General features: G+C 48.4%; 195 protein-coding genes and 1 pseudogene. 68 read left to right on the top strand and 128 right to left on the bottom strand.

The annotated features are described in order from the left end of the window. Positions 1-586 precede the first annotated feature (586 nt). The 39 genes from rplQ to fkpA form a co-directional block, all read right to left on the bottom strand. A complete protein-coding gene (rplQ, locus tag A1OO_RS08330; protein ID WP_016962034.1) occupies positions 587-973 on the bottom strand; it encodes a 50S ribosomal protein L17 in 387 nt (128 codons plus the stop codon). Positions 974-1008: 35 nt separating this feature from the next. After that, positions 1009-1998 carry a DNA-directed RNA polymerase subunit alpha gene (locus tag A1OO_RS08325; protein ID WP_002541536.1) on the bottom strand — a complete coding sequence of 330 codons (990 nt, stop codon included), beginning with the start codon at positions 1996-1998 and terminating at the stop codon, positions 1009-1011. A 23-nt stretch (positions 1999-2021) separates the two neighbouring features. Beyond that, positions 2022-2642, bottom strand: coding sequence for a 30S ribosomal protein S4 (rpsD, locus tag A1OO_RS08320; protein WP_016962033.1), 621 nt, complete (start codon positions 2640-2642; stop codon positions 2022-2024). 30 nt (positions 2643-2672) lie between these two features. Continuing rightward, a complete protein-coding gene (gene rpsK / locus A1OO_RS08315) occupies positions 2673-3062 on the bottom strand; it encodes a 30S ribosomal protein S11 (protein ID WP_002541534.1) in 390 nt (129 codons plus the stop codon). A 19-nt stretch (positions 3063-3081) separates the two neighbouring features. Further along, positions 3082-3438: a 30S ribosomal protein S13 gene (gene rpsM / locus A1OO_RS08310; protein WP_016962032.1), complete on the bottom strand. Its 357-nt coding sequence runs from the start codon at positions 3436-3438 to the stop codon at positions 3082-3084. Between the two features lie 147 nt (positions 3439-3585). Then, entirely contained in the window at positions 3586-3699 is a 114-nt protein-coding gene (gene rpmJ, locus A1OO_RS08305) for a 50S ribosomal protein L36 (protein ID WP_000868186.1), read from the bottom strand. 26 nt (positions 3700-3725) lie between these two features. Continuing rightward, positions 3726-5051: a preprotein translocase subunit SecY gene (gene secY / locus A1OO_RS08300; protein ID WP_017002713.1), complete on the bottom strand. Its 1326-nt coding sequence runs from the start codon at positions 5049-5051 to the stop codon at positions 3726-3728. Between the two features lie 22 nt (positions 5052-5073). Beyond that, on the bottom strand, positions 5074-5508 hold the full coding sequence (gene rplO / locus A1OO_RS08295) for a 50S ribosomal protein L15 (RefSeq protein WP_016962030.1): 435 nt from the start codon (positions 5506-5508) through the stop codon (positions 5074-5076). 4 nt (positions 5509-5512) lie between these two features. Beyond that, positions 5513-5692 carry a 50S ribosomal protein L30 gene (rpmD, locus tag A1OO_RS08290; protein WP_016962029.1) on the bottom strand — a complete coding sequence of 60 codons (180 nt, stop codon included), beginning with the start codon at positions 5690-5692 and terminating at the stop codon, positions 5513-5515. A 6-nt stretch (positions 5693-5698) separates the two neighbouring features. After that, positions 5699-6196, bottom strand: a complete 498-nt coding sequence (rpsE, locus tag A1OO_RS08285) for a 30S ribosomal protein S5 (RefSeq protein WP_016962028.1) — start codon at positions 6194-6196, stop codon at positions 5699-5701. Between the two features lie 13 nt (positions 6197-6209). Continuing rightward, the gene (rplR, locus tag A1OO_RS08280; RefSeq protein ID WP_016962027.1) at positions 6210-6563 is read right to left on the bottom strand and encodes a 50S ribosomal protein L18; all 354 of its coding nucleotides are present in this window, start codon (positions 6561-6563) and stop codon (positions 6210-6212) included. Positions 6564-6572: 9 nt separating this feature from the next. After that, entirely contained in the window at positions 6573-7106 is a 534-nt protein-coding gene (rplF, locus tag A1OO_RS08275; RefSeq protein WP_016962026.1) for a 50S ribosomal protein L6, read from the bottom strand. A gap of 10 nt (positions 7107-7116) precedes the next feature. Then, complete coding sequence (rpsH, locus tag A1OO_RS08270; protein ID WP_016962025.1) at positions 7117-7509, bottom strand: 30S ribosomal protein S8; 393 nt, start codon at positions 7507-7509, stop codon at positions 7117-7119. Between the two features lie 23 nt (positions 7510-7532). After that, positions 7533-7838 carry a 30S ribosomal protein S14 gene (gene rpsN / locus A1OO_RS08265; RefSeq protein ID WP_016962024.1) on the bottom strand — a complete coding sequence of 102 codons (306 nt, stop codon included), beginning with the start codon at positions 7836-7838 and terminating at the stop codon, positions 7533-7535. A gap of 17 nt (positions 7839-7855) precedes the next feature. Further along, positions 7856-8395 (bottom strand): 50S ribosomal protein L5, encoded by a 540-nt coding sequence (rplE, locus tag A1OO_RS08260; RefSeq protein WP_016962023.1) that lies wholly within the window; start codon positions 8393-8395, stop codon positions 7856-7858. A 14-nt stretch (positions 8396-8409) separates the two neighbouring features. After that, entirely contained in the window at positions 8410-8724 is a 315-nt protein-coding gene (gene rplX / locus A1OO_RS08255) for a 50S ribosomal protein L24 (protein ID WP_016962022.1), read from the bottom strand. Positions 8725-8738: 14 nt separating this feature from the next. Next, on the bottom strand, positions 8739-9110 hold the full coding sequence (gene rplN / locus A1OO_RS08250; protein WP_016962021.1) for a 50S ribosomal protein L14: 372 nt from the start codon (positions 9108-9110) through the stop codon (positions 8739-8741). A gap of 160 nt (positions 9111-9270) precedes the next feature. Next, entirely contained in the window at positions 9271-9525 is a 255-nt protein-coding gene (gene rpsQ / locus A1OO_RS08245) for a 30S ribosomal protein S17 (protein ID WP_016962020.1), read from the bottom strand. Beyond that, positions 9525-9716 (bottom strand): 50S ribosomal protein L29, encoded by a 192-nt coding sequence (gene rpmC / locus A1OO_RS08240; protein ID WP_016962019.1) that lies wholly within the window; start codon positions 9714-9716, stop codon positions 9525-9527. The genes rpsQ and rpmC overlap by 1 nt, the downstream gene beginning before the upstream one ends. Next, positions 9716-10126, bottom strand: coding sequence for a 50S ribosomal protein L16 (gene rplP, locus A1OO_RS08235; protein WP_016962018.1), 411 nt, complete (start codon positions 10124-10126; stop codon positions 9716-9718). The genes rpmC and rplP overlap by 1 nt, the downstream gene beginning before the upstream one ends. A gap of 11 nt (positions 10127-10137) precedes the next feature. After that, the gene (gene rpsC / locus A1OO_RS08230) at positions 10138-10827 is read right to left on the bottom strand and encodes a 30S ribosomal protein S3 (protein WP_016962017.1); all 690 of its coding nucleotides are present in this window, start codon (positions 10825-10827) and stop codon (positions 10138-10140) included. Between the two features lie 19 nt (positions 10828-10846). Continuing rightward, a complete protein-coding gene (gene rplV, locus A1OO_RS08225) occupies positions 10847-11179 on the bottom strand; it encodes a 50S ribosomal protein L22 (RefSeq protein ID WP_016962016.1) in 333 nt (110 codons plus the stop codon). Positions 11180-11189: 10 nt separating this feature from the next. Continuing rightward, positions 11190-11468, bottom strand: coding sequence for a 30S ribosomal protein S19 (gene rpsS / locus A1OO_RS08220; protein WP_016962015.1), 279 nt, complete (start codon positions 11466-11468; stop codon positions 11190-11192). 18 nt (positions 11469-11486) lie between these two features. Beyond that, positions 11487-12311: a 50S ribosomal protein L2 gene (gene rplB, locus A1OO_RS08215; protein ID WP_016962014.1), complete on the bottom strand. Its 825-nt coding sequence runs from the start codon at positions 12309-12311 to the stop codon at positions 11487-11489. A 19-nt stretch (positions 12312-12330) separates the two neighbouring features. Further along, positions 12331-12633 carry a 50S ribosomal protein L23 gene (gene rplW / locus A1OO_RS08210; RefSeq protein ID WP_016962013.1) on the bottom strand — a complete coding sequence of 101 codons (303 nt, stop codon included), beginning with the start codon at positions 12631-12633 and terminating at the stop codon, positions 12331-12333. Beyond that, positions 12630-13232 (bottom strand): 50S ribosomal protein L4, encoded by a 603-nt coding sequence (gene rplD / locus A1OO_RS08205; protein ID WP_016962012.1) that lies wholly within the window; start codon positions 13230-13232, stop codon positions 12630-12632. Before rplD ends, rplW begins: the two co-directional genes overlap by 4 nt. 16 nt (positions 13233-13248) lie before the next feature. Then, the gene (rplC, locus tag A1OO_RS08200) at positions 13249-13878 is read right to left on the bottom strand and encodes a 50S ribosomal protein L3 (protein WP_016962011.1); all 630 of its coding nucleotides are present in this window, start codon (positions 13876-13878) and stop codon (positions 13249-13251) included. 15 nt (positions 13879-13893) lie between these two features. Continuing rightward, on the bottom strand, positions 13894-14205 hold the full coding sequence (rpsJ, locus tag A1OO_RS08195; protein ID WP_016962010.1) for a 30S ribosomal protein S10: 312 nt from the start codon (positions 14203-14205) through the stop codon (positions 13894-13896). Positions 14206-14544: 339 nt separating this feature from the next. Further along, positions 14545-15021 carry a bacterioferritin gene (gene bfr, locus A1OO_RS08190; protein WP_016962009.1) on the bottom strand — a complete coding sequence of 159 codons (477 nt, stop codon included), beginning with the start codon at positions 15019-15021 and terminating at the stop codon, positions 14545-14547. A gap of 90 nt (positions 15022-15111) precedes the next feature. Beyond that, entirely contained in the window at positions 15112-15303 is a 192-nt protein-coding gene (locus A1OO_RS22960; RefSeq protein WP_083248041.1) for a (2Fe-2S)-binding protein, read from the bottom strand. A 201-nt stretch (positions 15304-15504) separates the two neighbouring features. Further along, on the bottom strand, positions 15505-16689 hold the full coding sequence (gene tuf, locus A1OO_RS08185) for an elongation factor Tu (RefSeq protein WP_016962008.1): 1185 nt from the start codon (positions 16687-16689) through the stop codon (positions 15505-15507). Between the two features lie 100 nt (positions 16690-16789). Beyond that, a complete protein-coding gene (gene fusA / locus A1OO_RS08180; RefSeq protein ID WP_016962007.1) occupies positions 16790-18886 on the bottom strand; it encodes an elongation factor G in 2097 nt (698 codons plus the stop codon). A 72-nt stretch (positions 18887-18958) separates the two neighbouring features. Further along, positions 18959-19429, bottom strand: a complete 471-nt coding sequence (gene rpsG, locus A1OO_RS08175; RefSeq protein WP_016962006.1) for a 30S ribosomal protein S7 — start codon at positions 19427-19429, stop codon at positions 18959-18961. 97 nt (positions 19430-19526) lie between these two features. Then, complete coding sequence (gene rpsL, locus A1OO_RS08170; protein ID WP_002535163.1) at positions 19527-19901, bottom strand: 30S ribosomal protein S12; 375 nt, start codon at positions 19899-19901, stop codon at positions 19527-19529. 179 nt (positions 19902-20080) lie between these two features. Continuing rightward, positions 20081-20371 carry a sulfurtransferase complex subunit TusB gene (gene tusB / locus A1OO_RS08165; protein ID WP_017002712.1) on the bottom strand — a complete coding sequence of 97 codons (291 nt, stop codon included), beginning with the start codon at positions 20369-20371 and terminating at the stop codon, positions 20081-20083. A 27-nt stretch (positions 20372-20398) separates the two neighbouring features. Further along, entirely contained in the window at positions 20399-20755 is a 357-nt protein-coding gene (tusC, locus tag A1OO_RS08160; protein WP_017002711.1) for a sulfurtransferase complex subunit TusC, read from the bottom strand. A 9-nt stretch (positions 20756-20764) separates the two neighbouring features. Continuing rightward, positions 20765-21157: a sulfurtransferase complex subunit TusD gene (gene tusD, locus A1OO_RS08155; protein WP_016962003.1), complete on the bottom strand. Its 393-nt coding sequence runs from the start codon at positions 21155-21157 to the stop codon at positions 20765-20767. Continuing rightward, the gene (locus A1OO_RS08150; protein ID WP_017002710.1) at positions 21154-21876 is read right to left on the bottom strand and encodes a helix-turn-helix transcriptional regulator; all 723 of its coding nucleotides are present in this window, start codon (positions 21874-21876) and stop codon (positions 21154-21156) included. Before A1OO_RS08150 ends, tusD begins: the two co-directional genes overlap by 4 nt. A gap of 169 nt (positions 21877-22045) precedes the next feature. Then, positions 22046-22816 carry an FKBP-type peptidyl-prolyl cis-trans isomerase gene (gene fkpA, locus A1OO_RS08145; RefSeq protein ID WP_016962001.1) on the bottom strand — a complete coding sequence of 257 codons (771 nt, stop codon included), beginning with the start codon at positions 22814-22816 and terminating at the stop codon, positions 22046-22048. Between the two features lie 122 nt (positions 22817-22938). Here fkpA and A1OO_RS08140 point away from each other — a divergent pair, with 122 nt between their 5' ends. Together A1OO_RS08140 and A1OO_RS08135 are read left to right on the top strand one after the other, a co-directional pair. Beyond that, positions 22939-23922 carry a WD40 repeat domain-containing protein gene (locus A1OO_RS08140; protein ID WP_016962000.1) on the top strand — a complete coding sequence of 328 codons (984 nt, stop codon included), beginning with the start codon at positions 22939-22941 and terminating at the stop codon, positions 23920-23922. Between the two features lie 7 nt (positions 23923-23929). Next, the gene (locus A1OO_RS08135; RefSeq protein ID WP_016961999.1) at positions 23930-24154 is read left to right on the top strand and encodes a SlyX family protein; all 225 of its coding nucleotides are present in this window, start codon (positions 23930-23932) and stop codon (positions 24152-24154) included. A gap of 69 nt (positions 24155-24223) precedes the next feature. Here the strand turns inward: A1OO_RS08135 and A1OO_RS08130 are convergent, their stop codons facing one another. The 5 genes from A1OO_RS08130 to kefG all read right to left on the bottom strand — a co-directional run bounded on the left by A1OO_RS08130 (position 24224) and on the right by kefG (position 28691). Continuing rightward, complete coding sequence (locus A1OO_RS08130) at positions 24224-25192, bottom strand: isoaspartyl peptidase/L-asparaginase family protein (RefSeq protein WP_016961998.1); 969 nt, start codon at positions 25190-25192, stop codon at positions 24224-24226. 167 nt (positions 25193-25359) lie between these two features. Further along, a complete protein-coding gene (slyD, locus tag A1OO_RS08125; protein ID WP_016961996.1) occupies positions 25360-25935 on the bottom strand; it encodes a peptidylprolyl isomerase in 576 nt (191 codons plus the stop codon). 110 nt (positions 25936-26045) lie between these two features. Next, the gene (locus A1OO_RS08120; RefSeq protein ID WP_017002709.1) at positions 26046-26255 is read right to left on the bottom strand and encodes a YheV family putative zinc ribbon protein; all 210 of its coding nucleotides are present in this window, start codon (positions 26253-26255) and stop codon (positions 26046-26048) included. 76 nt (positions 26256-26331) lie between these two features. Continuing rightward, positions 26332-28128: a glutathione-regulated potassium-efflux system protein KefB gene (gene kefB, locus A1OO_RS08115; protein ID WP_016961994.1), complete on the bottom strand. Its 1797-nt coding sequence runs from the start codon at positions 28126-28128 to the stop codon at positions 26332-26334. Continuing rightward, positions 28128-28691: a glutathione-regulated potassium-efflux system ancillary protein KefG gene (gene kefG / locus A1OO_RS08110; protein ID WP_016961993.1), complete on the bottom strand. Its 564-nt coding sequence runs from the start codon at positions 28689-28691 to the stop codon at positions 28128-28130. The genes kefB and kefG overlap by 1 nt, the downstream gene beginning before the upstream one ends. A gap of 258 nt (positions 28692-28949) precedes the next feature. Here kefG and A1OO_RS08105 point away from each other — a divergent pair, with 258 nt between their 5' ends. Both A1OO_RS08105 and A1OO_RS08100 read left to right on the top strand, forming a co-directional pair. After that, positions 28950-30872: an ABC transporter ATP-binding protein gene (locus A1OO_RS08105; RefSeq protein WP_017002708.1), complete on the top strand. Its 1923-nt coding sequence runs from the start codon at positions 28950-28952 to the stop codon at positions 30870-30872. Further along, positions 30815-31333 carry a TIGR02444 family protein gene (locus tag A1OO_RS08100; RefSeq protein ID WP_198928357.1) on the top strand — a complete coding sequence of 173 codons (519 nt, stop codon included), beginning with the start codon at positions 30815-30817 and terminating at the stop codon, positions 31331-31333. Before A1OO_RS08105 ends, A1OO_RS08100 begins: the two co-directional genes overlap by 58 nt. 12 nt (positions 31334-31345) lie before the next feature. On the opposite strand, the gene A1OO_RS08095 is transcribed toward A1OO_RS08100, so the two are convergent. Continuing rightward, a complete protein-coding gene (locus A1OO_RS08095) occupies positions 31346-31948 on the bottom strand; it encodes a LysE family translocator (protein ID WP_016961990.1) in 603 nt (200 codons plus the stop codon). A gap of 124 nt (positions 31949-32072) precedes the next feature. Here A1OO_RS08095 and A1OO_RS08090 point away from each other — a divergent pair, with 124 nt between their 5' ends. The 5 genes from A1OO_RS08090 (at position 32073) to A1OO_RS08070 (ending at position 36610) form a co-directional block, all read left to right on the top strand. Next, the gene (locus tag A1OO_RS08090; protein ID WP_017002707.1) at positions 32073-33455 is read left to right on the top strand and encodes a PLP-dependent aminotransferase family protein; all 1383 of its coding nucleotides are present in this window, start codon (positions 32073-32075) and stop codon (positions 33453-33455) included. An 11-nt stretch (positions 33456-33466) separates the two neighbouring features. Further along, positions 33467-34435: a hydrolase gene (locus A1OO_RS08085; RefSeq protein ID WP_017002706.1), complete on the top strand. Its 969-nt coding sequence runs from the start codon at positions 33467-33469 to the stop codon at positions 34433-34435. Between the two features lie 30 nt (positions 34436-34465). Beyond that, positions 34466-35443, top strand: coding sequence for a DUF3187 family protein (locus A1OO_RS08080; protein WP_016961987.1), 978 nt, complete (start codon positions 34466-34468; stop codon positions 35441-35443). A gap of 8 nt (positions 35444-35451) precedes the next feature. Next, a complete protein-coding gene (locus tag A1OO_RS08075; protein WP_017002705.1) occupies positions 35452-35670 on the top strand; it encodes a YheU family protein in 219 nt (72 codons plus the stop codon). A gap of 70 nt (positions 35671-35740) precedes the next feature. Then, a complete protein-coding gene (locus A1OO_RS08070) occupies positions 35741-36610 on the top strand; it encodes a phosphoribulokinase (RefSeq protein WP_016961985.1) in 870 nt (289 codons plus the stop codon). A gap of 127 nt (positions 36611-36737) precedes the next feature. Here the strand turns inward: A1OO_RS08070 and A1OO_RS08065 are convergent, their stop codons facing one another. After that, complete coding sequence (locus A1OO_RS08065) at positions 36738-37145, bottom strand: OsmC family protein (protein ID WP_016961984.1); 408 nt, start codon at positions 37143-37145, stop codon at positions 36738-36740. 236 nt (positions 37146-37381) lie between these two features. On the opposite strand from A1OO_RS08065, the gene crp reads away from it, so the two are divergent. Further along, a complete protein-coding gene (gene crp / locus A1OO_RS08060) occupies positions 37382-38014 on the top strand; it encodes a cAMP-activated global transcriptional regulator CRP (protein WP_016961983.1) in 633 nt (210 codons plus the stop codon). Positions 38015-38180: 166 nt separating this feature from the next. After that, positions 38181-38381, top strand: coding sequence for a hypothetical protein (locus A1OO_RS08055; protein ID WP_016961982.1), 201 nt, complete (start codon positions 38181-38183; stop codon positions 38379-38381). 68 nt (positions 38382-38449) lie between these two features. On the opposite strand, the gene A1OO_RS08050 is transcribed toward A1OO_RS08055, so the two are convergent. From A1OO_RS08050 to rpe, 11 genes are all read right to left on the bottom strand, one after another. Next, the gene (locus A1OO_RS08050; RefSeq protein WP_017002704.1) at positions 38450-39244 is read right to left on the bottom strand and encodes a DUF1338 domain-containing protein; all 795 of its coding nucleotides are present in this window, start codon (positions 39242-39244) and stop codon (positions 38450-38452) included. Between the two features lie 43 nt (positions 39245-39287). Continuing rightward, positions 39288-40745: a succinylglutamate-semialdehyde dehydrogenase gene (astD, locus tag A1OO_RS08045; protein ID WP_016961980.1), complete on the bottom strand. Its 1458-nt coding sequence runs from the start codon at positions 40743-40745 to the stop codon at positions 39288-39290. A 9-nt stretch (positions 40746-40754) separates the two neighbouring features. After that, on the bottom strand, positions 40755-41771 hold the full coding sequence (gene astA, locus A1OO_RS08040) for an arginine N-succinyltransferase (RefSeq protein ID WP_017002703.1): 1017 nt from the start codon (positions 41769-41771) through the stop codon (positions 40755-40757). A 44-nt stretch (positions 41772-41815) separates the two neighbouring features. Further along, entirely contained in the window at positions 41816-43033 is a 1218-nt protein-coding gene (locus A1OO_RS08035; protein ID WP_016961978.1) for an aspartate aminotransferase family protein, read from the bottom strand. A 352-nt stretch (positions 43034-43385) separates the two neighbouring features. Next, entirely contained in the window at positions 43386-43973 is a 588-nt protein-coding gene (locus tag A1OO_RS08030; RefSeq protein WP_026023778.1) for an aminodeoxychorismate synthase component II, read from the bottom strand. Between the two features lie 92 nt (positions 43974-44065). Beyond that, positions 44066-45034 (bottom strand): response regulator, encoded by a 969-nt coding sequence (locus A1OO_RS08025; RefSeq protein ID WP_016961976.1) that lies wholly within the window; start codon positions 45032-45034, stop codon positions 44066-44068. Then, positions 45024-48365 (bottom strand): PAS domain S-box protein, encoded by a 3342-nt coding sequence (locus tag A1OO_RS08020; RefSeq protein WP_017002702.1) that lies wholly within the window; start codon positions 48363-48365, stop codon positions 45024-45026. Before A1OO_RS08020 ends, A1OO_RS08025 begins: the two co-directional genes overlap by 11 nt. A gap of 172 nt (positions 48366-48537) precedes the next feature. After that, complete coding sequence (locus tag A1OO_RS08015) at positions 48538-51354, bottom strand: ExeM/NucH family extracellular endonuclease (protein ID WP_017002701.1); 2817 nt, start codon at positions 51352-51354, stop codon at positions 48538-48540. A gap of 247 nt (positions 51355-51601) precedes the next feature. Beyond that, entirely contained in the window at positions 51602-52618 is a 1017-nt protein-coding gene (trpS, locus tag A1OO_RS08010) for a tryptophan--tRNA ligase (RefSeq protein ID WP_016961973.1), read from the bottom strand. Positions 52619-52698: 80 nt separating this feature from the next. Continuing rightward, the gene (locus A1OO_RS08005) at positions 52699-53397 is read right to left on the bottom strand and encodes a phosphoglycolate phosphatase (RefSeq protein ID WP_016961972.1); all 699 of its coding nucleotides are present in this window, start codon (positions 53395-53397) and stop codon (positions 52699-52701) included. A 3-nt stretch (positions 53398-53400) separates the two neighbouring features. Beyond that, complete coding sequence (gene rpe, locus A1OO_RS08000; RefSeq protein WP_017002700.1) at positions 53401-54075, bottom strand: ribulose-phosphate 3-epimerase; 675 nt, start codon at positions 54073-54075, stop codon at positions 53401-53403. Positions 54076-54249: 174 nt separating this feature from the next. On the opposite strand from rpe, the gene A1OO_RS07995 reads away from it, so the two are divergent. Beyond that, the gene (locus A1OO_RS07995) at positions 54250-54465 is read left to right on the top strand and encodes a DUF2970 domain-containing protein (protein WP_016961970.1); all 216 of its coding nucleotides are present in this window, start codon (positions 54250-54252) and stop codon (positions 54463-54465) included. Positions 54466-54489: 24 nt separating this feature from the next. Here the strand turns inward: A1OO_RS07995 and A1OO_RS07990 are convergent, their stop codons facing one another. From A1OO_RS07990 to pilM, 9 genes are all read right to left on the bottom strand, one after another. Beyond that, complete coding sequence (locus tag A1OO_RS07990; RefSeq protein ID WP_016961969.1) at positions 54490-55323, bottom strand: Dam family site-specific DNA-(adenine-N6)-methyltransferase; 834 nt, start codon at positions 55321-55323, stop codon at positions 54490-54492. Positions 55324-55427: 104 nt separating this feature from the next. After that, on the bottom strand, positions 55428-56936 hold the full coding sequence (locus tag A1OO_RS07985; protein WP_017002699.1) for an AAA family ATPase: 1509 nt from the start codon (positions 56934-56936) through the stop codon (positions 55428-55430). 30 nt (positions 56937-56966) lie between these two features. After that, on the bottom strand, positions 56967-58043 hold the full coding sequence (aroB, locus tag A1OO_RS07980; protein ID WP_016961967.1) for a 3-dehydroquinate synthase: 1077 nt from the start codon (positions 58041-58043) through the stop codon (positions 56967-56969). Between the two features lie 18 nt (positions 58044-58061). Then, complete coding sequence (gene aroK / locus A1OO_RS07975) at positions 58062-58580, bottom strand: shikimate kinase AroK (RefSeq protein WP_026023777.1); 519 nt, start codon at positions 58578-58580, stop codon at positions 58062-58064. A gap of 284 nt (positions 58581-58864) precedes the next feature. Continuing rightward, entirely contained in the window at positions 58865-60601 is a 1737-nt protein-coding gene (locus A1OO_RS07970) for a type IV pilus secretin PilQ (RefSeq protein ID WP_241819069.1), read from the bottom strand. Positions 60602-60610: 9 nt separating this feature from the next. Continuing rightward, complete coding sequence (locus A1OO_RS07965; RefSeq protein ID WP_017002697.1) at positions 60611-61132, bottom strand: pilus assembly protein PilP; 522 nt, start codon at positions 61130-61132, stop codon at positions 60611-60613. Next, the gene (locus tag A1OO_RS07960) at positions 61129-61722 is read right to left on the bottom strand and encodes a type 4a pilus biogenesis protein PilO (protein WP_017002696.1); all 594 of its coding nucleotides are present in this window, start codon (positions 61720-61722) and stop codon (positions 61129-61131) included. Before A1OO_RS07960 ends, A1OO_RS07965 begins: the two co-directional genes overlap by 4 nt. Continuing rightward, complete coding sequence (locus A1OO_RS07955; protein ID WP_017002695.1) at positions 61712-62299, bottom strand: PilN domain-containing protein; 588 nt, start codon at positions 62297-62299, stop codon at positions 61712-61714. The genes A1OO_RS07960 and A1OO_RS07955 overlap by 11 nt, the downstream gene beginning before the upstream one ends. Next, positions 62283-63257, bottom strand: coding sequence for a type IV pilus biogenesis protein PilM (gene pilM / locus A1OO_RS07950; RefSeq protein WP_017002694.1), 975 nt, complete (start codon positions 63255-63257; stop codon positions 62283-62285). Before pilM ends, A1OO_RS07955 begins: the two co-directional genes overlap by 17 nt. Positions 63258-63374: 117 nt before the next feature. Between pilM and A1OO_RS07945 the strand changes: the two genes are divergently transcribed. Continuing rightward, complete coding sequence (locus A1OO_RS07945) at positions 63375-65888, top strand: penicillin-binding protein 1A (RefSeq protein ID WP_017002693.1); 2514 nt, start codon at positions 63375-63377, stop codon at positions 65886-65888. An 81-nt stretch (positions 65889-65969) separates the two neighbouring features. On the opposite strand, the gene oxyR is transcribed toward A1OO_RS07945, so the two are convergent. Continuing rightward, positions 65970-66878 (bottom strand): DNA-binding transcriptional regulator OxyR, encoded by a 909-nt coding sequence (gene oxyR / locus A1OO_RS07940; protein WP_026023775.1) that lies wholly within the window; start codon positions 66876-66878, stop codon positions 65970-65972. 149 nt (positions 66879-67027) lie between these two features. Here oxyR and A1OO_RS07935 point away from each other — a divergent pair, with 149 nt between their 5' ends. The 3 genes from A1OO_RS07935 (at position 67028) to A1OO_RS07925 (ending at position 69688) form a co-directional block, all read left to right on the top strand. Then, on the top strand, positions 67028-67759 hold the full coding sequence (locus A1OO_RS07935; protein ID WP_016961958.1) for a glutathione peroxidase: 732 nt from the start codon (positions 67028-67030) through the stop codon (positions 67757-67759). A gap of 104 nt (positions 67760-67863) precedes the next feature. Then, complete coding sequence (locus A1OO_RS07930; protein WP_016961957.1) at positions 67864-69315, top strand: dihydrolipoyl dehydrogenase; 1452 nt, start codon at positions 67864-67866, stop codon at positions 69313-69315. A 121-nt stretch (positions 69316-69436) separates the two neighbouring features. After that, the gene (locus tag A1OO_RS07925) at positions 69437-69688 is read left to right on the top strand and encodes a DUF3624 domain-containing protein (RefSeq protein ID WP_026023774.1); all 252 of its coding nucleotides are present in this window, start codon (positions 69437-69439) and stop codon (positions 69686-69688) included. Positions 69689-69747: 59 nt separating this feature from the next. Here the strand turns inward: A1OO_RS07925 and argH are convergent, their stop codons facing one another. The 4 genes from argH to argC all read right to left on the bottom strand — a co-directional run bounded on the left by argH (position 69748) and on the right by argC (position 74745). Continuing rightward, entirely contained in the window at positions 69748-71625 is a 1878-nt protein-coding gene (argH, locus tag A1OO_RS07920; RefSeq protein ID WP_016961955.1) for an argininosuccinate lyase, read from the bottom strand. Positions 71626-71661: 36 nt separating this feature from the next. Beyond that, positions 71662-72873: an argininosuccinate synthase gene (locus A1OO_RS07915; RefSeq protein ID WP_016961954.1), complete on the bottom strand. Its 1212-nt coding sequence runs from the start codon at positions 72871-72873 to the stop codon at positions 71662-71664. 74 nt (positions 72874-72947) lie between these two features. Continuing rightward, positions 72948-73727 carry an acetylglutamate kinase gene (argB, locus tag A1OO_RS07910; protein WP_016961953.1) on the bottom strand — a complete coding sequence of 260 codons (780 nt, stop codon included), beginning with the start codon at positions 73725-73727 and terminating at the stop codon, positions 72948-72950. Between the two features lie 10 nt (positions 73728-73737). Beyond that, positions 73738-74745 carry an N-acetyl-gamma-glutamyl-phosphate reductase gene (argC, locus tag A1OO_RS07905; protein ID WP_016961952.1) on the bottom strand — a complete coding sequence of 336 codons (1008 nt, stop codon included), beginning with the start codon at positions 74743-74745 and terminating at the stop codon, positions 73738-73740. A 468-nt stretch (positions 74746-75213) separates the two neighbouring features. On the opposite strand from argC, the gene ppc reads away from it, so the two are divergent. Continuing rightward, on the top strand, positions 75214-77844 hold the full coding sequence (gene ppc / locus A1OO_RS07900; RefSeq protein ID WP_017002692.1) for a phosphoenolpyruvate carboxylase: 2631 nt from the start codon (positions 75214-75216) through the stop codon (positions 77842-77844). A 356-nt stretch (positions 77845-78200) separates the two neighbouring features. After that, entirely contained in the window at positions 78201-78776 is a 576-nt protein-coding gene (locus A1OO_RS07895) for a PadR family transcriptional regulator (protein ID WP_016961950.1), read from the top strand. A 102-nt stretch (positions 78777-78878) separates the two neighbouring features. Here the strand turns inward: A1OO_RS07895 and metF are convergent, their stop codons facing one another. The 3 genes from metF to A1OO_RS07880 form a co-directional block, all read right to left on the bottom strand. Further along, positions 78879-79769 (bottom strand): methylenetetrahydrofolate reductase, encoded by an 891-nt coding sequence (metF, locus tag A1OO_RS07890; protein ID WP_016961949.1) that lies wholly within the window; start codon positions 79767-79769, stop codon positions 78879-78881. Positions 79770-79972: 203 nt separating this feature from the next. Then, complete coding sequence (locus tag A1OO_RS07885; protein ID WP_017002691.1) at positions 79973-82417, bottom strand: bifunctional aspartate kinase/homoserine dehydrogenase II; 2445 nt, start codon at positions 82415-82417, stop codon at positions 79973-79975. Then, positions 82417-83580, bottom strand: coding sequence for an O-succinylhomoserine (thiol)-lyase (locus tag A1OO_RS07880; RefSeq protein ID WP_017002690.1), 1164 nt, complete (start codon positions 83578-83580; stop codon positions 82417-82419). Before A1OO_RS07880 ends, A1OO_RS07885 begins: the two co-directional genes overlap by 1 nt. 208 nt (positions 83581-83788) lie before the next feature. Between A1OO_RS07880 and metJ the strand changes: the two genes are divergently transcribed. Beyond that, a complete protein-coding gene (gene metJ / locus A1OO_RS07875) occupies positions 83789-84106 on the top strand; it encodes a met regulon transcriptional regulator MetJ (protein ID WP_016961946.1) in 318 nt (105 codons plus the stop codon). A 164-nt stretch (positions 84107-84270) separates the two neighbouring features. On the opposite strand, the gene A1OO_RS07870 is transcribed toward metJ, so the two are convergent. Together A1OO_RS07870 and rpmE are read right to left on the bottom strand one after the other, a co-directional pair. Next, entirely contained in the window at positions 84271-85521 is a 1251-nt protein-coding gene (locus A1OO_RS07870) for a malic enzyme-like NAD(P)-binding protein (RefSeq protein ID WP_017002688.1), read from the bottom strand. A 454-nt stretch (positions 85522-85975) separates the two neighbouring features. Next, positions 85976-86188, bottom strand: coding sequence for a 50S ribosomal protein L31 (gene rpmE, locus A1OO_RS07865; RefSeq protein WP_016961944.1), 213 nt, complete (start codon positions 86186-86188; stop codon positions 85976-85978). 260 nt (positions 86189-86448) lie between these two features. Between rpmE and priA the strand changes: the two genes are divergently transcribed. The 7 genes from priA to rraA all read left to right on the top strand — a co-directional run bounded on the left by priA (position 86449) and on the right by rraA (position 94249). Beyond that, positions 86449-88644, top strand: coding sequence for a primosomal protein N' (gene priA / locus A1OO_RS07860; RefSeq protein WP_016961943.1), 2196 nt, complete (start codon positions 86449-86451; stop codon positions 88642-88644). A gap of 155 nt (positions 88645-88799) precedes the next feature. Beyond that, on the top strand, positions 88800-89828 hold the full coding sequence (cytR, locus tag A1OO_RS07855; protein ID WP_277814484.1) for a DNA-binding transcriptional regulator CytR: 1029 nt from the start codon (positions 88800-88802) through the stop codon (positions 89826-89828). A gap of 81 nt (positions 89829-89909) precedes the next feature. Beyond that, the gene (locus A1OO_RS07850; RefSeq protein WP_016961941.1) at positions 89910-90485 is read left to right on the top strand and encodes an SPOR domain-containing protein; all 576 of its coding nucleotides are present in this window, start codon (positions 89910-89912) and stop codon (positions 90483-90485) included. Positions 90486-90638: 153 nt separating this feature from the next. Continuing rightward, positions 90639-91163, top strand: a complete 525-nt coding sequence (gene hslV / locus A1OO_RS07845; protein ID WP_016961940.1) for an ATP-dependent protease subunit HslV — start codon at positions 90639-90641, stop codon at positions 91161-91163. Positions 91164-91178: 15 nt separating this feature from the next. Further along, positions 91179-92513, top strand: a complete 1335-nt coding sequence (gene hslU, locus A1OO_RS07840) for an HslU--HslV peptidase ATPase subunit (protein WP_016961939.1) — start codon at positions 91179-91181, stop codon at positions 92511-92513. Positions 92514-92690: 177 nt separating this feature from the next. Then, positions 92691-93596 (top strand): 1,4-dihydroxy-2-naphthoate polyprenyltransferase, encoded by a 906-nt coding sequence (locus tag A1OO_RS07835; RefSeq protein ID WP_017002686.1) that lies wholly within the window; start codon positions 92691-92693, stop codon positions 93594-93596. A gap of 155 nt (positions 93597-93751) precedes the next feature. Beyond that, a complete protein-coding gene (rraA, locus tag A1OO_RS07830; protein ID WP_016961937.1) occupies positions 93752-94249 on the top strand; it encodes a ribonuclease E activity regulator RraA in 498 nt (165 codons plus the stop codon). A gap of 140 nt (positions 94250-94389) precedes the next feature. Here rraA and zapB read toward each other — a convergent pair whose 3' ends face one another. After that, positions 94390-94632, bottom strand: a complete 243-nt coding sequence (gene zapB, locus A1OO_RS07825) for a cell division protein ZapB (protein WP_016961936.1) — start codon at positions 94630-94632, stop codon at positions 94390-94392. A 658-nt stretch (positions 94633-95290) separates the two neighbouring features. On the opposite strand from zapB, the gene glpK reads away from it, so the two are divergent. Together glpK and glpX are read left to right on the top strand one after the other, a co-directional pair. After that, positions 95291-96796, top strand: a complete 1506-nt coding sequence (gene glpK / locus A1OO_RS07820) for a glycerol kinase GlpK (protein ID WP_016961935.1) — start codon at positions 95291-95293, stop codon at positions 96794-96796. Positions 96797-96975: 179 nt separating this feature from the next. After that, complete coding sequence (gene glpX, locus A1OO_RS07815; RefSeq protein ID WP_016961934.1) at positions 96976-97983, top strand: class II fructose-bisphosphatase; 1008 nt, start codon at positions 96976-96978, stop codon at positions 97981-97983. A 120-nt stretch (positions 97984-98103) separates the two neighbouring features. On the opposite strand, the gene A1OO_RS07810 is transcribed toward glpX, so the two are convergent. Both A1OO_RS07810 and A1OO_RS07805 read right to left on the bottom strand, forming a co-directional pair. Beyond that, on the bottom strand, positions 98104-99657 hold the full coding sequence (locus tag A1OO_RS07810) for a DHA2 family efflux MFS transporter permease subunit (protein WP_017002685.1): 1554 nt from the start codon (positions 99655-99657) through the stop codon (positions 98104-98106). Continuing rightward, a complete protein-coding gene (locus tag A1OO_RS07805) occupies positions 99654-100709 on the bottom strand; it encodes an HlyD family secretion protein (protein WP_017002684.1) in 1056 nt (351 codons plus the stop codon). Before A1OO_RS07805 ends, A1OO_RS07810 begins: the two co-directional genes overlap by 4 nt. 296 nt (positions 100710-101005) lie before the next feature. Between A1OO_RS07805 and A1OO_RS07800 the strand changes: the two genes are divergently transcribed. The 3 genes from A1OO_RS07800 (at position 101006) to A1OO_RS07790 (ending at position 103011) form a co-directional block, all read left to right on the top strand. Beyond that, a complete protein-coding gene (locus tag A1OO_RS07800; RefSeq protein ID WP_017002683.1) occupies positions 101006-101644 on the top strand; it encodes a helix-turn-helix transcriptional regulator in 639 nt (212 codons plus the stop codon). 20 nt (positions 101645-101664) lie between these two features. After that, entirely contained in the window at positions 101665-102408 is a 744-nt protein-coding gene (locus A1OO_RS07795; RefSeq protein ID WP_016961930.1) for a ferredoxin--NADP reductase, read from the top strand. Between the two features lie 264 nt (positions 102409-102672). Continuing rightward, positions 102673-103011, top strand: coding sequence for a DUF3135 domain-containing protein (locus tag A1OO_RS07790; RefSeq protein WP_016961929.1), 339 nt, complete (start codon positions 102673-102675; stop codon positions 103009-103011). Positions 103012-103071: 60 nt separating this feature from the next. Here the strand turns inward: A1OO_RS07790 and A1OO_RS07785 are convergent, their stop codons facing one another. Further along, positions 103072-103419: a 5-carboxymethyl-2-hydroxymuconate Delta-isomerase gene (locus tag A1OO_RS07785; protein ID WP_016961928.1), complete on the bottom strand. Its 348-nt coding sequence runs from the start codon at positions 103417-103419 to the stop codon at positions 103072-103074. 279 nt (positions 103420-103698) lie between these two features. On the opposite strand from A1OO_RS07785, the gene tpiA reads away from it, so the two are divergent. Both tpiA and A1OO_RS07775 read left to right on the top strand, forming a co-directional pair. Then, a complete protein-coding gene (gene tpiA / locus A1OO_RS07780; RefSeq protein ID WP_016961927.1) occupies positions 103699-104469 on the top strand; it encodes a triose-phosphate isomerase in 771 nt (256 codons plus the stop codon). Between the two features lie 142 nt (positions 104470-104611). Next, on the top strand, positions 104612-105091 hold the full coding sequence (locus tag A1OO_RS07775; RefSeq protein WP_016961926.1) for a tRNA (cytidine(34)-2'-O)-methyltransferase: 480 nt from the start codon (positions 104612-104614) through the stop codon (positions 105089-105091). Between the two features lie 72 nt (positions 105092-105163). On the opposite strand, the gene A1OO_RS07770 is transcribed toward A1OO_RS07775, so the two are convergent. The 3 genes from A1OO_RS07770 to A1OO_RS07760 all read right to left on the bottom strand — a co-directional run bounded on the left by A1OO_RS07770 (position 105164) and on the right by A1OO_RS07760 (position 109060). Further along, the gene (locus A1OO_RS07770; protein ID WP_017002682.1) at positions 105164-106834 is read right to left on the bottom strand and encodes a methyl-accepting chemotaxis protein; all 1671 of its coding nucleotides are present in this window, start codon (positions 106832-106834) and stop codon (positions 105164-105166) included. Between the two features lie 151 nt (positions 106835-106985). Then, on the bottom strand, positions 106986-108365 hold the full coding sequence (gene cpxA / locus A1OO_RS07765; protein WP_017002681.1) for an envelope stress sensor histidine kinase CpxA: 1380 nt from the start codon (positions 108363-108365) through the stop codon (positions 106986-106988). Continuing rightward, positions 108365-109060 (bottom strand): response regulator, encoded by a 696-nt coding sequence (locus tag A1OO_RS07760; RefSeq protein ID WP_017002680.1) that lies wholly within the window; start codon positions 109058-109060, stop codon positions 108365-108367. Before A1OO_RS07760 ends, cpxA begins: the two co-directional genes overlap by 1 nt. A 241-nt stretch (positions 109061-109301) precedes the next feature. On the opposite strand from A1OO_RS07760, the gene A1OO_RS07755 reads away from it, so the two are divergent. From A1OO_RS07755 to pfkA, 3 genes are all read left to right on the top strand, one after another. Then, entirely contained in the window at positions 109302-109787 is a 486-nt protein-coding gene (locus A1OO_RS07755; protein ID WP_016961922.1) for a CpxP family protein, read from the top strand. Positions 109788-109942: 155 nt separating this feature from the next. Further along, entirely contained in the window at positions 109943-110839 is an 897-nt protein-coding gene (gene fieF, locus A1OO_RS07750; protein ID WP_017006096.1) for a CDF family cation-efflux transporter FieF, read from the top strand. 262 nt (positions 110840-111101) lie between these two features. Further along, complete coding sequence (gene pfkA / locus A1OO_RS07745) at positions 111102-112064, top strand: 6-phosphofructokinase (RefSeq protein WP_016961920.1); 963 nt, start codon at positions 111102-111104, stop codon at positions 112062-112064. Between the two features lie 87 nt (positions 112065-112151). On the opposite strand, the gene cysE is transcribed toward pfkA, so the two are convergent. The 4 genes from cysE to A1OO_RS07725 form a co-directional block, all read right to left on the bottom strand. Continuing rightward, entirely contained in the window at positions 112152-112994 is an 843-nt protein-coding gene (gene cysE, locus A1OO_RS07740; RefSeq protein WP_016961919.1) for a serine O-acetyltransferase, read from the bottom strand. A gap of 279 nt (positions 112995-113273) precedes the next feature. Next, on the bottom strand, positions 113274-114305 hold the full coding sequence (gene gpsA / locus A1OO_RS07735) for an NAD(P)H-dependent glycerol-3-phosphate dehydrogenase (RefSeq protein WP_016961918.1): 1032 nt from the start codon (positions 114303-114305) through the stop codon (positions 113274-113276). A gap of 24 nt (positions 114306-114329) precedes the next feature. Next, positions 114330-114800: a protein-export chaperone SecB gene (gene secB, locus A1OO_RS07730; protein ID WP_016961917.1), complete on the bottom strand. Its 471-nt coding sequence runs from the start codon at positions 114798-114800 to the stop codon at positions 114330-114332. 99 nt (positions 114801-114899) lie between these two features. Continuing rightward, positions 114900-115340, bottom strand: coding sequence for a rhodanese-like domain-containing protein (locus A1OO_RS07725; protein WP_016961916.1), 441 nt, complete (start codon positions 115338-115340; stop codon positions 114900-114902). A gap of 432 nt (positions 115341-115772) precedes the next feature. Here A1OO_RS07725 and gpmM point away from each other — a divergent pair, with 432 nt between their 5' ends. From gpmM to A1OO_RS07710, 3 genes are all read left to right on the top strand, one after another. After that, positions 115773-117311 carry a 2,3-bisphosphoglycerate-independent phosphoglycerate mutase gene (gpmM, locus tag A1OO_RS07720; RefSeq protein WP_017002678.1) on the top strand — a complete coding sequence of 513 codons (1539 nt, stop codon included), beginning with the start codon at positions 115773-115775 and terminating at the stop codon, positions 117309-117311. A 238-nt stretch (positions 117312-117549) separates the two neighbouring features. Continuing rightward, positions 117550-118713 carry a peptidoglycan DD-metalloendopeptidase family protein gene (locus tag A1OO_RS07715; RefSeq protein WP_026023773.1) on the top strand — a complete coding sequence of 388 codons (1164 nt, stop codon included), beginning with the start codon at positions 117550-117552 and terminating at the stop codon, positions 118711-118713. 16 nt (positions 118714-118729) lie between these two features. Beyond that, positions 118730-119470 carry a divergent polysaccharide deacetylase family protein gene (locus A1OO_RS07710; RefSeq protein ID WP_017002676.1) on the top strand — a complete coding sequence of 247 codons (741 nt, stop codon included), beginning with the start codon at positions 118730-118732 and terminating at the stop codon, positions 119468-119470. 82 nt (positions 119471-119552) lie between these two features. Here A1OO_RS07710 and tdh read toward each other — a convergent pair whose 3' ends face one another. From tdh to A1OO_RS07695, 3 genes are all read right to left on the bottom strand, one after another. After that, on the bottom strand, positions 119553-120593 hold the full coding sequence (tdh, locus tag A1OO_RS07705; protein WP_016961912.1) for an L-threonine 3-dehydrogenase: 1041 nt from the start codon (positions 120591-120593) through the stop codon (positions 119553-119555). Between the two features lie 6 nt (positions 120594-120599). After that, entirely contained in the window at positions 120600-121796 is a 1197-nt protein-coding gene (locus tag A1OO_RS07700; RefSeq protein ID WP_017002675.1) for a glycine C-acetyltransferase, read from the bottom strand. Between the two features lie 215 nt (positions 121797-122011). After that, positions 122012-122659 (bottom strand): TetR/AcrR family transcriptional regulator, encoded by a 648-nt coding sequence (locus A1OO_RS07695; protein WP_016961910.1) that lies wholly within the window; start codon positions 122657-122659, stop codon positions 122012-122014. A 104-nt stretch (positions 122660-122763) separates the two neighbouring features. Between A1OO_RS07695 and rfaD the strand changes: the two genes are divergently transcribed. From rfaD to A1OO_RS07675, 4 genes are all read left to right on the top strand, one after another. After that, positions 122764-123708: an ADP-glyceromanno-heptose 6-epimerase gene (gene rfaD / locus A1OO_RS07690; protein ID WP_017002674.1), complete on the top strand. Its 945-nt coding sequence runs from the start codon at positions 122764-122766 to the stop codon at positions 123706-123708. A gap of 66 nt (positions 123709-123774) precedes the next feature. Beyond that, positions 123775-124716 (top strand): lauroyl-Kdo(2)-lipid IV(A) myristoyltransferase, encoded by a 942-nt coding sequence (gene lpxM, locus A1OO_RS07685; RefSeq protein ID WP_026023772.1) that lies wholly within the window; start codon positions 123775-123777, stop codon positions 124714-124716. Positions 124717-124863: 147 nt separating this feature from the next. Beyond that, entirely contained in the window at positions 124864-126078 is a 1215-nt protein-coding gene (locus tag A1OO_RS07680; RefSeq protein WP_017002672.1) for an O-antigen ligase family protein, read from the top strand. After that, positions 126075-126896: a glycosyltransferase gene (locus A1OO_RS07675; RefSeq protein WP_017002671.1), complete on the top strand. Its 822-nt coding sequence runs from the start codon at positions 126075-126077 to the stop codon at positions 126894-126896. The genes A1OO_RS07680 and A1OO_RS07675 overlap by 4 nt, the downstream gene beginning before the upstream one ends. An 82-nt stretch (positions 126897-126978) precedes the next feature. Here A1OO_RS07675 and A1OO_RS07670 read toward each other — a convergent pair whose 3' ends face one another. Next, the gene (locus A1OO_RS07670; protein ID WP_017002670.1) at positions 126979-127944 is read right to left on the bottom strand and encodes a hypothetical protein; all 966 of its coding nucleotides are present in this window, start codon (positions 127942-127944) and stop codon (positions 126979-126981) included. A 187-nt stretch (positions 127945-128131) separates the two neighbouring features. On the opposite strand from A1OO_RS07670, the gene waaF reads away from it, so the two are divergent. The 6 genes from waaF (at position 128132) to waaA (ending at position 133433) form a co-directional block, all read left to right on the top strand. After that, positions 128132-129175, top strand: coding sequence for a lipopolysaccharide heptosyltransferase II (gene waaF, locus A1OO_RS07665; RefSeq protein ID WP_017002669.1), 1044 nt, complete (start codon positions 128132-128134; stop codon positions 129173-129175). Positions 129176-129415: 240 nt separating this feature from the next. Further along, positions 129416-130366 carry a glycosyltransferase family 2 protein gene (locus A1OO_RS07660; RefSeq protein WP_017002668.1) on the top strand — a complete coding sequence of 317 codons (951 nt, stop codon included), beginning with the start codon at positions 129416-129418 and terminating at the stop codon, positions 130364-130366. Continuing rightward, on the top strand, positions 130366-130767 hold the full coding sequence (locus A1OO_RS07655; protein WP_017002667.1) for a GtrA family protein: 402 nt from the start codon (positions 130366-130368) through the stop codon (positions 130765-130767). The genes A1OO_RS07660 and A1OO_RS07655 overlap by 1 nt, the downstream gene beginning before the upstream one ends. A 16-nt stretch (positions 130768-130783) precedes the next feature. Next, positions 130784-131554, top strand: a complete 771-nt coding sequence (locus tag A1OO_RS23765; RefSeq protein WP_017002666.1) for a hypothetical protein — start codon at positions 130784-130786, stop codon at positions 131552-131554. 9 nt (positions 131555-131563) lie between these two features. Then, positions 131564-132079 (top strand): hypothetical protein, encoded by a 516-nt coding sequence (locus A1OO_RS23760; RefSeq protein ID WP_017002665.1) that lies wholly within the window; start codon positions 131564-131566, stop codon positions 132077-132079. Positions 132080-132158: 79 nt separating this feature from the next. Beyond that, a complete protein-coding gene (waaA, locus tag A1OO_RS07645) occupies positions 132159-133433 on the top strand; it encodes a lipid IV(A) 3-deoxy-D-manno-octulosonic acid transferase (RefSeq protein WP_017002664.1) in 1275 nt (424 codons plus the stop codon). Positions 133434-133455: 22 nt separating this feature from the next. Here waaA and A1OO_RS07640 read toward each other — a convergent pair whose 3' ends face one another. Continuing rightward, the gene (locus A1OO_RS07640) at positions 133456-134169 is read right to left on the bottom strand and encodes a 3-deoxy-D-manno-octulosonic acid kinase (RefSeq protein WP_017002663.1); all 714 of its coding nucleotides are present in this window, start codon (positions 134167-134169) and stop codon (positions 133456-133458) included. A gap of 121 nt (positions 134170-134290) precedes the next feature. Here A1OO_RS07640 and A1OO_RS07635 point away from each other — a divergent pair, with 121 nt between their 5' ends. Next, entirely contained in the window at positions 134291-135349 is a 1059-nt protein-coding gene (locus A1OO_RS07635; RefSeq protein ID WP_017002662.1) for a glycosyltransferase family 9 protein, read from the top strand. Then, complete coding sequence (locus A1OO_RS07630; protein ID WP_017002661.1) at positions 135346-136128, top strand: glycosyltransferase family 2 protein; 783 nt, start codon at positions 135346-135348, stop codon at positions 136126-136128. The genes A1OO_RS07635 and A1OO_RS07630 overlap by 4 nt, the downstream gene beginning before the upstream one ends. Before the next feature lies 1 nt (position 136129). On the opposite strand, the gene A1OO_RS07625 is transcribed toward A1OO_RS07630, so the two are convergent. Next, positions 136130-137173 (bottom strand): glycosyltransferase family 9 protein, encoded by a 1044-nt coding sequence (locus tag A1OO_RS07625; RefSeq protein ID WP_026023771.1) that lies wholly within the window; start codon positions 137171-137173, stop codon positions 136130-136132. A 198-nt stretch (positions 137174-137371) separates the two neighbouring features. Here A1OO_RS07625 and coaD point away from each other — a divergent pair, with 198 nt between their 5' ends. Next, positions 137372-137872 (top strand): pantetheine-phosphate adenylyltransferase, encoded by a 501-nt coding sequence (gene coaD / locus A1OO_RS07620; protein ID WP_017002659.1) that lies wholly within the window; start codon positions 137372-137374, stop codon positions 137870-137872. A gap of 57 nt (positions 137873-137929) precedes the next feature. Here the strand turns inward: coaD and mutM are convergent, their stop codons facing one another. From mutM to radC, 5 genes are all read right to left on the bottom strand, one after another. Then, on the bottom strand, positions 137930-138739 hold the full coding sequence (gene mutM, locus A1OO_RS07615; RefSeq protein ID WP_016961894.1) for a bifunctional DNA-formamidopyrimidine glycosylase/DNA-(apurinic or apyrimidinic site) lyase: 810 nt from the start codon (positions 138737-138739) through the stop codon (positions 137930-137932). 4 nt (positions 138740-138743) lie between these two features. Further along, positions 138744-139250: a hypothetical protein gene (locus A1OO_RS07610; RefSeq protein ID WP_016961893.1), complete on the bottom strand. Its 507-nt coding sequence runs from the start codon at positions 139248-139250 to the stop codon at positions 138744-138746. Positions 139251-139391: 141 nt separating this feature from the next. Beyond that, a complete protein-coding gene (gene rpmG, locus A1OO_RS07605; protein ID WP_002535344.1) occupies positions 139392-139559 on the bottom strand; it encodes a 50S ribosomal protein L33 in 168 nt (55 codons plus the stop codon). 13 nt (positions 139560-139572) lie between these two features. After that, the gene (rpmB, locus tag A1OO_RS07600; RefSeq protein ID WP_016961892.1) at positions 139573-139809 is read right to left on the bottom strand and encodes a 50S ribosomal protein L28; all 237 of its coding nucleotides are present in this window, start codon (positions 139807-139809) and stop codon (positions 139573-139575) included. 189 nt (positions 139810-139998) lie between these two features. Next, positions 139999-140673, bottom strand: coding sequence for a RadC family protein (gene radC / locus A1OO_RS07595; RefSeq protein ID WP_016961891.1), 675 nt, complete (start codon positions 140671-140673; stop codon positions 139999-140001). A gap of 225 nt (positions 140674-140898) precedes the next feature. Between radC and coaBC the strand changes: the two genes are divergently transcribed. The 3 genes from coaBC (at position 140899) to slmA (ending at position 143396) form a co-directional block, all read left to right on the top strand. Then, positions 140899-142125, top strand: coding sequence for a bifunctional phosphopantothenoylcysteine decarboxylase/phosphopantothenate--cysteine ligase CoaBC (gene coaBC, locus A1OO_RS07590; protein ID WP_017002658.1), 1227 nt, complete (start codon positions 140899-140901; stop codon positions 142123-142125). 17 nt (positions 142126-142142) lie between these two features. Next, entirely contained in the window at positions 142143-142598 is a 456-nt protein-coding gene (dut, locus tag A1OO_RS07585) for a dUTP diphosphatase (protein ID WP_016961889.1), read from the top strand. Between the two features lie 207 nt (positions 142599-142805). Then, positions 142806-143396 carry a nucleoid occlusion factor SlmA gene (gene slmA / locus A1OO_RS07580; protein ID WP_016961888.1) on the top strand — a complete coding sequence of 197 codons (591 nt, stop codon included), beginning with the start codon at positions 142806-142808 and terminating at the stop codon, positions 143394-143396. Between the two features lie 118 nt (positions 143397-143514). Here slmA and pyrE read toward each other — a convergent pair whose 3' ends face one another. Both pyrE and rph read right to left on the bottom strand, forming a co-directional pair. Next, complete coding sequence (gene pyrE / locus A1OO_RS07575; protein ID WP_016961887.1) at positions 143515-144156, bottom strand: orotate phosphoribosyltransferase; 642 nt, start codon at positions 144154-144156, stop codon at positions 143515-143517. Positions 144157-144286: 130 nt separating this feature from the next. After that, positions 144287-145003, bottom strand: coding sequence for a ribonuclease PH (gene rph / locus A1OO_RS07570; protein WP_016961886.1), 717 nt, complete (start codon positions 145001-145003; stop codon positions 144287-144289). A 188-nt stretch (positions 145004-145191) separates the two neighbouring features. Between rph and A1OO_RS07565 the strand changes: the two genes are divergently transcribed. Further along, a complete protein-coding gene (locus tag A1OO_RS07565) occupies positions 145192-146055 on the top strand; it encodes a YicC/YloC family endoribonuclease (protein ID WP_026023769.1) in 864 nt (287 codons plus the stop codon). A 43-nt stretch (positions 146056-146098) separates the two neighbouring features. Here A1OO_RS07565 and A1OO_RS07560 read toward each other — a convergent pair whose 3' ends face one another. After that, positions 146099-147178 (bottom strand): glycosyltransferase family 9 protein, encoded by a 1080-nt coding sequence (locus tag A1OO_RS07560; RefSeq protein ID WP_017002656.1) that lies wholly within the window; start codon positions 147176-147178, stop codon positions 146099-146101. 380 nt (positions 147179-147558) lie between these two features. On the opposite strand from A1OO_RS07560, the gene gmk reads away from it, so the two are divergent. The 5 genes and pseudogenes from gmk to recG all read left to right on the top strand — a co-directional run. Beyond that, a complete protein-coding gene (gene gmk, locus A1OO_RS07555) occupies positions 147559-148182 on the top strand; it encodes a guanylate kinase (RefSeq protein WP_016961884.1) in 624 nt (207 codons plus the stop codon). Between the two features lie 57 nt (positions 148183-148239). Further along, the gene (rpoZ, locus tag A1OO_RS07550; protein WP_016961883.1) at positions 148240-148515 is read left to right on the top strand and encodes a DNA-directed RNA polymerase subunit omega; all 276 of its coding nucleotides are present in this window, start codon (positions 148240-148242) and stop codon (positions 148513-148515) included. A 24-nt stretch (positions 148516-148539) separates the two neighbouring features. After that, a complete protein-coding gene (gene spoT, locus A1OO_RS07545) occupies positions 148540-150645 on the top strand; it encodes a bifunctional GTP diphosphokinase/guanosine-3',5'-bis pyrophosphate 3'-pyrophosphohydrolase (RefSeq protein ID WP_017002655.1) in 2106 nt (701 codons plus the stop codon). Between the two features lie 122 nt (positions 150646-150767). Further along, positions 150768-151460, top strand: a complete 693-nt coding sequence (trmH, locus tag A1OO_RS07540) for a tRNA (guanosine(18)-2'-O)-methyltransferase TrmH (protein WP_017002654.1) — start codon at positions 150768-150770, stop codon at positions 151458-151460. 37 nt (positions 151461-151497) lie between these two features. Beyond that, positions 151498-153591 (top strand): annotated as a pseudogene (recG, locus tag A1OO_RS07535) (ATP-dependent DNA helicase RecG); the annotation flags it as partial. 78 nt (positions 153592-153669) lie between these two features. Here the strand turns inward: recG and A1OO_RS07530 are convergent. The 3 genes from A1OO_RS07530 to ompR form a co-directional block, all read right to left on the bottom strand. Continuing rightward, the gene (locus A1OO_RS07530; RefSeq protein WP_016961879.1) at positions 153670-154044 is read right to left on the bottom strand and encodes a GntR family transcriptional regulator; all 375 of its coding nucleotides are present in this window, start codon (positions 154042-154044) and stop codon (positions 153670-153672) included. A gap of 169 nt (positions 154045-154213) precedes the next feature. After that, positions 154214-155566 (bottom strand): two-component system sensor histidine kinase EnvZ, encoded by a 1353-nt coding sequence (envZ, locus tag A1OO_RS07525; RefSeq protein ID WP_016961878.1) that lies wholly within the window; start codon positions 155564-155566, stop codon positions 154214-154216. Positions 155567-155569: 3 nt separating this feature from the next. Continuing rightward, positions 155570-156286, bottom strand: coding sequence for an osmolarity response regulator transcription factor OmpR (gene ompR, locus A1OO_RS07520; RefSeq protein WP_016961877.1), 717 nt, complete (start codon positions 156284-156286; stop codon positions 155570-155572). Between the two features lie 245 nt (positions 156287-156531). Between ompR and greB the strand changes: the two genes are divergently transcribed. Both greB and A1OO_RS07510 read left to right on the top strand, forming a co-directional pair. Then, a complete protein-coding gene (gene greB / locus A1OO_RS07515; protein WP_017002652.1) occupies positions 156532-157017 on the top strand; it encodes a transcription elongation factor GreB in 486 nt (161 codons plus the stop codon). A gap of 37 nt (positions 157018-157054) precedes the next feature. After that, the gene (locus tag A1OO_RS07510; protein WP_017002651.1) at positions 157055-159418 is read left to right on the top strand and encodes a Tex family protein; all 2364 of its coding nucleotides are present in this window, start codon (positions 157055-157057) and stop codon (positions 159416-159418) included. 121 nt (positions 159419-159539) lie between these two features. Here the strand turns inward: A1OO_RS07510 and A1OO_RS07505 are convergent, their stop codons facing one another. The 3 genes from A1OO_RS07505 to bioH form a co-directional block, all read right to left on the bottom strand. Beyond that, complete coding sequence (locus tag A1OO_RS07505) at positions 159540-160034, bottom strand: hypothetical protein (RefSeq protein WP_016961874.1); 495 nt, start codon at positions 160032-160034, stop codon at positions 159540-159542. 77 nt (positions 160035-160111) lie between these two features. Further along, entirely contained in the window at positions 160112-160447 is a 336-nt protein-coding gene (locus tag A1OO_RS07500; protein ID WP_017002650.1) for a hypothetical protein, read from the bottom strand. Positions 160448-160527: 80 nt separating this feature from the next. Then, a complete protein-coding gene (gene bioH, locus A1OO_RS07495) occupies positions 160528-161328 on the bottom strand; it encodes a pimeloyl-ACP methyl ester esterase BioH (RefSeq protein ID WP_050998960.1) in 801 nt (266 codons plus the stop codon). 39 nt (positions 161329-161367) lie between these two features. On the opposite strand from bioH, the gene A1OO_RS23755 reads away from it, so the two are divergent. Together A1OO_RS23755 and nfuA are read left to right on the top strand one after the other, a co-directional pair. Beyond that, positions 161368-162042, top strand: a complete 675-nt coding sequence (locus tag A1OO_RS23755) for a ComF family protein (protein ID WP_241819067.1) — start codon at positions 161368-161370, stop codon at positions 162040-162042. Positions 162043-162133: 91 nt separating this feature from the next. Beyond that, positions 162134-162718 carry a Fe-S biogenesis protein NfuA gene (nfuA, locus tag A1OO_RS07485; RefSeq protein WP_016961869.1) on the top strand — a complete coding sequence of 195 codons (585 nt, stop codon included), beginning with the start codon at positions 162134-162136 and terminating at the stop codon, positions 162716-162718. A gap of 109 nt (positions 162719-162827) precedes the next feature. Here the strand turns inward: nfuA and dinF are convergent, their stop codons facing one another. From dinF to A1OO_RS07455, 6 genes are read right to left on the bottom strand one after another with little or no spacing between them, the layout of a single operon-like run. Further along, complete coding sequence (gene dinF, locus A1OO_RS07480; RefSeq protein WP_017002647.1) at positions 162828-164171, bottom strand: MATE family efflux transporter DinF; 1344 nt, start codon at positions 164169-164171, stop codon at positions 162828-162830. A 36-nt stretch (positions 164172-164207) separates the two neighbouring features. Then, positions 164208-164744, bottom strand: a complete 537-nt coding sequence (locus tag A1OO_RS07475) for a GNAT family N-acetyltransferase (protein WP_017002646.1) — start codon at positions 164742-164744, stop codon at positions 164208-164210. 30 nt (positions 164745-164774) lie between these two features. Further along, complete coding sequence (gene cyoE / locus A1OO_RS07470) at positions 164775-165689, bottom strand: heme o synthase (RefSeq protein ID WP_016961866.1); 915 nt, start codon at positions 165687-165689, stop codon at positions 164775-164777. Continuing rightward, positions 165682-166806 carry a COX15/CtaA family protein gene (locus A1OO_RS07465; RefSeq protein WP_016961865.1) on the bottom strand — a complete coding sequence of 375 codons (1125 nt, stop codon included), beginning with the start codon at positions 166804-166806 and terminating at the stop codon, positions 165682-165684. Before A1OO_RS07465 ends, cyoE begins: the two co-directional genes overlap by 8 nt. Positions 166807-166808: 2 nt before the next feature. Beyond that, a complete protein-coding gene (locus tag A1OO_RS07460; protein ID WP_016961864.1) occupies positions 166809-167336 on the bottom strand; it encodes a hypothetical protein in 528 nt (175 codons plus the stop codon). After that, a complete protein-coding gene (locus A1OO_RS07455) occupies positions 167333-168055 on the bottom strand; it encodes an SURF1 family protein (RefSeq protein ID WP_241819065.1) in 723 nt (240 codons plus the stop codon). The genes A1OO_RS07460 and A1OO_RS07455 overlap by 4 nt, the downstream gene beginning before the upstream one ends. 43 nt (positions 168056-168098) lie before the next feature. Between A1OO_RS07455 and A1OO_RS07450 the strand changes: the two genes are divergently transcribed. Continuing rightward, positions 168099-168305, top strand: a complete 207-nt coding sequence (locus tag A1OO_RS07450; protein WP_017002645.1) for a DUF2909 domain-containing protein — start codon at positions 168099-168101, stop codon at positions 168303-168305. A 59-nt stretch (positions 168306-168364) separates the two neighbouring features. Here A1OO_RS07450 and A1OO_RS07445 read toward each other — a convergent pair whose 3' ends face one another. The 5 genes from A1OO_RS07445 to lexA form a co-directional block, all read right to left on the bottom strand. Next, positions 168365-169261 (bottom strand): cytochrome c oxidase subunit 3, encoded by an 897-nt coding sequence (locus A1OO_RS07445; RefSeq protein WP_016961861.1) that lies wholly within the window; start codon positions 169259-169261, stop codon positions 168365-168367. 16 nt (positions 169262-169277) lie between these two features. Next, positions 169278-169832, bottom strand: a complete 555-nt coding sequence (locus A1OO_RS07440) for a cytochrome c oxidase assembly protein (protein WP_017002644.1) — start codon at positions 169830-169832, stop codon at positions 169278-169280. Between the two features lie 11 nt (positions 169833-169843). Continuing rightward, positions 169844-171433, bottom strand: a complete 1590-nt coding sequence (gene ctaD, locus A1OO_RS07435; RefSeq protein WP_016961859.1) for a cytochrome c oxidase subunit I — start codon at positions 171431-171433, stop codon at positions 169844-169846. A gap of 12 nt (positions 171434-171445) precedes the next feature. Next, positions 171446-172594 (bottom strand): cytochrome c oxidase subunit II, encoded by a 1149-nt coding sequence (coxB, locus tag A1OO_RS07430; RefSeq protein ID WP_017002643.1) that lies wholly within the window; start codon positions 172592-172594, stop codon positions 171446-171448. A 432-nt stretch (positions 172595-173026) separates the two neighbouring features. After that, positions 173027-173647 (bottom strand): transcriptional repressor LexA, encoded by a 621-nt coding sequence (gene lexA / locus A1OO_RS07425; RefSeq protein ID WP_026023767.1) that lies wholly within the window; start codon positions 173645-173647, stop codon positions 173027-173029. A gap of 244 nt (positions 173648-173891) precedes the next feature. Between lexA and plsB the strand changes: the two genes are divergently transcribed. Continuing rightward, entirely contained in the window at positions 173892-176324 is a 2433-nt protein-coding gene (gene plsB / locus A1OO_RS07420) for a glycerol-3-phosphate 1-O-acyltransferase PlsB (RefSeq protein WP_016961857.1), read from the top strand. A 113-nt stretch (positions 176325-176437) separates the two neighbouring features. Here plsB and ubiA read toward each other — a convergent pair whose 3' ends face one another. Together ubiA and A1OO_RS07410 are read right to left on the bottom strand one after the other, a co-directional pair. Continuing rightward, a complete protein-coding gene (gene ubiA / locus A1OO_RS07415; RefSeq protein WP_016961856.1) occupies positions 176438-177298 on the bottom strand; it encodes a 4-hydroxybenzoate octaprenyltransferase in 861 nt (286 codons plus the stop codon). After that, positions 177299-177835 (bottom strand): chorismate--pyruvate lyase family protein, encoded by a 537-nt coding sequence (locus tag A1OO_RS07410; protein WP_016961855.1) that lies wholly within the window; start codon positions 177833-177835, stop codon positions 177299-177301. A gap of 157 nt (positions 177836-177992) precedes the next feature. On the opposite strand from A1OO_RS07410, the gene A1OO_RS07405 reads away from it, so the two are divergent. After that, positions 177993-178403 (top strand): flagellar basal body-associated protein FliL, encoded by a 411-nt coding sequence (locus A1OO_RS07405; protein ID WP_016961854.1) that lies wholly within the window; start codon positions 177993-177995, stop codon positions 178401-178403. A 114-nt stretch (positions 178404-178517) separates the two neighbouring features. Here the strand turns inward: A1OO_RS07405 and glpD are convergent, their stop codons facing one another. From glpD to ftsY, 8 genes are all read right to left on the bottom strand, one after another. Beyond that, positions 178518-180020: a glycerol-3-phosphate dehydrogenase gene (gene glpD, locus A1OO_RS07400; protein ID WP_017002642.1), complete on the bottom strand. Its 1503-nt coding sequence runs from the start codon at positions 180018-180020 to the stop codon at positions 178518-178520. 211 nt (positions 180021-180231) lie between these two features. Beyond that, positions 180232-180993, bottom strand: a complete 762-nt coding sequence (locus A1OO_RS07395; protein WP_016961852.1) for a DeoR/GlpR family transcriptional regulator — start codon at positions 180991-180993, stop codon at positions 180232-180234. A 108-nt stretch (positions 180994-181101) separates the two neighbouring features. After that, a complete protein-coding gene (glpG, locus tag A1OO_RS07390; protein WP_017002641.1) occupies positions 181102-181950 on the bottom strand; it encodes a rhomboid family intramembrane serine protease GlpG in 849 nt (282 codons plus the stop codon). Between the two features lie 21 nt (positions 181951-181971). Beyond that, positions 181972-182304 carry a thiosulfate sulfurtransferase GlpE gene (gene glpE, locus A1OO_RS07385; RefSeq protein WP_016961850.1) on the bottom strand — a complete coding sequence of 111 codons (333 nt, stop codon included), beginning with the start codon at positions 182302-182304 and terminating at the stop codon, positions 181972-181974. Positions 182305-182628: 324 nt separating this feature from the next. Further along, positions 182629-183492 carry an RNA polymerase sigma factor RpoH gene (rpoH, locus tag A1OO_RS07380; RefSeq protein ID WP_016961849.1) on the bottom strand — a complete coding sequence of 288 codons (864 nt, stop codon included), beginning with the start codon at positions 183490-183492 and terminating at the stop codon, positions 182629-182631. Positions 183493-183614: 122 nt separating this feature from the next. Continuing rightward, positions 183615-184520 carry a permease-like cell division protein FtsX gene (ftsX, locus tag A1OO_RS07375; RefSeq protein WP_016961848.1) on the bottom strand — a complete coding sequence of 302 codons (906 nt, stop codon included), beginning with the start codon at positions 184518-184520 and terminating at the stop codon, positions 183615-183617. Next, positions 184513-185178, bottom strand: coding sequence for a cell division ATP-binding protein FtsE (gene ftsE / locus A1OO_RS07370; RefSeq protein ID WP_016961847.1), 666 nt, complete (start codon positions 185176-185178; stop codon positions 184513-184515). The genes ftsX and ftsE overlap by 8 nt, the downstream gene beginning before the upstream one ends. 5 nt (positions 185179-185183) lie before the next feature. Further along, positions 185184-186252, bottom strand: a 1069-nt coding sequence (gene ftsY / locus A1OO_RS07365; protein ID WP_017002640.1) for a signal recognition particle-docking protein FtsY, incomplete at its 5' end; no start/stop codon positions are given.

Genomic DNA, 186252 nt, shown 5'->3' with positions numbered 1-186252 from the left:
GCGGGCATTCTACTGATTGGGTCGTTAACGTCAAGCGTTTATTTCCGTTCAGTTTTGAAGCCGTTTCGCCGTACTGATTGGGCTGTTTGTTCCGTGTGGAGCAGGTCGCCGTGTCAGTGAGTACGCATTATAGGGAGGCTTCGGGACTTGGCAAGGCCTTATTTGTCATTTCTTATTAAAAAGTAAGTCTTTGTATGAATTCCATGCGAAAGCCTTATTTCCACACATCTTATCAACAGCTATCACACATGTATCGGTGTATATCTATCAATTCTCACTTACCCCAATCTCCCCCTACCTAACAATTTATAAGCCTGAAAACGAAAATATCAGCGATGGAGTGAAATATCTCGTTCGTAGAAAGATCGGAAATATCTATAGAGTAGATGTAGATGTAGATGTAGATGTAGATGTAGATGTAGATGTAGAAAAGCGTTGCTCTTCTTTATATAGCTGTCAAACAATAATAGATATATGTAGCGCAGGATATGAAGCGAAGAGGGAAAAGACGCGTTATGAATTTGCAAAATTTAGATAAATAAAAAGCCAGGCAATGCCTGGCTTTTTATCGATAGGTTCAGCGTGCTTATTCAGCAGCTTCCTCAGCAGATTGCTCAGGACGATCTACCAACTCGATGTAAGCCATAGGGGCTTTATCGCCGACACGTACACCGCATTTAAGAATGCGAGTGTAACCGCCTGCACGAGAGGCAAAACGTGGACCTAGTTCGTTGAACAACTTCGCTACAACTTCGTCATTACGAGTGCGAGCGAATGCAAGACGACGGTTAGCAACACTGTCGATCTTTGCTAGGGTAATCAATGGCTCAATTACGCGACGCAGCTCTTTTGCTTTAGGCAAAGTTGTTTTGATAACTTCATGAGTTACCAGAGAGCTAGCCATGTTGCTGAACATCGCTTTACGATGACTGCTGTTGCGATTGAGTTGACGACCACTCTTACGATGGCGCATGACCTAATCCTTCTAACTAAGTAATCAGTATCTGATTAATCTTCAGCGATTGATGCTGGCGGCCAGTTTTCCAGGCGCATACCCAGAGACAAACCACGTGAAGCCAGCACGTCTTTGATTTCAGTCAAAGACTTTTTACCAAGGTTAGGCGTCTTAAGAAGCTCAACCTCCGTACGCTGTACCAGATCACCGATGTAGTGGATCGCTTCTGCTTTCAAACAGTTAGCAGAGCGAACAGTTAGTTCCAGATCGTCTACAGGACGCAGTAGGATCGGATCGAACTCTGGCTTCTCTTCTTTCTCTTCAGGAACTCGTACATCACGAAGATCTACAAATGCATCCAGTTGTTCAGCAAGAATAGTTGCTGCACGACGGATAGCTTCCTCAGGATCAAGCGTACCATTGGTTTCCATATCGATAACCAACTTGTCAAGGTCAGTACGCTGTTCAACACGTGCTGCTTCAACATTGTAAGCAATACGGTCTACTGGGCTGAACGTCGCATCGACAAGTAGACGGCCGATAGGGCGCTCGTCTTCTTCAGTATGAATACGGGCTGACGCTGGTACATAGCCACGACCACGTTCTACCTTGATTCGCATGCTTATTTCAGCATTTGAATCTGTCAGGTGGCAGATTACGTGTTCTGGGTTCGCAATCTCAACACCACCGTCGTGGGTGATGTCGCCTGCAACAACAGGGCCTGCACCAGACTTATTAAGAGTAAGGATAACTTCATCTTTACCCTCTACCTTAACGGCCAGGCCTTTAAGGTTAAGCAGGATTTCCAGGATATCTTCCTGTACACCCTCTTTGGTGCTGTACTCGTGCAACACGCCATCAATCTCTACTTCTGTCACTGCGCAACCAGGCATAGATGACAGTAGGATACGACGTAGAGCATTGCCTAGGGTGTGACCAAAGCCACGCTCTAGCGGCTCAAGAGTTACTTTTGCGTGCGTCGAGCTTACTTGTTCTATGTCAACTAGACGCGGCTTAAGAAATTCTGTTACAGAACCCTGCATTGTGTCCTCTCTTTAGTTTAGCTTTACTTAGAGTAAAGCTCGACGATCAGGTGTTCGTTGATGTCAGCAGACAAATCTGAACGCTCTGGTAGGCGCTTGAAAGTGCCTTCCATTTTGTTGCTGTCTACTTCGATCCAAGTTGGCAGCTCGCGCTGAGCAGCAATTTCAAGTGCTGCTTTAATGCGTGCTTGGTTCTTAGCTTTCTCGCGAATGCTAACAACGTCATTAGCCGTTACCTTGAAAGAAGGAACGTTAACCACTTTGCCGTTTACTAGAATCGCCTTGTGGCTTACCAGCTGACGTGATTCAGCGCGAGTTGCGCCAAAACCCATGCGGTAAACAACGTTATCCAGACGACCTTCTAGAAGTTGCAGCAGGTTTTCACCTGTGTTGCCTTTTAGGCGTGCAGCTTCTTGATAGTAGTTACGGAATTGCTTTTCAAGAACGCCATAAGTACGACGAACTTTCTGCTTCTCACGAAGCTGAACGCCGTATTCAGACAGACGACCGCGACGAGCGCCGTGCACGCCTGGGGCGTTGTCAATTTTACACTTGGTATCAATCGCGCGTACGCCTGACTTTAGGAACAAGTCAGTACCTTCGCGACGGCTAAGCTTCAGCTTAGGACCCAAATATCTTGCCATGATCTTTCTCCAGAATTCTAAGAAACAGCGTTATACGCGGCGTTTCTTAGGTGGACGACAACCGTTATGTGGGATTGGAGTCGCATCAACAATATTTGTGATACGGAAACCAGCCGCGTTCAGTGCGCGAATCGTAGATTCACGACCTGGACCAGGACCCTTTACCATAACTTCCAGGTTCTTAAGGCCATATTCTTTAGCCATCTCACCACAACGCTCAGCAGCAACCTGTGCAGCGAACGGAGTTGATTTACGAGAACCGCGGAAACCAGAACCACCTGCAGTTGCCCATGCAAGAGCATTACCTTGACGGTCTGTAATGGTAACGATTGTGTTGTTGAAAGACGCATGGATATGCGCTACGCCATCAGCAACTTGCTTGCGTACGCGTTTACGTGCGCGATTTGGTTGTTTAGCCATTAGTAATCACCTACCCCGATTATTTCTTGATCGGTTTGCGCGGACCCTTACGGGTACGAGCATTGGTCTTCGTGCGCTGGCCACGTAGTGGCAAGCTGCGACGATGACGCAAACCGCGGTAACAACCAAGGTCCATAAGACGCTTGATGTTCATTGAAACTTCACGACGTAGATCACCTTCTACGGTGTACTTGGCAACGCCATCACGCAGTAGATCGATCTGCTCTTCAGTTAGTTCACTGATCTTCATGCTTTCAGCAATACCAGTCTCAGCCAAAATAGCTTTTGAACGGGTTTTACCGATACCGAAAATCGCAGTCAATGCGATTACGGCATGCTTCTGATCAGGAATGTTAATGCCTGCAATACGGGCCACTATTCACTCCTAGTACTTTTTCAAGAAGAACCGCTGCAGAGCCCGTTGAGGATACGCAGCGGCTATACCACTTCTTTTGCACACACAAAAGGTGGGCTGGCTAATGTAGCCACCCTGCCTATATTTTGCAAGAAAAATATTCTGCTATTAGCCTTGGCGCTGCTTGTGCTTTGGCTCACTGCAAATCACGCGAACGACACCGTTACGCTTGATTACTTTACAGTTACGGCAGATTTTCTTAACGGAAGCACGAACTTTCATTGCTAAACTCCGTAGATGTCAATCTGTTATCGGCCATAGCCTTTCAGATTGGCTTTCTTCAACACGGACTCATATTGTTGAGACATCAGATGTGTCTGAACTTGAGCCATAAAGTCCATGATTACTACGACTACAATAAGTAGGGAAGTACCGCCAAAATAGAAGCGTACATTCCAAGCAATCATCATGAACTCGGGGATCAGACAGATAAAGGTGATATACAACGCACCCGCAAGGGTTAGTCGAGTCATTACTTTATCAATGTACTTTGCAGTCTGCTCGCCCGGGCGAATACCAGGTACGAATGCACCAGACTTCTTCAGATTGTCTGCTGTCTCACGCGGGTTGAAAACCAACGCCGTGTAGAAGAAACAGAAAAAGATAATCGCTGCAGCATAAAGAATTACATACAGTGGTTGACCAGGACTCAGTGCCAATGACACATCAGCTAGCCAGCCCAACTGTTCACTTTGGCCAAACCATTGGGCCAAGGTGCCTGGAAACAGGATAATGCTTGATGCAAAAATTGCCGGAATTACGCCTGCCATGTTTATTTTCAATGGCAAATGAGTGCTCTGTGCAGCAAAAACACGACGGCCTTGCTGACGTTTGGCGTAGTTAACGACGATACGACGTTGACCACGTTCCATGAACACTACGAACGCAATTACTGCAAATGCAATTACCGCAATCAACAGAAGAAGAAGCACGTGCAATTCACCTTGACGCGCTTGCTCCGCTGTCTGTCCAATAGCGGATGGTAATCCTGCAACGATACCCGTGAAAATAATCAAGGAAATACCGTTACCGATACCTCGCTCAGTGATCTGCTCACCTAACCACATCAAGAACATGGTACCGGTAACCAAACTCACAACAGCAGTGAAGTAGAAACCAAACCCTGGGTTAACCACAAGGCCTGGAATCATACTTGGCAACCCGGTAGCGATACCAATCGCTTGGAAGGTTGCCAGCACTAACGTGCCGTAGCGGGTGTACTGGCTAATCTTGCGACGACCAGACTCCCCCTCCTTTTTCAACTCAGCCAAGGCTGGATGAACTACCGTAAGCAGCTGGACAATAATCGATGCCGATATATACGGCATGATACCCAATGCTAAGATAGAAGCACGCTCAAGAGCACCACCAGAGAACATGTTAAACAGTTCAATGATGGTACCTTGTTGCTGTTCGAACAGATCGGCAAGTACAGCAGCGTCAATACCAGGAATTGGTACAAAAGAGCCGGCACGGAAAACCAATAACGCACCTACCACAAACAGTAGACGGCTTTTGAGTTCCGCAAGTCCACCTTTTGCACTACTAAAATTTTGTCCTGGTTGTTTTGCCATCTGTACCTCGTCCTCGAGCTAATTATTCCTCGATTTTACCGCCAGCAGCTTCAATTGCAGCTTGAGCACCTTTGGTAACGCGAAGACCTTTAATAGTCACTGAACGCGCGATTTCACCAGACAGTACGATTTTCGCCGTACGGATGTCTTTAGTGATAACGTTAGCTGCTTTCAGTGTCTCAAGGCTTACTACGTCACCTTCAACTTTAGCCAGTTCGCTTAGACGAACTTCAGCTGCAGTTAGGCTCTTACGAGAAGTAAAACCAAATTTTGGCAGACGTTGTTTCAAAGGCATTTGACCGCCTTCGAAACCTGGGCGCACAGAACCACCTGAACGTGATTTCTGACCTTTGTGACCGCGGCCACCAGTTTTGCCCAGGCCTGAACCGATACCACGACCTACGCGCTTCTTAGAAGGCTTAGAACCCGCGGCCGGAGATAGAGTATTCAAACGCATGCGATTACTCCTCCACTTTAACCATGTAGTAAACTTGATTGATCATGCCGCGTACGCAAGCAGTATCTTCAAGTTCAACGGTGTGGTTGATGCGACGAAGGCCCAAGCCACGCAGCGAAGCTTTATGTTTCGGCAGTCGGCCGATAGAGCTACGAGTCTGAGTTACTTTAATAGTTTTAGCCATGTCGAATTACCCCAGAATTTCGTTTACTGGCAGACCGCGCTTGGCAGCTACCATTTCTGGAGACTTCATACCACCCAAACCAAGAATCGTTGCACGAACGATGTTGATTGGGTTAGTAGAACCGTATGCTTTCGCCAGAACGTTGCGAACACCCGCAACTTCTAGTACTGCACGCATCGCACCACCTGCGATGATACCTGTACCTTCTGAAGCAGGTTGCATGTACACTTTTGAACCAGTGTGGCGACCTTTAACAGCGTGGTGCAGAGTACCGTCATTCAACGCGATAGTAACCATGTTACGACGCGCTTTTTCCATTGATTTTTGGATAGCGGCAGGTACTTCACGGGCTTTGCCGTAACCGAAACCTACGCGACCATTGCCATCACCAACTACAGTAAGAGCGGTGAAGCTAAAGATGCGACCACCTTTAACCGTTTTAGAAACACGGTTAACAGCAATCAGCTTCTCTTGCAAATCACTTTGTTGTTTTTCGTTAGCCATCTTTCCGCCTACCTTAGAATTTCAGACCAGCTTCACGGGCAGCATCTGCCAGTGCAGCCACGCGGCCGTGGTATTGGAAACCGGAGCGGTCAAAAGCAACAGATTCGATGCCTTTTTCCAGCGCACGTTCAGCGACTGCTTTACCCACAGCTGCTGCAGCGTCTTTGTTACCGGTACTCGTCAATTGATCACGGATCGCTTTTTCTACGGTAGAAGCAGCTGCGATAACTTCAGAGCCATTAGCTGCGATAACCTGTGCGTACACGTGACGTGGAGTACGGTGCACAACTAGGCGAGTCGCACCCAGTTCAGCAATCTTGCGACGCGCTCGGGTCGCACGACGGATACGAGCAATTTTCTTATCCATAGTGTTACCTTACTTCTTCTTAGCTTCTTTAGTACGCACGACTTCGTCAGAGTAACGAACACCTTTGCCTTTGTAAGGCTCAGGTTGACGGTATGCGCGGATGTCAGCAGCTACTTGACCAACTAATTGCTTGTCTGTACCAGTCAAAACAATTTCAGTTTGGCTTGGGCATTCTGCTTTGATGCCTGCAGGCAGGTCGTGTTCAACAGGGTGAGAGAAGCCCAAAGTTAGAGCTACTGCGTTACCCTTGATTGATGCACGATAACCAACACCTTTCAGGATCAGTTTCTTGGTAAAGCCTTGAGTAACACCAACAACCATGTTGTTTACTAGTGCACGTGCAGTACCAGCTTGGGCGTTAGCCTTTGCGATACCTTCGCGCGGTGCAAACTTCACAGCGTCGTCTTCTTGGCTTAATACCACTGCATTATTGATAACGCGGGACAATTCGCCCAAGCTACCTTTAACAGTGATTTCCTGACCGTTAAGGTTCACCTCTACGCCGGCAGGAATTACTACGGGTGCTTTTGCAACACGAGACATTTCCTACTCCTTAAGCTACGTAGCAGATGATCTCACCGCCCAGACCCGCTTTGCGAGCGGCGCGGTCGGTCATCAAACCTTTAGAAGTTGATATTACAGCAATACCCAGACCACCCATTACAGAAGGCAGCGCATCTTTTTTCTTATAGATACGCAGACCTGGACGGCTTACACGTTGGATTTGCTCGATAACTGGGTTTGCTTCGAAGTATTTCAAAGTCACTTCCAGTTCTGGCTTAACATCGCTTGTAACAGCGTAGTCAGCCACATAGCCTTCAACTTTAAGTAGCTCAGCAATTGCCACTTTAAGTTTCGACGAAGGCATTTTAACAGCAACTTTCGCTGCTGTCTGACCGTTGCGAATGCGGGTCAGCATATCCGAAATCGGATCTTGCATGCTCATAAGTCTTTACTCCCGAGATTCAATTACCAGCTCGCCTTACGCAGACCCGGAATCTCGCCTTTCATGCAAGCTTCACGGACCTTGATTCGGCTAAGGCCGAATTTACGTAGGTAGCCATGTGGACGACCAGTCTGGTTACAGCGGTTACGCTTACGAGACGTGGATGAATCACGCGGTAAAGATTGAAGCTTCAGGACTGCATCCCAACGATCTTCTTCAGACGTGTTTACACTTTTAATTGCAGCTTTAAGTGCAGCGCGCTTTTCAGCAAACTTTACTACCAGCTTCGCGCGTTTTACTTCGCGCGCTTTCATTGATTGCTTAGCCATTACAGTAACCCTTCACCTTACTTACGGAATGGGAAGTTAAAGGCAGCCAGCAGAGCTTGACCTTCCTCATCAGTCGCCGCTGTAGTCGTGATAGTAATATCAAGACCACGGATACGATCTACTTTGTCGTAGTCGATCTCTGGGAAGATGATTTGCTCACGAACGCCCATGCTATAGTTACCGCGACCGTCGAAAGATTTCGAACTCACGCCGCGGAAGTCGCGTACACGTGGTAGAGCGATTGAAATCAAACGCTCAAAGAAATCCCACATACGTTCGCCACGCAGGGTTACTTTACAACCAATAGGGTAGCCCTCTCGGATCTTGAAGCCAGCAACAGATTTACGTGCTTTAGTGATAAGCGGCTTCTGACCAGTAATAGTGGTCATATCTGAAGCTGCGTTCTCAAGCAGTTTTTTATCGTTGATCGCTTCGCCCACACCCATGTTCAGGGTGATCTTTTCGATCCTTGGGACTTGCATGATACTCTTGTATTCGAACTTTTCAGCAAGCTCTTTTACAACAGTCTCTTTGTAGTAATCATGCAGTTTCGCCATAGTACTACTCCAACTTACTTAATAGTTTCGCCATTCGACTTAAAGAAACGGACTTTTTTGCCGTCTTCAAATCGGAAGCCTACACGGTCTGCTTTACCAGTTGCCGCGTTGTAGATAGCCACGTTAGAAACGTCAAGAGCTGCTTCTTTTTCAATGATGCCGCCTTGAACACCCATTGCCGGAACTGGCTTCTGGTGTTTCTTAACTAGGTTGATACCTTCAACGATAACCTTACCGGTAGTCAGTACCTTAGATACTTTACCTTTCTTGCCTTTATCTTTACCAACAAGAACGATAATTTCGTCTTCACGACGGATTTTAGCTGCCATTTTTAAACCGCTCCTTACAGAACTTCAGGCGCCAGAGACACAATCTTCATGAACTTATCGCCACGAAGTTCACGTGTCACAGGGCCAAAGATACGAGTACCGATTGGTTGCTCGGTGTTGTCGTTCAACAATACGCAAGCATTACGGTCGAAGCGAATGACAGAGCCGTCTGGACGACGAACGCCTTTACGGGTGCGTACTACAACCGCCTTCAGGACGTCACCTTTCTTAACTTTACCGCGTGGGATTGCATCCTTCACGGTAACTTTGATGACATCGCCGATATGGGCGTAGCGACGGTGTGAACCACCCAGCACCTTAATACACATTACACTGCGAGCGCCGGAGTTGTCGGCTGCATCCAGCATACTTTGCATTTGGATCATGGTAAGTGCTCCGCTGTTATTACATCTAGACCCATCTCGGGTCGGGCTGCCTTATTACAAGGGCGGCGAATAATAACACTATTTTTTAAAGATGAATAGATAAAAAATAAACGGCCCCAAAGTTGGAGCCGTTTAAATTTTAACCGTTGGAAAGTTACCCTTACAGGCGTGCTTTCTCAACTACGCGTACCAGAGTCCAAGACTTAGTCTTAGACAGTGGACGGCACTCACGAACTTCAACTTTATCGCCTTGGGCGCATTCGTTGTTTTCATCGTGAACATGTAGTTTAGTTGTACGCTTGATGAACTTACCGTAGATCGGGTGTTTCACCTGGCGCTCAATTGCAACAACAATAGACTTGTCGCCTTTGTCGCTAACTACAAGGCCTTGTTGAGTACGGATTTGGTCGCTCATTATGCGTTGCCCTTCTGGTTCAGAACGGTTTTAACACGTGCGATATCACGACGAACAGTCTTCAGAGTGTGAGTCTGCTGAAGTTGACCTGTAGCTGATTGCATGCGCAGGTTGAATTGCTCACGCAGCAGACCCAGCAGTTCTTCATTCAGCTGTTCTACGCTCTTTTCGCGAAGTTCTTGTGCTTTCATCACATCACCGCCTTAGTTACGAAAGTGGTTTTGATTGGTAGTTTACGTGAAGCTAGCTCGAATGCTTCGCGAGCTAGGGTTTCAGAAACACCATCCATCTCGTACAGGACTTTACCTGGTTGAATTTGTGCAACCCAGTAACTAACAGAACCCTTACCTTTACCCTGACGAACTTCCAGAGGTTTAGTAGTGATCGGCTTGTCTGGGAAAACACGGATCCAGATTTGACCCTGACGTTTAATGTGACGAGTCATAGCACGACGTGCAGCTTCGATCTGACGAGCAGTGATACGACCACGACCAACAGCTTTAAGGCCGAAGGTACCGAAGCTTACGTCAGTACCCGCAGCAAGACCGCGGTTACGACCTTTAAAAGCCTTGCGGAACTTAGTACGTTTTGGTTGAAGCATCGATAGACTCCTTACTTACGGCCTTTACGCTGCTTCTTAGGCTTGTCAGCCTGTGGCTCAGCAACTGGCATACCGCCTAGAACTTCACCTTTGAAGATCCAAACTTTAATACCAATTACACCGTAAGTGGTGTGAGCCGAAGAAGTTGCGTAGTCAATATCAGCACGAAGGGTGTGCAATGGCACACGACCTTCACGGTACCACTCGGTACGAGCGATTTCAGCGCCGCCAAGACGGCCGCTTACTTCCACTTTGATACCTTTGGCGCCTAGACGCATTGCGTTTTGTACCGCGCGCTTCATAGCACGACGGAACATAACACGACGCTCTAGCTGAGAAGCGATGCTGTCACCAACAAGCTGAGCATCAAGCTCTGGCTTACGTACTTCTGCAATGTTGATTTGTGCAGGTACACCGGCTAGTTGAGCAACGCGAGCGCGTAGTTTTTCTACGTCTTCGCCTTTCTTACCGATAACAACACCTGGGCGAGCAGTGTGAATAGTCACACGAATACTCTTAGCAGGGCGCTCGATAACGATGCGAGATACAGACGCTTTTTTCAGTTCATTAGTCAGGAACTGACGTACCTTGAAGTCGCCATCTAGGTTATCAGCGAAATCTTGGCTGTTAGCAAACCAAGTGGAATTCCAAGGCTTACAAATGCCAAGACGAATACCATTAGGATGTACTTTTTGACCCATTGCTTTCTCTCCTCGTCTCTTAGCGGTCTGCTACAACAATAGTGATGTGGCTAGAACGCTTCAAGATGCGATCGGCACGGCCTTTTGCACGAGGCATAATGCGCTTCATGACTGGACCTTCGTCAACAAAGATTTTTGCGACATTCAAATCATCAATGTCAGCACCTTCGTTATGCTCGGCGTTTGCGATAGCAGACTCCAGAACTTTCTTGATCAGCTCAGCAGCTTTTTTGTCGCTGAACGTCAGAACTTCTAGAGCTTGTGCGACGTTTTTACCGCGCACTTGGTCTGCAACCAAACGTGCTTTTTGAGGCGAAATACGAGCAAAGCGATGTTTAGCAATAGCTTCCATATCTTAACTCCTAACGCTTCTTAGCTTTCTTATCTGCAGCATGGCCGCGATAAGTACGTGTTGGTGCAAATTCGCCCAGCTTGTGACCGATCATCTCTTCAGTGACGAAAACAGGTACGTGCTGACGACCATTATGGACAGCGATGGTCAAACCGATCATCTGAGGGATGATCATTGAACGACGGGACCAAGTCTTAACAGGCTTTTTGTCACCGCTTTCCAACGCTTTCTCTACCTTCTTCAGCAAGTGCAGGTCAATAAATGGACCTTTCTTGAGAGAACGTGGCATGGCGTATCCTCTTTAAAATTACTTGTTACGACGACGTACAATGTACTTGTCGGTACGTTTGTTCTTACGGGTTTTGAAGCCCTTAGTTGGCATACCCCAAGGTGATACTGGGTGACGACCGCCTGATGTACGACCTTCACCACCACCGTGTGGGTGATCCACTGGGTTCATTGCTACACCACGTACGGTAGGGCGAACGCCTCTCCAACGTGTTGCACCAGCTTTACCCAATTCACGCAGCATGTGCTCTGCGTTACCAACTTCACCGATGGTCGCACGACCTTCAGAAAGAACCTTACGCATTTCGCCAGAACGCAAACGAATAGTTACGTATGCGCCATCGCGAGCAACGATTTGTGCGTATGCACCTGCTGAACGAGCCAGCTGTGCACCTTTACCAGGTTTCAGTTCAACACAGTGAACAGTTGAACCTACTGGGATGTTGCGCATTGGCAGGGTGTTACCTGCTTTAATCGCAGCATCTGGACCAGATTGGATCTGATCGCCAGCTTTCATACCTTTAGGTGCAATGATGTAACGACGCTCACCGTCTGCGTACAGAACCAGTGCAATGTTTGCACTGCGGTTTGGATCGTATTCCAGGCGCTCAACTTTCGCTGGGATGCCGTCTTTAGTACGCTTGAAGTCAATCAAACGGTAGTGTTGCTTATGACCACCACCGATGTGACGTACTGTGATTCGACCGTTGTTGTTACGACCGCCTGACTTCTGGTTTTTCTCCAGAAGCGGTGCGTAAGGCTTACCTTTGTACAGGTCAGCGTTAACAATTTTAACAACGTGACGACGACCCGGTGAAGTAGGCTTACATTTAACAATTGCCATTTTTTAATACTCCTCCGTCTTACTCAGCGCCGCCAGCGAAGTCGATGTCTTGACCTTCTTTCAAGATGACATACGCTTTTTTGACGTCTGAACGACGACCTTGGCGAGCACCTTGACGTTTGGTCTTACCCTTAGTGATAAGAGTATTTACAGACTTAACTTCAACTTCGAACAGTTTCTCAACTGCCGCTTTGATCTCTTTCTTAGTTGCAGTCATCGCTACTTTGAAAACGATAGTGTTACCGTTTTCTGCAGCCATGGTTGCTTTTTCAGAGATGTGCGGAGCACGTAGAACTTTAAGGATACGCTCTTCAGTGATCATCCCAGCATCTCCTCAACTTGCTTAACTGCAGCAGCAGTCATAACGACTTTGTCGAAAGCGATCAGGCTAACTGGGTCAATGCCTGCTGCATCACGGATATCAACCTTGTACAGGTTGCGTGCTGCAAGGAACAGGTTCTCATCGACTTCTGCAGTTACGATCAGAGCTTCTGTTAGCTCAAGCTCTTTCAGCTTAGCAATCAGCTCTTTAGTTTTTGGTGCTTCAACTGAGAAGTTGTCAACAACGATCAAACGATCTTGACGAACTAGCTCAGAAAGAATGCTCTTTAGAGCACCACGGTACATCTTTTTGTTAACTTTCTGGCTATGGTCCTGAGGACGAGCTGCGAAAGTTACACCACCCGAGCGCCAAATTGGGCTACGGATTGTACCTGCACGGGCGCGACCAGTACCCTTCTGACGCCATGGCTTAGCACCACCACCGCGTACATCTGAACGGGTTTTCTGAGCACGAGTACCCTGACGGGCACCAGCTGCGTATGCAACGACTACCTGGTGTACCAGGGCTTCGTTGTATTCACGCCCGAAGGTAGTTTCGGAGACAGTTAGCGCATCAGCGCCTTTGACTACCAATTCCATTACTAACTCCTCGACGTTACGCTTTAACGGCTGGTTTAACGATCACGTTGCTGCCAGTAGCACCAGGGACTGCACCTTTAATAAGTAGCAGTTTGCGCTCAGCGTCAACACGTACGATCTCTAGGTTCTGAGTTGTTACTTGTTCAGCACCCATGTGCCCAGCCATTTTTTTGCCTTTGAATACACGGCCTGGAGTTTGGCATTGGCCAATTGAACCCGGAGCACGGTGAGACAAAGAGTTACCATGGGTCATATCTTGAGTACGGAAGTTCCAACGCTTAACAGCGCCTTGGAAGCCCTTACCTTTAGATGTACCAGTAACGTCTACTTTCTTAATATCTGCAAACAGATCTACGTTCAGCTCAGCGCCGACTTCGAACTCTTCACCACCATTCAGACGGAATTCCCACAGACCGCGACCAGCTTCAACACCTGCTTTCGCAAAGTGACCAGCTGCTGGCTTAGAAACGCGGCTTGCTTTCTTCACACCTGAAGTTACTTGGATAGCAGAGTAACCATCTACTTCAGGAGTACGTACCTGAGTAACACGGTTAGTTTCTACTTCTACAACGGTTACAGGGATAGAAACGCCATCTTCAGTGAAGATGCGAGTCATACCTACTTTACGACCGACTAGACCAATCATTACTTATATCCCCTCTTAACCCAGGCTGATTTGAACATCAACGCCCGCAGCAAGGTCAAGACGCATCAGAGCATCAACAGTTTTATCTGTTGGCTCAACGATGTCGATCAGACGCTTGTGAGTACGAATTTCGTACTGGTCACGTGCATCTTTATTGACGTGCGGAGAGACAAGAACGGTGAAGCGCTCTTTACGAGTTGGCAGTGGGATAGGACCACGAACCTGCGCACCAGTGCGCTTTGCGGTTTCAACGATTTCCGCAGTAGACTGATCGATCAAACGATGATCGAAAGCCTTCAGGCGGATACGGATACGTTGGTTCTGCATTAGACAGAGCTCCAAATAAAAAAATTACACAAACAATATCGCCACTCTACCACGTGAAAACGAGGGAATGCCGATTGATTTATGTGAAACCGTAGTATCAATATTTGATACATTGTCAGCCACTTAACGTGACTGCGAACATAAGCGGAGTATACATTACAGACTAATCAAGCTTAACGCTTACTGCGACTAGTCTTCCTCCTGTGCTCATTGGTTCACAACTGTACTTACGAGAGCATTTTGTCTCAGGCAGTGCGGGCATTATACAGATCGCAAATGGCTTTGCAAGCCACGTTTAAAAATTAATCACAGGCCACGTTTTAAGGCCGTTTAAACCTATTACTCGGCCTCAATCATCTGAGCTTGGTTGTAGTTTTGAATCCCAACTTTTTCGATAAGACCGAGTTGGGTTTCTAACCAATCAACATGCTCTTCTTCATCTTCTAGAATATGATTGAACAGATCGCGAGAAACATAATCTCGAACACTTTCGGCATACTCAATCGCATCCCTTAAATCAGGAATCGCATCCATTTCTAACGCCAAATCGCATTCGAGCATTTCTTTCGTATCTTCACCGATTCGAAGTTTTCCAAGATCTTGCAAATTAGGGATGCCTTCAAGGAATAGTATTCGTTCGATGAGATCGTCAGCATGCTTCATTTCATCTATAGATTCTTCATACTCTTTATCGGCGAGCACTTTCAATCCCCAGTCTTTATACATTCGGGAGTGAAGGAAGTATTGGTTGATAGCAATCAGTTCATTGGCGAGGGATTTGTTGAGGTGTTGAATGATTTTGGGGTCAGATTTCATGACTCACGCTCCTTTTCGGCTTCTAGTAAAAATAGAAGCGAGAAAAGGCCTGTCAATGTTAAAAGTGGTACATAGTCGTGCTAAGCAGACTCAGCATGCTTGTTGATAAAGCGGATTGGATTCTACGTCTTGCAATATCTCTTTCGCTGACCGAATACACTTACCACACTGAGAGCCTAAAGGTAGCGCTTTGCGAATAGCGCGAATGTCTGTCATTCCCTGCTCGTAAGCTAACTTTTTTAATGTCTTATCGGAAATACCATGACATAGGCAAACGTACATTTGAATCTACCTCAACAACAATCTTACAAGAAATATAAATGAGAACGGTTTGTATTACCAATCGTTTTTATCAATTATTCCTCTCTTTTCTTGCCTAATTTTTACGCACTATTTTTTGTGTTTTATGCCTTTAATAAACACTAGATACAAAAAAGGACGCCGAAGCGTCCTTTTTAAGCATTGTGCTATCGGAGCTTAAAATTAAGCAACGATCTTAGCAACAACACCTGCACCAACTGTACGACCACCTTCGCGGATTGCGAAGCGTAGACCTTCGTCCATCGCGATTGGCGAGATCAGAGTTACAGTCATTGCAATGTTATCACCTGGCATTACCATCTCTACGCCTTCTGGCAATTCGATAGTACCGGTCACGTCAGTTGTACGGAAGTAGAACTGTGGACGGTAGCCTTTGAAGAACGGAGTATGACGGCCGCCTTCATCTTTCGACAGAACATAAATTTCTGATGTGAAAGTGGTGTGTGGAGTGATTGAACCAGGCTTAGCCAGTACTTGACCACGTTGAACTTCGTCACGCTTAGTACCACGTAGAAGAACACCAACGTTCTCACCAGCACGGCCTTCGTCAAGAAGTTTACGGAACATCTCAACACCAGTACAAGTTGTGGTGATGGTGTCTACGATACCAACGATAGCAACTTCGTCACCTACGCGAACGATACCTTGCTCAACACGACCCGTTACAACAGTACCACGGCCTTGAATTGAGAAAACATCTTCGATTGGTAGGATGAATGGCTTGTCGATAGCACGCTCTGGCTCTGGGATGTAAGAATCCAGTGCTTCAGCTAGTTCAACAATTTTCGCTTCCCACTGCTCTTCGCCGTTCAATGCACCTAGTGCTGAACCTTGAATTACTGGGCAATCGTCGCCTGGGAAGTCGTACTCAGAAAGAAGTTCACGAACTTCCATCTCAACCAACTCAAGCAGCTCTTCGTCATCAACCATGTCACACTTGTTCATGAAAACAAGGATGTATGGAATACCAACTTGGCGACCTAGTAGGATGTGCTCACGAGTCTGTGGCATAGGGCCATCAGTCGCAGCAACAACCAGGATACCACCGTCCATTTGCGCAGCACCGGTGATCATGTTTTTAACATAATCGGCGTGTCCTGGGCAGTCTACGTGTGCGTAGTGACGTGAAGGAGTATCGTATTCTACGTGTGAGGTAGAGATAGTGATACCGCGCTCACGCTCTTCAGGAGCGTTATCGATAGATGCGAAGTCACGTGCTGAACCGCCGTATACTTTTGACAGTACAGTACAGATAGCAGCAGTTAGAGTGGTTTTACCGTGGTCAACGTGGCCGATTGTACCAACGTTAACGTGCGGTTTCGTACGTTCAAATTTTTCTTTAGACACGATCGTGTTCCTTCCTAGTTATGAGCCGCACCTACCGTCGTAAGTGCGATCAGAAGTTTTTATCAATGCTGGCGAACAATGCCAGCATCAAAGTTACTAATCAACAACGCTGTGCGATGATTGAATCAGCAACATTCTTTGGAACATCAGCGTATTCGCTAAATTCCATAGAGTAAGATGCGCGGCCCTGAGTCGCTGAACGCAAGTCAGTTGCGTAACCAAACATCTCAGCCAGCGGTACCTGTGCGCGAATAATTCTCAAACCAGCAGGACCTTCATCCATACCAGAAATCAAACCACGGCGACGGTTCAAGTCACCCACTACATCACCCATCCAGTCTTCTGGAGTGGTGATTTCCACTTTCATCATTGGCTCAAGAATAACAGGTTGCGCTTCAAGCGCACCTTTCTTGAAGGCCATAGATGCAGCGATTTTAAACGCCATTTCGTTAGAGTCAACATCATGGTAAGAGCCATCGAACAACGTCGCTTTCACGTCAAGCACTGGGTAACCGGCGAGTACACCGCTACTCATTTGCTCTTCAATGCCTTTACCAACAGAACTGATGTATTCTTTTGGTACTGAACCACCAACGATTTCATCAACGAAGACAAAGCCTTCGCCTAGTTCAGATGGCTCCAGTTTGATCCATACATGACCATACTGACCGCGACCACCGGACTGCTTGACGAATTTGCCTTCGACTTCAGCACTTCCACGGATAGTTTCGCGATATGCCACCTGCGGCTTACCTACATTACATTCCACACTGAACTCACGACGCATGCGATCGACAATGATGTCGAGGTGTAATTCACCCATGCCAGAGATCAGGGTTTGTCCTGACTCTTTATCCGTTTCGACGCGGAATGATGGATCTTCTGCTGCCAGCTTACCCAGCGCGATACCCATTTTCTCTTGATCAGCTTGTGAGCGTGGCTCAACGGCAATCTGAATAACAGGCTCAGGAAACTCCATACGCTCAAGAATCACTTTAGATTCTAGTGCACATAACGTGTCACCTGTCGTCACGTCTTTCAGACCAATTGCCGCAGCGATGTCACCCGCGCAGATCTCTTTGATCTCTTCGCGTTTATTTGAGTGCATCTGAACGATACGTCCAAATCGCTCACGTTTTTGCTTCACAGAGTTATAAACTGTGTCGCCAGTGTTAACCACACCTGAGTAAACACGCAGGAAGGTCAATGTACCCACGAATGGGTCAGTGGCGATTTTGAATGCTAGTGCTGCAAAGGGTTCGTTATCGTCTGCATGACGGTCGATCTCATTGCCATCTTCGTCTTCACCCTTGATTGCTGTCACGTCAACCGGAGAAGGAAGGTATTCAACAACGGCATCTAGCACCGCTTGAACACCTTTGTTCTTAAATGCAGAACCACAAGTTGCCAGTACGATTTCATTGTTAATCGTGCGTTCACGCAAAGCTTGCTTGATTTCGGCCTCTGTCAATTCCCCGTCTTCGAGGTATTTATCCATCAGCTCTTCATTTGCTTCAGCAGCGGCTTCTATCAGATTCTGATGCCACTCTTCAGCCAGCTCTTGCATGTCTGCAGGGATCTCTTCATAACTGAAGGTCATACCCTGATCAGCTTCATTCCAGTTAATCGCCTTCATTTTGATCAGGTCGATTACACCGCGAAACTCATCTTCTGCGCCAATATTCAAATGAATTGGAACAGGGTTAGCGCCTAGTCGATCTTTAATTTGATTAACTACGCGCAAATAATCTGCGCCTGTACGATCCATCTTATTGACGAAAACCATACGAGGGACTTGATATTTGTCGGCTTGACGCCAAACAGTCTCAGACTGAGGCTCAACGCCGGACGCTGCACAAAATACAACGACTGCACCATCTAATACACGTAATGAACGCTCAACTTCAATCGTGAAGTCAACGTGTCCAGGGGTATCGATGATATTGATGCGATGCTCAGCGAATTGTGCATCCATACCACGCCAGAAGGTTGTAGTCGCAGCGGAGGTAATGGTAATACCACGCTCTTGCTCCTGCTCCATCCAGTCCATGGTTGCCGCACCATCGTGCACTTCACCAATCTTATGAGATAGACCGGTATAAAACAGGATACGCTCTGTTGTTGTAGTTTTGCCTGCGTCTACGTGCGCGCAAATACCGATGTTACGGTAGCGCTCAATAGGTGTCTTACGAGCCACAGTAGTATCCTCTTACTCAGGTCGATCTTGGAATTGGGTTTAGGCGCGGCAGAAGCCGCGCCTAAAAAGGTATTACCAGCGGTAATGAGCAAACGCTTTGTTCGCTTCTGCCATACGGTGAACGTCTTCACGTTTCTTAACAGCAGTACCTTTGTTCTCAGATGCATCTAACATTTCGTTAGCTAGACGCTGAGCCATAGATTTTTCACCACGCTTACGCGCTGCTTCAACCAACCAACGCATAGCAAGTGCGTTACGGCGAACCGGACGTACTTCTACTGGTACTTGGTAAGTTGAACCACCAACACGGCGAGATTTAACCTCTACCGCAGGGCGTACGTTTTCAAGAGCTAGTTCAAACACAGACAGATGTTCTTTACCAGAACGCTCAGCCATGATTTCTAGTGCACCATAAACGATTTTTTCTGCAGTCGACTTTTTACCGTCAACCATTACGATGTTTACAAATTTTGCCAGCAGCTCTGATCCGAACTTAGGATCCGGAAGGATTTTACGCTGACCAATTACGCGACGACGTGGCATGGAATTCTCCGTTGTCTTCTTCAGGTTTTATCCAAAACTTTTCAGTTTTTTCAAAATTACAAATTAATTAGTGTTTGGCCTTACTTAACGGATTCCATTAAGACTTCGGACGTTTCACACCGTACTTAGAACGACCTTGTTTACGGTCATTAACGCCTGCACAGTCAAGTGCACCACGAACGGTGTGGTAACGCACACCTGGAAGGTCTTTTACACGACCGCCGCGGATAAGAACAACGCTGTGCTCTTGCAGGTTGTGACCTTCACCGCCGATGTATGAAGTAACTTCAAAACCGTTGGTCAGGCGAACACGGCAAACTTTACGTAGAGCCGAGTTAGGTTTTTTAGGCGTGGTAGTGTAAACACGAGTACAAACACCACGTTTTTGCGGACACGCTTCCAACGCAGGCACGTTGCTTTTCGCAACTTGCTTGATGCGTGGCTTACGTACCAGCTGGTTAATAGTTGCCATTAAATAGCTCCTGATATTACTTACGTATATGTGTGAAAAATCTATGCCCCACAGAAGTAGGGACGCGAAATTTTAGGCGTCGTCTATTTGGGTGTCAAGATTTATACAACGATCTTTGCATCGAGCAATTTGTAAACGCTGCTATCCTGAGCTTTTACGCTAGTCGAAAGAGACAATATTCACCATTTCATTTGCGTGACATGCTGCTCCGTTAGCGAAACAAAACCTTTAATATCAACAAGTTCGAAATCCTCACTAATTTCCCGACTTAAGCCTCTCGCCACCACATCGTCATGAAGAACATAAATACGACGTCCTGACAACGTCAACGCTTCTTGCCACTCCCCGCTGTCAATTGCGGCGATCACAGCGTCTTCGATCAATAAGATCTCGCTGTTTGGGTCAGAATAGCGCAAACAATTGCTCAACGATGACGACGAAAAAGGAGAAGTACTGACTGTATGAAGCATCGTCTGTCCTTTAAAACTGGAGCACTTTTAGAACTGAAGTACTTTGGCACACTGAGCTAATTGTTCAGCGATCACTTCTGGCGTTGTGATATCGACATCGACAACTAACGATGGTTTGCTCAAGCCGCGTTCACTCAACGATGCTTCACAAACATAGATGTCTTCAACATCGCAAAGTGCCAACATTTTAAATGTTGAAATGTAGTCACGACATAAAATGTCAGCTGGCTGCTGATGCGAGAGAAGTTGCAAGACACCATCACCCACAAAGAACAACACAAGATTTTCACTGTAGTTTGAGGTAGCCAAAACGGCATCAAGCCCTTCACGCCCACTTGCAGATCCATGCGGTGCTGATGAAAAGACAAATCCAAGTTTCTTCATGTTCGAACCTTAAAACTGCACAACGCGATCGGCAGTAAGCATCGCTTCTGACAGCGCACCCAACCCAGCCTGCGAAAAGCCATCTGCCATATTGGATGACGATAACTGATGTTGCTTGGCTTCATCTTGGCTCACTTGTCCACGACGCAGCGCAGCGGCAACGCACGTTTCCAGTTCGGTATTGTTTTCTTTTGCCAACGTTTGCCATGCCACGACCAAATCAAACTCATCGTTGGCAGGCACGGTTAGCGATGAAGCATTAGACACACCATCTTGATAAAAAAAGACACGCGATAATGTGTGCCCTTTCTCCACTAGCGCCTTAGCAAATCGATAGGCTGTCAGTGACGATTGTCGGCCATATACGGGCGCACTCACCACGATGACGTAATCTAGTGTCATCTTTCCTCATCCTCACCTTTACGCTGACGGATATACAGATACACAGTGTGCTTAGAAATATTGAGACGGTCTGCCACACGGTTGATCGCATCTTTGATATCGAAAATACCTTTATCGAACAATTCCATAACGATCTGACGATTCTTGGTGTTATTGGATACGGATTTATCTGCGTTGATTTCTTCGATGGTGCGTTCAACCGTTTGGTCCACTAACTCGTCAACGTCGCTGGCAAAGTTAACCGCAGAAACCGCCTGACGTGCTTCTTCGGTTGGCATAAATGCTTGCAATACCTGAGAAAAAGGAGCGTCCAGATTGATATTGATACAAAGCAGTCCAATGACACGATTTTCGCCATTGCGAATAGCCACCGTGATGGATTTCATCAGAGTGTTGCCCTTGGCACGCGTAAAATAAGCACGGGAGAAGTTGCGTTCAGATCCTTCGATATCACGCAGCATACGTAGCGCCAAATCCGTGATAGGTGAGCCAACCTGACGACCAGTATTCTCGCCGTTGGCAATTTTAATCGCTGACGTATTCAAGTCTTCCAGTGAGTGCAGCACGATTTCACAGTGTTGGCCAATCAATGCAGCTAACCCGTCAACCACGGCTTCATAGGATTTTAGGATAATGTTGTCTTGTTCGGTAAAAGGATTACTTTCGATAAAGTCACTGTCGACGATCACATCTGAACCGAAACTGTCTGTTGATACCACAGGCCTATTTTCCTTTTGTTAGTTTTCGCTCATCAACGGACAAAAGATAAACGAAATCTGCAATCTTTAAAATCTAGCGATAAGTCTAACAGACTTGGTTCAAAAGATGTAAAAACCCCGACAGACGTCGGGGTTTTGAGTGTTCCAATGCTATCGCTTTAAGGCGGTATTAATTAGCGGCTGGTTTACCTTTGATTTCTAGCAGCTCAACATCAAACACTAACGTTGAATTTGCTGGAATAGCAGGCGTGTCTTGCGAGCCATATGCCAACTCAGAAGGGATCACGAATTTGAACTTAGAACCGACAGGCATTAGCTGAACACCTTCTGTCCAACCTGGGATCACGCGGTTGAGTGGGAAAGTCGCTGGCTGGTTACGATCGTAAGAGCTATCAAATTGCGTACCGTCAGTCAGGGTGCCTTTGTAGTGCACAACAACGGTATCTTCCGCTGCTGGTTTCTCACCGTCACCCATTTTCTCAACCATGTACATCAAGCCAGAGTCTGTGGTGGTTACACCATCGGTTTTCGCAAACTGTGTGCGGTACTCATCGCCAGCTTTCACTGCAACCGCTGCTTTCTCTTGCGATTGCTTTTGCGCCATTTCTGCAACACGCTGATCTAGCGCTTGCAATGCCACTTGTGCTTCTTCTTCACTCAATTTTGATTGATCAGCAAAGGCGTCTTGTACACCTTGAAGAACCAGATCAGAGCTTAGTGCCAAACCAATTTCTTGTTGTTGCTCAAGATTTGCTTTTAAATATTGCGCTAACGAAGCACCAATTGCATAGGCGGCTTTGTCATCTTCAGTGGCGAATGTAACGGTTTCAACAGCGACAGGCGCTTCAACTTTCACGGTTTCTTCTTTCGCGTCTTCTTGACAACCTACGGCCAGTGCAACGGTGGCCGCCAGCAATGACATTTTAAAAACTGATTTCATTAGTTACTCCGTTGGTATAAAAACCACATTTCTCTCATTCGCTTACGCGATAAAAATGCGAAAGCCCGAAACGATCAATATACTCGACGTTATAGGGGTCCAAGATAAGGAACACAAGCGTGATGCGACAATTCGTCAGCACAATTTGCTTATTTCTGACACTGTTAGCACTTTCAGGATGCTTTCACTCTACGCGTGAAGCCCAGCGTTGGGCGCTTCATCCTGATGGCGTAACCAGTTTCAGTCTCAGCCGAGATGGGCGTTTTGCCCTCATAGCATCGACTGAACAAGGTATCGTTCTCTGGGACCTAATGCAAAATAAGCAACTTGCTGATTTTGGCTATCAAGACCCAGATAAGAGCACAGTGATCGCCAGTCAGATCTCTGACAACAATCGCTATGCGGTCTCTGCCACATCGCAAAACTTTGCAGTATGGGATTTGGCATGGGGACAAGCAGAAGGCCTTTGGTCGATATCAGACGGGATCATCCGTGGCCTAGACATCAGCAACAACGGCCAGAAAATCCTACTTGCACTGTCAAACGGCAAAGCCTTGTTCGTGGACTTAGGCACAGGAAGACGCTTAGAGTTCCTTGCTCATAAAGAAAAAGTAAACAGTGTCTCTCTCTCGCCCAATGGAAAATATGCCCTGTCAGGCGGCAATGACCACAATGCTTATTTGTGGAGCACTGAAACCGGGCAGATCATCAATACATTTGCACATAGCCACCGTATAACACGCGTTGAACTGCACCGAACTGGAAAATATGCCTTCTCCGCGGACGGCGATGACACGGCCATCATCTGGGATCTTTCAACGGGCGAGGCAATAAGCGAGCTGCAGATGTTCCACCGCTACCCTAACTTTACCACCGCCCGCTTTTCAGACGATGGCAGTAAATTGGTGACGGGAACACCCGCGCGAAGAATAGAATATTGGGACACGGGGACGGGTGATAATCTCGGTCGTTGGTTGGCGGTAGAGCAACAAAATACTCGGCCGCCAAGTGCAGTGGTGTATGATGTGGCGATTGATCCAACCGGACGCGTCATCTCTGGCACATCAGCCGGTATCGCACAAGCTTGGATAGCGCAGGAAGATTGAAAACACCATGACCGAATTTGAACAACAGCTACAAAAGCACATTGAAGATCTTGAAATCAAGCAGGCGTTTCAAGAGCACACCATTGAAGAACTCAATGACGCAGTGACTGCCCATCAAAAGGCGATTGACCGAATGAATACGCAAATTGCGTTTTTGGTCTCCAAACTACGTTCTATGGAACCGGCTAACATTGCGGGCATGGATGAAGAAACGCCGCCACCGCATTATTAGAGTGGGGTGTGGCAATAACAGGTCCTAGGTATGAGGAAGAACCAAGCGATTCTCCCCAGGTTCTAGGGCCTAGCTATTACTCTCAACCCTCAACGCCTCATCTGCAAATATCGCCACCAGCGCATTTCCACTTTCGTCAACTGTCGCTCGGTACATCCCTGCACAGTTCAGTTCAAAGTTAACCTTACCGTTTGCGTCAACCGCAATCACACCGCCTTCACCACCTAGATCAAGAAAATCGCCGTGTATGACATCGCGACAGGCCTGCTCTATCGAGGCATCTCCATATTGCATGCGTCCTGCAATATCACCAGCCACGGTGCAGCGCATTAACAACTCGCCCATACCCGTTGCAGAAACCGCCACATTGCCGTTGCGCGCATAGTTACCACCGCCAACAATAGGTGTGTCACCCACGCGCCCCCAGCGCTTGTTGGTTAAACCGCCAGTGCTTGTGGCTGCTGCCAGGTTACCGTTTTTATCGAGCGCTACTGCACCCACAGTGCCATGTTTTTTTTCATCGGGATAACGCGCTTCTGACAGTGCCACGCCGCCGGTTTTTTTCATCACTTTTAATTCGTTGTAACGGCGCGGCGTAAAGAAGTAATCCTGCTCGGTGTAGTCGTACCCACATTCTTTAAATGCAAACGCTTCTGCACCATCCCCCGCCAGCATGGCATGAGGGCTTTTGAGCATGACATCGCGGGCAAGCTGAATCGGATTTTTGATATGACGAATAAGCGTCACTGCACCCGCATCCAGATTCTGTCCATTCATCACGCAAGCGTCCATCTCCACCGTTTCCTCGTGAGTGAGCACCGAACCTTTACCCGCATTAAATAATGGGCTGTCTTCCATCACCGTGACGGCAGCAACCGTGGCATCTAACGCATTTCCGCCTGACACTAATACGGCATGACCAGCCAGCACAGATAGACGTAGTGCTTCACGATAAGCTTGCTCAAGTTCTGGCGTCATCAAGCTACGTTCGATGGTGCCAGCACCGCCGTGAATAGCAATAGAGAACGGTTGAGGCATCAGAAGTTCCTTGGCGTTTAAGATTCGAGGTTAAGTGGGCAATTAAAGAACTTGATGATGTTGAAGTAAAGCGCTTTTCTCTTTTCACAAAACGAATAAAAAAAACGCCGCTCGGTTTCCCAAGCGGCGTTTCAATCAGAAGTCAGTCGACCTCAGGCATTCAGCAATTAGTGAGAACCACAACCGCCGCCGCCACAACATTCGTGGTCGTCGCCTTTGTCTTCGCCGCCACAACAACCACCTTCGTGGTCATGATCATGGTGACCGCCACAACCACCTTCTTGGTGGATATGACCATGAGCGATCTCTTCTTCTGTTGCTTCGCGTAGTTCAATTACCTCAACGTCAAACGTCAACGTTTGACCAGCCAGCATATGGTTACCGTCAACAACAACTTCGTCGCCATCAACTTCAGTCACTTCTACTGGGATTGGACCTTGGTCCGTATCCGCGAGGAAGCGCATGCCAACAGTAATTTCGTCAACGCCTTGGAACACATCAGCAGGAACACGCTGAACCATTTCGTCCATGTGCTCACCGTACGCGTCTTCCGGCGTAACAGTCACTTCAAATTTCTCGCCCACTTCGCGGCCTTCCAGCGCGTTTTCTAGGCCAATGATCAGGTTGTCGTGACCTTGAAGGTACTGCAATGGGTTCGATTGTGTTGACTCGTCAACCACGATACCGTCTTCGTTTTTCACTTGGTAAGCAATGCTTACTACCACGTCTTTAGTGACTTTCATCTTTACTCCGGAAGCGGTTATTTAAGTCTGGGTGCTGCCATAGCGAGTTTGCATCATGGCCACCTGCTTATTTCGGCGCCGATAATACAGAAAACTGTTCGCTACGACTATCACTGCGGTTTAAATATCCCTATCACTTGTCCATCTTCTTGCTTTGGATCTGACTCAGAAGCTTCCGTTGCTATTGGTGAGCGGCGGTCAGTATGGCCACACTTAACACACTCAACCATTTCCACGTGATGCTCTTGCCACCAGCGCATCGTGTCACTCTCTTTGCATGAGGGGCAGGTTGCGCCAGCAATAAAACGTTTCTTTCTCATGTCAGTCCTTGTACTTATTCCATCAATCACAGCGCCAAATCAGCCGTGTTTATCCCATGATAATCGGCGATTAATATTATTCCCTGTTCCAGCTTTGGTGTCGCTCTGTATCCCCTTTCATTTCGAGGTCGAACAACTCTTCCAGCTCTAAACGGGCTTCTTTCGTTCTTGACGCCGCCGACACATCATCACTGTGATGAGGCTGCATTTCATGCAAACGCATTTCATCTAACTTTCGGAAAAAGGCTTCGGCTCGTTTTGCTTTATACGGATGCATACCCAAGGCGATCAGTGTCTGTTTACCTAAATCCAGCGCGCTTAAAAAGGTTTCTCGCGCAAAGCCGTCCACATTGTGGCCGAGCAATTGATTCGCCTCAACACGACTTCGAGCACGCGCCAACACTTTGAGGTTAGGGAAATGATGCTGACAAATCGTCACAATTTCTATCACCTCCTCCGGCGAATCCGTACAAATGATAATTGCTTCGGCGGATGCAGCGCCAGCAGCACGCAGCAAATCCAGCTGTGTTGCATCGCCGTAATACACCTTATAGCCAAACCTACGCAGCAAAGCGATTTGCGACGGGTCTCGCTCAAGGATTGTCAGTTTAATTTTGTTGGCAAATAGCAAACGCCCGACCACCTGCCCAAATCGGCCAAATCCGGTGATAATGACGCGCCCACCTTCATCATCAAACTGTTCGTTTTCTGGCAACGACACGTCTGCATTAATGGTGCGAGCAAACCATTTATTTTGCAGCATCAGCAAGATGGGTGTTGTCATCATCGACAAGCTTACGACCACCAACAAAAAAGCATTGAGATCAGGGTCTAGCAAACCTTCACCACGTGCGGCGGTGAAAAGTACGAATGCAAACTCGCCGCCCTGACTGAGCAGAAGCGCCACCTGACTTCTCGATTTCGCGCTGCCGCCAAACATGCGAACCAATCCATATATGATGGCGGCTTTCACGCTGATCAAGGCCACAACGGCACTTAATATTTCAATCGGGTATTCGAGTAATAAACCCAAATCGACGGCCATCCCGACTGCGATAAAAAACAGACCGAGTAACAAGCCTTTAAATGGCTCAATGGCAATTTCAAGCTCGTGGCGATATTCACTTTCGGCCAGCAGCACACCCGCGAGGAAGGTACCCAGTGCCATCGATAAGCCCAACGCCTGCATACCAAGCGCAAACCCGATTACCAGCAAGAGGGCGGCAATGGTAAACATTTCCTTTACGCGACTCATCACGACCCAACGCAACAGGGGCCGTAACAAGTAATGCCCGCCCACCAGCAAAAGGACAACGGCACCGAGCATAATGACCACATCGAGCCAGCTGCCGCTGGCGCCACCGGCTAATGCCGGTAACACAGCTAGCATAGGGATCACCGCAATATCTTGAAAAAGCAGCACCGCAAATGCCGATTGCCCGGCTTCAATGCGCATCATGCGTTGCTCTTCAATGATGCGCATGGCAATAGCGGTCGACGAAAGGGCAAGCCCCATCCCAACAATTAAGGCGTCCACGTTAGAGGCGCCAAACATTGCAACCACCAAGCCGATAACCACGGCGCTAATCATCACCTGACTACCGCCCAACCCCAAGATCGGCTTGCGCATTTGCAGCAACTTCTTCGGGTTCAATTCAAGACCAATGAGGAACAAGAGCAATACCACGCCCAATTCGGCGAAGTGCAATATGGCTTCCACATCGCTGATAAGGCCAAGTCCCCAAGGGCCAATGACCACACCCGCGATAAGATAACCAAGCACAGATCCTATCCCAAGGCGTTGAGCAAGCGGCACAGCAACGACGGCAGCCACAAGGAAGATAAGTGCATCGAGAAGGAAATTATGCTCCATCACACCACCTCCGATACGGGATGACACAGCCAATCTGCGTATAACTCTGCGTGTGCATTTCTATCGTCATCGGCAATTCGACGCGCCCAGTGCAGCACTAAGGGCTCAACCCAGCGCATTTGACACAATAGCGCGGTGAGTTCAAACGGCTGAAGTAGTTCTCCCATGCTGTACTTGTTGTAACCGGTTTGGCTGAATGCTTCAGCGGCACCGCCTGTCGTGACGACAAATCGACAGGTCTTGCCAGCCAGCGCATTTCCGCCACCGTGTGCAAAGCCTTTGCCAAGCACCACATCAATCCATTCTTTTAACAGTGACGGGCAAGAGTACATTTGTAGTGGGTGTTGAAATACGATCACATCATGGGCAAGCAAAAGCTCACGCTCATGGTGAACGTCAATAATAAAGTCGGGATACGTGGCATAGAGATCATGAATCGTCACATGTTCGAACTGACGAGCAGTATCAACCATGCGCTTATTTGCCACCGATTCATGCGGATCGGGATGAGCAAATAAGACCAACACTTTTGATCGAAAAAGCGACGTCGTTGTGGTTTCCATTTCGCAGCAAATTCCTATATCACTGTGATGCATCGGCATCTAACAGGCAAAAGCACTAACGCAATATTTTTTATCGTCTTTTTATGATGACACAAAACGCCTTATCATGAGGCACTCTCTGTATATTCTCCACCATACGGTAAATATGGCATCTTTTCATCGCCTCACGCGATCACGTCTTAAGTAAACTTCTGGCCTATGGTATAACTGCGCCAGAATTCTCTACTTCAAAGCATACGGCTGGGGCCGTCAGTTGTCATGATCACACTCTCAGATATTCAGCTTCTTCGCGGCGGCAAACCGCTACTTAATCAAGCGTCGGCCACCATTCACCCTGGCGATAAAGTCGGTCTGGTGGGTAAAAATGGCTGCGGTAAATCTACCCTTTTTGCATTGCTAAAAGGCGAACTATCTCTCGACGCAGGAAGCTGCAACTTCCCAAGTGGTTGGCAACTGGCATGGGTCGCGCAAGAAACACCGGCCCTAGCGCGCGAAGCCGTTGAATACGTCATTGACGGTGATCGTGAATACCGTGCGCTAGAAGCAGCACTGCGTCACGCTGAAGCGATTGATGATGGCCACCAAGCTGCGGTCATTCACGACAAGATTGATGCCGTGGGTGGTTACAGCATTCGAGCCCGCGCTTCAGAGCTCTTAGACGGTCTAGGTTTCAGCCAAGAGCAAATGCAGTGGAATTTGACCCAGTTCTCGGGCGGTTGGCGTATGCGTCTTAACCTCGCTCAAGCTCTGCTTTGTCGCTCAGACCTTTTACTACTCGATGAACCGACTAACCACCTCGATTTAGACGCCGTAATGTGGCTAGAGAAATGGCTGCAAAACTACCGCGGTACCTTAGTATTGATTTCCCATGACCGCGATTTTCTTGATCCTGTGGTCAATCGCATCATTCATATCGAAAACGATTTGTTGAACGAGTACACCGGTAACTATTCATCGTTTGAAACCATGCGCGCTGAAAAACTGATGTTGCAACAGTCGATGTATCAGAAGCAGAAAAAGCAAATGACGCACATGCAGTCATACATTGATCGCTTCCGTTACAAAGCCAGTAAAGCACGCCAGGCACAAAGCCGTATCAAAGCACTGGAGCGCATGGAAAAGGTACTGCCAGCACAATTCGATAACCCCTTCAGTTTCGAGTTTCGCGAGCCGAGCGCCCTGCCAAATCCCATTCTGATGATGAAAGACGTGGCGGCAGGCTATCCTAACAAGCTGATTTTGGAAAAAATTCACCTAAACTTAGTGCCAGGTAGCCGTATCGGTCTATTGGGTCGTAACGGTGCAGGTAAATCAACGCTAATCAAACTTCTGTCTGGTGATCTGCCAGCACAAGCAGGTGAGCTTCAATACTCACAAGGCGTGAAAATTGGCTATTTTGCGCAGCATCAACTTGAAACACTTCGTACCGACGAAACGCCGCTGCAACACATGATGCGCCTTGCCCCAAAATCAACCGAACAACAGTTGCGTGACTATCTCGGTAGTTTTGGCTTTGTCGGCGAAAAGGTATTGGACATCATTGCCCCATTCTCTGGCGGCGAGAAAGCACGCCTAGTGCTGGCATTGATCGTGTGGCAAAAGCCAAACCTGCTGTTGCTCGATGAACCAACGAACCATTTAGACCTTGATATGCGTTCCGCGCTGACATTGGCGCTACAATCATTTGAAGGTGCGATGGTTATTGTCAGTCACGATCGCTACTTGCTGCGCGCCACGACCGATGATTTGTATCTGGTTCACGATCAGCAAGTGTCGCAATTTAACGGTGATTTAAATGACTACCATCAATGGCTCACCGAACAGCAACGCGCCGAGCGTCGTCAGGAACAAGCGGAAAATGCGAAGCCTGTCAGCACCAACTCCCAAGCCGCGCGCAAAGAACAAAAGCGCCTTGAAGCCGAGTTCCGACGTTTGACTGCACCAATACGCAAGAAAATTGACAGTCTGGACACAAAACTTGAAACCTACTCTGCCACAATCGCCGAAGTAGAATCAGCCCTTGCGGAACCTTCCATTTATGAAGTGACCAATAAAGACAAGCTGACAGAGTTACTGCGCAAACAAGCAGATGCAAAATCGTCGCTGGAAGAGGTCGAACTGGAATGGATGGATCTTCAGGAACAACTGGAAGAGATGGACGCGGCACACCAAAACCGCTAAAAAACAATGCCACCGCCGATGGGCTGTGGCAGTTTTGCCTGCAACACTACAGTCAGCAGGAAGTGAAACATGCCTGCCTGAAACTTCAAGACCAGTTCAAAGGTAACGTCAATCTTGCGTTGCTATTGGCATGGCTAGAAGATGCAGGCTTTTCACTGACCAATACCTCGCTGGCTGCGCTTCGTCAATCCATCACCCAATCTGAAACACTACTCGGTCGCTACCGCTTGATGCGACGTGATCTTAAACCTCAGCTATCACGCGGCGCTTACCAAAAAATGTTGAACTACGAATTGACGCTGGAAAAGTTTCAACAACAAGTGCTACTCGCCTGCATCAACCAACAACCATGGCGAGAAAATGGTCCTTCAGCACTTGAGATGTATTGCGGACAGCTCGACCCCGCTGCCCGCTATCTGTATCCAACCTTGACCAAAGGCCTGCACGGCCTGACGGAATAACGCCGCTTTCCGTTACGCCCAAATGAAGAACAAGCATGATGCGGTTAACAAACCCATCACGCGATTGAACACAATCCAGCTTCTTTCAGTGGGCAGCACTTTACCTACCCAGACACCAAAGCCAGCCCAAAGTGACGTTAGCGGAAAACCAACCGCCATAAAAATCAGTACAATCACCATGGCAGACCACCAGTAATCGCCACCTGCAAGTGTAAATGTGCCCACGGCGCTCACTGCCATCGCCCACGCTTTTGGGTTCACGTACTGAAACGCGGCACCTTCAAGCAACGTCATTGGGCGTCTATCACTCAAATCAGCTTGATTCGGTGCACCTGCATTGGCGATACGCCATGACAAAAGCAACAAATACGCGCTCGCCACCAGTTTCATCACCTGCTGAACCCATGGGAACATTTCAAACACGACCCCTAACCCGCCAGCGACAACGGCGATGAGAGAGGCAACACCTAGCGTAATACCCACAAGATGCGGAACAGTGCGACGATAACCGAAGTTTGCCCCCGAGGCGGTCAGCATCATATTGTTTGGCCCCGGTGTGCCTGTCATGGTGGCAGCGAATATCGCCAGTGTTGCCAGAAATGAAAGTTCCATCATGAATTGTCTCCCCGCTCACATTGTATCGATACAATCCATACAGTTTTGTTGAACTAGTCACCATTATTGGTCAGAATTCACGCTAACAGGGATCAAGTTTTCAATCAAAAGGTTTATTGTCACCATGACAATCATGAATATTGTGTTAGAGAAAGACGGCACGCCGATTTACCGTCAAATCGCGGATGCCATTGCAGGCAAAGTTCTCAGTAATGAGCTTGCTGCAGGTGCGAAACTGCCAACCCACAGAGCACTGGCTGATGCATTGTCTGTCACTGTTGGCACGGTAACCCGAGCTTATGCCGAAGCAGAACGACGCGGTATTGTCGAAGCCAAAGTCGGCGCGGGCACTTATGTCAGTGACAGCGACAAACCGCATTGGACCTTTGCTAGCCCTGAACGTCCGGGGATCACCAGCTTTGGCTACAACGTACCACCAGCCATTAATCGCGCCGATTTGTTTTCCGATGCTTTGCAGCAATTGGCTTCACACCCCAATGAATTGAATAACCTGATGCTGTACCAGCCGCCATCTGGCATTGTCCGTCATCGTGAAATCTTGTCGCAGTGGCTAGCACAACACAGCATCATCACTGATCCCAGCCGATTGCTGTTCTGCTCGGGCGCACAAAACGCCATGCAGCTTTGCTTACTGACCCTTTGTCGTGCTGGTGATACCATTCTCGCTGACAAATTCACGTATCCCGGCTTAATGAGCCTCGCGCGTCAACTTCAACTTACGGTCAAGCCAGTGGACATGGATGACGAAGGCATGTTGCCTGATTCGCTGCAAGCAGCCTGTCAGCAGTATCAACCGCGCATGGTGTACTTAACTCCAACTCTGCAAAACCCTACCACCGCCATCATGAGCGAATCTCGTCGCAAGGCACTGATTAACGTGTGTCAAACTCAGCAATTGGTGATTGTCGAAGACGATGTGAACGGATTGCTGCCGCGAGAGCGACCGCAGCCTTTTGTCAATCTGGCGCCAGATGATGTGATTTATATAGGCGGGATGGCGAAAACGTTGGCACCAGGGTTACGTTTGGGTTTTCTGCATCTGCCAGAGCGTTTCTACCCGCAATTTGTCAATGCACTGCAAAATCACAGTTGGATGATCAGTCCCTTGCTCACCGCCATGGCAGCGATCTTGTTGGAAAATGGCGGCGCTAACCAAATTTTAGAAACTATCCGTACTGAAATGGAACAACGCTGGGCATTACTACAACAATATCTTGGCAATGCGGATCTGCGTTTTCATCCCAATGGTTTTCATGGTTGGTTACGACTCCCCGATGAATGGTCATTGAGCGAATTCCTCACTGCGTGTAAAGCACAGGGGTTGGAGATCAAATCCTCTGAGCTGTTTGTGCCAGCGGGATATTCTGCACCACCTTGCGTGCGGATTGCAGTGAGTGCGCCGCCCAATAGAGAAACGCTGGAAAACGGCTGCCAGCAGCTGGCACAATTGCTAGCCAATCCCCCGCTGTCCGAATTTGCGATGTGAGTGTGACCTTGATGACTGAAAATTTCGAGCCCATGAAATGGGGACGTAACCCCCACGTGCAAACACTGTTGCCTCGCTTTGTCAGACGCAAAGCCTTGTTTGAACCGATCTGGCAGCGCATAGATACCCCTGACGGTGACTTTCTCGATCTGTGCTGGACAGAGCCACCAGAACAAGCCCAAGGCAAACCTGTGGTTATCTTGTTTCATGGTTTAGCGGGGTGTTTTTACAGCCCATACGCCAACGGCCTGCTCAACGCCTTCAAACAACAAGGTTGGCTCGGTGTCATGATGCATTTTCGAGGCTGTAGCGGTCTGATTAACCGCCAGCCACGCAGCTACCATTCAGGTGAAACCAGCGATGCGCGCTTTGTTCTGGAATACATCAGTACCCGTTTCCCCGACGTACCTAGGGTTGCAACGGGCGTGTCACTGGGCGGCAATATGTTGGTGCGCTATCTGGCCGAATTTAACCATGACCCGTTGATTAACGCCGGCTGTGTGATCAGCCCGCCTCTCGATTTAGCGGCTTGTTCATCGCGTATCCAGCTCGGGTTTTCCAAGGTTTATCAGGCTTACTTGCTGCGTTCAATGAATCGTACCCTGTCGAAAAAGCTCGAACGTCACCCCGAAATCGGTCATTGGAAAAGTGGTCAGAAAGTGAAGATATCGACACTCTATGAGTTTGATGAAACCGTCACTGCACCACTCCATGCATTTAAAAGCGCGGAGGATTATTACAAACTATGCAGTGGGTTATCTGTCTTACAAGACATTGCGACACCGCTGAAAGTGATCCATGCTAAAGATGACCCATTTATGACACAGGCAGTGATACCAACCGGTCACCTGCCCGATAACATTGATTACCATTTAACAGAGTATGGCGGTCATGTTGGCTTCGTGTCAGGTACGCTCAAGCACCCCGAGTTTTGGCTTGAGAAGGAAGTACCACGCTGGTTAGCCCTGCACTTAGAATAGCCACAACACGCAGGGCGAGAGAGGTGAAATATGACATTATCTCGCACTGCTTTTTCGCTATTGGCGATATCTTTCTTTGTGCCCAGTGCCCATGCCGATACCATGCGCTTTGGGCCACTCATTTCACAAAGCCAAGCGCCACTGCAAATCACAGGGTTAACGCCCATCATGCAAGACCCCACGCTTTTGCAAGCGGATGAAACGGAGGTATTTGCCTCTGCAACGATGGCAAGCGTGTGGGCGAATACCCCAGAATATCAATTCGATTATTACCACAATCAATTCATGCTCGGTTTCATGCATGCACTCAGTGAAGAGACAAAGTTCGGTGTTTGGTATCAATACCGTTATGCTGCCAATAATCGTCTAGATGGGCTGACGGAAAAGTTTCACAGCGTTTTTGGCATTGATCAAAATGGGCGCACCGAGGTCAATGAAAACCGCTTTTATATCGACTATCCCAGCGACAACAACGATCCAATGGAAGATTTTGTCGGCGACCCATTGCTAAGCGCCATTAACCTCTATGGTGAACAGACCCTCTATCGCACAACGCACCATGCCATTAGCCTAGGCGTCACCTTGTTTTTCAATCGCGTCAGCCACGGCATTTTTACCAACACGTCTTTTGAACAGTCTTTGCAGGTCAATTACGCCTACCAACAAGAAAATCATCACGTAACAGCGACGATTGCGATGGTGCATCGACCCAACAAACAGCAACATTTCGCTCCGGTAAAGTCCGTCGGAATGAATGGAGGAATTAGCTACCAGTATCGATGGCGAGAAAACCATGACTTCATTGGTGAATACCTTATCTCACAAGCTAAAACTGACAGTAAGGAGTTGGGAGAGCTCACATCACCCGTTCATGAGTTCGCGCTAGGTTATCGCTACCTTTTTGATACCAGTGCGATAGAATTGTTGGCACTAGAAAACATGTTTAACCACGATAACAGCACCGATATCGTGTTTAGTGCCACTTTCCGCCACCGTTTTATGTTGTAGGTATCGCGATGATCATCCCTTGGCAAGAAATCCCAGAAGAGACCCTGAAAAACTTGGTTGAGCACTTTGTGCTGCGCGAGGGCACAGACTATGGCGAGCAAGAAGCAAGCTTCGATGAAAAAGTCGAACAAGTCTATGTCCTGCTCAAGAACAAAGAAGCCATGGTGGTCTATTCTGAGTTACACGAAACGGTCGATATCAAGCACGCGCGATCACTCAGCGCTTAACGTCTGCTTGACCAATACGCTACACCCTGTTAATTGTTTGACATCATTTTAAAAATTGACAGGGTTTGTCATGTCTGCAAAACACCCGATTATTGCAGTCACCGGTTCATCTGGGGCAGGAACCACCACCACTTCCGACGCATTTCGGAAGATATTCAATATGATGGACATCCGCGCGGCCTGGGTTGAAGGCGACAGTTTTCACCGTTTTACGCGTCCTGAAATGGACGTTGAAATTCGCAAGGCCAGAGAGCAGGGTCGTCACATCAGCTATTTTGGCCCTCAAGCCAATGATTTCCCAAGACTAGAATCCTTTTTCGATGAATATGGCAAACACGGTACGGGACAATTCCGCCGTTACTTGCATACGTTTGATGAAGCAGTGCCGTATAACCAAATGCCAGGTACGTTTACGGCATGGCAAGATTTGCCAGAGAATAACGACTTAATGTTCTATGAAGGGCTTCACGGCGGTATTGCCGACGGCGAAATTAACGTGGCTCAGCATGTTGATTTGCTCATTGGCATGGTGCCAATTGTGAACCTGGAGTGGATTCAGAAATTTGTTCGCGACACGCGCGACCGCGGCCACTCACGAGAAGCCGTGACGGACTCCATCGTGCGCTCAATGGACGATTATCTTAACTACATCACGCCGCAGTTTAGTCGCACACACATTAACTTCCAGCGCGTACCGACCGTTGATACCTCTAACCCGCTTAACGCTAAAGGCATTCCAAGTCTTGATGAAAGCTTTGTCGTGATACGTTTTCGCGGCATCAAGAAAGTGGATTTCCCTTATTTTCTGGCCGTGATCCAAGGCTCTTTCATGTCACGGCATGACACCTTGGTTGTGCCTGGGGGCAAAATGAGCTTCGCCATGGAGTTGATCATCCAACCGCTTATTCAGCAGTTAATCGAAACGGGCAAGATAAGCTAAGCCCACGAGAGCCTCCCTTTTCTGTATGAAGATCTTGGCAATCCATTGATAAACAGTCAATAGCAAAAAAGGAGGGCATGCCCTCCTTTGTTTTATGGTCACTTCCAACAAAACCGCAAACACGCCATTAAGCCGCCTCACGAACCTCGTAAGAGTGGGTCATTTCAATACTGGCACCCAACATCAAACACACCGAGCAGTATTTCTCTAGGCTGTCTTTGACCGCAGAAGCCACCAATGCTTCATCCAATGCGGTACCTGTGACCACAAAGTGAATATTGATCTGGGTAAACAAGCGCGGTGCTTGCTCTCGGCGCTCTGCCGTCAGTTCGGCTTCACAATATGACACTGCTTGATTAGCCGCTTTAAGCGCTGCAACAACGTCGACAGAGCTGCATCCACCGGCCCCCATCAGCACCATTTCCATTGGACTCGGGGCTTTTTCTCCGCCATTCCCATCCATCACGATGCTATGACCTGAATTCGACTGCCCTAAAAACGTCTCTTTTCCGCACCACTTGACGCTTGCTCGCATCTATTTCTCCTGTTTACTTTCAGTGTCGTGATCTTGTCCACGTTTTTAGCCTTTAATAGGGGGGGAAGTCCATATCAAAATCAAGAAATCGTGCTGGAAAAAGGATAAACTCAATGACTCAAACAGAGAGCTTGTAGCCTGACGGTTGACACTTTATGCTATCCCACGGACTTGTGCCGCAGGACGGTGGGCTAAGGAAGACTCATCAGGCAACAACTGCAGAGGAAATGAGAGATATGGTTCCAGGAAAACCTCAAACAGACCCAACACTAGAGTGGTTCCTTTCACACTGCCACATTCATAAGTACCCATCAAAAAGTACGCTGATTCATGCTGGTGAGAAAGCTGAAACGCTTTATTACATCGTGAAAGGCTCTGTGGCTGTACTGATCAAGGATGAAGAAGGCAAAGAGATGATCCTTTCTTACCTCAACCAGGGCGACTTCATTGGCGAACTGGGCTTATTTGAGGAAGATCAGGAGCGTACAGCTTGGGTTCGCGCTAAATCTCCATGCGAAGTCGCTGAAATCTCATTCAAAAAATTCCGTCAGCTGATTCAAGTGAATCCAGACATTCTGATGCGCCTTTCTTCTCAGATGGCTCGTCGTTTGCAAATCACTAGCCAAAAAGTTGGTGACTTAGCATTCCTAGATGTGACTGGTCGTATCGCGCAAACACTGCTTAATCTGGCGAAACAACCAGATGCTATGACTCACCCAGACGGTATGCAAATCAAGATCACCCGTCAGGAAATCGGTCAAATCGTAGGTTGCTCACGTGAAACCGTTGGTCGTATTCTGAAGATGCTGGAAGAGCAGAATCTAATTTCTGCACACGGTAAAACTATCGTGGTATACGGTACTCGCTAAGCATTATTGCTTTGAAATGAAAGCCACCATTATGGTGGCTTTTTTGTTTGAGCATGATCACTATCACGTCAAAAAATCCACAAAACCCCTTTCCCAGTGCTACCTTTCAATGCAAAGCATGTATACATTTACGTGCAACGTTTTTTTGCGATGATGGAGCATCGATATGGACTTGGAACATCAAGCGTTTAGCCGCATAAATACGACACCTGCCGTCGTCCCTTGGGGTCAGGTCAGCACCGAATTAACTGGCTTTGCCGGTATGTCTCACTATCAGCTACAGCGCATGCTCGGTGATGACGGACGCAAATCAACACCGACCTCTCACGAAGAGTGGCCATCAAACTTGGTATCAGAGCGCAATTAGATCGGCGAACGGTACACGCGATGGGCAATCGCTACAGGAGTAGCGACTGCATGAGCCACTAACGGTCCCTACTTATCGGTACTTTCAAAGATTTTATCTGCCGAGGCCTCAACAAACCCTTGATACAGGCTTCCGTTCGGTAACGGGTAACGTTTGGCAAACTCATAAAACCCACCCGGGATCATCAGTTCTTCATCACTAAAGCGCACCGTCACTTTGTCCGCCATGGTTGCCGATTGCTCCAAGCGCACTTGCGGATCCCCTTTCACCTCACCGCCAGATTCATTAATCGCAAAACCTGACTCTCGCAGCAATTGGTTCACATCCAACACGTCATGGAGCGTACTCAATTGATTCACACTCACCGTGAAATGATTGGCACCAAAGCCATGAGCAGACAGCCAACCTGCATATTCACTTTCCGCCGCTAACTGATGATAAGTTTCCGTGTCAATGCCCCACAAACGACCACCATACAAGAACGCGGGATCATTAAGTGCTGTGTCATCTACCTGATCAACCAAGGCACGAACAGCCTGCTGCAGTTCCGTGGAACACTGTCCCACCAGCAACTCACTGATAAACACTTTGGGTGCATCAGGGTTAGGATGCTCATAATGCCGCGCGTACAGTTTTTTCGCTTTGAAATGGTACTCCCCTTTAGGGGTATAACCGATGGCGATAAACGGCGCAGCCAAACGATCTAGCCCCACCTTGGGTAACGCAAAAGTGCGCAACGCGATGTGGTCATTGAGAAGCGGACTGCCCTCTTCTAATAACGCATGCACTTTTGCTGCCGACGGGCATAACCTATCGATATAGTCTTTCCAAAGCTCATCAAATAAAGCCTGAACGCGCTCCATCACATCCTCCTACATTGAGTGTTCGGTAGTTACTTATCTTTTGTTACAACGACAGCCCAGGGCTGAGTTGATCAGGCAAGGACACATCCTCACCTTCCATTGACGCCATAGGATAAGCGCAATAGTCAGCGGCATAGTAAGCACTTGGTCGTAAATTGCCTGATGCTCCCGGCCCGCCGAAAGGTGCATCACCACTCGCGCCCGTTAGCTGGCGATTGCGATTAACGATACCTGCGCGAATATGGTCAAGAAAATACGCCCATTCTGCGTCATCGGTTGAAATTAACCCTGCCGACAAACCGTAGCGGGTATCATTGGCCAGCGTGACGGCGTCTTCAAGAGAGTCATAACGCACCACTTGAAGTAGTGGCCCGAAATATTCTTCATCAGGCAATTGAGCCACTTGGCTCACTTCAATAATGCCCGGAGTGACGACGGCATCATGCAGCAACTGGGCTTTTAGAAGCGGCTGCCCACCCAGTGATTCGAGATTGCCCTGAGCAGCAAGAATGCCTTCTGCTGCGCGCACAGAGATTTGTGACCCCATGAACGAGGCAGGTTGATCAAATTGACCACCCACTTTGATGTTTTTGGCCATCTCAACCAAACGCGAAAGCAATGCATCACCGCGATCGCCTTTCGGTACATAAAGACGACGAGCACAGGTGCAACGCTGCCCTGCACTGATAAATGCGGATTGAATGATGGTATACACGGTGGCATCAAGATCGCCGTATTGATCGGAAATCACCATCGGGTTATTTCCGCCCATTTCCAACGCCAACATTTTGCCCGGCTCTCCCGCAAATTGACGATGCAGAATATGACCTGTGTTAGCGCTACCTGTGAACAACAGACCATCGATGCCTTTAGATTGTGCCAGCGCCTCGCCCGTTTCACGCCCTCCTTGGACCATATTGATCACGCCTTTCGGCAGTCCCGCCTCAATCCAAAGCTTAATGGTTTCTTCTGCTGTTTTTGGCGTTAAATCCGAAGGTTTAAATACCACGGTATTCCCCGCCAACAACGCGGGAACAATATGACCGTTCGGCAAATGTCCGGGGAAATTGTAAGGCCCAAATATCGCCATTACCCCTAGAGGGCGATGGCGTAGCACCGCCTGTGTGCCAGCAACATCTTTGCTGCGCTCACCCGTTCGTTCTTGATAAGCACGCAGTGAAAGGGCAATTTTCCCGACCATGGCAGCAGCTTCAGTGCGGGTTTCCCACAGTGGCTTACCGGTTTCTTCGGCAATCACTTGTGCCATGTGTTCGCTGTTTTCTTTTAGCTTCTCGGCAAAACGTTCGACCAGTGCCTGACGTTCTGCGAAAGCGGTGTGCTTCCATGTGGCAAACGCGTCTCTCGCCGAACTCACAGCGGCTTCCACTTGTGGAGATGTGGCTGCTCGTCCCTGCCATATTGACTCACTGTTAAACGGATTCAGTGAATCAAACATATCGCCATCACCCGCGATGGGCTGGTTATCAATCCATTGTGTCATCATCTACTCCTACACCGACACGAGTCGCACGTTATCACCATTTTTGACACTCAACGCATCGGCGACTTCTTGGCTGATCAACGCTTCATTGCGCTCTTCGTCCACACCAATCTTGGCGGACGTGGCGCGAAAATTTTGAAAGTCACTGTTACAAATCAGGTAATCCTGCGCACTGCTGTGCTCCGCAATCTTCACCCTTGCAGTGAACGAGCGGCGAATAGAATCAATGTTCTGACGTAGACACTCCACTGTAGGCCCCGCATCAAAAATATCGACGTAGCCACGACGCGTGAAGCCTTCCTTTTCAAGCAAACGCAGCGCTGGACGGGTTTTTTCATGCACCTCACCAATCACTGCACGGGCTTCATCACTCAACAGGTTGACGTAAATCGGCAACTTGGGCATCAAATCCGCGATAAAGCCTTTCTGTCCAATGCCAGTTAAATAATCCGCCAGCGTAAAATCAATCGAAAAGAAATGCTCTTTCAGCCACTTCCAAAACGGTGAGTTACCTTCTTCATCAGACACGCCGCGCATTTCAGCGAAAATCACGTCTGAGAACTTTTCGGGGAACTGCGCCAGCATCAAGAAGCGGCATTTCGACAGCAACTTACCATTGAGACCACCACGAAACTCTGGGCGTAAAAACAGGGTGCATATTTCTGTCGCGCCCGTGTAGTTATTGCCAAAGGTCAGCACTTCTACCACGTTGTGGACATTTAACCGGCGTGAGTGATGCACCACCTTGCTGATGTGGTAGCTGTAAAACGGATTGTCCATCCCAATCGCTGCTTCAATACCCGTCGTACCTGCGATCTCTCCCGTTTCAGTGTCCTCAGCAACCATGAGGTAACCTTCGGTGCCTGGCGCTTGGGCATCGCGGCCAAAACTGTCTACCGAGTGGTCGATACGGCCTTGGATCAATTCATCATTGACCGGCAGCGACGTGAATCCGTGACCCGACTCTACGGCGCACAGCATCAGCGCATCAAAATCAGTTTTCTTTATGGGACGAATTACCAACATCTTACTTCCTCCTGCTGCAATGGATGGTCAAAACAGGACGGCAATTAAGCCGCCGCCAGTTTCGCCAGCGCACGATCCAGACGCGCTAAACCTTCTTCTACTTCTTCTTTGGTAATAACCAGTGATGGCGTCATGCGAACCACGTTGGCACCGGCTACCAGCAGCAGCAAGCCTTCATCACCTGCAGCCAGCAATACGTCTCGCGCTCGGCCGTTCCATTTGTCGTTAAGAGCTGCGCCAATCAGCAAGCCCTTACCACGGATCTCACTGAACATATTGTATTTGGCATTCAGCGCTTCAAGACCGTCACGAAACCAACCTTCGCGCTCTTTCACACCAGCAAGTACTTCAGGCTTACTCACTTCTTCCACGACCGCTTCTGCTACTGCACACGCCAGTGGATTACCGCCGTACGTTGAACCGTGCGTACCGACTTTCATGTGCGCTGCCAGAGCTTTTGTGGTCAGCATGGCCCCAATAGGGAAGCCACCGCCCAGTGATTTTGCTGTGCTGAGGATGTCCGGTGTCACCCCCGTTTGCTCATAGGCATAGAAGGTACCCGTACGGCCATTGCCAGTTTGCACTTCATCGAAAATCAGCAATGCATGGTGCTTATCACAAAGCTCACGTACACCTTGCAAGAAGGCTGAATCTGCCGTGACAATACCGCCCTCACCTTGCAAAGGCTCCATCATAATGGCGCACGTTTTGTCAGACATGGCCGCAGCCAATGCTTCAAGATCGTTATATGGCAGATGGGTGACATTGCCCGGTTTCGGGCCAAAGCCATCAGAGTAAGCGGCTTGCCCACCAACGGTCACCGTAAAGAAAGTACGCCCATGGAAACCTTGAGCAAACGCGATGATCTCGCTTTTCTCTGGACCATGTTCTTCCACTGCCCAGCGACGGGCCAGCTTCAGTGCGGCTTCATTGGCTTCTGCGCCGGAATTGGCAAAAAACACACGTTCGGCAAAGCTCACTTCCGTCAGTTTTTTCGCCAAACGCAGCGCGGGAGCGTTGGTCATCACATTGCTCAGGTGCCACAGCTTGTCGGCCTGTTCTTTTAGCGCATTCACCATCACTGGGTGGCAGTGACCAAGACAGCTCACCGCAATCCCGCCAGCAAAGTCGATATATTCACGATCGTCTTGATCCCAGATGCGCGAGCCTTGGCCTCTATCTGGAATCATTGTCATTGGTGCATAACAGGGCACCATTACTTCATCGAACAATTTACGTTCTACTTTATGTCCGGCTGTCATCGCTCATATCCTTCTGTCGATTCTGCTTTAAGCATAGTATTTACATTTCGTTAACCACATCAATAGCAGAAAATATCAAACCCTTAGGCTGTAAAGATGGGTAAATTCATCACAGTGCCATAGTTATGCGCAATTTCGGCAAAATGATTAATAGAGCAAGAGGTAAGAGTGTCTTTCCTAGTGGGAAACAAAGCGAAGATGAAAGATTGAAGATGAATAAGGTTTCACTGTGAACGGTGAGAAAACCGCGTGATTTAAATGTAAATTTAGTGATACAGATCGTTTTGCTCGTCAGCGTCAGAACTCAAAGCATCACAGAGGGAAGGTTATCGCCCAAACTCAGAAGCAACGGCTAAGACATGACAGAAGAAGAAAGGAAGTTAGCGAGAAGTTGATGACCTTGCTCGGTCAAAATGCTTTCCGGATGAAATTGAACCCCTTCAAGTGCAAGGGTGCGATGGCGAATCCCCATAATCTCATCAAACACACCATCGCGTTCTGTCCATGCCGTGACATCAAAACAATCGGGCAGAGAATCCGCATCTACCACTAATGAATGGTAGCGCGTGACGGTCAGGGGGTGATTCAACCCTTCAAACACTCCGATGCCTCGATGTGTCACTGGACTGGTTTTTCCATGCATGACTTGCCTCGCGCGCACCACCTGAGCGCCAAATGCCTGCGCCATGGCTTGATGCCCAAGGCAAACACCAAGAATAGGCAGCTTTCCTGCATAGTGTGCGATGGCTTCAAGGGATATACCGGCATCATCCGGCGTGCAAGGTCCTGGGGAAATCACGAGGTGAGTCGGCGCCATGGCATCGATATCGGCAAGGGTGATGGCATCGTTGCGGTGCACTTCAACCTTTGCACCTAACTGGCAAAAGTACTGATAGAGGTTGTAAGTAAAAGAGTCGTAATTATCAATAATTAACAGCACAGTCGATTCCGCCACATCCTTCTCGCACTACGTCAGCGAGACTGGGCGCAAATGCTACCACAGCAATCTGCGCGCTGCATTAGATGGCTGCATCAGAACTCACTGATAGGCAGAATTGGCGTTGGCCAAGGCATGGCGAGCCAACCTTGGTATAACTTTGATAATTCGCCGCTATTGGTGTCTAGAATATGGACAAGGCGAGGATCAATCAAAGTGCCTGCTTCTTGAGAGATAGCCTGAATCGCGCCAACGACCCGATCTTCAACGCTGCCCTGTCGACGCTCCACCTCACTGTCTAACCGCTCTGCCACACACACAACACGACACTCCTCTGGAATTTTCTCTCCTTCAATTTCCGGAAAACCCGACCCATCCCAACGGGTGTTTTTGTACGTCAGCAAAGTCACTGAGACACAGGCAAAGCCTTTGGTTGCTTCAGATAGGAGCAACATGCTTCGACTGTCTGCCGATGTATTATTGCCGCCATCATCCCAAAGCTCGCCAATCGAACAAAGTGGGTAGGCCAAAGAAATATCTTCCGCTTTCGATTTGGTCAAACCATATTGCATCGCTAACCACTCGCTGAGTTCGGCGATACGAGGCGCTGCAATTTCGACGTCGTTGTTGTGAAGCGCAGCCACCGCCGCGATTTGATTCATGACCAGTTGGTAATTTTCACGCATGGTATTAGCGCGAGATTCCCCCAGCAAGTTGGCAACACGACTCTTCACTAACTCTGGTGAAACAGGCTTAATGAGAAAATCCGCTGCACCGCTTTTTAGCCCTTCGACTTCGCTTTGATATTCGTCGAGCGCCGAGACAATCACGATAGGAATATGACTGACACCTCGTTCACTTTTTAGCTGCCGACACACCTCGTAGCCATTCATTCCCGGCATCATAATATCAAGTAAGATCAAATCAGGTCGTTGCTGCATCGTCAGTTCAATCGCGCGCTCGCCGCTCTTGGCGAAAATCAAGGTGTACTGCTCTTGCAAGATGGTACGCATCACATGCAGATTGCTGGGTTCGTCATCAACAACCAGGATTTTATACGCCATAACTTTGTACTCCACTGTGCTGCGATGTCGGCATTTCATTCATCATGGTTAAGATCAAATCGTACGCCTCATCCAGTTCAAAATTTTCAATCGCCCCAACAAACTGCGCGAGCAGTGACGGAGCAACAAACGCCGCCAATGCGGGCACCAATTCTTTGTACAAGCCATCATCAAACTGACCTTCTGATAATCGGCTAATGAACAATTCCGCTTTACGGGCGAATGCATCAGGCGTCAGCTTCACCAATTCCAGATCTTTATCTAGCTCTTCAGCACGCACGCCAAGGTAAGCCAACGCTCTTTCAAACGTCGCCACGAAGCATGCTTCTAATGCTTGCACGTTTGATTCCGCTTTCCCCATGTCTCCGCCTTCAATGTAAGCGAGCAAACGCGTCAACTCTTGCTCAACACGCTGGAAGCCTATGTGGTGAGCGCCGTCTATCGCTTCTGCTAGCAATCGCTCTAACACCTCAGGTTGCTCATGGAGAAGTTGCTCTATACGCTGCGGAAGATTGGCATAATTGGCGCGATATTCGCCCACTACACTGAGTAATATTTCCGATGTTGGCCAATGACGGAATGCCCATGAATCATTGAAGTAGTCTTTCTCTTTTTCCTGCTCAACCCTATTCAAGATTGCTACATTGTTGTCGTTTTCATCACTGCCGCAGCAGTTTTTCAATACCTCAAATATGGCATCGCTACGAAAGGGCTTTTCAATCACAGCATCAAACCCTTTTTCTTCCCAATCAGCGTCGGTAGTTGGATCAACCACAAGCTTCATTGCTATCACGTTTAACGACTCTATACCGCTTTGTTTTGACCACTCCCGCAAGATCTTCGGTGTTGGGTAATGCTGCTCATCAAGATAAGCATCAAACAAAACCACATCCACTGGCTGAGTCTTGATCACATCTTGAGCGGAATCGATATCCGTATAGGTCAGCACTTTCACCCCTTGGCGCAATAACATATCGCGCAACTCCTGCTGGTTGCGCTGAACATCATCTATCACCAAGACTTCCAGCGGCGGTAAGGCATAGCGGATAGGTTCACTGTTGAGCCCCGCATTGCTTTGAGTAGGAATAATGGGTAAATCAGCATAAATCACCGAACCATGAATAGATTCTCCGTCAAACCAAAGCTTGCCATTCATAAGCTCGATAAGCTGAGTGACAAGGGTTGCGGACAAGGTTTGACTGGACTTTTCGTTGTTCTTAGACAGTGAATGGGCATTTTCTAACGAGTAACTTGCCACCGCAAAACGAACCATGTTGTCCGTCGGCAATACATGCAAGGCAACATTACCTTTGTCAGTTTTCGTCAATGCACTTCGCATCATGTTTTGAAGCAGTTGTTTGATTCGGCGTGAATCGCCCACGTAGTGCTCCCATAAATGATCGCTGTAATCCAAGGTAACGTGCAGATCTCGTGCCTGCACGGTCTCGCGAGCAATAAACTCGATTTGGCGGCAAAGTTGCACTAAGGAGAAGTCGCCAATATCGAGCGGCAGCGACTGACTTTCGAGTTTGGACGTGTCCAGAATGTCATTGATTAGTTTTAACAAGCTGTTACCCGACTCTCTGATGACCTCCAAATGATGACGATGAACGGGGTTGTTTTCTTCATCAATCAAGACTTCTGTCAGCCCCAATATGGAATTCATCGGCGAGCGAAACTCGTAACTCATGTTGGCTAAGAAAGAGGCCTTCGACTGTGACGCTTTTTCAGCTAAGCGTATTTTCTCTTCAAACTCTTCTTCGGCTTCGCGCTTGTCGGTGATGTCGATAATGACGCCATCAATCCAGGTGCTGCCGTCTTCGGCACGATAGCTGTGCCCAATCTCCCAGAACCATTTTTCTTCTTCATCGCGGCTTATAAAGCGATATTCACAGTCATATTTACCGTTTCGTCTCGCCGCTAATTCACGTGCTTTGCGATAATTAGCGGTGTCTTCTTGATGAATACGATCAATAAAATGAGAGACCCCGTTTTCACCCGTCAGAATAGATGCGCTGTAACCCGTAATCGATTTTGCTGCATCACTGATATACACCATATGACGCGTTGCACCCGTCATTTCACGAAAAGCCATGCACGGTAAATTAGCCACTAACGAGCGATACTGTTTCGCGTTTTCTCTTAAAGCCCATGCGAGGTGTCGCTGTTCGGAAATATCAGAAAGAACGCCTACAAATTCATGATGCCCTGCTGCATCTTGGTGATAGCCAATCGCTAACCTAACAGGGAATACGGAACCGTCTTTGTGCTTGGCCATCACTTCGCGAACACTGCCTACTACGCCTGACTCTCTATTTTCCAAAAAATTATGAATGTACATATCATGACGATGCTGATGTTCGTCAGTGACCAAAATACGAATGTTTTTCCCCGTTGCATCAGAGGCATGCCAACCAAATACATTTTCTGCAGCCTGGTTGAAAAACGTGATGGTGCCTTTGCCATCAAGCGAAATAATCGCCTCAGTCGCGGTATGTAAAATCGCATCAAGCTTTTTCTCGCTTTCACCTAAGCGATTAGCTTTGGCTTTAACATCAAACAACGTATTGGCGAGTTGGCTGAACATCACAACGAAGGTGAAGCTAAAGATCAAAATCATCAGCACATCGCGCACCGCAAAAGGAAGTGCATCAATACGGTTAGGTTGCGCAGATAACAAAATGGCTTCACACGATAAAATCGCACTCACGAGTAGCGCTATCGTGACGCAAAGCCCACTCGCTAGGGCTCCGGAAATATCACGCTCCCAAAGCATATTTTTTTGTTTAGAAAAACGAAACCAAAGAGCAAATGCGATTAATAGTGCCCCTACTCCTAGTGCCATGGTGAACACCGCCAGGTCAAAATGTGCGATCGCGACGCCATTAATACCGGCATAAACCAGTATGTTTTGCACAATCAAGGACAGTGTCATTAATCCTGCTGCGATGAATATTTTGAGCGGCGGATTGAACGTAAAAGCGATCATTCGAAGCGCCGTTACGTTCAAAAAAAACGTCAAGGCCAATGGCAAAACAAACAAGAGGGGGAGGAAACCTTGATCTTGAAATGATGACACAGACAACACAGTGGCGATGGGCAATAAAGCCATACCGACCGTTAATGTCAGAGCATTGACTAAGATAGGAGAAAACCGGATAAGCGCCACACGTTTTGTCTGCAACGGGCGATGCAAAAAGGCGAGTGTCGCCGTGATAAACGTAGCGACTGACGCAAGCAGCAACACCCATGGGCCAGTAAAACTATGGGGCAATGGCTGATAAGTGACCGAAGGCAGGAAAAATAATGACAGTGATTCAATGATTGACATGCACGCTACCGATTCAGCTCAAGGAGATACGCACTTAAGCGACGCTCAATAAAGAGATGTTCGCCGCTCAAGTGAGACACTTATAAGCGTAGTAAAGAATCAGCGGGCAACCCATTAAAAGAAGGGTAAAAAATAGGCTCCCGCAGGAGCCTATTTTTAGATTAAAACCTCATTATTTGATGTTGCAGGTAAAGCGACGGAAAACAGCGGTTGTTTTCTCATCGAGTGTGACCTGTCCACATGGGATATCAATAAACCCCCAAAGACGAATGCCGAGTGATACCGAATCTCCATAGCCAATACCTTCATTGGTAAGAAATTCGCTGTTTTGATTGTACTTACGATTGCTCTTCCAACGCAGCCAAGGACGATTTGGGTTAACGTCACCGTTAATGGTGGGTTGTACCCAGAAGAAGCTTTTGTTTTTGAATCTCAACGTGAATTTCTGTGGCGCCTCGACGTAATTCAAACTGACAATCACAGGATCGTGATCAGAGGATGAATACGGGTTATCCGATTTAACCAAATCACCGGTAAAGCGGCCTGAATATTCAAACAAGGTGCTTTCTACCGAGTTGATATGCCAATCTTCCACGCCAGTCAGCTTTTCAACCACGCTCGTATTACCGACAGCGTGATCCAAACTACCTAGCTCACCGTCAAAGGTATAAGAGAAGGCATCATCACCTAAAGCGTAAGTCGCCAGATTGACATAGCCGAAGCCATCACCCACTTCCCGCGCCATTTCATCCAGCGTCACACCCGCAATCGAGGTGCCAGCCGCCGTGACAATTTTGCGCGATGCATTGGCAGCGTCATAATCGGTCATTACACGCATGGGATCTTCTTGTCCGTAGGCATTGAAGTCGCCAAGCGCAATGATATCGCCTTGCACATCGATTAACGCGTTCCCGAGTGTTTCTGCTGCTGACACACGGAATTCGTTACAGCGCCCTTGCAGATCGGCGGGGTCATCATTGAATTCGCCCGCAACCCAATCTTCATAGCAGCCAGAGCCTTTCGATTTAAAGTGGCTCACGGCAACGGATAGATTTTCACCCTCAACCACACTGAAGGTTTGCAGTAAGCTATCACGTTGGAACTTATCTAATTGACGCTCCTCACCATCAGGGTTAGCACCACTGATGTGCTGCTCAGGCATACGCACGACCACGGCGTCGGAAGCTGGTGTGACTTTCTCAGGACGATAAATCAACGCCACTTGTATCGCGTCACCACCTAGGAACGCCCCTTCGGTCAGATCATTGGTTGCTGGTGTCACATAGGTGTAATGATCCGTTTCATCAGCAAAACGACTGTTTAGCTCGGTCACCAAGTTCGCCAATGCGCCAGAATCAGCAAAGCCATTGTTCTCGATTTCCATCAAGCCAACGATATCTGCATTCATTGCCTGCAATGCATTAACGATTTTCGCCTGTTGCAACGCAAACCCTGCCGCGTCTTTGGTACCTCGGTTACAGCCGCGAGATGCATCCGCATCCGCCTGATCGTCACAGGTGACATTCAAGTCACCACCAATAGCGCTGGCACTGGTGAAGTAGTTCAACACGTTAAAGCTAGCAACCTTCAAATTGGTGTCGTCGAAGGATTGCGGCGCGGCGGTGCGATCTTGCTCGCGCACAAAATCACCCGCAGTAATCGTGTTGGTTGTCACGAGACGATAGTCACTAAAGCTATAACCAATCACGCCCTCAAGGTTGGTCACGGTATCACCGATACGGATGTAACCTTGCTCAGCATCCAGGTCAGGGAAATACGGCACTACACCATCTGGCGCTTTCAGATCAGACTCAATAAACAGTTGGTTGGCATCATTTTGTGCAACTAAATCCGCCGCCTCCTGCGAGCCTGCAATGTGAAGCTGAGTCGGCTTGAACAGTGGCTCATCATGTGACAGCACCATATTGTTACGGAACGCGTCAAAATCGAAACCAAAGTTACGCGTGACAACCATATCGCTGGTCTGTGTCAGACGGACTTTCATGCCTTCGTGGCGTTCCAGTGCGTCATCTAAAGTTTCACCCTCATCTACCACCAGATCCGTGGCAGCCAATTCACCGACAGTATCGATCACTTCCCAGTTGTTGCCTGATGCGTCCAACTCGGTAAAGCTGAAGAATTCTTTGACCTTACCACCAGCACAGACTTGCATGCCGGGTTCCACATCAGTCGGTGCTTGGCTCGTGAAAACAAAGAGACCATCAGAGGTAGCAGCGTCATTGTCGCCGTTGGCATCTTGCAGCCAAAAGCCTTTGTACAACCCTGTCGTCACTGCTGTGACCACACCGGAAACAAAGTAGTCGTCCGTACTCTCAAAACTGCCATCTGGGACAAGTGGACTGCGCGCCCCGCTACCCTGCACGGCATAGGTTGGTGTTAAGGTTTCATCGACACATGTAAAGGTATTGCCCCCCCCCCCGCCGCCATCACATGCCTCAAGGCCACTACAACCAAGGCCATCAAACGTATCTTGAGCGAAGCTTTGCCACTCCACTGCGGGGTCAAACGCGCCGGTGACATCAGTACGGCCAGTACTGCCTTCTTTGCGACGCAACGTTGTGTTGGCGGCATACGTCGACCCCAAGGCAAGCTCACCTAAGCTGTCGACTACATTGTCGTTATCATCAACCAATGCCACCACGTCATTGCCATTAAAGCTTAACGAACCAGAAGTGATTTGACTGACGTCGGTGACATCAGCAGACGCGTTGCTGTTCCCCACCACAACACTCTCCCCTGCGGCCAATGAGCCAGAAAGGGCGATGGTGGATGAGAACGTCTCGTTACTGTTGAACGCCAATTTCAACACCCAATTATCCAGCGCAACACTGGACGTACCGAGGTTGGAAATTTCGATCGCCTTGTTGTTTGACGAGCCTTCGACATATTCCGTGATCAATACATCGGCGCTGGCGGGCAGAGCGACACTTAAAGCTAGAGCCAGAGAGCTCCATGTTGAAGTCTTCATTTGCTGTCCTTTTTTGCGTGTGAAGTCATAAACACAACAAATGATTTAACAGCCTGAGATTTCATTTAAGTGATGAAAGCCGCAGTTCTTCTAATAGAGAGAGGGCGTTTCTTTTTGAAATAGGATACTGATTCAAGCTTCAACACAAACCGAAATCGTTAAGTGCGTCGCAAACAGATTGAGATTGGGAGGATTTGGAGACAAAAAAAGCAGCGGTTAGGCTGCTTTTTATCGATGTTGGCGAAGACTATGGACGGGTCACAAAACCCACAGCTTCGTACACTTTCTTCAGTGTCACGGCTGCACGTACGGAGGCTTTTTCAGCACCCGCTTTCATAACCTGATCAAGATAGTCACGATCTTCACGGAACTGCTTATAACGCGCCTGTACAGGCTCAAGCATCGCCACCACGGCGTCTGCCGTGTCGGTTTTTAGGTGACCGTACATTTTGTCGGCGTAGTCTGCTTCAATTTCAGCAAACGTCTTGCCCGTCGCAACAGACATCAAGCCCATCAAGTTCGCGACACCCGGCTTGTTTTCGATGTCGAACAGCACACGTGGCGGCTCTTCTGAATCCGTCATGGCGCGCTTAATTTTCTTCGCAATGGCTTTTGGATCTTCTAGCAAACCAATCACATTGTTGCGGTTATCATCCGACTTCGACATCTTCTTAGTCGGATCTTGCAAGCTCATCACACGTGCACCCACTTGTGGGATGTAAGGCTCTGGTACAGAGAACACCTCGCCATACACATTGTTGAAACGGTGTGCGACATCACGTGCTAGCTCAAGGTGCTGCTTTTGGTCATGACCAACAGGCACTTGGTTCGCTTGATACAGCAAAATGTCAGCAGCCATCAATACGGGGTAACCAAACAGACCCGCATTAATATTTTCAGCGTGGCGAGATGATTTATCTTTAAACTGGGTCATGCGATTTAACTCACCCATTTGGGTGTAGCAATTCAGCACCCAACCCAATTGTGCATGCTCTGGCACGTGAGATTGAATAAACAGGTTGCTCTTTTCTGGGCTAACACCCACAGCAAGGCACAATGCAAGCGAGTCCAGCGTGGCTTCACGAAGCTTTGACGCTTCTTGACGTACCGTAATGGCATGCAAGTCAACGATGCAGTATTGGCAATCGTAGTCATCTTGCATCTGTTCCCACTGACGCAAAGCTCCAATGTAGTTGCCGATACTGAGTTCACCAGAAGGTTGAACACCGCTAAGTACAATGGGTTTGGTCGTAGGATTACTCATGTTCTTTCTGTTCCTGTCAGTCAATTCAGCCAGCGTGACTAAACGCTGGCTGTATGTTCGAGAAAATTCGAATCTTTAATTTACGCTGTTTTTTCGGTGCTGAGAACCGTTAAAAGCTGGTTAAATTGGTCTGCGACAAATTCCGGCGCGCTGTCGCTAATGGGCTCGCCATAGTTATACCCGTATGTCAGGCCAACAGAGATAATGCCAGCATTTTTGGCGGCTAGGATATCGTTTTTCGAGTCACCTACCATCATCATTTGCACATCACTCAAACCATGCTTGTCACGTAGGCTAACCAACCCTTCTGGATCCGGCTTGTTCGTTGGCAAAGAATCCCCGCCAATCACATCACTAAAGTAATGCGCCAAACCTAGGTCTTCCAAAATTTCAGGCACAAACTGATACGGCTTGTTGGTCACAATACCCATCGTATAACCCGCCTCTTTCAAGGCTGAAAGCGTGTCTTTCACACCTGGGTACACGACAGTTTTGTCGTGACCGTTGTTCGCGTAGTGAAAATCAAAACGTGCACGGATTTTTTGGTACAGCGCTTCATCCAATTCTGGATTGATATTAACGCTTTGGCTTAAAGCACGCTTGAGCATGATTTCCGCGCCATTGCCAATCCAACCACGTACGTCGTTATCCGTCACCGTGTGCAGGTTAAGGTCAGCTAGCGCCATGCGAATGCCTTCGGCAAGATCGGGGGCACTGTCGACTAACGTACCGTCTAAATCAAAAGCGATGTATTTGATGGTTTCAAAGGTTGCCGTCACGAATTATTTTCCTACTTTACTCAGTTCCGCGCGCATTTCATCAATCACTGCTTTGTAATCAGGCTGACTGAAAATAGCTGAGCCTGCGACAAACATGTCAGCACCGGCTTCTGCCACTTCGCGGATATTATCTACTTTAATGCCGCCATCAATTTCGAGGCGAATATCGCGACCGCTTTCGTCAATACGACGACGCACTTCGCGCAGTTTATTCAATGTTTCAGGAATGAAGGACTGGCCGCCAAAACCAGGGTTAACCGACATCAACAAAATCATGTCGAGCTTGTCCATCACATGATCAAGATAGTGCAGCGGCGTAGCTGGGTTGAAAACCAATCCGGCCTGACAGCCATGATCTTTGATTAACTGTAGGCTGCGATCTACGTGATCACTTGCTTCTGCATGGAAGGTGATCATCGTTGCGCCGGCTTTGGCAAAATCAGGAATGATGCGGTCAACGGGCTTCACCATCAGGTGAACGTCAATTGGCGCGGTGATGCCATAGTCACGAAGTGCTTGACAGATAGGCGCACCAAACGTCAGGTTTGGTACAAAATGGTTGTCCATCACATCAAAATGCACCACGTCAGCGCCCGCTGCCAGTACATTTGCGACATCTTCACCTAAACGTGCGAAATCCGCCGAGAGTATTGACGGTGCAATCAGAAAATCCTTCATCCTATAGCCTCACTAGCCCAAAAGTCGGCGCAATTCTACCCCATCAAAGACCGTGTGTCTTATCAGATCCGCTGATTGATACCATAACGCGGCAGTTTTACAGATGGCGCAAGTGACACCCAGACGAATAGACTAAGCTGGAGTCAGATCAGGCAAATATCAAAGAGAATGTGTATGCACGACACCGAGCAAAAAGAAGAAAAGGTCACTATTTGGGAGGTAGTGAAAAGTGTGTTCGCTGCGATGCTTGGCGTACAGTCCGACAAAAATAGGCAGCGGGACTTCAAGCAATCGAGCATGCTGCCTTATATTCTTGTCGGTGTTGTTTTTGTGGTTTTATTTGTCGTGGGGTTGATTGGGGTTGTGTCACTGATCATGCCCAATGAGTGATCACTGATTGGTGCAGCCCGAGCATTAAGGTGACTCGGGACTTTCACTTGCGAACAATGCCAGCAACTCATCCACTTTGTTTCTGCCACTGCCATTTCGACTAATGGTTCGTTTCACTCGCACTACATTGAGATGCGCACCATGATAAAGACTTCGCGTTAGCGGCGTATCATGGTTTGAAACCAGCACAGGCACACTCTTATCCATTGCCGCTTTACGGGCATACTCACCCAGTAAGGCTTGATCATCAAGACTGAACCCACCACTGGAATAGGTGGTGAAATTGGAAGTAGAAGAAAGCGGTGCGTATGGCGGATCGCAGTACATCACGCTACCACGGCGCGCACTCTTAAAGCTCTGCTCGTATCCTTCGCACACAAAGATCGCTTTTTTTGATTTCTCTGAAAAGAACTCAAGCTCCGCTTGCGGGAAATAAGGTTTCTTGTAAGAACCAAACGGCACATTGAAGCCGCCTTTCTTGTTGTAGCGGCAAAGGCCATTAAATCCATGTCGGTTCATATACAGGAAATACAATGAACGCAGGTACGGATCTGTGGTGGCGTTAAATTCTTCGCGGATCGACAAATAGGCTTCTTTTTGATTGTACTCTTGAGTAAACAAGGTTCGCACGTCATCGATATAGCGCTGAGGCTCTTGTTTGACCAAATTATACAGATTAATCAGATCCGGATTGATGTCAGCAAGGCGATAATGTTCAAAGTCTGTATTCAGAAATACAGAGCCTGCTCCAACGAAAGGTTCGATCAGCTTTTTGCCTTCCGGCAGGTGTTTGCGGATATCCTCAACCAGAGAGTATTTACCCCCGGCCCACTTAAGAAAGGCACGATGCTTTTTCATTAATGTGTATCCACTACCACAGCTGTTCGAAAGGTGGCGGATTGTATCTCATTTTTTGTCATCAATCAGCGTAATTTCGCGCCTGACGTGAAGCCAAGTTGCGCTTAATTAACCAGTCCAATCTCTTTATGAATTTGAGTGAAGGATTTCGCCCATGGATTCAGGTTGCGAATATTGGCAGGCAATGCCAATTCTGCACGGCGAGCCTCTGCCACACTTGGGTAGTCACCGAGTAATACCATATACCAAGCCTCACCGTTTCGGCGCGTTTCATACACCAAAGCACGACCTAGCAAAGTATATTGCAATAAGAACTCGTCTACCGCTTGGGTAGACTGTAACGCGGCAAGCTGCAGCGCATAACGCGACACGGGGACAGTCAGCAGTAGATTGTTTGCCATCGGCACGTCAGAGCTCACGTTGACCGATTCAGTCACTAATGCCGTCGTCTCATCCACAACCACTTGCTCAACGAGCGCTTCTCCGCTTGTTTGTGTATTGGCTTGGGCGGCGGTGCTTGATTGTGGTGTTGCTAATTCAGGGATTAATGGCTCGGTCACTGCATTGGTGCCGTCTCCACCAATTTCTTGATCATCCATGATGGCATCAACCACTTTGTCTGGAACAACAATTCTTCGGTCTTGGTCGCGACGCCCAACAGTCATGCCTTCTACAACGGGTGCGACGGGCAGAAAAATCATGTCATCAGTAACCTCGGAGGTATCCGATAGCGCCTGTTCCCCCTGCTGTTCCGCGGTTTGTTGCGCTAGCTCTTTTTCTTTTTCGGCCAACATCGCAGCCAACTCTTTCACACCATCCGGTGTTTCAACAACGATTTCTTCTTGTGAAGTTTGAGGTGCCATTGACCACCACACCAAACCACCACCTAATGCAAAAAGAAGGAACAATAGAATAATCAAAGGCAAAGGTGAGCGACGTTTTTTCTCTTCCATCAGAGAAGTCTCCTGCTGTTCCAGCCCTCTCAAAGCGCCGGGTAAAGAAGGCAAAGAGGCAGCTTTTTGCTTTAGCGCTCTGCGCTGCGCTGCATCCAATTGGCGGTTGACCATCATGACTTCGATGAACATCTCGCGTTCATTATCAGCCAGTGGGCTGATTTCTAACTCTAACGGTTTAACACCTTGACCGTAAGAGACTTTGTGCAACCACTTGTTCAATTTACCACGCAAACTAAACAGCAACACATTGATTTGCCAATCATTTCTCTGTTGAGCTTGCGTCACCAATGCCCATAGCTCAGCGATTAACGAGGCACTCAAACGTTGCGCATCATCTATGACAATAAGGGCATGAACGCCATTGCCTTCCAGCATATATTCGAGACTTTGGAGCATGGAATCATGCTCATTGAACACGCCATCACGCACGATTTGACGCAAGATAATTGCGCGATGTTGCGCATCTTGCTGACTATGGTTGCAGATAAGAAGGGATTGGGTGGGCTCGTTCGCCCAATTCTCGAGATAGCGTTCGCTCAACCACGTCTTACCTGCACCAGGCTCGCCAGTGATTTGAACAAGGTTAGAACTGAATCGAGTAAGAAACTGAATTCTCGACAAAAGCTGGATCTGACTGTCCAAATCCAGCGCGATCATGTCATGGGAGCCTGTCATATACAAACCCGCTTAGTGTGTCTTAATGACCTCAGCAAGCGTCTCGGATGTTACGTTTGCAACCACTTCGGACGTACCAATCGATGTTGGCAGCACGAATCGCAGTTGCCCTGAAAGCACTTTTTTATCGCGTTTCATATGCTTAATAAACGCATCATAGTCCATGCTTGCTGGTGCTTTCACGGGGAGATTCGCTTTTTCAAGCAAAGAAGTGATACGGCTAACATCTTCTTGCGAAAGCAGTTGTTGAATCTGAGCCGTTTTGGCAGCCATCACGGTACCGGCGGCAACCGCTTCGCCATGCAACCAATTGCCGTATCCCATTTCAGCTTCGATTGCATGACCGAAAGTATGACCAAGATTGAGCAACGCGCGAACGCCAGACTCTTTCTCATCTTCAGCAACAACATCCGCTTTAATCTGGCAGCAACGCTTGATGGCATACACCAAAGCCGATGAATCAAGCTGGTTGAGTACATCGAGGTTTTCGTCAAGCCATGCAAAAAAGGCACTGTCGACAATAATGCCGTATTTAATAACTTCAGCCATACCCGCTGCAAATTCACGTGCAGGTAAGGTTTTCATCACTTCAATATCAATCACGACCGCTTTAGGTTGATAAAACGCGCCGATCATATTTTTACCAAGAGGATGGTTCACCGCGGTTTTCCCCCCCACAGAGGAATCCACTTGCGATAACAGGGTAGTAGGTACTTGAATAAAGTCCACACCACGCTGATAACAAGCCGCAGCAAAGCCCACCAGATCACCAATCACACCACCACCTAACGCGACAATCAAAACGTCACGGGCGTAATTACCTTCAAGCAAGAAGGTATTGATGGTGTTGAATGTCTCTAGTGTTTTGTACTGCTCACCATCGGGAAGGGTAAGCAAAGCTGGCAAACCACCAGCTTTTCTCAAGGTTTCCAGGAGACGATCCGCATACAGCGGAGCAACGGTGTCATTAGTGACAACCACCACTTGACGACCTTTAGCATCAGAAAAGAAGGTGGGATCTGAGAGCAATCCAGCACCAATTGATATGGGGTAGCTTCTGTCGCCTAGGTTAACGTCGATCCTTTCCATGGAATGCCTTTTTCGTGCTTAGTGATTTTCCAATAGTTCGATGATTTGGTTTGCCACAACCTTGGCGCTTTGATCATCAGTACGAACTACGTAGTCAGCGATTTCTTCATAAAGAGGATTACGCTCTTCCGCCAATGCTTCCAGCACTTCACGAGGTTGATCGGTTTGCAGCAATGGACGCTTCTTGTCACGTTGAGTACGTGCCAATTGCTTTTCGATAGTGGTCTCTAGATACACAACGATGCCACGAGCAGACAGACGATTACGGCTCTCCTTACTAAGGATAGAACCACCGCCAGTCGCCAACACGATACCTTGCTTTTCAGTCAGGTCGTTGATGACGTTCTCTTCGCGAACACGGAATCCTTCTTCACCTTCAACATCAAACACCCATGCGATATCAGCACCAGTGCGCTCTTCAATCACGGTGTCCGAGTCAAAAAATTCCATGTGTAGTTGTTGTGCTAGGTGTCGACCAATTGTGCTTTTGCCAGCCCCCATTGGACCTACAAGAAAGATATTTCGTTTTTCAGCCATGTTAAGCAATATACGCGCGGTTAATGAAAACAACACCGCCCGCAGGCTCGCTACTTGAAAGCCCGAGGCGCCAATTTCCTCACAGATAATTCGTGATCAGACCAAAAATTATCTCAGGTCAACTAGCCCTTTGGCAACTTAAAATACGCCTTTAGGGCTGTTTAAATTTACGGGCACAGTGTGGTTAAGAAGGAAACAGGCTGAAATGTGCACTTGGTGCTCACTTCTGCCTGTTCATGCGATTTGTTACGGTAAACAATTATAACACAATGACTTAAATGACTTTATTGCGTCATGATTCTTGGTGTAACAAAGATAAGAAGCTCCCGTTTGCCCATGGTTTCATAGTTACGGCGAAAGAGTTGCCCTAGTCCAGGAATGTCACCAAGTAGGGGGATTTTATCGACACCTTCCATCATTTCGTGTTGATAAATACCACCGAGCACGACAGTTTCACCATCATTAACGAGAACTTGTGTACCAATTCGCTGAGTATTGATAGCCATTGCTTCACCCGTACCCGCTTTTACTGTGCCAGCTGGCTTATCTTGGGTGACCTCCAAATCCAACACTAATTTGTTGTCAGGGGTAATTTGAGGTGTCACTGACAAACTCAATACCGCCTTTTTAAATGACACCGCCGCCGCGCCACTTGAAGACGCTTCCAGATAAGGCAATTCTGTCCCTTGTTCAATGTAAGCTGCTCGCTTGTTGGTTGTCAGCAAACGAGGGGACGAAATGATCTCAGCGCGAGACTCAGCCTGAAGCGCTGACAGCTCAAGATCTAACAGCAAGTCTTTGCCTAGATTAGCCACCTGAAAAGCAATGCTTGCCGCATTAGGGCTCACCGCGCCAAGGTTTACATTGAGGAAGTCATCGATTTCAATAGCATCAGGTTCATTATCTGCACCGAAATCTATGCGATCTGAATGTTGCCAATTTCCTTCAATCGACCCTCCCACATTGAAATTACCGTTTTGATTAGCGACACCCCAACGCACACCAATCTCTTCCAACGTTCCCTCATCAACGGTCACGATTCTCGCTTCTATCTCCACTTGCTGAACAGGAATATCCAATGATGCGATGAGTGACTTCACCACATCAATATTGTCGGCCAAGTCTCTGATCACTAGGGCATTCGTCCGTGAGTCGACAGCGATGCTGCCTCGCTCAGTCAGTAGACTGATCCCTTCATCTTCGTCGCCATCAAGCATGTTTTTAAGATCGACGGCATTGGCGTACTTAATATGCAGCACTTCTGAACGCAGTGATGCCAGCTCTCTTTCGGTGCGACGTTTTTCAAGCACCAAGCGCTCTTGCTCATCAAGCTCAGCTTTGGGTGCCACCAGCAAAATATTGCCCATCTGGCGCTTATCTAAGCCTTTTACATTCAAGATGGTGTCTAGTGCTTTTTGCCACGGAACATCATCGAGCCTAAGCGTTAAATTGCCATTTACCGTATCAGACACCACCAAGTTAAACCCATTGTGCTCTGCCACCATCTGCAGGACTGAACGCACAGAAATATCTTGAAAGTTAATCGATATATTGGCGTTTTTCTTCGCTGCTTTATCTTTTTTAGACTGACCGCTAGGCAGCGATGAGAACGGGATAATTTCTACCGTTAGCACATTATTGGTTTGATAATAGTCGTAACCAAAAAAGCCCTTGGTCTTTAGCGTTAATTGCGTGTCGTCGTCAACCGTCTGCACATCCAACGAGGTCGCGATGGTTTCGATCTGGTCAAGGCTTCTTGCTCCAATCAAGTTATCTTCGATTTGTGTCGCTTTGGCACTTATCGTCAATGTCTTGTCTTTCTTATCAAAGTTTGTAACAACGGATTTATCCGCAAATGTCAGGGTCAGCAGTGTTCGACCATTATCCCCCTTTGCAAATTCCAAGTTTTGTAACTGGTTGGCCGCAGACACAACGGGCGTCAGCAACAGACATGCTAAAGCAATAATCCAATGCACACCTCCGCTTACGTTGCCTTGGCATCCTTTCCTCAGGCTTCTCATTCTTTACCCTTATTTATTGTTATTTAGTGCCAATCTGACGTTACGTACTTGCCAGCAACCTAGGCCATCCGGCAAATGTTCTGTGAGAGATAATGTGTGCTGGCTAATACTGTCGACACGACCTCTATGATTTCCAATCATGCGTCCCAGCCCTACACGATGTAGCGTGTTATCTGGCGCTTCAACTAAGGCCCAATAACTGCCAGGTAAGCCAATTACACCTTTAAAATCTAACGACGCCAGCTCATACCCCTCCAAGGCGTCTCTATTATTCGGTAAATCATTAGGTTGCCAGCAATCGCCTTTTGCCAAGGTGTCCTCTTGCTCTGCGATGGGTAATACAAAGGGATCAGAATCAACAGTGGGCTCAAACGACATTGCCAAATAGCTAGGCTCTGGTGGCAATTGCGTCGCAGTCACCTTCGCAGAAGCGTAAGTCTGCACAATGAAGCGATCCAAATCTTGAGATGTCTCATGTTGCATGCAACCCGTTAACGCCAGTGTCACTACCAGCCCAGAAAGGTATCTCATTGCTCCCCCCCGAATTCCCTGTTTTCATATCGATAGGTATGCGCTGTCACCACAAAACGCAGATCGCTGCGCTTATCAACGCGTGAGACAGTGAAATCTTGCAGCGCGACAATACGTGGTAAACGAGCCAATGCAGCAGAAAACTGACCAATATCGCGATAGCTACCATTAAGTTCAATCTCAAGGGGGACTTGGTGAAGCCAACCGACACGTTTACCGCTCCGCCAATTGAGACGGGCAAAATTCAAGTTATATTGGAGCCCAGTATCATTGATACCTGCGAGTAAAAGGGCGAGTTCATCTTGTGCAGGAAGCTGCTGAGTTAAGCGCGCATAGTAACGCTGCAGCTCCTGCACTTGCTCTTCAACGTCGGGTAACGCGGCAACTTGCTCCGCTTTAATACGAAACTGCGTACGAAGCAGGCTCTCCTCTTGTTTTGCTGCATTTACTTCTTCCTGTGCTGGCAGCACAACAAAGAAAATAGAAGCGGCGAAAAGGGTTACAGCCAAAACGCCAAGCAAGATGTTTTGCGCGACGGGGGACCATTCAGGGATCTCATCGAGTTCCCAATCACGCCAATCAGCTGTCATTTTTTTTCTCCTGCGGCAAATTGGGAATGACATATCCCACAAGCTCAAACGTTGCCTTAAATCGCTTTTCCACCAACGTAGGGCGCGATGAATCACTAATGATGGAATGAATTTGCACGTTATCTGCGCCAACATCATCTTCAAGCAATGCCAGCAAGCTAGCCAGTTGGGCATTTGAGCGACTGCGCCCTTCAATGCTTACCTTGACTGAAGTCATAGATACTTTATCGAGTACAACGCCATCAGGCGTTATCTGAGGCAGGAGATTGAACAGCATGGTGGCGTTATTGCGTTGTTTTTGCAGCGAGTTGACCAAGGTTAAACGACGATGAAGCGCATCTCGCTCGATTTCTCTTTTTGCAAAGGTGCGCAAGGTGCTATTCAAACTGTCGATTTCAGTTTGCAAGCGTGCGTTACGCGTTTCTTGGGTGTTTAATTGCTGATAAATCACCCAACGCGACATCCCTACACATCCAGCCACGACTAAAATCGCAATCATTATTTTGTGGAAAAATCGTCGACGCATAGCCAAGCGTTTACTATCACGCCATGGCAGTAAATTAATACTGACGATCATGCGAGACTCCTCGAAGTGCTAAACCAATCGCGGTAGACCAAGCACTGACTGGCTCGTTGAGTTGCTCAATGATATTCGGGGAGTAGACCAGCCCCTGTAAGGGGTTGAGCGCCTGAGTAGGCCAAGACAAACACGTTTCAAGTAATGAAATATCAACGCTTTTCGCGCTCTCTCCTGATAGCCAAACATGTGAAACTTCTGCACCTGAAAGCTGTGTCGCAGCAAGTTGGTAATGACGCTTAATGACATCAGCAAGCTGTTCAGTAAAGTGCTGTCGAGCCAGTTTGGCATCAGAGGCTCCAGACAGTACCGGGGCGGGTAACTCTCGGTAAAACTGTCCCGATTGACCGTCTCCCATACAAATCTGTAACCGCTCACTACCCACATCGACCAACAAGCCTATGCCTTGCATCAACTGATGGCCTGACTGCTCGCGATATAAACGCATTAAAGCTTGAGTATGTAATTCGATCACAGAAAGCTCAAAACCCGCACTTTCAAGCCCATTGAGCGTCTCGTTAAGCATGGACTTTCGACATGCATACACCTCGGTCGCACTTTTATCGTCAAGCACGTGATAATCATAAAGCAGTTCGTCAATAGGCAGTCCAAGGCTTTCAGAGAGCTGCAAGCCCACTTGCACAAATTGCTCATGATCTGGCACGTCAGCGAGTGGCGGAAAACGTTTTACCGCAACACTGCTTTGCGGTACGCCCATGATTTGGTGTTTTGGCCAATGCCAAGGCATTGAGCAAGCTTTACTAATCTGCTTTTTTAACCCTCGTAGTACCGCTTCCAATGTTTCTACTTCGTAAGGCACAACCAAGAGCGTTTTTAACGCGACTGATTTGCTACCTTGCTGAAGTAAGGCCGCTCGCACAGCACTTGTGCCAATATCGATGCCCACTGTTGTTGTTACACCAAACATTTGCAGCGCTACCTTCTTAAAAGTCAGCATCAAGTAACTTTTTTGAAAGTTCTCTTTGCGGATCCGTTATTTTTTGTTCAGTTGTCTTTATACTAACGACACTAATCGATCTGACGGTTCGACAAAAAACGTGACGGGAAATATCAAGTGAAGTTCATTAAGCGGCTGCTTATCATTGCATTGATTTGCATATTGTTTGGAGTGGGTACAATCTTTGGGTTTTATATTTATGTAAAACCAGAGTTACCAGATGTAGCCACCCTCAAAGATGTCGAGTTGCAAACACCAATGCAGGTATTTAGCGCAGACGGCAAACTTATCTCTCAATTTGGTGAAAAACGTCGTATACCAGTCACTTACGATCAAATTCCTCAAAATTTAATGAATGCATTGATCGCCACCGAAGACAGCCGCTTTTACGAGCATCCTGGCATTGATCCGATTGGCATTACTCGCGCGGCAATTGTGGTCGCGATGTCTGGCTCAGCCAAACAAGGTGCGAGTACCATTACTCAGCAATTGGCACGTAATTTCTTCCTCTCTAATGAGAAGAAAATCATGCGGAAAATCAAAGAGATTTTCATCGCCATCCACATTGAGCAATTGCTGACAAAACAAGAAATCATGACGCTATACGTCAACAAGATTTTCTTGGGTTATCGCTCCTACGGATTTGGCGCTGCTGCACGCGTGTATTTTGGCAAAGAGTTGAACGAACTCACCCTGAGTGAAATCGCCACCCTTGCTGGCATGCCAAAAGCACCATCAACAATGAACCCGATTTATTCGGTAGAGCGCGCAACCCATCGACGTAACGTCGTACTAAAACGTATGTTGGACGAGGGCTACATTACGCGCTCTGAATATGAGCAGGCTCGAAATGAGCCGCTGGTTGCTCGCTACCATGGCGCTGAAATCGAGCTAAACGCACCCTATGTGGCAGAGTTGGCACGTGCATGGGCTGTAGATAAATACGGTGCAGACGTTTATGAATCAGGCTTGAAGGTTTACACCACGGTCGATTCTCGTCTGCAAAATTCAGCTCAAGAAGCTACTGTTAACAACTTGCTCTCTTATGACCAACGCCATGGTTACCGCGGCGCTGTTGCGACATTGTGGAAGGATAAAACCACGCCTTGGGATGCTGATAAAATCAAAGCACACCTCAATAAACAACCGTCTTATGGCGAACTCAAGCCCGCAGTCGTGACCAACGTTGACGCAAAAACCGCCGAGGTTGAACTTCAAAATGGCGATATAGCTACCCTGCCTTGGAATGGCATGAAATGGGCTCGTCGCTACGTCACCGATACCCGTCAAGGTTCTGCGCCGAAACAAGCCGCAGACATATTGAGTGCTGGTGAACAAATTTGGGTCCGGAATATCGATGACACTTGGCACCTCAGCCAAGTGCCGGATGCCAACACGGCCATGGTTGCTATCTCTCCTGACAATGGTGCCGTCAAGGCATTGGTGGGCGGCTTTAACTTCGTCCACAGCAAGTTCAACCGCGCAACACAGTCTATCCGTCAGGTAGGTTCAAGCATTAAACCATTCATCTACTCAGCAGCCATTGATCAAGGCATGACACTGGCAACACTGGTTAATGATGCCCCTATCAATCGATGGGACGCGAGTCAGGGTGTCGCATGGCGTCCGAAGAATTCGCCACCGACTTATGATGGCCCAACCCGTGCTCGCATCGGTTTGGCACAATCAAAGAATGTTATGGCTGTGCGTGTCCTTCGTCGTGTTGGGCTGGATGAAACAATCGACTTCCTCACCCGTTTTGGCTTTAAGCAAGATGACTTACCGCGCGCAGAAGCACTTGCATTGGGCGCAGGTAGTTTGACGCCAATGGAAATGGCGCAAGGATTTGGTGTATTTGCAAACGGCGGTTATTACCTCAAGCCGTATTACATTGAAAAAGTCGAAGATGCATTTGGCAAATTAGAATACAGCGCAACCCCGCAAACCATCTGCCATGAAAATTGTGATAACCCAACCAACAAGCGTGACTCAGCGAACTTGTCGGAAGAGGAAAATTTACTAGAGCAAACCGCAGGCATGGAAAATGAACCCGAGTTTGCACCTAAGGTCGTGAGTGAGCAGAACGCATTCTTGGTCAGAGAAATGCTGGAAGCAAACATTTGGGGCGGCGGTGATTGGCGTCAAGGTACGGGCTGGAACGGTACGGGCTGGCGCGCACAAAAACCGCTAAATCGACGTGATATTGGCGGTAAAACAGGGACGACTAACGACTCAAAAGATGCATGGTACACGGGTTTCTCCCCAGGTCTAGTGGCAACCGTCTGGGTGGGTTTTGATGATCACTCACGTAAATTGGGCAAAACGTCACGCAACGCCAACTTGGCAAATGATCAAGTCTCAGGTGGCGAAGCGGGCGCTAAAACAGCACAGCCTGCGTGGATAGACTTTATGTCAGACGCACTGGTTGATGTGCCAGAACAACGCAAGGTTGTACCATCAGATATCGTGAAAGTGCGTATCGATAGAGACACCGGCCTACTCACTCGTAAGAATGATGCCAGCTCGATGTTTGAGTACTTTCAAAAAGGAACCGAGCCGACAGAGTATGTCTCAGCGGCGGCATCAAATGGCGGCAATATTTATGAGTCTGAAGGCGAGGAGCTGTTCTAACACTTAACCGCTCACATCAATACTTACCATAAACAAAGGCGCCGATTGGCGCCTTTGTTACATTTAACCCACCCGTTTTTTCTAGCGGCTTACCGGATGACACACTTCTTTCATCGAATCCGCAATCACAACAGCCAGCTTTTCATAGCGTGTTCGCAACGGCGAGCCAGGACGATAGTCCAAGGTAACCAACCGTGTTGGCTCCGGATCAACCGCTTTGATATAAACCACGCCATCACGGTGCATACTTTTCGGGACGGATAACTTAGGCAACAAGGTGATCCCCGTTTCGGCTGCGACCATGTTACGCAGCGTTTCCAAGCTGGTTGCTCGGAATCGTGTGTCTTCTTTTGCACCTGCCGCAAAACAAAAGCCCAGCGCCTGATCGCGCAAGCAGTGCCCATCCGCAAGCATTAATAAGTTTTCTCCATGCAATGACGGCATAGTGATTTCTTTTTCTTTTGCCCAACGATGGCTTTCTGGCACAGCCACCAACATCGGCTCGAGATAAAGCGGGATTTCTTTAAAGTGCTCGGTCTCTTTGACTGTCGCGACGATAATGCAATCAAGCTTGCCTTCATCGAGCTGTTGCACCAATTGATGGGTTTGCGCCTCGTGCAAAAATAGCTCTAACTCAGGGAAAGCCTGCTTAATGGCAGCCACTATATACGGCAATAGATACGGACCAATCGTGGGAATAAACCCAACATGCAAAGGGCCCGACATCTCCTCCCCTTGTTGACTCGCCATTTCTTCCAGCACTTTTACTTCCATCAGGATCTTTTGCGCTTGCCTAACAAGCTGCATTCCCGCATCAGTAAACAACACTTTTCGGCTAGTACGCTCAAGCAACATCACGCCAAGCTCATCTTCAAGCTTGCGTATCTGTCCACTCAGAGTAGGTTGACTGACAAAACATGCCTCTGCAGCCTTGCGAAAATGCTGATGCTCAGACAAAGCCACCAAGTATTCGAGATCTCGGATATTCACGCCAAATGCCCCTTTGATAGATTTCACTTATTAAAATGATAAACCTAATCAATTAGATCTATCTACCCCTCTCGGCATAATATAACCACATCAACCGGGAACACCGGATTAAAGAACTAAAAAACAATAATTATTTAAGGGGTAACACCATGGAACTGATTAACAAAGAAGGTCAAAAAATCCCAAACGTAACGTTCCCAACTCGCCAAGGCGACGCATGGGTTAACGTCACAACTGACGAACTATTTGCTGGCAAGACAGTCGCTGTATTCAGCCTGCCAGGTGCGTTTACGCCAACGTGTTCATCCACTCACCTGCCACGCTACAACGAGCTGCACGCTGTCTTTAAAGAGCACGGCGTTGATGACATCCTTTGTGTCTCCGTGAATGACACCTTCGTGATGAACGCATGGAAAGCTGACCAAGACGCAGAGAACATTACCTTCATCCCAGACGGCAATGCAGAGTTTACTCGCGGCATGGGCATGGCAGTCGCCAAAGATGACATTGGTTTTGGTGAGCGCTCATGGCGTTACAGCATGCTAGTCAAAGATGGCGTAGTAGAGAAAATGTTCATCGAGCCAAACGAGCCAGGCGACCCGTTCAAAGTGTCTGACGCTGACACCATGCTGGCATACATTGCACCAGACCATAAACTGCAAGAATCCATTACCGTATTCAGCAAACCAGGTTGTCCTTTCTGCTCGAAAGCAAAACAACTGCTGATCGATAACAAGCTACAGTTCGAAGAAATTGTACTTGGTCAAGATGCCACTACCGTTAGCCTCCGCGCGATAAGCGGCCGTGCAACCGTACCGCAAGTCTTCATCGGTGGTAAGCACATTGGTGGTAGCGACGAGTTGGAAGCGTACTTCGCTTAATCTCAATCAATCGTCATCCAAGGGCTGCACATGCAGCCCTTATTATTTAGAAGCCTTATCGATTTATCGCGCCTTCTGGAATTTGTTTCATCTGGAGAAGAACAATGAAAACCTTGAATGTTGATGTAGCTGTAATTGGTGGTGGTACCGCAGGACTTGGTGCTTATCGCGCCGCAAAGGCACACACTGACAATGTTGTAATAATTGAAGGTGGCCCTTACGGAACAACATGTGCCCGTGTCGGTTGCATGCCATCCAAACTGCTGATTGCCGCCGCTGAAGCTGTTCATCACATCGAGAAAGCGCCAGGCTTCGGCGTTTATCCTCAAGGTGAAATCAACATCAACGGCCGTGAAGTGATGGATCGCGTTAAACGTGAACGCGACCGCTTTGTCGGCTTTGTGTTGGAAGGCGTTGATGAAATCCCTGCTGAAGACAAAGTGGCAGGCTACGCAACATTCATCGACAGCCATACACTGATGGTCGATGACCACACTCGCATCGAAGCAAAGCGCGTTGTTATTGCAACCGGCTCCCGCCCGACATGGCCAGCCCCTTGGAATGACTTGGGCGACCGCTTAATCATTAACGACGATGTGTTCGAATGGGACGACCTGCCTGAATCCGTCGCAGTATTTGGCCCTGGCGTGATCGGTCTAGAGTTAGGTCAAGCACTCCATCGTCTTGGCGTAAACGTGAAACTGTTTGGTGTTGGCGGGCAAGTTGGCCCACTGACAGATCCAACGGTAATGGCTTATGCAGACAAAGCCTTCAATGAAGAGTTTTATTTGGATGCCGATGCCAAGGTTGAAGAGATGGTGCGTGAGGGCGAGAAAGTTCATATTCGTTACCTCGACAAGCAAGGCGAGGAGCAACACATGGTCGTTGATTACGTGTTGGCAGCAACAGGTCGTCGTCCAAATGTCGACAAGTTAGACATTGAAAAAACGGGTATGGAATTGGATGCGCGCGGCGTACCGACAGCCGATCATTACACAATGCAAACCAGTGTTGATTCCATCTTCATTGCGGGTGATTCAAGCAATCAGATGCCTTTGCTTCACGAAGCTGCCGATCAAGGCCGTATTGCGGGTGACAACGCGGGTCGCTTCCCTGACATCCGTGCAGGTCTACGTCGCAGTAAAATATCTGCGGTATTCTCGGATCCACAAATCGCAATGGTAGGTGAAACCTACAAAGACATCACCTCTCGTCTTGGCACCTGTGGTTGCTTTGAAATTGGTACCGTGTCGTTTGAAAACCAAGGCCGCTCACGTGTGATGCTGCGTAACAAAGGCATGTTAAACGTTTACGGCGAGCAAGGCACTGGACGTTTCTTGGGCGCAGAAATGATGGGGCCAAATGCTGAGCACCTTGCACACCTGCTTGCATGGGCACACCAAAGCCAAATGACCATTTCGCAGATGCTTGACATGCCGTTCTACCATCCTGTGATTGAAGAAGGCGTGCGCACCGCCCTTCGTGACCTGAATGCAAAACTGCACCTAGGTCCTGAAATGATTAAACATTGTCTGGACTGCGGTCCGGGCTGCTAATCCACCCCTTATTGGAATACTGACGTATTCGTCTATTTGTAAACTTGCACTTTGCCCTCCTTTACGGAGGGCTTTTTTATTTGTAGTCTGCAAGCAGTTGATTGTTTAGGGCTAAACGCAAATGAGTTGCCGATTCTGCCAAGATGCATCCCTTTCCATACGCGCTAAACTTGGGCGCTGTAAACGCTGCATGATTCAGCTTGCAGTGATGAACTTGCTGCTTTGGCCAATTTGGTTTGTGTGGTTCAGCAACACACCCAAATCCATTGAATCGATTACGTTATTATTTGCAGGTGGCGCGAGTGCCATCTTGCTCGCACTTCATTTGATTTTGATGCCTTTTCGCCGAGGCGATTCAGACGCTCAGTCATAGCGGACTAAAAACAAAAAACCGGCCGAAGCCGGTTTTTTCATGTTTGTTATTCTCGCCATTTACGCAACGTTTGCTTTGGCAATCAGTCTGTCTTGGTCAAAAGTAAACTCAAGTGCCACTTCATCACACGCATGTAAGCGCGGACAACGTTCACAATCTTTCATCACTTTCTCTGGCAGCAAAGATTTTGAGGTTGGAATAAAGCCTTGTCCCATAAAGAACTCAGGAACACGTGTCAGTACAAACACTTTCTTGATAGCCATGTTTTTGGCTTTCTTCAACAAGTTCTGCACGATAGCACTGCCTTGCCCTTGGTTCTGCCAGCCTGCTTCCACGCCCAATGAGCGCACTTCTGCCAAACCTGAGTCATAAACGTACAATGATGCACAGCCTGTGACTTCGCCCTGATGCTCTGCCACCGCAAACGAGCCGATATCACGTACCAATTCATTGCGTTCACGCGGCAAGTTTTCACCCAGCCCCGCCCAGTAAACCACCATGCCTTCAATGGCATCGAGATCGGTCAGCCTTGCACCACGCACTTTCACCCGTGGAGAGTAACGCTTATCTAGGCGCTTCTCTGCCTGACTGATGGCATATTCCACTTGGGTTGGCGCTACGCCGCCCAAAGCACTGCGTTTTTCAAGGCAGGATTCAATAGTCAGGATCGGATAGACATCTTCATCAATCACGGACGAGAACTCTTTCATCTCATCCAGCGATAACTCTTCCAGTGCACAACCTTTTTCAATGGCGGCAACAACTGCAACACCCACAATATGGTGCGCTTCACGGAAAGGAATGCCTTTTGCAACCAAGTAGTCAGCTAGCTCTGTGGCGTTAGAATAGCCTTGCATCGCTGCTTCCAAGGTACGTTCTTTGTTGATTTTGATGCCATCGAAACAAAGTGCTGCCATCTCGATACAATCAAACCAAGTATCCAACGCGTCAAACAAGCCTTCTTTGTCTTCTTGCATGTCTTTGTTGTACGCCAATGGCAGTGCTTTCACTGTCATCATCATGGCGGACATTGCGCCGTAAACACGACCTGTCTTACCACGAATCAACTCAAGAGCATCGGGGTTTTTCTTTTGTGGCATCAGGGATGAACCTGAAGTGACTGTATCGGCCAACTCAACAAAGTTCGATTCGCCCGAGTTATAAAAAATCAGGTCTTCTGCCATACGTGACAAGTGAAGCATAGAGACCGTTGCCACCGACATCAGCTCCATCACATGGTCACGATCAGACACGGAATCTAAGCTATTGCGGGTTGCACGACGAAAACCCAGGCTATGCGCTAGCGCTTCACGGTCGATAGGATACGCAGTTCCTGCCAATGCTCCTGAACCCAATGGGCAGGTATCGAGGCGATTTAGCGCATCGCTCAAACGAGAATAATCACGTTCAAACATTTCTACATACGCGAGGCACCAGTGTGCAAACGTCACCGGTTGGGCGCGTTGCAAGTGCGTGTAGCCAGGCAATACAGTGCTTTGATTCACTGCCGCTACCTGAACCATTTGGTTTTGTAGCTTATCAAGAGCAAGGAGAAGCTGCTGACCCTGCTGACGACACCAAAGCTTGAGATCGGTCGCCACCTGATCGTTACGCGAACGACCTGTGTGCAGTTTTTTACCCAAGTCACCGACTTTGGCAATCAACTGTTGCTCAACCCAGCTGTGAATATCTTCGGCATCGGAGCGCAGGATCTGTTCTGGATCTTCCATCACAGCTAACTTAATTTCGTTCAGCGCCAACTCTAAACGTTGTTGTTCCTGCTCTGTCAGAACACCCACTGAGCGCAACGCTTTAGACCAAGCGATGGAGCCCACAATGTCCTGCTCCGCGAGGCGATAGTCAAAACGCAACGAATCATTAAACTGCTTAAAACGTGTGTCGGCTGCCTGACTAAACCTTCCGCCCCATAACGCCATATTTACTTCTCCTTAATCTCTATTGCTTCCAGCTATCTATTTTTGTTTTTTTTCATTTAGCGCACGAATGCGGCTTGATAGCGAGTAAAGACGGATAAAGCCACCAGCATGGCTGTGATCGTAAACATCATCTTCACCAAAGGTCGCAAACTCTTCTGAGTACAAGCTATTGATCGAGCGCTTCTGCACTACTGTAGCCTGTCCTTTGTACAGTTTCACTACCACTTCACCAGTCACCGCTTCAGCCAGCTCATCGGCTGCTGCCAAAATTGACTTGCACAGTGGGGTGAACCAACGACCATCATAAATCAGGTGAGAGGCTTTTAGACCAAGCTCTTCACGGAACTCGAAGCAATCTTTGTCCAATACCAGTTGTTCTACGCCACGCAGTGCTTCCATCATGATGGTGCCGCCGGGTGTTTCGTAACAACCGCGAGACTTCATACCGACCAAACGGTTTTCAACGATATCGATACGACCCACACCGTGGCGTGAACCTTTTTCGTTTAGCGTTGTGAGGACTTGATACGGTGACATTGCCTGACCATCTACTGCGGTCACTTCACCTTTTTCTACCATCAAGGTGACTGTTTCAGCTTGATCTGGCGCTTGCTCAGGATCAACCGTCCAAACCCAGCAAAGCTCGTTAGGTTGATTCCACGTATCTTCCAGAACGCCGCCTTCTGTAGAAATATGCCAAGCGTTAGCATCACGGCTGTAGATTTTCTCAAGGCTTGCAGTACAAGGGATTTTGCGCTCTGCCAGATAATCCAACAGGGCCTCACGGCTGCGAAGATCCCACTCACGCCATGGCGCAATCACTTTCAAATGCGGTGCCAGTGCAGCAAATGCACTTTCAAAACGTACTTGGTCATTACCTTTACCCGTACAACCATGACACAACGCATCAGCACCCACTTCTAGCGCACATTCAACCTGCGCTTTCGCGATGATAGGACGCGCCATTGATGTACCTAGCAAGTATTTGCCTTCGTACATGGCACCGGTTTTCAGGCTCGGGTAGATATACTCAGAGACCATTTCTTCTTTCAGGTCAGCGATGTAACACGCTGATGCACCAGAAGCGATGGCTTTTTCTTCAATACCAACCAGCTCTTCTTCGCCCTGACCCACATCGGCCACGAACGCGATGACTTCGCAGTCATAGTTTTCTTTTAGCCATGGAATGATCGCCGACGTGTCGAGACCGCCAGAATACGCAAGTACAACCTTCTTAATAGTGCTCATAGTAACTCTCCTTGTTACCGCTCTGACGGTCAGTACAGGCGGTGAACGACATAAATATAGGGATATAAATTCAGTTAAACAGTGAAACGGGTACCGATGTTGCCGCCGCTGAATAAATCAGCCAGCCGCTCAGGATAACGCCAACTCGCCACTTCAATCGGACGACCTAGCGCATTTGCCGCTTCAAACGCCGCTTTCACTTTGACGACCATGCCGTCCGTGATCACGCCGCTTTCAATTAATTCATCAGCCAATTTTGCATCAAGTGCTGGCATCAGCTTGCCTTTTCCATTAAGCACGCCACTAACATCTGACAACAAGACCAGCTCTGCATCCAGCGCAGCGGCAACCGCAACCGCCGCCTGATCCGCATTCACATTCATCAGTTCGCCATCAACATCAAGGCCAATCGAGCTGATAATGGGTACGCAACCTGTCGCCAAAATCGCTTGCAGTAACTTAGCGTCACCCGGCGCCGCTTTGCCCACATTGCCCAACTCAGGATCAAGTTGGGTAATATTACAAAGACCGCCATCTGCCAAACTCAGACCGACAGAGTGAATGCCGCTTCTGACTGCTTGCCCTTGTAGCAATTTGTTTGCCGTTCCTGCGAGTGCACCGGCGACCACATTAATCTGATCTTTTGGTGTGACACGCAGACCCTGCTTTTTCTCGACCTTCAGGTTCAGTGCTTTCATCAGGTCATCGACCAAGTAGCCACCACCGTGAACAATCACAATCTCACGATGCGCAGACGCTTTGTATGCAGCAATGGCGTTGAATAGTTTTTCTAGTGTCTCAGTGCAAGAAAGCGCTGCACCACCCAGTTTCACCACTAAAGGACGTAAACTCATCATGACTCTCCTACACAATGGCCGTTAACGGCGCAAACCCAAAACGAATGTTTATGCATTGCATGGCTTGGCTCGCCGCGCCTTTAAGCAGATTATCGATAGCAGAGGTCAAAATCACGTGCTGCCCTTTCACCGACCAGCCTATATCACAAAAACCTGTGTGTTGAACCGATTGCAATTTCGCGCTTTGGCCAGCACCCAGTGGACGCACCAATGGCATATCTTGATAAGCGCTTTCAAGTGCATCAGACACCGCAGATTCTGTCACATCATCCGCTAGCTTTGCTGTAATGGTTGCGAGAATACCGCGTTTGAAATTACCAAGATGAGGCGTAAATATCACATCACAGCCAAGGTGCGTTGCAATCTCTGGCTGGTGGCGGTGGCTGAATATGCCATAGGCATGTAGGCTAACTTCGCAAAAGCTGTTCGTCATCGATGCTTTACGTCCTGCACCGGAAGCGCCGCTCACTGCATTGATCACTGGCCATTGGTTTAGATCCAACAAGCCATTATCAATCAGCGGCTTAAGAGCCAATTGTGATGCCGTTGGATAACAGCCCGGCACAGCGATGAGATCGGCAGTTGCAATCGCTTCATGGTTCCATTCTGCCAAACCGTAAACGGCTTTATCTAGCCAATCTGAATACTGGTGTTCAAAACCGTAAAAGGTGGTGTAGAAACTATCAGACTGAACGCGAAACGCGCCCGACAAATCAAACACCTTGCAGCCCTGCGCCAAAAACACAGGCGCGATATCGTGGCTGACTTCATGGGCTGTCGCCAGCAACACGACATCTGCTGTTTGCGCCACGCTCTCAACACTGCTAAGCGGCAACAATGGCAAATCAATCAAACCTTTTAATGTGCCATGAAGATCGCTGATCGGCTTACCCGCATCTGTACTGTTTTCAGATACATAAAGACCGGTCAATTCAAGTTGGGGATGGAGGTGAACCATTCTGGTCAGCTCGGCACCGGTATAACCGCTGGCACCGACGATCACTGTCTTTAACATAAAAATCCGTTTTGCTGTCTGGTAATGACTAGATGAAACATTCAGCTCACTCAGCTGCAGGAGGGGCACACGCACCCAACGTTATGATTAACGTCGGCGTCGTCGCTGGAGAAGGGGGGTTGAGAACTTATCCATTTCGTATCGTACCTTTCGCTGCATCCAATGAGCTTTATAATTGTTTATTCATTTAAAATGAATTTATATGTGCTTTTTAGCGTGATAAGTGACTAATGTCAACAGTATACTCAAAATAAAACCGCCAAGATTCTCACTCGCTCACAGATAATGTATCGCGTTCACTTTATTGTAATTTTGTTACAACTCCCAGCGCGCCCAAGTAGTATGGGGATGGACGTGAAAAAGTATCACTTTCAGTACGTATAAGATTGACCTTAGGGCCTCTCATTGGCTAGATTGAGCCATTACGATTGCAATTTGGATGTAACAAAGTTACGAAATGGATGACTTATGAATGACAAGTATGACGCTCTAAAAAGCAACGTCAGTATGCTGGGTCACTTGCTGGGTAATACCATCAAGGGCGCCCACGGCGATGAATTGCTTGCAAAAGTAGAAGAGATTCGACAGCTTTCTAAATCGGCATCAGCTGGAAACAAAGACGATCACGCCAAGCTCATTGACGTATTGCAGAGTCTTCCCAATGACCAATTACTCCCTGTAGCACGCGCGTTCAGCCAGTTTCTTAACCTCACCAATATTGCAGAGCAATATCACTCTGTTTCCCGCAACTGCGAAGAGCTGATCTGCAGCCCTGATGCTCTGGATGACTTGTTCCAACGCCTGAAAGGCAACGATGTCTCTAGTATCGATGCAGAAAAAGCCGTTGAGGATTTGAAGATTGAGCTGGTGTTAACCGCACACCCTACAGAGATTGCGCGTCGAACCACCATTCATAAACTCGTTCAGATTAACAAATGCTTGTCGAAGCTAGAGCTTGATGATCTTTCCAGCACCGAGCGCGGTAAAGCAGAATTGCGCCTAGAGCAATTGATCGCGCAAGCTTGGCATTCCGATGTTATTCGTCAGCAACGTCCGACGCCCTTAGATGAAGCGAAATGGGGCTATGCCGTTATTGAAAACAGCCTATGGCAAGCCGTTCCTGAATTCCTGCGTCAGTTTGATCAAAAACTAACACGCCACCTTGGCCATAGCCTTCCGGTTGATGCTGCGCCAATTCAGATTTCAAGCTGGATGGGTGGCGACCGCGACGGTAACCCATTTGTGACGGCGGAAGTGACCCAAGAGGTGCTGCTACTGTCTCGCTGGAAAGCTGCCGACTTGTACCTCGGTGACATTCAGGAGCTCGTCAGCGAACTGTCGATGACTCGCTGTAATGACATTGTCCGTGCAATGGCAGGCGATGAGCACGAACCGTACCGTGCGATTTTGAAATCCCTGCGCAAAACACTCACCAATACGCTGGAGTGTCTTGATGCACAAATCAAAGGCCAGCATATTGATGAAAAAGATATTCTGACCAACGTTGATCAGCTGTGGACACCGCTGCATGCCTGTTACCAATCACTGCATGAGTGCGGTATGGGCATTATCGCTGATGGCTTGTTGCTCGATACGTTGCGTCGTATTCGCTGCTTCGGCGTTAACCTCATCAAACTCGATATCCGTCAAGAAAGTACCCGTCATGCTGACGTGTTGTCTGAAGTGACCCGCTGCCTTGGCATGGGCGACTACAGCCAATGGAGCGAGCAAGACAAACAAGCATTCTTGATCCGTGAACTCAGTTCAAAGCGCCCTCTGCTGCCTCGTGACTGGGAGCCATCTGATGACGTACAAGAGGTATTAGATACTTGCCGTATCGTTGCCCAGCAGCCGCGTGAAGCCCTAGGTTCATACGTTATTTCGATGGCACGTACTGCATCGGACGTCTTAGCGGTTCATCTTCTGCTTAAAGAAGCAGGTTGTCCGTTCCGCTTGGATGTTTGCCCGCTGTTTGAAACCCTCGAAGATTTGAACAATGCCGAATCGGTGATCAGTCAACTGCTGAACATTGATTGGTATCGCGGCTTTATCCAGAATTTCCAGATGGTCATGATTGGCTACTCGGACTCCGCCAAAGATGCCGGTGTCATGGCCGCAGGTTGGGCGCAGTACAAAGCCATGGAGTCACTGGTTTCGCTGTGTGAAAACGCTGGGGTTGACCTGGTATTGTTCCACGGTCGTGGAGGGTCAATTGGTCGCGGTGGTGCACCTGCACACGCGGCATTATTGTCTCAACCACCACGCAGCCTAAAAGGCGGCCTGCGCGTGACAGAACAAGGTGAGATGATCCGCTTTAAGTTAGGTCTCCCTGATGTCGCTACCAACAGCTTAAATCTGTATGCCAGTGCCATCCTTGAAGCCAACTTGCTGCCACCTCCGGCACCAAAGCAAGAATGGCGCGATCTGATGGAGACACTGAGTGACGTTTCTTGTGATGCGTACCGCGATGTTGTGCGTGGCAGTAAAGATTTCGTTCCTTACTTCCGCTCAACCACACCAGAGTTAGAGCTTGGCAAACTGCCATTGGGATCGCGTCCTGCAAAACGTAACCCGAATGGCGGCGTAGAAAGCTTGCGTGCAATTCCATGGATTTTCGCATGGAGCCAAAACCGCTTGCTGCTGCCTGCTTGGTTAGGTGCGGGTCAAGCCATCCAATACTCCATCGATAATGGTCACTTGAAGCAACTCGAAGAGATGTGTCGTGAATGGCCATTCTTCTCAACCCGATTGGGTATGCTCGAAATGGTGTTCACTAAAACCAGTCCATCTATTTCGCAATACTATGACGAGAAGCTAGTTGATGAAGCGTTATGGCCTCTTGGTGAGCAGCTTCGTGAACGCTTAGCGCAAGATATCAAAGCCATACTGATGGTCGAGAACAGCGATCACTTAATGGAACAAAACCCATGGGGCGCAGAAGCGATTCGTCTGCGTAACATTTATGTCGAGCCACTCAATATGCTTCAGGCTGAACTACTTAGCCGCACGCGCGCTTCAGAGCAAGAAAGCCCTGAGCTCGATGAAGCATTGATGGTAACCATCGCCGGTATTGCAGCAGGTATGCGTAACACCGGATAAGTGAGAAATCGAATCAAAAGTAAGAAAGGCTGCTAAGTTGCAGCCTTTTTTATTTTCAAAAAGGCTTTTTCGATTGTTGTTGGATTGATAATGTTATTAATATGTTTTCATGTCTAGTCTGAGAATTTTCACTGCTCAGACCAAGGCAAAACACCGACGTATAATTAACCGTTTTGATGTCGTGGTGTATCGCCATTTTTCGCCCCGCTACTTTGGGTGTAAATAATGTTGGCCTTTGGCGATACTAAGGACCATTAATGACGAATCGATCCACCCAGTGTTGCGGAAATAAATAATTCGCCATAGAGCGACGTCCCAGGGCTAAGGATCGCCTTTTTAGATTTTGGATAGAAGAGATGTCACTACCGCATGTAATTCTCACGGTGTTGAACCATCGTGATGCAACTGGTTACGATATAACCAAAGAGTTTTCTCACGCCATCGGCCACTTCTGGAAAGCCAGCCATCAGCAGGTTTACCGTGAACTCAACAAACTCGCCGATATGGGCGCAGTAAGTTGTCGGCTCGAACCACAAGACGGCAAACCTGATCGCAAGGTCTACACCATTACCGATATCGGCAGGCAAGGTCTGTACGAGTGGTTTTTGCTTCCTGCAAAACACCCGACTGATCGTGACGAAGTGTCAGCCAAACTGCTGACATGCAGCATATTTGAACCCACTCCGATGATCGAGCATATGCATGCATTGATTGATGAGTCACGTATGCAGCTCAGCCAATATCGTGATTTAGAGCGAAACCAATATTCAGATTCTTCTTTACTGACCCGAGAAGGTCGCTTGGAGCGCCTGACATTGCGTCGCAATATTCTGCGCAAAGAAGCATGGCTGACATGGGCAGATGAAGTGCTGCTAGAACTGGCAGCGATGGAAGCGACAATGGCCAATCAAAAGGCCTTTGCCTCCCGCTAAGCGAATCCGCTAAAACAAAAACCGTCGCAATCGCGACGGTTTTTTTATGTCTATGGCATACACGAGCTCAAATGCTCTGTTATCCCTAAGGTCGCAGTCATATTAAGCGCCCGGACGTACACCCAATGTATGACACATCGCGTAAGTCAGTTCTGCTCGGTTCAAGGTATAGAAGTGAAAATCTTTTACACCCTCACGGCTCAATACACGGACCATGTCGATGGCTTGACTTGCACCCACCATTTGACGAGTGACAGGGTCGTCATCCAATCCCGCAAACTGATTGTGCATCCAGTTTGGTATGCGCACATTGGTCATGTTGGCAAATCTTGCTGCCTGCTTGAAATTCGACACAGGTAAAATGCCTGGGATAATTTCTACATCAATACCCGCCGCCACACAGCGATCGCGGAAGCGTAAATAGCTTTCTACATCGAAAAAGAACTGGGTGATCGCGCGATTCGCCCCGGCATCGACTTTGCGCTTTAAGTTGATCAAATCCGCTTGTGCACTCTTCGCTTCTGGGTGAACTTCTGGGTAGGCCGCCACCGAAATATCAAAATCTGCTTCACCTTTTAGCAATTCAACCAAATCTGATGCGTACATTTCAGGCTTCTGCCCTTTCTCAGGCAAATCGCCACGCAGTGCGACGATATGGCGAATACCACTGTTCCAGTAGTCGCGAGCAATGATTTTAAGTTCATCACGCGTGGCATCGATACAGGTCAAATGCGGGGCGGCTTCGATGCCCGTTTCCTGCTTGATGCTTTTTACGATGGAGTGGGTACGATCACGCTCACCAGAGTTTGCACCATAGGTCACAGACATAAACTTAGGCTGAAGGTTTTTCAAACGCTGAACCGATGCCCAAAGCGTCTGCTCCATGGCTTCTGAACTTGGTGGGAAGAATTCAAACGAGACGTTGATATCGCCGTTCAAATCGGAAAGATTCTGATTCAGTGAATCCAGATGGCTAGCGTGTGAGTAACCCATTGTGTCTCCCTACTTCAGTGACAGTTCACTGAAAAAATCCTTGATGACGACATCCGTTTAGCCGTCTATATGTCTAGATATTGAATTGCAAGCAACTCAAAGTCAACTTGCTTATCGTGAAATTTATTCATGATCACTATGCGCTTTGTTCACATAGCAAAAAGCGGAAGTTAACCCTCCGCTTTTTTCACTTTCATTTCTTATTATTTCAGCAAGGATGCGATGCGATTCAAGTCAGACAACAACGCGCCTGCGGTGACATCTCGCCCTGCGCCTGGGCCACGAATCACTAATGGGTTTTCACGATACCACTGGCTCTCAATAGCAAAAATGTTGTCACATGGCAGCAAGTTGGCCAATGGATGATCCTCTGGAAGCACCTCAATACCAACACGTGCTTTGCCATTTCGGGTCAAACGCGCAACATAGCGAAGTACGCCGTTGTCCTTTTTCGCTTCTTCCAGCCATTCTTCTAAGGTGTCATCTAGCAAGGCACTGCCATCAAGGAAGCCATCAAGCGACTGTTGTGCCAATGCATCTGGCACCAGAGATTGCACTTGAACCTGCTCAGGTTCTAATTCAAGACCAGACTCTCGTGCCAGTATCACGAGTTTTCGCATAACATCAGCGCCACTGAGATCTTCACGCGGATCAGGCTCTGTCAAACCCTGCTGCCACGCTTGCTCTAGCAGTTCACTGAATTTAACTTCACCGCTAAATTGCTGGAACAGCCAAGACAAAGTGCCAGAGAAAATCCCCGACAATGCCATGATTTGGTCACCGCTTTCTCGCAAGTCCCGTACGGTATGGTTAACAGGTAAACCCGCCCCTACCGTCGCATTGTAAAGCCAAAATCGCCCGGTTTTTGCAAAGGCATCTTGTACCTGATAATAAAGCTCGCTACTTGCAGAGCCCGCCACTTTGTTGGCAGAAATAAGGTGATAACCATGCTCGGCCAAATCGGAATATTGTGCCGCTAATGGTGCGCTGGCGGTCACATCCAGCACGACGATGTCGTCATACGGATGATTGAGCAGATTGACCAGCCATTCGCCCATCTCATACGTTTTCGCATTTTCATTAAAATGCTCCATCACCGTATCAGCATCGATGCCATCGAAGTCGACCCATTGCAGATGACTGTCCTGCACCGAGATCAATTCGAAGTTCATGCCATGACGCTTTTCAAGCGCACTTTTTTGTTCTTTAAACAACGACAGCCAACGGCTACCAATATTGCCTTTTCCTAGTAATACAAGGCCAATCCGGCGCTGTGCTTGAAACAATGCACAGTGAATATCGGCCACTAACGCTGCGGTGTTCGTCTTACGCAGCAAAGCCGCGATGCTTAAGCCACTGTTAGATTCACTGATAAATTCAATCGGCTGACCACGCAATTGCTGATAGAAGCCATGACAATGTACCGGGTTACCCGTCACACCAGCACCTACCGCCGCCACTAAACTAAAGCCTTCGCGCAAACGAATGTCAGCCGGAATACCGGCGTCTTGAAGTTGCTCCAACACACTGTTGACGACTTCTGCGGTATAGGCCAATTGAATACGATGTTGATCAGCACTGGCGGAAGAAGCCAGCGGCTGAATTTGATTGCGCGTTAACAGTCGTTCAATGTCTCGTCGTGCGACGCTAAAATCATGGGATCGCGGAATGTCGAGCTGAAGCAAACACACGTCATCAAGTGACGTGATGATTTTCGCGCCTCGCCCTGAGGCAAGCACACGCTCGACTCGGGTAGAGCCGGACTCAGGGTCGTAGCTGCAACGCAGGTTCAAATCGATACAGCTTTGTGCCACAGGCTGAAGGGTGCGGGTATGCAGCACAGGCGCGGCAAGACGCGCCAGTTCTGCCGCTTCATCAAGGCGAAGTAAAGGGAGCAAACATGCGTCACCGACAAGGCGAGGGTCTGCACTGAAGACACCAGCGACATCACTCCAAATGGTCACGCGGCTTACGTCAGCCAACGCGCCGATAATCGTGGCGGAGTAATCAGACCCATTGCGGCCAAGCAGCACGGTTTCACCGTCTGCGTTTTGTGCCATAAAACCGGTGATCACAATGCGACGATGAGTGTGCTGCACCAACTGCTCTTTAAGCCGCGGCCAAGAGCTGGCGCGATCCACTTCTGGCTGCGCCGCACGCTCTGCACGTAAGAAACTGCGAGAATCGAGTTTCACGGCAGGCATATCAAGCTGAGTCAGCAATGCAGACAACAAACGGGCTGACCATGCTTCACCAAAACCTTGCGCCCAAGCGCGCTGAGCGACACCTAATGGATTTTCTGCCACCTGTGCCATCGCACTAAAATCTGTGTATAACGCATCGACCAACGCTTGTTTCTGTTCACCTTCGATCAGGTTCTCAATCAAGTCTTGCTGGTATTTACGCAAGCTTTGCAGGGTTTCATGAGCAAGACGCCCATCTTTATCCAGCAAAGACAGCCATTCAATCAGACGGTTGGTGGTTTTACCTGCGGCTGAAACGACAATAATGTCTGTCGCATCACTGTATTGCGCCAGAATTCTCGCCACGCGACGAAAACAGTCTGGATCGGCAAGGCTGCTACCGCCAAATTTATGTAGCTGGCGGGACGGCGACTGCTGAGGGGATACGACTTCAACCGCGCTCATTACTGACTCTCTCTCACTTTATTGAATGCTTGTTTTAGGTCGGCGACCAAATCCGTATGATCCTCCAGACCGATAGATAAACGCAATAGTGTTGCTGCGATACCTGCCTCTGCCTGCGCTTCATCAGACATGGCACGATGCGTCATCGAACCTGGGTGGGTGACTAAGCTTTCTACGCCGCCAAGTGACTCAGCCAAAGAGAATAACTTCAATGAACCCAGGAACAGTTTCAGTTCACTTTCGCCACCTTTTAGCTCAAAGCTCAACATACCGCCGAACCCTTTTTGTTGTTTCTTAGCAATCTCATGTCCCGGATGATCGGGCAATGATGGATGATAAATCACATCCACCAGCGACTCTTGTAGCAAAAATGCCAACACCGCGGCACTGTTTTCTTCATGCTGACGCATTCTCGCGCTCAAGGTGCGAAGACCGCGTAATGTCATGTAGCTGTCAAAGGCATTGCCTGTTGCGCCAATGCAGTTGCCCCACCACTTGAGTTCGTCAGCGAGTGCAGACTCTTTCGCGACCACCACACCACCAACGGTATCTGAGTGACCGTTGATAAACTTGGTCGTGGAATGCACCACGAAATCAGCGCCAAGGTTCAATGGCTGCTGCAATACCGGAGACAAGAAAGTGTTATCCACTCCGACCCAAGCACCTACCGCGTGGGCTTTTCGAGAAATGTCCATGATATCAACTACACGCAGTAATGGGTTTGATGGCGTTTCTATCCAGACGAGCTTTGGCTGTTTAGCCAATGCTGCTTCCAACGCTTCAACATTAGATTGGTCAACAAACTCAATCTTAAACGCTCCTTTTTTGGCGCGCGAATCGAACAAACGGTACGTGCCGCCGTAGCAATCATGAGGTGCGACAATCAAATCATCAGGGCCAAGCAGAGACAGCAGCAAATTAATGGCGGACATCCCGCAGTTGGTCACCACCGCGCCTGCGCCGTTTTCAAGCTCGGCCAGTGCCGTTTCCAACAGGTTGCGGGTTGGGTTACCACCACGGGCATAATCGTAGGTTGGTACTGTGCCAAACTCAGGGAATTCATAGTTGGTGGATAGGTAAATAGGAGGAACCACAGCATTATGCTGAGAATCTGTGGTGATGCCAGTGCGTACGGCAATCGTGGCTGACTTCTTGTCGCTCATGGTGTCTTTCCCTGTCAAAATGCGATCATAATACAAGCAGATAGGGTTAACCTTAACCACTCAATAGTAAGACGTCAATACCTCTAGACGTCTATATGTCTTTACATATAGCGGTTAATATCGCTAAAATTCGAAATTCATTCAACCTGGACATAATGCTTCCGGTGTTGACAGCGATTTATCAATGAAACTGCTTAGAAGGTGCACGATGGCAGAGTGGAATGGCGAATATATTAACCCTTACGCCGAGCACGGTAAAAAGAAAGAGCAAGTAAAGAAGATCACCGTCTCTATCCCGCTGAAAGTGCTTAAAATCCTGACGGATGAACGTACACGTCGCCAGGTCAATAATTTACGCCACGCCACCAACAGCGAACTGTTGTGTGAAGCCTTTTTGCATGCTTACACCGGCCAACCACTGCCAACAGATGACGATATTCGCAAGGATAAAGCGGATAGCGTTCCGGCAGAAGTGAAGCGCATAATGAAAGAGCTTGGCATCGAGTTTAACGAAGAAGAATATTAATTTCGTCATCGTAATGACAAAAAAACCAGCCGCTTGGCTGGTTTTTTAATGGCTTTTTTTGAGGAAAAAGCACAGAGCGTTTTCTCACCTCGCGGCAGGATCGCTTACCATGTCGTTATCCTCACCTCGCCTTATTTTCCTGTCCGATATTTAGCCGACTTCAGTTACTTATCTAACATGTAGTTTTCAGGCATCTCGATGCGCGCGACGCCTGACTCTACTGCCGCGACCGCAACGGCTTTGGCTACGCGAGGCAGCAAACGCGGGTCCATCGGTTTAGGGATGATGTAGTCCTTGCTAAAGCTCAGCTTGTCTACACCCGCCGCTTTCAATACTGCCGCAGGCACAGGTTCTTTCGCCAGCGTGCGGATTGCATCCACGGCAGCCAGTTTCATCTCGTCATTAATTCGACTTGCACGCACATCGAGCGCACCGCGGAAAATGAACGGGAAACACAGCACGTTATTCACTTGGTTCGGGTAATCCGAACGACCCGTTCCCATGATCAAGTCGTCACGCACTGCATGCGCAAGCTCAGGTTTGATTTCTGGATCAGGGTTTGAACACGCAAACACGATTGGCTTGTCTGCCATCAGTTTCAGCGCGTCTGGCGGTAACAGATCAGGGCCTGATACACCAAGGAAAATATCCGCACCTTCAATCACATCTTCAAGCGTGCGCTTATCTGTGTTGTTGGCGAACAATTGTTTGTATTCGTTAATGTCATCACGGCGAGTGTGGATCACGCCTTTGCGGTCCAGCATGTAGATTTTCTCACGCTGTGCCCCACATTTAATCAGAAGTTCCATGCATGCAACGGCAGCAGCACCTGCCCCCAAGCACACAATCACCGCTTCACCGATCTCTTTACCCTGAAGCTCCAACGCATTCAGCATACCCGCCGATGTCACGATGGCCGTACCGTGTTGATCATCATGGAATACTGGGACGTTACAACGCTCAATCAGCTGCTTTTCTATCTCGAAGCAATCTGGCGCTTTAATGTCTTCTAGGTTGATACCACCAAAGGTATCCGCGATATTCGCAACGGTATCAACGAATTCTTCAATCGTGCGGTGCTTCACTTCGATATCAATTGAATCAAGACCTGCAAAACGCTTGAACAGAAGCGCTTTACCTTCCATTACAGGTTTAGACGCTAGAGGGCCTAAGTTGCCCAAACCAAGAATAGCGGTACCGTTTGAAATAACCGCAACCATGTTGCCTTTCGCTGTATATTTATAAACATTATCAGCGTCTTGTGCGATTTCACGAACAGGCTCTGCCACACCTGGGCTGTATGCCAACGCAAGATCTTCAACCGTATCTGCTGGTTTGGTAAGTTCTACCGAGATTTTGCCAGGGACTGGATAGGCATGATAATCCAGCGCCTGTTGGCGTTTGTCTTCAGACATTTCTGTTTTCCTGACTTTATTAGTTATTGGCTGATTAATCTTGTTGCCAACCGAGCCCACAAGCATAGGTAAAGGTGAACAACAAGGTGCGGAATACGTTTTATATGTCGAGATGACCTTGTCACCTTAGTGCCAAGTATTTCTCACGCCAAAACGCGATCCGTCTATCCCAAGTAATTGATATAGCAATAAAGCACATTGCACGTTCCCTTATCTTGAGTGTAGTGAATTTTACAATAGATAAGTGTGCGCAGTGTCTATGACGCTACGAGGTCAATGACATCAGATATAATAGGAATTGTTTAAATGTTAACGCAGCGAGGGTAGCGAGGCTATCGGTTCGCTTAGATAAACTGTCATAGTCTACCTGTATTGAACCGTGGAAAAGGTCTTACAAGCTGTAACAGCAATAAAAAAAGGGTGCTTTCGCACCCTTTTTTTCGAGTCTGCAATATTACTTGCTACCCAATGCACCGAAACGCTTGTTAAAGCGGTCAACGCGGCCACCGGTGTCAACTACACGTTGCTTACCAGTGTAGAATGGGTGGCATTTGTCACATACGTCCAGGTTAATATCTTTACCTAGAGTAGTGTTGAATTCAAAAGTGTTGCCGCATGAACATTTTGCAGTTACTGCAGCGTATTCTGGATGGATACCAGCTTTCATAGGGATAACCTCTAATATAGGCCGTGTCGCTCTCCCGAGCCTATCGGGCACCACACGTCGTTAACAAACATTTTGTAAGGCGCGAAATTCTAATCAAGGAGACCTTTGATAGCAACTTTTTTGTTCAATTCATTTGAAAGTTATGCTGAGACGCTTTCGTCACGCGGCTCAAAAGAAAGTGATACGCCCCTTTGCGCCCCTCTTTACCCTAGGTACACTGTCGCGATGATTTGTCTATTTACCTAAGACGCTAGCACCTCATGATCCCAACAATCGCTCAAGTGGCATTACCTGTCCCTTTGCACAAGACGTTTGATTACCTCATTGGCAATGATATGCCAGTTGTAGGTGGACGCGTTCGCGTGCCATTTGGCAAGCAATACAAAATCGGAATTGTGACGGCCCTTGCTGATCAATCTGCTTTTCCTTTAACGCAACTTAAACCTATTAATGCCGTATTAGATGACGCCCCCCTTTGGGCTCCGGCTTTATATAAGCTATTAAATTGGGCGAGTCGCTACTATCAATATCCATTAGGTGACGCGCTAGCTACCGTCATGCCCGGCAGCCTAAGAAAAGGTAAACCTGCGCATCGCGAGCGTGAGCGTGTGTGGCAGCTAACAGAAGCGGGAAAAGATCAACCCATCACGGCATTGACCCGTGCACCCAAGCAAGCACGGATCCTGACGATGTTGCGCAGCGGCGCTATGGCACACAGCGATTTACTTGATAGTGATCTGACTGCCGCTGTGATCAAAACCGCTGAGGAAAAAGGCTGGATCAACATCGTACAGAATGTGCGTGCCAAACCTTGGATGCCAAACTATCGAGTCGTCGAAGACAAACCCACACCCAATCACGAGCAGGCCTTAGCGGTTGCGACCATCAATGCCAGTCCTGAATTTGGCTGTTACTTAATTGAAGGGGTGACTGGCTCAGGTAAAACGGAGGTCTACCTCAATGCACTCGAACCCGTTCTGGCTCGTGGTCAGCAAGCGCTGATTTTAGTGCCCGAAATTGGTTTGACGCCGCAGACAATTAATCGCTTCAAACGTCGCTTTAATGTGCCTGTCGAGGTGATGCATTCCGGTTTAAATGACACCGAACGACTCAATGCTTGGCTCGCCGCCCGAGACAACGAAGCGGCTATCATCATTGGCACTCGCTCTGCCTTGTTTGCGCCGTTCAAATCACTCGGCATCATCATTGTGGATGAAGAACACGACGCCTCTTATAAACAGCAGGATTCTTTTCGCTATCACGCACGTGATCTCGCCGTTATGCGCGGTCATGAAGAAAACGTGCCTGTAATACTTGGCTCTGCCACGCCCTGCTTAGAAAGCCTACACAATGCCAAAACGGGCAAATACCATCACCTTACCTTGTCTATTCGAGCAGGTAACGCCATCAAAGCCAAACATGGTGTGCTCGATATTCGCGGTTTGTACTTAGAAGCTGGTTTATCTGCGCCCTTAATTGCTGAGATGCGAAAACACCTTTCTGATGGCAATCAGGTCATGTTGTTTTTAAACCGACGCGGCTACGCTCCGGCTCTCATGTGTCACGAATGTGGTTGGTTGGCAGAGTGTAAGCGCTGCGATGCCTATTACACTTTGCACCAACAAAGCAATGAACTGCGCTGTCACCATTGTGGCACTCAGCGCCCAATTCCCCATCAATGTGGTCAATGTGGCTCGACGCAGCTTATCGGGGTCGGGGTCGGTACAGAGCAACTAGAAGCGCAACTGGCGACGCTATTCCCAGAGTTCAAAACGATTCGTATTGATCGCGACAATACCCGTCGAAAAGGCTCACTAGAGGCCTACTTGGATGCCATACACAACAAAGAGTATCAAATTCTGATTGGCACCCAAATGCTGGCAAAAGGCCACCATTTTCCTGATGTGACCTTGGTGGCACTGGTGGATGTCGACAGCGCCCTGTTCAGCAATGACTTTCGCGCCCCTGAGCGATTAGCTCAATTGTTTGTGCAAGTCGCCGGACGCGCAGGTCGCGCCAGTAAGCCAGGGTTTGTCTTGCTGCAAACTCACCACCCTGAACATGCTTTGTTGCAATCACTCATTCACAAAGGCTACGACTGCTTTGCCTCGGAAGCGCTGATTGAACGTCAGCAAGCCAACCTGCCGCCGTACAGTTTCTTCGCCCTGTTTCGCTCTGAAGCCAACCACAGCGAACAAGTTGAACAATTTCTTCAGCAAGTGCGAACCATCCTGGATGCGTCTCCCGTTCCTGATGACGACTGCGCCGTCATGGGGCCGGCTCCAGCGCCATTGCCACGACGAGCAGGTCGTTACCGTTGGCAATTAATTTTTCAAGCACCTAACCGCCGGATGTTACAACAAAGATTGTCAGCCGCTTTGCCAGCAATACGCCAACTGCCTTTGTCGAAGAAAGTGCGTTGGTCGCTGGATATCGAACCCCAAGACATGAGCTGAACAAATTTCATTCGCTTAAGCCGACCAAGATCACAATATTCTTGTAATAACTGTTAACATGACCATGTTTAATACACCGCCATCAGATTAAGATATGGTCTGTTAACAAATAAAGTCTTATTGCTGAAGTTCCCTAACGGGATGCATTGCCATATATAACGAGCAAGAGGAATAGCACTATGGCGACAATGAAGGATGTTGCCCATCTGGCTGGCGTCTCTACGGCGACAGTTTCGCGTGCGTTGATGAACCCGGAGAAGGTATCAGCGTCGACCCGCAAGAAAGTCGAGCAGGCGGTGATGGAAGCGGGCTATAGCCCTAACTCGCTCGCAAGAAATTTACGTCGCAATGAATCGAAAACCATTGTGGCTATTGTTCCAGATATTTGTGATCCCTATTTCACGGAGATCATTCGCGGCATCGAAGAAGCGGCTATGGAGCACGGTTATTTAGTGCTACTTGGCGACAGCGGACAGCAAGCAAGTCGTGAAAGCTCATTTGTGAATTTGGTGTTTACTAAACAAGCTGACGGCATGCTTCTTTTAGGTACCGATCTTCCTTTTGACGTCAGCAAACCGGAGCAAAAGAACCTACCCCCTCTCGTGATGGCCTGTGAATACGCGCCAGAGCTAGAGTTGCCGACGGTGCACATTGATAACCTAACCGCAGCGTTTGAAGCAGTCAATTACCTGACTCAAGTCGGTCATAAGCAGATCGCACAGATCACAGGTGATCCTAGCGCTGCACTGACACAATTTCGCGTTCAGGGCTATCAACAAGCCCTGCGTCGCGGCGGCGTGACGGTGAATCCGGCTTATACGGTTGCGGGGGATTTCACTTTCGCAGCGGGTGCGCGCGCAATGACCACTTTGTTGTCACTGCCCACACCACCTACAGCGGTATTCTGCCACTCTGATGTCATGGCCATTGGTGCACTTCAACAAGCGAAGCGACTGGGCTTTCGTGTCCCACACGACATCTCTATCGTTGGTTTTGATGACATTCAGTTTGCTGAGTATTGTGACCCAGCTCTGACCACTGTCTCACAACCTCGCTATGACATTGGTCGTCAGGCTATGCTCATGTTGTTGAAGATACTGAAAGGCAATGATGTGCAGGCAGGTTCACGTTTGCTCGATGCACAATTGGTGATCAGGGAGAGTGTGGCACCGCCATCACGTTAAACTGACAAGCTAGGTACTGGCGCGCTTTCGAGCAAGCCAGTACCATATAGCCCCAACTCGCAGAAAAAGATACCCGAATCAGTGGCAACCCGAGATTATGTCAAACGCGGAAAAGCACCGCGTAAACCCACCCGAAATGCCAAGAAGCCACCGCCTAAACAGGGTTTCCCGTTTAAATGGGCGTTGATCGCATTGGCGTTGGTGGCCGGCTTTGGCTATGGTCTCTACTTCCTCACCACCAGCGAACCGCCAGCCCAATCTGAGCCGCCCAAAACGGTGACTAAGCCAGCAACCAAACCATCAAAGCCTCAGAAAAAAGAGGAAAAAGTCATTCCTCCTAAGCCCGAGGAACAATGGAGCTACATTGAAGAGCTGGAAAATAAACAAGTTCAGGTCGAGGCCAATGAGCAGGAAGTGTCGAGTCGTCCTTATCTAATGCAGTGTGGTGCATACCGAAGCGCCAGTCAGGCGGACGAACGCAAAGCCATGATTGCCTTCCAAGGCTTAGAAAGTCATATCAAAGCCAGCCAAGGCGAAAAAGGCATTTGGTATCGCGTCGTCATGGGGCCTTATCCGCTTAAGCGTGAAGCAGAACGTGACCGAAACTTGCTACGCCGTGCAGGTATTGAACCTTGCGCCATCTGGTACTGGAACTGATTTACCTTTCCTCACAAAGAAAATAAGGGCAAAGCCGGACATCTCACGGCTTTACCCTTGAATTTACGTTTTCCCATCCCCACCTTTGCTTTTAACAACCCATACTGGTTTCAGCCATAACGCTCAACCAGAGAGCAAAGAAGAGGTTCTTCCGTGACGACTATCGTTTCTGTTCGCCGCAACGGCAAAGTAGTAATCGCCGGTGATGGCCAAGTGTCACTGGGTAATACCGTAATGAAAGGCAATGCCCGCAAAGTACGCCGCCTATACAACAACCAAGTATTAGCAGGTTTCGCTGGCGGCACCGCAGATGCCTTCACCCTATTCGAACGTTTTGAGCGTAAGCTTGAAATGCACCAAGGTCATTTGACCAAAGCCGCGGTTGAACTCGCTAAAGATTGGCGAACCGATCGTGCACTGCGCAAGCTAGAAGCCCTACTTTGTGTGGCTGATGAAACCGCTTCTCTCATCATTACCGGTAACGGTGATGTGGTTCAGCCAGAGCACGATATGATTGCGATTGGCTCAGGCGGTAACTTTGCGCAAGCTGCTGCTATTGCACTGCTTGAAAACACCGAGTTAGACGCACGCGAAATCGCGGAAAAGTCACTTACTATCGCTGGCGACATCTGTGTCTTCACCAACCAGCACCACACCATCGAAGAACTAGATTACTAAGGCAGGATCCCCAGCATGTCTGAAATGACCCCACGCGAAATCGTCTCTGAACTCGACAATCACATTGTCGGTCAGCACAAAGCCAAACGTGCCGTTGCCATTGCACTCCGTAACCGCTGGCGTCGCATGCAGCTTGATGAAGATCTGCGCGCAGAAGTCACGCCAAAAAATATCTTAATGATTGGCCCAACGGGTGTCGGTAAAACCGAAATTGCACGTCGTCTGGCCAAGCTCGCGAACGCGCCTTTCATTAAGGTTGAAGCCACCAAGTTCACTGAAGTGGGTTACGTCGGCAAAGAAGTGGAAACGATCATACGCGATCTGACTGATGTCGCGATCAAGATGACCCACCAGCAAGCGATGGAAAAAGTAAAATACCGTGCGGAAGAGTTAGCAGAAGAGCGCATTCTCGATGTGCTTTTACCTCCTGCACGTGATGCTTGGGGCCAATCTGAAGAGCCAAAAGCAGATTCAAACACACGCCAAAGCTTCCGCAAGAAAATCCGCGAAGGCAAGTTAGACGACAAAGAAATCGAAATCGATCTGGCTACCCCGCAAATGAGCATGGAAATCATGGCACCTCCTGGCATGGAAGAAATGACCGGCCAGTTGCAAAGCATGTTCCAAAACCTCGGTGGTGGTAACACAGCGAAAAAGCGCAAAATGAAACTGAAAGATGCGCTAAAAGCGGCAGCTGAAGAAGAAGCGGCGAAGCTTGTTAATCAAGAAGAACTGAAAGAGCAAGCGATCAGCGCAGCAGAAAATAACGGGATCGTCTTCATTGATGAAATCGACAAAATCTGTAAACGCGGCGAAAGCTCAGGCCCGGATGTCTCCCGTGAAGGTGTTCAGCGCGACCTCCTTCCTTTGGTAGAAGGCAGCACGGTATCAACCAAACACGGTATGGTGAAAACTGACCATATTCTGTTTATTGCTTCTGGCGCATTCCAAGTGGCTAGCCCGTCAGATTTGATCCCAGAACTGCAAGGTCGCCTGCCAATTCGCGTTGAACTGGAAGCGCTGACAGCGTCTGATTTCAAGCGCATTCTGACTGAGCCAAACGCATCACTGACCGAGCAATATTCGGCACTGATGGGCACAGAGCAAGTGAACTTGTCTTTCACCGAAGACGGCATTGAAGAAATTGCGAACGCAGCATGGCGCGTCAACGAAAGAACCGAAAATATCGGTGCACGTCGCCTTCATACTGTGATGGAGCGTCTGGTGGATGAGATCTCTTATGATGCCAGCGAGCGTGGTGGCGAATCCTATGTGATTAACGCTGAATACGTTCGCAATTGCCTCGAAGAGCTGATTGATGACGAAGATCTAAGCCGCTTCATTCTGTAACTCAGCAGAAGCGTATTACAAAACGGGCAGCCTCAGGCTGCCCGTTTTTTATTGTGTCTTTGCTCGTCGTTCTACATACGCATTTAATACCAAACCAAGTTAATCCCGTACTTGCATTGCCCAATGAGATAAAAAAACCAATAATGAAGCCAGTTTTCCCACACGCTTTCTTTGGTTATGTCTTCATCCACACTTAAAACTTGGCTAGATGCCGCGCGCCCCAAAACGCTACCACTCGCTGTTGCGTGCATATTGTGTGGCAGCGCCGTTGCAGCGCAAACCGCAACTTTTTCGATCTCTTTGACCTTGCTCGCCTTGATCACGGCCCTGCTATTGCAGATTCTGTCTAACCTCGCCAACGACTACGGCGATGCCGTAAAAGGCACCGATAACGAGGCGCGCCTCGGTCCCAAGCGTGCCATACAGCAAGGGCTAGTAACGCCACACACAATGAAAAAAGCCATGGCACTCAATGTGTGTCTGATCATTGGCGTAGGCGCTGCTTTGGTCTTAAGTGCGTTCGATAACGCCACCGACATCGTCAGCTTCATGGGATTGGGCATACTCGCCATCCTTGCTGCCATTTGCTACACCGTGGGCAACAAACCTTATGGCTATCAAGGTCTCGGCGATCTGTCAGTATTAATTTTCTTCGGCTGGCTTGGCGTCGCAGGCACCTACTATCTGCAAGCCGGTACACTCGATTCGGTCATACTCTTGCCGGCCACTGCGTGTGGTTTGCTCGCTGTTGGTGTGCTCAACATTAATAACTTGCGTGATATTGATAACGACAGCGTCTGCGGCAAATACACACTGGTGGTTCGCATGGGACCGAGATGGGGACGCGCCTATCACCAAGTGCTGTTAATCGCAGCTTTCACTTGCTTTGCCCTATTTGCATTACTCGAGAAAAGTGGCATAACAGGATGGTTATTTTTGCTTTCTCTGCCGCTAGCCATCAAACATGGGCGAGCAGTCTGGCTGTCGAAAGATGGTGAGTCATTGCGTCCCATGATGGGTGACATGGTGAAAGTCGCTCTCTTGACCAACGTGCTGTTTGCGGCTGGCATCCTACTTCACTAATACACGGGGATGAAGGCAAGATGATTTGTGTTGTCAGTCATTGCAATGCCCAATCTTGTCGTTATACTTTTTCGCATAGGGTGGCTTCTGACATCCCTCGGAACGCCACAAATTTGCCAATTCGGCACCGTTAAGCCCAAAGAAGAAGTCTGATTATGGAATACAATACCTCAGAGTTATGCGACACATACTTGGAGCAGGTTGATGTACTGGAACCTATGATGAGCTCTTACGGTGGTCGTAGTTCATTCGGTGGTCAAATCACAATCATCAAGTGCTTTGAAAACAACAGCCTGATCCGTGAAATGGCGGAACAAAATGGTACCGGTCAAGTGATGCTAATCGACGGGGGTGGTTCACTACGCCGTGCACTCATTGACGCTGAGATTGCGACAACAGCAGCAGAAAATGGCTGGGAAGGTTTGGTGGTCTATGGTTGTGTTCGCGATGTCGATTCGCTAGATGAAATTGATATCGGCATTCAAGCCTTAGCGTCATTCCCCGTTGGAGCAGAAAGCTCAGAAACTGGAATGGGCGTGGGTGAAGCAGATGTCCCCGTTAACTTTGGTGGTGTAACATTTATTCCTGAAGATCATCTGTACGCCGACAACACGGGCGTTATCCTGTCTCAAGAAGCAATCGATATCGAATAGTGAGATCCATTGGCGTCACCATTGCGGCGCCAACAAATCTTCACAACAGCTCTCTGCAACAATCTCTCCAATAGCGTTTACCACAGAGCGTTACAGCAAAGCTGCCTCATAGAAAAACAGAGCCCATCGGCTCTGTTTTATTATTCTACTTCTTCAATCTTACCAAGCAGGTTGCGAATGCGGGTCTGCCATGCGTCCTGATCGGCACGAAGGCGGGCATTTTCCTGCTCCAGTGCGTCACGGTTTTCACGCACAGAATCTGACTCACGACCAAGGGTTTCGTTTTGTTCTTTTAGCTCTTCAAGTTCCATCTGAAGTAGAGAAATGGTATCTACTGCCATTTGAACTTTGGCTTCAAGCTGCTCTAAAATTTCCAATGACATCAAGGCCACCTATGTTTTCCAACGTCTAAGCGCAAATGCGCAATCTTCGTCAAGGCTTGCCCTATAAGGCTTTTCTACCTTGCACGTCCCAGAAAACCTATTCTAACGGGGCATGACGTCAGTCGCACCTGTCTAATCCACTTTTGGATCACAAGCGAACAAAAAAGCATCAATTGTGCCCTTTTCACTGCCTTCTTTGGCCTTCTTCAGCCTTCGCTTTTGACTTCCCCATCAGTAAATGACTAAAAATGCGACATCTTTCAATTTTTATTCACTGACCACATGGTACGTTAATAAAGATCGTATCTCTCTTGGAGCAATCCAAGACTTGCCGATATCGGCTAGGCTGGCACATTCGTTGTCAGCCTTTTCTTTTTCTCCTCATTTATCTCCCCATATATTCGAATACTCACATCCTCTGCAAAATGAGACGCTCAATGTTCGATTTCGAGCAGATAATGAACAAATAATGAGCGAACGCACATTTTTCCACGTCAACACTTCACGAAAGTCGTTTCGTCACTAAAGTAGGCAACGTGTCAGTGATGTGAAGGTTTGCCCTTATGCACCGCCATTCAACAATAAAAACGACACAGCATGAAACCTAGTGTCGGCCAAGTCGCACTATGCTTTTACAAGGAACGAAAGAGGACACACCATGAGCACCGAGCAAAAATACGTTGTCGCGTTAGATCAGGGAACCACCAGCTCCCGAGCCGTTATCCTTGACCACGATGCCAATATTGTCACGGTCGCCCAGCGCGAATTCCCCCAGATTTACCCTCAATCAGGCTGGGTTGAGCACGACCCACTCGAGATATATGCCAGCCAAAGTTCGACCTTGATAGAAGCATTGGGAAAAGCAGGCATTCGCTCAGATCAAGTGGCAGCAATTGGCATCACCAATCAACGTGAAACGACCGTGGTTTGGAACCGTCATACGGGAAAACCCATTTACAACGCCATTGTTTGGCAATGCCGTCGCACCGCGCCTATTTGCGAGCAATTGAAATCTGATGGCTACGAAAAATACGTCAAAGAAAATACTGGCTTGGTGATTGACCCGTATTTCTCTGGCACCAAAGTAAAATGGATTCTCGATCATGTTGAAGGTGCACATGAACTTGCTGAAAAAGGCGACCTGCTGTTCGGCACTATCGATACTTGGCTCATCTGGAAGATGACGCAGGGACGTGTTCACGTTACCGATTACACCAATGCTAGCCGTACCATGCTATTTAACATCAATACCCTTGAATGGGATGACTCCATGCTCAAAGCGCTTGGTATCCCTTCGTGCATGATGCCAGAGGTGAAATCCTCGTCTACGGTATACGGCGAAACCAATATTGGGGGTAAAGGCGGTACGCGGATCCCAATTGCAGGCATTGCAGGCGATCAGCAAGCCGCGCTGTTTGGCCAAATGTGCGTCGAAGCCGGCCAAGCCAAAAACACCTATGGCACAGGCTGCTTTTTGTTGATGAACACAGGCAAAGAAAAAGTGTCATCCCAAAACGGCTTGCTGACCACGTTGGCGTGCGGCCCTAAAGGCGAAGTAGCATACGCACTCGAAGGCGCGGTGTTTATGGGCGGTGCATCGATTCAATGGCTGCGCGATGAGATGCATCTGATCAAAGATGCCAAGGACTCTGAGTACTTCGCTACCAAGGTGGATACCAGCAACGGCGTGTATGTCGTGCCCGCTTTCACTGGCCTTGGCGCGCCCCATTGGGACCCTTATGCGCGCGGCACCATCGTCGGCATCACGCGCGGCGTCAATGCCAACCATATTATCCGCGCGACGCTCGAAGGTATCGCCTATCAATCGCTGGATGTGATTACTGCAATGCAAGCAGACTCGGGCATCAAACTCGACTTTCTCAAAGTCGATGGTGGTGCCGTTGCCAATAACTTTTTGATGCAATTCCAGTCTGATGTACTCAACACCGAAGTGCATCGCCCCAAGGTGACCGAGGTGACCGCATTGGGCTCGGCCTATTTGGCGGGACTCGCCGTCGGTTTCTGGAGCAGTATTGATGAGCTCAAGAACAAAGCGGAAATCGACCGATGCTTTAGCCCAAGTGCTGATGATGGCAAACGTAACCGTCGTCACGTGGGTTGGCAACGCGCTATTGAGTGTTCAAAGGGATGGCATGTCGACTGACCTTCAAACCTGCTTAATGTACTGACCATTATTGAAAAAGGGGTAAGCCCCTTTTTTTTCGTCTCAAAAACGCAAACGTTTCCTATTTGCTTATGGTAAAATCCGCGCCGAGTTTTTTCGCTATCAGACACTGATTTTGGTAGCTTTTGATGCCACAAAATAATGACACTGGAGATCGGATGAAACGCGATTTAGCAATGGCTTTTTCACGCGTCACAGAGGGCGCGGCACTGGCGGGTTACAAGTGGCTTGGCCGCGGTGACAAGAACGCAGCAGACGGTGCAGCAGTCGAAGTAATGCGTATTCTTCTGAATAAAACCGACATCGAAGGTGAAATTGTTATTGGTGAAGGTGAAATCGACGATGCACCCATGCTATTCATTGGTGAAAAAGTCGGTTTGGGCGGCGATGCAGTAGACATCGCGGTTGACCCGATCGAAGGCACGCGCATGACCGCAATGGGTCAGTCAAACGCACTGGCAGTGCTAGCCGCGGCTGAGAAAGGCAGCTTCTTGAAAGCGCCTGACATGTACATGGAAAAACTGTGTGTTGGCCCAGAAGCCAAAGGGGTTATCAACCTTGAATTGCCGCTGCGCGACAATCTGATTAACGTCGCTAATGCACTGGGTAAATCACTGGATGAGTTGGTTGTCACCACACTCGCGAAACCACGTCATGACGACACCATCCGCGAAATGCAGGAAATGGGTGTGCGCGTTTTCGCCATCCCTGACGGCGACGTTGCCGCTTCGATCCTAACCTGTATGCCTGACAGCGAAGTTGACCTCATGTATGGCATTGGTGGCGCACCTGAAGGGGTAATTTCTGCTGCCGCGATCCGCGCATTGGGCGGTGACATGAATGGTCGCCTGCTGCCGCGTCATGAAGTAAAAGAAGACAATGAAGATAACCGCCGCATGGGCGAAATTGAAATTGCTCGCTGCAAAGAAATGGGCATTGAAACCAACATTTGCCTGAGCATGTCTGACATGGCCAGCAGCGACAATGTTATCTTCTCTGCAACCGGCATCACCAAAGGCGACCTGTTGGAAGGCATTACCCGCAAAGGGAACATTGCCACCACGGAAACCCTGCTTATCCGCGGTAAGTGCCGCACTATCCGTCGCATCAAGTCTATCCACTATATGGATCGCAAAGACGACGCAGTGAAAGACATCATTCTATAACGTCAATGACTGCCGCTATTGCTCACTGTAGCGATAGCTTAATACAGAAAAAGCACGCCTCGGCGTGCTTTTTTAATGGTCATCAATTTATCTTGGTACAGCAAACCTAGACACCGTGAATCAGGGAGACGCTTCCACCTTAGCGGCTTTCTTATCCGGTGGTTTTTTAAACAAGGCTAACAGTGGTATCAACACAATATAAGAGACCATGATAAAGCCAAACGAGTAAACAAACGCCAGCAAGGTCGATTGCTGATGCAGCAATTGTGTCACTGACGCAATAAAACTCGGGTCCGTCACTGTCGTGCCTTGCGACGCGGCAAGTTGCTGCACAACAGGGTTATCCGGCGTCACGCCACCGCCTAATGCATGCCACTCTTTTTGCTGAATTTGGCTGAAATAGGTATTCACGATGGAAATCCCAAACGAGCTTCCTAAGGTTCGGCAAAGGTTGAAAATCACCGCTCCGCCCACGGTATTCTTCGGCGACAACGTGGCATAGGCAAGCTGACTAAGCGGTGCAAACACCAGCCCCATCCCCGCCCCTTGAATAATGCTCGGCAGCAAGACCCAGTACACATCGATGTCGAGCGAATAACTCATCATCATAAAACTGCCGATACCATTGAGCACCAAGCCGACCACAATCAACATTCGCGGATCGAGTCGGTCAATAATGCGGGAAATTGACAGCAATACGATGGCGGAGGCTAAGCCTCTGGGCGCCATCACGAACCCCGTTGTATCCACCGGATAATTCAGCAGTTGCTCTAGCATCATCGGCTGCAATTGGGTAATGCCAAACATCCCCATCGAAAAACCTGTCATGACGATGCAGGACAACAGCAAGTTTCTGTCTTTCAATAGCCACATCGGAGCAATGTCGCCTTTGGTGCGAAAGGATCGCTGAAGGAAAAATGCCCAAGCAATCATACTGATGATGAAAGCGAACAAAATCGTATTAGAACTAAACCAACCATCCTGATTACCGCGTTCAAGCACTAACTGGAGCAGACCAATCCCGATCGCCATACCAAAGACCAGTGGCCAATCCACCGAGGTTTTGTCCCGCCCATCCAAGCGAACGAACACCGCCAACAACGTCAAACACAGCATGCCCACAGGAACATTGACATAGAATATCCACCGCCAATCCATGTGCTCCGTAATAAGACCGCCGACGGTTGGACCCAAGATAGGTCCAAGCAGTATGCCGACCGAAAACAATGCCATTGCTTTACCGCGTTCTTCCTGCGGATAAATCTGCACCATAATAGATTGCGACAGCGGGATCACTGATGCCCCGAACGCCCCTTGCAAGATACGGAAGACAATCATTTCCGTCAGCGAATCTGCCTGTCCACACGCTGCAGACATCACCATGAAACCCGCGACAGACACCAAGAGCAAACGTCGAGAACCAAAACGTAGGCTGAAATAGCTCGCCAGAGGAATGAAAATGGCTTCCGCCATCGAATAAGAGGTTAACACCCACGTGACTTGCTCCGAGGTCACACCCAGTGAACCCATCATGTGCGGCAACGACACATTGGCAATCGTCATGTCGAGCAGCACCATGATGGCAGAGAGCATCACCGCCAAAGTGATCATGGTACGACTGGCTCCGGGAGGCATAGGCCCGTTGCTTGCCATACTCGGGTTACTGGCTGTCATTGCTGCTGATCCGTGGCATCAGTTTTTGAGGTGCCTGTTTTTGAGGCATCCGTTTTCAACGTATCAATGGTCACCGTTGCACTGGCACCAACGCGCAATGGCTTCGAATCTCCCGCCGTCGTGATGGTCAAGCGAACGGGAAAACGCTGGGGTACTTTCACCCAATTACCTGTGGCATTTTCTGGCGGCAACAGAGAAAACGAGGAACCGCTAGCCGGCGAGATAGCCTGAACAACGCCACTGAAGGTGGTATCTGAATACATATCGAGAACCACACTGGCTGTCATCCCAGCAGCTATATTGCCAATGTCATCTTCTTTGTAATTCGCCTCGACCCAAAACGAATTGTCTTCAATCAAGGGCATCAGCGCTTGACCTGGCGCAACCACACTTCCCGGTCTCACGTTCACATCCCCTAAAGTGCCAGATGTCGGCGCAATAATGGACGTATAAGAGAGATTTAACGACGCCTCAGACAAGGCCGCCGCCGCTTGTCGAACCGCAGGCGCTTCTGTGCCTGACGCGCCCTGCTCACTGATGAGCTGCGACATTCTTGCCCGCGCCACATCAAGGTTATTTTTTGCCGCAGCAAGCTCTGCCTTCAAGTCACTGCCTTCTTGTGCGGGTAGCAGCCCCTTGTCCACCAGCGCCATGTTGCGGCGATACTTGGCTTGCACATCAAGCAACTGGGCTGACGCAGCGCGGATTTGCGCACTTGCCCCCACAATCGCATCACTCGTCGCCTTGTTTGCTGCCGTCGCATTTTCATAAGCAGCTTGCGCTTGTTCCACGCGCGCTTGATACGCCGAAGGGTCGATTCTCGCGATTACTGCGCCTTGATCGACATGCTGGAAATCGTAAACATTCACTTCAGTTAGCTGACCGCTTATCTGTGGGGCGATATAAAGAATGTTGCCATGAACATACGCATCATCGGTACTCGGATATTGATCTTGATGGCGAACATAAAAATACGCTGCAACCACCAACACCACCACAACACCGATAAGGATCATGACATTACGAAAAGGAAAACCGCGTTTTTCAGTCATGAGACCTCCCGGGTAGACGCGCTAAATTGGCCCGCGTTGTTTGAGCCAGACTGGGAGAGTCTAGTGACTGGATTCCCGATTTGCGGTCTCATATGAAACATATCATTAGGTTTTTTCGTTCAGTTTTAGTGTTGTGACAAGCCATCTCATTTAAATGACATCTTTTATTCATTCGGCCCGACATCTGGGATTCTCTCGGTGCAAAAAGCCATTCAGCGCAATAACTAAGTAAAGACATTGCTTTATTTAGCAAGCTCACTTCATAATGGAACGTAAAGCATAGGAACGAGAGTACGATGAAAACAGTCGATAAAATCCTGCACAAGATAAAACGCGAAGGCGCCATCAGCGCGCGTGTATTGGCTGATGAAATGAGCATGACCACCATGGGGATCCGCCAACATCTGCAAACCATGGAAGACGATGGCCTGTTGGATTTTAGTGATGTTCGAGTAAAAGTCGGCCGACCGACTCGCCATTGGTCACTCACCGCCGAAGGGCATCGTCGATTTGCCGACAGTCACGGCGATCTGGCCATTTCAGTGATTGAGTCCGTAGAGAGTCTGTTTGGCGAAGCTGGACTCACCCAAGTCATCCAGCAACGTGAAGAAAAAACGTTGCAGCAATACCGCGATGCGCTCAAAGATTGCCATAATTTAAAGGCTAAACTTGAAACCTTGGCGTATCTTAGAGAGAACGAAGGTTACATGGCAGAGCTTCAGGAAACCGAAACGGGCTTCCTGCTGATTGAGAACCATTGCCCTATTTGTCAGGCCGCCAAACGATGTCCGGCCCTGTGTAAGTCAGAAAAGCACATATTTAAGACGGTGCTCGGTGATGACTATGTCGTCACACGAGACGAACACATCATTGAAGGGCAACGCCGCTGCACCTATAACATTCAACCAAAAAGCACGCAGGCGTCATCCAGATAATTATTTGCTGAGGAGTGTGTATGGCGACTTGGATCAAAGCGGAAGTGATTGAAAATCGACGCTGGAACAAAGACCTGTTCAGCCTGACGCTGGACGCCGACGTTGCGCCTTTTGTTGCGGGACAGTTTGCCAAGCTTGGGCTAGAAATTGACGGTAAACTGATTCAACGCGCCTATTCCTACGTCAACCCACCCAGCAGCAAGTATCTCGAAATCTACGCCACACGCGTAGCAGATGGATTGCTCTCACCACGCCTGCACGAACTCGAAGCGGGCGACAACGTGATGATCACTAAAGACGCCACCGGCTTCTTCACGCTAGAAGAAATCCCTCAAGGCGAGCACTTGTGGATGATTTCCACGGGTACGGCACTTGGGCCCTTCCTGTCTATTTTACAAGAAGAAGAAGTCTGGCAACGGTTCCGAAAAGTCGTCTTGATACATGCCGTACGCTTTTCCGCTGATCTAAGCTATCAGGCGGAAATCAATGAACTGAAGAAAAAACACAGCGACCAAATTTTAGTTCAACCCTTCGTAAGCAGAGAACCCAAGGCGGGCGCACTGTCCGGCCGGATCACCCACGCCTTAGAAGACGGCATGCTAGAACGCGTAGTGGGTATACCGCTCACACCAGAGAAAAGCCAAATCATGCTGTGTGGTAATCCTCAAATGGTCAAAGACGTGCGTGCACTGCTTGAACAAAAGGGATTAGAGAAAAACTTACGCCGCAAACCTGGCCACATCACCACCGAGCAGTATTGGTAAGATGCCAGATGTGGGGCGCAATGCCCCATTTCATCGGTTTCAATCATTTCGCGTAACTTTTACATCACCATCTCAAAAATAAGACTAATGAATACCGTATACCGTGTTTTCTGTCGCTATCAAACAATTACCTGTATCAAACTAAAAACACACCTAACCATCCAAGCATCATCGTCTCATTTTTGAGGCGGCGGTGTGATTGATCGCTCATTTTTTAACCGTATAGTCAAAGGCAAGTCATGCGCAGCCACAAGGAGTAATGCCATGAAAACCATGCCTTCATTTGACGAATTAAAAGCTTTAGCGGAATCCGACCCGCAGGCGCTAGACGCGCTAAGAATAGAAATGAGCGAAGAGATCATCGTCAGCGCAAGTGACAACATGCAGCCTAAATTGCGCGCTCAGATGAGCCACATTAATCGTGTCATTGCATCAGGGAAAAACCCTAACCATGTTAACGCGTTATTGATGAAAGAGTTGATGCGTCAATTTGACCGTTTCTCAACTGCCATCAATGACCCAGCAGCTTTAACTGAGCGAAACGCAACCGTCACTACATTGCACCCGAAGCGCAACAGCGAGACTGTTGCTGTGGAAGGCTAACTCAGTTTTTCAGCGGCGGGGTATTTACCGCCGCCGTTTTTTTTCTTTTGTTGATTACATCTATCGCATTTCTTTGGCATACCAGCGTCTGTCCATATCCCGAACATCCACTGTTAAACTCTTCACGTCGGCACCATGTTGCTTCAATACATCCAAGAAAGCGTGGCTCAAATTTTTCTTTTGATTTTCATCGCGCCCATCAAGTAACCACAACGTCACGTGAATGAAGTTTTCCTGATTGTCAGAATCGCCAATCAACCACTCGTGACTAGCGTACGCCCGTGATTTCACGTCCGCCACACCAAACTCGCCACTACCGATAGCCGTTTGGTGCAAGTCCTCCAATAACTGACCGACATTTACCCGCTCTGAAACCGGATCACTGTACTCCATGACAATATGAGGCATAACTCGCTCCTTGTTACGATTTTGAGCCACTTTACCCCAGCATTTCGAGCGATTGTTACTAGGAAGAGGAATATTGACCTCAGATCACACCTTGCTATCTGTCGTCTGTCCGCGCTAATCCGAAAATTTATAACGAAAATTTATTACTCAAAGGTTCACATTTCGACGTAAAACGCGTACAAACGATGGCATTTATGATTTTGAGCAGGAAATGCTAGCGGGTCTGCTGCTATCGTTCCCAGCAATTGATTTTGATAATTGGATTACGGAGAAATTCCTATGCGCCGTCCACTAGTAATGGGTAACTGGAAACTTAACGGTAACAAAGCAATGGTCGCTGACCTGATCAAAGGCCTTGAAGCTGAACTTAACGGTGTTGAAGGTGTTGATGTTGCTATCGCACCACCTGTTATGTATTTGGATCTGGCAGAGCAACTGCTAGGTAAAGCACAAAGCAAAATCATTCTGGGTGCACAAAATGTTGACGTTAACCAAACCGGTGCGTTCACAGGTGACATTTCTCCAGACATGCTGAAAGACTTCGGTGCGACTCACATCATCATCGGTCACTCAGAGCGTCGTGAATACCACGAAGAATCTGACGAGTTCGTTGCTAAGAAATTTGCATTCTTGAAAGAAAATGGCCTTGTGCCGGTTCTTTGCATCGGTGAATCAGACGCACAGAACGAAGCGGGCGAAACGCTGGCAGTATGTGCACGTCAACTTGACGCTGTGATCAACACCCAAGGTGTTGAAGCGTTGAACGGTGCAGTTATCGCATACGAACCAATTTGGGCTATCGGTACCGGTAAAGCAGCAACAGCTGAAGATGCACAACGCATCCACGCAGCAATTCGTGCTCACATCGCTGCGAAGAGCGAAGAAGTGGCGAAGAACGTTGTTATCCAATACGGCGGTTCTGTTAAGCCAGAAAACGCAGCAGCATACTTCGCTCAACCAGACATCGACGGTGCACTCGTTGGTGGCGCTGCGCTGATCGCAGAAAGCTTCGCGGGTATCGCGAAAGCAGCAGCTGAAGCAAAAAACTAATTTCGTGAGTGACTGCCTTATTTAGGCCAGCCACTCACGCGAGAAAAGGAGAAGCCATGGCTTCTCCTTTTTTTTGTCGCTTTATCCCCGTTAGTCAGCCCGCTATACTGCGTTTTTCCTCTACGCGCGGTCACAGAACATCATGTTCCATATTGTCCTTCACGAACCTCAAATCGCTCCCAATACTGGCAACATTATCCGTTTGGCGGCGAATACCGGCTGCAAACTTCATTTGATTGAGCCGCTTGGTTTTGATTTTGAAGAGAAGAAACTGCGCCGCGCTGGGCTTGATTACCATGATCTAGCCAACATCACCCGCTACCCGAACTATCAAGCGTTTCTCGATGCCATGCATCTCGCAAACGAAGGTGAGCTCCGTATTTTTGCCTGCACCACCAAAGGCAGTCGTCCCCATTCAGACGTGAGTTACCAAGCCGGTGATATTTTCTTGTTTGGCTCTGAGACCTGCGGTCTTCCGGATAGCATTCGTGATGCATTCAAACCAGAACTCCGCATTCGCGTGCCGATGATGCCAGACAGTCGCAGCCTTAACCTAGCGAACTCAGTCTCCATTATTAGCTATGAAGCATGGCGTCAGTTGGGCTTTGTCGGCGGGATTTAGAGGCACAAAAAAAAGCAGGGTCACCTGCTTTTTCTTATTTCTCTCCAAACTGCCAATGTCGTTAGCAACGCATCAGGCTGTTTTCCCGGTGGATGCTTGCAGATCGCTCGAGATTTGATTGAGCCGCGAAGTGGCCTCCACCAGCATCTCAACTTCTGACGCACTCTGCGTTGCCATCTCGCTGATCTTATTCACGTTCACGTTAATCTCTTCCACGACACCACTTTGCTGCTCCGCCGCACTGGCCACCAACAAGTTCATGTCGGTGACTTCTGCTGTCGCATTGCCAGCCTGAGCCAGTAATGAGGAAGACTCTTGCGAGAGCTTGAGCGTCTGATCACCCATCTCACAGCTCTTTTGCATGGTATCCACCGCTTCTTTGGTGACACTGCTGAGCTGCGCAATCATGGTTTCAATTTCTGAAGTCGAATCATGGGTGCGTTGTGCCAAGCTACGAACTTCATCAGCAACTACGGCAAAACCGCGCCCCTGTTCACCAGCACGTGCTGCTTCAATCGCGGCGTTAAGAGCAAGCAAGTTGGTCTGCTCTGCGATGCCCTTAATCACATCTAACACAGAGGTAATGTTGCCACTGTTTTTCTCAAGTTCAGTGAGCGCAACACTGCTCAGATTCAAGCTTTCAATTAGCGAATTAGTTTGCTTCATCGACTCTTGATTGATTCGCATGCTCTCGGACGACTGCTGCGACGCGCTCTCGGTCGCCGTCTGTGTTTGGATCGCGTTGTTTGAAATCTCTTGTGCAGTCGCAGACATTTCATTCACTGCCGTCGCGACTTGAATGATTTCGCCGCTTTGGGCATCGGAGTTTCTTTTTACTGCTTGCGCGGCGGTATTAAGCATCTTCACCGCTTCGCCGACCTCGTCGGCTACTTTAGCAATCATGGCGTTGGTACTTTTTCGTGTCCCCTCCATGTTTTTCTGGAGCTCGCCAATGATGCCAGGTTCATCGATGACCGCAGACCGACTGAAATCCCCAGCAGCTTGAATGGCCAACGCATTAGACACTTTCGTGAGTCCTACATAAATGCGATTGAGGATAATCCTCGACATAATTATGGCGACAAGCAAAGCCACAATCACTGAAGAAACAACGGCAATTTCTAACAACACCGCTTTTTCTTCAATATCAAGGACAGCGACTTCAGTGAACTTCCCCACATCCGCTAGCAGGTTATCAACCTGTTTCGTAGTCGCTTCGGCCTCTTCACCAACGACGGCATCAAGCATTTCTGCTTCATGCACGTGCCCACCTTCTAACTCCTTGAATACGTCCTCAACGTGCGCCATCCACTTTGCGTGCAGCGCCACCACATCATTCAATTTGGCATTGGCCGAATTAAACGCGACCTGTTCTTCCGCCGTACCATTCACCGTTCCTTCAGTAAAAAATTGCCCTATGGTATTGAAATTGTTAATGACTTTGTCGCCGAACGTGTAGAAATAGGCTTTTTCTTTATCGTAGTTGGCTTGAGCCTTGGGTTCTAACCCAATTTCCAAGGCGTATCGGAATGCTTTGTTGTAGTGCACTCTCTGTTCGACTTGATGCTCTGTGGCTTTACTGATTGAAGCAAGAACAGGGATGTCTCGATGCGCTACACCCTGTACATGGCTCTCGATGTAAGCCAATTTATAGAAAACAAAAGCACCAACTATGATTTGTATGCCGCATACCAAAGCGACAAACATAGTCAGTCGCTGTTTGATAGTCACATTAGAGGACATATGCTAACTGCTCCTTTAAAACGCACAGAGTGCGCGTCAATGTCGAGAGTGCTGTGCCGACAAGACACAGCCGCTTCTCTAAGGTTAGCAGTAACTCTCGAAAGTGAGACATCCCCCGAAAGGTTTGGGTAATTTAGCGATAATGGGAAGGCTAGATTGCTGTATTAATCAAATCAAACACCAAGGTCACCGTTAAGCCACCGTGGCGATTAATGTACGCCTCAGCGCGACCATTGTGCTGTCGCATCGCGCTGTCAGTGATAGCCAATCCAAGGCCCGTTCCTCCGCTCTCACGATCCCGCGCGGTCGATACGCGATAGAAAGGCCGGAATATATCAACGAGCATTTCTTCAGGAACGCCATCACCATCATCACTCACAATCACTTTTAACGACGTGCCTGTCACCGACATCGTCACATCAATTTGCTGGTTAGCATATTTGATGGCATTACGGACAACATTTTCCAAAGCGCTACAAAGCAATGGGCCATTTCCTTCAATACTGGCGTTTGGTATCGCACCGTATGTCAGGTGCTTGCCACACTGCTCAGCTTCAAATTCAGCGTCTTCTAGTAGCGTTTGCCAAAGCTCAGACAAAGAATACAGATCTCGTTCGGAGTGACTGTTGATTTGCATACGTGACAAGGACAGCAAATCTGCAATCATTTTTTCCATGCGCTCTGCTTCGGTATCAATGCGTGTGAGGTTGTCACTTTGCCCTTGCTTGCGAATCGCGAGCGCATTCGCCATACGAAGTCGGGTCAGTGGCGAACGTAGCTCGTGAGATATATCGGATAAGAGCCGCTGTTGTCCGCTGATCATTTGATTAAGCGCCGTCACCATTTGGTTAAAACTGGCGCCCGCTTGATGAAACTCTCGAGGGCCTTTCTCTAAGTCAGGGTCAGTTTCAAATCGCCCTTGTGCGACTCGCTCTGCTGCCGCCTGAAGACGACGCGCCGGCCTTGTTACTGCCCAAGCGAGCCAAAGTAATAAAGGCGTACTCACTACCATGGTCACGAGCAGCAGTTGAAATGGTCTGTCGAGGATTTGAACATAGAATGGCGGCGCTTGACGCCACATTTTTCCGACGTACATTAAAGCGCTCTGGTTTTTGTCCTCAACGATAAAAGGACCGGCCAACATCCAGCGACCATACAAGCGCTGCATGGGCTCGTCAGGATCATCCGCTAAAGTGATAAAGTTTTTTAGCGCTCGACTGCTACCGTGATGACCTTTCCCCAAAAAATCGCCATCCACTGTCGTAAAGTAGAGCTTTACAGACGATCTCTCTGGTTGCTTACGCTGAACGTGCATCAACCTATTTTTCAGTGAGCCACTGCGTTTGGCTATCTGTGCGGATACCGTTTCAGCCATTTGAAGATATTCCACTTTCGCGCTAGACGGCAAGGCATGCTGTTGTCTTGGGTCACTGTGTTGTGCCATTAATACAGCAATCAACACCAACAAGAGCGTGAGCCAGAAAATGGCAAATATTCGGCCATACAGGCTTTTGATGGTCGGCAGTTTCATTATGCCTCCACCAGCAAATAGCCACGTCCGCGCAGCGTTTTAATTCGTGGTTTGCTGTCTTCACGTTCAGGCAGTTTTTTACGAATATTGGAAATGTGCATATCAATGGCACGGTCAAACGGGGCCAATCGCTTTCCTAGCACATTGAGACTAATATCGGCTTTGGCAACAATGCTGCCGGGCTGTCTCACCAAATAGGTCAACAGCGCGGTTTCTGTGCCTGTCAAGTCGATCAATTGGTGCTGACAATACACTTCCATTTTTCCGGGGAAGATGACGATATCTTGATACTCAATCGACTCTTGCGCTTCTTCGCTTCGTTTATCATCACCCGTTTTAGCCGTTCGACGTAAAATCGCACGCATACGGGCTAACAGCTCACGATCACTAAAAGGCTTGGGCAGATAATCGTCCGCGCCTAGCTCTAACCCCATCACACGGTCAATTTCCTCCCCTTTCGCCGTCAGCATTAATACAGGGGTGTCCCAACTATCTCGAAGACGGCGTAAGGTTTCCATGCCATTGAGCACCGGCATCATCACGTCCAGCAATACCAAATCAATCTCGTCATTAATTTGGTCTAGCCCTTGCTGACCATTATTGGCGATCTCTACCTCATAGCCTTCTAGTTCTAATAAATCACGAAGTAAGCCAGTCAGTTCAATGTCATCGTCAATCAGAAGGATTTTGCTCATGGTACACGCTCGTATAAATGCTGATGAAGATAGTATCTGCGATTCATAACAGCGATGCCATGAGTAAACAGCAGGTTTACGCCCCTTTACATTGCTTTACGTACGATGAACACCGGTTTACGTCCAGAGCGGTAAAGTGGCCACATCGAAACGGAAACACGCAAACAAACGGCGAATTCGAATAACGAAGCCGAACGACATAAACCAAGAACACGACCTTATTTATACCGGAGAGAACATCATGAAATTATCAAAACGCATTGTTGCTACTATTATCGCGCTTCCCCTGATGATGGGTTCTATGTCTGTCATGGCAGCTGGCGGTAAACACAACGACGGCGAAGGCATGCACGGCGGGAAGAGCATGATGGGTGGTAAACACCTGCTGCGCGGCATTGATTTAACCGACGCACAAAAAGAAGAGCTAAAAACACTGCGTGAGCAAAATCGCGATGCCATGAAAGCGAACAAAGGTGCAATGAAAGCTGGCATGATGGCAGAACGCCAAGAAATGCAATCGCTTCTGCTTGCTGACAATTTTGATGAAGCACAAGTCCGCGAACTGGCACAAAAAATGGCCGTCCAGCAAGTGGAACGTCGCGTGAGCATGATGAAACGCCAACATGAAATGTTGAACATTTTGACGCCAGAACAAAAAACAGAAGTGAAAGCGAACATGGAAAAAATGGCCGAACGTCATCAAAACCGCATGAAACACCACGGCTAATCCCCGCCACTAAAGGTTGTCCTTTATGCGCAAGTAACAATCTCCCTTCATGCCGACACGTGTCGGCATGTTGCGTAAAACACGCCCAAGCAAGTCCTTAATTCTGCGTTAAAAAACGGTATACTCTGTTCACTGATTCTTAGTTGTATGCACTCATGACAGAAAAATACGCCCGATTAGTTCAGATGGCCGCGTGGGCGGCAACCATTACCGCCTCATTCCTTTTACTGATGAAGCTGGGCACTTGGTGGTATACCGGCTCGGTTAGTCTATTGGCATCATTGGTCGACTCTCTGATTGATTTGCTTGCGTCCGTGACCAACCTTGTCGTGGTGCGTTATGCACTGCAACCCGCCGATGAAGAACATCGCTTCGGTCACGGCAAAGCGGAATCTCTTGCTGCATTGGCACAGGCGGCCTTTATCGTCGGCTCAGCGTGTTTCCTCGTCCTTAGCGGCATTGAGCGATTGTTTAAACCCACAGAGCTGTTCCACCCTGAAGCGGGTGTTGTGATGAGTGGCATCGCGACCGTCATCACCGCTGGCCTTGTACTATTTCAAAAATGGGTGGTACGACAAACAGGCAGCCAAGCTATCGCGGCAGACTCTTTGCACTATCAATCCGACTTGTACATGAACATCGCGATCATCGTGGCACTGGGATTGGCGTGGTACGGTTTCCCAATGGCGGACTCTATCTTTGCGATTGGTATCGGTATCTTTATTCTTGTCAGTGCATTCCAAATGGCAAGTCAAGCGGTACAGTCGTTACTTGATCATCAACTTCCCGTTGAAGATCAGGAAAAAATCATGTTATTGGCATCGACGGTGTCAGGGGTTGAAGGGGTTCATGATCTGCGAACGCGTCAGGCTGGTGCCACACGCTTTATCCAACTCCATCTTGAATTGGATGACGACCTCCGATTGGTTGATGCTCACGTTATCGCCGATGAAGTTGAGGACAGGCTAGAAATCGCTTTCCCAGGTGCAGATATCCTTATTCACCAAGATCCGGTGTCGGTTGTTGGAAAAACACCACGTGAGCAAAATTAATACATAATCTCCGTCGAAAATTTGCGACGCTTACTGATATTAATCAACGAAAAAACTTCGTGAAATTGTAATAGTCTTTCATAAGTAGGAAAGTTACAGTTTCAAACACGTGACCAGCGAGCTAAACTGGCACGTCAACGCATGCTGAGACATACCCGCGTTACCTGATAAGACTTTTCTTCGGGAAGCTGGGTGTAAGACTCGCGGTCTTAACATGCGAAAATGGATTTGAAATTTCAATTCCCAAAGTCAGAGGGTAACCATGGTTAGTAAAATTGGTGTTTTGACCAGTGGCGGCGACGCCCCGGGTATGAATGCAGCCATCCGCGGCGTTGTGCGCGCAGCATTGAGTGAAGGCATTGAAGTCTGCGGTATTTATGACGGCTACCAAGGCCTTCACCAAAACCGTATTGAAAAACTAAACCGTACTAGCGTATCGGATATCATCAACAGAGGTGGCACCTTCCTAGGTTCAGCTCGCTTCCCTGAATTTAAAGATGAAAAAATTCGTGAGCAAGCCATCCAGAACATGAAGATGCACGGCATCGAAGCGCTGGTTGTGATCGGCGGTGATGGTTCATACATGGGTGCGAAGAAGCTAACCGAAATGGGCTTCCCATGTATTGGTCTGCCAGGCACTATCGACAACGACATCCCAGGTACTGACTACACTATCGGTTACCTGACGGCACTGAACACGGTTGTTGAAGCTATCGACCGTCTACGTGATACCTCATCTTCTCACCAGCGTATTTCTATCGTTGAAGTAATGGGTCGCCACTGTGGTGATCTGACTCTGATGGCGTCAATTGCTGGCGGTTGTGAATACTTCGTCACGCCAGAAATCGGCCTAGACAAAGAGAACCTGATCGCGAAGATCAAAGAAGGTATCTACAAGGGCAAGAAACACGCAATTATCGCGATCACTGAGTTGATGACGGACACCAATGAATTGGCGAAGTACATTGAAGCTGAAACTGGCCGTGAAACGCGCGCAACCATTTTGGGTCACATTCAACGTGGCGGTCAGCCACGTGCGTTCGACCGTATTCTTGCATCACGTATGGGTGCATTTGCGGTTGACCTTTTGATCCAAGGCGAAGGTGGTCGTTGTGTGGGTATCCAGCATGAAAAAATGGTTCACCACGACATCATTGATGCGATTGAAAACATGCGTCGCCCATTCCGCCAAGATCTGTATGACGTAGCAAACAAGCTATTCTGATCATCAGATTGCGCAGACAAGAACGGAGCCTATGGGCTCCGTTTTTTTATTCTGCTTTCCATTGGTATTGCGTCAAAAACGGTGTGACTAAATGCCGTCACCTTCAATGAACTCATTACCACTGATTTTCTGATCCATATCGAATGATGGTGTTTCACTGCTCGGCGTGCCAACAATCTTCGCAGGTACACCTGCCGCAGTGGTGTGCGGAGGAACAGGGATCAACACCACTGAACACGCAGCGATTTTCGCCCCCTCGCCCACTTCAATATTGCCCAGCACTTTTGCGCCTGCGCCAATCATGACACCGGTACGAATTTTCGGGTGACGATCGCCACCTTCTTTGCCCGTCCCGCCTAACGTCACGTCCTGAAGAATGGAAACATCATCTTCAACCACCGCAGTTTCGCCAATGACAATGCCCGTAGCATGATCAAACATGATGCCTCGACCAATACACGCCGCAGGGTGAACATCCACCTGACAGGCCACAGAGATTTGGTTTTGCAAATACACGGCTAACTCACGACGACCTTGATACCAGAGCCAATTCGCTACGCGAAAGCCTTGCAGTGCATGAAAGCCTTTTAGGTAAAGCAAAGGCGTCGAATACAGCTCAATCGCTGGATCGCGTTCCACGGTCGCACAGATATCACACGCGGCAGACGCAACGATGCTGCTGTCTCCTGCATAGGCTTCTTCTACCACTTCGCGCACCGCCATCGCAGGCATACTCGGTGTAGCAAGCTTGTTGGCAAGGATATAGCTTAATGCGGCCGCCAACGTATCGTGCTTAATGATGGTGGCATGGAAAAAGCTCGCCAACATAGGTTCGCGCTCAGTCTGCTCTTTCGCTTCGCGCTTAATGGCCTTCCAGACTTTATCTTGCTGGCATTTTTTATCGCGGCCTTCACCACACATCCTTTGCATCTTCGTACCTTTTCTAACTTGCTCTAACCTTGCTACTCGTGCTGTTGCCGTCTTCTGTCTGTCAGACGCCATTAGGACACGCTTATCATCGTTGGTTAACGGCGATCACATCTTCTCAGTGTGACATAGATACCTAAACAACCCAATATTGAAACTGTTGACCGAAGGTAAGTTTGGCACTGACATTCTCACGTTGCTTGCCATCCGTCGCAAAAATAAAAAACGCGAGAATCACTCTCGCGTTTTTTCAGACTCAATATGGTGCTGCCGACAGTTTAACTATTCGGACGTTCTTTGACGCGCCAGCAAATCTTGCGCTGCTAAACGGGCATCTTTGCCCTCGTAAAGCACTTGATAAATCTGCTCGACGATAGGCATTTCAACGTCCATGCGCTTTGCAAGTACGCGGACTTCTTTGGTATTGCGGTAGCCTTCAACCACCTGACCAATTTCTGTCTGCGCTTCTTCCACGCCTTTACCTTGACCCAGCGCCAAACCAAAACGGCGGTTACGAGATTGGTTATCAGTACAAGTCAGTACTAGATCACCCAAGCCCGCCATGCCCATAAAGGTTTCACGCTCCGCACCAAGCGCCACGCCTAAGCGGGTTAACTCAGCAAGACCGCGAGTGATGAGCGCAGTGCGGGCGTTCGCCCCAAAGCCGATGCCATCAGACATCCCTGCGCCAATCGCAATCACATTTTTCACCGCACCACCGAGTTGAATGCCGGTAAAGTCACTGTTGGCGTAAACACGAAACGTGCGGCTACAGTGAAACTTCTCTTGCAGGTCAGCAAGAAAATCTGCATCCGGTGAAGCAACAGAAATAGCGGTCGGCAGACCTGCAGCCAATTCTTTGGCAAACGTTGGACCTGACAATACCGCCAGCGATACCTCATCACCCAGCTGTTCTCTGGCAACATCTTGCAGTAAACGACCGGTTTCCGGCTCCAGTCCTTTCGTTGCCCAGCAAATACGCTGATCAACACGAAGGAAAGGCTTCGCTTGCGACAAGACCAAACCAAATACATGGCTAGGCACGACCACCAAGATATCTCGGCTCACTTGCACCGCTTCTTCAAGATCGGCACTTAAAATCAGTGAGTCTGGGAAGGCGACACCCGGCAGAAACGCTTCGTTTGAACGATCAATTTCAAGCTGCGCCATATGCGCCGCTTCATGCCCCCACAACACGACGTTGGCACCATTACGAGCCAAAGAGATTGCGAGAGATGTACCGTATGAACCTGCGCCCAATACGGTCATGGCAACATTCGCCATAGCAACATTGGCTTGGGTATTTTCTGTCATTGGTGTCGACCCTTTTCGCTGCGCTTACGCGTCAGCGTTTTCAGTGTTTTGCGTTTGGTTTTGCAGGTAGTTCATGAACAATGCGTCAAAGTTAACTGGCGCAAGGTTCAGTTGTGGGAACGTACCTTTCACAACCAAGCTTGAAATGGTTTCACGTGCGTATGGGAACAGAATGTTCGGGCAGAATGCGCCTAGGCAATGTGCCAATTGTGGTGCTTCCATACCGCCAACGCTGAAGATACCGCCTTGCTGCACTTCACAAAGGAAACCCGTCTCTTCGCCGTTTTTCACGGTAACAGTCAGACGCAGAACCACTTCGTAAACACCTTCGCCTAGCTCACGGCTTTGGGTGTCCAGATCCAAGTTCACATCTGGGTTCCACTCTTGTTGAAAAACGTCTGGAGAGTTAGGCGCTTCAAAAGACACGTCTTTCAGGAAGATACGTTGGATTGCAAAGTTTTGTTGATCTTGTTGGTTGTTCGCTGCTTCAGCCATAATGATAAATCCTTGTTAATTAACCAAATGCTTTCTCGCATTCTAAAATGAGTCAGGCAGCCCCAATAGAGCTGCCTGTCGAATAGCTCACTGTTAGCGTTACTTTTTCTTTTTGTGACGGATAAGTGGCAAATTCGCTTCTCTCCACGAAATCAAGCCATCTTTCAGCACGCTAACATTCTCAAACCCTGCTTTTGTCAGCAAATTCGCGCTTTCAATTGCGGTCTGGCCTGTCTTGCACACCAGAATGATTGGGTCTGATTTATGTTTTTCAATATCACCAAAGGTATTGGCTTTAATGTCTTTCGCCAAAACGTGAAGTGCACCTGCAATATGCCCTCCGCGGTATTCGTCGCGGCTACGGATATCAACAAACACACCATTCTCACGGTTAACCATCACGGTGGCATCATTTGGCGAGACAATTTTGTATGAAGCGGTTTTCTGCTTGATGACTGACAAAATCAGCGCAACAACCAGACCTACCCACACCAGTGACAAAATCACTTCACTTTGAACAAATTCAATAAACTGCTGCATAGTTCGCTTCTACATTCATGTCGGCAAAAAAATCGACCCCGAGTATAACCTCCCGCGCTCGCAAGTACAGCATGGGCTTGGATTTCCATGCTCTCGCTCACTGCCACTAAACAGCAAAAGCTTGAAACAGGTCACACTCATCCCCATTTCAGATGTAAGGCCAAAAACTTTACTTTATCAAACCGCTTAGCAGGCATGCTTTCACTTAATGACTGTTGACTTACTACAACTATTTACTTGGTATTCGTCAGATATGAGAGCCCATCATATTGATAAGACGCGGTACAAGCCGCGAGACATCTAAGCTAAGCGCTTGGCATTACAAATTTTGTTGATTATTTAGCGGAAAAGTTTGCCTACTGCTTAACCAATAAAATGTAGTAAAGTTACGCTAATTGTTTTTATCGAAATTGACATTAAAGAGGACACTGTATGTCTGCTAAGAAGCCTTTGGCTCTCGTTATTCTGGACGGATGGGGTTATCGCGAAGATAACAGCGACAACGCCATTGCTAACGCTAAAACACCGGTTCTTGATGGCTTGATGGCGGGCACCAGCACCCTGATCTCAGCATCAGGCATGGACGTTGGTTTGCCAGATGGTCAAATGGGCAACTCTGAAGTTGGCCACACTAACATTGGCGCAGGTCGTATTGTTTACCAAGACCTGACCCGCATCACTAAAGCCATTGCTGATGGCGAGTTTTTCGACAACGCGGTTCTGACTGGCGCAGTTGATAAAGCAGTGAAAGCTGGCAAAGCGGTTCACATCATGGGCCTGATGTCACCAGGTGGCGTTCACAGCCACGAAGACCACATTGCAGCAGCAATAGAAATGGCGGTTCAGCGCGGCGCTGAAAACGTGTATCTACACTGCTTCCTTGACGGTCGTGACACACCACCTCGCAGTGCGAAAAACTCACTGGCACGTATCGATGAGCTGTTCGCGAAACTGGGTAAAGGCCGCACGGCCTCTATCATTGGTCGTTACTACGCCATGGACCGCGATAACAACTGGGATCGTGTCGAACAAGCGTATGACCTGCTGACTGAAGCAAAAGGCGATTTCACTTACGCATCAGCCGTTGAAGCACTAGAAGCGGCATACGCGCGTGAAGAAAACGACGAATTTGTTAAAGCCTCTGAAATCCGTGCTGAAGGCCAACCTGTTGCGTCTATCAATGACGGCGACAGCCTGATTTTCATGAACTTCCGTGCTGACCGTGCGCGCCAAATCGCTCGCACTTTCCTGCCATCGTTTGACGGTTTCACCCGTTCAAAAGTGGCGGCATTGTCAGATTTCGTGATGTTGACTGAATACGCATCAGACATCGACGCATCTTGCGCATACCCATCAGACAACCTAGTGAATACACTGGGTGAGTGGTTATCGAAAGAAGGGAAAACTCAGCTGCGTATCTCTGAAACAGAAAAATACGCACATGTGACCTTCTTCTTTAACGGCGGCGCTGAAAACGAGTTTGAAGGCGAAGAGCGTGCATTGGTTGCGTCACCAAAAGTGGCCACCTACGATCTACAGCCTGAAATGAGTTCAGAAGAACTAACTGACAAACTGGTTGCTGCAATTAAGAGCGGCAAGTTTGACCAAATCATCTGTAACTACCCGAACGGCGACATGGTTGGCCACACGGGTGTTTACGATGCAGCGGTTAAAGCGTGTGAAGCAGTAGATAGCTGCATCGCTCGTGTGGTTGAAGCCATCAAAGAAGTTGACGGCCAACTGCTGATCACCGCTGACCACGGTAACGCAGAAATGATGGTCGACCCAACAACGGGTGGCATTCACACGGCACACACCAACCTGCCGGTTCCATTGATCTACGTTGGTAGCAAGAATATCGAGCTGCTTGACGGCGGTAAATTGTCCGATCTAGCGCCGACTATGCTTTCATTGACGGATGTGTCTATCCCATCAGACATGACTGGCAAGCCGCTTTACGTGCAAAAATAATGTTTCAATGCTAAATACCACTTCGGTTATTTAGCGATTAAAACGCGTCGATGAGAAAGGAAAAACTCCCTTTTCGTCGGCGCGTTTTTTATTGTCTACCGTTCTCTTTACGCCGCCATTTTTGATCTGAAAATCTTGTTGAATTAGAAGCACTAATATCTTTCTGTTCTTGCGACGCTGAGACACTGAGACACTATCAGTAGTGCAGACCGATGATCAGATTGATATACTGCCAAACATGTTGGGAATAAATTTGCGCTTATCGAAAAAATTGCGCGCCAGTGCTTTATGCACTGGCGTTTTGCTATGCCTGCTTGTCAGCTCATTATCAAACGCCAGCGATGAACAATTATCCGGCGTGAAAAATGAAATTTCCCGACAAGAACAACAACTCAATACGAGCAGCAAACAACTCAACAGCCTGCAATCGGCACTGAAAAAGCAAGAGCAATCTATCAGTGGTTTCGCCAAAAAAATCCGTGACGCCAATGCGATCCTTTCGTCGTTGGCAGACGACATTGCTGCCCTCAACCGTGAAAGTCAACGCTTGGAGCAACGCAAACTCGGACAGATGGAACTACTGAAAGAGTTACTGAACAGCCAATATCGCCAAGGCGAACACAATCAGCTGAACGCGCTGCTTAGCGGGCAAGACACCAACGAACTGGATCGCATGACGGTCTATGCCGAACGTCTTTCCAAAGCTCGTACCGACGCCATCAATGAGTTGGCAGCAACCGATACCGAGTTGCAGCTCAAACGTCGCATGCTGGTTCAGCAAACAGAAAAACAGAAAACTGTGCTGGCATCACTTCAAGCCGATAAAACCAAGCTAGAAAAAGAACAACAGGCACAGAAAAAAACCGCCAGCGCCATTCAACGCCAAATCAGAAGCGACAAATCTTATCTTTCTGAGCTGCGTGATAACGAGAAAAGCCTCAAAGTCGAACTAGAGAAATCCGCAGAATTAGCGCGAGTTGCCGCCGAACAAGCCAAAGTCAAAATGGATGGGCTCGGCAAGTACAAAGGCAAACTGCAGTGGCCAGTAAAAGGCAAAGTACTGCATAGTTATGGCAGTCCGCAAAGTGGTCAATTGCGCTGGAACGGCATGGTCATTTCCGCCAAAGAAGGAGCCGAAGTCAAAGCGGCTCATGATGGCACGGTGGTGTTGTCTAACTGGCTACGCGGATACGGATTGATGGTGGTGGTTGATCACGGCAAAGGCGACATGAGTTTTTATGGCTATAACCAAGCACTGTTGCGCAATGTGGGAGACACAGTAAAAGCGGGAGACCCCGTGGCACTTGTTGGTAACAGCGGCGGGCAAGCCTCCTCCGGCCTTTACTTCGAAATACGGCGTAAAGGCAATGCCACTAACCCTAGCCCTTGGCTCGGGCGGTAAGCGGAGTCGGTAGCAGATGCAAAGGATTGTCACTGTCACCACCTACATCATACTCTCATTAGCACTGCTGCTCGCCATGCCAGCCATGGCGAACCCCTTAACGAAACCCAAGCTCGCGGTGATCATTGACGACCTCGGCTATGACCTGATGCCAAGAGATATCGCCAAACTCCCCGCTGCAATCAGTATCTCTGTGATCCCATTTACGGAGTTTGATACCGCTGTCGCACTGACTGCGCTTAGCCAACACCGTGAAATCTTGCTTCACTTGCCCATGCAAAGCCCACCCGGCGCGCCACAAGAGTCATATGTGCTAACGCTCGATATGTCCAAACTCGAGATGCAAGAGGCCGTGCAAGAGGCGCTGTATCGCGTTCCTCATGCGATTGCGGTGAACAACCATATGGGCAGTTTACTGACTCAGCACAGCGAACCGATGCATTGGATTATGGAGTTGCTCCACGACAGGCAATTGGGATTTATCGACAGCCGTACCACCGTCAATACGGTGGCACAAAAAATCGCGAAGCAACATGGGCTCCCCAACAATCGCCGCCATGTCTTTCTCGACCATTATCTCAATGAAGCATTTATCTCTGATCAACTCGAACTGGCCGTCACACTGGCAGAAAAACGAGGTATCGCGGTCGTGATAGCCCACCCTTTCCCAATCACACTCGATACGCTGCAAAAAGCACTTCCTGAGCTTCAGCAACGGGTTGATTTAGTGCCTATCTCTCAGGCCTTCTTACCCTAAACCGCGATTTTACCTTTGCTCTAGCATTAAAAAACCCGCCGAAGCGGGTTTGATTGTTTTAGTCATCCACGATTGGGGAAGATTACTTCTGCCAATCCAAAATCACTTTGCCTGACATGCCTGAACGCATCATGTCAAAGCCTTGTTGGAAATCATCCACACTATAGTGATGCGTGATGATTGGGCTGAGATCCAAACCTGATTGAATCAAGCTCGCCATCTTGTACCACGTTTCGAACATCTCGCGACCATAGATACCTTTAATCACCAGGCCTTTAAAGATCACTTGGTTCCAGTCGATACCCATGTCTGAAGGCGGAATACCCAGAAGGGCAATACGACCACCATGGTTCATGGTTTTAAGCATGGCATTGAACGCTGACGGGTTACCTGACATTTCCATGCCCACATCGAAGCCTTCACGCATGCCAAGTTCGGCCATCACGTCTTCCAGCTTTTCTTCAGCGACATTTACTGCACGGGTTACACCCATTTTGCGTGCCAAATCCAAACGGTATTCGTTCACATCCGTGATCACCACATGACGCGCGCCCACATGTTTAGCCACCGCGGCAGCCATGATACCGATTGGGCCTGCGCCCGTGATCAATACATCTTCACCCACCAAATCAAACGACAATGCCGTATGAACCGCGTTGCCAAATGGGTCGAAGATTGATGCGAGATCATCAGAGATATCCGCAGGGATTTTGAAAGCATTGAACGCAGGGATCACCAAGTACTCTGCAAATGCACCTTCACGGTTAACACCAACACCGGTGGTATTGCGGCAAAGATGTGTGCGGCCGGCACGGCAGTTACGGCAGTGACCACACGTGATATGACCTTCACCTGAAACACGATCGCCCACAGTGAAACCGCGAACTTCCTGACCCATGGCAACCACTTCACCCACGTATTCGTGACCGACAACCATCGGCACAGGAATGGTCTTTTGTGACCACTCGTCCCAGTTGTAGATATGTACATCGGTGCCACAAATTGCCGTTTTACGGATTTTGATCAGAAGATCGTTGTGACCCACTTCTGGTAGGTCGACTTCTGTCATCCAAATCCCTGGCTCTGGTTTCAGTTTTGCCAGTGCTTTCATTTTGTTTGTCATTGTCACTTACTCAATCAGCCCCATGTCTTTACCCACTTTGATAAAGGCATCGATAGCTTTGTCTAATTGCTCGCGGCTATGTGCAGCCGACATTTGTGTACGAATACGTGCTTGGCCTTTTGGTACCACAGGGAACGAGAAACCTACCACGTAGATACCTTCTTCCATCATACGTTCTGCAAACTCAGCACCCACTTTCGCGTCGCCCAGCATCACAGGAATGATCGCATGATCAGCACCAGAAAGCGTAAAGCCTGCTTCGCTCATGCGTGCACGGAAGTGGCTTGCATTGTCCCAAAGTTGGGTACGCAGATGGCCGCTTTCTTCTAGCAGGTCAATCACGCGGATAGACGCAGACACAATGGCTGGTGCAAGTGAATTCGAGAACAAGTACGGGCGTGAGCGCTGGCGCAGCCAATCAATCACTTCTTTCTTACCCGACGTGTAACCACCTGATGCACCCCCCATGGCTTTGCCCAGCGTGCCGGTAATGATATCGATGCGTTCAATCACGTCATGGTGCTCGTGCGTACCACGACCATTCGCGCCCATAAAGCCCACTGCGTGAGAGTCATCAACCATCACCAATGCGCCGTATTTGTCTGCCAAATCACAAATCGCTGGCAGGTTCGCCACGACGCCGTCCATTGAGAACACACCGTCTGTCACGATAAGCGTGTTACGAGCGCCAGCTTCTTTGGCAGCGATCAGTTGCTGCTCAAGCTCTTCCATGTTGTTGTTGGCATAGCGAAAACGCATCGCTTTACAAAGACGCACACCATCAATGATTGAGGCATGGTTGAGTGCGTCAGAAATGATCGCATCTTCCGCACCCAAAATGGTTTCAAACAAACCCGTGTTGGCATCAAAGCAAGAGGTATAAAGAATGGTGTCTTCCATACCGAGGAAGGTAGAAAGCTTTTCCTCAAGCTCTTTGTGCGCGTCTTGCGTTCCGCAGATGAAACGAACTGATGCCATACCAAAGCCATGCTGATCCATGCCCTTTTGCGCCGCGTCAATCAGCGTTGGGTGGTTCGCTAAGCCAAGATAATTGTTCGCACAGAAATTCAACACTTCAGCGCCGGACGTCACCGAGATACTCGCCTGTTGGGCAGACGTGATCACGCGTTCATCTTTGTACAGACCTTCAGCTTTGGTTTCTTCAAGCTGCTGGCGGATTTGCTGGTAAAAAGCGGCAGTCATCGCTCACTCCATCAAGGAAAACAGGAACAGATTTAAAACGTGCAACCAGTAGATCACTGATAACACAGTATTTATTGCACCATATGCAGCTGATATGCCCAAGGGATGCTTTTAATGCAGTATGACATATCAGAATGGAGGTCGATAATAGAATTATGAGGAAGGCTTCGTCTATCGAATTAGCACATCTTATTGCCATGGATCACGCAGATAAATCACGCAGACGCAGACGCCATTTGCTGACGATAATGCTCAATAATTTCACCCACGACCGCACGGCCTTTGTCGGTTGTCATTGGCGACACCATATTGAGGATCTGAAGGACGCCTTGATAGATAACGGCAGGGGTGATTTTAGCTTGGGGCGCTTGCGCACTTTGATAGAAGATCCAGCTCGATGCGACCAATTTAAGCGTGCTGCACAAAGACGCCAATGCTTCATCTTCCATATCCAGCCAGCCCGTTTCACGAAACTGCCCCAGCATCGCAAACAAGTTGGTTTTAAGGCTTTGTTGCGCCGTCAGATACTTGTTTTGTAACACCGCATCGCGGCGCAAGATATCGGGCAAATTCGCGTAGAAGAAGCGGTAACGCCACATCAACTGAAACGTCGCATCGAGATAAGCAAGCAGACGCTGTTGATCCGATTCAGCAGGGGCTTCTGGCTGAAAACCTACCGTGAGATCGAGCGCGTATTGATCGAAAATACTGTGTATAATCTCTTCCTTATTACGGAAGTGATAATACAAATTTCCTGGGCTAATCCCGAGATCAGCAGCAATGTGATTGGTAGTGACATTCGGTTCACCCTGCTCGTTAAACAGTGCCAATGCAGAATGAATAATGCGATCACGGGTTTTCATGGTTAAACTGCTATCCTCATGCCCAATAGGGAAATGTAAATATTACCATAGCCTCCGCGAGAGTGATGGCGGGGTCTTCTCATTGTCAGATATTAGGTAAAAGTATGATTATAGTGACTGGCGGCGCTGGCATGATTGGCAGCAACATTGTTAAAGCCCTGAACGAACAAGGTATCAACGACATTCTGGTGGTTGATAACCTGAAAGACGGTACCAAGTTCGTGAACCTGGTCGATCTAGACATCGCCGACTACATGGACAAAGAAGACTTCATCACTCAAATCATGGCTGGCGATGATTTCGGCCCGATTGAAGCCATCTTCCACGAAGGTGCATGCTCTGCCACCACCGAGTGGGACGGCAAATACATGATGCTCAACAACTATGAGTATTCAAAAGAGTTACTGCACTTATGCCTTGAGCGTGAAATTCCGTTCCTGTACGCCTCCTCTGCTGCCACCTATGGCGGCCGTGACCATGACTTCATCGAAGAGAAGCCATACGAAGGCGCACTGAACGTTTACGGTTACTCGAAGCAACAATTCGACAACTATGTTCGTCGCATTTGGGCGGATGCAGAAGCGCACGGCGAGAAGCTTTCTCAAATTACTGGTTTCCGCTACTTCAACGTTTATGGTCCACGTGAAGGCCATAAAGGCAGCATGGCGTCAGTGGCATTCCACCTGAACAACCAAATCAAAGACGGTCAGAACCCGAAACTGTTCGAAGGCAGCAATACCTTCAAACGTGATTTCGTCTACGTCGGTGATGTTTGCAAAATGAACCTTTGGTTTCTGGAAAACGGCGTTTCTGGCATCTTCAACTGCGGCACTGGCCGAGCTGAACCTTTCCGCGCTGTGGCTAACGCGGTTATTGCTCACCACAACCAAGGCGAAGTGGAAGAAATACCGTTCCCAGATCACTTGAAAGGCCGCTACCAAGCCTATACCCAAGCCGACCTGACCAAGGTTCGCGCGGCGGGTTACAACGATGAGTTTAAAACTGTCGCTGAAGGCGTTGCCGAATACATGGCAATACTGAATAAGTAACTGGCTGAAAAACGGGCCTCGGTCCGTTTTTTTTCTTCCCTCTGATTTATCTGTAGTTTCGACTCTATGAGCCAAGAATCTAGCACCAACTCCTATTTACCCAAATTCGAATGGGCGTTCCTTCATCCTCGCTATTGGGGAACATGGCTAGGCATGTTCTTTGTCGCGATCCTCGCTTTTGTGCCTTTTCGTTTACGTGACAAGTTCGCAGAATTTCTCGCCAAAAAACTGGTGAAAATGAACAACCGCGCTAAAAAACGTGCCGTGGTCAATCTTCTAGAATGTTTTCCAGAGAAAACCGAAGAAGAGCGTTTTGCGATCTTAGAACAAAGCTATATTAACGCAGGATGCGTGATGCTTGGCTTTGCCACCATCATGATGCGCAGCAAGCACTACTTGGAAAAACGCACGTTATTTCGTAATGAGGAAATCCTCACTGACTTAGTTGAAAACGGCGAGAAAGTGATTTTGCTGGTACCACACAGTTGGGCAATTGATTACCCCGCAGTGCAACTCGCCTCACGTGGCTTACCTGTTGCTGCTATGGTGAAAAAGCAAAAAAACCGGGTGGTCGATTGGCTAATGAATGTGCAACGTCTCAAGTACGGCGGTCGCACCCACGAACGTTCAGACGGCGTGAAGCCCTTCATTAAATCCGTGCGTGAAGGCTATTTGGGATATTACTTGCCTGACGAAGATCATGGCCCAGAACACAGCGTGTTCGTGCCCCTCTTCGCCACCCAGAAAGCGACGCTTTCAGGATTAGGTAAATTGGCAAAACTTAGCCGCGCGAAAATTGTGCCGCTTATGCCTGTTTATAACCGAGAAACTGGTAACTTTGAGGTCATCATCCAGCCCCCGCTGGCACCGTTTCCATCAGGCAGCGAAGAAACAGACGCACGCATGATGAACGAGCGCATCGAGCAGTTTTTGGAAGACGATCCAGGGCAATATATGTGGATTATGAATCTGCTGAGATCTAGGCCGGATGGTAGCCAGCTTTACTAAGCGTAAACAGCAGTATCAGGCTTTCGCACATGTACGATTTTCGAAACTTTGACCAATGACAAGTATTCCTTCAATTAGTATCCATGCAAACTAAAAATTTTGAATTTCAAGGGGTTCTATGTGCAAAAATAAAGGAACATTAAAGTAATGAAAACACCAAAACTTGTAGACCATACGTTAGTCGTTTTCTTTTGTTTATCTTTAATGACATCCAAAGCTGGTCTATATATCAGTTCATCTATGCTATTATTGCGTTTTTTCGTTTTATTTTTCGAGAGTAGAGTTACTTTTACATCTTTTCGTAAAGAACCATTTTATTATCTTCCTTTCATAATTTACTTATTCGGAATTTTCATTACCATCTGTGCTGGCGGCTCTCAAAACGATCTATTAGAATATTCGCGAAAAGGGGGCATGATATTAGTAATTCCACCTTTAGTATATTTTTTTTCAAATACGGAGATGAGAAGCACCTGCATCTACTCTCTTGCTTTTGGCTTCTTTATATCATCAACCCAAGTATTATTACATATAATATCGCATGGCTGGAATGGTGAAAGAATTTCAGGATTTTGGGACATTGGAAGGTGGGGAGAAATTGTAAGCTATATGACACTTCTTTTCCTCCCATTTTTTTATTCAAATAAAAAAAATCACATCATACTAAGTGTCATTATTGTTATTCTAGGATTTGTTTTACTTGCACTTAGTGGTTCAAGAGCTCCTCTGCTCGCATTGATTATAATCCTTCCCAGTTATATGATTTATAAAAAAAGGCAGCATGGCATCTTTTTTTTGGTTGGGCTGATTTTAATTTTCTCTTCACTTCATTATTTATCTTCAGACACTTTTAATAAGTTTTCGTCGAGAGTTGCAAGCATTACGGATACTAGCTCAGATCATTCCAATAGTGCAAGAATTGCAATGTGGAAAACCTCTTTAGGGTTTCTTGGTAGCAACATAAGCACATCACCGTCAGATTTTTTATTTGGAACGGGATCCCATAGCTTTCAAGAAAAGTATGTGTCATATTTGACGACCAATCATGAGAAAGAACACTATAGCGAGAAATTCAACTCCCAGTTTTCATTCAATGATAGTCATAACATGTACTTGGACCTTATTAATAAGCATGGGGTATTATACACATTACTGCTTATTGGTAGCTTGTCCTCTGTTCTATATAGGCTAATTTACTCAAAAAACAAAATATCATCAGATTTTGATGAATGCTTAGTTCTAGTGCTAGTTGGCTTTGCCATAATTGGTGTCTTCTATACATCATACATGGATTATCAGACGTCATTTATATATTTAACCATCTCACTCGCAGCATCAAAATCCATAAGGAGTAGAGCATGAGAATGTCACCTAAAGCATCTGTGATAATTGCATTCTATAACAAGTTAGATTTATTGAAGATTATACTTTCGTCATTGAACAATCAATACGATGGTACTTTCAATGTAATTATTGCTGATGATGGTTCCAGACCTGATGTTGTGGATGGAATAAATGAGATCATTTCACAGTATGATTTTGAGATAATACATGTGTGGCAGGAGGATATTGGTTTTCGCAAGAACAGAATACTAAACAGATCAGTTGTTAAATCCAATGACTATATAATATTTATTGATGGTGACTGTATCCCACAAGATAAGTTTGTATTTGATCACCTAGAAAATGCAATGGAAGGATATTGTCTCAATGGACGAAGAGTAGACTTATCTTCATCTGTTAGCAGTAAGATAACCACACTAAACCCTGATAAATTCTTCATTGAAAACCTACCTGAAATACTAATTAAATACATACTCTCTAAAGGGAAAAACATTGAAAAAGGCTTTCGAATTACAAATAAAAAGATATCTAATCACTTAAACAGAAAGCTAAAAGGTATTGTCGGCTGCAACTTCTCACTATACAAAAAAGACATTTTAGAAATCAACGGATTTGATGAAAGATATCAAGCCGCAGGAACTGGTGAAGACAGTGATGTTGAATACAGATTGAGACTTTCGGGTGTTGAAATAAAGAATATCTTTTACAAAGCTAACCAGGTTCATATTTTCCACAAAGAGCTACCTAGAAGTAAAGTAAATGACTCGATATTTGAAGAGGTCCAAAACCGAAAAATTGCTTTCACCGAACATGGAATTATAAAAAGCGAACGTTAAACTATCCCTCAATCAGTTCCATTCCGTTTAATCGTACGCTTTTTTAAACTTGGTCCATAGGGCGGAGACTATGGACTAAAAGTCAATTCAATACCTTCTCGATCCAACTTGAAAGCATGTACTTTTCTCTTACGGCAGAACTTACTGGCTTAAAGTCTAAATTTATGAAATTTTCTGGTATTTTCTTATCCCTACCAAGTACAAAGAAGTTTTCTTTTGAGTAGAAATCATATTGCATGATTTTATCATTATTCGTAACTAATTTTTTTTCCCAGGCTAATGCTTCATATGGCCTAAATGAGAGGCCTTTTTGATAGTCATAACTCACATCCAGTATAACTCTCGATCTTTCAATAAAAGAAACAAGTTCACTATTTAATACAGGGGTAGTGATAAATTCCATCATAGGGTGTTTTATCTTTCTCTCGTTTTTGCAGCTCCCTGAATGCACTAAAATTTTTGCCTTTAAGTTCTTGTTTGCTTCCAGTATATCTTCTATATATTTACACCTCACTTTGTCATAAGTCATAACCATAAAAATATCATACTCATATGCAATGGGCTTTTCCAATCTAACCAACTCTGGCTTTATAAAGTTTGTAATTGGTTCTAGTCCATATTTACTACAATCATCTGACTCGAAACTAAATACTTTATCAAAGTACTGTAACCGCTCGATATTCCTTGGCGCCTTCGATAAACTATCCCACAAAACGGCCACCATTTTTTTTGACTTAGATTTTATTAACTCAAAGTGCTCCTGATTAAAAACATCAGGACTGGTCATAATGACCACGTCAAAATCCTTTCCTGAAAGATAACCATTTAGGTATGACATTGTATTTTGACTTGTCTTTAATTTTTTATATGGTTCTTTATTAAACAAATTATGGAGTTTTGATAACACCCTCTCGATCTTCCCTGAATAACTAAATCTAATAAAATCAGCATGGTCTAATAAGTGGCTATCATATCCGATCCGCTTCATTTCTTGCACTATTGGTGATGACAGGTTCAGCCAGTCAGGACTGATTAGTAATACTTTCAATTTCCAACTCCTAGATAACAAGCGCTTCCAGAAAGGAAGTCATTTGCATTCTTCTGTTGTGCTAACTTAAGTTTCCCTTAAAATATCATCTTATCCTTTATTGTCTAGGAAATGATGGCTATCTCTTTTTTGATACATCATCACAATGATATCGAGTGACATCGACCACATCCAGGAGTAAGCATTTTTGAAAATATTGATTGTGGGCCCATCATGGGTTGGGGACATGGTCATGTCTCAAAGCCTTTACAAGCGCTTGCTAGAATTGCACCCCAATGTGTTGATTGATGTACTTGCCCCCGCTTGGTGTAAACCTATTCTCGAACGGATGCCTGAGGTTAACCAAGCGATTGAAATGCCTTTAGGGCATGGACAATTCAGCCTGTCACAGCGCTGGATGTTGGGTAAATCTCTTAGAGATAACCACTATGACCATGCCTATATCTTGCCTAATTCAGCAAAATCTGCACTCATCCCCCTGTTTGCTAAAGTCCCTAAACGTACTGGCTGGAAGGGCGAAATGCGCTACGGTTTGTTGAATGACCTGCGTCCAAATCGCAAAATATTCCAATTTATGGTTGAGCGTTACGTGGCTCTTGCTCACAGCAAAAGCACAATGCTGTCTGAAGTGACAATAGACGACATTCCCAACCCAGCACTTAACGTAGACAACGAAAACCAACTCGCTTGCTTACAGCGATTTAATATCTCGCCAGATTTACCCATTGTTGGTTTGTGTCCAGGCGCAGAATTCGGCCCCGCAAAACGCTGGCCTGAACAACACTATGCCTATATAGCCAAACAATTGATCACTGAAGGACATCAGGTATGTCTTTTTGGTGGGCCAAAAGACAAATCGGTGACAGAAAAGATTGTGAAGGCACTCTCTGAACATCAGAAATCTATGTGCTTTGATTTGGCAGGTGAAACTTCATTGGTCGACGCAGTAGATCTATTAGCCGCTTGTCACACAGTTTTTTCAAACGACTCGGGGCTTATGCATGTCGCTGCAGCCGTCAACGCAAATATTGTGGCGATATATGGCTCAAGCTCACCCATGTACACCCCACCGCTTTCACAAAAAGTGAGAGTAGTCGACACTGATATCAATTGCCGCCCTTGTTTTAAACGGGAGTGCCCTTTGGGTCACTTAAAATGCCTCAATGAGTTAATGCCAGCAAAAGTGCTGGATGCATACCGCGACCTGAATCGAAACCAGAACTTGGAATGATCGTAGGTAGCAACGTGCTAACTATCAAGGATATCCATAAAGCAAGGCCCTAACAAAATGCAACACCTCGATTTCTAATCGATCGCGGGTTGTGAAAAAACTGTAAGTTCAATACCTTATTAAGATATTTTCCTGCTAATGGTGTACGGTGTTTTAGGAAGGCAACATCGAACTCGAACAACACGCCTAAGATACCGTGCATTAATGGATTGATTCACCAAAACATAGGAATGGAACTCCATGACTCAAACAGTAATATCCATCGTATGCCCATGCTTTAACGAGCAAGAAGTCATTCATACGTTTACAGATAAAATCACTGGGATTATGTCTGCAACTGACTTTAGCTACGAGTTGCTGTTTGTCAACGATGGTAGCAAAGACAACACTCTCTCTGTTCTTCATGAGCTTGCTGCAAAAAACACACACATACGTGTACTCAATCTGTCACGTAATTTTGGCAAAGAAGCCGCGCTGACGGCTGGCCTTGACCATGCTAAGGGCGAGGTCATCATTCCGATCGATGCCGATCTACAGGACCCGCCAGAACTTATTCATGATTTTTTGCGAGAATGGCAAAAAGGCTATGATGTCGTTGTCGCCAAACGCATCGACAGAAGCAGCGATACGCTTGCAAAAAAAATCACCGCGAGTCTGTTTTATAAGTTCCACAACAGTATTGCAGACGTCGAAATCCCCGATAATGTCGGCGACTTTCGGTTAATCACTCGTCGAGTAGTCCAGGCCATACAGCTATTACCCGAGAACCAACGCTTTATGAAGGGTATTTTCTCTTGGGTTGGATTTAAAACGTCTGTCGTTGAATATGTTCGCCAACCCCGCGCAGCCGGAGAGACTAGTTTTAACGGCTGGCGCCTGTGGAACTTCGCGCTTGAAGGTATCACCAGCTTTAGCACAGCACCACTTCGTATTTGGCTCTATCTGGGCGTATTTTTTTCTACCGTCGCCTTTCTTTACGGCAGTTCAATAATACTTAAGACATTGATTTTTGGTATTGATTTGCCCGGCTATGCCTCTATGCTCACTGCGATACTGTTTTTTGGCGGTGTTCAACTTATCGGCCTTGGAGTCTTAGGCGAATACTTAGGTCGTTTGTATATGGAATCCAAAAGGCGACCAATATATATCGTCGAAAGCGACTCCGATGCGTCTTCCTGCGATAAACACTGATGTCTTCACTGTCTGAAAAATTCCTTGCGCACCGAGTTGCGCGCTTTGGTCTGACAGGTGGATTAGCCAGCTTGACCCACATCAGCGTCGCCTTCGCTATGTTGCACTTTTCAGCATCCAGCGTATTTGCGGCAAACCTGATTGGGTTTGCCTGCGCATTTAGCTTGTCGTATTTGATGCAGTCATTATTTGTATTCAAAAAATCACTATCACTTAAGAATGCAACGCGGTTTTTCATCGTACAGTTTTCTGCACTTTTGATCTCACAACTGATTAGCGAATCGCTCAGTGACACAAACAACTATCTGCGCGTCATGCTAGTTGTGTTTATGATCCCGATGGTGACCTATGTTATTCATCGATTTTGGACTTATAAAGAAACACCACCCTCAACGGACTAGTTTTACGGATAAACCAATGACCCCTGATTTATTCACCCGCTTTGCCCCCTCGCTTCAACGGGCTGGGTTCTATCTTGGCCTAATGCTCGCTATTTTGTATGCCAGCAACCAGATCTTAACTGGCGATCAAACTCAAATGGTCCACAAAGGCTACCTGGGTGCCTATCAAGGCGTTTGGCTTGCATTTGGCAACGCGGCCAGTGCAGTAGGCAATGTACCCGGTTCGCTGTCTGCGTGGATAGTCGGTGGCCCACTGCTCTTGTGGGATAACCCTTGGTCACCCATGCTGATGATTATCGCCCTGCGGGTGGTGTCGTTCTTTCTTTTTGATGCTGTCATAAAAGCGGTGTTTAGCCCGCCTGTTCGCCTTGTGTTTATGGTGGCCTATTGGCTGAACCCATGGTTGCTCTACGACAGCCTAATCTACAACCCTGCCTATCTTTGCTTTTTCACTGCGCTGCACTTTTGGTCGGCATTTAAGCTTAGAGAGAAATCGTCTTTCATTTATAGCTTTTTGCATGTGCTGGCGATTGGCGGCGCGATGCAATTCCATTACTCGTGGCCAGTATTGGCGGTCATCTCTTGCTATCTTCTTTACCGTAAAATGGCACATCCTAATTGGGCGGGTGTCATGGTTGGTGGCATGGTTGTTCTCGCATCTCTTATTCCCTATTTTCAGGAATACATGGTTAACGAGAGTATCAATCGAGAAAGCGATCGCTATATCGGTTATGGCGCGGTTCACGTTTACCCGGTACTCAAAGCGGTACTTTATTGGATTCGCTAGGGCTCTACGATGTTTTCAAATCGGCTGATCACGGATGTCAGTTTTGACTGGATCACCACCATCAGCTGGCTACAGATGACTATTCAGTATTGCTGGCAGGCGTTACTTTATTTGGTAGGCGCGACAACCGTGGTGATCTCCGCCAAAGTGAACTGGCGTGCATGGAAGACCATCAAACCCATAATTAAACGCGACAAGCCCATTGCAGATGACACACATTGGTTGCTCTTGTTTGCAGGCGCGACTGTGTTGGCCATCATCATCAACGCCATGCTCTCGCCCATTACTTTTTCCTACTGGCATTTAATCCTGACCTTCCCGCTGGCTCTGATCCCAGTGCTGATCGCCGCAGAAACATGGCGCATTGCAATGCCAGAACGCTTCAGTCGCGGACTGATTGCCTTGTCGGCATTCTTTCTGGTGGTTAATCTTGTTGCGGCGCACGACAGCGATAAATACTCCTACAACGTCGATTATGCCGAACAAGTACAGCAATATCTGATTGATGAAGGACTGTCTAAGTAGCCACTTATTCCTTCTAAAGGGCTCGATATCGAGCCCTTTGTTGTAAACTAGCCCCAGGTTTTCCAAACAAGGTTTTCGTGTGCGTCTTCTTTATACACTTTTACTTTTCATCGCTGCCCCTTTTCTTCTTCTGGGTCTCTATCGCGCCAAAGATGGGAAACCTCGTGTGGGTAAGCGCTGGGTTGAGCATTTTGGAAGAACGCCAGCACTTGTAGGCCAACGTCCAATTTGGATTCATGCTGTTTCCGTCGGTGAAGTGATTGCCGCAAAACCGATTATTCTGGCGCTTCGCAAGACATATCCAGACGCTTCGATACTCGTTACCACCACAACGACAACAGGTGCCGCGATTGCGAGCAAGCTTGGCGATGGTGTCGAGCACAGATACATGCCAATCGACTTTTCCTTTGCTGTCAGCGGCTTTTTGAAACGCATGAATCCAAAAATCATGTTGATCATGGAAACCGAGCTTTGGCCGAATACCTTAACGGCAGTGAAACAAGCTGGCATCCCAATCATCGTGATGAATGCACGACTGTCGGAAAAGTCGATGCGCGGCTATCAGCGTGTACAGCCGCTATTCACTCTGCTTTCAAACAATATCGACCACATTCTTTGCCAATTTAAAGACGATGCTCATCGTTTCGTTCAACTTGGCGTCAATTCACAGCATGTTTCCGTATCAGGCTCAGTGAAATTTGATTTACCTGAATTTGATGAATCTAACCATGCTGTCGTCGCGCTGAAACAAGTACTTAAACAACGTCCAGCATGGGTAGCAGCGAGTACCCACCCTGGCGAAGACGAGATTTTACTCGACGCTCATCAAGCGCTATTGGCGAAACAACCCGACGCTTTATTGGTGCTGGTTCCACGCCACCCCGAACGCTTCGGCGACGTTGCAGCACTGATTGAACAGAAAGGATTTTCACTGTCACGTCGCAGCCAATCACAGCCTATTAATGACAATACGCAAGTGTATTTGGGCGATACCATGGGTGAAATGATGACCTTACTTGCCACGTCGACCGTGACGTTTATGGCGGGAAGTCTGATGGGAGAGAAGATTGGTGGCCACAACTTGCTGGAACCCGCTTCTCTTGGGAAACCTCAAATTACAGGTCCTAGCTACTTTAACTTTCAGGTGATTGGCGATCAGTTAATAGAAGCCGGTGCTTGTGAGGTGCAAGAAACGCCATCAGACATTGCCAATGCGCTATTGGGTTTAATGAACAACCCAGAGAAATGCCAACAAGCAGGAGAAGCCGCGCTGAATGTGGTGGAGAGAAACCGTGGCGCGGTCGCTAAAACACTTGAAGCGATAGCACCGTGGATTGATGCCCAGAAACAATAACTAATAATTTGCAGATTCCAGATTATCTAGCTGCTTGCTCTTGATAACCAATCAATAACGCATCCCAATCTGTTTCCTGCCACTGGATGTGTCGCTTGTTCAGCTCTTTTCGAAATGAGCGAAGCAAGCGGCTGAGATTAGATGCCTTCCAGCCTTCCCCTGTTTTTTTGCCGCATTTATCAAAATCAATTAACCAGCACGTGCCTGTGGTATCGAGCAAAATATTGTGGATATTGAGATCAGTGTGACACACTCCAGCATCATGAAGCTTTCTCACCATGACGCCAATCCGGTGGTAATGAGAAGCTTCGAGCGGGGCTTCCATCAAGATATCGACCAAATCTTTTGCGCCATCGATTTTTTCCACCAGCAAGTCCGCTTGGTAGGTCAATCCATCCCGAATCGCTCGAGCAGCTATCGGACGTGGTACTGATATGCCCTTTTCACGCAGATAAGTCAGTAGCTGAAACTCTTGCGCCGAGCGGGTGTTTCCCCATCCGGTAAACGCATAGCTATCACGAACCAATTTGCCGAACAAACCACCACGCCGATAGTGACGCAGTGCCGCAGGCACAGACGCAGTTTGCACAAACCAAGTAGTGCCTCGCCCAGAAGCGGAGCCAATCACGGCATTTTTATTCTGCCAGAACTCAACGTCAAAACAGCGTGCCGGATCTTCACTTAACAGGGATTTGTCATACCAAATGCGCGTGTTGTTATCGACCAATAGATCCACAGAGATTCCTTTGCATATTCGCGAAAAACGCATCGGCTAGCGCCCATGACGTGCAGTTGCATTTTACATTGCGGATCGGCAACTGCATAATTTCAACCATCAAAATCCTATAAGCATCATCATGGCCCTATTTTCGACCCCACCAACGTCACTGTGTATTCTGCGTTTGTCTGCCATTGGCGACGTATGCAACGCCATCGCCGCGGTTCAAGCGATCCAAGCTCAATGGCCAGAAACCCACATCACTTGGATAGCAGGCAAGGCCGAAGCGGCACTGCTCACGCCATTGCTGCCAGATGTCGAGGTGATTGCGTTTGATAAGAAGCTTGGCTTCAAAGGCATGAAAACGGTGTGGAAAGCACTAAAGGGAAAACGCTTCGATGCACTGCTTCATATGCAAAGTGCGATTCGTGCCAGCTTACTTTCGGTGGGTATTAAGGCGCGCTATACGCTCGGCTTTGACAAAGTCCGTGCCAGCGATTTGCAGTCATGGTTTACCAACATCAAAGTCCCTTCTCCGCAATCACTTCATGTACTTGACGGATTTATGGCTTTTACCGAAACGTTAGGGCTCGCACCTCAAACACCTACGTGGTCATTACCCATATCGGATAACGATGCCGCGTGGGCGCAATCGCAGATGAGTGACAAGCCAACTCTCATCGTCGCACCCGCAGCAAGCAAGGCATTTAAAAATTGGACCGCCGAAGGCTACGCTGGCGTCATTGAGCATGCTATCGAGAAAGGTTTTGACGTTATCTTGGCAGGTGGCCCAGGTAAGATAGAAATTGAACTTGGACAAGCTATTGAGCAGCAACTGACTCACCCAGTAAAAAATCTGATTGGTAAAACCACCTTGCTTCAATTGCTCTCCTTAGAAAAAGAAGCGGCGCTGGTACTGGCACCAGACAGCGGCCCTGCGCATCTTGCCAACGCGGTCAACACGCCTGTGATTGGTCTGTATGCCCACCACAATCCAGCACGCACGGGCCCTTACAACTGGCGTCAATATGTCGTGAGCGCTTATGATGAAGCCATCAAGGCCGAAACCGGGCAGTTAGCCAGTGAAGTCTCATGGCGAACCCGCGTCAAAGATCCTGACGCCATGCAACGCATTACTATTGATCACGTGATCGCTCGCTTTGACGAAGTGGTCGAGAAAGAAGGACTCTGCTCATGAGCCAAGCTCAACAACGCGCATCCATTAGCGCTATTATCATCACCAAAAATGAAGAGCAGATTTTGCCAGAGTGTTTGGCGTCCCTAGATTGGGTCGATGAAATCATCGTCGTCGATTCTGGCAGCACAGATAACACAGTGAACATCGCGCAAACGGCAGGCGCCAAAGTGCATATCAACGCTGAATGGCCGGGATTTGGAAAGCAAAAACAACTGGCGCAACGCTACGCCACTAAAGATTGGATTTTGGCCATTGATGCCGATGAAGTCATCACTGAGCCACTTAAACAGAGCATTCTTGATGTTCTTGCAAACCCATCCGAGAAGACTCTCTTCATTTTGCGCCGCACAACCTGGGTATTTGGCCGATTTCTCAAACATTCAGGCTGGTACGATAAAATTATCCGTGTCTATCCGCGTGAGTACACAGGCTACAACGATGCCTTGGTACACGAAAAAATTATTGAGCCACAAGGCTGTAAAAAACAAACCTTAGACGGCGATATGCTGCATTACTCTTACCGTGACCTTCACCAATATCTCGTGAAATCTGCGTTCTACGCAAAGTCATGGGCGGATGGACGTCAGGCTAGAGGCAAGAAAAGCAGTATTGGTCAGGGCATTACTCATGCTATCGGCTGCTTTTTGAAAATGTATCTGTTAAAGCGTGGATTCTTAGACGGGAAGCAGGGCTTTTTAATTGCCGTACTGTCTGCGCATTCCACTTTCGTTAAATACGCAGACCTTTGGATTCGCGACAATGACAGCCGTGCGAACTAAATCAGCCTTCCATCACTCGCGCTAAAAATGCATTCACGTCTGGCAGGATGGCGCGGATATTAATCTTCGACATATCTGCCGCGACGTTTTTGTCTTTGTCGGTCGGTGGCGAAAACGCAAGGTGATGACCATCGCTATTGATCGGTCGCCAGCGAAGTGGTGTCGCACTTCGTTTAGCTGGGAAGAATCCTACCGTCGGCACATCTAATGTTGCCGCAATATGAAGCGGCCCTGTAGACCCCGCAATAAATGCATCGGCACAAGCAATCGAACACGTGAAATCCTGCAAGCCATCGTTCTTATCATAAACCACAGAATCAATGCCTTTGGTCGACAGCAAGGCTTGCAGTTCAGCGGCTTTCTTCGCCTCCCCTGGTCCTGCGGTGAGCACCACTTCAACCTTCGTCTTTTTACAGATACCTGCCACAAGATCCGCATATTGCATTAAAGAAAGGTTATTGGCTGAGCCGCCACTACCAGCGTGAACATAAAGCCAAGGCGTCTTTTCATCAATCGCCAATGCGTGTGCCAATTTGGTTTTCTGTGCCGCCTGTTCACTGGTAGGAAATGCCAAATAAGACGCTGATGGCTCCTTCGCCTCCACACCGATTTTCGCCAAAAATGCACGCACCAAATCGAGGTTATACTCATACTCAGGTTTTGCCGATTGAGAACGACGCTGAGTGATGCGATGGTTATACAAAAGCTGAGAGATTTTCGTCGCTGGCGCTAAGCGAAATGGGATGCCAGCTTTCCATACTAGGGTCGCATTATAACTGTTTGAAAAAAGACAGATAGACGCATCAAAATCGTTCGCTTTGATCGTTGTCACCAGCTCTTTTTTTCTCAACTTATCTGCATCTTTTCCACAATCAGCCAATACCTTGTCAATCGATGGGCACAGTTCAGCCAGCGCCTTAGTATAGGAGGGCACCAATGCCGTCACTTCTACACTGGGCATGGATTGTTTCAACATCGCAAAGGCCGGCCATGCCAACATAAAATCGCCAATTTTGTCGTTACGGATGACGAGGATTTTTTTCATTGTGTGTCCCAGTTTACGGTTCTCGCTACCGATCATACCGGATGATGGCCATTTCGCTAAGTCACCTTCTAACTTCAATAGAAGATAGTGTGAAAGAAATGCTGGTCACGTAGGTTTTTTCAACATCCACTCTCACCAAGCACGATAAAATACGCCGAGATTTTGGTAGCATGTCGCCAGTTTAAGGAATTGCAGGAAATGACTGTGAGTAAAAAAGCCCTAACCCGAGTGATATATCCCGGCACCTTTGATCCCGTGACTAACGGTCATGTCGATCTGGTTGAACGTGCCGCATCGATGTTTGATGAAGTGATTGTCGGTATTGCAGCAAGCCCAAGTAAAAAGCCATTGTTTGACCTGAAACATCGCGTTTCACTGGCTAAAGACGTCACAGCACACCTTGATAATGTCTCTGTGGTGGGTTTTTCTGGCCTTCTGGTAGACTTTGCCAAGCAATATAACGCCAATATTTTGGTGCGCGGCTTACGTGCGGTATCCGATTTCGAGTATGAGTTTCAGTTGGCCAACATGAATCGCCGTCTGATGCCGGAGCTGGAAAGTGTTTTCCTCACGCCCTCAGAAGAAAACTCCTTTATTTCATCCACATTGGTCAAAGAAGTCGCGCTTCATGGCGGCGATACCAGTGGGTTTGTGCACCCTAAGGTCCTAGAAGCACTGAAATCTCACCTCAAAAAATAACGCCTTAAAAAAACCGCCATTGGCGGTTTTTTTGTCTTTGCTCAGGAAGTTCTGCGGCTAAACCTGGCACGACGGACAGAAAAATGTATTCCGTTGTCCAATTTTGACGCTCTCTAGCAAAGTCTCGCATACCGGGCACGGTTTGCCAGTTTTGCCATAAACCAGCAATTCTTGTGCAAAATACCCCGGCTTGCCATCCGCCTGCGTGAAATCTTTTAACGTCGTGCCACCTTGCTGAATCGCGGTTTCGAGTATGGTTTTGATGTTTCCGACCAGCAGATTCGCGTCATCAAGGGTCAGTAACCCCGCCTGGCGCTGAGGATGAATGCGAGACGTAAACAACGATTCATTGGCATAGATGTTCCCCACCCCGACGACCACAGGATTATCCATAATAAATTGCTTGATGGCCGTTCGCTTGTTACGACTTCTCTCGAACAAATACTCACCAGTAAACGCATCGGTGAGTGGTTCTGGCCCTAACTTTTCAAGTGCAGGATGGTCACTATGGTTCGGCTGCCATAGCCATGCGCCAAAACGGCGTGGATCGTTATAACGAATAACAGCGCCAGAACTCAGATGCAGATCGACATGGTCGTGCTTAGCGGGCGGTACCATTTCAGGTAAGACACGTAAACTGCCCGACATACCGAGATGAATCAGCGCATAGCCAATGTCAGTTTCAAGGATCAGATATTTGGCGCGGCGCGAGACTGCGTGAATCGTCTGTCCCTCAATATCATAGAGGCTATCGGGGATTAACCAGCGCAACTGCGGCTGCCTGACGTCCAATTTCGTCACCACTTGCCCTTCCGCATGTGGTTTTATCCCCATGCGGCTGACTTCAACTTCCGGTAATTCTGGCATCGTATTAATTCTGGTTGTCGAATGGGAATAGGTAGTTTGGAGCAACAGAGACCGCAAGCCAACGGTTTTCCCAGTTTTGAATGAGCCAAAACTGAGGCAATTGATAATAGGTCAGACGCAAAGGCTCAACGTGTTGGCCTCTATCCACCACCAAGGTCGCTGGCGATCGCAAATTGGGCTTGAGCTTATTGTAGGTGTCACTATCTATTTCAGTGCCAGAAAGATTCAACCAACGGTTTGCCAACTCAGTTGCTGACACATCAAGGGCCTTGTCTGTTTGCCAAGGCGACCCATTGGTTAGGGTGAAATCAGGAAATTTTAGCGCTAATGGCGAAACATCATCAGGCATTAAGGCAATGACACCATCAGGGAGTACCTGTTCGACATGTTGAGGTTTTTCATTTTCCGCCAATTTAGCGCGGATGTAATCGGGCAAGTTCATGGCAGCAACAAACAAAAGGATGCCGATGATCAGAAAGTTATTGAAGGTACGACGAGAAGGTCTTGCCATTTTTCGGTCTCAGCCATTGGACATGACTAAAGTGTATATCCGGAAGTGACTGATTTACAGTTATATGCGAGTGTGCACCTCAAATTGCAGACATAAAAAAACCCAGCCAAGGCTGAGTTTTTTTGTAAAGCAGAAAACCAATTACTTGATTTTAGCTTCTTTGTACATAACGTGTTGACGAACAACTGGATCAAATTTCTTGATCTCAAATTTGCCCGGCATATTACGCTTGTTTTTGTCAGTAGTGTAGAAGTGGCCTGTACCAGCAGATGATACTAGACGGATCTTCTCACGAATGCCTTTAGCCATTCTTTAAATCCTCTTAAACGTTCTCACCACGGGCGCGGATGTCTGTAAGAACAGCATCAATGCCTTTCTTGTCGATGATGCGCATACCTTTAGGGGTAAGACGCAGTTTAACGAAGCGGTTTTCGCTTTCTACCCAGAAACGATGAGTTTGCAGGTTCGGCAGAAAACGACGCTTGGTGGCGTTACGTGCGTGCGAACGGTTGTTACCCGTTACAGGACGCTTGCCAGTTACTTGGCATACTCGTGACATGAATGTCTCTCCAAATCGTTTCAGCTCGATATCAACCTTGTCCGCCATTCCTGCAAAAAACAAGGTCAGGCACTAGGTCAAGGCTATCAAAGGTGGCGCATTATACTAACTGTCTTCCCATTGCTCAAGTCCCGAGCAGATCCTTTTATCATTTTTTGATCGTTTTTTAACGGCTTTGGCTTGAAAAGCCTATATCCAGCCACGTTCAGCAAAAGAGACAACGTCTCCATCACCAATAACCATGTGATCAAGCAACCGGATATCGACCAACGACAGCGCATCAGCGATGCGTGACGTGATATGACGATCTGCAGAACTGGGCTCAGCAATGCCAGATGGGTGATTATGAGCCAAAATCACCGCATTTGCATGCACTTCCAACGCACGACGTACAACTTCGCGTGGATAGACCCCTGCAGCATTGATGGTTCCCTCAAAAAGAACTTCATCCATGATGGGTCGGTTTTGATTATCCAAATACAGGACCAGAAAGGCTTCTCGCGGCCTGTCACGCAATTGTGCCGAGAGATATCTCGCCGTATGCGAAGGACTCGTTAAGGCATCTTCATGGGACATAATTTCTTTTAAATGGCGCTTACTCAGCTCCAATACCGCCTGTAATTGCGCATATTTTGCAGACCCCAGCCCTTTTCGCTGGCTAAATTGCGCTAAGTTGGACTGCATCAAGCCTCGCAATGAACCAAAATCCTCCAGCAAATAACCCGCCAGTTCAATCGCATTCATGCCTGATACACCCGTGCGAAGAAAAATCGCCAGCAACTCCGCATTCGTCAATGACTCTGGCCCTTTCGCCAGCAGCTTCTCTCTCGGGCGACAATCTAGCGGCAGATCTTTCAGTGACATAAACACGCCTCGCAATATAAAAAGGCAGCGTCATTGCAGATGTCTTTTCGCGCAACGACTCTTAGCTCAGTGTGCGATTAATGTGTGGAACACGTTTTTTGAGTAGCTTCTTTATTACATTTCAATTTGTGGTACCGCAGCTTTCACAATCCTCTGAGCGCAACAGGTGATCACCCGGTCTTTTATGTTATCTTTCCCTTAATTACCCCATTGGCTTATTTGGTTATGGTTCAGAAAATTACCCAATCCCTCACAGGCAAACGCATTGTGTTGGGCATTGGCGGTGGTATCGCCGCCTATAAATGCGCAGATCTAACACGTCGATTGATCGAACGTGGCGCAGATGTTCGTGTCGTGATGACCCACGCAGCAAAAGAATTCATTACCCCGCTGACCATGCAGGCCGTATCGGGTCACCCCGTTGCCGATAGCCTACTCGACCCAGCGGCAGAGGCCTCGATGGGCCACATTGAAATTGCCAAGTGGGCAGATTTGGTTGTGCTTGCGCCAGCCACTGCCGATTTGATGGCACGTGTTACCACAGGCATGGGCAACGATCTACTCACTACCCTTTGCTTGGCAACTGACGCCACCGTCGCCATTGCACCCGCAATGAACCAGCAGATGTACCGTGCAGTCGCTACCCAAGAAAACCTTGTAACGCTCAAACGCCGCGGCTACCCAATCTGGGGCCCAGCGAGTGGTGAACAAGCGTGTGGCGACGTTGGCCCAGGCCGAATGCTAGAGCCGATGCAATTAGTCGCCTTAGTGGAAGAACATTTTTCAGAAGGTGATTTAGCCGGTACGTCCATGTTGATTACCGCAGGGCCAACCCGCGAAGCGATCGACCCTGTTCGTTATCTGACTAATCAAAGCTCGGGGAAAATGGGTTACGCAATTGCCCAAGCCGCCGCCAAGCGCGGCGCAAAAGTAACGCTGATTAGTGGTCCGGTAAACCTGAGTACACCCGCCAATGTGGCACGCATTGACGTAGAAAGCGCAGAAGATATGCATCAGGCAGTTCAAGCTCATGCCGCTCTGCACCAGATTTTTATTGCCTGTGCTGCCGTTGCTGATTTCAGACCGGCCCACATTGCCGATCAGAAAATGAAGAAAAAAGACGGTCACGATGAAATGACCATCAGTCTGGTCAAAAACCCAGATATCGTCGCATCCGTCGCAGCCATGACAGCGAATCGTCCTTTCACTGTAGGCTTTGCGGCAGAAACCCAAGATGTGGAACAATACGCACGCGGTAAATTGGCGAAGAAGAATCTTGATCTCATTTGCGCCAACGATGTGTCCTGCGACGGTCAAGGTTTTAACAGCGACCAAAATGCGCTGCATCTATATTGGCCTGCGGGCGACAAACCTTTACCGCTCGCAAGTAAGGCCGATATCGGCAACCAACTTGTCAGCGAGATCGCTACCCTGTTTAATGCCAGCAAATAAAACCAGTGGAAAACAAGATGAAAAAAATTGACCTAAAAATTCTCGACCCACGTGTAGGGACTGAATTCCCGCTTCCCGCTTACGCCACTGAAGGCTCTGCAGGACTAGATTTGCGCGCGATTCTCGATGCGCCAGTGACATTGGAACCGGGCCAAACGGAACTGCTACCGACAGGCCTAGCGATTCATATCGCTGACCCCTCTCTGGCAGCAACGATTTTGCCGCGTTCAGGGTTAGGTCATAAACATGGCATCGTACTGGGTAATTTGGTGGGTCTGATTGACTCTGATTATCAAGGTCAGCTGATGGTCTCTTGTTGGAACCGTGGTAACACCACGTTCACCATCGAACCAGGCGAGCGTATTGCGCAACTGGTTTTTGTGCCTGTTGTTCAAGCAGAATTCAACATTGTTGAAGACTTTGACGCCACAGAACGCGGTGCCGGTGGATTTGGGCACTCTGGTACAAAATAACAGTAATACCAGAGCATGAATGACAAAAACGTCGCCCATTAGCGGCGTTTTTTATGCCGTATTCACGCTTTCAATAATTCCTATGTGCTTCACCTGTTCCGAAGGTGCATTATTCTTTTAATACAGATAGCGCACAGTTAAAATATCGGCCCTTCAGCCGAGATTTTGGGTCTGAGACCCTGAAAACAACAAAGGAACCATCTATTCATGGCTGGCCAAAAAAAGCAAAACCGCCGCGAAGAAATTCTTCAGGCTCTGGCTCATATGCTGGAGTCCACTCAGGGCAGTCAACGTATTACCACCGCCAAACTTGCGGCTCAAGTTGGCGTGTCTGAAGCGGCGCTTTATCGCCACTTCCCCAGCAAAGCACGTATGTTTGAGGGATTGATTGAATTCATTGAAGAATCGCTCATCACTCGAATCAACCGCATTCAAAGCGAAGAAAAAGACACTTTGACGCGCCTTCGCCTTATCTTGCAACTTCTGCTGGTCTTTGGTGAACGTAATCCGGGTCTGACACGCATCATGACAGGCCATGCTCTGATGTTCGAGCAAGACAGGCTGCAAGGCCGTATCAATCAGCTGTTCGAGAAAATCGAAAGTCAATTGCGTCAGGTATTACGTGAACGCCGCTTGCGCGAAGGACGAGGGTTTCCGGTGGATGAGTCCATTCTTGCTGCGCAGTTACTCGGCCAAGTAGAAGGCAGCCTAAACCGATTTGTTCGCTCCAACTTCAAATACCCGCCGACGGCTGAATTTGATCAATACTGGCAACTGTTGAGTGCACAACTCAACTGAACGCGTCGCCTTCATCGGCTAACAGAATTAAAAAAGGCTGCAGCTGCAGCCTTTTTTTCGTTTTTTGCGTCTTTCAATCACATCAAGCTATGCCATTGAATTATCGCTACGAACACGATCAGATACCGTATTCAGCGCGATACGCTTTTACTGAATCAAGTTGCTCAGGATTAGTGCCCTGCTCTTCCAGATACGTCACCAGATCACCAAGACTGACGATGGATACCACTTTACAGCCAAAGTCACGCTCAACTTCCTGAATCGCTGAAAGCTCGCCGTTGCCGCGCTCTTGGCGGTCAATTGCCACCAACACACCCGCAAGATCCGCACCGTTGGCTTGGATAATTTCCATCGACTCACGAATAGCAGTACCAGCAGTGATCACATCATCCACCAGCATCACACGGCCTTCCAACGCACTGCCGACCAAATTGCCACCTTCACCGTGGTTTTTCGCTTCTTTACGGTTAAAGCAATATGGCGTATCCACATCGTGGTGCTCAGCCAATGCTACAGCCGTGGTCGTCGCAATAGGGATACCTTTGTACGCAGGGCCAAACAGCAGATCGTAATCAATGTTCGCATCAACAAGCGCTTCTGCATAAAAGCGACCCAGACGCGCCAAATCACGACCGGTGTTAAACAAACCAGCATTAAAGAAGTACGGGCTCTTACGGCCAGACTTCAGGGTGAATTCACCGAACTTCAAAACTTGTTTTTCCAATGCAAACTCGATGAACTGACGCTGATAGGCTTTCATTTTCTCTCCTGACTCACTCTTCGGCTTCTGGCCGTGACGTGTGTATTTCGATTAACTAGATCGGGGTTAACATTAACCAAATAGGTATTTTGGTTAAAAAAAAGTGGCTCCAATAGAAGCCGCCCTTTCATCAATCAACTAACGACGCTTTCTGAATAACAATGATGTCTTCTATACCCTTAGAGGCCAGAGACAACATAGCGTTCAATTCGTCTGCCGTGAACGGCTCAGCTTCTGCGGTACCTTGCACTTCAATCATGCGGCCATCTTCGAGCATGACCACGTTCATGTCGGTGTCTGCTGCTGAGTCTTCTAGATACTCAAGATCACAGATTGGCGTACCTTCAAAAATACCCACAGAAATTGCAGCGACATGACCCTTCATTGGGTTCGCTTTCAGTTTGCCTTCGGCAACCAATTTATTCAGTGCATCTGCCATTGCCACACTCGCACCTGAAATAGACGCAGTACGTGTGCCGCCATCGGCTTGAATAACATCACAGTCAACGGTAATAGTGAAATCGCCTAGCTGATCAAGATTTACCGCAGCACGAAGGCTACGAGCGATCAGACGTTGGATTTCCATGGTACGACCGCCTTGCTTACCGTTCGCCGCTTCACGACGGTTACGCGTATGCGTTGCACGAGGCAGCATACCGTATTCAGCAGTGATCCAACCTTGGCCCTTTCCTTTTAGGAAGCGAGGCACACCATCTTCAACGGTGGCGGTACAGATGACTTTAGTATCACCAAACTCCACCAATACTGAACCTTCTGCATGCGCAGTAAAATGACGGGTAATGGTAACCGGACGAATCTGACCAACTTCTCTTCCGCTTGGGCGCATAGAATTCCACCTGTAGTTGTATGTGTGCGACTGAATTTCGTTAACCGGCGATTATAGCTATTTACCCTCAGCCGCGCTAACACTAACCCGTCTTTGCCGCTTTTTTCTTCACGCTCACACCCTATTACTGACACGAATGGGTACAACTGCGTATAATCAGAACAACTTTGATAGAAGAGTGAACATCAATGATCCACAGTATGACTGCCTACGCCCGCCGGGAAGTAAAAGGCATATGGGGCACTGCCGTTTGGGAAATCCGTTCGGTTAATCAGCGTTACCTTGAAACCTATATCCGCATGCCAGAGCAGTTTCGTGGCCTTGAACCGATCATTCGCGAACGCTTCCGCCAGCGCCTTGCTCGCGGCAAAGTAGAATGTAATCTGCGTTTTGAAGCCAATGCGTCAGCCAATACTGAGTTGAAAATCAACGAAGCGTTAGCGAAGCAGGTTATTCATGCCGCCAAGTGGGTACAAGAAGTCTCGGGCGAGGGCAATATTGGTCCTTTCCAAGTGCTGCAATGGCCCGGCGTGATGGAAACACCAGAGCAAGATATGGACGTGATCAACAAAGCCCTCATGAGCGGCTTTGACGAAGCAGTCGATGATTTCATCGCCGCACGTGCAAGCGAAGGTGCAAACATGAAAGCACTGATCGAGCAGCGTCTCGATGGCATTGCCGCAGAAGTGATCACCGTTCGTACAAAAATGCCAGAAATTATCAATTGGCAACGCGAGCGTCTTATCACCAAGCTAGAAGAAGCGAAAATCGAGCTGGACGCTAACCGCGTTGAGCAAGAAATCATTCTGCTTGCACAAAAATCTGACGTCGCAGAAGAGCTAGATCGTCTTAATTCACACGTATCAGAAACCAAGAAAATCCTCAAAAAAGGTGGCGCATGTGGTCGTCGCTTGGATTTCATGATGCAAGAATTCAACCGTGAGTCGAATACACTGGCATCAAAATCCATCAGCACCGAGACCACCGCGTCTGGCGTTGAGCTAAAAGTTCTGATCGAACAAATGCGCGAGCAAATTCAGAACATCGAGTAATCGTTGTAACCACTCGATAAAAAGCCCCTGTTTGGGGCTTTTTTTACATCTCTAACAATTGCTGAATTGCTGCGTTGAGTTTTGGCAAATCTAAAGCAGAGATATCTGGCGGGTTCCGCTTTTTTGCGAATAGAACTATTGCGTTTGAAGAATTTGGATGCCAAGCTGCAAAGTTGTCTTCATCAGGGTTGTAAATTCCTAACAAGGGCTTATCCAGTCCTGATGCAATATGAATAATAGCTGTATCTACAGAAATGACTTTGTCAGCCATACTCACAAGAGCGATAGCATCATAAATAGTTTTACTACTAGGATTGAAAAAGACACGCTCATCATCCCTACTTAAGCAAATCTCTTGTATTTCCTGTTCTGTATCTGGCGTATGTAAAAGAGCAATATTAGTTGATGAATCGAATGCCAAGACGTCATCAATAATCTGAATGATTTTGGTTTTATTAAGTTTACGCGAGTTACCACTTCCGTAAGGATTAAATACCACTAACTGAAGCTTTTCTTTGTTAGCCAATAATTTTTCTACTGTGCTTTGAGCATCACTGTTTAGTGGCACGCTATATTTTGCGGCATTAGACTCCACACCAATTGCAGAAAGAAGTTGGATAAATTTTTCAGAAAAATGCAGACCTTTTGTTTTCTCACCTAGTTTGAGGTTAATTAAATTAACCTCGTCATCTAGACCAGCAACTGCCTTGGCACCAACTTTGCGCAGAAAGTAGAGATCTTTCATCTTCAGTATCGGACTTAAATGCACAAGAACATCCACGTCGCTCAACTCAGCAGCCAACGCTTTGAGCGCCGAATATGTCGGTCTTTTCTTTATTTCGTGGACTTTATCCACTTCGTAATAATCACGAAATAAATTAGCCATTTGGGGTGTTGTGACGAGTTCAATCTCTGCATCCGGATATGTCTGTCGAATCGCATCAAAAACAAACGAAGATACGATGGCATCACCCCATTTTGCATCCCAGCGCAGTAAGACAATTTTATGTGGAGCCCCCACCTTCACTTGCTTACTGTAACCAGCATCAAACAATTTTAATCCCAACCAACGACGAAACCGATCTCGGGAGAGTTGGAGATAAGAAATCAGCCTTTTAAACATGAAAATTTTCCAAACCAGTACATACAGCCCAACACTATAACATTGGTACCGATATGAAGCATGAATGAGAGAGATACGACCAGCCCTGCCAAATTGCTCTCCCAACAAGCCATTGCAGTTCTCTGAATCGCGCTAATTCCTCCCATGCACTCAAACCTAACAACCGGCTTACAGATGATTTATTCGCCACAGCGCAAAAGCGAAATTGAATGTATCGCCTTCGCCATATGGGAGACCAGTTCGGTGTATTAATTAAAAAACAAAAAAACACATCTTGGCCGACTGTCTTTCCTAAAAATCCATTATCCTAAACAGAGAATTCAATTTTTGTGCAGTCCGTGGTAATCTGCGCGCCCTTTAACCTCACAGTGATCACAACCATGAGCCAAGGTACGCTTTACATCGTTTCAGCGCCCAGCGGTGCCGGTAAATCAAGTCTGATTTCGGCGCTGTTGAAAGACAATCCTCGTTACGACATCAAAGTGTCCGTTTCTCACACGACCCGTGCAACACGTCCGGGCGAAGAAGACGGCGTTCACTACCATTTCGTAGCCGTTGATGAATTTAAAGCACTGATCGAACAAGATGCGTTTTTGGAGCATGCCGAAGTTTTCGGTAACTATTACGGCACTTCACGCATTTGGATTGAAGAAATGCTGGCAAAAGGCATCGACATTTTTCTCGATATTGACTGGCAAGGTGCGCAGCAAATTCGAAAAAAAATGCCGCTCGCCCAAAGCATTTTCATTCTTCCACCAAGTCGAGAAGAGTTGGAACGTCGTCTGAATGCACGTGGTCAGGATTCTGATGAGGTCATCGCGAAACGCATGGAAGAAGCCTGCTCCGAAATATCTCACTATAACGAGTACGATTACGTTATTGTGAATGATGATTTTGATCTGGCTCTAATGGATCTTAAAGCCATACTTCGCGCAGAGCGAATGAAGCAAGACAAGCAAACCAGCAAATATCACGACATGCTTGACAGATTGCTGGCACTATAGTCACGGCTTTTGTATAATTTTCGGTCATTTTGATTTTATTACTTACTGGAGTTCCTCATGGCACGCGTAACCGTTCAAGACGCTGTTGAAAAAATTGGCAACCGTTTCGATCTAGTATTGGTAGCAGCTCGTCGCGCACGCCAAATGCAAACTGGTGGTAAAGATGCTCTGGTTCCAGAAGAGAACGATAAATACACTGTTATCTCTCTTCGCGAAATCGAAGAAGGCCTAATCACGAAAGAAGTGCTAGACACTCGTGAGCGCCAAGAGCAGCAAGAGCAAGAAGCAGCCGAAATGGCCGCTGTAAGCACCATCACAGGCTCACTCCGCTAATCTAACTTCAGGGAAACAGGCAGATTGTATCTCTTCGATAGCCTGAAAGAAGTCGCCGCACAATACTTGCCGGAGCCGCACTTAGAGGCACTCCGGCAAGCGTACTTGGTCGCGCGTGACGCCCACGAAGGGCAAAGCCGTTCGAGCGGCGAACCTTACATCATCCACCCGATTGCCGTTGCCCGTATTCTGGCGGAAATGCGCCTCGATCACGAAACACTCATGGCAGCGCTGCTGCACGATGTGATTGAAGACACCGACGTCACCAAAGAAGACTTACAGCAACGCTTTGGCGATACCGTCGCCGATCTGGTTGATGGCGTTTCAAAGCTCGACAAGCTTAAATTTCGCGATCGCAAAGAAGCGCAGGCGGAAAACTTCCGCAAAATGATCATGGCGATGGCCCATGATATTCGCGTCATTCTGATCAAACTGGCTGACCGTACGCACAACATGCGCACACTGGGCGCACTTCGTCCTGATAAACGTCGCCGTATTGCCCGCGAAACCCTCGAAATATTCTCACCGCTTGCCCACCGTCTCGGTATCCACAACATCAAAGTGGAACTCGAAGAACTCGGTTTTGAAGCCCTTTACCCCAACCGCTATCGCGTGTTGAAGGAAGTGGTGGTTCAGGCCCGTGGCAACCGCAAAGAAATGATTCAAAAAATCCATGCAGAGATTGAAGGCCGCCTTGGCGATGCCGGCATCAGTGCAAAAGTGTTGGGACGCGAAAAGAACCTCTATTCCATCTATAACAAGATGAAGAATAAAGAGCAGCGTTTTCACACCATCATGGACTTATACGCCTTCCGCGTGATTGTCGATGATTTGGACACCTGTTATCGCGCACTCGGCCAGATGCATAATTTGTATAAGCCTCGCCCGGGTCGCATGAAAGATTACATCGCGGTGCCAAAAGCCAATGGCTATCAGTCACTGCATACATCCATGATTGGCCCACACGGTGTACCCATTGAAGTACAAATTCGTACTGAAGACATGGATCAGATGGCTGATAAAGGTGTGGCAGCGCACTGGGCATACAAAGAAGGTGCCGATCGTATTCAGGGTGGGACAACCGCACAAGTGCGCGCACAACGCTGGATGCAAAGCTTGCTTGAGCTTCAACAAAGCGCAGGTAGCTCTTTTGAATTCATCGAAAGCGTAAAATCTGACCTATTCCCAGACGAGTTGTTTGTCTTTACGCCAAAAGGTCGCATTGTCGAACTGCCTGTTGGCGCCACCGCGGTCGATTTTGCCTACGCCGTGCATACGGACGTGGGTAACTCCTGTGTGGGTACGCGGGTTAACCGCCAGTCTTACCCGCTCAGCCAACCGCTGAAAAACGGTCAGACGATTGAGATCATCACGGCGCCAGGTGCTCGCCCTAACGCAGCATGGCTCAATTATGTGGTGACCTCACGTGCACGAACCAAAATTCGTCAGGTTCTCAAAACCAAACGCCGTGAAGAATCCGTGATCCTTGGTCGCCGTTTGCTCAACCATGCGTTGGGTGACGTTAACGTTCAGGACATCGACCCCGCAAATCTTGAGAAAGTGCTGAAAGATCTAAAACTTGAAGTACTGGATGATTTGTTAGCCGACATTGGTTCAGGCGAAGTGATGAGTGTCGTGATTGCAAAGCGTCTGCTCGGCGATGCTGATAGCTTAGAGGAGCAAGGCGGTTGCCTACCAATCCGCGGTGCTGATGGCATCTTACTGACTTACGCTAACTGCTGTCGTCCTATTCCCGGCGATCATATTGTGGGGCATGTCAGTCCGGGTAAAGGTCTGGTTATCCACCGTGAAGAATGTGCAAACATTCGCGGTTACAGCCAAGAGCCGGACAAGTATATGTCCGTCGAGTGGGGCGATGACATCGACCAAGATTTCGCGACAGCGCTGCGTGTTGATATGTTTAATCACCAAGGTGCATTGGCGGATCTGACTAACACTATTGCCGCGACAGGCTCAAACATCCAAGGTTTGACGACCGAAGAGCGCGATGGCCGTTTGTATACCATCTACGTCAAGCTAACCACTAAGAACCGTGTTCACTTAGCCAATATCATGCGTCGACTTCGCGTGATGCCAAACGTGATCAAAGTCAGCCGTCAGAAAAATTGATATCTCGCTGTTGGCAGCAAAGCCGATAGCGATCAATCTCTAGCGACTGACTCGCGCAATAAGAATCAGGCAACAAACAACGCCCGCCCACTCGCGGGCGTTTTTATATAGACGAGAACAAGATGACACCAGAACGTTTTGCACGTATTCAGGACGTGTTGGCAACCCGACAGCCCGATCTGACCATGTGCATGGAAGAAGTCCACAAGCCGAACAACATCTCCGCCATCATTCGCACGGCTGATGCTGTCGGCGTGCATCAGGTTCACGCTGTTTGGCCCAAAAATAGCAAGATGCGCACACTAGGCGGCACCTCTGCAGGTGCGCGTAATTGGGTGGATGTGGTTACCCACGACAACACGCCCGATGCCTTTGCCGCCATGAAAGAAAAAGGCATGCAGATCTTGGTGACAAATCTGTCTGACAACGCCGTCGATTTTCGTGAGATTGATTACACCAAACCCACGGCGATTGTGATGGGTCAGGAGAAAACCGGGATCAGCAAGCAAGCCCTTGAATTGGCAGATCAAGACATCATCATTCCCATGATAGGTATGGTACAGTCGCTCAATGTCTCGGTCGCAAGCGCTCTGATCTTGTACGAAGCACAGCGCCAACGCCAAAATGCGGGCATGTACCAGCGTACACATACCTTGATCCCACAAGACGAGGTTGACCGCATTGTTTTCGAGCGTGGATACCCTGTACTGGCAAAAGTCGCTAAGCGCAAACGCCTGCCGTATCCTGCGCTAGATAACCAAGGCCAAATTATTGCCGATGATACTTGGTGGGCACAAATGCAGGCCGCAAAGTAATACATAACCTTATGATCGGCAAACAACCACCAGGAGAGATGAAACTGCCATGCGCGCTTCAATGTTAGATGCTGTTCCCGTAACCTCGCTGACAGGCGTAGGCGGAAAAATGGCGGAAAAGCTCGAAAAAATCGGACTTTTTACCGTGCAGGATCTGCTGTTCCATCTCCCTTACCGCTATGAAGACCGTACGCGTATCTGGCCAATGATGAGTCTCATGCCGGGACAACATGCCGCGGTCGAAGGCGAAGTCGTCAGCAACAACACCACCTTTGGTCGACGCCGGATGCTAACGGTCAAAATCACTGACGGTCACGGTTCGCTCACGCTGCGCTTTTTTAACTTTAACGCCGCGATGAAAAACAGCCTTGAATCTGGCAAGCGTGTGAAAGCCTATGGCGAGATCAAGCGCGGTCAAAATGGCCTTGAAATCATTCACCCTGAATACAAGGTATTCTCTGAGCCCACAGAGCTAGCACTAGAAGATACCCTTACGCCGGTTTATCACACCACCGAAGGTCTGCGCCAACTGACGCTGCGAAACCTCACCGATCAGGCCCTCGCCTTACTCGATGGTGCTGCAGTGCAAGAGCTACTGCCTGATGGCTTGTATGACCGTCAGGTCACGCTCAAAGATGCGCTTAAAACCCTTCACCGCCCCACACCTGACATTGCCGTCACGGCGTTAGAAAACGGTGAACACCCCGCGCAAAAGAGACTGATCCTCGAAGAATTGCTGGCGCAGAACCTGTCGATGCTTGCCGTGCGCAGTAAATTGCAGCAAGACCCAACATTCTCGATGCCACCATCCAGCGACCTAAAACCCAAGTTTCTCACCTCATTGCCTTTTAGTCCAACAGGTGCACAAACCCGCGTTGTGGCCGATATCGAACGCGACATGGGGCTGACCAAACCCATGATGCGATTGGTGCAAGGTGACGTGGGCTCCGGCAAAACCTTGGTGGCCGCGCTAGCCGCGCTGCAAGCGATTGAGCAAGGGTATCAAGTCGCGCTTATGGCACCTACAGAGTTACTGGCAGAGCAGCATGCGGCTAATTTTGCCAGTTGGCTTGAACCGCTCGGCATTTCTGTGGGCTGGCTGGCAGGTAAACTCACCGGCAAAGCCAGAGAAGCAGAACTTGAAAAGATTGCTAACGGCGACGCCAAAATGGTGGTCGGGACACACGCACTGTTTCAAAAGCACGTTGAATTTGCCCATCTCGCATTGGTGATCATTGATGAACAACACCGTTTCGGTGTGCATCAGCGCCTTGAACTGCGCGAGAAAGGCATGAAGCAAGGCATTCACCCGCATCAGCTAATCATGACGGCGACACCTATCCCTCGAACGTTAGCAATGACCGCCTACGCAGATTTAGATACCTCAGTGATTGATGAGCTGCCACCAGGTCGCACCCCGATCCAAACTGTTGCTGTGCCGGACACGCGCCGCATTGATATCGTCAATCGCGTGCATGCCGCCTGTATCGACGAAGGTCGTCAGGCATATTGGGTATGTACCTTAATTGATGAATCCGAAGTGCTGGAAGCGCAAGCCGCATCAGATACCGCAGATGACCTTTCACGCGCACTACCCGATCTGAAAATCGGCTTGGTACACGGGCGAATGAAAGCGGCAGAAAAACAAGCGGTGATGAAAGCGTTCAAAGACGGTGAATTGCACCTTTTGGTCGCCACCACTGTGATTGAAGTCGGGGTCGATGTACCTAATGCCAGCTTGATGATAATCGAAAACCCAGAGCGTTTAGGCTTGGCGCAACTTCATCAGCTTCGCGGACGGGTTGGTCGAGGTTCGGTCGCCAGTCACTGTGTGTTGCTCTATCACGCGCCACTGTCGAAAACCGCCACCCAACGTTTGGGGGTGTTACGTGAAAGCAGTGATGGCTTTGTGATTGCGCAGCGAGATTTAGAAATTCGTGGGCCGGGCGAATTACTCGGCACCAAGCAAACGGGTGTTGCTGAGTTCAAAATTGCCGACTTAGTGCGAGATCAAAAGCTGATCCCTGAAGTACAGAAACTGGCGCTGTATCTGCATCAACACTACCCTGATAACGCCAAAGCGATCATTACTCGCTGGCTAGGGAACAAAGATAAGTACAGTAATGCTTAAGTGAAAGTCGCAAATTTCCGGAGGCGAGTGTCGAGTAGGTCATACTCGATTCTCACTACTCCTTCTCTCGCAATCTGATTACTCTTCATCCCAATACTGCATCACTAATGCCATCACTTCAGATTTGCTGTATCCCACTTCTCGGGCATCAACTAAGAGCGCCCTCAATGCAGGTCGGATAAAACCGAAACGGTCTTCCATACGCGCGTGTAACCCTTCTCGGGCAACAATCATTCCCACGCCTCGCCGACGTTCAAGCCAGCCAAGTTCTTCCATATTCTGATAACAACGAGAAATGGTCATCGGGTTGATGTTAAGCACGGCGGCGAGCTTTCTCACCGACGTCAATTTGTCACCTGGCTTTAGCGTACCCGCAACGATTTGACGCTGGATTTGCGTCATCAATTGGCGAAATTTTGGTGATGGGTCCTGCGGGTCGATAACTATGTGCATTTTTCTTCCCTGCTGTATTGTCGCTTTATTACAGTATTAGCAGATGACTCACATATGAGACAAAAACATGCAGAGAATTTGTTATCTAAACACGAAAATAATGACAAAAAAAAGACGCATAACTCCGTAGAGCCTGCGTCTTTTAAGGCGTAGAAAGTAATACGATGGATTAACGCATTTCTTTACGTGAACCCTTATTCTTTTGCGCTACTGGCAACACAATCTGTGCTCGCAAACCACCTTGCGAGCGCTGCATCAATTGCAGTGTGCCGTTGTGTTGCTCCACAATACGTTTCACGATAGCCAGCCCAAGTCCGGTACCTTCGCTACCTCGCGCAGTATCACCGCGAGTGAAAGGTTGCAGCACGGTTTCAACCTGATCAGGCGCGATGCCAGGCCCATTGTCTTCGACCGTGATCCACTGGTGACGCCGATCAGCGCTACTGCCTGTGGCAATTTTCACCCAACCGCCACCGTAGCGCACTGCGTTGACGACTAAGTTAGTGACCGCACGGCGAATGGCCACTTCGTTAGCTTCCAGCTTACCTACCAGTTCGCCTTTACTCAGCTCAAGTTCATGCCCCGTCGCACCATCAGCCACCGAAACATCATCAACCAAGACATTCAAGTCGATGGCTGTCATGTCTTGCACCTGTACTGAACGCAGATAATCCATAAACTGATTGATGATCTCATTACACTCTTCAGTGTCTTTGATCATGCTGTCAGCCAGATAATCGTCTTCCGGTGACATCATTTCTGTTGCCAAACGAATACGGGTTAACGGGGTGCGTAAATCATGGCTCACACCCGCCATCAGTAGTGCGCGATCTTCTTCCAGCTTGCGAATACCTTCGCTCATCTGGTTAAACGCTTTGGTGACAGCACGAATGTCTGAGGCTCCTTGCTCAGGGAGCGGCGCAGGAAATTTTCCGTGCCCAACATCCAGTGCAGCCTTTTCCAATGCTACCAGCGGCCGGTTTTGCACCTTGATAAACATCCACCCCCCGCCTATCACCATGAGTGCAATAAACATGGAATACATAAACAGCGGCAGGAAATCATCTTGATGCAATTCCGACAGCGGAATACGCATGATGTAACCGGGAAACGCGCGACTTTCTAGCCACAAAACGTAGCTCTTGGACGCCATGCTGATGCGCGCTTCAGTAGGTGCGTTGAGCTTCTCCGACATATCTTTACTGATAAGGTCAATTGGCGCAGCCTCATCAAAATCACGCATCACATCTGGCTCAGATTCGTCGTGCATCGTCACGCCAAGCTTGGCCAGCAATTGACGGCGCAACAGCTCATCCATGTGATACACCTCGCCATCCGCCAAGGTCACATTGTCTTCCAGCATCACTGAGATTTCGTGTGCCAGAATCTTATTAAACTGCTTGATGCTGGGGAGTAAAGCGTAATTGAGGATGGTGAGGTAGGAGAAAATCTGGCTGGCGATTAACAGGCCAGCCAGCACCACGAGCGTACGGGCAAAGTTGCTACGTGGAGAAAAGCGCATGAATTACGCTTCCCCGTCAGGCACAAACACATAACCCAGACCCCAAACGGTCTGAATGTAACGTGGTTTGCTTGGATCTTCTTCGACCATACGGCGAAGACGTGAGATTTGCACATCGATCGAGCGCTCCATCGCGGAGTACTCGCGGCCACGCGCCATGTTCATCAGCTTATCGCGTGACATTGGCTCTCGAGCGTTGGTAACCAGCGCTTTCAATACTGCAAACTCACCTGAAGTTAACGTCAATGGCTCATCATTGCGGAACATTTCGCGTGTCCCTAAATTCAATCGGAACTGGCCAAACACAACGATTTTTTCTTCACTAGAGGGCGCACCAGGCGCTTCAATGGTCTGACGGCGAAGCACCGCACGAATACGGGCCAGCAGTTCGCGAGGGTTAAATGGTTTTGGCAGATAGTCATCTGCGCCAACTTCCAAGCCCACGATGCGATCGATTTCATCGCCTTTCGCAGTCAGCATCAGGATTGGCAATTTGTTGTTCGCCTGACGAAGACGGCGGCAGATGGACAGACCATCTTCACCCGGCAACATCAGATCCAACACCATCAGGTGAAAGTTCTCACGAGAAAGTAAGCGGTCCATTTGCTCGGCGTTCGCCACGCTGCGAACCTGAAAACCTTGCTCAGACAAATAACGCTCCAGTAGCGAGCGCAAACGCATATCATCATCTACAACCAGGATCTTATGATTATCTTGCATGACCTACCTTTCTTTCTATTCTTGAAGGTGTTTGTGTCTTCGATTGTATCGCCTGACTCCGCTATGAAACATCAAGGCCGTGTCTAGCGGGGAGAAAAACTGTTACCAGTTGTAACCGACTTTGTACGCACTAAACAAACCATTTCGAGGGATAGCTTAACGTTGCAAGGCTTGTTGGCTTTTATCATGACGTCAAAGCGGTTATAACTCTTCTCGAAAAACGAATCACATGCTCGGATATAGCAATGAAAAAAACCGATTTGGTCACCCGAGAAGGCTACAAGAAACTCAAAGAAGAACTCGATTTCCTGTGGAAAGAACGTCGCCCGGAAATCACCAAGATCGTATCCTGGGCCGCGAGCCTCGGCGATAGATCGGAGAACGCTGACTACACTTACAACAAGCGTATATTGCGTGAAATCGACCGCCGTGTGCGTTACCTGCGCAAGCGCTTAGACATTCTTCGCGTGGTGGATTATAACCCACAACAGGACGGTAGAGTGTTCTTTGGCGCATGGGTCGACATTGAAAATGACGATGGCGATACCCTCAAATTCCGCATTGTCGGTCCGGATGAAATCTACGGCCGCAAAGACTACATCTCGATTGATAGCCCGATGGCACGCGCATTGATAAAAAAAGAAGTCGATGACGAAGCCGTTGTGACGACCCCTGAAGGCCCGAAGGTCTGGTACGTCAACACCATCACCTATCAGCAAAACGATCTCTAATACCGCCTTTCGCGGCGGTGATTTTCAAAGGAACACCATGACCACTTCAATTTATCAACAGATTGCCAGTGAGCTAAATGTACGTGACGCTCAAGTTATTGCTGCGGTTACGCTGCTCGATGATGGCAACACCGTCCCGTTTATTTCCCGTTACCGTAAAGAAGTGACCAACGGCCTAGATGACACCCAACTGCGTAATCTCGAATCACGCCTTGGCTATCTGCGCGAGTTGGAAGACCGCCGTCAGGTCATTCTTAAATCGATTGAAGAGCAAGGCAAACTCAGTGATGAACTGAAAAGAGACATCCTCGGTGCTGACACCAAAAACCGCCTTGAAGACCTTTATCTTCCTTACAAACAAAAGCGTCGTACCAAGGGACAAATTGCGATTGAAGCGGGCATTGAGCCTTTGGCGCAACAACTTTGGCAACACCCTCACTCCGACCCAGAAACGGAAGCCGCAAGCTACATTGATGCCGACAAAGGGTTTGCTGATACCAAAGCGGTACTGGATGGTGCGCGCGCTATCTTGATGGAGCAATTTGCTGAAGACGCCGCGTTGCTTGAGAAAATCCGTCGCCAATTGACCCAACATGCTGAGCTTCAATCACGTGTTATCGCAGGAAAAGAAAACGAAGGTGCCAAGTTCAAAGACTATTTCGAGCACGATGAACGTCTAACCAAAGTGCCATCACACCGCGCACTGGCGATGTTCCGAGGCCGAAATGAAGGCATCCTTCAACTGTCACTGAATGCAGACCCTGGACAGGATGATAAGTCCACGGGCTCATATTGCGAAAACATCATCTGTGACCATTTCAAGGTGACCATTGATTCTGCGCCTGCCGACCGCTGGCGTAAGCAAGTAGTCAGCTTTGCATGGCGCATCAAAATTCTGATGCACATGGAAACAGAATTGATGGGCAACCTGCGTGAAATGGCTGAAAGCGACGCCATCAAGGTATTTGCCGACAACCTCAAAGATCTGTTAATGGCAGCACCTGCGGGCCCACGTAGCACCTTGGGTATCGACCCTGGCCTGCGCACAGGCTGCAAAGTTGCCGTGGTGGATAACACAGGTAAGCTATTAGATACCGCCACCATTTACCCAACCGCACCGCACAACAAAATTGCCGAATCAGCACGCGTGGTGATGGCGCTGGTGAAAAAACACAATGTCGATTTGATTGCGATTGGCAACGGCACGGCTTCTCGTGAGACCGATGCGTTTGTGGCTGGCATGCTTAACGATGCGGGCGAGAAAATCCAAACCGTGATGGTCAGTGAGGCAGGCGCATCTGTGTATTCAGCGTCAGAGCTTGCTGCTGCTGAATTCCCGGGGCTGGATGTGTCGCTGCGTGGTGCGGTTTCTATCGCTCGTCGCCTGCAAGACCCATTGGCAGAGTTGGTGAAAATCGACCCGAAATCTATCGGTGTGGGCCAATACCAACACGATGTCAGTCAAAGCCAACTGGCGAAGCGCTTGGACGCCGTGGTTGAAGACTGCGTCAACGCCGTGGGTGTTGACGTTAACAGTGCATCAGCCGCACTGCTGACCCGCGTGGCTGGGCTTTCGACCACCATGGCCGCCAACATCGTGGCATTTCGTGATGACAACGGCCGCTTTGCCGACCGTAAAACCTTATTGAAAGTCCCACGTCTAGGTCCAAAAGCCTATGAGCAGTGCGCAGGCTTTTTACGCGTCATGAACGGCAAAAACCCGCTCGATAGGTCTTCCGTTCACCCTGAAGCGTATCCTGTGGTGAAACGCATTGCGGATAACACAGGCAAAGCAATCGACGCCATGATTGGTAACCACGACTTCTTGCGCTCGCTCAACGCAACAAATTATGCCGACAACACCTTTGGCCTGCCTACGGTCACTGACATTCTGTCGGAACTGGCCAAGCCGGGCCGAGACCCGCGCCCTGAGTTTAAAACTGCGACCTTTGCTGCTGGCATAAACGAAGTGAAAGATCTCGAGCCAGGCATGATATTGGAAGGCTCCATCACTAACGTGACCGCTTTTGGCGCGTTTGTCGATATTGGTGTTCACCAAGACGGCTTGGTGCATATCTCCGCGCTATCCGACAAGTTCATCTCTGATCCACGTGAAGTCGTAAAAGCGGGTGATGTGGTGAAAGTGAAAGTCATGGACGTCGATTTGCAGCGTAAACGTATTGCGCTTTCTATGCGCTTAAACGATGAGCCAGGGGCAGACAACAAACCTGCGGGTCGTGATAAAGGCAACCGTGACTCACGCCCTGCCGACAATCAAAAACGCAGTTTCAGCGGCAACCAAGACAGCAATCAAGGTAGCAAACGCGATAATCGCGGCGGCAACCAAGGGGCGGTCGGTGGCGCATTTGCTGATGCCTTTGCCAAAGCGAAACGCAACTAAGCTTATTGCGGTATTTTTTCGCGATTCTCTTTTTATCTCATCAAACTAAAAACAGCGCCTCGGCGCTGTTTTTGTATATATCAATGCAGGAAAGAAGTACCTCGTCCGTGCGCCTTTTCGTTTAAATCACAATCAGCACTTCCGAAGGAAGGTTAGCGACGGATGATTGCTGATAGCGCATGGCGACCACAGCGCCTGTGCGCTGAGAGTCTTTCAACGCATCAATCTTATCCATGACTTCTTTTGGCAACTTGAGTCGCATTGCATAACCGTTTTCACCTTGTGGCACATAACTGCCGCTCGACAACATCGAAGAAAGCTGGCTCAGGGTTTCGTGTGCCGCAAATTGCGCACCATCAAATTGGCGGGTGTTTTGAGCCAAATCTGTATAGGTGGGGTGCTCTGAAGGATCCCATGAAGGCTTGCGAAGTTGCTTCTCTTCTTGGCTTACAGTTCGTTCTTCAGCATTGGCCGTGGGTTGACGAGGAGGGACAATTTTTTCGCGCACGCGATTGTCCCGCGCAACTTGCTCAGTTGGCGGGTTGACTGACGGTACGACAGCGGGGATGCTGACGTTAGCGGGCGAAATGTTCATGTCAATGTTGTCTCCCAACATCGACCGAAGGCAACCGCCTTAGGGCAAACCGCGGGAATTTCCCCGCGAAATGCGCAAGCTATATCTCTACAGCGAAACTATACCAAGATGGCTAATATGCCACCTATTGTGCCGATGGCAGATAAAACCTGTCCGGCGGTATACGCCCCATCATCGTTAACTTTCACTTCGTCAGGGTGGTCCATACCCAATGCCCCGTAAGTGAAAGCTTCAACATCCGACGAAGCGGGTGCTTTGCCTTCGGTTTCCGTTGCCTGGTTGACAGTCTTAACGTCCGTTACACCTTTGGCGACTTGCGCATAAGACTGTTTTGCATCCCCTTTTTGATCGACTTGCGCAGCCTTCGCCTCTTGATTTACCGGTGAGGGTTTAGCGTAAGTGTACTGAGAATGCCCAACGTTACCTATATTCATTATGGTCTCTCCTGATGCCATAGCAAGTGACACGTATAAAGTATCGGCAACTAACGTTTAAAATTTAGTCGTATTTCACTTTATTTGGTCACTTTGTTCTGACAGGACGGCAAACATTGTCCGCAAAACGCCAGAAGCTCTTGCGTAAAATGCGCAGGATCGGAGATAAACGGTGCATGCGACGCATTGGCAAAAATTTGCCGCTGCGACTGCGGAGCCAGTACATCAAGCTCTTGCGCCACTTTAACGGGCACAAGGCCATCCAGCCGACCGTACATCCTTAACCAAGGCATTGAAATATCATGCAAGTGCGGTCTCAAATCAGCATTTGCAAGAATACCAAGTCCGGCTTCAAGTGCCTCAGGCTGTGGCCAAGGGTGCGATAACACCGATTGCTTCAACCACTTAATATCTTGCCTTGCTGTTGGACTGCCCATTGCCTGTAACGCTAAAAAGCGCTCGACGGTTGTCTTAAAATCTCCCGCCAATTGCTTGGTAAACGCTTGCAATACCTCGGGTTTAATCCCTCGCCATCCATGTTCAGCAGAGAATCTCGGTGAGCTGGCAATAGTCACTAAGCCTTTCACTCGTTCTGGGGCAATCAACGCCGCTTGCGTGGCAACCATTCCCCCTAAAGACCAACCTGCCCAAATCGATTCCTGCGGTGAATTATTAAGCAAGCAGTGTGCCATCTCTTCAAGAGAGAAAGCATCCGATGGCTGGCTGAAGCCATAACCGGGAAGGTCGACACAATGCACGCGATAGTGCGGAGTGAGAGCGGGGAGAATGTTTTGCCATACCGCACTGTTCATTCCCCATCCGTGAATGAGAATCAGATCGGAACCCTGGCCTTCCGTGTGCCAGTAAAGAGATGTCGTCATTTACACTGCCTAAATTCGTTTCGAGCCATCAACACATTTATGTTTCGCACTATCTTACGCGCCCTGCCACTTCGCTGTCAGCTTTGCCATCACACACTCGAAAACAGACGCTATCCATGGTGCGAATCCTGTCACGAGAGCTTCCCTCGTGTACCACGTTGCCTGCATTGCGGCCTCCCTGCGCCCTATGTCACCGAAAGCTGTGGACGCTGTCTAAACAACCCTCCGGCATGGGATCGACTAATTTGCGTCGGAGGCTATACCTTTCCCTACGACAAATTGCTGCACCGCTTTAAGTATCAAGGCCAGTATTGGCTTGCCCCAGCGTTAGCGACATTGCTGGCACAAGAAATTGATGACCCAGCCGCCGTGATCTTGCCCGTTCCTATGCATTGGCGACGTCGAATTGCGCGCGGGTTTAATCACAGCACCGTGCTCGCCAATGAATTGGCAAAGCAACTTGGCGTTCAATGTGAGTCCAAGGTCTTAAAACGTAACCGTGCCACTCGCCAGCAGCAAGGTTTAAGCAGACAATTTCGTCTCTCCAATCTTCGTGAAGCTTTTACGATGACGGGATCGCTCCCCGAGCGTGTCGCATTGGTCGATGATGTGGTAACAACAGGCACCACCATCGCAGAAATCTGTCGACTGCTGCGCACGCGAGGAGTCAAACACATCGACATCTATTGTCTTTGCCGCACCCCACCGAAGTGATAAAAAAGTAACCATATAGCTTCGGGGGTGATAGCGAACAAAAACAAGAGTAAACTGTTATTAATATATCGGAATAGTCAGGTAAGAAGCCGTGTCGCAAATTAATATTTCAGAAAATGCACAAACCCATTTCGGTAAACTGTTAGAGCAGCAACCAGAAGGCACTAGCATTCGCGTATTCGTGGTCAATCCAGGCACACAAAGCGCGGAATGTGGCGTGTCATACTGCCCACAAGATGCCATTGAAGCCTCAGACACCAAATACGAATTCAATGGCTTTATGGCTTATGTGGATGAGTTGAGCCTTCCATTTCTTGAAGATGCAGAAATTGACTTCGTCACTGACAAGATGGGCTCTCAGTTAACCCTGAAAGCGCCAAACGCAAAAATGCGTAAAGTGTCTGACGACGCCACGCTGCTAGAACGCGTGGAATACGTTATCCAAACGCAGGTCAACCCTCAGCTTGCAGGTCACGGTGGTCACATCAACCTGATTGAACTGACAGACGATGGTGTTGCCGTGATTCAATTTGGCGGTGGCTGTAACGGTTGCTCAATGGTCGATGTCACGTTAAAAGATGGCATTGAAAAGCAGCTGTTAGAAGAATTTAGTGGCGAGTTGACAGCGGTACGCGATGTGACTGAACACGCCGCAGGTGAGCACTCTTACTACTAAGCGTCACCTGACTGCACCATGCATTTTAAAAAGGCTCCTCGGAGCCTTTTTTGTTTTGTACGCAGCAGAAAACACCTGCGCGCCAATCGCTCATGAACTCACTGAAAATTTATGAGTGCGCTGATAAAAGAAACTGCCCGCGTCGCCATTGATACGCAAACAATATCCCCAAGGTGACCCCTCGCAACGCCATGAATCCCAACATCGCGGCCCACAAGGCATGATTACCATTTGCACTCAGTAACCACCAAATAACAAAGAAGCCTGCCATGGCAAAGAACATGGTATTACGCATTTCACGCCCACGTGTCGCACCGATAAATACGCCATCCAGCAAAAAGCACCACATGGACACCAACGGCATAGCAATCAGCCACGGCAAATAAAGATACGCTTGCTCACGCACCGCAGGAATATCTGAAATCACGCCAACAATGGATTGCCCACCAAGCAAAAATGCCAAGGTGATCATCAAGGAAATAATCAAACTCCAGAAGGTGGTTGCGGTGAGGGTCCCCAATAACTCTTGCCGGTTTCTTGCGCCAATCGCTTTGCCCACCATTGCCTCCATGGCATAAGCAAACCCATCCATGGCAAATGACACCAACATCAGAAAATTCATCAACACCGCGTTCGCAGCAACCACATCATCGCCCAGTGTCGCGCCCTGAAATGTCATGAAGGTAAATGCCATTTGCAGGCAAAGACTGCGCAGGAAGATATCGCGATTAAGTTTCGCCAGTCGGCTCATGCCAGCGGAGGCTTTTTTCCATTGCGTTATCGGAGACGGCAGTGACGATTTCGCCCACACTTGAGCAACAAAATACAGCCCCAAAAACATGCCAGAATAGTCGGCGATAACACTCGCCGCCGCTGCACCTTCGACTTTCCAGCCAAAACCCACCACGAACAGCAAATCGAGCACGATGTTGACCAGATTGACCAAAATAATCAGCATCATTGGCTTTTTCGCGTTTTGTGCGCCAAGTAGCCAACCCATGATCACCAAATTGGTTAGCGCTGCGGGTGCACTCCAAATGCGCACCGAAAAGTACTCATCGGCATAACGCTTTACCTCGGCGCTGGCATCACTAAAAGAAAATACAGCATTGGAGATGAAAGGATGCAGAGCCAGAATAATCAAAGCCAGCACCCACGCCAATGTGATGCCTTGCAAAAACACGTTAGCCAGCCCGGTTTTGTCGTCAGCGCCCCAAGCCTGCGCTGTTAGCCCCGTGGTCGCCATACGCAAAAAGCCCAACAGCCAGAACGTCACGGCAATCATGGTGCTGCCAATCGCCACACCGCCGAGATACCAAGCGTGATCAAGATGGCCAATCACCGCCGCATCCACCAACCCCAATAAAGGTACAGTGATGTTGGATAACACCATGGGAAATGCCAGCGAAAGTACACGAACGTGCAGCGATTTTTGTTTAAGCGCCGAGAACATAGGCCTGCTAATCAGCTAAAAATGAATGAACGAATACTAGCAGAAAGTCCGCGACAAAAAGACGGTGCGTTGTTCACCCTCGTTGTGCTCTGCATTGCTTTCCTGCACAAAACCATTTTTCTCTAGTACACGAATGGACGCCAAGTTATTCGCTTCTGCACCGCCGGATAGCGAAGCGATAAATCCACTGTCGCGACACCATGCCACCAGCCCCGCGATCATTTCACTGGCGTAGCCTAGGCCTTGCGCGTGCTCACCAACAGCATACCCCAGCCGAATCGCGCTTTTACCATTGGCCTCTTTTTCTTCGTACAGCAGAAAAAAGCCAATCAGCGCCCCCGAGTCAGACGCTAAAATCGTCACAAACGTACTTTCGCCCATGACATTCAACAGCCACTTTCGGGCACTTTTTTCATCATTAACAGGTTGAATATCAGGCGGAAGATGTTGCTTGACTGAAGGGGTTAAAATAAGCGTAAGTTCGCCAACTAGCGTCTCAATCGCAGCAGATTGAGGCGTGATCGCCGCGACAGTAAGTCGCGGCGTAGAGAAGTAAATCTGAGAGAGGGACATCCGTGCGTGCTCATGTCGAAACCAAGAGCGCTATGCTAGCGCATACCAAGCATGGTCAGCTAACAGCGCGACAAACAAACCAAAGATGTGCCAGATTGAGAACTTGAAGGTTTGCCACGCTAACCCTTTCTGATCAGCAAACTTGAGTCGCCATGCGTACCACACAAATCCGAGGTTGAGCGCCAGACTACCGACTAAGTAGATATCTCCACTCATCCCTGACAACCAAGGCAAGAAGCCCACAACCACCAGCAGCAAGGTATAGAGCAAAATCATGGTCTTGGTATATTCAACACCATGGGTTACGGGCAGCATAGGCACGCCCGCTTTGGCGTAGTCTTTCTGACGATGGATTGCCAATGCCCAGAAGTGCGGTGGCGTCCATGTAAACACCAACATCACCAGCAACAGTGCATGTGGATCTAAGGTTCCGGTGACGGCAACCCACCCGAGCAGCGGCGGCATGGCGCCCGCCAAACCACCTATCACAATATTTTGCGGCGTGGCATGTTTAAGCCACACGGTATAAACCAAGGCATAGCCAATTAAACTGGCGAAGGTCAACCAGGCCACCAGAGAGTTCAGCACCCACAATGAGGCAAAACCGGCGACCATGAGTGCACCACCAAATGCCAACGCCTGCATCGTACCCACACGCCCTTTAGCGACAGGTCGATGAATGGTCCGCTGCATTTGTCGGTCTATACGCTGGTCAATCACATGATTAAACACCGCTGCAGCAGCGGATTGCATACCGATACCCAACAATCCTAAAATTACCGCCTTCGCAGGTGGCAATCCTGGAACGGCTAAACACATGCCCACCATGGCCGTAAGCAGCAGCATGGCCACCACCTTAGGCTTGGTTAATTCAAGATAATCGCGCCACAGCGCAGATTCCATTGACGCGCTGTTGCCCAGCGATTGCACCGAGACTTTAGCCATGACTCAACCTCCCCGATTTCCCCAACGAAGTCTGTGACACCGATGAGGGCTGTGCAAAAAAGACCAACACGGTCGTTCGCACCATTACCAACAATAAGAGCAAACCACACAGATTGTGCGCCACCGCCACAGACAATGGCAGCAAGGCGACAATATTGGTGATGCCGAGTGAAATTTGTAGCAATAAAACCCCGACCAGCAAGAGTGCCGAGGTATTACCCAATGGACGGCGTATACCCATCGCTAGCAATAACACCAGCAGTGTGACCACTATGGCGCCAATTCGGTGAGTAGCATGAATGGTTACGCGCTGCTCAAACCCGAGCACGCCATATTGATAGGTTTCGCTAGTCGGACTAATGGGATCAAATGCTGCGCTGTCATATCCGCTCACCCAATCCACCTCACAGATAGGGAGTTGCGTGCACACCACCGCAGCATAATTGGCAGACGTCCAGCCACCGAGTGCAATCTGCATAATAACGGCCACCAAAGCCGTCACGGTCAACATCTTTAATTTGCCAGACAGGCTTGGCTTGCCTGGTTCAAGGTCAACGCTATCCATCGTTGCTATGTTGGCGTTATTCGATGACTCTGGCGAGATCGTCACCGGCTCCCTCGCCAAGTTATTCACGCGCCGCCTTTCCAGCACAGCCAGCAAGAACAGCAATGTCACGGTGGTGAAACCACCCAGCAAATGCGCCATAACAACAATGGGCATCAGGTTCATGGTCACTGTCCACATACCCAGCGCGGCCTGAAATATCACTACCCCGAGCAGCGCAGTCGGCAACACACGACCTCGTCCATTTCTTTTTCCGCGCCATGCGAATAAAGCGATTGCCGCAATCACCAATCCCAACGTTCCCGCCACGTAGCGGTGGATCATTTCATTCCACGCTTTGTGCACCTCAACAGGCGCATTTGGGAATGCTTGTGTGGCCTGTTCTACTTTTTCAGGGGATACGGGGACAGTGAGAAAACCATAACATCCTGGCCAATCAGGACAGCCTAATCCCGCTTCGGTTAAGCGTGTAAACGCGCCCAACCCGACCACCACCACAGCCAAGAGCAGTGCGCCATAAATCAGTCCCAGATAGCGTTTTTCTGTTTCCATCCTCACCCCACCTTCGACAGTCGCATCAGTTTGCGCAGATCGGACAGCAGTCCTTTACTTTGGGTAATTTGAGCCGATTTTCCTTGGGGAATGGGGTAAGCCATGATCAAATTGTTCAGCGGATCGACAAGGTAAATCGCCTCACCCGCAAAAGGCAGTGATGACATGGTTTGATATTGTTGAGTGTCAATGGTCTGCTCGGTGACATTCTCAGTCGCTTGCGCGGCTGTCGCGTCAGAGACCAATAAAATACTTGCCACGCGTTTACGTTCAGGCCCCACCGCCACCGGAATTTGCTTTAACTGAAACAACGCACTTTCACATTGCTCAGAGCACGTTTGCGGCAAGGAATAAACAAGGCGCCATTGCCCGTCGTGCCCAAGCCAATCTGCACGTACTTCCTGTGTTAGCAACTCACCGTTATTGGTGACGCCCTTGTTGAACCACCCCATTTCCAACACCAGCTTGGCGGTCAATACTGGCAATGCGAATATAAACACCACCATGATCAGCGCTTTCTTTCCATTCATAAGCGTCCCTTCCTCCACCAAACCACAAAACCAATCGCCACCACGAATGCCAAACCAAACCATTGCATCGCATAGCCATAGTGCTTCTCAGGCTTCATAACAACAGGCTCCCATACAGGCAGAGTGTTCCAATTCATCGTCTCACCGGCTTCGTCCATGATTGACTCGCTTCTTATCACCCAAGGCAATACCGTGTATCCACTCGCCTCGGCTATCATCGCCATGTCTACGGATTGAACCCGCAATGGCCAACTCACGGCGGCTGTTTCATTGCCTAGCACCATGCGCTTTGACGGTAAATCAACAATGCCTTTGACCTGATGCTGCCCTGTTACCTCTGGTAATTCAGGAAGGTCTTCACGCCTTGGTGGAGCGGGAATCCACCCAAGCTCAACCAACAGCCAATTGTTGTCGGTATAAAACGGCATCATCCAGCGATATCCCACTTGCCCTTGATGGGTTTGGTTATCAAGCAATACACTGCGATTCACATCGAATGTGCCATTGAGTGCGACGGCAAATCCTTTGGCGTCTGAGGGAATGGATGACACTTGAGTAACCCGTTGCTGTTGACGCTCTGACAGTTGACTCAATAACGTCTCTTTTTCTGCCGCACGGGACATTTGCCACATCCCCAGCTTGACCAGCAGCACAACCATGGTCAAAGTAAAAGCAAGGAAACCCCAGCGTCGCATGCGACGTACGTTAGATGTAGACACCCACTCACCTTGTTGGTCACCTTTTTGGCCAGATGGAGGCAATATGTTGCTCAAAGCGATCCTCGTCTGCCTGTTAATCTTTATTATATTCAACCTGTTCCGAGCACTCCCCATCATGATTAAGGGCCGTACTGATGTCCGTATGTCACGCTATCTCGGTAGGCGTGTGTTGTTCTCTGTGATTGTGTTTGTCATTTTACTGATTGCACTTGCAACTGGGCTGATTGAACCCAATCCCCGCCCGTACTAAAGGTCCTGCTTGGATTGGTAATGACGAAAAAGGGGTTGGCACGCCAACCCCTTAGATACCTATAAGATATAAACAAACACAAACAGACACAGCCAAACCACATCAACAAAGTGCCAGTACCAAGCCCCCGCTTGAAACGCGAAATGATGGTCAGGCGACATATGTCCTTTCAATACACGCAGCCAGACAATAAACAGGATGACTGAACCCAAAAACACGTGCATGCCATGAAAACCGGTCAACAAGAAGAAGGTATTCCCGTATACCCCCGATTCCAGACGCAGATTCAATTCCTCATACGCGTGAATATATTCTTCGCCCTGAAAGAACAAGAAGATCCAACCGAGCAATACGGTCACGCCCAACATTTGTATGATGCGCTTGCGATTACCTTCTTCCATCGCCACATGGGCGAGATGAAGCGTCACTGAAGACGTCAACAGGATAACCGTGTTGATCAGCGGCAAACCCCACGCGCCCATGGCGGTGGTTTCTGTACCACCCGGTGTTTTTTCGAGCGGCCAGCCAGGAATGAAATCCGGCCAAAGCACTTCGGCGGTCATTGCGTTGTTACTTGCGCCACCAAGCCAAGGCACAGCAATAAAGCGAACGTAAAATAGCGCACCAAAGAAGGCGGCGAAAAACATGACTTCTGAGAAAATAAACCAGCTCATGCCCTGACGAAACGACCGATCCATCTGAGGGGAATACAATCCCCCCATCGATTCATGGATCACGTCACGAAACCAGCCTGTCAGCATAAAAAACAGCACACCGACGCCCGCAAGCAGCATCCAAGGGCCATTGCCGCCAAACAATCCTGCGACCATTGACCCCGAACCTGTCGCGATCAGAAACAACGCAACAGCACCAATAATTGGCCATTTGCTCTGTGCAGGTACGTAGTAATTTTGGTAGTCCTGCTGTGCGTCGGACTTTGTGTGCGTTGTTGTCATGATGACCTCACTGAGGTTATTGAGTCACAGGCTCAGTTTTTGCGCTAAACAAGGTGTAAGCCAACGTCAGGGTGTTGATGTCGTCCGGAATTGCTGGGTCTACGTAGAAAACCAATGGCAACTCTGCATCTTTCCCCGCTTCCAATGGCTGACGGTTAAAGCAAAAACATTCAATTTTATTCAAATACTGAGCAGCTAACCCCGGCGATACCGACGGAACAGCTTGCCCAACCGAATCCATTGTCGTGTTGTTTGTTGCACGATAAGCGATCGTGTGTGTCTCACCCGGGTGAACTGTTATCTCTTTCATCTCAGGCGTAAAATCCCAGCCAAGACCGGGATTAATGTAAGCAACAAACTCGACGGTCACGGTACGAGACAAGTCCACCTCTTGGCTTTCTTGCGCCGCCACATCAGAAGTTTTGCCATTGATGCCCGTGATGTCACAAAACACGTCGTACAAAGGAACAAGGGCAAACGCAAACCCGAACATGAGCACAGCCATACCCGCCAGCTTTAACGCTGAGCGATCTGACTTACGTTGTGCACCGTCGTGTTCATGTTCACCCATGACTCGATCCTTTAATCAATTTTCGGTGGCGTGGTGAAGGTGTGATAAGGCGCTGGAGATGGAATTTCCCACTCTAGCCCTTCCGCACCTTCCCAAGGTTTCGCTGGCGCAGGCTCGCCGCCACGAATACATTTCACGACCAACACCAAGAAAATCAGCTGAGAGAAACCAAATAAGAACGCACCCACACTCACAATCGCATTGATATCAGCAAACTGCAGCGCGTAATCAGGAATACGACGTGGCATACCCGCAAGGCCCAAGAAGTGCATTGGGAAGAACAGAATGTTGACTGAAATCAGCGAGCACCAGAAATGCCAAGACGCCAGTGTGTTGTTGTACATGTGCCCCGTCCATTTTGGCAGCCAGTAATACGCTGCCGCCATGATGGAGAAGATGGCCCCTGTCACCAGTACATAATGGAAGTGCGCCACCACAAAGTAGGTATCGTGGTATTGGAAGTCCGCAGGCGTAATCGCCAGCATCAATCCGGAGAAGCCACCAATCGTAAACAGCACAATAAAGGCGAGCGCAAACAGCATCGGCGTTTCAAAGGTCAACGAGCCTCGCCACATGGTGGCAACCCAGTTAAAGACTTTCACCCCAGTCGGCACCGAGATCAGCATGGTGCAGTACATGAAGAACAGCTCCGCAAACACCGGCATACCCGTGGTAAACATGTGGTGCGCCCATACAACAAAGCTGAGACCCGCAATCGAAGCGGTGGCGTACACCATCGAGGCATAACCAAAGAGCTTCTTGCGAGAAAATGCAGGGACAATGGCCGAAATAATACCGAAGCTCGGCAAAATCATGATGTATACCTCTGGGTGACCGAAGAACCAGAAAATATGCTGGAACATCACAGGATCACCGCCACCGGCAGCATCAAAGAAGGACGTTGCAAAGTATTTGTCAGTGAGCACCATGGTGACCGCCCCCGCCAACACGGGCATGACGGCAATCAACAAGAACGCAGTAATGAACCACGTCCAAACGAACAAGGGCATTTTCATGTATGTCATGCCCGGCGCACGCAGGTTCATAATGGTAACGATAACGTTAATCGCCCCCATGATGGAGCTGATACCCATGATGTGAATGGCAAACACGAACAGTGCCGTACTGTCAGGCGCGTAAGTGGTAGAAAGTGGTGCGTAGAAGGTCCAACCAAAGTTAGGGCCGCCACCTTCCATGAACAAAGACATGATCAGCATCAGAAACGCAAAAGGCAGGATCCAGAAACTCCAGTTATTCATGCGCGGTAACGCCATATCTGGCGCGCCAATCATCAGTGGTACCATCCAGTTAGCAAGCCCTGTGAAGGCTGGCATGACAGCGCCAAACACCATGATCAAACCATGCATTGTGGTCATCTGGTTAAAAAAGTTCGGCTCTACCAACTGCAATCCAGGCTGGAATAGCTCAGCTCGGATCACCAACGCCATCGCACCGCCCAGCAAGAACATGGTAAAGCTGAATATCAGATACATTGAGCCGATATCTTTGTGATTGGTCGTCAGCAACCAACGCATCATCCCGCGAGGTTTATGATCATGGTCGTCGTCATGACCGACGTGATCGGGCGTCATATCCGTCATTACCGTTTCTCCTTAAAGATCATCGCCGTTAAGCACTGCATTAATCTGGGAGGCTTGAATCGCATCCCCCGTGTCATTACCCCATGCATTTCGCTCGTAGGTAATCACCGCAGCCAATTCTTTCAACCCCAATTGCGCGCCAAATGCTTGCATTGCTGTCCCCGACTTACCGTGGATAACAACATTCAAGTGATCAACAAGCCTTTCCGACTTGGTGGCAACCTCAGACTGTGCCAATGCAGGGAACACACCAGGAATACCAAGGCCATTGGCCATGTGACAAGCCGCGCAGCGAGAGTTGTATATATCCTCGCCGACCGTCATTAGTTCTTCCATGTCCATGTTCATCGACAACAGTTTTTGTTCTTCCTCGCGAACCTTCGCTTGTGCAGCAGCGGTTTCCTGAACCCAAACGTTGAATTCGTCGACGGGCTTCGCAATGACCACGATGGGCATAAAGCCATGGTCCTTGCCACACAACTCGGCACATTGGCCACGATAAATGCCAGGCTTATCAATTTTAGTCCAAGCTTCGTTGATAAAGCCGGGGTTGGCGTCTTTCTTCACCGCAAAAGCCGGCACCCACCAAGAGTGGATAACATCTTCAGAGGTGATAAGAAAACGTACTTTCTTGCCGATAGGTACCACCAAGGGGCGATCAACTTCCAGCAGGTAATTCTCTCGCTTCGCCAGCTCACCATTAATTTGCGCAGGTGATGAAGCAAGAAGAGAAAAGAACGACACGTCATGATCGAAATAGCGATAGTGCCATTTCCACTGCGAGCCTGTGACCTGAATGGTGATGTCTGAATCAGACGGATCTTCCATTGCCAGTAGCACTCGCGTGGCAGGAACCGCCATGCCAATCAAGATAAGAAAAGGCACTAAGGTCCATAGAATTTCAACCTTGGTGCTCTCATGGAAATTTGCCGGCACGGCGCCTTTCGATTTGCGATGGTGCACGATAGACCAAAACATGGCACCGAACACCACAACGCCAATGGCGACACAGATATAGAGAATCGTCATGTGCAAGTCATAGACCTGCCCACTAATATTCGTTACCCCTTTAGTCAGGTTAAACGAGGACGATTCATCTGATGCCAAGGCAGCAAATGACGGGAAAAGCGCGAGCGTGGATAGAAATTGGCGAGTCGTCACCGGATCCCTCCTAGAAATCACTACGCATTACAGTGAGTCAATGAGCGCAGCAAATAGAAACATCGATTAACACTTTATTTACAATTAAACCTAGGCAATGAATAAGAAAAGGACAAAAAAAGTGCAGTTTTATGCGCTGAAACTTGATGCCAGCCACGAAATTACGAGATAAAGACACGTGTTTCATCGGTAATCTTTGTGTGCTTATTATCTGAGAGAGAGGTGGAATAGAGGGTAAGGAATCCCTTATTTAGTAAGGGCTTTATCGGTGAACACAAAGAGCAATACAGTGACCGTATTCTGAATTAGATAGGTTGATGAGGGCTTGTTTCATCGGCTTGTGGCACGCAAAAAAACAAAAAGAAAGGCAGTTAGAGCACTTTCGTCTCTAACTGCCTATTTTTATCATTTATCTGCATGTTTCGCGGGAAATTACATCCAGTCGCTATTGCGGATCACACCAACGGCAATGCCTTCGATGGTTAAGTTCTGCTGTGTTAAATCCACCACGATTGGCGAAAACTCTTCGTTTTCAGCATGAAGCCAAACTTGTGTGCCTTTGCGCTCAAGACGCTTGACCGTGACATCGTCTTCAACGCGAGCCACCACAACTTGACCATTGCGAACATCCTGAGTTTTATGAACGGCCAATAAGTCACCATCCATAATACCGATGTCTTTCATGCTCATGCCATTAACCCGAAGCAGGAAATCTGCGCTTGGTTTAAATAGGCCAGGATCGACTTTGTAATGCATTTCCACATGCTCTTGCGCCAGAATAGGTTCACCTGCAGCCACTCGGCCAATCAAAGGTAGTCCATCATCATTGGCAGATTCCGTTTCAACCAAAATACGGATGCCACGCGACGCGCCAGGTACGATTTCAAGCACGCCTTTTCGCGCCAGCGCTTTCAAATGTTCTTCCGCGGCATTGGCTGAGCGGAAACCCAAATCCTTCGCGATCTCGGCACGGGTTGGTGGCATGCCCGTATCGTCGATTTTTGCTCTGATAAGATCAAAGACTTGCTGCTGTCTTGCGGTTAACGGCTTCATAATCAGACCTGTCTTTTTATACAGTTAACTGTGAGTATATCCAGTGTTTAACCAGTTGAAAAGGCGCATTTCGCACCAACAGAGCCAACCCACCCCTTCGAGATCACACTTTCTTGTTTAATCTTGAATTCCCCACATTGACTCATGGCTGACATAAGCACGCGTAATACTGTCATTTCGCTGCAAGTTCGTAGATGTTTTCTGCTAGACTTGCCACGCACAAAACACTAGAGGCCGCGATCAGATGTCTGCTTGCCAATCGTTTTATCACAAGCTATTGAATTTACCTTTATCGGTACTGGTCAAAACGATCAGTATTCCGTCAGACCCTATTAACCAGTTGGGCTTCGATCTCACGCGCCCAATGGTTTATGTTCTGCCGTTTCGATCTCATACCGATCTGCTCACGCTGCGCAGTATCTGCCTGCAACTGGGATTACCAGACCCTCTTGAACCGCTAGAACTTGGCGGAAAGAGTCTGCAACGTTATGTCTTCGTATCAGAAGGTAAGCGTTTGTTCAGTCACGGCGATCCAGTGCCGGAAGAATCCATCGCCTTGTTTACAGAGCTTCTCGAGCTGCATAAACGCGATTCTGAGCTCGATATTCAACTCATTCCAGCGTCAGTCGTATGGGACCGCAATCCGGGCAATGAATCCCGCCCTGTGGCCGCTTCGCTAAAAGCGATGAACAGCCTGCAAAAGTTCTACACCATTTTGACCCTAGGTCGAGATAGCATGGTGCGGTTAAGCAGCCCCGTCTCGTTACGCTTTATGGCGGACAAGCACGGCACCGACACCACTATTGCGAACAAGCTTGCGCGCGTAGCAAAAATCCACTTCTCTCGTCAGAAGATGGCCGCATCAGGGCCAAACTTGCCGAACCGCCAAGCGTTGTTTAAGCGCTTGCTCGCCTCAAAGGCAATCGACAAGGTCGTCCAAGACGAAGCCGAAAGCCGAGACGTGCCCGTCGAGAAAGTGCGCAAAGAAGCCATCGACATGATGGAAGAAATTGCTGCTGACTTCTCACCAAGCCTAATCCGTTACGCGGATCGCCTGCTGACGTGGCTTTGGAATAAGCTGTATCAAGGCATTAATATCAATAATGCTGAGCGAGTTCGCCAACTGGCACAAGATGGTCACGAGATTGTTTACGTGCCTTGCCATCGCTCGCACATGGATTATGTGCTGCTGTCTTACACCTTATATAAAGAAGGCTTGGTACCACCGCACATTGCAGCGGGCGTTAACCTTAACTTCTTCCCAGCAGGGCCTATTTTCCGTCGTGGCGGCGCGTTTTTCTTACGTCGTACCTTCAAAGGTAATCGCCTGTATTCCACGGTTTTCCGTGAATATCTGGCCGAACTTTTTGCCAAAGGCTATTCGGTGGAGTACTTCTCTGAAGGGGGTCGCTCGCGAACCGGTCGTCTGCTTCCAGCCAAAACCGGCATGCTCGCCATGACGATTCAAGCCATGCTGCGAGGCCTTAAACGCCCTGTCACCTTAGTACCTGTGTACATCGGCTATGAGCATGTTATGGAAGTCAGCACCTACGCCAAGGAGTTGCAAGGCAAGCGCAAAGAAAGCGAAAACTTTGGCCAAGTGCTGGGTATTCTGCGCAAGCTACGCAACTACGGAAAGGGCTATGTGAACTTTGGTGAGCCGATCCAGGTCAATCACTTCCTCAATGAGAAAGCGCCGAATTGGCATCAAGATATCGACCCAATTGAGCCGCAGCGTCCAACATGGCTAAATCCCGTGGTGAATGAGCTTGCTGAGCGCATGATGACGCAAATCAACGACGCAGCAGCAGCAAATGCTTTGACGCTTTGTGCTACGGCTTTGCTGGCTTCACGCCAACGCGCCTTGAGCCGTGAAGCGTTGGAAGAGCAGCTAAACATCTATCTTGAGTTGCTACGACAAGTACCGTATTCATCAACCAGTACAGTGCCGGAAGACTCTGCACAGGAGCTGGTTGAACATGCGCTAACGCTGAACAAGTTCGTGGTGGAAAAAGACTCGCTGGGTGACGTAATTTCGCTTGATCGCCAGCAGGCCATTTTCATGACCTACTATCGCAACAACATTATCCATTTGTTTGCGATCCCATCATTGATTGCTCAGATGCTGGTCTTTAAGACCAGCGTTAATCGCGAAACCTTGATTGATACGGTTCGTCAGTTGTACCCGCTGTTGAAAGCAGAGCTGTTCATGAGCTTTGATGAAAAAGCGCTGACAAGTTATGTGGATGCGGTGATTGTTGAGCTAGAGCGTCAATCGCTGATTAGCACCGACGGCGACATGCTGCATCGCAACCCGGGCAAGTTGAATCAGTTACAACTGCTGGGTCGCACCATTGCGGAAACCTTACAGCGCTATGCCATCACCATTACGTTGTTCTGTCATGAGCCAAATGTTTCAAAGCCAGATCTGGAGCAACAAAGCCAGATGATGGCACAGCGCTTGAGTCGTCTTCACGGTATCAACGCACCAGAGTTCTTCGACAAAGGTGTGTTCAGCACATTGGTAGCATCCCTTCGTGAAGAGGGCTACCTCAATGATGATGGCCACGCGAAAGCAGAGCACATTGAAACGCTGCAAGAGTGCGTGTTGGGCTTGATATCACCGGAAGTGCAACTGACTATTCAGGCCATCCTGAATCAGCCAACCGATGGATAGAAATACATAGCACCAACAAAAAGCCCTCGCTTCATTCGGCGAGGGCTTTTCTTTTTCATTCTTTTATCTTCATGTTTCATGGTCTTTACGACTAAAACATCTCACTTTGTGTATCACCAGACCATGACAGCCAAGGTGACACCCATGAACACCAGCATGCCGACATAGTTATTATTCAAAAACGCTTTGAAGCAGGCGTCCCTTTCACGACTTTTTGCCAGCCACTGCTGATACACAAACAACGCAGAAGCCGCCAATAAGAACCAATAATAAACCGCCGCCAATTGAGACAAATACCCCACAAGCACCAGCAGCAAGAGTGTCACCAATTGCAGCACGCCCACTGCGGCCTTGTCGTATTTACCAAACAAAATCGCAGAAGACTTAATGCCAATTTTGACGTCGTCATCTCGATCAACCATGGCATAAAGAGTGTCATAAGCCACGGTCCAAGCCACATTGGCAAGGAACAGCATCCAAGCCACAGGCGGCAGTTCGCCAGCTTGAGCTGCATACGCCATCGGGATTGCCCAACTAAATGCCATTCCCAGCACCAGTTGCGGCATATGCGTGAAACGCTTCATAAAGGGATAGATAAACGCCAGCGCTAAGGCCACCACTGAAAGCTTGATCGTGAGCGGGTCAAGCGTCAGCACTAACATAAACGCCCCAAGTACCAGCAAACCAAACAAAGCCAATGCTTCTTTCGCTGAGATTTTTCCAGAAGGCAGGGGGCGTTGCTGCGTGCGTTTGACGTGTCCGTCAAAGTTGCGGTCAGCAAAATCATTAATCACACACCCAGCAGCGCGCATCATGATGACGCCCAGCACAAACACCACCAGTACGTGCATGTTTGGCATTCCGTCAGCCGCAAGAAACAGCGCCCACAGGGTTGGCCACAACAGCAAAAGACTGCCGATTGGCCGGTCCATACGGGTCAATTGCCAAAAGGCTCTCGCTTTGGCCACATCCATTTAGCCTTCCTCCTGATAAATGGGTGCATGAGGTAAAAACAGTTCAGAGACCAACATCGGCTTATCGTTCACCCACAATCGTGAGCGTCGCGCCAATAGCACCTGCCCATCAAACATGAGGTGTGCGACTTCAATCGCATCACGTCGCGCGTTGGCTTGATTAAAGACACGCTGCCCAAGTGGCACTGCACCAAGCTCCGCGATATCTTGCTCTTGTTCGGTCAGTGTCGACATAGGCACGAGTGTGCGAGCGCAAAGCCAAGGCACATCATCGCCGGAGAGAACCACTTCACGTACCAAGCACGCCTGATCACCCAACAAATCACGCTCGGAATCCGATAACACGCCTTTTTCCACGTCGTGTAGGCCGAGCACCTCGACGGTCAGTGTACGGCAACATGCTTTCAAGCGTTCGGTCATCGAATGACGCTCAAGCAGCCACTCACCTTCCTTTGTTTTTTCCAGCGGTTGCCAGTCTGGGGCCTCCCAATTCGCCTCCACAAGGGCTTTCACGTGTAATCGTTTGAAATCTGACATCTTATCCTGAGCCGAAGAGCAAAAAAGCAACAAAACTTTCGCCGAATCTGCCATTAATGTTTAGTATTAATAGTGCGCTATTGTACACAGCTGTGCTCACGCATGCGCAGCTAAACTACCATAAGAGATTCATTAAATCTGGGGTTTGGCATAAACCATGAAAAATAATATTACCGCCATTTTTACCTTATTATTGACACTGTTGCTCTCTGTTCCATCCATTGCAAATGCGGAAGAGGAAGCCGCGAAATTTAGCTATTTTACGCTGGAGCCTGAAATCACAACCAACTTCATTACTGACGGTCGTAAGCTCGGTTTTATCAATGTGCGTATCGATCTGATGGTTGATGACCCATCGCTGATCCAAATGTTGGAATACCACCAGCCGCTAATACGTGATGCGATTATTGAAGTACTCAGTCAGGAAAATGAAGTGCGCATCAAGTCCCTTTCTGGTCGGGAATCTATCCGTAAAGCATGCTTGGAAAAGGTCAACGAAATGCTGTTGGCAGAAACCAATCAAAAAGTGCTGTCGGATCTATTGTTCACCAAGTATCTCTATCAGTAAGCCCAATGAACAACAAAGGCGCACCGAGGTGCGCCTTTGTTGTTTGAGATATTGGCGTTTAATCAATACACCGGGTCTTCGCATCGATCTCGCTTGGTTCTAATCTAGGCGTCATTATGCACTGACTGCATCATTAACTATCACGCCACATTGAGCCACGTAGTCACCTACCTGACTTTGTTCTTGCTCTGTTAGATACAAGCCCAGCTTGGTGCGACGCCAAAGTAGATCGTCCACCGTCTGCACATACTCTGCAGCCATCAAGTAATCGACTTCTTTTTGCGTTAGACCACAGCCGAAGCTTTGCCCCAAATCGGACGCCTGCTCGACACCGTCAAACCAAACCCACACGCGAGAACCGTAGGTCGTCGCCAAACGGTTCGCTGTCATCGCATCCATCCAACTAAAGCGACGTGTTAGCTCTGCTTCTACATCACTGAAAGAAGCAATGTCTTCACCGCCCGGCAGCACGCTGTCTGCTGTCCAAGGTTTTCCCATCTCGGTAAAGAAAGGCTCAAGCTTGTTCACCGCAGCTTGCGCCAGTTTGCGATAGGTCGTGAGTTTCCCGCCAAACACAGACAAAATCGGCGCATTGCCGCCGTTTCCATCAAGTTCTAACGTGTAATCTCGAGTCACCGCTTGCGGGGAGTCAGATTCATCATCACAAAGCGGACGCACACCACTGTATGTCCACACTACGTCTTCAGGGGTTAAACTCTTCAAGAAATGCTGATTGAAAACCTTCAACAAATACGCGATTTCATTGTCATCAATTGACGCTTTGCGTGGGTCGTCGTGATGCTCAACGTCAGTCGTACCAATCAAAGAGAAGCGATCAAGGTAGGGCAACACAAACACAATGCGGCCATCTTCATTTTGCAAGATATACGCAGCCGACTCATTGTGTACTTTCGGCACGACGATATGACTGCCTTTAATAAGCCGAATACCACGCGGGGACGTCAGCGTAGTGCTGTCATCATAAAACTGTTTTACCCAAGGGCCTGCCGCATTCACCAGCACTTTACAATGGCGAACAAATCGCACTTGGGTTAGTTGGTCAACAATCTCAACTTCCCAATGATCCGCTAATCGTGTCGCTTTAGTTACTTTGCAGCGATTACGTACTTCCGCGCCATGTTCCGCCGCATCCATGATGTTTAACACCACCAAACGCGCGTCATCGACCCAGCAATCTGAGTATTCAAAACCTTGGGTAATTTCAGGTTTGAGCACCGAATCCACGCCAAACTTTATGCCTGTGCTGGCTGGAAGGCTGGTGCGTTTACCGAGGTGATCATAGAGAAAGAGGCCAGCACGGATCATCCATGCAGGGCGAAGATGGGGACGATGAGGTAAACGAAAACGCATTGGCCAAGCAAGGAACGGGACCTTTCGTAGCAGCACTTCACGCTCGGCGAGTGCTTCACTCACCAAACGAAATTCATAATGCTCAAGATATCGAAGACCACCGTGGATCAATTTCGAACTGGCTGACGATGTTGCTGATGCAAAGTCATCGGCTTCAAACAGCCCGACTTTTAACCCTCGACCTGCAGCATCCGCCGCGATCCCTGCACCATTAATCCCGCCACCGACGACAAGTATATCCAACATTTCTGTGCTCATTTTGTCCTCTGCATTGTCCCTTTTACCCACTCGCGCTGATCACCCTGGGGCCTAAAGCGCTCATTCGAGCATTTAACTTTCGTTTACGAGCATTTTAGTGCAAATAATCGCCTTGTCCAGTGACAATGAGGCGAAAAATTCAACAAAAGATGGATACAAAAACGCCGCCAGATGGCGGCGCGGACATGACAAAAGAGGATTAAAGAATAATTTCTATCAATGTTTCAGTGCCTTGCAGGCGCGAAGAAACATTTTCAGGCAAAGGTGCGTTAGTGAACAGCATGTCGATTTGGGTAATATCGCCCACGTTAACCATGGCATTGCGCCCGAACTTAGTGTGGTCGACTGCCAACATCACAGAGCGACTGTTTTGCATAATGGCTTGTTTGACCCGTACTTCGTGATAATCGAAATCCAGCAGGCCACCATCGAGATCAATTCCACTGATCCCCAATATGCCAAAATCGAGTCGGAACTGAGAAACAAAATCCAATGTCGCTTCACCCATGATGCCACCATCACGGTTGCGTACTTCCCCACCCGCCATGATGATTTGAAAATCTTCCTTCACCATCAGGATACTGGCAGCATTGAGATTATTGGTCACAATGCGTAAATCTTGATGATTGAGCAACGCTCGCGCGACAGCTTCGGGGGTCGTTCCGATATCAAGAAACAACGTTGCGCCATCTGGAATATGCGCCACGAGCGCTTGTGCCAACTTATTCTTGGTGTCTTGCTGCATCACTTTACGCGCATCATAAGCCGTATTGACAGAGCTAGATGGAATCGTCGCGCCACCGTGTTGGCGTCGGATTTTGTTTTCCGCAGCCAGTTCATTGAGATCACGACGAATTGTCTGAGGGCTGACGTCGAAAAATGCGACCAAATCATCGGTGCTGACGTAGCCTTTGCTTCGAACTAAATCGAGAATTTCCTGATGTCGTAGCGTCTGTTTCACGGTGTCCTCTGCGTAAACACGAAGTCTGGGCTCAGTTTACGTGGCTACACCCTTATTGCCAATGTGGGCAAGCTTAAGGGTGAGCGCGCATCACACTAAGCATCTCACTTAAGAAGGGTTTCTCGCTGCTCGGGAGAATTTGGCATCAAACACGGCAATCGCACAACCTGACACCAAGCCAAACAGGTGAGCCATATTGGCGATAGCCATACCAAAGGGTTCAAAGAAGCCCACCACCAACCACAACAGCATAAAGCCGACATAGCTTGGCTCTATCGACAGCCCACGAGAAGGCGCCAATGTGCCCATAAGCCACAAATATCCCAGCAAGGCATACACCACGCCCGACATGCCACCAAACGCAGGGCCATCAAACACGTATTGCCCCAAACCAGAAAACAGCGCGGTGAGCAGGAAAAGCTGAACCAATTTGGCACTGCCGCTTATCTTTTCTATCTTCCCACCCAGCACCCACCACCACAGTAAGTTAAACACAATGTGTGTGGCAGAGAAGTGCAATAGCGCGTGGGTAAACAAACGCCAAAGTTGCCATTGCTGATCGTCCGTGGCGGGAAAATGCAGCAAGGAGAAAACTTCATGACCAAAGCCAAGCGTTAACCCTGCATAGGCGATAATGCACACCACCATGATAAAGAGGGTAAACGGCCCAGCATTTTGTTTGATCGCGGTGAGTATCTTCTGACGCGGATAAGTAAAATGTGCAGTGCGGCTTTCGGCCATATCCCATGAGGCGGATTGATACTTACGACCTGTCGGGTCGTGCAGAAACGCCTGTAACTCAGCTTCTGCTTCGGCCTGATGTTGGCTATCGGCTAACCACAAGGCAAATTGCCCTTCCCCTTCCGGCATCATCTGTACATCGATGTGTCTCGACGCCATGTAATCGATAAATGCCTGTCCAGCACGAGGGTTAGAAATTGCAATCAGCCTTATCATTAATACCTCTTAATCGTTCTTCTAATCGTTATTACCTGCCACTGGCAACGACTGTCGATGCCAAGCTTCAAAACCACCATCTACACTGTACACCTGCTCAAAGCCTTGGTTAATCAAATATTGTGCTGCACCTTGACTGCTCACGCCGTGATAGCACATTACCAATACAGGCTGTTCATCATCGACGGTCTGAGTGAATTGCACCATGGTGTCATTGGTTAGGTGAAATGCGCCCTGTGGATGAGATAACGAAAATGACTGAGGATCCCGAATATCGACGATCACCGCTTTCTGATCGTTGTCCTGCAGCAACTGCCAAGCATCTAATACCGAGATATGCGCAAATTGTTCCATGGGTTATTCCACTCCCGTGACTTCATTTAAGGTGCTGTCGTTTCAATGAAATAGTCAGAAACAACAAGTAAAACACCATTGTACCCGAGTTTTCACCAATCCTTGCCACGGAGAAATAAAGGACTTTGTACGCTTTTTAGCCACCTGTGGAAAAGACTGTGGATTGCGTTGATAAAGTAGGATCCAGAGAAAGGATCCACTACATGTAGTGTTGATCGTAATAAAGCTGTGGACAAGTTATCTGAGACCAAACGGGATATGGGTTTTTGAGGCACAAAAAAACCGGCAATCAGCCGGCTTTTTACGATCTTCGAGGGTTGACGATCACAATGCGTCTTCGCCCACAGCCTCTTTCAACTTACGCATGGCATTCTTTTCAAGCTGTCGAATGCGCTCAGCAGAAACCTGATAGTGATCAGCCAATTCCTGCAATGTCGTTTTGTTGTCATCGTCCAACCAACGCGAACGAATAATGTGCTGGCTTCGCTCATCCAGCCCTGACATCGCTGTTGCGAGTCGACGGTTAGCGTGGTCTTCCCAGTTCTGAGCCTCAATATTGGTAGCAACGTCTGAGCTTTTGTCTTCTAAGAAGAAAACCGGGGCCACAGGGCCTTCGCGCTCATCATCATCTGCACCGCCATCAAAACCTGCATCTTGTGCGGCAAGACGAGATTCCATCTCACGCACTTCTGAAGCATCAACGCCAAGTTGCTCTGCAACCAAGTTAACTTCTTCGGCGTTAAACCATCCCAGACGCTTTTTCGACTTACGCAAGTTGAAGAACAATTTACGTTGCGCCTTGGTGGTCGCCACTTTCACAATACGCCAGTTACGCAGGACGTATTCGTGAATTTCAGCTTTAATCCAATGCACGGCAAAAGAAACCAGTCTCACACCCACTTCAGGGTTAAAGCGTTTCACCGCTTTCATCAGACCAATGTTCCCTTCCTGTACCAGATCAGACACGGGAAGTCCGTAACCGGAATAACCACGGGCAATATGAACAACAAATCTTAGATGAGACAGGATCAGGCTTTTCGCCGCGTCCAAGTCTTCGTCGTAGTGCAGACGTTCTGCAAGCTCACGCTCTTCGTCAGCAGACAGCATTGGATGGCTGTTTACCTGACGTAGATAGCTGTCCAAGCTATCTCTTGAGATTGGGGCTAGTGCATACATCGCTGCTGTCATTTTCACCTCTTTTCGAATCTATCGAACAATAATGGCCTAAAAAGACCAATGGCATACTCTACTCAAGTTCAAAAAAACTGCAAGTCTGAGTGAATGATCACCATGAATGAGACTACACCCCATCAAACAGGTTCAATATCTCGTAAATGTTTACCTGCCGCGAGCCGTGCTGCTAGCAAGCCAATCAACCCAGCCACCATAAACAGGATCAAGGTTTCATCGACACCTAAGCCACTGAGACGAAAACCACTGCTATATAATGTAGCCAATTCTGCCACGGCTGCATCGAGTAAAAAGCCATTTATTGTTGCCACGAGCCAAGCAACCACTGCACCCGATAAAGCCAACCAAACGCCCGTGTACAAATAGGGGCGAAGAATATAACTGTCGGTAGCGCCGACCAACTTCATGACCTGAATTTCTTGTTTCTGGTTCAGTACCTGTAATCGCAGGGTATTGCCGACGATGAGAAACACTGCCATTAACATCAGACCGGAGAAACCCCAAGTTAATGTCAGCACCAAAGACTCTATAGCTGCTAGGCGTTGCAGCCAGTCGCTATCAAGACGGACTTCTTGAATGTCCGATTCTGCGCGCAGCTTTGACGCCAATGCGGTAACCGCGGCCGCATCATCACTCGTTGGTGTCACCACGATAACGCCAGGTAGCGGGTTATCATCGAGCAAACTCACTGCTTCTTCAAATCCTTGGATTTGTCTCAGCTGCAACAAGCCTTGCTCAGGAGAGATATACGCAACCGAGCCAATCTCAGACCACTGACCAATCTCATCACTCAGTGATGTGGCGCGGCTTTCCGGTATCTCATTGAGATAAACCGTCAACTGATTGGGCGCTTGCCATTGTGCACTGACCGCCACCACGTTCTTTGCCAACATATATAACGTAACGGGCAATGCTAGCGAGAAGGCCAAAGCCAATACGGTTAACAAATTCCCCGTTGGTCGCGCCAACAAATCTCGAAGCGCTTGTCCGCACTGCTGTTTGTGTAACGACAAAAAATTAGCCACGCGCCACCTCCGAAAGATGACCTTGGTTCAGGTCAAATCGACGCATGTCGTAGCGACTCAACAAAGACGTATCGTGAGTCGCCATCAATACGGTGACGCCCACTTGGTTGAACTGACGAAATAATTCCATGATTTGCTGCGATAAGGCCGCATCCAAATTTCCGGTCGGCTCATCGGCAATCAACACTTGCGGGCGATTAACCACCGCACGGGCAATACCCACACGTTGCTGCTCACCGCCTGATAACTGAATGGGTAAACAAGCGGATTTGTCTAACAAACCCACTTTGTCTAACGCTGCAGACACACGCTTTTTCACGTCTGACTCGTTGGCCTGTTCAATACGGAGCGGCAGGGCGACATTGTCGAACACGGTTCTGTCCATCAAGAGTTTATGATCTTGAAAAATCACCCCGATGTGGCGACGCAAAAAAGGGATTTCTTTGCGGTCAATACGCGAAATATCGTGATTATTGAACAATATTTTACCGTCACTCGGCCGTTCAATCGCGCACAAAAGTTTCAGCAAGGTACTTTTACCTGCACCAGAGTGACCGGTCAGAAATGCCATGTCGCCTTTGGGCAAGTGAAAGCTTACTTTCTGTAATGCTCGCTGCCCACCGCGGTAGGCTTTACTAACCTGCTGAAACTGGATCACGCCTATCAGTCCTCCTGACTAAACAGTGCTTCAATAAAATCTTCTGCGACAAATGGTCTCAAATCATCAATCCCTTCACCGACACCGATGTAGCGGATAGGAATATTAAATTGATCGGCCACCGCAAAGATAACGCCACCTTTGGCGGTACCATCAAGCTTGGTCAGGGTGATACCCGACAGCGGCGCGATCTCATTGAACAAACGCGCTTGGCTGATGGCATTTTGACCTGTACCCGCATCAATGGTGAGCATGATTTCATGCGGTGCATTCTCGTCGAGTTTTTTCATGACACGGACGATTTTTTTCAGCTCTTCCATCAGGTTAGCTTTGTTTTGCAAACGACCAGCGGTATCTGCGATAACCACATCAACATTACGTGCTTTTGCAGCTTCAATCGCGTCATAGATCACTGATGCGCTATCTGCACCGGTGTGCTGTGCAATCACAGGAACGTTATTACGATCGCCCCAAACCTGTAGCTGTTCGACTGCCGCCGCGCGGAAAGTGTCACCTGCCGCCAGCATGACGGATTTACCTTCTTGCTGGAATTGCTTGGCGAGCTTACCAATAGTGGTGGTTTTACCCACACCGTTAACGCCGACCATCAAGATCACGAATGGCCCGTTTTGGTTTTCCACATCGAGCGGTTTTTCAACCTTACTCAAGATGCTAGCCATTTCCTGCTTGAGCAGACCATACAAGGCCTCACCGTCTTTCAGCTCTTTACGAGAAGCATTGTCGGTCAGGTTATTGATGATCTTGGTCGTGGTATCCATACCAACATCAGCAATAAGAAGCTGCTCTTCCAGTTCTTCAAACAGCTCATCATCAATTTTCTTGCCACTGAACAGACCCAAAAAGCCTGCACCGATGTTCGCTTTGGTCTTCTGAAGACCACGTTTTAAGCGAGCAAATAAACCTTCACGCTTTGGCTTTTCCTGCTCGGCTTGTGTCTTAGTCAGATCTTCAGCGGCTAATTGTTCTGCAGCAATTGCATCGGCTTCCGCTTGCAGACGTGCTTCTTCTTCAGCTTGCGCTGTCGCATCGGCTTCCGCTTGCAGACGCGCTTGT

This window comes from Enterovibrio norvegicus FF-33 (assembly GCF_000286835.2).
GTDB lineage: Bacteria > Pseudomonadota > Gammaproteobacteria > Enterobacterales > Vibrionaceae > Enterovibrio > Enterovibrio norvegicus_A.
Note: the sequence above shows the minus strand (reverse complement) of the source record. Positions and strands in the feature narration are given on the sequence as shown.

Excerpts from the sequence above, each read along its gene's own strand:
- kefG (WP_016961993.1), bottom strand. The coding sequence starts at position 28,691 with ATGGAAACCACAACGACGTCGCTTTTTCGATCAAAAGTGTTGGTCTTA.
- glpD (WP_017002642.1), bottom strand. The coding sequence starts at position 180,020 with ATGTTGGATATACTTGTCGTCGGTGGCGGGATTAATGGTGCAGGGATC.
- A1OO_RS08120 (WP_017002709.1), bottom strand. The coding sequence starts at position 26,255 with ATGAGAAAGAAACGTTTTATTGCTGGCGCAACCTGCCCCTCATGCAAA.
- rpe (WP_017002700.1), bottom strand. The coding sequence starts at position 54,075 with ATGAAGGATTTTCTGATTGCACCGTCAATACTCTCGGCGGATTTCGCA.
- A1OO_RS22960 (WP_083248041.1), bottom strand. The coding sequence starts at position 15,303 with ATGTACGTTTGCCTATGTCATGGTATTTCCGATAAGACATTAAAAAAG.
- A1OO_RS07450 (WP_017002645.1), top strand. The coding sequence starts at position 168,099 with ATGTTGCTCAAAGCGATCCTCGTCTGCCTGTTAATCTTTATTATATTC.
- A1OO_RS07660 (WP_017002668.1), top strand. The coding sequence starts at position 129,416 with ATGACTCAAACAGTAATATCCATCGTATGCCCATGCTTTAACGAGCAA.
- ctaD (WP_016961859.1), bottom strand. The coding sequence starts at position 171,433 with ATGACGGATATGACGCCCGATCACGTCGGTCATGACGACGACCATGAT.
- zapB (WP_016961936.1), bottom strand. The coding sequence starts at position 94,632 with ATGTCATTGGAAATTTTAGAGCAGCTTGAAGCCAAAGTTCAAATGGCA.
- A1OO_RS07755 (WP_016961922.1), top strand. The coding sequence starts at position 109,302 with ATGAAATTATCAAAACGCATTGTTGCTACTATTATCGCGCTTCCCCTG.
- plsB (WP_016961857.1), top strand. The coding sequence starts at position 173,892 with ATGTCTGCTTGCCAATCGTTTTATCACAAGCTATTGAATTTACCTTTA.
- pyrE (WP_016961887.1), bottom strand. The coding sequence starts at position 144,156 with ATGAAAGCCTATCAGCGTCAGTTCATCGAGTTTGCATTGGAAAAACAA.
- A1OO_RS07510 (WP_017002651.1), top strand. The coding sequence starts at position 157,055 with ATGACCACTTCAATTTATCAACAGATTGCCAGTGAGCTAAATGTACGT.
- A1OO_RS07440 (WP_017002644.1), bottom strand. The coding sequence starts at position 169,832 with ATGGGTGAACATGAACACGACGGTGCACAACGTAAGTCAGATCGCTCA.
- A1OO_RS07925 (WP_026023774.1), top strand. The coding sequence starts at position 69,437 with ATGAGTTGCCGATTCTGCCAAGATGCATCCCTTTCCATACGCGCTAAA.
- rplO (WP_016962030.1), bottom strand. The coding sequence starts at position 5,508 with ATGCGTTTGAATACTCTATCTCCGGCCGCGGGTTCTAAGCCTTCTAAG.
- A1OO_RS07965 (WP_017002697.1), bottom strand. The coding sequence starts at position 61,132 with ATGAGATACCTTTCTGGGCTGGTAGTGACACTGGCGTTAACGGGTTGC.
- A1OO_RS07700 (WP_017002675.1), bottom strand. The coding sequence starts at position 121,796 with ATGACTGCCGCTTTTTACCAGCAAATCCGCCAGCAGCTTGAAGAAACC.
- rpmE (WP_016961944.1), bottom strand. The coding sequence starts at position 86,188 with ATGAAAGCTGGTATCCATCCAGAATACGCTGCAGTAACTGCAAAATGT.
- greB (WP_017002652.1), top strand. The coding sequence starts at position 156,532 with ATGAAAAAAACCGATTTGGTCACCCGAGAAGGCTACAAGAAACTCAAA.
- rpoH (WP_016961849.1), bottom strand. The coding sequence starts at position 183,492 with ATGACAGCAGCGATGTATGCACTAGCCCCAATCTCAAGAGATAGCTTG.
- rplV (WP_016962016.1), bottom strand. The coding sequence starts at position 11,179 with ATGGAAGCTATTGCTAAACATCGCTTTGCTCGTATTTCGCCTCAAAAA.
- gpsA (WP_016961918.1), bottom strand. The coding sequence starts at position 114,305 with ATGACAGAAAATACCCAAGCCAATGTTGCTATGGCGAATGTTGCCATG.
- A1OO_RS07995 (WP_016961970.1), top strand. The coding sequence starts at position 54,250 with ATGCACGACACCGAGCAAAAAGAAGAAAAGGTCACTATTTGGGAGGTA.
- rph (WP_016961886.1), bottom strand. The coding sequence starts at position 145,003 with ATGCGCCCAAGCGGAAGAGAAGTTGGTCAGATTCGTCCGGTTACCATT.
- cpxA (WP_017002681.1), bottom strand. The coding sequence starts at position 108,365 with ATGAAACTGCCGACCATCAAAAGCCTGTATGGCCGAATATTTGCCATT.
- gmk (WP_016961884.1), top strand. The coding sequence starts at position 147,559 with ATGAGCCAAGGTACGCTTTACATCGTTTCAGCGCCCAGCGGTGCCGGT.
- tusD (WP_016962003.1), bottom strand. The coding sequence starts at position 21,157 with ATGACACTAGATTACGTCATCGTGGTGAGTGCGCCCGTATATGGCCGA.
- rpsG (WP_016962006.1), bottom strand. The coding sequence starts at position 19,429 with ATGCCACGTCGTCGCGTAATTGGTCAGCGTAAAATCCTTCCGGATCCT.
- A1OO_RS07655 (WP_017002667.1), top strand. The coding sequence starts at position 130,366 with ATGTCTTCACTGTCTGAAAAATTCCTTGCGCACCGAGTTGCGCGCTTT.
- A1OO_RS08325 (WP_002541536.1), bottom strand. The coding sequence starts at position 1,998 with ATGCAGGGTTCTGTAACAGAATTTCTTAAGCCGCGTCTAGTTGACATA.
- A1OO_RS07460 (WP_016961864.1), bottom strand. The coding sequence starts at position 167,336 with ATGAATGGAAAGAAAGCGCTGATCATGGTGGTGTTTATATTCGCATTG.
- fkpA (WP_016962001.1), bottom strand. The coding sequence starts at position 22,816 with ATGAAATCAGTTTTTAAAATGTCATTGCTGGCGGCCACCGTTGCACTG.
- A1OO_RS07835 (WP_017002686.1), top strand. The coding sequence starts at position 92,691 with ATGTCTTCATCCACACTTAAAACTTGGCTAGATGCCGCGCGCCCCAAA.
- A1OO_RS08020 (WP_017002702.1), bottom strand. The coding sequence starts at position 48,365 with ATGTCAATCATTGAATCACTGTCATTATTTTTCCTGCCTTCGGTCACT.
- A1OO_RS07405 (WP_016961854.1), top strand. The coding sequence starts at position 177,993 with ATGAAAAATAATATTACCGCCATTTTTACCTTATTATTGACACTGTTG.
- A1OO_RS07810 (WP_017002685.1), bottom strand. The coding sequence starts at position 99,657 with ATGACAGCCAGTAACCCGAGTATGGCAAGCAACGGGCCTATGCCTCCC.
- bfr (WP_016962009.1), bottom strand. The coding sequence starts at position 15,021 with ATGAAATCTGACCCCAAAATCATTCAACACCTCAACAAATCCCTCGCC.
- aroB (WP_016961967.1), bottom strand. The coding sequence starts at position 58,043 with ATGGAAAGGATCGACGTTAACCTAGGCGACAGAAGCTACCCCATATCA.
- A1OO_RS07695 (WP_016961910.1), bottom strand. The coding sequence starts at position 122,659 with ATGAAAACCCGTGATCGCATTATTCATTCTGCATTGGCACTGTTTAAC.
- A1OO_RS23760 (WP_017002665.1), top strand. The coding sequence starts at position 131,564 with ATGTTTTCAAATCGGCTGATCACGGATGTCAGTTTTGACTGGATCACC.
- A1OO_RS07630 (WP_017002661.1), top strand. The coding sequence starts at position 135,346 with ATGAGCCAAGCTCAACAACGCGCATCCATTAGCGCTATTATCATCACC.
- dut (WP_016961889.1), top strand. The coding sequence starts at position 142,143 with ATGAAAAAAATTGACCTAAAAATTCTCGACCCACGTGTAGGGACTGAA.
- pfkA (WP_016961920.1), top strand. The coding sequence starts at position 111,102 with ATGGTTAGTAAAATTGGTGTTTTGACCAGTGGCGGCGACGCCCCGGGT.
- hslU (WP_016961939.1), top strand. The coding sequence starts at position 91,179 with ATGTCTGAAATGACCCCACGCGAAATCGTCTCTGAACTCGACAATCAC.
- A1OO_RS07715 (WP_026023773.1), top strand. The coding sequence starts at position 117,550 with ATGTTGGGAATAAATTTGCGCTTATCGAAAAAATTGCGCGCCAGTGCT.
- A1OO_RS23755 (WP_241819067.1), top strand. The coding sequence starts at position 161,368 with ATGTTTCGCACTATCTTACGCGCCCTGCCACTTCGCTGTCAGCTTTGC.
- cysE (WP_016961919.1), bottom strand. The coding sequence starts at position 112,994 with ATGCAAAGGATGTGTGGTGAAGGCCGCGATAAAAAATGCCAGCAAGAT.
- tdh (WP_016961912.1), bottom strand. The coding sequence starts at position 120,593 with ATGACAAACAAAATGAAAGCACTGGCAAAACTGAAACCAGAGCCAGGG.
- A1OO_RS07760 (WP_017002680.1), bottom strand. The coding sequence starts at position 109,060 with ATGAGCAAAATCCTTCTGATTGACGATGACATTGAACTGACTGGCTTA.
- A1OO_RS07675 (WP_017002671.1), top strand. The coding sequence starts at position 126,075 with ATGAGAATGTCACCTAAAGCATCTGTGATAATTGCATTCTATAACAAG.
- pilM (WP_017002694.1), bottom strand. The coding sequence starts at position 63,257 with ATGCTGACTTTTAAGAAGGTAGCGCTGCAAATGTTTGGTGTAACAACA.
- rpoZ (WP_016961883.1), top strand. The coding sequence starts at position 148,240 with ATGGCACGCGTAACCGTTCAAGACGCTGTTGAAAAAATTGGCAACCGT.
- slmA (WP_016961888.1), top strand. The coding sequence starts at position 142,806 with ATGGCTGGCCAAAAAAAGCAAAACCGCCGCGAAGAAATTCTTCAGGCT.
- A1OO_RS07805 (WP_017002684.1), bottom strand. The coding sequence starts at position 100,709 with ATGACTGAAAAACGCGGTTTTCCTTTTCGTAATGTCATGATCCTTATC.
- secB (WP_016961917.1), bottom strand. The coding sequence starts at position 114,800 with ATGGCTGAAGCAGCGAACAACCAACAAGATCAACAAAACTTTGCAATC.
- A1OO_RS08035 (WP_016961978.1), bottom strand. The coding sequence starts at position 43,033 with ATGACAGCCGGACATAAAGTAGAACGTAAATTGTTCGATGAAGTAATG.
- rplD (WP_016962012.1), bottom strand. The coding sequence starts at position 13,232 with ATGGAATTGGTAGTCAAAGGCGCTGATGCGCTAACTGTCTCCGAAACT.
- rpmC (WP_016962019.1), bottom strand. The coding sequence starts at position 9,716 with ATGAAAGCACAAGAACTTCGCGAAAAGAGCGTAGAACAGCTGAATGAA.
- A1OO_RS08090 (WP_017002707.1), top strand. The coding sequence starts at position 32,073 with ATGACAATCATGAATATTGTGTTAGAGAAAGACGGCACGCCGATTTAC.
- A1OO_RS07955 (WP_017002695.1), bottom strand. The coding sequence starts at position 62,299 with ATGATCGTCAGTATTAATTTACTGCCATGGCGTGATAGTAAACGCTTG.
- rpsC (WP_016962017.1), bottom strand. The coding sequence starts at position 10,827 with ATGGGTCAAAAAGTACATCCTAATGGTATTCGTCTTGGCATTTGTAAG.
- A1OO_RS07790 (WP_016961929.1), top strand. The coding sequence starts at position 102,673 with ATGAAAACCATGCCTTCATTTGACGAATTAAAAGCTTTAGCGGAATCC.
- astA (WP_017002703.1), bottom strand. The coding sequence starts at position 41,771 with ATGTTGGTAATTCGTCCCATAAAGAAAACTGATTTTGATGCGCTGATG.
- rpsK (WP_002541534.1), bottom strand. The coding sequence starts at position 3,062 with ATGGCTAAACAACCAAATCGCGCACGTAAACGCGTACGCAAGCAAGTT.
- A1OO_RS07880 (WP_017002690.1), bottom strand. The coding sequence starts at position 83,580 with ATGAGCGACAAGAAGTCAGCCACGATTGCCGTACGCACTGGCATCACC.
- A1OO_RS07680 (WP_017002672.1), top strand. The coding sequence starts at position 124,864 with ATGAAAACACCAAAACTTGTAGACCATACGTTAGTCGTTTTCTTTTGT.
- rfaD (WP_017002674.1), top strand. The coding sequence starts at position 122,764 with ATGATTATAGTGACTGGCGGCGCTGGCATGATTGGCAGCAACATTGTT.
- rpsE (WP_016962028.1), bottom strand. The coding sequence starts at position 6,196 with ATGGCTAACGAAAAACAACAAAGTGATTTGCAAGAGAAGCTGATTGCT.
- A1OO_RS07770 (WP_017002682.1), bottom strand. The coding sequence starts at position 106,834 with ATGTCCTCTAATGTGACTATCAAACAGCGACTGACTATGTTTGTCGCT.
- rpmD (WP_016962029.1), bottom strand. The coding sequence starts at position 5,692 with ATGGCTAAAACTATTAAAGTAACTCAGACTCGTAGCTCTATCGGCCGA.
- rplR (WP_016962027.1), bottom strand. The coding sequence starts at position 6,563 with ATGGATAAGAAAATTGCTCGTATCCGTCGTGCGACCCGAGCGCGTCGC.
- A1OO_RS07785 (WP_016961928.1), bottom strand. The coding sequence starts at position 103,419 with ATGCCTCATATTGTCATGGAGTACAGTGATCCGGTTTCAGAGCGGGTA.
- rplE (WP_016962023.1), bottom strand. The coding sequence starts at position 8,395 with ATGGCGAAACTGCATGATTACTACAAAGAGACTGTTGTAAAAGAGCTT.
- tusC (WP_017002711.1), bottom strand. The coding sequence starts at position 20,755 with ATGAAGAAACTTGGATTTGTCTTTTCATCAGCACCGCATGGATCTGCA.
- lexA (WP_026023767.1), bottom strand. The coding sequence starts at position 173,647 with ATGAAGCCGTTAACCGCAAGACAGCAGCAAGTCTTTGATCTTATCAGA.
- A1OO_RS07800 (WP_017002683.1), top strand. The coding sequence starts at position 101,006 with ATGAAAACAGTCGATAAAATCCTGCACAAGATAAAACGCGAAGGCGCC.
- rplF (WP_016962026.1), bottom strand. The coding sequence starts at position 7,106 with ATGTCTCGTGTTGCAAAAGCACCCGTAGTAATTCCTGCCGGCGTAGAG.
- rplN (WP_016962021.1), bottom strand. The coding sequence starts at position 9,110 with ATGATCCAAATGCAAAGTATGCTGGATGCAGCCGACAACTCCGGCGCT.
- rpsN (WP_016962024.1), bottom strand. The coding sequence starts at position 7,838 with ATGGCTAAGCAATCAATGAAAGCGCGCGAAGTAAAACGCGCGAAGCTG.
- A1OO_RS07985 (WP_017002699.1), bottom strand. The coding sequence starts at position 56,936 with ATGATCGCGCTGGATTTGGACAGTCAGATCCAGCTTTTGTCGAGAATT.
- secY (WP_017002713.1), bottom strand. The coding sequence starts at position 5,051 with ATGGCAAAACAACCAGGACAAAATTTTAGTAGTGCAAAAGGTGGACTT.
- A1OO_RS07465 (WP_016961865.1), bottom strand. The coding sequence starts at position 166,806 with ATGGAAACAGAAAAACGCTATCTGGGACTGATTTATGGCGCACTGCTC.
- A1OO_RS07775 (WP_016961926.1), top strand. The coding sequence starts at position 104,612 with ATGTTCCATATTGTCCTTCACGAACCTCAAATCGCTCCCAATACTGGC.
- A1OO_RS07625 (WP_026023771.1), bottom strand. The coding sequence starts at position 137,173 with ATGAAAAAAATCCTCGTCATCCGTAACGACAAAATTGGCGATTTTATG.
- A1OO_RS08105 (WP_017002708.1), top strand. The coding sequence starts at position 28,950 with ATGATCACACTCTCAGATATTCAGCTTCTTCGCGGCGGCAAACCGCTA.
- trpS (WP_016961973.1), bottom strand. The coding sequence starts at position 52,618 with ATGAGTAATCCTACGACCAAACCCATTGTACTTAGCGGTGTTCAACCT.
- argH (WP_016961955.1), bottom strand. The coding sequence starts at position 71,625 with ATGGCGTTATGGGGCGGAAGGTTTAGTCAGGCAGCCGACACACGTTTT.
- A1OO_RS08055 (WP_016961982.1), top strand. The coding sequence starts at position 38,181 with ATGGACTTGGAACATCAAGCGTTTAGCCGCATAAATACGACACCTGCC.
- lpxM (WP_026023772.1), top strand. The coding sequence starts at position 123,775 with ATGAGCCAAGAATCTAGCACCAACTCCTATTTACCCAAATTCGAATGG.
- gpmM (WP_017002678.1), top strand. The coding sequence starts at position 115,773 with ATGTCTGCTAAGAAGCCTTTGGCTCTCGTTATTCTGGACGGATGGGGT.
- A1OO_RS07565 (WP_026023769.1), top strand. The coding sequence starts at position 145,192 with ATGATCCACAGTATGACTGCCTACGCCCGCCGGGAAGTAAAAGGCATA.
- ppc (WP_017002692.1), top strand. The coding sequence starts at position 75,214 with ATGAATGACAAGTATGACGCTCTAAAAAGCAACGTCAGTATGCTGGGT.
- argC (WP_016961952.1), bottom strand. The coding sequence starts at position 74,745 with ATGTTAAAGACAGTGATCGTCGGTGCCAGCGGTTATACCGGTGCCGAG.
- ompR (WP_016961877.1), bottom strand. The coding sequence starts at position 156,286 with ATGCAAGATAATCATAAGATCCTGGTTGTAGATGATGATATGCGTTTG.
- A1OO_RS07635 (WP_017002662.1), top strand. The coding sequence starts at position 134,291 with ATGGCCCTATTTTCGACCCCACCAACGTCACTGTGTATTCTGCGTTTG.
- A1OO_RS07915 (WP_016961954.1), bottom strand. The coding sequence starts at position 72,873 with ATGAGCACTATTAAGAAGGTTGTACTTGCGTATTCTGGCGGTCTCGAC.
- A1OO_RS07725 (WP_016961916.1), bottom strand. The coding sequence starts at position 115,340 with ATGCAGCAGTTTATTGAATTTGTTCAAAGTGAAGTGATTTTGTCACTG.
- tpiA (WP_016961927.1), top strand. The coding sequence starts at position 103,699 with ATGCGCCGTCCACTAGTAATGGGTAACTGGAAACTTAACGGTAACAAA.
- envZ (WP_016961878.1), bottom strand. The coding sequence starts at position 155,566 with ATGCGCTTTTCTCCACGTAGCAACTTTGCCCGTACGCTCGTGGTGCTG.
- crp (WP_016961983.1), top strand. The coding sequence starts at position 37,382 with ATGGTTCCAGGAAAACCTCAAACAGACCCAACACTAGAGTGGTTCCTT.
- A1OO_RS07935 (WP_016961958.1), top strand. The coding sequence starts at position 67,028 with ATGGAACTGATTAACAAAGAAGGTCAAAAAATCCCAAACGTAACGTTC.
- argB (WP_016961953.1), bottom strand. The coding sequence starts at position 73,727 with ATGAGTTTACGTCCTTTAGTGGTGAAACTGGGTGGTGCAGCGCTTTCT.
- rpmG (WP_002535344.1), bottom strand. The coding sequence starts at position 139,559 with ATGGCTAAAGGCATTCGTGAGAAGATCCGTCTAGTATCATCTGCTGGT.
- A1OO_RS07970 (WP_241819069.1), bottom strand. The coding sequence starts at position 60,601 with ATGAGAAGCCTGAGGAAAGGATGCCAAGGCAACGTAAGCGGAGGTGTG.
- rpsS (WP_016962015.1), bottom strand. The coding sequence starts at position 11,468 with ATGCCACGTTCTCTCAAGAAAGGTCCATTTATTGACCTGCACTTGCTG.
- A1OO_RS08075 (WP_017002705.1), top strand. The coding sequence starts at position 35,452 with ATGATCATCCCTTGGCAAGAAATCCCAGAAGAGACCCTGAAAAACTTG.
- coaD (WP_017002659.1), top strand. The coding sequence starts at position 137,372 with ATGACTGTGAGTAAAAAAGCCCTAACCCGAGTGATATATCCCGGCACC.
- glpK (WP_016961935.1), top strand. The coding sequence starts at position 95,291 with ATGAGCACCGAGCAAAAATACGTTGTCGCGTTAGATCAGGGAACCACC.
- rplW (WP_016962013.1), bottom strand. The coding sequence starts at position 12,633 with ATGATCACTGAAGAGCGTATCCTTAAAGTTCTACGTGCTCCGCACATC.
- A1OO_RS07795 (WP_016961930.1), top strand. The coding sequence starts at position 101,665 with ATGGCGACTTGGATCAAAGCGGAAGTGATTGAAAATCGACGCTGGAAC.
- aroK (WP_026023777.1), bottom strand. The coding sequence starts at position 58,580 with ATGGCTGAAAAACGAAATATCTTTCTTGTAGGTCCAATGGGGGCTGGC.
- priA (WP_016961943.1), top strand. The coding sequence starts at position 86,449 with ATGATCCCAACAATCGCTCAAGTGGCATTACCTGTCCCTTTGCACAAG.
- kefB (WP_016961994.1), bottom strand. The coding sequence starts at position 28,128 with ATGGAGCATAATTTCCTTCTCGATGCACTTATCTTCCTTGTGGCTGCC.
- A1OO_RS07710 (WP_017002676.1), top strand. The coding sequence starts at position 118,730 with ATGCAAAGGATTGTCACTGTCACCACCTACATCATACTCTCATTAGCA.
- tusB (WP_017002712.1), bottom strand. The coding sequence starts at position 20,371 with ATGCTTCATACAGTCAGTACTTCTCCTTTTTCGTCGTCATCGTTGAGC.
- A1OO_RS08065 (WP_016961984.1), bottom strand. The coding sequence starts at position 37,145 with ATGCGAGCAAGCGTCAAGTGGTGCGGAAAAGAGACGTTTTTAGGGCAG.
- A1OO_RS08025 (WP_016961976.1), bottom strand. The coding sequence starts at position 45,034 with ATGGCGTATAAAATCCTGGTTGTTGATGACGAACCCAGCAATCTGCAT.
- A1OO_RS07610 (WP_016961893.1), bottom strand. The coding sequence starts at position 139,250 with ATGGCAAGACCTTCTCGTCGTACCTTCAATAACTTTCTGATCATCGGC.
- A1OO_RS07560 (WP_017002656.1), bottom strand. The coding sequence starts at position 147,178 with ATGTTTAAAAGGCTGATTTCTTATCTCCAACTCTCCCGAGATCGGTTT.
- A1OO_RS08015 (WP_017002701.1), bottom strand. The coding sequence starts at position 51,354 with ATGAAGACTTCAACATGGAGCTCTCTGGCTCTAGCTTTAAGTGTCGCT.
- astD (WP_016961980.1), bottom strand. The coding sequence starts at position 40,745 with ATGACACAATGGATTGATAACCAGCCCATCGCGGGTGATGGCGATATG.
- bioH (WP_050998960.1), bottom strand. The coding sequence starts at position 161,328 with ATGACGACATCTCTTTACTGGCACACGGAAGGCCAGGGTTCCGATCTG.
- ubiA (WP_016961856.1), bottom strand. The coding sequence starts at position 177,298 with ATGGATGTGGCCAAAGCGAGAGCCTTTTGGCAATTGACCCGTATGGAC.
- A1OO_RS07530 (WP_016961879.1), bottom strand. The coding sequence starts at position 154,044 with ATGCACATAGTTATCGACCCGCAGGACCCATCACCAAAATTTCGCCAA.
- dinF (WP_017002647.1), bottom strand. The coding sequence starts at position 164,171 with ATGTTCTCGGCGCTTAAACAAAAATCGCTGCACGTTCGTGTACTTTCG.
- A1OO_RS07930 (WP_016961957.1), top strand. The coding sequence starts at position 67,864 with ATGAAAACCTTGAATGTTGATGTAGCTGTAATTGGTGGTGGTACCGCA.
- rplB (WP_016962014.1), bottom strand. The coding sequence starts at position 12,311 with ATGGCAATTGTTAAATGTAAGCCTACTTCACCGGGTCGTCGTCACGTT.
- A1OO_RS08085 (WP_017002706.1), top strand. The coding sequence starts at position 33,467 with ATGACTGAAAATTTCGAGCCCATGAAATGGGGACGTAACCCCCACGTG.
- A1OO_RS08070 (WP_016961985.1), top strand. The coding sequence starts at position 35,741 with ATGTCTGCAAAACACCCGATTATTGCAGTCACCGGTTCATCTGGGGCA.
- trmH (WP_017002654.1), top strand. The coding sequence starts at position 150,768 with ATGACACCAGAACGTTTTGCACGTATTCAGGACGTGTTGGCAACCCGA.
- rpmB (WP_016961892.1), bottom strand. The coding sequence starts at position 139,809 with ATGTCACGAGTATGCCAAGTAACTGGCAAGCGTCCTGTAACGGGTAAC.
- glpX (WP_016961934.1), top strand. The coding sequence starts at position 96,976 with ATGAAACGCGATTTAGCAATGGCTTTTTCACGCGTCACAGAGGGCGCG.
- rplQ (WP_016962034.1), bottom strand. The coding sequence starts at position 973 with ATGCGCCATCGTAAGAGTGGTCGTCAACTCAATCGCAACAGCAGTCAT.
- A1OO_RS23765 (WP_017002666.1), top strand. The coding sequence starts at position 130,784 with ATGACCCCTGATTTATTCACCCGCTTTGCCCCCTCGCTTCAACGGGCT.
- A1OO_RS08135 (WP_016961999.1), top strand. The coding sequence starts at position 23,930 with ATGACCGAATTTGAACAACAGCTACAAAAGCACATTGAAGATCTTGAA.
- rpsJ (WP_016962010.1), bottom strand. The coding sequence starts at position 14,205 with ATGCAGAACCAACGTATCCGTATCCGCCTGAAGGCTTTCGATCATCGT.
- metF (WP_016961949.1), bottom strand. The coding sequence starts at position 79,769 with ATGGGTTACTCACACGCTAGCCATCTGGATTCACTGAATCAGAATCTT.
- A1OO_RS07410 (WP_016961855.1), bottom strand. The coding sequence starts at position 177,835 with ATGTCAGATTTCAAACGATTACACGTGAAAGCCCTTGTGGAGGCGAAT.
- cyoE (WP_016961866.1), bottom strand. The coding sequence starts at position 165,689 with ATGGCTAAAGTCTCGGTGCAATCGCTGGGCAACAGCGCGTCAATGGAA.
- rplX (WP_016962022.1), bottom strand. The coding sequence starts at position 8,724 with ATGGCAGCTAAAATCCGTCGTGAAGACGAAATTATCGTTCTTGTTGGT.
- A1OO_RS08130 (WP_016961998.1), bottom strand. The coding sequence starts at position 25,192 with ATGCCTCAACCGTTCTCTATTGCTATTCACGGCGGTGCTGGCACCATC.
- rraA (WP_016961937.1), top strand. The coding sequence starts at position 93,752 with ATGGAATACAATACCTCAGAGTTATGCGACACATACTTGGAGCAGGTT.
- A1OO_RS08100 (WP_198928357.1), top strand. The coding sequence starts at position 30,815 with ATGGATGGATCTTCAGGAACAACTGGAAGAGATGGACGCGGCACACCA.
- fieF (WP_017006096.1), top strand. The coding sequence starts at position 109,943 with ATGACAGAAAAATACGCCCGATTAGTTCAGATGGCCGCGTGGGCGGCA.
- rpsH (WP_016962025.1), bottom strand. The coding sequence starts at position 7,509 with ATGAGCATGCAAGATCCGATTTCGGATATGCTGACCCGCATTCGCAAC.
- rpmJ (WP_000868186.1), bottom strand. The coding sequence starts at position 3,699 with ATGAAAGTTCGTGCTTCCGTTAAGAAAATCTGCCGTAACTGTAAAGTA.
- A1OO_RS07895 (WP_016961950.1), top strand. The coding sequence starts at position 78,201 with ATGTCACTACCGCATGTAATTCTCACGGTGTTGAACCATCGTGATGCA.
- glpG (WP_017002641.1), bottom strand. The coding sequence starts at position 181,950 with ATGATAAGGCTGATTGCAATTTCTAACCCTCGTGCTGGACAGGCATTT.
- rpsD (WP_016962033.1), bottom strand. The coding sequence starts at position 2,642 with ATGGCAAGATATTTGGGTCCTAAGCTGAAGCTTAGCCGTCGCGAAGGT.
- A1OO_RS08080 (WP_016961987.1), top strand. The coding sequence starts at position 34,466 with ATGACATTATCTCGCACTGCTTTTTCGCTATTGGCGATATCTTTCTTT.
- radC (WP_016961891.1), bottom strand. The coding sequence starts at position 140,673 with ATGTCACTGAAAGATCTGCCGCTAGATTGTCGCCCGAGAGAGAAGCTG.
- rplP (WP_016962018.1), bottom strand. The coding sequence starts at position 10,126 with ATGCTTCAACCAAAACGTACTAAGTTCCGCAAGGCTTTTAAAGGTCGT.
- slyD (WP_016961996.1), bottom strand. The coding sequence starts at position 25,935 with ATGAAAGTCACTAAAGACGTGGTAGTAAGCATTGCTTACCAAGTGAAA.
- A1OO_RS07475 (WP_017002646.1), bottom strand. The coding sequence starts at position 164,744 with ATGTCCCTCTCTCAGATTTACTTCTCTACGCCGCGACTTACTGTCGCG.
- coaBC (WP_017002658.1), top strand. The coding sequence starts at position 140,899 with ATGGTTCAGAAAATTACCCAATCCCTCACAGGCAAACGCATTGTGTTG.
- rpsQ (WP_016962020.1), bottom strand. The coding sequence starts at position 9,525 with ATGAGCGACCAAATCCGTACTCAACAAGGCCTTGTAGTTAGCGACAAA.
- A1OO_RS08095 (WP_016961990.1), bottom strand. The coding sequence starts at position 31,948 with ATGATGGAACTTTCATTTCTGGCAACACTGGCGATATTCGCTGCCACC.
- mutM (WP_016961894.1), bottom strand. The coding sequence starts at position 138,739 with ATGCCAGAATTACCGGAAGTTGAAGTCAGCCGCATGGGGATAAAACCA.
- A1OO_RS07885 (WP_017002691.1), bottom strand. The coding sequence starts at position 82,417 with ATGAGCGCGGTTGAAGTCGTATCCCCTCAGCAGTCGCCGTCCCGCCAG.
- A1OO_RS08140 (WP_016962000.1), top strand. The coding sequence starts at position 22,939 with ATGCGACAATTCGTCAGCACAATTTGCTTATTTCTGACACTGTTAGCA.
- rpsL (WP_002535163.1), bottom strand. The coding sequence starts at position 19,901 with ATGGCAACTATTAACCAGCTGGTACGTAAGCCACGCATCAAGCAAGTT.
- glpE (WP_016961850.1), bottom strand. The coding sequence starts at position 182,304 with ATGGAACAATTTGCGCATATCTCGGTATTAGATGCTTGGCAGTTGCTG.
- A1OO_RS07960 (WP_017002696.1), bottom strand. The coding sequence starts at position 61,722 with ATGACAGCTGATTGGCGTGATTGGGAACTCGATGAGATCCCTGAATGG.
- metJ (WP_016961946.1), top strand. The coding sequence starts at position 83,789 with ATGGCAGAGTGGAATGGCGAATATATTAACCCTTACGCCGAGCACGGT.
- rplC (WP_016962011.1), bottom strand. The coding sequence starts at position 13,878 with ATGATTGGTCTAGTCGGTCGTAAAGTAGGTATGACTCGCATCTTCACT.
- A1OO_RS07445 (WP_016961861.1), bottom strand. The coding sequence starts at position 169,261 with ATGACAACAACGCACACAAAGTCCGACGCACAGCAGGACTACCAAAAT.
- A1OO_RS08050 (WP_017002704.1), bottom strand. The coding sequence starts at position 39,244 with ATGGAGCGCGTTCAGGCTTTATTTGATGAGCTTTGGAAAGACTATATC.
- A1OO_RS07870 (WP_017002688.1), bottom strand. The coding sequence starts at position 85,521 with ATGTCTGAAGACAAACGCCAACAGGCGCTGGATTATCATGCCTATCCA.
- A1OO_RS07505 (WP_016961874.1), bottom strand. The coding sequence starts at position 160,034 with ATGTTGGGAGACAACATTGACATGAACATTTCGCCCGCTAACGTCAGC.
- A1OO_RS07500 (WP_017002650.1), bottom strand. The coding sequence starts at position 160,447 with ATGAATATAGGTAACGTTGGGCATTCTCAGTACACTTACGCTAAACCC.
- A1OO_RS07990 (WP_016961969.1), bottom strand. The coding sequence starts at position 55,323 with ATGAAAAAGCATCGTGCCTTTCTTAAGTGGGCCGGGGGTAAATACTCT.